The organism is Runella sp. SP2 (assembly GCF_003711225.1).
In the GTDB taxonomy this organism is placed as follows: domain Bacteria; phylum Bacteroidota; class Bacteroidia; order Cytophagales; family Spirosomataceae; genus Runella.
Map to the genome: position 1 here is coordinate 1,668,267 of NZ_CP031030.1, position 230,686 is coordinate 1,898,952.

At 43.0% G+C, this 230,686-nt stretch carries 206 protein-coding genes, 2 tRNA genes and 1 riboswitch (2 of these 209 only partly in view); of the genes, 104 read left to right on the forward strand and 104 right to left on the reverse strand.

Translation table 11 applies throughout. The features are described from left to right. The 4 genes from DTQ70_RS06995 to DTQ70_RS07010 form a co-directional block, all read right to left on the reverse strand. A protein-coding gene (locus DTQ70_RS06995; protein WP_122930143.1) for a carboxylesterase/lipase family protein crosses the window boundary here: on the reverse strand, window positions 1–1,592 show its 5' portion. The gene continues 19 nt to the left of window position 1, outside the view; only the first 1,592 of its 1,611 coding nucleotides appear in the window; the start codon lies at window positions 1,590–1,592; its stop codon lies beyond the left edge, outside the window. A 35-nt stretch (window positions 1,593–1,627) separates the two neighbouring features. Next, window positions 1,628–2,983 carry an amidohydrolase family protein gene (locus DTQ70_RS07000; RefSeq protein ID WP_122930144.1) on the reverse strand — a complete coding sequence of 452 codons (1,356 nt, stop codon included), beginning with the start codon at window positions 2,981–2,983 and terminating at the stop codon, window positions 1,628–1,630. A 32-nt stretch (window positions 2,984–3,015) separates the two neighbouring features. After that, window positions 3,016–3,501: a carboxylesterase family protein gene (locus DTQ70_RS07005; protein ID WP_206019648.1), complete on the reverse strand. Its 486-nt coding sequence runs from the start codon at window positions 3,499–3,501 to the stop codon at window positions 3,016–3,018. Window positions 3,502–3,644: 143 nt separating this feature from the next. Further along, window positions 3,645–5,273, reverse strand: coding sequence for a carboxylesterase/lipase family protein (locus tag DTQ70_RS07010; RefSeq protein WP_122930145.1), 1,629 nt, complete (start codon window positions 5,271–5,273; stop codon window positions 3,645–3,647). A 115-nt stretch (window positions 5,274–5,388) separates the two neighbouring features. Here DTQ70_RS07010 and DTQ70_RS07015 point away from each other — a divergent pair, with 115 nt between their 5' ends. Continuing rightward, window positions 5,389–6,081 carry an NrtR DNA-binding winged helix domain-containing protein gene (locus DTQ70_RS07015; protein ID WP_122934304.1) on the forward strand — a complete coding sequence of 231 codons (693 nt, stop codon included), beginning with the start codon at window positions 5,389–5,391 and terminating at the stop codon, window positions 6,079–6,081. A 65-nt stretch (window positions 6,082–6,146) separates the two neighbouring features. Here DTQ70_RS07015 and DTQ70_RS07020 read toward each other — a convergent pair whose 3' ends face one another. From DTQ70_RS07020 to DTQ70_RS07030, 3 genes are all read right to left on the reverse strand, one after another. Continuing rightward, window positions 6,147–6,974, reverse strand: coding sequence for a helix-turn-helix transcriptional regulator (locus tag DTQ70_RS07020; protein WP_164489902.1), 828 nt, complete (start codon window positions 6,972–6,974; stop codon window positions 6,147–6,149). Window positions 6,975–7,245: 271 nt separating this feature from the next. Next, window positions 7,246–9,207 carry a sensor histidine kinase KdpD gene (locus DTQ70_RS07025; RefSeq protein WP_164489903.1) on the reverse strand — a complete coding sequence of 654 codons (1,962 nt, stop codon included), beginning with the start codon at window positions 9,205–9,207 and terminating at the stop codon, window positions 7,246–7,248. Between the two features lie 71 nt (window positions 9,208–9,278). Continuing rightward, window positions 9,279–9,974, reverse strand: a complete 696-nt coding sequence (locus DTQ70_RS07030) for a LytTR family DNA-binding domain-containing protein (protein WP_122930148.1) — start codon at window positions 9,972–9,974, stop codon at window positions 9,279–9,281. A gap of 875 nt (window positions 9,975–10,849) precedes the next feature. On the opposite strand from DTQ70_RS07030, the gene DTQ70_RS07035 reads away from it, so the two are divergent. The 7 genes from DTQ70_RS07035 (at window position 10,850) to DTQ70_RS07065 (ending at window position 29,416) form a co-directional block, all read left to right on the forward strand. After that, window positions 10,850–12,979 carry a hypothetical protein gene (locus DTQ70_RS07035; protein WP_122930149.1) on the forward strand — a complete coding sequence of 710 codons (2,130 nt, stop codon included), beginning with the start codon at window positions 10,850–10,852 and terminating at the stop codon, window positions 12,977–12,979. Between the two features lie 166 nt (window positions 12,980–13,145). Continuing rightward, window positions 13,146–15,146, forward strand: coding sequence for a hypothetical protein (locus tag DTQ70_RS07040; protein ID WP_164489904.1), 2,001 nt, complete (start codon window positions 13,146–13,148; stop codon window positions 15,144–15,146). A gap of 507 nt (window positions 15,147–15,653) precedes the next feature. Continuing rightward, complete coding sequence (locus DTQ70_RS07045) at window positions 15,654–17,768, forward strand: hypothetical protein (protein WP_122930151.1); 2,115 nt, start codon at window positions 15,654–15,656, stop codon at window positions 17,766–17,768. A 29-nt stretch (window positions 17,769–17,797) separates the two neighbouring features. Then, the gene (locus tag DTQ70_RS07050) at window positions 17,798–21,262 is read left to right on the forward strand and encodes an Ig-like domain-containing protein (protein WP_122930152.1); all 3,465 of its coding nucleotides are present in this window, start codon (window positions 17,798–17,800) and stop codon (window positions 21,260–21,262) included. Window positions 21,263–21,345: 83 nt separating this feature from the next. Beyond that, on the forward strand, window positions 21,346–26,202 hold the full coding sequence (locus tag DTQ70_RS07055) for an Ig-like domain-containing protein (protein WP_164489905.1): 4,857 nt from the start codon (window positions 21,346–21,348) through the stop codon (window positions 26,200–26,202). Between the two features lie 89 nt (window positions 26,203–26,291). Next, entirely contained in the window at window positions 26,292–28,430 is a 2,139-nt protein-coding gene (locus DTQ70_RS07060; protein ID WP_122930154.1) for an Ig-like domain-containing protein, read from the forward strand. 62 nt (window positions 28,431–28,492) lie between these two features. After that, a complete protein-coding gene (locus DTQ70_RS07065; RefSeq protein WP_164489906.1) occupies window positions 28,493–29,416 on the forward strand; it encodes a T9SS type A sorting domain-containing protein in 924 nt (307 codons plus the stop codon). 86 nt (window positions 29,417–29,502) lie between these two features. Here DTQ70_RS07065 and DTQ70_RS07070 read toward each other — a convergent pair whose 3' ends face one another. After that, window positions 29,503–30,363: a gliding motility-associated C-terminal domain-containing protein gene (locus DTQ70_RS07070; RefSeq protein WP_122930156.1), complete on the reverse strand. Its 861-nt coding sequence runs from the start codon at window positions 30,361–30,363 to the stop codon at window positions 29,503–29,505. A 71-nt stretch (window positions 30,364–30,434) separates the two neighbouring features. On the opposite strand from DTQ70_RS07070, the gene DTQ70_RS07075 reads away from it, so the two are divergent. Next, window positions 30,435–32,099 (forward strand): T9SS type A sorting domain-containing protein, encoded by a 1,665-nt coding sequence (locus DTQ70_RS07075; RefSeq protein WP_122930157.1) that lies wholly within the window; start codon window positions 30,435–30,437, stop codon window positions 32,097–32,099. A gap of 102 nt (window positions 32,100–32,201) precedes the next feature. Here DTQ70_RS07075 and DTQ70_RS07080 read toward each other — a convergent pair whose 3' ends face one another. From DTQ70_RS07080 to DTQ70_RS07110, 7 genes are all read right to left on the reverse strand, one after another. Further along, on the reverse strand, window positions 32,202–32,861 hold the full coding sequence (locus DTQ70_RS07080; protein WP_122930158.1) for a hypothetical protein: 660 nt from the start codon (window positions 32,859–32,861) through the stop codon (window positions 32,202–32,204). A gap of 159 nt (window positions 32,862–33,020) precedes the next feature. Then, window positions 33,021–33,422 carry an SMI1/KNR4 family protein gene (locus tag DTQ70_RS07085; RefSeq protein WP_122930159.1) on the reverse strand — a complete coding sequence of 134 codons (402 nt, stop codon included), beginning with the start codon at window positions 33,420–33,422 and terminating at the stop codon, window positions 33,021–33,023. Window positions 33,423–33,424: 2 nt separating this feature from the next. After that, window positions 33,425–33,760: a DUF2185 domain-containing protein gene (locus DTQ70_RS07090; protein ID WP_122930160.1), complete on the reverse strand. Its 336-nt coding sequence runs from the start codon at window positions 33,758–33,760 to the stop codon at window positions 33,425–33,427. Between the two features lie 178 nt (window positions 33,761–33,938). Beyond that, complete coding sequence (locus DTQ70_RS07095; RefSeq protein WP_122930161.1) at window positions 33,939–35,018, reverse strand: DUF418 domain-containing protein; 1,080 nt, start codon at window positions 35,016–35,018, stop codon at window positions 33,939–33,941. Between the two features lie 437 nt (window positions 35,019–35,455). Further along, the gene (locus tag DTQ70_RS07100) at window positions 35,456–36,298 is read right to left on the reverse strand and encodes a hypothetical protein (protein ID WP_122930162.1); all 843 of its coding nucleotides are present in this window, start codon (window positions 36,296–36,298) and stop codon (window positions 35,456–35,458) included. Then, window positions 36,273–37,241 (reverse strand): type IV toxin-antitoxin system AbiEi family antitoxin, encoded by a 969-nt coding sequence (locus tag DTQ70_RS07105; RefSeq protein WP_122930163.1) that lies wholly within the window; start codon window positions 37,239–37,241, stop codon window positions 36,273–36,275. The genes DTQ70_RS07100 and DTQ70_RS07105 overlap by 26 nt, the downstream gene beginning before the upstream one ends. A gap of 545 nt (window positions 37,242–37,786) precedes the next feature. Further along, window positions 37,787–38,224, reverse strand: coding sequence for a helix-turn-helix domain-containing protein (locus DTQ70_RS07110; protein WP_122930164.1), 438 nt, complete (start codon window positions 38,222–38,224; stop codon window positions 37,787–37,789). 323 nt (window positions 38,225–38,547) lie between these two features. Between DTQ70_RS07110 and DTQ70_RS07120 the strand changes: the two genes are divergently transcribed. The 8 genes from DTQ70_RS07120 to DTQ70_RS07160 all read left to right on the forward strand — a co-directional run bounded on the left by DTQ70_RS07120 (window position 38,548) and on the right by DTQ70_RS07160 (window position 42,669). Next, window positions 38,548–38,835, forward strand: a complete 288-nt coding sequence (locus DTQ70_RS07120) for a hypothetical protein (RefSeq protein WP_122930166.1) — start codon at window positions 38,548–38,550, stop codon at window positions 38,833–38,835. A 160-nt stretch (window positions 38,836–38,995) separates the two neighbouring features. Beyond that, the gene (locus tag DTQ70_RS07125; protein WP_122930167.1) at window positions 38,996–39,901 is read left to right on the forward strand and encodes a toprim domain-containing protein; all 906 of its coding nucleotides are present in this window, start codon (window positions 38,996–38,998) and stop codon (window positions 39,899–39,901) included. Beyond that, complete coding sequence (locus tag DTQ70_RS07130; RefSeq protein ID WP_122930168.1) at window positions 39,868–41,097, forward strand: VapE domain-containing protein; 1,230 nt, start codon at window positions 39,868–39,870, stop codon at window positions 41,095–41,097. The genes DTQ70_RS07125 and DTQ70_RS07130 overlap by 34 nt, the downstream gene beginning before the upstream one ends. A gap of 19 nt (window positions 41,098–41,116) precedes the next feature. After that, entirely contained in the window at window positions 41,117–41,323 is a 207-nt protein-coding gene (locus tag DTQ70_RS07135; RefSeq protein ID WP_164489907.1) for a hypothetical protein, read from the forward strand. A gap of 172 nt (window positions 41,324–41,495) precedes the next feature. Beyond that, window positions 41,496–41,714 carry a hypothetical protein gene (locus DTQ70_RS07140; protein ID WP_122930170.1) on the forward strand — a complete coding sequence of 73 codons (219 nt, stop codon included), beginning with the start codon at window positions 41,496–41,498 and terminating at the stop codon, window positions 41,712–41,714. A gap of 8 nt (window positions 41,715–41,722) precedes the next feature. Continuing rightward, window positions 41,723–42,052 (forward strand): single-stranded DNA-binding protein, encoded by a 330-nt coding sequence (locus DTQ70_RS07145; RefSeq protein WP_122930171.1) that lies wholly within the window; start codon window positions 41,723–41,725, stop codon window positions 42,050–42,052. Then, the gene (locus DTQ70_RS07150; protein WP_122930172.1) at window positions 42,042–42,245 is read left to right on the forward strand and encodes a hypothetical protein; all 204 of its coding nucleotides are present in this window, start codon (window positions 42,042–42,044) and stop codon (window positions 42,243–42,245) included. The genes DTQ70_RS07145 and DTQ70_RS07150 overlap by 11 nt, the downstream gene beginning before the upstream one ends. 220 nt (window positions 42,246–42,465) lie before the next feature. Next, window positions 42,466–42,669 carry a hypothetical protein gene (locus DTQ70_RS07160; RefSeq protein WP_122930174.1) on the forward strand — a complete coding sequence of 68 codons (204 nt, stop codon included), beginning with the start codon at window positions 42,466–42,468 and terminating at the stop codon, window positions 42,667–42,669. A gap of 32 nt (window positions 42,670–42,701) precedes the next feature. Here the strand turns inward: DTQ70_RS07160 and DTQ70_RS07165 are convergent, their stop codons facing one another. From DTQ70_RS07165 to DTQ70_RS07175, 3 genes are all read right to left on the reverse strand, one after another. Beyond that, window positions 42,702–43,094 carry a hypothetical protein gene (locus DTQ70_RS07165; protein WP_122930175.1) on the reverse strand — a complete coding sequence of 131 codons (393 nt, stop codon included), beginning with the start codon at window positions 43,092–43,094 and terminating at the stop codon, window positions 42,702–42,704. Then, the gene (locus DTQ70_RS07170) at window positions 43,091–43,480 is read right to left on the reverse strand and encodes a hypothetical protein (RefSeq protein ID WP_164489908.1); all 390 of its coding nucleotides are present in this window, start codon (window positions 43,478–43,480) and stop codon (window positions 43,091–43,093) included. Before DTQ70_RS07170 ends, DTQ70_RS07165 begins: the two co-directional genes overlap by 4 nt. A 422-nt stretch (window positions 43,481–43,902) precedes the next feature. Next, a complete protein-coding gene (locus DTQ70_RS07175; RefSeq protein ID WP_122930177.1) occupies window positions 43,903–44,103 on the reverse strand; it encodes a hypothetical protein in 201 nt (66 codons plus the stop codon). Between the two features lie 83 nt (window positions 44,104–44,186). On the opposite strand from DTQ70_RS07175, the gene DTQ70_RS07180 reads away from it, so the two are divergent. From DTQ70_RS07180 to DTQ70_RS07270, 20 genes are all read left to right on the forward strand, one after another. Further along, window positions 44,187–44,687: a hypothetical protein gene (locus DTQ70_RS07180; RefSeq protein WP_122930178.1), complete on the forward strand. Its 501-nt coding sequence runs from the start codon at window positions 44,187–44,189 to the stop codon at window positions 44,685–44,687. Further along, the gene (locus tag DTQ70_RS07185; RefSeq protein ID WP_122930179.1) at window positions 44,684–45,196 is read left to right on the forward strand and encodes a hypothetical protein; all 513 of its coding nucleotides are present in this window, start codon (window positions 44,684–44,686) and stop codon (window positions 45,194–45,196) included. Before DTQ70_RS07180 ends, DTQ70_RS07185 begins: the two co-directional genes overlap by 4 nt. After that, a complete protein-coding gene (locus DTQ70_RS07190; protein ID WP_122930180.1) occupies window positions 45,196–45,897 on the forward strand; it encodes a hypothetical protein in 702 nt (233 codons plus the stop codon). Before DTQ70_RS07185 ends, DTQ70_RS07190 begins: the two co-directional genes overlap by 1 nt. Continuing rightward, entirely contained in the window at window positions 45,894–46,355 is a 462-nt protein-coding gene (locus DTQ70_RS07195) for an LEA type 2 family protein (protein WP_122930181.1), read from the forward strand. The genes DTQ70_RS07190 and DTQ70_RS07195 overlap by 4 nt, the downstream gene beginning before the upstream one ends. Beyond that, window positions 46,352–46,735: a hypothetical protein gene (locus DTQ70_RS07200; protein ID WP_122930182.1), complete on the forward strand. Its 384-nt coding sequence runs from the start codon at window positions 46,352–46,354 to the stop codon at window positions 46,733–46,735. Before DTQ70_RS07195 ends, DTQ70_RS07200 begins: the two co-directional genes overlap by 4 nt. 49 nt (window positions 46,736–46,784) lie before the next feature. Beyond that, a complete protein-coding gene (locus DTQ70_RS07205; RefSeq protein ID WP_122930183.1) occupies window positions 46,785–47,435 on the forward strand; it encodes a hypothetical protein in 651 nt (216 codons plus the stop codon). A gap of 91 nt (window positions 47,436–47,526) precedes the next feature. Continuing rightward, complete coding sequence (locus DTQ70_RS07210; protein WP_164489909.1) at window positions 47,527–47,703, forward strand: hypothetical protein; 177 nt, start codon at window positions 47,527–47,529, stop codon at window positions 47,701–47,703. Between the two features lie 60 nt (window positions 47,704–47,763). Beyond that, on the forward strand, window positions 47,764–48,294 hold the full coding sequence (locus tag DTQ70_RS07215) for a hypothetical protein (RefSeq protein WP_122930185.1): 531 nt from the start codon (window positions 47,764–47,766) through the stop codon (window positions 48,292–48,294). A 33-nt stretch (window positions 48,295–48,327) separates the two neighbouring features. Next, window positions 48,328–48,588, forward strand: coding sequence for a hypothetical protein (locus tag DTQ70_RS30615; protein ID WP_164489910.1), 261 nt, complete (start codon window positions 48,328–48,330; stop codon window positions 48,586–48,588). A 4-nt stretch (window positions 48,589–48,592) separates the two neighbouring features. Then, a complete protein-coding gene (locus DTQ70_RS07220) occupies window positions 48,593–49,243 on the forward strand; it encodes a hypothetical protein (protein ID WP_122930186.1) in 651 nt (216 codons plus the stop codon). A 1-nt stretch (window position 49,244) separates the two neighbouring features. Beyond that, window positions 49,245–49,802: a lysozyme gene (locus DTQ70_RS07225; protein ID WP_122930187.1), complete on the forward strand. Its 558-nt coding sequence runs from the start codon at window positions 49,245–49,247 to the stop codon at window positions 49,800–49,802. Between the two features lie 13 nt (window positions 49,803–49,815). Then, window positions 49,816–50,154 (forward strand): hypothetical protein, encoded by a 339-nt coding sequence (locus tag DTQ70_RS07230; protein WP_122930188.1) that lies wholly within the window; start codon window positions 49,816–49,818, stop codon window positions 50,152–50,154. Continuing rightward, complete coding sequence (locus tag DTQ70_RS07235; RefSeq protein WP_122930189.1) at window positions 50,154–50,738, forward strand: hypothetical protein; 585 nt, start codon at window positions 50,154–50,156, stop codon at window positions 50,736–50,738. Before DTQ70_RS07230 ends, DTQ70_RS07235 begins: the two co-directional genes overlap by 1 nt. Next, window positions 50,660–51,280 carry a hypothetical protein gene (locus DTQ70_RS07240; RefSeq protein WP_122930190.1) on the forward strand — a complete coding sequence of 207 codons (621 nt, stop codon included), beginning with the start codon at window positions 50,660–50,662 and terminating at the stop codon, window positions 51,278–51,280. Before DTQ70_RS07235 ends, DTQ70_RS07240 begins: the two co-directional genes overlap by 79 nt. Window positions 51,281–51,293: 13 nt before the next feature. Next, a complete protein-coding gene (locus tag DTQ70_RS07245; RefSeq protein WP_122930191.1) occupies window positions 51,294–51,644 on the forward strand; it encodes a hypothetical protein in 351 nt (116 codons plus the stop codon). After that, window positions 51,641–52,021 (forward strand): hypothetical protein, encoded by a 381-nt coding sequence (locus DTQ70_RS07250; protein ID WP_122930192.1) that lies wholly within the window; start codon window positions 51,641–51,643, stop codon window positions 52,019–52,021. Before DTQ70_RS07245 ends, DTQ70_RS07250 begins: the two co-directional genes overlap by 4 nt. A gap of 12 nt (window positions 52,022–52,033) precedes the next feature. After that, a complete protein-coding gene (locus DTQ70_RS07255) occupies window positions 52,034–54,751 on the forward strand; it encodes a NosD domain-containing protein (RefSeq protein WP_122930193.1) in 2,718 nt (905 codons plus the stop codon). 4 nt (window positions 54,752–54,755) lie between these two features. Then, on the forward strand, window positions 54,756–55,649 hold the full coding sequence (locus DTQ70_RS07260; protein ID WP_122930194.1) for an arabinofuranosidase catalytic domain-containing protein: 894 nt from the start codon (window positions 54,756–54,758) through the stop codon (window positions 55,647–55,649). 15 nt (window positions 55,650–55,664) lie between these two features. After that, window positions 55,665–56,963, forward strand: a complete 1,299-nt coding sequence (locus tag DTQ70_RS07265; RefSeq protein WP_122930195.1) for a hypothetical protein — start codon at window positions 55,665–55,667, stop codon at window positions 56,961–56,963. Between the two features lie 246 nt (window positions 56,964–57,209). Beyond that, a complete protein-coding gene (locus DTQ70_RS07270; RefSeq protein WP_122930196.1) occupies window positions 57,210–57,998 on the forward strand; it encodes a DNA cytosine methyltransferase in 789 nt (262 codons plus the stop codon). Window positions 57,999–58,301: 303 nt separating this feature from the next. Here DTQ70_RS07270 and DTQ70_RS07275 read toward each other — a convergent pair whose 3' ends face one another. The 5 genes from DTQ70_RS07275 to DTQ70_RS07295 form a co-directional block, all read right to left on the reverse strand. Beyond that, the gene (locus tag DTQ70_RS07275) at window positions 58,302–59,450 is read right to left on the reverse strand and encodes a tyrosine-type recombinase/integrase (RefSeq protein ID WP_122930197.1); all 1,149 of its coding nucleotides are present in this window, start codon (window positions 59,448–59,450) and stop codon (window positions 58,302–58,304) included. 67 nt (window positions 59,451–59,517) lie between these two features. Continuing rightward, window positions 59,518–59,594 (reverse strand) — tRNA-Ala (locus DTQ70_RS07280). A gap of 136 nt (window positions 59,595–59,730) precedes the next feature. Beyond that, window positions 59,731–61,116, reverse strand: a complete 1,386-nt coding sequence (locus tag DTQ70_RS07285; RefSeq protein ID WP_122930198.1) for a leucine-rich repeat domain-containing protein — start codon at window positions 61,114–61,116, stop codon at window positions 59,731–59,733. A 90-nt stretch (window positions 61,117–61,206) separates the two neighbouring features. Continuing rightward, window positions 61,207–62,220 (reverse strand): sugar kinase, encoded by a 1,014-nt coding sequence (locus DTQ70_RS07290; RefSeq protein ID WP_122930199.1) that lies wholly within the window; start codon window positions 62,218–62,220, stop codon window positions 61,207–61,209. Window positions 62,221–62,243: 23 nt separating this feature from the next. Further along, complete coding sequence (locus tag DTQ70_RS07295; protein ID WP_206019649.1) at window positions 62,244–63,020, reverse strand: hypothetical protein; 777 nt, start codon at window positions 63,018–63,020, stop codon at window positions 62,244–62,246. Between the two features lie 209 nt (window positions 63,021–63,229). Here DTQ70_RS07295 and DTQ70_RS07300 point away from each other — a divergent pair, with 209 nt between their 5' ends. Continuing rightward, window positions 63,230–63,862, forward strand: coding sequence for a peroxiredoxin (locus DTQ70_RS07300; protein WP_122930200.1), 633 nt, complete (start codon window positions 63,230–63,232; stop codon window positions 63,860–63,862). A gap of 133 nt (window positions 63,863–63,995) precedes the next feature. Here DTQ70_RS07300 and ahcY read toward each other — a convergent pair whose 3' ends face one another. The 9 genes from ahcY to DTQ70_RS07345 all read right to left on the reverse strand — a co-directional run bounded on the left by ahcY (window position 63,996) and on the right by DTQ70_RS07345 (window position 77,333). After that, window positions 63,996–65,312: an adenosylhomocysteinase gene (gene ahcY / locus DTQ70_RS07305; protein ID WP_122930201.1), complete on the reverse strand. Its 1,317-nt coding sequence runs from the start codon at window positions 65,310–65,312 to the stop codon at window positions 63,996–63,998. 210 nt (window positions 65,313–65,522) lie between these two features. Next, window positions 65,523–65,966: an aminoglycoside 6'-N-acetyltransferase gene (gene aac(6'), locus DTQ70_RS07310; protein ID WP_122930202.1), complete on the reverse strand. Its 444-nt coding sequence runs from the start codon at window positions 65,964–65,966 to the stop codon at window positions 65,523–65,525. Window positions 65,967–65,976: 10 nt separating this feature from the next. Further along, a complete protein-coding gene (locus tag DTQ70_RS07315) occupies window positions 65,977–67,665 on the reverse strand; it encodes a DUF262 domain-containing protein (RefSeq protein ID WP_122930203.1) in 1,689 nt (562 codons plus the stop codon). A gap of 52 nt (window positions 67,666–67,717) precedes the next feature. Further along, window positions 67,718–69,067 (reverse strand): magnesium transporter, encoded by a 1,350-nt coding sequence (gene mgtE, locus DTQ70_RS07320; RefSeq protein ID WP_122930204.1) that lies wholly within the window; start codon window positions 69,065–69,067, stop codon window positions 67,718–67,720. A 22-nt stretch (window positions 69,068–69,089) separates the two neighbouring features. Then, window positions 69,090–69,899, reverse strand: a complete 810-nt coding sequence (rsmA, locus tag DTQ70_RS07325) for a 16S rRNA (adenine(1518)-N(6)/adenine(1519)-N(6))-dimethyltransferase RsmA (RefSeq protein ID WP_122930205.1) — start codon at window positions 69,897–69,899, stop codon at window positions 69,090–69,092. A gap of 154 nt (window positions 69,900–70,053) precedes the next feature. Next, entirely contained in the window at window positions 70,054–71,718 is a 1,665-nt protein-coding gene (locus DTQ70_RS07330; RefSeq protein ID WP_122930206.1) for a glucoamylase family protein, read from the reverse strand. Window positions 71,719–71,834: 116 nt separating this feature from the next. Beyond that, window positions 71,835–72,686, reverse strand: coding sequence for a LamG domain-containing protein (locus DTQ70_RS07335; protein ID WP_122930207.1), 852 nt, complete (start codon window positions 72,684–72,686; stop codon window positions 71,835–71,837). An 83-nt stretch (window positions 72,687–72,769) separates the two neighbouring features. Further along, window positions 72,770–74,299, reverse strand: a complete 1,530-nt coding sequence (locus tag DTQ70_RS07340) for a RagB/SusD family nutrient uptake outer membrane protein (RefSeq protein ID WP_122930208.1) — start codon at window positions 74,297–74,299, stop codon at window positions 72,770–72,772. 28 nt (window positions 74,300–74,327) lie between these two features. Then, complete coding sequence (locus DTQ70_RS07345; protein ID WP_206019650.1) at window positions 74,328–77,333, reverse strand: TonB-dependent receptor; 3,006 nt, start codon at window positions 77,331–77,333, stop codon at window positions 74,328–74,330. Between the two features lie 208 nt (window positions 77,334–77,541). Here DTQ70_RS07345 and DTQ70_RS07350 point away from each other — a divergent pair, with 208 nt between their 5' ends. Genes DTQ70_RS07350 through DTQ70_RS07360 form a run of 3 tightly spaced genes read left to right on the forward strand, consistent with a single transcriptional unit; the run spans window position 77,542 to window position 85,211 of the window. Further along, window positions 77,542–80,334 (forward strand): triple tyrosine motif-containing protein, encoded by a 2,793-nt coding sequence (locus DTQ70_RS07350; RefSeq protein WP_164489912.1) that lies wholly within the window; start codon window positions 77,542–77,544, stop codon window positions 80,332–80,334. Between the two features lie 20 nt (window positions 80,335–80,354). Continuing rightward, window positions 80,355–83,975 (forward strand): PAS domain S-box protein, encoded by a 3,621-nt coding sequence (locus tag DTQ70_RS07355; RefSeq protein ID WP_122930210.1) that lies wholly within the window; start codon window positions 80,355–80,357, stop codon window positions 83,973–83,975. A 12-nt stretch (window positions 83,976–83,987) separates the two neighbouring features. Beyond that, complete coding sequence (locus DTQ70_RS07360; protein ID WP_122930211.1) at window positions 83,988–85,211, forward strand: 1-acyl-sn-glycerol-3-phosphate acyltransferase; 1,224 nt, start codon at window positions 83,988–83,990, stop codon at window positions 85,209–85,211. Here the strand turns inward: DTQ70_RS07360 and DTQ70_RS07365 are convergent. Both DTQ70_RS07365 and DTQ70_RS07370 read right to left on the reverse strand, forming a co-directional pair. Continuing rightward, window positions 85,208–85,981, reverse strand: coding sequence for a DUF1080 domain-containing protein (locus tag DTQ70_RS07365; protein ID WP_122930212.1), 774 nt, complete (start codon window positions 85,979–85,981; stop codon window positions 85,208–85,210). The two genes, DTQ70_RS07360 and DTQ70_RS07365, sit on opposite strands and share 4 nt — an antisense overlap. 46 nt (window positions 85,982–86,027) lie before the next feature. Then, window positions 86,028–86,924 carry a DUF6454 family protein gene (locus DTQ70_RS07370; RefSeq protein WP_122930213.1) on the reverse strand — a complete coding sequence of 299 codons (897 nt, stop codon included), beginning with the start codon at window positions 86,922–86,924 and terminating at the stop codon, window positions 86,028–86,030. Between the two features lie 72 nt (window positions 86,925–86,996). On the opposite strand from DTQ70_RS07370, the gene DTQ70_RS07375 reads away from it, so the two are divergent. Then, complete coding sequence (locus DTQ70_RS07375; protein ID WP_122930214.1) at window positions 86,997–87,647, forward strand: YdcF family protein; 651 nt, start codon at window positions 86,997–86,999, stop codon at window positions 87,645–87,647. Here the strand turns inward: DTQ70_RS07375 and DTQ70_RS07380 are convergent. Together DTQ70_RS07380 and DTQ70_RS07385 are read right to left on the reverse strand one after the other, a co-directional pair. Continuing rightward, window positions 87,615–89,114 carry an LptF/LptG family permease gene (locus DTQ70_RS07380; protein WP_122930215.1) on the reverse strand — a complete coding sequence of 500 codons (1,500 nt, stop codon included), beginning with the start codon at window positions 89,112–89,114 and terminating at the stop codon, window positions 87,615–87,617. The genes DTQ70_RS07375 and DTQ70_RS07380 overlap by 33 nt on opposite strands. A gap of 31 nt (window positions 89,115–89,145) precedes the next feature. Continuing rightward, window positions 89,146–89,538, reverse strand: coding sequence for an START-like domain-containing protein (locus tag DTQ70_RS07385; RefSeq protein ID WP_028524527.1), 393 nt, complete (start codon window positions 89,536–89,538; stop codon window positions 89,146–89,148). Between the two features lie 157 nt (window positions 89,539–89,695). Between DTQ70_RS07385 and DTQ70_RS07390 the strand changes: the two genes are divergently transcribed. Then, window positions 89,696–89,769: transfer RNA gene (locus DTQ70_RS07390), tRNA-Met, on the forward strand. A 157-nt stretch (window positions 89,770–89,926) separates the two neighbouring features. Here the strand turns inward: DTQ70_RS07390 and DTQ70_RS07395 are convergent. Further along, window positions 89,927–92,734, reverse strand: coding sequence for a 3-coathanger stack domain-containing protein (locus tag DTQ70_RS07395; protein WP_122930216.1), 2,808 nt, complete (start codon window positions 92,732–92,734; stop codon window positions 89,927–89,929). 207 nt (window positions 92,735–92,941) lie between these two features. On the opposite strand from DTQ70_RS07395, the gene DTQ70_RS07400 reads away from it, so the two are divergent. From DTQ70_RS07400 to DTQ70_RS07405, 3 genes are all read left to right on the forward strand, one after another. Then, window positions 92,942–93,604 carry a phosphoribosylanthranilate isomerase gene (locus DTQ70_RS07400; protein WP_122930217.1) on the forward strand — a complete coding sequence of 221 codons (663 nt, stop codon included), beginning with the start codon at window positions 92,942–92,944 and terminating at the stop codon, window positions 93,602–93,604. Between the two features lie 153 nt (window positions 93,605–93,757). Further along, window positions 93,758–94,012, forward strand: a complete 255-nt coding sequence (locus tag DTQ70_RS30625) for a hypothetical protein (RefSeq protein WP_164489913.1) — start codon at window positions 93,758–93,760, stop codon at window positions 94,010–94,012. A 27-nt stretch (window positions 94,013–94,039) separates the two neighbouring features. Further along, the gene (locus DTQ70_RS07405) at window positions 94,040–94,249 is read left to right on the forward strand and encodes a hypothetical protein (RefSeq protein WP_164489914.1); all 210 of its coding nucleotides are present in this window, start codon (window positions 94,040–94,042) and stop codon (window positions 94,247–94,249) included. Here DTQ70_RS07405 and DTQ70_RS07410 read toward each other — a convergent pair. After that, window positions 94,239–95,036: a DUF3050 domain-containing protein gene (locus DTQ70_RS07410; protein WP_122930219.1), complete on the reverse strand. Its 798-nt coding sequence runs from the start codon at window positions 95,034–95,036 to the stop codon at window positions 94,239–94,241. The genes DTQ70_RS07405 and DTQ70_RS07410 overlap by 11 nt on opposite strands. A gap of 214 nt (window positions 95,037–95,250) precedes the next feature. Here DTQ70_RS07410 and DTQ70_RS07415 point away from each other — a divergent pair, with 214 nt between their 5' ends. After that, window positions 95,251–95,715: a DUF962 domain-containing protein gene (locus tag DTQ70_RS07415; protein WP_122930220.1), complete on the forward strand. Its 465-nt coding sequence runs from the start codon at window positions 95,251–95,253 to the stop codon at window positions 95,713–95,715. A gap of 41 nt (window positions 95,716–95,756) precedes the next feature. Continuing rightward, window positions 95,757–97,013: a lactate 2-monooxygenase gene (locus DTQ70_RS07420; RefSeq protein WP_122930221.1), complete on the forward strand. Its 1,257-nt coding sequence runs from the start codon at window positions 95,757–95,759 to the stop codon at window positions 97,011–97,013. A 77-nt stretch (window positions 97,014–97,090) separates the two neighbouring features. Here DTQ70_RS07420 and DTQ70_RS07425 read toward each other — a convergent pair whose 3' ends face one another. Further along, window positions 97,091–98,140, reverse strand: coding sequence for an oxidoreductase (locus DTQ70_RS07425; protein ID WP_122930222.1), 1,050 nt, complete (start codon window positions 98,138–98,140; stop codon window positions 97,091–97,093). Window positions 98,141–98,286: 146 nt separating this feature from the next. Here DTQ70_RS07425 and DTQ70_RS07430 point away from each other — a divergent pair, with 146 nt between their 5' ends. The 8 genes from DTQ70_RS07430 to rplI all read left to right on the forward strand — a co-directional run bounded on the left by DTQ70_RS07430 (window position 98,287) and on the right by rplI (window position 103,751). Then, on the forward strand, window positions 98,287–99,531 hold the full coding sequence (locus tag DTQ70_RS07430) for a hypothetical protein (protein ID WP_122930223.1): 1,245 nt from the start codon (window positions 98,287–98,289) through the stop codon (window positions 99,529–99,531). Between the two features lies 1 nt (window position 99,532). Continuing rightward, window positions 99,533–99,964 carry a tRNA (adenosine(37)-N6)-threonylcarbamoyltransferase complex ATPase subunit type 1 TsaE gene (gene tsaE / locus DTQ70_RS07435; RefSeq protein ID WP_164489915.1) on the forward strand — a complete coding sequence of 144 codons (432 nt, stop codon included), beginning with the start codon at window positions 99,533–99,535 and terminating at the stop codon, window positions 99,962–99,964. Window positions 99,965–99,994: 30 nt separating this feature from the next. Then, window positions 99,995–101,206 carry an alanine dehydrogenase gene (locus tag DTQ70_RS07440; RefSeq protein WP_122930224.1) on the forward strand — a complete coding sequence of 404 codons (1,212 nt, stop codon included), beginning with the start codon at window positions 99,995–99,997 and terminating at the stop codon, window positions 101,204–101,206. Window positions 101,207–101,255: 49 nt separating this feature from the next. Further along, complete coding sequence (locus DTQ70_RS07445) at window positions 101,256–101,660, forward strand: hypothetical protein (RefSeq protein ID WP_028524481.1); 405 nt, start codon at window positions 101,256–101,258, stop codon at window positions 101,658–101,660. A gap of 4 nt (window positions 101,661–101,664) precedes the next feature. Continuing rightward, entirely contained in the window at window positions 101,665–102,558 is an 894-nt protein-coding gene (locus tag DTQ70_RS07450; protein WP_122930225.1) for a DUF1684 domain-containing protein, read from the forward strand. Between the two features lie 102 nt (window positions 102,559–102,660). Continuing rightward, the gene (rpsF, locus tag DTQ70_RS07455; RefSeq protein WP_028524478.1) at window positions 102,661–103,020 is read left to right on the forward strand and encodes a 30S ribosomal protein S6; all 360 of its coding nucleotides are present in this window, start codon (window positions 102,661–102,663) and stop codon (window positions 103,018–103,020) included. 13 nt (window positions 103,021–103,033) lie between these two features. Then, window positions 103,034–103,285: a 30S ribosomal protein S18 gene (rpsR, locus tag DTQ70_RS07460; protein ID WP_028524477.1), complete on the forward strand. Its 252-nt coding sequence runs from the start codon at window positions 103,034–103,036 to the stop codon at window positions 103,283–103,285. A gap of 22 nt (window positions 103,286–103,307) precedes the next feature. Then, the gene (gene rplI, locus DTQ70_RS07465; RefSeq protein ID WP_028524476.1) at window positions 103,308–103,751 is read left to right on the forward strand and encodes a 50S ribosomal protein L9; all 444 of its coding nucleotides are present in this window, start codon (window positions 103,308–103,310) and stop codon (window positions 103,749–103,751) included. Window positions 103,752–103,813: 62 nt separating this feature from the next. Here the strand turns inward: rplI and DTQ70_RS07470 are convergent, their stop codons facing one another. After that, window positions 103,814–104,131 (reverse strand): YtxH domain-containing protein, encoded by a 318-nt coding sequence (locus DTQ70_RS07470; protein ID WP_122930226.1) that lies wholly within the window; start codon window positions 104,129–104,131, stop codon window positions 103,814–103,816. Between the two features lie 247 nt (window positions 104,132–104,378). On the opposite strand from DTQ70_RS07470, the gene DTQ70_RS07475 reads away from it, so the two are divergent. The 6 genes from DTQ70_RS07475 to DTQ70_RS07500 all read left to right on the forward strand — a co-directional run bounded on the left by DTQ70_RS07475 (window position 104,379) and on the right by DTQ70_RS07500 (window position 109,295). Then, window positions 104,379–105,596, forward strand: coding sequence for a cysteine desulfurase (locus DTQ70_RS07475; RefSeq protein ID WP_122930227.1), 1,218 nt, complete (start codon window positions 104,379–104,381; stop codon window positions 105,594–105,596). A gap of 36 nt (window positions 105,597–105,632) precedes the next feature. Beyond that, window positions 105,633–106,055, forward strand: coding sequence for a SufE family protein (locus DTQ70_RS07480; RefSeq protein WP_122930228.1), 423 nt, complete (start codon window positions 105,633–105,635; stop codon window positions 106,053–106,055). Window positions 106,056–106,067: 12 nt separating this feature from the next. Further along, window positions 106,068–106,379, forward strand: coding sequence for an SUF system Fe-S cluster assembly protein (locus DTQ70_RS07485; RefSeq protein ID WP_028524471.1), 312 nt, complete (start codon window positions 106,068–106,070; stop codon window positions 106,377–106,379). A 61-nt stretch (window positions 106,380–106,440) separates the two neighbouring features. Further along, entirely contained in the window at window positions 106,441–106,869 is a 429-nt protein-coding gene (locus DTQ70_RS07490; protein WP_122930229.1) for a BrxA/BrxB family bacilliredoxin, read from the forward strand. Window positions 106,870–106,995: 126 nt separating this feature from the next. Further along, window positions 106,996–108,099, forward strand: a complete 1,104-nt coding sequence (locus DTQ70_RS07495; protein ID WP_122930230.1) for a VWA domain-containing protein — start codon at window positions 106,996–106,998, stop codon at window positions 108,097–108,099. Then, a complete protein-coding gene (locus DTQ70_RS07500; protein ID WP_164489916.1) occupies window positions 108,099–109,295 on the forward strand; it encodes a multiheme c-type cytochrome in 1,197 nt (398 codons plus the stop codon). The genes DTQ70_RS07495 and DTQ70_RS07500 overlap by 1 nt, the downstream gene beginning before the upstream one ends. Before the next feature lie 7 nt (window positions 109,296–109,302). Here the strand turns inward: DTQ70_RS07500 and DTQ70_RS07505 are convergent, their stop codons facing one another. The 3 genes from DTQ70_RS07505 to DTQ70_RS07515 form a co-directional block, all read right to left on the reverse strand. Further along, complete coding sequence (locus DTQ70_RS07505) at window positions 109,303–109,503, reverse strand: cold-shock protein (RefSeq protein WP_122930232.1); 201 nt, start codon at window positions 109,501–109,503, stop codon at window positions 109,303–109,305. Window positions 109,504–109,588: 85 nt separating this feature from the next. Further along, window positions 109,589–110,590 carry a GNAT family N-acetyltransferase gene (locus tag DTQ70_RS07510; RefSeq protein WP_122930233.1) on the reverse strand — a complete coding sequence of 334 codons (1,002 nt, stop codon included), beginning with the start codon at window positions 110,588–110,590 and terminating at the stop codon, window positions 109,589–109,591. Further along, window positions 110,590–111,078 carry a GNAT family N-acetyltransferase gene (locus tag DTQ70_RS07515; protein ID WP_122930234.1) on the reverse strand — a complete coding sequence of 163 codons (489 nt, stop codon included), beginning with the start codon at window positions 111,076–111,078 and terminating at the stop codon, window positions 110,590–110,592. The genes DTQ70_RS07510 and DTQ70_RS07515 overlap by 1 nt, the downstream gene beginning before the upstream one ends. A gap of 124 nt (window positions 111,079–111,202) precedes the next feature. Between DTQ70_RS07515 and DTQ70_RS07520 the strand changes: the two genes are divergently transcribed. Both DTQ70_RS07520 and DTQ70_RS07525 read left to right on the forward strand, forming a co-directional pair. Next, complete coding sequence (locus DTQ70_RS07520) at window positions 111,203–112,099, forward strand: LysR family transcriptional regulator (protein WP_122930235.1); 897 nt, start codon at window positions 111,203–111,205, stop codon at window positions 112,097–112,099. A gap of 59 nt (window positions 112,100–112,158) precedes the next feature. Beyond that, window positions 112,159–112,674 (forward strand): GNAT family N-acetyltransferase, encoded by a 516-nt coding sequence (locus tag DTQ70_RS07525; protein WP_122930236.1) that lies wholly within the window; start codon window positions 112,159–112,161, stop codon window positions 112,672–112,674. A gap of 83 nt (window positions 112,675–112,757) precedes the next feature. On the opposite strand, the gene DTQ70_RS07530 is transcribed toward DTQ70_RS07525, so the two are convergent. Next, window positions 112,758–114,089 (reverse strand): dihydrolipoamide acetyltransferase family protein, encoded by a 1,332-nt coding sequence (locus DTQ70_RS07530; protein ID WP_122930237.1) that lies wholly within the window; start codon window positions 114,087–114,089, stop codon window positions 112,758–112,760. A 15-nt stretch (window positions 114,090–114,104) separates the two neighbouring features. After that, complete coding sequence (locus tag DTQ70_RS07535) at window positions 114,105–115,352, reverse strand: competence/damage-inducible protein A (RefSeq protein WP_122930238.1); 1,248 nt, start codon at window positions 115,350–115,352, stop codon at window positions 114,105–114,107. 157 nt (window positions 115,353–115,509) lie between these two features. Between DTQ70_RS07535 and DTQ70_RS07540 the strand changes: the two genes are divergently transcribed. Continuing rightward, on the forward strand, window positions 115,510–116,262 hold the full coding sequence (locus tag DTQ70_RS07540) for a DUF4197 domain-containing protein (protein WP_122930239.1): 753 nt from the start codon (window positions 115,510–115,512) through the stop codon (window positions 116,260–116,262). A 78-nt stretch (window positions 116,263–116,340) separates the two neighbouring features. On the opposite strand, the gene DTQ70_RS07545 is transcribed toward DTQ70_RS07540, so the two are convergent. The 5 genes from DTQ70_RS07545 to DTQ70_RS07565 all read right to left on the reverse strand — a co-directional run bounded on the left by DTQ70_RS07545 (window position 116,341) and on the right by DTQ70_RS07565 (window position 122,888). Then, window positions 116,341–117,363, reverse strand: a complete 1,023-nt coding sequence (locus tag DTQ70_RS07545) for a hypothetical protein (RefSeq protein ID WP_122930240.1) — start codon at window positions 117,361–117,363, stop codon at window positions 116,341–116,343. Window positions 117,364–117,377: 14 nt separating this feature from the next. Beyond that, entirely contained in the window at window positions 117,378–118,664 is a 1,287-nt protein-coding gene (gene rodA / locus DTQ70_RS07550; RefSeq protein ID WP_122930241.1) for a rod shape-determining protein RodA, read from the reverse strand. A 53-nt stretch (window positions 118,665–118,717) separates the two neighbouring features. After that, window positions 118,718–120,637: a penicillin-binding transpeptidase domain-containing protein gene (locus tag DTQ70_RS07555; RefSeq protein WP_122930242.1), complete on the reverse strand. Its 1,920-nt coding sequence runs from the start codon at window positions 120,635–120,637 to the stop codon at window positions 118,718–118,720. A gap of 176 nt (window positions 120,638–120,813) precedes the next feature. Further along, window positions 120,814–121,827 (reverse strand): SMP-30/gluconolactonase/LRE family protein, encoded by a 1,014-nt coding sequence (locus DTQ70_RS07560; RefSeq protein WP_122930243.1) that lies wholly within the window; start codon window positions 121,825–121,827, stop codon window positions 120,814–120,816. A 200-nt stretch (window positions 121,828–122,027) separates the two neighbouring features. Next, window positions 122,028–122,888, reverse strand: a complete 861-nt coding sequence (locus tag DTQ70_RS07565; protein WP_122930244.1) for an Rpn family recombination-promoting nuclease/putative transposase — start codon at window positions 122,886–122,888, stop codon at window positions 122,028–122,030. Window positions 122,889–123,096: 208 nt separating this feature from the next. On the opposite strand from DTQ70_RS07565, the gene DTQ70_RS07570 reads away from it, so the two are divergent. Then, window positions 123,097–125,796 carry a right-handed parallel beta-helix repeat-containing protein gene (locus DTQ70_RS07570; protein WP_122930245.1) on the forward strand — a complete coding sequence of 900 codons (2,700 nt, stop codon included), beginning with the start codon at window positions 123,097–123,099 and terminating at the stop codon, window positions 125,794–125,796. 56 nt (window positions 125,797–125,852) lie between these two features. On the opposite strand, the gene DTQ70_RS07575 is transcribed toward DTQ70_RS07570, so the two are convergent. From DTQ70_RS07575 to DTQ70_RS07630, 10 genes are all read right to left on the reverse strand, one after another. Beyond that, window positions 125,853–126,296: an acyltransferase gene (locus tag DTQ70_RS07575; protein WP_122930246.1), complete on the reverse strand. Its 444-nt coding sequence runs from the start codon at window positions 126,294–126,296 to the stop codon at window positions 125,853–125,855. Between the two features lie 3 nt (window positions 126,297–126,299). Next, window positions 126,300–127,442, reverse strand: coding sequence for a Na+/H+ antiporter NhaA (nhaA, locus tag DTQ70_RS07580; protein WP_122930247.1), 1,143 nt, complete (start codon window positions 127,440–127,442; stop codon window positions 126,300–126,302). Between the two features lie 683 nt (window positions 127,443–128,125). Beyond that, window positions 128,126–128,599: a hypothetical protein gene (locus DTQ70_RS07585; RefSeq protein WP_122930248.1), complete on the reverse strand. Its 474-nt coding sequence runs from the start codon at window positions 128,597–128,599 to the stop codon at window positions 128,126–128,128. 22 nt (window positions 128,600–128,621) lie between these two features. Further along, window positions 128,622–129,581 carry a restriction endonuclease gene (locus DTQ70_RS07590; protein WP_122930249.1) on the reverse strand — a complete coding sequence of 320 codons (960 nt, stop codon included), beginning with the start codon at window positions 129,579–129,581 and terminating at the stop codon, window positions 128,622–128,624. A 169-nt stretch (window positions 129,582–129,750) separates the two neighbouring features. Then, window positions 129,751–130,572 (reverse strand): hypothetical protein, encoded by an 822-nt coding sequence (locus DTQ70_RS07595; RefSeq protein WP_164489917.1) that lies wholly within the window; start codon window positions 130,570–130,572, stop codon window positions 129,751–129,753. Between the two features lie 205 nt (window positions 130,573–130,777). Then, window positions 130,778–131,635, reverse strand: coding sequence for a hypothetical protein (locus DTQ70_RS07600; protein WP_122930251.1), 858 nt, complete (start codon window positions 131,633–131,635; stop codon window positions 130,778–130,780). Between the two features lie 852 nt (window positions 131,636–132,487). Continuing rightward, a complete protein-coding gene (locus DTQ70_RS07610) occupies window positions 132,488–132,751 on the reverse strand; it encodes a hypothetical protein (protein ID WP_122930253.1) in 264 nt (87 codons plus the stop codon). A 130-nt stretch (window positions 132,752–132,881) separates the two neighbouring features. Next, window positions 132,882–133,847, reverse strand: coding sequence for a rhomboid family intramembrane serine protease (locus DTQ70_RS07615; protein WP_122930254.1), 966 nt, complete (start codon window positions 133,845–133,847; stop codon window positions 132,882–132,884). Window positions 133,848–134,133: 286 nt separating this feature from the next. Next, entirely contained in the window at window positions 134,134–134,967 is an 834-nt protein-coding gene (locus DTQ70_RS07625; RefSeq protein WP_122930256.1) for a hypothetical protein, read from the reverse strand. A gap of 146 nt (window positions 134,968–135,113) precedes the next feature. Beyond that, window positions 135,114–135,839: a hypothetical protein gene (locus tag DTQ70_RS07630; protein ID WP_122930257.1), complete on the reverse strand. Its 726-nt coding sequence runs from the start codon at window positions 135,837–135,839 to the stop codon at window positions 135,114–135,116. A gap of 274 nt (window positions 135,840–136,113) precedes the next feature. On the opposite strand from DTQ70_RS07630, the gene sufB reads away from it, so the two are divergent. From sufB to DTQ70_RS07645, 3 genes are all read left to right on the forward strand, one after another. Next, window positions 136,114–137,559, forward strand: coding sequence for a Fe-S cluster assembly protein SufB (gene sufB, locus DTQ70_RS07635; protein WP_122930258.1), 1,446 nt, complete (start codon window positions 136,114–136,116; stop codon window positions 137,557–137,559). Window positions 137,560–137,651: 92 nt separating this feature from the next. Then, a complete protein-coding gene (locus tag DTQ70_RS07640) occupies window positions 137,652–139,958 on the forward strand; it encodes an FdhF/YdeP family oxidoreductase (protein ID WP_122930259.1) in 2,307 nt (768 codons plus the stop codon). 200 nt (window positions 139,959–140,158) lie between these two features. Continuing rightward, complete coding sequence (locus DTQ70_RS07645) at window positions 140,159–143,929, forward strand: putative Ig domain-containing protein (protein ID WP_164489918.1); 3,771 nt, start codon at window positions 140,159–140,161, stop codon at window positions 143,927–143,929. 93 nt (window positions 143,930–144,022) lie between these two features. Here the strand turns inward: DTQ70_RS07645 and DTQ70_RS07650 are convergent, their stop codons facing one another. From DTQ70_RS07650 to DTQ70_RS07665, 4 genes are all read right to left on the reverse strand, one after another. Next, the gene (locus tag DTQ70_RS07650; protein WP_122930261.1) at window positions 144,023–145,369 is read right to left on the reverse strand and encodes a Gfo/Idh/MocA family protein; all 1,347 of its coding nucleotides are present in this window, start codon (window positions 145,367–145,369) and stop codon (window positions 144,023–144,025) included. A 155-nt stretch (window positions 145,370–145,524) separates the two neighbouring features. Beyond that, the gene (locus tag DTQ70_RS07655; RefSeq protein ID WP_122930262.1) at window positions 145,525–146,517 is read right to left on the reverse strand and encodes a formylglycine-generating enzyme family protein; all 993 of its coding nucleotides are present in this window, start codon (window positions 146,515–146,517) and stop codon (window positions 145,525–145,527) included. A gap of 92 nt (window positions 146,518–146,609) precedes the next feature. Continuing rightward, window positions 146,610–148,277 carry a hypothetical protein gene (locus DTQ70_RS07660; protein WP_122930263.1) on the reverse strand — a complete coding sequence of 556 codons (1,668 nt, stop codon included), beginning with the start codon at window positions 148,275–148,277 and terminating at the stop codon, window positions 146,610–146,612. A 28-nt stretch (window positions 148,278–148,305) separates the two neighbouring features. Then, window positions 148,306–149,082 (reverse strand): ABC transporter ATP-binding protein, encoded by a 777-nt coding sequence (locus tag DTQ70_RS07665; RefSeq protein ID WP_122930264.1) that lies wholly within the window; start codon window positions 149,080–149,082, stop codon window positions 148,306–148,308. Window positions 149,083–149,324: 242 nt separating this feature from the next. On the opposite strand from DTQ70_RS07665, the gene DTQ70_RS07670 reads away from it, so the two are divergent. After that, complete coding sequence (locus DTQ70_RS07670) at window positions 149,325–149,822, forward strand: GNAT family N-acetyltransferase (RefSeq protein ID WP_122930265.1); 498 nt, start codon at window positions 149,325–149,327, stop codon at window positions 149,820–149,822. Window positions 149,823–149,885: 63 nt separating this feature from the next. On the opposite strand, the gene DTQ70_RS07675 is transcribed toward DTQ70_RS07670, so the two are convergent. Both DTQ70_RS07675 and DTQ70_RS07680 read right to left on the reverse strand, forming a co-directional pair. Beyond that, window positions 149,886–150,095: a heavy-metal-associated domain-containing protein gene (locus DTQ70_RS07675; RefSeq protein ID WP_122930266.1), complete on the reverse strand. Its 210-nt coding sequence runs from the start codon at window positions 150,093–150,095 to the stop codon at window positions 149,886–149,888. Between the two features lie 2 nt (window positions 150,096–150,097). After that, window positions 150,098–152,308, reverse strand: a complete 2,211-nt coding sequence (locus DTQ70_RS07680) for a cation-translocating P-type ATPase (protein WP_122930267.1) — start codon at window positions 152,306–152,308, stop codon at window positions 150,098–150,100. A gap of 141 nt (window positions 152,309–152,449) precedes the next feature. Between DTQ70_RS07680 and DTQ70_RS07685 the strand changes: the two genes are divergently transcribed. From DTQ70_RS07685 to DTQ70_RS07695, 3 genes are all read left to right on the forward strand, one after another. Next, complete coding sequence (locus DTQ70_RS07685) at window positions 152,450–154,450, forward strand: thioredoxin domain-containing protein (RefSeq protein WP_122930268.1); 2,001 nt, start codon at window positions 152,450–152,452, stop codon at window positions 154,448–154,450. 96 nt (window positions 154,451–154,546) lie between these two features. Then, window positions 154,547–155,344 carry a queuosine precursor transporter gene (locus DTQ70_RS07690; RefSeq protein WP_122930269.1) on the forward strand — a complete coding sequence of 266 codons (798 nt, stop codon included), beginning with the start codon at window positions 154,547–154,549 and terminating at the stop codon, window positions 155,342–155,344. 96 nt (window positions 155,345–155,440) lie between these two features. Next, window positions 155,441–156,865, forward strand: a complete 1,425-nt coding sequence (locus tag DTQ70_RS07695; RefSeq protein ID WP_122930270.1) for a sodium:alanine symporter family protein — start codon at window positions 155,441–155,443, stop codon at window positions 156,863–156,865. A gap of 57 nt (window positions 156,866–156,922) precedes the next feature. Here DTQ70_RS07695 and DTQ70_RS07700 read toward each other — a convergent pair whose 3' ends face one another. Genes DTQ70_RS07700 through DTQ70_RS07720 form a run of 5 tightly spaced genes read right to left on the reverse strand, consistent with a single transcriptional unit; the run spans window position 156,923 to window position 160,550 of the window. Continuing rightward, window positions 156,923–157,852: a bifunctional riboflavin kinase/FAD synthetase gene (locus tag DTQ70_RS07700; RefSeq protein WP_122930271.1), complete on the reverse strand. Its 930-nt coding sequence runs from the start codon at window positions 157,850–157,852 to the stop codon at window positions 156,923–156,925. A 22-nt stretch (window positions 157,853–157,874) separates the two neighbouring features. Beyond that, window positions 157,875–158,573, reverse strand: a complete 699-nt coding sequence (gene truB / locus DTQ70_RS07705) for a tRNA pseudouridine(55) synthase TruB (protein ID WP_122930272.1) — start codon at window positions 158,571–158,573, stop codon at window positions 157,875–157,877. Between the two features lie 34 nt (window positions 158,574–158,607). Beyond that, entirely contained in the window at window positions 158,608–159,402 is a 795-nt protein-coding gene (locus DTQ70_RS07710) for an undecaprenyl-diphosphate phosphatase (RefSeq protein ID WP_122930273.1), read from the reverse strand. Between the two features lie 35 nt (window positions 159,403–159,437). Continuing rightward, window positions 159,438–159,638 (reverse strand): DUF3098 domain-containing protein, encoded by a 201-nt coding sequence (locus DTQ70_RS07715; protein WP_028523007.1) that lies wholly within the window; start codon window positions 159,636–159,638, stop codon window positions 159,438–159,440. Between the two features lie 30 nt (window positions 159,639–159,668). Beyond that, window positions 159,669–160,550, reverse strand: coding sequence for an ABC transporter permease (locus DTQ70_RS07720; RefSeq protein ID WP_122930274.1), 882 nt, complete (start codon window positions 160,548–160,550; stop codon window positions 159,669–159,671). Between the two features lie 153 nt (window positions 160,551–160,703). Here DTQ70_RS07720 and DTQ70_RS07725 point away from each other — a divergent pair, with 153 nt between their 5' ends. Then, window positions 160,704–161,867, forward strand: coding sequence for an aminotransferase class V-fold PLP-dependent enzyme (locus DTQ70_RS07725; RefSeq protein ID WP_122930275.1), 1,164 nt, complete (start codon window positions 160,704–160,706; stop codon window positions 161,865–161,867). A gap of 48 nt (window positions 161,868–161,915) precedes the next feature. Here DTQ70_RS07725 and DTQ70_RS07730 read toward each other — a convergent pair whose 3' ends face one another. Together DTQ70_RS07730 and pdxA are read right to left on the reverse strand one after the other, a co-directional pair. Continuing rightward, window positions 161,916–162,803, reverse strand: coding sequence for a YicC/YloC family endoribonuclease (locus DTQ70_RS07730; RefSeq protein ID WP_122930276.1), 888 nt, complete (start codon window positions 162,801–162,803; stop codon window positions 161,916–161,918). A 49-nt stretch (window positions 162,804–162,852) separates the two neighbouring features. Beyond that, window positions 162,853–163,938, reverse strand: a complete 1,086-nt coding sequence (gene pdxA / locus DTQ70_RS07735) for a 4-hydroxythreonine-4-phosphate dehydrogenase PdxA (protein WP_122930277.1) — start codon at window positions 163,936–163,938, stop codon at window positions 162,853–162,855. A gap of 93 nt (window positions 163,939–164,031) precedes the next feature. Here pdxA and DTQ70_RS07740 point away from each other — a divergent pair, with 93 nt between their 5' ends. After that, window positions 164,032–164,964 (forward strand): 2-hydroxyacid dehydrogenase, encoded by a 933-nt coding sequence (locus DTQ70_RS07740; protein WP_122930278.1) that lies wholly within the window; start codon window positions 164,032–164,034, stop codon window positions 164,962–164,964. 44 nt (window positions 164,965–165,008) lie between these two features. On the opposite strand, the gene DTQ70_RS07745 is transcribed toward DTQ70_RS07740, so the two are convergent. The 4 genes from DTQ70_RS07745 to DTQ70_RS07760 all read right to left on the reverse strand — a co-directional run bounded on the left by DTQ70_RS07745 (window position 165,009) and on the right by DTQ70_RS07760 (window position 168,301). Next, complete coding sequence (locus DTQ70_RS07745) at window positions 165,009–165,377, reverse strand: DUF1304 domain-containing protein (RefSeq protein ID WP_122930279.1); 369 nt, start codon at window positions 165,375–165,377, stop codon at window positions 165,009–165,011. A gap of 38 nt (window positions 165,378–165,415) precedes the next feature. Continuing rightward, the gene (locus tag DTQ70_RS07750; protein ID WP_122930280.1) at window positions 165,416–165,832 is read right to left on the reverse strand and encodes a DUF1801 domain-containing protein; all 417 of its coding nucleotides are present in this window, start codon (window positions 165,830–165,832) and stop codon (window positions 165,416–165,418) included. 16 nt (window positions 165,833–165,848) lie between these two features. Then, window positions 165,849–166,994, reverse strand: coding sequence for a hypothetical protein (locus DTQ70_RS07755; protein WP_164489919.1), 1,146 nt, complete (start codon window positions 166,992–166,994; stop codon window positions 165,849–165,851). 116 nt (window positions 166,995–167,110) lie between these two features. Then, complete coding sequence (locus DTQ70_RS07760; protein ID WP_229600139.1) at window positions 167,111–168,301, reverse strand: asparagine synthetase B; 1,191 nt, start codon at window positions 168,299–168,301, stop codon at window positions 167,111–167,113. 271 nt (window positions 168,302–168,572) lie between these two features. Between DTQ70_RS07760 and DTQ70_RS07765 the strand changes: the two genes are divergently transcribed. Next, a complete protein-coding gene (locus tag DTQ70_RS07765; protein WP_122930282.1) occupies window positions 168,573–169,031 on the forward strand; it encodes an FKBP-type peptidyl-prolyl cis-trans isomerase in 459 nt (152 codons plus the stop codon). 25 nt (window positions 169,032–169,056) lie between these two features. Here DTQ70_RS07765 and DTQ70_RS07770 read toward each other — a convergent pair whose 3' ends face one another. The 4 genes from DTQ70_RS07770 to DTQ70_RS07785 form a co-directional block, all read right to left on the reverse strand. Beyond that, window positions 169,057–169,326, reverse strand: a complete 270-nt coding sequence (locus DTQ70_RS07770) for a hypothetical protein (RefSeq protein ID WP_122930283.1) — start codon at window positions 169,324–169,326, stop codon at window positions 169,057–169,059. Window positions 169,327–169,431: 105 nt separating this feature from the next. After that, the gene (locus tag DTQ70_RS07775; RefSeq protein ID WP_122930284.1) at window positions 169,432–171,495 is read right to left on the reverse strand and encodes a ComEC/Rec2 family competence protein; all 2,064 of its coding nucleotides are present in this window, start codon (window positions 171,493–171,495) and stop codon (window positions 169,432–169,434) included. 62 nt (window positions 171,496–171,557) lie between these two features. Continuing rightward, window positions 171,558–172,880, reverse strand: a complete 1,323-nt coding sequence (locus DTQ70_RS07780) for a M43 family zinc metalloprotease (RefSeq protein ID WP_122930285.1) — start codon at window positions 172,878–172,880, stop codon at window positions 171,558–171,560. Between the two features lie 26 nt (window positions 172,881–172,906). Beyond that, a complete protein-coding gene (locus tag DTQ70_RS07785; RefSeq protein ID WP_122930286.1) occupies window positions 172,907–173,860 on the reverse strand; it encodes a PhoH family protein in 954 nt (317 codons plus the stop codon). A 198-nt stretch (window positions 173,861–174,058) separates the two neighbouring features. Here DTQ70_RS07785 and DTQ70_RS07790 point away from each other — a divergent pair, with 198 nt between their 5' ends. The 4 genes from DTQ70_RS07790 to DTQ70_RS07805 are packed head-to-tail and all read left to right on the forward strand — an operon-like array spanning window position 174,059 to window position 177,449. Further along, window positions 174,059–175,396, forward strand: a complete 1,338-nt coding sequence (locus DTQ70_RS07790; RefSeq protein ID WP_122930287.1) for a vanadium-dependent haloperoxidase — start codon at window positions 174,059–174,061, stop codon at window positions 175,394–175,396. A 14-nt stretch (window positions 175,397–175,410) separates the two neighbouring features. Then, entirely contained in the window at window positions 175,411–176,067 is a 657-nt protein-coding gene (locus DTQ70_RS07795; RefSeq protein WP_122930288.1) for an ABC transporter ATP-binding protein, read from the forward strand. After that, window positions 176,067–177,200: a hypothetical protein gene (locus DTQ70_RS07800; RefSeq protein ID WP_122930289.1), complete on the forward strand. Its 1,134-nt coding sequence runs from the start codon at window positions 176,067–176,069 to the stop codon at window positions 177,198–177,200. Before DTQ70_RS07795 ends, DTQ70_RS07800 begins: the two co-directional genes overlap by 1 nt. A 57-nt stretch (window positions 177,201–177,257) precedes the next feature. Then, window positions 177,258–177,449 carry a hypothetical protein gene (locus DTQ70_RS07805; protein WP_122930290.1) on the forward strand — a complete coding sequence of 64 codons (192 nt, stop codon included), beginning with the start codon at window positions 177,258–177,260 and terminating at the stop codon, window positions 177,447–177,449. A 126-nt stretch (window positions 177,450–177,575) separates the two neighbouring features. Here the strand turns inward: DTQ70_RS07805 and DTQ70_RS07810 are convergent, their stop codons facing one another. Together DTQ70_RS07810 and DTQ70_RS07815 are read right to left on the reverse strand one after the other, a co-directional pair. Beyond that, window positions 177,576–178,661 carry a Gfo/Idh/MocA family protein gene (locus DTQ70_RS07810; protein ID WP_122930291.1) on the reverse strand — a complete coding sequence of 362 codons (1,086 nt, stop codon included), beginning with the start codon at window positions 178,659–178,661 and terminating at the stop codon, window positions 177,576–177,578. 81 nt (window positions 178,662–178,742) lie between these two features. Further along, entirely contained in the window at window positions 178,743–180,506 is a 1,764-nt protein-coding gene (locus DTQ70_RS07815; protein WP_122930292.1) for a DNA polymerase III subunit gamma/tau, read from the reverse strand. A gap of 203 nt (window positions 180,507–180,709) precedes the next feature. On the opposite strand from DTQ70_RS07815, the gene DTQ70_RS07820 reads away from it, so the two are divergent. Beyond that, a complete protein-coding gene (locus DTQ70_RS07820) occupies window positions 180,710–183,274 on the forward strand; it encodes a T9SS type A sorting domain-containing protein (protein WP_122930293.1) in 2,565 nt (854 codons plus the stop codon). 161 nt (window positions 183,275–183,435) lie between these two features. Continuing rightward, window positions 183,436–185,544, forward strand: a complete 2,109-nt coding sequence (locus tag DTQ70_RS07825) for a peptidylprolyl isomerase (protein WP_122930294.1) — start codon at window positions 183,436–183,438, stop codon at window positions 185,542–185,544. A gap of 415 nt (window positions 185,545–185,959) precedes the next feature. Here the strand turns inward: DTQ70_RS07825 and typA are convergent, their stop codons facing one another. Beyond that, window positions 185,960–187,774, reverse strand: coding sequence for a translational GTPase TypA (typA, locus tag DTQ70_RS07830; RefSeq protein ID WP_122930295.1), 1,815 nt, complete (start codon window positions 187,772–187,774; stop codon window positions 185,960–185,962). 282 nt (window positions 187,775–188,056) lie between these two features. On the opposite strand from typA, the gene DTQ70_RS07835 reads away from it, so the two are divergent. Continuing rightward, a complete protein-coding gene (locus tag DTQ70_RS07835; RefSeq protein ID WP_122930296.1) occupies window positions 188,057–189,907 on the forward strand; it encodes a CocE/NonD family hydrolase in 1,851 nt (616 codons plus the stop codon). Between the two features lie 145 nt (window positions 189,908–190,052). Here the strand turns inward: DTQ70_RS07835 and queG are convergent, their stop codons facing one another. Further along, on the reverse strand, window positions 190,053–191,003 hold the full coding sequence (gene queG, locus DTQ70_RS07840) for a tRNA epoxyqueuosine(34) reductase QueG (protein WP_122930297.1): 951 nt from the start codon (window positions 191,001–191,003) through the stop codon (window positions 190,053–190,055). Window positions 191,004–191,053: 50 nt separating this feature from the next. On the opposite strand from queG, the gene DTQ70_RS07845 reads away from it, so the two are divergent. The 4 genes from DTQ70_RS07845 (at window position 191,054) to DTQ70_RS07860 (ending at window position 195,676) form a co-directional block, all read left to right on the forward strand. After that, on the forward strand, window positions 191,054–191,470 hold the full coding sequence (locus DTQ70_RS07845) for a lysozyme inhibitor LprI family protein (protein ID WP_122930298.1): 417 nt from the start codon (window positions 191,054–191,056) through the stop codon (window positions 191,468–191,470). Between the two features lie 40 nt (window positions 191,471–191,510). After that, a complete protein-coding gene (locus DTQ70_RS07850; protein WP_122930299.1) occupies window positions 191,511–192,776 on the forward strand; it encodes a dipeptidase in 1,266 nt (421 codons plus the stop codon). A gap of 287 nt (window positions 192,777–193,063) precedes the next feature. Beyond that, window positions 193,064–195,154, forward strand: a complete 2,091-nt coding sequence (gene dnaG / locus DTQ70_RS07855; RefSeq protein ID WP_122930300.1) for a DNA primase — start codon at window positions 193,064–193,066, stop codon at window positions 195,152–195,154. Between the two features lie 141 nt (window positions 195,155–195,295). Then, window positions 195,296–195,676 carry a hypothetical protein gene (locus DTQ70_RS07860; protein ID WP_164489920.1) on the forward strand — a complete coding sequence of 127 codons (381 nt, stop codon included), beginning with the start codon at window positions 195,296–195,298 and terminating at the stop codon, window positions 195,674–195,676. A gap of 13 nt (window positions 195,677–195,689) precedes the next feature. Here DTQ70_RS07860 and DTQ70_RS07865 read toward each other — a convergent pair whose 3' ends face one another. The 3 genes from DTQ70_RS07865 to DTQ70_RS07875 all read right to left on the reverse strand — a co-directional run bounded on the left by DTQ70_RS07865 (window position 195,690) and on the right by DTQ70_RS07875 (window position 198,756). Continuing rightward, complete coding sequence (locus tag DTQ70_RS07865) at window positions 195,690–196,559, reverse strand: RluA family pseudouridine synthase (RefSeq protein ID WP_122930302.1); 870 nt, start codon at window positions 196,557–196,559, stop codon at window positions 195,690–195,692. A 66-nt stretch (window positions 196,560–196,625) separates the two neighbouring features. Continuing rightward, window positions 196,626–197,783, reverse strand: a complete 1,158-nt coding sequence (locus DTQ70_RS07870) for a hypothetical protein (protein ID WP_122930303.1) — start codon at window positions 197,781–197,783, stop codon at window positions 196,626–196,628. Between the two features lie 4 nt (window positions 197,784–197,787). Further along, a complete protein-coding gene (locus DTQ70_RS07875) occupies window positions 197,788–198,756 on the reverse strand; it encodes a DUF2157 domain-containing protein (protein ID WP_122930304.1) in 969 nt (322 codons plus the stop codon). Between the two features lie 269 nt (window positions 198,757–199,025). On the opposite strand from DTQ70_RS07875, the gene carB reads away from it, so the two are divergent. After that, entirely contained in the window at window positions 199,026–201,854 is a 2,829-nt protein-coding gene (carB, locus tag DTQ70_RS07880; RefSeq protein WP_122934308.1) for a carbamoyl-phosphate synthase large subunit, read from the forward strand. Between the two features lie 80 nt (window positions 201,855–201,934). After that, a complete protein-coding gene (gene fdhD, locus DTQ70_RS07885; protein ID WP_122930305.1) occupies window positions 201,935–202,759 on the forward strand; it encodes a formate dehydrogenase accessory sulfurtransferase FdhD in 825 nt (274 codons plus the stop codon). 78 nt (window positions 202,760–202,837) lie between these two features. Here fdhD and DTQ70_RS07890 read toward each other — a convergent pair whose 3' ends face one another. After that, complete coding sequence (locus DTQ70_RS07890; RefSeq protein ID WP_122930306.1) at window positions 202,838–203,746, reverse strand: hypothetical protein; 909 nt, start codon at window positions 203,744–203,746, stop codon at window positions 202,838–202,840. Window positions 203,747–203,882: 136 nt separating this feature from the next. Between DTQ70_RS07890 and DTQ70_RS07895 the strand changes: the two genes are divergently transcribed. Then, entirely contained in the window at window positions 203,883–205,136 is a 1,254-nt protein-coding gene (locus tag DTQ70_RS07895; protein WP_122930307.1) for a hypothetical protein, read from the forward strand. Window positions 205,137–205,142: 6 nt separating this feature from the next. Here DTQ70_RS07895 and DTQ70_RS07900 read toward each other — a convergent pair whose 3' ends face one another. Further along, window positions 205,143–206,333: an MFS transporter gene (locus DTQ70_RS07900; protein ID WP_122930308.1), complete on the reverse strand. Its 1,191-nt coding sequence runs from the start codon at window positions 206,331–206,333 to the stop codon at window positions 205,143–205,145. Window positions 206,334–206,533: 200 nt separating this feature from the next. Between DTQ70_RS07900 and DTQ70_RS07905 the strand changes: the two genes are divergently transcribed. Then, window positions 206,534–207,190 (forward strand): NAD-dependent epimerase/dehydratase family protein, encoded by a 657-nt coding sequence (locus DTQ70_RS07905; protein WP_310588024.1) that lies wholly within the window; start codon window positions 206,534–206,536, stop codon window positions 207,188–207,190. Between the two features lie 229 nt (window positions 207,191–207,419). Beyond that, window positions 207,420–207,536 carry a helix-turn-helix domain-containing protein gene (locus tag DTQ70_RS31265; RefSeq protein WP_310588036.1) on the forward strand — a complete coding sequence of 39 codons (117 nt, stop codon included), beginning with the start codon at window positions 207,420–207,422 and terminating at the stop codon, window positions 207,534–207,536. Window positions 207,537–207,540: 4 nt separating this feature from the next. Here the strand turns inward: DTQ70_RS31265 and DTQ70_RS07915 are convergent, their stop codons facing one another. The 5 genes from DTQ70_RS07915 to DTQ70_RS07935 all read right to left on the reverse strand — a co-directional run bounded on the left by DTQ70_RS07915 (window position 207,541) and on the right by DTQ70_RS07935 (window position 210,975). Continuing rightward, entirely contained in the window at window positions 207,541–207,825 is a 285-nt protein-coding gene (locus DTQ70_RS07915) for a Trm112 family protein (RefSeq protein WP_122930310.1), read from the reverse strand. Further along, window positions 207,803–208,441 (reverse strand): thiamine phosphate synthase, encoded by a 639-nt coding sequence (locus tag DTQ70_RS07920; protein WP_122930311.1) that lies wholly within the window; start codon window positions 208,439–208,441, stop codon window positions 207,803–207,805. Before DTQ70_RS07920 ends, DTQ70_RS07915 begins: the two co-directional genes overlap by 23 nt. Continuing rightward, window positions 208,438–209,493 carry an AIR synthase family protein gene (locus DTQ70_RS07925; RefSeq protein WP_122930312.1) on the reverse strand — a complete coding sequence of 352 codons (1,056 nt, stop codon included), beginning with the start codon at window positions 209,491–209,493 and terminating at the stop codon, window positions 208,438–208,440. Before DTQ70_RS07925 ends, DTQ70_RS07920 begins: the two co-directional genes overlap by 4 nt. After that, window positions 209,493–210,218 (reverse strand): class I SAM-dependent methyltransferase, encoded by a 726-nt coding sequence (locus DTQ70_RS07930; RefSeq protein WP_122930313.1) that lies wholly within the window; start codon window positions 210,216–210,218, stop codon window positions 209,493–209,495. Before DTQ70_RS07930 ends, DTQ70_RS07925 begins: the two co-directional genes overlap by 1 nt. Window positions 210,219–210,324: 106 nt before the next feature. Beyond that, a riboswitch (TPP riboswitch) is annotated at window positions 210,325–210,415 on the reverse strand. Window positions 210,416–210,474: 59 nt separating this feature from the next. Further along, window positions 210,475–210,975 (reverse strand): DinB family protein, encoded by a 501-nt coding sequence (locus DTQ70_RS07935; RefSeq protein WP_122930314.1) that lies wholly within the window; start codon window positions 210,973–210,975, stop codon window positions 210,475–210,477. 173 nt (window positions 210,976–211,148) lie between these two features. Between DTQ70_RS07935 and DTQ70_RS07940 the strand changes: the two genes are divergently transcribed. Beyond that, window positions 211,149–212,066, forward strand: coding sequence for a PHB depolymerase family esterase (locus DTQ70_RS07940; protein WP_122930315.1), 918 nt, complete (start codon window positions 211,149–211,151; stop codon window positions 212,064–212,066). An 86-nt stretch (window positions 212,067–212,152) separates the two neighbouring features. Here DTQ70_RS07940 and DTQ70_RS07945 read toward each other — a convergent pair whose 3' ends face one another. The 3 genes from DTQ70_RS07945 to DTQ70_RS07955 form a co-directional block, all read right to left on the reverse strand. Next, window positions 212,153–213,301: a DUF1624 domain-containing protein gene (locus DTQ70_RS07945; protein WP_122934309.1), complete on the reverse strand. Its 1,149-nt coding sequence runs from the start codon at window positions 213,299–213,301 to the stop codon at window positions 212,153–212,155. A 112-nt stretch (window positions 213,302–213,413) separates the two neighbouring features. Continuing rightward, window positions 213,414–214,307, reverse strand: coding sequence for a dioxygenase (locus DTQ70_RS07950; protein WP_122930316.1), 894 nt, complete (start codon window positions 214,305–214,307; stop codon window positions 213,414–213,416). 279 nt (window positions 214,308–214,586) lie between these two features. Next, entirely contained in the window at window positions 214,587–215,459 is an 873-nt protein-coding gene (locus DTQ70_RS07955) for an SDR family oxidoreductase (RefSeq protein WP_122930317.1), read from the reverse strand. Between the two features lie 125 nt (window positions 215,460–215,584). Between DTQ70_RS07955 and DTQ70_RS07960 the strand changes: the two genes are divergently transcribed. Both DTQ70_RS07960 and DTQ70_RS07965 read left to right on the forward strand, forming a co-directional pair. Continuing rightward, window positions 215,585–215,983 (forward strand): helix-turn-helix domain-containing protein, encoded by a 399-nt coding sequence (locus DTQ70_RS07960; RefSeq protein ID WP_122930318.1) that lies wholly within the window; start codon window positions 215,585–215,587, stop codon window positions 215,981–215,983. A gap of 78 nt (window positions 215,984–216,061) precedes the next feature. Then, on the forward strand, window positions 216,062–216,406 hold the full coding sequence (locus tag DTQ70_RS07965) for a zinc ribbon domain-containing protein YjdM (RefSeq protein WP_122930319.1): 345 nt from the start codon (window positions 216,062–216,064) through the stop codon (window positions 216,404–216,406). Window positions 216,407–216,491: 85 nt separating this feature from the next. Here the strand turns inward: DTQ70_RS07965 and DTQ70_RS07970 are convergent, their stop codons facing one another. The 3 genes from DTQ70_RS07970 to DTQ70_RS07980 all read right to left on the reverse strand — a co-directional run bounded on the left by DTQ70_RS07970 (window position 216,492) and on the right by DTQ70_RS07980 (window position 218,942). After that, window positions 216,492–217,196 (reverse strand): LytTR family DNA-binding domain-containing protein, encoded by a 705-nt coding sequence (locus DTQ70_RS07970; protein ID WP_122930320.1) that lies wholly within the window; start codon window positions 217,194–217,196, stop codon window positions 216,492–216,494. Continuing rightward, complete coding sequence (locus DTQ70_RS07975; RefSeq protein WP_164489921.1) at window positions 217,193–218,122, reverse strand: sensor histidine kinase; 930 nt, start codon at window positions 218,120–218,122, stop codon at window positions 217,193–217,195. Before DTQ70_RS07975 ends, DTQ70_RS07970 begins: the two co-directional genes overlap by 4 nt. Before the next feature lie 163 nt (window positions 218,123–218,285). Beyond that, entirely contained in the window at window positions 218,286–218,942 is a 657-nt protein-coding gene (locus DTQ70_RS07980; protein WP_122930322.1) for a hypothetical protein, read from the reverse strand. A gap of 174 nt (window positions 218,943–219,116) precedes the next feature. On the opposite strand from DTQ70_RS07980, the gene DTQ70_RS07985 reads away from it, so the two are divergent. From DTQ70_RS07985 to DTQ70_RS07995, 3 genes are all read left to right on the forward strand, one after another. Beyond that, entirely contained in the window at window positions 219,117–220,415 is a 1,299-nt protein-coding gene (locus DTQ70_RS07985) for a prolyl oligopeptidase family serine peptidase (RefSeq protein WP_122930323.1), read from the forward strand. A gap of 378 nt (window positions 220,416–220,793) precedes the next feature. Continuing rightward, entirely contained in the window at window positions 220,794–221,303 is a 510-nt protein-coding gene (locus DTQ70_RS07990) for an XAC2610-related protein (protein ID WP_122930324.1), read from the forward strand. Window positions 221,304–221,345: 42 nt separating this feature from the next. Continuing rightward, window positions 221,346–221,609, forward strand: coding sequence for a hypothetical protein (locus DTQ70_RS07995; protein ID WP_122930325.1), 264 nt, complete (start codon window positions 221,346–221,348; stop codon window positions 221,607–221,609). Window positions 221,610–221,616: 7 nt separating this feature from the next. On the opposite strand, the gene DTQ70_RS08000 is transcribed toward DTQ70_RS07995, so the two are convergent. After that, window positions 221,617–223,200 (reverse strand): Na+/H+ antiporter, encoded by a 1,584-nt coding sequence (locus tag DTQ70_RS08000; protein ID WP_122930326.1) that lies wholly within the window; start codon window positions 223,198–223,200, stop codon window positions 221,617–221,619. 77 nt (window positions 223,201–223,277) lie between these two features. Between DTQ70_RS08000 and DTQ70_RS08005 the strand changes: the two genes are divergently transcribed. Then, window positions 223,278–224,150 carry a ribokinase gene (locus tag DTQ70_RS08005; protein ID WP_122930327.1) on the forward strand — a complete coding sequence of 291 codons (873 nt, stop codon included), beginning with the start codon at window positions 223,278–223,280 and terminating at the stop codon, window positions 224,148–224,150. Window positions 224,151–224,309: 159 nt separating this feature from the next. On the opposite strand, the gene DTQ70_RS08010 is transcribed toward DTQ70_RS08005, so the two are convergent. Further along, a complete protein-coding gene (locus DTQ70_RS08010) occupies window positions 224,310–224,762 on the reverse strand; it encodes a hypothetical protein (protein ID WP_122930328.1) in 453 nt (150 codons plus the stop codon). A 225-nt stretch (window positions 224,763–224,987) separates the two neighbouring features. Here DTQ70_RS08010 and DTQ70_RS08015 point away from each other — a divergent pair, with 225 nt between their 5' ends. The 4 genes from DTQ70_RS08015 to DTQ70_RS08035 all read left to right on the forward strand — a co-directional run bounded on the left by DTQ70_RS08015 (window position 224,988) and on the right by DTQ70_RS08035 (window position 228,826). After that, window positions 224,988–226,295 carry an aminotransferase class V-fold PLP-dependent enzyme gene (locus tag DTQ70_RS08015; RefSeq protein ID WP_122930329.1) on the forward strand — a complete coding sequence of 436 codons (1,308 nt, stop codon included), beginning with the start codon at window positions 224,988–224,990 and terminating at the stop codon, window positions 226,293–226,295. A gap of 94 nt (window positions 226,296–226,389) precedes the next feature. Continuing rightward, window positions 226,390–227,190: a thioredoxin domain-containing protein gene (locus DTQ70_RS08020; protein WP_229600093.1), complete on the forward strand. Its 801-nt coding sequence runs from the start codon at window positions 226,390–226,392 to the stop codon at window positions 227,188–227,190. 477 nt (window positions 227,191–227,667) lie between these two features. Next, window positions 227,668–228,465 (forward strand): HipA family kinase, encoded by a 798-nt coding sequence (locus DTQ70_RS08030; RefSeq protein ID WP_122930331.1) that lies wholly within the window; start codon window positions 227,668–227,670, stop codon window positions 228,463–228,465. Beyond that, window positions 228,443–228,826: a DUF3037 domain-containing protein gene (locus DTQ70_RS08035; RefSeq protein ID WP_122930332.1), complete on the forward strand. Its 384-nt coding sequence runs from the start codon at window positions 228,443–228,445 to the stop codon at window positions 228,824–228,826. Before DTQ70_RS08030 ends, DTQ70_RS08035 begins: the two co-directional genes overlap by 23 nt. A gap of 39 nt (window positions 228,827–228,865) precedes the next feature. Here the strand turns inward: DTQ70_RS08035 and DTQ70_RS08040 are convergent, their stop codons facing one another. Then, on the reverse strand, window positions 228,866–230,167 hold the full coding sequence (locus tag DTQ70_RS08040) for a hypothetical protein (protein WP_122930333.1): 1,302 nt from the start codon (window positions 230,165–230,167) through the stop codon (window positions 228,866–228,868). A 129-nt stretch (window positions 230,168–230,296) separates the two neighbouring features. On the opposite strand from DTQ70_RS08040, the gene DTQ70_RS08045 reads away from it, so the two are divergent. Next, on the forward strand, window positions 230,297–230,686 hold the beginning of the coding sequence (locus tag DTQ70_RS08045; protein WP_122930334.1) for a family 16 glycoside hydrolase. The gene runs 1,041 nt beyond the window's last position; only the first 390 of its 1,431 coding nucleotides appear in the window; its start codon is at window positions 230,297–230,299; its stop codon lies beyond the right edge, outside the window.

Below are 230,686 nucleotides of genomic sequence, written 5' to 3' on the forward strand. Positions count from 1 at the left end.
TTCAGCAACTCTTCGTCGTGGTGGTAGCGAATGCTGCATTTATTGTCGAAAAACATCGTCGTTCCTTTTTCGGCCGTATAAGCATCCCATTTTGGAAGACCAGCATGGTTTGGGTTGCCTGTTTTGGCGAAATTAATCCACGATTGGCTCATTTTATCGGCCAAAACATAAGCGTCTTTGAAACCTCCCGTCATTTCTTCGCAGCGAGCGATGTTGTTGAATACAAACGGAATTTCCATGCAGTGAACGGCCTTGTATTTTCCATCCATCACAGGCGACTGCCACGTAAACATAAACATGTAAACAGGCGCCCCGCCTGCCAACGACGACTTTTGTTTGGCTTGAGATACGGCTCCTGGGCGGAAAGTCACGTCAATGTCCAAAACTGCCGAGGGTTTAGTGTCTTCGGGGAATGCTTTTTTTGCCGCAGCGATGTAGGCTTCCGCTTTGTTGCCGTACGTTTTTTTGACAGCTTCCAATACCTGTTCTTCCGTACTATTTGCTGGCATATTACCTCTGAAAACAGCAAATTCATTCTTAGTTGAGCCAATGAGCAACGGAATATTTTTAGAAAGCTCAAAAGCCTCATTTGAGAACAATTGATAGGGGAGAACCTCGCCGTCCACACTTGGACCCCAGCTCAGTCCAAACCCAATCACAGGCTTACCTTCCGCTTTCATTTTATCGGCAATGGTTTTTAAGGCCCTTTTGCCCGCATCGCTCAAGGTCTGGAAAGGTACTTTTTGAACGTCATCCACTTTGTCGGCCGAAATGTTGAGTTCCTTTAATACCTCAGCACCAATGGCTTGGGTTGTTTTTTTGTCGAGCATGGCGGCACGAAAAGCTCCACTTTGGTTGATGGCTTTGTGGAATAGTCCTTTAGCCGATGGCATCGCCATGAGCGTATTTACCTTAGCCCCACCTCCTGACTGTCCAAAAATAGTAACGTTGTTGGGGTCACCGCCAAAGTTCGCAATGTTGGTTTTTACCCATTCCAGCGCTACTTTCATGTCTAGCACGCTCAAATTGGCCGATTGTTTGTATTTATCACCGTAAGCCGACAAATCCAAATACCCCAAAATATTCAGGCGGTGGTTGATTGAAACGACTACAACGTCGCCTTTTTTAGCCAAGTTTTCGCCGTCATAAGAAGGTAATTCTTGTGATGAACCTGCCGTAAAGCCTCCTCCGTGAATCCAGAAAAGTACGGGGCGTTTTTTGCCGTCGTTGATGCCTGGAGACCAAACGTTGATGCGCATACAGTCTTCACTGGTGTAGCCCCAACTATGGTTAAAAACGAACTCTGGTTCGTCCGTTACCGAAGTAGTGGGATCTATCAGTGGTGCAACAGGGCCGTAAGTCATTGAGCTTCGTACATTGCTCCAAGGCTTTGGTTTTTGAGGGGCTTCAAAACGTTTTGCTTCGGCATACGGTATTCCCTTATACGTAAAAATGCCATTGTGAATATAGCCCCTCACTTTGCCCGCATCGGTATTGGTGACGGCTACGTTTTCGCCCGTTTGCACTTGGGCAAAAGCACTATTCATGGTGCAGGCGAGCGCAATAGCGCAAGATACAACCAGTTTTTTCATGTTTTAAAAATGTGTTTTGATAGGTGTTTGAATGGTTATTTTTCTAATTTTTTCAAAGTGCTCTTAATCTCCTCTTTGGAGAGCCATTTGCCATTGAGCATTACCCCTTCTACCTCACCCACAGCGCTTATATCTTTCATTGGATTTGCATTGAGCAGAACCAAATCAGCCACAGCTCCTTTTTTGATGACACCCAAGTTGTCGTTCTTAAAAAACTGCCCAACGTTGTACGTGCCCGTTCTGAGTGCTTCGTAAGGGGTTAATCCTGCCTCAACTAAGTAAGTTAGCTCGTGTTTGAGCGAAAACCCAGGGACGCTAAAAACCTGGGGTGCATCCGAACCCAACAACAGCCCAACCCCTTGTTTTTGGCATTCGTAAATGACTTTTTTACGGATTTCGTTATATTTTAATACAGATTCGGGTTTGTATTGAGGACTTTTAAAGGTGTTTTGTTTGGCAGTCGCCCAACTAGCTAACTGCGATTTGCTCATGTATTTCATCTCAGGTGCAGCAAGCATATCGTCCACCGAGCGTTTGGGCGATTGCCAATGTTCGGCTAGGGTTTGGGTTGGAACAATCCAAATATGGTGTTCACGAATGGCTTGCAGCGCTTTGTTGAGTTGGCCCAAATCAGCCCGATGTCCAGCAAACATTCCAAAAAGCCCCACTTCGTCTTCGCTGAGGGTGTCTAATCGTGGGATTAAACTTTGAACAATACCGTCTAAGTGGTCAATGGTGGCATAATTGGCCTCAATAGAGCGCCAAAGTCCTACATTAAACGAAACGTGCCCGCCGTAGGTCATGCCCTCCTCATTGGCGGTTTTGATTACTGCTTCAAAATTGCTTTTTGAGAGCCCAGGGTGCATTTTCATAAAATCATACCCTGCTCGTTTTTGACTTTTTACGCGCTCAATACCTTCTTCTGGCGTTTTGACACTTGCACCGCTGAACGAAGGGCCTGAAGTATATAGCCGAGGCCCCAAAATGTCACCTGTTTGTATTTTTTTGCGTAGCTCCAAATGCAATGGATGTCCCAGCATTCCACGGATGGTTGTGACACCGTTGGCAGCAAAGAGCAACAAGACTTCTTTCATCGGTTCAATGTCATCTACGGGCGGAACATGGGCGTGCATTTCGGCCAAACCAGGCATTAGAAATTTGCCTTTGGCGTCGATTACTAGTGCATCCTTTGCGTAAATAACTTTTGTGCCCATTGCAGAAATCTCCCCATTTTTGATTACCACCGTTTGGTTGTTGAGAACGGTTTCGGTATTCATGGGAAGGACTGACACGTTTTTAATGACGATTTCGCGTTGACGAGAATCAACAATTTTTTGGGCGTTTGAGCCCCAAGCCATAAGTAGCGCAAGAAGTGTAAGTAAGTGTTTCATTTTCGTAGTGTTTTTGTATTACCAAAGCTACGCTAATTTGCTTCTAAAAACCGCCCATGGGCATTGCTAAGTTTTTGGAGTTCGTCTGCTGATTTACTGCACAATTCGGCGAGGTAATTACCCTTGGCTTTTTCAATAAACTTAACCCCTTGTTTTTCTGCATCGGTGAGGTTTTGGCTCAAACGGTTTGACAACAATCCGCCACTTTGTGGAATGGCTTTGTGAAATAAACCTTTGGCTAAGGGAGAAGCAATCAGGGCATTCACACTAAAAGCGCCTGCCGATTGGCCTGCAATGGTGACGTTGGCGGGATTTCCTCCAAAATTTGTAATGTTTGGTTGGGCTTTCCAACGCAAGTCGCCAATGGGTGACGAAGCAAAATGAACGCCTTTGTATATACGTAAATTTTCTTTGACATAACCTTCTACTTTACCGTTGGCGGTTTGAACGACAAGTTGTCCTTTTAGAATAGGGATGAGTGATAAGTGAAGTGTGATGAATAAAATGAGCTTTTTCATTTTTCGTATAGTTTTTCACTTTGGTAATGAGGACAAGCGGGAATCTTGATTGGTAAAAAAAGAAATGTAGGCGAGCTTATGGTCTGATTGGTCTGACTATCGTCTGACCAATCAGACCATAAACTCAACCAAGTATAGATAGGTTAGTTTTTATACGCTTTGTCAAGAAACAAATAACGAGCATCGTCTTTGGCACTTTCGGTACGAGAATCAACATCCAAAATCATCACGGGCGGTGTGCTTTCTCCTGCCTTTGCAGCTTTCCAATCGGGCAGTTTACCGCCGTTTGGATTTCCTGTTTTGACAAAATTGGTAAAGTAATTCAGCATCGTATCCGATACTTTAAAATCATCGGCAGTCCAAGCATATTCTTTCACTAAGTGAAGGTTGCCCATCGCATATTCAATTTCACAGGCGTGTGGTGCACCAACGGCTTTGGGAGGTTTGGGAGTATTGGCATCTGCCCGAACTGTGCCACCTGCCAACCCAGAAGCCAGCGATTTGTCCACCAAATCAGGGCGAAGTTTGCTGTATAAATAGCGATAGACGGGTTGCGAACTGTTGTTGCGGTGCAAATCAAACCATTTCCAAGTGCTGTAAGAAATGAATCGGTCGGCTGCTAAGGCCGTAGCGGAGAGTTCAATTTCTTTTTCTGAGCCGTGGGGGTATAATTTTAATACTTCCTCAAAATCAGCAGGATACTCTTTTTTGACGCGTGCTACGTAGTTTTCTTCTTTGTAGGGTTGCCCTTGCATAAAAGCTTGCCCTGGAATTTCGGCGGAGTTCCAGCCGACCAACAGGGGAACTTGCGCTTGCTCTTTGGCTGCGAAAACCTGAGGTAATGTTTTGGTTAAGAAATAGTTATCAATGACAATTGGGAATCCAAAGCGGCGAGATTCGTTGTAAATTTCGTAAATCTCACGCGTTGACATTCCTCTCAATTCTTTGATGGATTTTATTCCAGCTTTTAGCAAAAACTCAACGCCTTGTTTTTCGCCTTCTGCCAGTGGTACGGGTGCCATCGTTGGGTTGATACCTGCACCACTTTCACCAATGGCGCCTACAATCAAATTTCTCGATAGGGGAGAGGCCATCTGGCAACTTACACCAATTGAACCAGCCGATTCGCCCGCAATCGTTACTTTTTTAGGGTCGCCCCCGAAGGCTGCTATGTTTTTTTGAACCCATTTGAGGGCGGCAGCTTGGTCAAGCATTCCATAATTACCAGAAGCTTTGTAAGGCGCTTCGGCGGTGAGTTCGGGATGTGTTAAAAACCCGAAAATATTCAAACGGTAATTGCAAGTGACTACCACTACTCCCTTTTTAGCCATGCTTTCGCCGTCGTAACGAGGTTCTGAGGCATCGCCAGCTACGTTTCCTCCACCATAAAAGTAAACCAGAACGGGCAAATCTTTGGTGTTACGTTTGGCAGGTGTCCATACATTAAGGTACAAACAGTCCTCGCTGACCCCATTAGACCGTGAATTCATGTCGCCAAACACAACGGTTTGCATCGGACGAGCACTAAATTGTTTGGTTTGTTTTACTCCTTTCCAATTGTCGGCGGGCTGAGGGGCTCTCCAACGTAGTTCGCCAACGGGAGGTTTGGCAAACGGAACGCCAAAATAGGTTTGAATACCCGTTTTTGTGTCATAATTCCCTTCAATGACGCCATTTTCAACGGTAGTTTGCACCGAGAATGCATTATTTTGAGCTTCGGTGGGCATTTGGGTAGCTAAGAAAAGTCCTAACAAATAGACTAATTTCTTCATAAACTTTGATTAAATTTACTTATTGTCTCATTTTGTGACAATAATAGTTGCTTTTTGAAAATTATCCTATTTATTTGAAAAAAATTTACATTTGTTGGTTAAAAATCAGTTACCAGTGAAGCAGACAGCATATTTAAGACACATTGCCTACGATTCGGTTATCTTTGGATTTTCGGGAGAAAAACTCAAAATATTGATAACGAAGTACCACAATACAGGGCTTTTTGCTTTGCCAGGGGGCTTTGTGAAAATGGATGAAAACCTAAACGATGCGGTGCGCCGAGGTTTGAAGGAACGGACGGGCTTGGATAATATTTACCTAGAGCAGTTTTATACCTTTGGTGATGTGGCTCGATTTCGACCAGAAGTGATGCAAACGATTCTTGAAGCCAATGGGCATTCCATTCAGACATACGAATGGATGTTAGATCGGTTTATTTCGGTGGCCTACTATGCCCTTATTAATTATAATGAGGTGGTTCCTACCCCTGACGCACTTTCTGATTCATGTGATTGGTACAGTTTAGACGACCTTCCCGAACTGATGCTCGACCACGGCAACATAGTGAACAAAGCCCTACAAACACTACGCGACAACTTAGAACGACAACTTGTTGGGATGAACTTATTGCCACCGCTTTTTACGATGGGAGATCTCCAAAAGGTTTATGAAGCTATTTTAGGTGAAAAACTTCATCGCGGAGCATTTCAGCGTAAAATGTTGGGATTAGGGATTCTAAAGCGTCACGATAAGCAATATTCAGGCGCGGCACACAAAGCGCCTTTTTTGTACAGCTTTGAAGCATGATAGAAAAAAATGTCCCAACTCATTTGTTGGTGAGTTGGGACATTTAATTGCTATACATTCAGGTATCAAAATTCTCCTTGTACAAACTGTTTTGGGGTAATGTTATAACGTTTTTTGAAGACAATAATGAATTTGATGGCTTGCGTATATCCTAAGCGTTCAGCAACTTCTTGAACTTTAAAGTATTTTAAAAGCTCGCAAGCCCTTTCAAGCTTTCGGTCAAGATAATATTCATAGAGCGATTTATTATGAACTTGTTTAAACTTGTTTTGGAGCGTTACTTTGTGCATGTTGAGCTCTTGAGCTATGTCATCAATTTTGGGCAAAAAACCTCCTTCTAGGTGATTCTCAACAAGTTCCTCTAAGTGCTTTACTACCTTATTGGTTGGCGCAGAAGGGCTATTGAGGTCAATTGATGAGCAAGCCTGTCGAAGAAAGTCATGAATAAGTTTTTTGGGGGAAACAAACTCCTTCAAATCACCCGTGGCCCAGCCTGTCAGTGCCAACAGAGACGTAAAGCAGGTGGGGGGGAGCGGATAGGACGTTTGGTTCATCCGTAACTCATTGGTTTGTAAGGCGAAACTTTTTTCTAAATAGTCATCTTTTGTTACGATAAAGAACCCTTTCCATTTGGTGTGCGGCCCTACCCCTTCAAACCATGTAATGGGTTGATTTGGATAGAGGGAGCAATCAATAAACTTAATTGAGGGGGTTGGTGAGATAAATACAATGGCAAGTTTAGCCCCTGAATTAGGCAATGGGTACTGAAACCACTGGTGCGAGGGTAGAATTGGAAGGTTAAACTCATTCCATTCAAAATCAGCGTCTGAATATAATAAATTGACGTTAAGGGTTGACTCTGCGGCAGTTGTCATGAAAGTATATGGCTTCATTGCGTCGGCAGTTAGTAGGTTGGAACATTGGATAGTTGTGAGTTTTGACGCAATGTAAGTACCAAAGATACCTAGAGATAGCAACAAATTAAACCAATTGGCAAGTTTTATAGCGAAATAGTACAAAAAGTTTAATAAAATGGCTATTTATGGTAGATGAGAAAGGAATCAGGTTGAAGTATATGGGCCTTAAATGAGTATATATTTGAAATTCATAATTGATTTGAAGGATAAAATTAATTGATTTTGGTATCAATAAAAACACTGACGTTTATATGTTAGCGTTCAATAGACTGACGTTTACCAGTGCTCCATTAGCTGTATCGTTCGTCTCAAACTTCCCATTGTTGATTTCTAAGAGAGATTGCACAAGGGTGAGTCCTAGACCCGAACCTTTGTGCTTGGAATTGTTTGTATTTCCAAACCCAGGGCCAGAATCAAGAATTGAAAGGGTGACAAATAGTGTTTGGGTATTTGAAGTAAGTGTTATTGAGCCCCCTGCTGGTGAGAATTTTATGGCGTTCTGAAGTAGATTTCTAATAATGATTTTAAAATGATTTTCATCAATAATACATTCTAGTGCTGGGTCAATTTCATTGACAATGGATAGCTCATTTAATTCAATATTTGTTTCAAGCAATTCTAAACACTCTTCTACAATTTCAAGCAAGTTACATTGTACTGGCTTTCGTTTAAAAGATTTTTGTTGGCTATTAGACCAATATAGAAGGTTATCGAGTGTTAGTAAAAGTGTGTTTAGCCGAACCATTTTTGAATGAAGTGAACTTCTGATTTCTTCTGCGGTTAATTCTGGATTGTTGACAACCCTTTTTATGTTTGTGTAAGCGGCCAAAACAGGACTACGTAAATCGTGTCCAATGACACCAAAAAGAGTATTTTGGGTTGAAGTTAATTGGAGTAGTGTAGATGTTTGTTTTCGATTTTTTCTTATTTGAATACCAATGATAATGAGTGAAATTACTAATATCACAATTGATAAAATGAGCCCAGAAAATTCTTTAAATTTTTGGGCTTGAAATTGTTCAGATTCATACTTTTTTAACTCGATTTCTTTTTGAAACTCTTTCAATTTTAAATCACTAGCTACTTGTCCTTGAAGTAAAATAAGGTTAAAGCCAGCAAATAAGCTATTCAGACTGTCTTTAATAGGAATGAGTTTTTTATAAATTTCAACACTCTCTCTTAATTCATTTTTATGCTCTAAAATTAATAACTGATTGATTAGAAAATCGTACCGATGAGTGATAGATAATGTAGGATGTTTTAATAAGATATTTTTGGCCAATAAATTGTAGTAATTGGCTTCGTTAAATTGCTTTCTTTTAATATAATATGTCGCAAAATTATTATAATATGTAAGGCTATCTGTTTTTCCTGGAAGTAAATGAAGTCGTGGCTTGAGTTGAGATGCTATTTGAGAATTTAAAGAAGGATAATTGAGTGACTCCCGCATCATATCGCTGATATAATAGGCATAGACCATGTCACTAAGTTCTTTATTGTTATGAAACTTAGACAGGTTTTCGAAGCATTTTTTTGCATTTACAATGTCTTTTTTATAGATAAAATACCCAAAATATACAATTTGATAATTAATAGATTCAGGTGGTAGTGGGTTGCTTTTTAGGTGTTTATCAAAAAATGAGTAGTAACTAGAATCTTGTTTATAGGTGTAATATATGTCCTTAAACAGATAAATAGTTTTATATAAACTTTTTTTTGATTTTGATATTTCAGAAAATCGAATGTTTTCGTATAATTGTTTTACTAATTGTCCTTGATTTACCGTACTGGTACTACTTCCTAGGAAAATATCAGAGTAAATTGTTAGCTTTTTATAGTTTATTTCTTCAATAAACGCGTAGTCTTTTCTCCTTTTTGCCCAATACAAAGACTTGTTGAACATTTCTAAGGCTTTATTCCAATTGTATTGTGTATGGCCTCTATAATATTGACCGTATTGGAAGTAAATTTCGGCGTTGAAAATCGCTATATTTTTTTTCTTTGAAAATGAACTAATTCTGTTAAGATAAATCAAAACACTATCGTGCTGACTGTCGTAATAAAGTTTAGTTATTTTTGTTAATGAGCTGCGTATATAGGTGGTGTCTTTAGAATAGTTACTTACGGGTTTATTTCTTGCAGATTGTGAATGTGAGAAGTTGTAGTAAATCAACAATATAAACATTAATAAATAAGCTCGTGTGGACATGTGATTAAGAAGCTTATGGATAGTGATACTCAAAAGCATGGTTTTAAGTATCACTATCATATTGTCAAGTTTTAGAAATTAGGATCTACATTCAAGTATTCAGCCAAACGACCTCGGTAACTTACACCCAGAGCAAATTTTTGATTGCCAATCCATAAATGTCGGCTATCAAAAGAAGAAATATGCATACAATTATAAATATAAGATTTATGAAGGCGAACAAGCTTGGTGTGTTGTAGCTGCTTTTCTACTTCCGAAATGTTACTGTTGATAAGGCTACGTTCTCCAAACTTCAAATAAATCATACTGTAAATCCCATCGGCCTCAATGTATAAAATTTCGTCAAGTTTATACTGTTGATTTTTGTGTCCTGCTTTAAAGTAAATAGTATTTTCGTCTATCTTCTCAACTACTTCCTGTATAGCCCTGCGTATTGCTCTGCCAATACGCGTGACGGTAAAGGGTTTTTCAACAAAATCCACCACATCGTCGAGGTCAAAACACTCGGCAGCATAACCTGGATGGGAAGTGACCACAATGGTGGGTGGCAGCTCCAGCGACTTGAGGAGCTCTATTCCGCTAAGCTTAGGCATCTCCATGTCCAAGAAAAGTAAGTCGTATTCGTTTTCAAGGAGTTCTGCGTAGCCTTGGGTGGAGTCATTAATAATTTTGATGGTGAGAAAAACTGGTAATTTTTCTAGGATACTTTGAAGATGCTCTGCTTGTTCTGGGTCGTCGTCAATGATTAGTGCGGCTAAATTTTTCATAAAGTTTTCTGCTTTAAATGCTTCGAGAAGGGTAAGTTCAAGATAGGACTATCACTTTGGGACAAAGTAACATGTTTTTTTGAATAAAAATAGAGATGCTCTTCGTTCATTTTTTCTGGAAAATAGGATATACGCTATGTGCTTATTGGTGGAATAATTCATGTTTTAGACATTACATTATATAAAATAGCCATTTCAATTTATATTTTTATGATTATTAGTTCTTTTGATTTCGCATAAAATTATACGATTTGGAGGGGATAATGAGATTATTTTTGGGACATAGTATTGATTTAGCTCATTAAAACTTTTTAACAAGTGACTTTCGATAAAAAAAGTGCATCAAAGCCGTTAATTACCAATGGTATGTTTCTGTTGACAGCCATTTTAAGTAGATTTCTAGGGTGAATATCTCATTAATTACCCCATTTATGATACATTTGTTTGTTATGTATCTATGAAAAAAGGCTTGTGCATAAAATGGCATAATTATTGATATGAGTGATTTTGATGAAATTTATCCTTCTTTACAATTGATGCTATATAAGCTTGTATTCATACCTATAAATAGCCATTTTATGTAATAATAGGTGATTTACTGGTGCAAAAAATGAATACTTGGTAAGTTTATTGATAGGTTAATCATCTTCTTATTTGGTATATTTCTCTTTGTTGAAGTATATAGCCATTTCATTTGGTTAAGTCGCCATTTGGTTTAAAGTCACAGTTACTTCTTTTATTCTTGGTGTCATTTTAGTACGCTTTTGGGTGTGCAGTTTATTATGTAACTGCGCAATTATTATTGCCAAGTTCAAGCTATTTACCTCTTTTCCTTATTTAGTCCTAGGGTCAACAACCTTAAAACAGTATCGTATATGAAAGCATTTTATTACCCCTTGCTCTTGAAAAAAAGACAATTGAGGTTGCCAAAAAACCTCCACTGTGCGTGCATTTTTTTATTTTTCTGTTGTTCGCTTTTTGGTGGGCACAACGTAAGGGCTCAATTTGGCTCTGATCTAGGCACTGAGGCGATATCCACCCTTGCATGGGATGATATATCTTCTAGCTACCTAACTAATACAACGACGGCGAGCATTGGCCTGACAACTGATGGTCGGGTTTATACCTGGGGAGCGAACCTGTATTTTACCATTCATGCCAAACGGTGGGGGTACACTGGAGACCTTAGACATGCCTATCAGGCAACTCCCTACAAGGTATCAGTTCCTGGTAATGAGGTGGTAAAAAAAGTGAGGGCTCTTTTTTTTGTAGGGGGTACCTACGAAGGGGTCAATACTTTTTTTTGCCTGACTGCTACGGGTAAATTGTGTGCTTGGGGGATCAATACAGGCCTTTTGGGTACAGTTCCAGGGTGGGCTGTCGGGCTTCCCCCAAATGGTTCTGATACAACCACTGCCAGGAGAGAGCCTATTCCATTGACAATTTTAGGAGAAAGTGAGTTTGTGGACTTTGATACGCCTAGAAACTCCACTTACTGGGTATCAGTTGGAGCATCTGGAAAAGCTTATCATATTGGTACAGGCGGCACATCAAGCACCACAACGTTTGACGAAATCCCTAAACCTGCTGGCGTTGATGCCAGTTTTAAATATATAAGAGTGTGGGTTGGAAAAATAAATACTGCATTTCCAATGGTGTATTTGAAAGGGAATGATGGGAAGGTCTATTACACAGGAGGAATGTTAAATGTATATGTATCAGGTGTACCATCAATTTTTAGACAAACATCGACAGGTGTGACGCCTAATGAAGCAAATGGAAAAGTGGCCTTAATTACCCCTCGCGAAATCCCCTTCCCTGCGGGCGAAGATATTGTTGATTTTAAAGTAACTGAGCCTGGTCCTTATGGTACTTCTTTTGCGATTGCTGCCAGCGGGAAAGCTTATGCTACGGGGATTTGGCGAATGACTAAGCGGTATAATGATCCTCAATTTGCAACACCTGGTGCATACCCCACCAATTACGTCATTGCCCCGTTGAAAACAGAACCTTTGGCTGCAGATCAATATTTAGCTGCTGGTAGTGGCGACACTTTGTTTTACCTCAATCGGTTTGTTGAGATGGCCATGCCCCCAGGGGCTTCGAAGATAGTTGATATTATGTGGGGGCGCGAGTTTAATTCCGACTATACTACGGGAACGCTTGTGGTTGGCGATAATGGAAAAGTGTATTGGACAGGTAAAAATGATGGTATGGTACGGAATACCATTTATTCGGGTAATTTCCTGTCGTTAGTCAATTACCAGGGAGAACGAGAGGTTAGGGCGATAGGTGAGTTTAATGATGCTTGCAATGGTGTGGAAAATGCCAATTCGAATACACGTTATTCGTGGCAATACGAGGCATTGAATTATTCAAAGGCAAAAAAACTGATTAAAACATCGGGGGGAGACGGTTCAAACACAGAACAGTTTTTTATTATATCTCAGTCGGGGCGAGGGTATGCTGTTGGAGCGATGGGGCCTAATACGGGTACTGGGAAATTAAATTTTGGTACTAACCAGCTTGCTTACTTCTCCCTATATCCTGTTCCGATTGCCAACGAACTGCTACTTAGCTGTAACACCAGCCCTGGTACGGGCGGCCCACTAGGTGAGCCAGTATCAACGCCAGGAGTTGGCGCAATTGATTGTTCAAAAACAAAGCTTTATCCTGCTCCCGTTCAGGGGACGCCTTCAGAGTTGTCGTTGCTAGTAACGATTAATGTAACGACCGTTGGAGATTTCTCTCCAATCACTATTAGTGGCTCGGGCATGAGTTTAGTGAGCGGTTTTGATAAAGTAACTGCCACCACCACGGGTGTTCAAACCTTCCACATTCCGATAAAATACGATGGCAGCACGTTGACCAATAATTTTCAATTTACAATTGGTTCAGCAGGGAGTTGCTCGGCAGATTTGACTAACAAGCCTTCCAACGAAATTACCAAAGTGTGGAGTTTGAACAATTGTACGGCAATCACGCCAGGAGTACTTTCAAAATAAGTCAGATGTTAGGGAACTCACCGTTGATAAATCCCAAAATCTATACAAAATGAATACATCATATTACCCCTTACTTTTGAATCAAAGGCAGACTAGGTTGTCAGAACTTCGCTGTGCGTACATTTTTTTGTTGTTTTGTTGCTCGCTTCTTGCTGGGCACAACGTAATGGCTCAATTTGGTGCTGAACTGGGTAAACAGGCAGTATCTTCTCTGGCATGGGAGGATATATCATCTTTCTTGGCTACTGATGAAAAACTCGCGTCTATTGGTTTGACCACCGACGGGCGTGTATATACCTGGGGAGGAAACGAGTTTCATACCATTCATGCCAAACGAAATGGTTTAACTGGTGCCCTGGGAAGCTCTTATCAGGTAACTCCTTATCAAGTGTCTATTCCTGGTAATGAGAAAGTTACGAAGGTGAGGGTGCTATTTTTTCAGGGAGGTACTTACAATAATGCAAATACCTTTTTTTGCCTGACAGCAACGGGTAAACTTTGTGCGTGGGGAATTAACTCGGGGCTTTTGGGAACCATTTCAGGGTGGGCTGTTGGGCTCCCCCCAAATTATTCTGATACAACTCGGACAAGGAGAGAGCCTATTCCACTGACGATTTTAGGGGAAAGTGAGTTCGTGGACTTTGATACACCTAGAAACTCCACATTCTGGGTGTCGATTGGGGTATCAGGAAAAGCTTATCACATTGGGACTGGAGGCACATCAAACACCACAACGTTTGCTGAAATCCCTAAACCTACAGGAACCGATGCCAGTTTTAAATACACAAGGGTGTGGGTGGGTAAGACGAACCAAGCATATCCAATAATTTACCTCAAGGGAAGCGACGGTAAAATCTATTACACTGGCGGGATGACAAATGTGTATGCGGTAGGTGTTCCGTCACTTTTTGCCTTCCCAACACCTCCAACGCTAACTACCAATGAATCTCAAGCGAAAGTGGCTTTAATTAACCCTCGCGAAGTTCCCTTCCCTGCGGGCGAAGATATTATTGATATTAAAGTGAGTAGAGTAGATATTTATTCGACTGTTTTTGCGATTGCCGCCAGTGGGAAAGCCTATGCGACAGGTGTGTGGCGAAAATCTAGCCGTTACAATGATGCTGCTTATACTAAACCAGGCGTATATCCCTCAAACTACGTCCTTGCTCCGCTGCAAACAGTACCCTCCGCGGCAGATGAATTCAAGCGTGCTTTAACAGGCGATACTTTATGTTACTTGAATCGGTTCGTGGAGATGGCTATGCCTCCAGGAGTTTCGAAGGTGGTTGACATTATGCAGGGGCGGGAGTTTTCAAGTGATTATGAGACGGCGACGCTTGTGGTTGGGGACAATGGAAAAGTATATTGGACTGGTAAAAATGATGGTAGAGAAGCGAATACCATTTATTCGGGTAATTACTTGTCGTTAGTGAATGCCGTGGGGGAACGACCCGTAGGACAGGTAGGAGAGTTTATAGATGACTGTAAATCTGTGGCCAATGCCAATTCGATTTCACGGTATTCGTGGACGTACGAGGCCGCGAGTTATTCAGGGGCGAAAAAACTGATTAAGTCTGGTGCTGCACTCGAACAGTTTTTTATTATATCTCAGTCGGGTCGAGGCTATGCGGTTGGAGAAATGGCAGCCAATACAGGTGCTGGAAAAATAGGTTACGGTAATAATGGGCAAAACGGGTACTTTTCTCCCTACCCTGTTCCTATTACCAACGAACTGCTACTAAGCTGTAACACTAGCCCAGGTACGGGGGGGCCGTTGGGAGACCCTGTTTCTAACCCAGCGGCAGGAGTGATAGATTGCTCAAAAACCCAGCTTTATCCAGCTCCAGTGCAGGGAACACCGTCTCAGTTATCGCTACTGGTAACTGTCAATGTAACAACAGCGGGAGATTTTTCACCGCTTTCGGTGAGCGGGTCGGGGATAACCTTAGTAAGCGGTTTTGAGAAAGTAACGGCTGTTTCGACGGGAATTCAAACCTTCCACATTCCGATAAAATACGACGGAAGTACCTTGACCAATAATTTTCAATTTACGATTGGACAGGCGGGTAGCTGTTCGGCTGATTTGACAAAAACACCAACGAAAGCGATTACCGACATTTGGACGCTGGAATGTGTGTCATCGGTAGGCCCTATGCTCAAGAAATAAACTATGTGTCCTTTTTACAATATTTGAAACCTGTTATCATAGTTTGTATAGATAACTTAATGATAAGTTTTTGAAATGGCGCAGTTATTGACAAGCCGATTTATTTCGATTATTACCTTATTTTACCATTTGTTGTATATAATCGAACATATGTATAATTATAAATCCATATTATCACATAAAATGGATTTATATAGTGCTAACAGTCAATTCTTGGTAAGTTTATTGATGTTAAAACGGGCTTCCCTTAGGTATATTCGTTTTAATGAGGGTTCTCGCCATTACATTGCTTTAAATCGCCACTTCGTTTGGTTTTACTGTTACTTCTACGAGCGTTGGTGTCATTTTAGTAGTGAATGAGACTAAATAGTTTATTGTTTTTCGTGAGTTTACAGGAGCAACTCAACTGTAACAAGTTAAACTCTCAAAATAAAAAAACAAAGTTCACGTATTTCTCCTTTCCTTATTCAGTTTGAGGTAGGCGATATTCATAAAAAACTATAGAACATGAAAGCATTTTATTACTCCTTGCTCTTGAAAAAACTTTTGGTGAGGATGCCCAATGGCACAAGTTCACGATTTTACATCATCTATTTTTTGCTGAGTTTAATTTGTGTCGGGCAGACGGCTAAGGCACAATTTGGGTCTGATTTGGGGGCACCAGCTGTTTCTACACTAGCGTGGGACCATGTTTCGTCAGTAGGAGATGAATCCTCATCAGCTGGATCGATTGGACTTACTACTGATGGAAAGATGTACCTTTGGGGAACTAACATTTGTTATACAATTCATGCACAGCAAACGGGTTCTGGGAACTTTGCCGTCGCAGTTTTTCAAACTACGCCATATTACCTGCCTAGCCCTTCTGGTGAAACAATTGTAAAAGTTCGCTTAATGACAAATAAAGCAATTGGGTTTTACGTCCCAACTTATTTTGCATTATCACAGAGCGGTAAATTGTATGCTTGGGGAATTAATAACGGATTGGTAGGTACCGTAAGTAATTGGCCTAACGTCAATAATGCATTACCAGCAACCTCAGACACAACAAAAGCCATTCGTAGTCCAAGGCAGCTAACTATTTTAGGTGAGTCAAGTTTCGTTGAATTTGATGCTTCCCCGATAAATGAGTGTTGGGTTGCAATTGGTGCATCTGGTAAAGCGTATCACATTGGTAGTACGGGTGATGCTGGTAGTTCATCATTGGGGAGAACCACTACATTTGGTACGATACCAAACCCAGCAGGCGTAGGGGCTGGGTTTAAATATGTGAAAGTTTGGGTTTCAAAAACTGTAGGATTTCCTTTAATTTACTTGAAAGGAAACGATGGAAATATATATTACACTGGACCAATGGGAGTTACCTATTATTCAGGTGTACCATCCGCATATGTGGGAACACCCTATACAAATGCTGAACTTCGCGGACAGGTACAAACCATTACTCCGCGCTTAGTTCCATTTCCTGCTGGCGAGGATATTAATGATATATACGCTCAATCATACAGTGGTCAAACATACATTAGCACATATGCAGTATCAGCAAGCGGAAAAGCATATCTTGCTGGAGGGTGGCGTTTTTTTAAAGGACCTTATGCAACAAACTGGACAACATACGTAGTTGCTCCGTTGAAAAGTGAACCTACTACAGCAACAGGGTTAGATGTAGTTATTGCCAATGCCAGTGATTCTGTATATATATTGAAGAGTTTTAGAGAAGTCGCTATGCCACCTGGGGCATCAAAAGTACTCCATTTTGAAGGATTTGCCCCTATTAATGGGGATAGAATGTTAGTGTCAATTATTGTTGGCGATAACAACAAAGTCTATTGGAGTGGATATTACAACAATAATCAGGGATATATTGATACACATGTTGCTAATTATCTTGAACCAAACCGTAGTAGTGCCCCCCCTTCGGACTGGAGTTATACCTGTGGTTTCAATTATAGATTTGCCGCGAACGACTACTACAAATGGAATTTTGAAGCAATTAACTACCGTGGAGCAGTTAGAGTCCAAATTACTAATTTAAGGTCTGTATACTTCACGCAGCAGCTATTTATCCTGTCAAAAACAAAACGTGGATATTTTGTTGGGCCATTGTTCCCAAATACTGGAACTGGTAGAACAGCTTATCTCAATACACCATACATTTCTCCCTTTCCTGTTCCGATTGCCAACGAACTGCTACTTAGCTGCAACACTAGCCCAGGTTCAGGCGGCCCACTAGGTGAGCCAGAATCAACGCCAGGGGTGGGAGTGATAGATTGTTCAAAAACAAAACTCTATCCTGCTCCCGTGCAGGGGACTCCGTCTCAATTATCCTTGTTAGTCACGATAAACGTAACAACGATAGGAGATTTCTCACCCATTACCATCAATGGCTCGGGCATGAGTTTAGTAAGTGGTTTTGACAAAGTAACAGCCACTACTACAGGTGTACAAACGTTCCACATTCCTATTAAGTACGATGGAACTACGCTGACGAATGCCTTACAATTTACGATTGGACAAGCGGGTAGCTGTGCGGCTGATTTGACAAAAACACCAACGAAAGCGATTACGGATATTTGGACATTGGAATGTGTACCATCAGCAGGCCCTTCACTTAAAAAATAAACTATGTGCCCTTTTTACAATACCCCTCTATGAACAAGAAAATAAATTCATTGAACAGAGCCGTAGGTCTATTTCTCGTCATACTACTGACGGTGGTTGGGCAGGTATTTTCCCAAACACCTTCAGTAAATATCACGACCTATCAGCCTACGATTGTGCCGCAAGGGGCAACCTTTGAATGGCACAGTGACTTGCCCGTCAGCGCTGCTAACCTGATGACTCCTGCACAAGCACAAAGTGCTGCCCCAGGAGTATATTATGCGGTTTACAATTTGGGAGGAAATCCAGTATGCTATAGTCAACCAACGGCGCTTAAAGTAGCGACGAATGTTTGTCCTGCTACTACCGTTGAATTAAAAGCTTCGGTGGATAGTACGGGTAAACCAAGTGGTTCGGTTGTTACCTTTCACACCGACCCCGTGGTGACGGATGCCAACCGAATTACGAATACGCTGATAACGACTACTTCAACGGCGGTTGTGTATTTTGTCGCCTATCGAGATACCGCAGGTTGTTATACCACTTCCAATTCAGCCATTGTAGTCATTGCCACAAGTTGTAGTGTACCTTGTTTAGCAGGTACAGCCTCACCAGTGCTGAGTAGTTCAACAAAAAGTAACGTATGTCCTGCTCCGTTAGCAGATTTGAGCGCAATTTTAGCCTCAAACTTGCCCGCGAGTACAACCTTGACGTGGCATAGTTCTAAGGTAGCTACGACTGCCAACAAGTTGAGCAGCGTGTCAGGAGTAGGAGCGGGGAAATATTACGCTGCTTTTTTTGATGCCACCAATAACTGTTACAGTCCCACCGATTCAGTAACAGTAACCATTAACGCATGTAGCTGTCCTGCGGGTACAACAGCGCCTATCATTACGGCAACTTCGCTGCAAAATTCTTGTCCTGCCGTCACGGTTTCGTTGGCATCTCTAACAAATACGGGGACAAAACCTTCGGGTACAACGCTTGTTTGGAGTACGAATAAAGTACCTACATCGTCGGCGGATACGTTGACCAGTTTGACCGTTAGTACAAGTAGTAAGTTTTATGCCATGTATTATCACAAAGTAGCCAATTGCTTTAGCCCAGCGGACTCAGTTGCGGTACAAATCAATGATTGTGAGTCACCCATTCCACCGTTGCCACCTGTTCCCACAGCTTGTGATTACAATACTGCACCAGCCAACGTGACGTTGACGGTGTCAAACGAACCTGTGGGTTATTTGAAAACGTACTTGTTGGTGGACATGGCCAATGGGCAAATTGTTAAAATCAACCCAGCAGCCCCAAGTTTCACGGGGGTAAATGCGGGAAATTATTATGTTGTTGGCGCTTATTACGCTGACACATTGAGAGACGCATCGGTTGGCAAGCGAATCACGGAGGTATATAGTACCAGTGGCTGTTTGAAATATTCCACTCCGCTTGCGTTTCGAGTATGCGGTGCGTGCGATTATACGACAGCACCTGTTACCATCACTTTCAACGCGACTCCTAGCTCAACGGCAGGCGTAACTACTTCGTATGTGTTGATTGATGAAAAAACAAACAAAATCAAAGCAATTAGCCCAACGGCATCTTTTGCGGCAGTTGATACGGGCTATTATGCCGTAGTAGCCGTTTACAGAACAAAACCCATTAATTTTGTTGTGGGAGATGTACTTTATGAAAAAGTGACGGTTTTGGATAGTTGCTATGAAGTATCAAACTCAGTGCATTACCGCGTTTGTTCAAATACTAACTTGCCACCTATTGCAGTCAATGATATTTTTAATACGGTTCAGGACAAACCAGTTTCGGGAAGCGTTTTGACCAACGACCGTGACCCAGAAGGTGGGCCGTTGACAGTTACCACAACTCCAGTAACGCCACCTTCAAAAGGTACAGTTGTTTTAAATGCTAACGGGACTTTTGTTTATACACCAAACCCAGGGGTGACGGGACAGGATGTTTTTTGTTACGAAATCTCGGATAATGCAGGATTGAAGTCAACAGCATGTGTGACAATTAATATTTTACCTGCACCAACTGTTGAAAATAACAAGCCAATTGCGGCTGATGATGCTACTGAAACCTACTTAAATACAGTGGTAGTGATTAAGGTAAAAGCCAACGACGTTGATCCTGATCCAACAGGAACACCAAATGGGACATTGGGAAATCCAACTAAATTGACAAACCCAACAAACGGTACGGTGGTGTTGAATCCTGATGGCACTTTTGCTTATACACCATCCACAGGTTTTATTGGAAAAGATACTTTTACGTACAGTATTTGTGATAATGGAACACCAAGTTTGTGTGATACTGCAACCGTAACTATTACGGTATTACCAACGCCATTGGCAGGAAATAAACCGCCTGTTGCTGTGGATGACGCAAATGTGACTTTGTTGAATACGCCAGTAAATGGAACGGTAGCAACCAACGATTTTGACCCAGATAACAACACGCCATTAACGTTTACGAGGGTCAACGCACCTACAAACGGAACCGTAGTGTTTAATACTGATGGATCCTATACTTATACACCGACGACTGGTTTTGTTGGTAGTGATGTTTTTACTTACAAAATATGTGACAGTGGTGTTCCAGTGAAGTGCGATACAGCTACGGTTACTTTGACGGTACTACCACTTCCTGTAGCGAAACTTGTTTTGAGGGTTTTATTACAAGGGGCATTGTACGGGACAAGCGACGGATTGATGCGGGATGATTTAAGAAGATTGAATCTACTGCCATTAAAAGAGCCATACACGGCCCTAAATGACTCACTTGGCGCATTGAGTACCCGTTTTAAACATTCAAAAGGGGGAGGTGAATTGACCACTGCTGCGGTGTTCAACGCGAACGTCGGAACTGGTAACGCCATTGTGGATTGGGTATTTGTAGAATTACGATCAAAATCAGATTCTACCGTAGTACTTCAAACGGCTTCTGGATTGGTTCAAAGAGATGGAGATGTGGTTTCACCTACGGATGGCTTATCTGCCCTTATGTTTACTGGTTTAACAAGCACTTCATATTTTGTTTCGGTTAAACATCGAAATCACCTTGGGGTAATGACCAGTAAAGCCATTCCGATGACTACAGTTGGGACGTTAGTGGACTTTACAGTGATGGATAGTTCCAATGTTTGGAATCGTCCAAACATCTTGACTCTAAACTACGATGGTGTTGAAATGAACACAACTGTATTGCCAGGTAAAAAAGCACTGTGGGCTGGAAATGCAGTATCTGACTTCAGATTAAAATATGACGGAGCCAATACGGATTTGACAAAACCGCTAAACGAAATTTTGGTAGAGTTTTCGGCTGCCTCCTACAACTTTAACAATGGCATTGGTTATAAACAGGGAGATATTAACATGGACGGTAAGGTAAAATATGCGGGTGCTAATAATGACATTATTTACATCCAAAATAACCTACTGTTATATCGTCTGAACAGTGGTTTGCTGTACAACTTCAATAACATGTTTGAACAAATCCCTTAAACCTTACCCTACAAACTATTATGGAACGATTGATAAAATATCTTTTAATCTTGTTCGGGGGGCTTTTCGTGAGCGTTCAAGCAATGGCTCAGAAAGTAGAATGTACTATTCGGTTCAACTCAACTACGAGTGAATACGAAGTATATGGGCGTCCTGATTTCTCTGCTTCAACATTTAATGTTGGAGGGGGAACGCAAATAACGGTAGTGTTACCAAAAAGTATTGCAGATGCAAAATTGGTAATTACCTCAGTGAATGGGGGGGTGTGGGCGGACAATTCAACTGTTTATGCTCCAACAGCTGCCCCTAATTCTGATTTTCACGGAGTATCTACAACGGGTGCTCCGATGGCTTGGACCAATGGACAAGAGACAATGTTGTTTAAGTTTTCGTTGGCAGGAAATTGCGTGGCAGGTGTGAGATTGTTTGAAAACACTTCTGATCCACAGTCGGATGCGCCAGGGATGCTTTTTGGTGATTACAATAACTACATTGGCAATGCCCTAAATTTTGCAGATGTTTACAAAAGCAATTACAATAATACAGGAACGACTTGTAGTGTTAATTTACCGCCGATTGCGACGAATGACATAGGCGAGACGCCACAGGATAAGCCATTTGTGGGGAATGTGTTGACCAACGATGATGACCCAGAAGGTGGGCCATTGACAGTGACGACCACGCCAGTGACGCCACCGACGAAAGGGACGGTGAGTTTGAATCCAGACGGAACATTTACCTACACCCCAAATCCAGGGGTGACGGGTCAAGATGGCTTCTGTTATGAGTTGAAGGACAATGCAGGTTTGAAAGATACGGCATGTGTGGTGATCAACATCATTCCAACGCCAACGCCAGGCAACGACAAGCCAATCGCGGTAGATGACAATACGCAGACGGAAGTGGGCACTCCAGTGACAATCAATGCGAAAGCCAACGACATTGACCCCGACGGGAATGCGACGTTGGGTAATCCAGTGAAGTTGACAGACCCGACGAACGGAACGGTGAGTCAGAATGCGGACGGTACGTTTGTTTACACGCCAAATGCGAACTTTACTGGAACGGACAAATTCACGTACCGCATTTGTGACACTGGCAATCCAAGTTTGTGTGACACGGCGACGGTGACGATCAATGTCGTACCAGTGATAGCAGGCAACAACCCACCAGTTGCGGTTGACGATGCGAATGTGACGACGCGAAACACGGCAGTGTCGGGTACGGTAGCGTCCAACGACAGCGACGTGGATAACACGGCGGCGCAGTTGACCTACACGAGAGTGACAAATCCGACGAATGGGACGGTGGTACAGAATGCAAACGGAAGTTACACCTATACCCCGAACACGAACTATGTAGGCAGCGATAGCTACACCTACAAGGTGTGTGACCCCAGCGGAGCGTGTGACACGGCGACGGTAGTGATAGCGATTTTGCCACCAGCGAATCAGCCGCCGATTGCGACGAATGACATAGGCGAAACGCCACAGGATAAGCCATTTGTGGGGAATGTGTTGACCAACGATGATGATCCAGAGGGTGGGCCATTGACAGTGACGACCACGCCAGTGACGCCACCGACGAAAGGGACGGTGAGTTTGAACCCAGATGGGACATTTACCTACACCCCAAATCCAGGGGTGACGGGTCAAGATGGCTTCTGTTATGAATTGAAGGACAATGCAGGGTTGAAAGATACGGCATGTGTGGTGATTAACATCATTCCAACGCCAACGCCAGGCAACGACAAGCCAATCGCGGTAGATGACAATACGCAGACGGAAGTGGGGACCCCAGTGACAATCAATGCGAAAGCCAACGACATTGACCCCGACGGGAATGCGACGTTGGGTAATCCAGTGAAGTTGACAGACCCGACGAACGGAACTGTGAGTCAGAATGTGGACGGTACGTTTGTTTACACGCCGAATGCGAACTTTACGGGTACGGACAAATTCACGTACCGCATTTGTGACACTGGCAATCCAAGTTTGTGTGACACGGCGACGGTGACAATCAATGTGGTACCAGTGATAGCAGGCAACAACCCACCAGTTGCGGTTGATGATGCCAATGTGACGACGCGAAACACGGCAGTGTCGGGTACGGTAGTGTCCAACGACAGCGACGTGGATAACACGGCGGCGCAGTTGACCTACGCCAAAGTGACAAATCCGACGAATGGGACGGTTGTACAGAATGCAAACGGAAGTTACACCTATACCCCGAACACGAACTATGTAGGCAGCGATAGCTACACCTACAAGGTATGTGACCCGAGCGGGGCGTGTGACACGGCGACGGTCGTGATAGCGATTTTGCCACCAGCGAATCAGCCGCCGATTGCGACGAATGACATAGGCGAAACGCCACAGGATAAGCCATTTGTGGGGAATGTGTTGACCAACGATGATGATCCAGAGGGTGGACCATTGACAGTGACGACCACGCCAGTGACGCCACCGACGAAAGGGACAGTGAGTTTGAATCCAGACGGAACATTTACCTACACCCCAAATCCAGGGGTGACGGGTCAAGATGGCTTCTGTTATGAATTGAAGGACAATGCAGGGTTGAAAGATACGGCATGTGTGGTGATTAACATCATTCCAACGCCAACGCCAGGTAACGACAAGCCAATCGCGGTAGATGACAATACGCAGACGGAAGTGGGGACCCCAGTGACGATTAATGCGAAAGCCAACGACATTGACCCTGACGGGAATGCGACGTTGGGTAATCCAGTGAAGTTGACAGACCCGACGAACGGAACTGTGAGTCAGAATGCGGACGGTACGTTTGTTTACACGCCGAATGCGAACTTTACGGGAACGGACAAATTCACGTACCGCATTTGTGACACTGGCAATCCAAGTTTGTGTGACACGGCGACGGTGACGATCAATGTAGTACCAGTAATAGCAGGGAACAACCCACCAGTTGCGGTTGATGATGCAAACGTAACGACACGAAACACGGCAGTGTCGGGTACAGTAGCTGCCAACGACAGTGACGTGGACAACACGGCGGCGCAGTTGACGTATGCCAAAGTGACAAATCCGACGAACGGGACGGTTGTACAGAATGCAAACGGCACTTATACCTATACCCCTAACACGAACTATGTAGGCAGCGACAGCTACACTTACAAGGTATGTGACCCGAGTGGTGCGTGTGACACGGCGACGGTAGTGATAGCGATCTTGCCACCAGCGAATCAGCCACCAATAGGTATAAACGACATCGCTATCACACCTCAGGATAGCCCAGTAAGTGGAAATGTGTTGAATAATGATACAGATCCCGAAGGTGGTCCATTGACAGTGACAACAACACCAGTGACGCCACCGACGAAGGGAACGGTTGTGTTGAACTCAGACGGAACATTTACCTACACACCAAATCCAGGGGTAACGGGGCAAGATGGATTCTGTTACGAATTGAAGGACAATGCGGGCTTGAAAGACACGGCTTGTGTGGTGATTAACATCATTCCTAATCCTAAGCCTACCAATGACAAGCCTGTAGCAATTGATGATAATACGCAAACCTATCAAAATACTGCGGTTGTCATACCTGTTAAGTTCAATGACACAGATCCAGACGCAGCAGGAACGCCAAATGGTACGTTAGGTACGCCAGTGAAGTTGACAAATCCAACTCATGGCACGGTTGTTGCGAATGTAGATGGTACATTTACTTACACGCCAACGACAGGATTTGTTGGGTCAGATAGCTTTACGTATCAGATTTGTGATAACGGAACGCCAAGCTTGTGCGATACTGCAACGGTAACAATCAATGTTCTTGCGCCGCCACCAGCAGGCAACAGACCTCCTGTGGTTGTTGATGATGCCATCATTACTTCGGTGAATACACCTAAGAGCGGAGATGTTTCTAAAAACGACTATGACCCGGATGCTGGCCAGACGTTGACTTTCAGCAAACAGACAAACCCAAGTCATGGAACAGTTGTCTTTAATGCGGATGGAACATATACATACACGCCAACGGCAGGTTATGTTGGTTCGGATATATTCACGTATAAAGTATGTGACAGTGGAAGCCCACAACTTTGTACGCTAGGGACGGTGATTATCGCTGTTCTTCCTCAAGCCAATAAAGTTTGTTTGCAAGCCAAAGTGTATTTGCAAGGTGCATTGTTTGGGGTATTGTTACCAGATACCTTGATGCGTGATGATTTACGAGTGAAAGGTTATTTGCCAACTACAAGTCCATACCCAGCAATGGGTATGACGGGCTTGACAACGGCCAATACCAGTACTTTGGCAGTGCTTGGGGCAAGTAGCCCATCTGGTAAAGATGCCATTGTTGACTGGGTATTCGTAGAATTACGCAGTAAGACAAGCCCAACTACCGTAGTGGATAGCCGTTCTGCGCTATTGCAACGTGATGGGGACATCGTCGATGTGGACGGAGTAAGTACAATAACATTCAACTCGGCTTCGCCTGATAGTTATTATGTAGTTGTGAAACATCGTAACCACTTAGGGGTCATGAGTAAGACACCTGTGGATATGACAAGCACTTGTGGTGTTATTGACTTCCGCAAAACAACGACGCCAACTTATAATTTGGACGAGACAAACGTTGTCAATAAAGCACAAGTAGATGTTGTCCAAGGGGTTGCCTTGTGGGCTGGTAATTCACTCTTCGATAGTCAGGTGATTTATCAAGGAACGGATAATGATGTAAACGTTATCTACCAGCAAGTGATTAACTACGTAGGCAACGTCTTTGTAAGCAAGTTTTATACGCTGAAAGGCTACTATACTGGAGATATTAATCTCAACGGAGATACCATCTTCCAAGGTACAGGAAATGATGTGGAATACACTTATCAAAACATCATCAAGAACCATCCTGGTAATACTTTAGGACAGAAGTTCTTCATCATTAAAGAGCAAATTCCCTAACCAACAATAGAGTGGAAGCCTACCAAGGCTTCCACTTCAAACTCGATACGAAAGAAGAAGCAAAAACCAATTTTAAACCTTAAAAATTTATGAAAAGAGCTCTCTGTCTCGTTTTTGGGCTTGTTTTGGGAATGATTAACGCCTTGAATGCCCAGCAATCCTCAAACACCGTTAACTACCAAGTGACGTTTAATTCGACCACACAAACGTACACTGCGTGGGTTGTTCCGAATTATGCTGTTCCCAATGCAAACAACGCAACGTCTAATGAAATTGGGGCTACGGCTCAGTTTACGATTGTTGTTCCTAAAGCATTTGTGATTCAAAACATTACCGATGTCAGGGGTACGTGGGAAAAAGCTCCTGACAAACTTGGTCAAGGCCAGGTCATTAACGGTGTTACCCAAACCTATGCCTCAACAATTCCAAACAATGTTGCCTATTATGTCATTGGCAAAACAACAGATGAAACAAACTACGGCGCTTTTGCCAATGGTACACCTGTTGCCTTATTTACCTTCAAAAGTTCAACCTGTTTTGGCCCTGTGCGTGTTCTTCCTCCAGGGGATCCATTTATTTCTGCCGCCAATACAACGTATAGTTTGAACGTCGCCAATAGTTTCTATTCTCGTTCAGGGCAACCTGCGGGAGGAAATGTTGATCCAAGAGAACAGTTCTCAAACGTGACAGGTGGTCCAGCCTTGTGTAGTAGTCCTTATATCTATGCGTATGATGATGATAACATTACGAATCAAAATACGGCGGTTTCGGGGAATGTACTTACCAATGATGATTTAGCTACGGGGACAGGCCCATTGACGGTGACAACTACACCAGTACAGGCACCTGCTAATGGAACAGTTGTGTTGAACGCCAATGGAACTTATACATACACGCCCACCAATGGATTCACTGGAAATGATCGTTTTGTTTATCGCGTTTGTGATAGTGGCAATCCAGCTATCTGTGACGAAGCAACCGTAACTATCTCAGTACGGCCTACAAATCCGTCTGGAAACAACCCTCCTGTGGCTATTGGTGATAAATTTGCAACGACCCAGGATCAACCTGTTTCTGGCAACGTGATTTTAAATGACAAAGACCCAGATGCAGGCCAAACAATCACAGCCTCGGTAATTCAGCAACCAACAAATGGTACATTGACTTTTAACCCAAATGGAACATTTACTTACACACCAACGACAGGTTTTACGGGTGATGATTTCTTCTTGTATCGAGTGTGTGACAATGGAACGCCAGTTTTGTGCGATACTGCAAGGGTTGATTTGAATGTTTATCCTGCCAATGCGGGTGCGATTCCGCCTACTGCTAACGACGATTTGTTCTTTAGAGCTCCAACTGGTACAGCTACTGGAAATATCATTGCCAACGATAAAGATAACTCAAACACGGGGCTTGATATAACCACAACGCCTGTTTCTGGTCCAAGTAACGGTACTGTTGTGATTAACTCAGATGGTACATTTACTTACACGCCAAACGCAGGTTATACAGGTGGTGATAGCTTTAGATATCAAGTGTGTGACCGACAGAACCCAAAACAATGTGCGATAGCAACCGTATTTATCTTAGCAAGAGCTGTTCCTACAGGAAGTGCAGATTTGAAGGTAACGAAGGTAGCTGATAAAAAAACAGCGGTAGTTGGGGACGAAACTACGTACACAGTCGTAGTTAAGAACCTTGGAACTGACCCTGCAACGAATGTTGCCCTAAAAGATAGCTTGATGGCTGGAATGCAATTTGTAAGCGCTACTGTAAACAAAGGAACATATTCAAACCCTCTTTGGACGATTCCTAACCTAGCAGCGGGCGATAGTGCCGTGTTGACACTAAAAGCAAAACTATTGGGTGAAGGTGTTTGGTTTAATACCGCAAAAATTATTTCATCTGATCAAAATGATCCTGTATCAGATAACAACGAAGCCAGCGCTTGTACCACTGTACCTGTAAAATTGTGTACGGGTGAAAAAGTGGAAGTAACTGTCCCTGCGACTTATACAAACGTACAATGGTTCAAAAATGGTGGAACTACAGCGGTAGCAACGGGCAACGTGGTGCTACTAACAGAGATTGGTACTTACACTTATACCGCAACCAACGGCGCTTGTCCAGCGGGAGGGTGTTGCCCAGTGATTATCGAAGCAGGGGTAAATTGCTGTCCAGTGCAGCTATGCGTACCTGTAGCGGTGAAAAAACGTAAAAAATAACAACAGTAACAAGGGGCTGTAAAACGCCCCTTGCTATCCTAACCAAGTTAAATAGGATGAAAATGAGATTTTTAAAAAAGGGAGCTGCTTTATTATCACTACTTGTAAGTGGTATGGGAGCATTTGCACAAAGTGCATCACCGCTAGGTGTTCACTACATGGTGGACTATGATGCAACACAGCAAACTTATACGGCTTGGGTGGTGCCACAATACAGCACCCCGAATCGCTATAATTCAGATTCGGAAGAAAAAGGGGCGACGGCGCAGGTGACTATTAAAGTACCCAAAGGCTTTAAGCTAACAAATTTAGAAGATATTCGTGGAAATTGGGACAAAACCCCTGGGCGGATTGGTAGCGAAACGCCGTTGCTAAAAGCGGGTGCCAACGAACAATTTGCCTATTATATTATTGGTAAACAAGCAGTCGAAACCAATTATGGCGTTTTCAAAGAAGGAGAACCTGTGGCACTTTTTCGTTTTAAAGGCACGGGTACAAAACCAGAAGATGTAACGGTTTTAGATACCAATGACCCGTTTGTTGAGATAGCCAATAAATCAATGTCGTTGAATGTAGGTAATAGTTTTTATTCACGTTCTGGCCAACAACCTAGCGTATCGGTTCGCCCGCTTGAACAGTTTTCACAACCTATTACCTTGCCTAAAGTACTAGCACAACTAGCTAAGAAGCTTCAAGCAAATATGGGGAGTATGTCCAATGAGCTGGAAGAGGCGGCGGGTTTAATCACTTATCCTAATCCTGCGATAAATGACGTGAATGTGAAATACTTTTCGAAAAGTGACGGCGGTAAAGTTCACATTGAATTAATTGACCCGTTGGGTATTGTGAGGTACGAAGCGTATGAAACTGCAAAGCAGGGAATAAATACATTGAAGATTAATGTAGAAAAACTTTCTTCGGGTTCTTATTTAATCAGAACCGATAAAGATAATAAGATAATCACCAAGAAATTCACTAAGGGGTAAGGGTATAAAAGGAAGAAGACGAATGGTTTTCGTCTTCTTCTTAATCAATGGATAGGGCTGTCTTTTTAGATAGTCCTATTTTTTTATTATTTCAACAGTAAAACCTTCCCCGTTTGTTGCCAATTTTCATTGAAGAAATCTGTGGCATTGATTAAATATGTATAAACTTGACTTGTAGCAGATGTACCATCAGGGAGGATACCATTCCAAGTATTCGTTGGGGTGTCGGCGGTAAAAATTTCAACTCCAGTTCGGTCAAATAACTGTAAACGAAAGGTCTGAATCAAATAGGTCGTGATAACCCAAGAATCATTGACGTTGTCGTTGTTCGGAGAAAAGGCATCGGGAACATAAATTGCTGGGAGGTCAATGAGTTCATACAGCGATGAATATAATTCTGTCGTCACTGGTTGTCCATTCACTTGTATCGTTGTGGTTGCTGTAACGCGGTAAGTATCATTGGGTTGGGCTTGTTGTGTGAGCGTAAATCGTTCCGAATTTATCCAATTAGAAACATCGATGGGAGGGGCATCAATTTTACTGACTTTGTACTGAATTACTATTGACTGATTTGGAAAAGGGGAATTCCATTGCAATGTTCGGCCTCTGCCTTTCAAATGAATGGTACATGTGCTACTGGATGGTTCCGACATCTGTCCACAGGAATTTTCAGTTGTTACATAGTAGCAGTAACTACCCGCCGAAGGGTCAACGGTAATGTCACTAAATTGCGGGGAAGAAGTAGTCGCAATTTCTTCAAAGGTAGCAGAAGAAAAAGAAGCACGAAAAATATGATACCTTTCATCGGGTCGTGCGTCCAATATCTTGACTGTTGCAAGTGAACCCTCTACTGTTGCTATGACCGATTTTTTGGGTTGAGGGGAACTACACTGAGCAGCTAGGTGTATTGGGAATAAAATGAAGATACAATAGCAAATAAAACGCATTTATTGTGTAATTTATCATGAGTTAAAAATACGTCTTTTTGACGTAAATAAATACTAAAAGCAACATTGAAATGAAACAAAGAATTACAATTTTTTGGTTTTTATTGTGTGTAGTGATTGGTCAATTAAAAAGCCAAACTTCTACAAATACCATTCGTTATCAAATTACATACGAAACGGTTAAGCAGTTATATACCGTTTGGATAATTCCAGGTTATAATACGCCAAATACGTTTAATGCAGACACCGCCGAACGGGGGCCAACGGCCCAAGTGACGTTGCGCGTACCAAAATCATTTTTGATCACTGAGGTCATTGGAGTGAAGGGCGAATGGGACAAGACACCGTTGCGTTTGGGACCCAATGAACCCAACCAATCTTTCTTTAATTCATTAAGCGATGCCTATCGCTACTACGTCATTGGGAAATCTGCCACCGAAACCGTCTATGGGCGTTTTACAAAAGACAAAGCGGTTGCCCTTTTTCAGTTCAAGGGGAATGGATGCTTTGGCGCCATATCGGTTTTGGATGAGTCGGACGAATTTGTGAAATTGGCAGAAAAGTATGCCTTAAATGTGCGGCCTAGTTTTTATTCTCGCTCTGGCCAGCGAAATTTTGTGAATGCGGTGCCATTGGAACAATTTGCCGACCCGCTCGATCCGCCAGCGTATTGCTGTGGCTCAGGGGTAACATTTAACGCTGCGATTACCATCAATACCAATCAAAACTCATTTTGCCCTGAGGCCACCGCCTCCCTTTCCCTCAAAGGGATGAGCGGAGTTTCTAACCAAGCCGTTCGCTTTCGTTTGACCACCACCGAGCCTTTGACGGAAGAGGAAGCCTACGCCTCATCGGGTACGTTGCTTGGGGTGGTGCCTAACAGCGCGCTGACCTCCAATAAAACAGAAGCCGTTTTAACGAACATTGTACTGCCCAAAAACGCGGGAAGGTACTTTATCGTTGCCACCCTCGACGGCGTGAGTGGTGCTTGCCGCCCGTATTCATCGGCCCGTTTTACTATTGTCTCTCTTGCCAGTGCGGCCATTGGTTCGGATAAAACAGGGGCTATTTGTTTGGGTGAAAGTGTGCTGCTGACGGCTCAACCCGCTGGACAGACCAAATACGAGTGGCTAAAAGACGGCCAATCGGTTGGTGTAACTTCGACAAATACCTACCGAGTAACCTCGGCGGGAGAGTATAAAGTGCGGGTTACGAACGAACTTGGGTGTAATTTGGGTGCCTCCAATGCGGCTACTTTTACGACGATTGTGGTCAACAAACCAACCATCAAGCAAGTAGGGGAGCGGTTGGTTTCAAGCTCAAAAACGGGCAATCAGTGGTTTTACAATAATGCGGCCGTACCGAATGCCACCGACACGGTTTATTTGGCGACCAAACAAGGCGTATATACATTACAGGTTACCTTGGGAAATTGTAAAAGTGAATTATCGGAGCCTATACTTTTTGCGATAACCTCGGTAGAAAAGCCCGAAACAACGGCAACGATTGGCCTCTATCCCAATCCCACCTCAGGCGTATTTTACGTTCCCTACGCAGACAATAACCCTTATGCCGTTGTGTGTTATGATTTGACGGGCAAAAAAATAAAATTACCAGCTGAACCCATGACGGACAAAATAAAAGCCGATGCAACCCAACTTCCCCGTGGCACTTACCTCATCCGACTAGAAAGTGATAAGAAAGTAGAAGGGAGCTGGGTTTTGAAGAAGGAGTAGGTGGAAGCATCGCATTCGCATTTTGTTCAATCTCGAATGTATTTTGGTTTTTTCTCGCTTGGCCTTCGGTTATCGCGAAGGCTTTGTTATGAGTCCTGGTTTTTATATTTCTGTGATGAGTTTTTCAACTATTTCTTTTGTCATTGTCTTATTCTTTTGTTTAAATTGGTCAATATATAACCAAGTGAATTTTTTTGTTGATTTCCATACATTTTTTAAAGGCTGGCTTTTATTACTAGCAGTCAGTTTTCCTTCTTTTAATACCGAACCATCTTGGGTAAGCTTATAACTTACAACTATGTCTTGTTCTTGCGGGAAAATTGCTTCTAATTCGTTAACAGTGTATGCAATAATAAATATAATCGAATTGCCTCGATGAGTGTAAACAAAACTGCTCGGAATTTTTTCGACTTTCAATTCTATTTTACGCCCTTGAAGTTTATCTTGAACACTCAAACTGTCGGAATATTGTAAAAAATATTCTTCGAAGGATTGTCCAACTATAGTAGGATTTACTTCGCATTTTATTGTGTTGTTCCACTGCCAGTATAAAATTGCTGGGACAAATTGTGATTTTACTTTTGTTGATTTAATCGTTCCATTTGTATTTTCAAGCCCTGTTAAGTCAATAGTTATGTTATCCCTAGTTTGGCTTATTTGTTTATACTGAAACTTTGGGTCCACAAAACCAGTAAATCTTTTCGTTCCTATACAACTTGTAATAAATAAAATCGTAAAAATTGATAAAATAATTTGTTTCATCTGTGTTGCCTTTTTAAACTGGTACTAATGGTTTGCAGCTACAAGAAGTTGGCGATTTCGAAGCACAAAACTGTCTGCCAGCACTGAACTTGATACGAAGCACAAAGCTTCATTTAACCACTGAACCGCCAAATTTCTTGTAGGTGCTGTTAGCGGTAGTTATTCTTCCGTCAGTTCGTCTTTCGTCTTCGCTACTTGCTGAATGTCGCCCGTCTCGTGTTGCCATAAATAAATTTCTTCTCTTAGTTTTTTGTTGTCGGTGTCAAGTGGTAATAAAATCAGATTGTCGCCCGAACCATTAGATGCAATTGCAATTCCGTTGTCTGGGAAATTGTTCCAAGTCCTTGCTTGTTGGGTTTCTAAAACAATGTGATTGCAAGTCCTGCTCATTCTTTTGTTGTCGGACTTGTCAAAAAACGGAAACAGTTGCCAATCATCGTCCTCTGTAATTAGTTCTCCACCGTTTTCTTTTGTCATTTTAGACTTGAAGTTGTCGGGAAATACAAGTCCAAGCTCTTGCTCCGTTTCAATGATATATTTTATGTCTACTGGAAATGGCATCGTTATTCTGTTATGATTTCAAATTTGTCTGTATTTTCAATTCTTTCAAGTTCAGTTCCAAATGGAAGGTCTAAATAAGGAATTATTGCTCTGTCATAATTTGCAATTGTATTCACATTATAAATCATTGTGTTGTTTGGGTCGTCAACATATTCTTGGTCTTCTGTTCCTGAAAAAAAACGCCAACCGCTATCCATTTTTTCGTCTGGCTCTTCACGATACATATAACCAACTCTCAGTCCGTCTACAGTTATTTTGTCAGTCGCAAAACAACCTCCCATTTGTGGAACTAAGTCAACAAACTCGTCTGCTTTTATTTTGAAGTTTTTTGTCGTCATACTTTGTGTCTGTGGTCGTCTGTTATAATTATCGCTAACGTTTCGGGGCTTTGCGTTCGGGCGGGCAATCGAAGCACAAAAGCTGAATTTATTACTAAAGTTTAATTGAAAAACTGCTGTTGAATTTTGCACGTCAGCCCGCCTGACGCAAAACCCTTGTTACCTGCTGGGCTTTTCATCATCCTGCTATTTTTCTCATTAATGTTTCCAATGGTCCATTTTTAAATTTCCTGCTCCAAAAAATACTGAATATAATACTAATAATATAAAACAAAATTGAATACAAAAATATATAAATTGAAGCTGTTGGTTTTTCGTCTTCAAGTAAGCCAGTATAATGTTTGCCTGTCAAGTAAGCCATAATAATCATTCCAATGGTCAAATGAATAACATAATGCGATAGTGTCATTTGTCCTGTTTTTTGAAAGGCTAAAACGAGTTTGTTATTTGAAAATTTTTCTCCGATTACCATACAAATAGTGATTACCATGAATGCAAAAGCTATTGTTACCAATACGAAAGGTAAATAAGGCGGAAAATATTCTGCCATAATGTAATCGCTCCAAAAAGGATTGAAAATATGTTGTCGAACCATAAAGCGTAATACTTGAATGATTATAAAAACCACAAGTCCAATTAGGAAAATGTTACGTTTGTTGAGTTTATCTTGCCAGTTGAGTCGCCCAAGCCACATACCCACTAAAAAATAAGAAAACCAAGGAAACATTGAGTTCCAACCATTGTAAAAAGTGTTTCTCAAAAATCCGATTGGTGTCCAAAAGTCTTTGTATTTAAAATTGATAAAGTTCCAACTTGTGTCAATTGGAATTACCAAAAGTAATAGGTGAAAAATAATTATTGCTGTTAACGCACCCAATAGATAATAGCGTTTTGGCACAAATAGTAGAAAAGCAGCCAAGTGCATATAGCCACCATAAAAATGCAAAATGTCGCCCGACCACCAATTGTAAAGCAACAATCCCATTGCAAATAAGAACCAAGAACGTTTTAGAATTTTTGATTTTAAAGTTGCCTTTTCTTCTTTGCTGTAATTGTTTTTGTTTGTCATCAATGAAACACCCATTCCAGCACAAATGATAAAAATAGCAGTTGAATTCCCTGTAAAAATATTTAGAAAGTGTCCAACGAAATCAACTGGTGCCATTGTTGCACCAAAACTGAAATTAAAATTTACAATAAACATTCCAAAAATTGCGTATGCTCTTGCTATGTCAAAACCTATTATTCGTTGTTGCATTTTCTTTTTGTCTGTTATTGTCAGCGAGTACGGTCTGTTAGCCTTGCAGGTAACGAGTGGATAGACGTCACTCCATCGTTTTCAAACGCGTATAAGTATTTGTTGTCGGTTATTGTGGCGTCTATTTTTCATTTGTAGGTGTAGCCGTCACCTCAGGTTTTACCCTTTTTCAGCAGTGTTTCAACGTTGAGTGCTTTGTGGATGAGAGGCTTCACAAATGATATGCCAATTAACAAAACTTTAATTCAAAACGCCAACTTTCTAACGAATTTATTATTCGGTGAACGTGGTTGGCAGGAGAGGGGGAAAAATTTGGGGTTTACCTGAGTGCAAATAAGGATAGGCTAGAAGCCTGTAAATAAACATCATGAGTGGTGTTTGCGCTATCGGCGGGTGTTGGTGCTGCCATGGCGAGGGCAATTTAGCTGCTGGCGTTCTTATTCATCCTTATGTGTTATTCCTTTTTGAAATGCACTGAGTAGGTCGAAGGCATACTCAATAGTTATATCTAGTTTTCTTGCCCATTCTTTAGCAATGACTGATTTAGTAGCATTTTCCAAGTTGGTTTCTAACACTTTCAATATCCTTGTTGATATAGCTTCGGACTTTTGCAGGTACAATTTAGAATTTCTACCCAATACTTCCGCTGCAATCAGCAGTTGATCGAATGGCTCTTTGTTTAGCGTGTCGTAATGTTTTTCTACAATTTCATCCCATTTCAAGTCGTAGTAGTGTTGAATTATTTTTAAAATATCCGAGAGGTCATTTTCGCGTTCTTCTGGACGGTCGCTCCACGCTATCAATTTTAAAATTACCATGCCAGGCAGTGGAGGTATGTTGGCGATTTTCTCCTCTATATTTACAGTGATGGCTTCATCCATTACTTCTCGGAAGCCCAATACATGCAAATCGGTGTATCGACTACTGAAATTAACCGTGTATTTTTCTTCTATTTCGCCAAATGGCAATAAATCGATGGCAACCTTAAAAGTTGTGGAGTAAAAAGTCCAAGGAGCAGCTACTTTCTTGAATCCTTTTGCTTCTAATGCGGTACTGATTTGTTCATATTCCGTAATGCTTGAAATCATAACAGCAAAGTCAATACCCTTGGTGCCTCTGCTTGGCTTTATTCCTGCTTTCAGCAGTTCTAAAGCAATAGCACTTACACCTATTAAGTAGTAGGGGACGTTTAACTTCTGCATTACTTCATCAATACAATCAAATGATTCTTTGAAGTAGGGTATAGCTAATTCTTTATAAGTTTGACTCGATGTACTCATGGTAAATTTTTTCGGCTGTTTCTTTATTTCGTTTACCCCCTTCTAATATCAAATCAGCATACACTAATAGTTTTGGAGCTGTTCTTTCTATTGTGTTCTTCCAGAACATTTCTAATACCTCTACTTCCCCATTTTTATCGGGCATTAACTTGTAGTTTCTAATCAAATCCATTCGATTTTCTGTAGTATAAATCAAAAACTTTTCAGGACGTAAATGATTAGTAAGTATATCTCCTGCTGGCTCACCACCCCATACTGTTTTGTGGTTATCTAATGCCAATTCATTCCAATCCCCTCTAAGTGTATATTTCTCCTTTACCAACTTAGGCCGCAATACTGTGGCGTATTCTGTTATCCACCTATCCAGCAGCGCTTTTCTGTTTTCCCACACATAGTTTTTTTTGTTCAAGGGAATAAGATAACCAGTCTCTTTCAGCCCATTTATTACTTGTGGTATATTGCCCAAAGCTACATTTGTCAAATAAGCCAATTCTCGTTGTGGAAGGTGGATAGCATCTTTGTATTGCAACAGGTAAAACAGCACTTTCAACCCAGTTTTGGTAAAAGCTCTATTTCCTTTTCCTTTTTCTACATCTAAAGTTTTTTGGGTATCAATAAATAGAAATAGGCTGTCTTTTTTCAAGAAAATATTTCCATTAGCTTCTATGTAGGGGATTTTTTTATTTCTTAGCTCTTCTTTTACTTTTGGGAAAAGATGGTAGGCAACAAGTAAAAAATTATCATATCGATGAAAATACTCATCGACTTGTTGCAGTTGATGAATTCTTACTTCCCGTTTTACTTCTACGGTAAACCTATATTTCTGCCCATTAAAATCTATTTCCAAACCGCCATCCAATGTTTTTTTTGGCTGAAAATACGCTTGAATACCAGTGGTTTGATACAATGCCTCCAATGCCCTATAAACAATCTCTTGTTCCATTTTAATTTATTTTTGTTCACAAATATAAAATGTTCACGGAACGTGAACAAATAAAAAATGTGAACATGTGCATTATAAGTACAACTTCGGGGATTTTTAGCTTTCACCAACCGTTTTTCTACGGGAAAGCACTTTGTGGACATTAGGCGTTCAATATTTTCCGCCAATTAGCTCAAGGGCAATTCAAAACGCCAACTTTCTAACGAATTTATTATTCGGTGAACGTGGTTCGCAGGATAGAGGTAAAAATTTGGGGTTCACTTGAGTGCAAATAAGGATAGGCTAGAAGCCAGTAGATAAACATGATGAGTGGTGCTTGCGCTATCGGAATTTACTTTTGGCGTAATTGTTAAAATTCACCGTAACTGTAAACATAAAGGCAGTATAAAGGAGTAGGATAAGGGCTTAAAAAGCAGAAAACCACCGCGTTATAGTGCGGTGGTCTCATTCTCAAAAGCTTATCGTGGAGAAGATGGGATATAGTGCAAAACGCTATGCAACAGGTTAGAAGCCAATTAATTATGTTTTTGTCGCAGTTGTCGCAGCTATTTTGTCGCAATTGTTGTCGCAGTTTCATACATTTTAACCATTTTTTCCAGCAGTTCGATTTGTCTTTTTAACCCTTCTTTTTCAGCCTCACAGCCTTTTAACCGTTCGCTCAAAACTTCTAATTCATTACTTGTGTTTGTAGTTGTGCCACCTTTGTTGTCTTTTTGATAAGACTGTATTATTTTTTCCCCCACAGCGTTTACTATCCCTTCCTGCCTCACGTTACCGTACTGATTATCAGAGAAAAACGACGAAAGAGAAACGCCGTAAGCCCGTGACACGCGCCTTAAAAATTCCGTGTCTAAATCTTCGCTCCCAATTTTTTTGTACAGGTTGCTGGTGGATATTTCGACGCGCCGCGCTGCTTCTTCGATGGTGTGGCCTGCACGGTCAAAAACTTTTTTTACTCTTCTTCCTAGGTGTATGGATTCCATGCTTTATAAAATGTTGAGAAATATTTTTATCAAATTTTGATAAATTGATAATTACTTTTTAATATTGCATTGTCAATTTAATAAAAAGCAATTATCAAAAACAAACAAAACTTACTAAACGGCAAAATCATGTTAAAGCAACTTCAAAGAGTTTACAAGGCTAACGAGTGTTTGGACTTGCAAGACGTTCAAAATGCCATGAAATCAGTCTTTGACCTCATTAATGAGTTTGGGCCAAAGTATAAGCTACTGATTCGTTTGGCGTCATTAGAACGCAGAAAGCAGAAACTAATTTTAATCTCAACCAAATAACCAAAATCAATATGGCAACATTAAAACAAGTGTACAAAAACGACCTTTCGGCCAATCAGAAAAAACAACTTTTGGAAGGGCTGGCTAGGCGCTATGAATGTGATTTGCAAACGGCACGTCGGGTAATTGATACCTCTAAACTTAAATCCGTGGAAGAAGATATAAAATACTTGTACCAGTACCACGGCATTAATTTAAGCGTAGAAAGTGGCTTTTACTTGGATTTGACGCGTTTGGCTAAAATCAAAGAATCGGGCTTACAAATGGATTTTTTTGCCAAAATAGGTTTATCAAAATGAGCATAGAAAACATTTACGGCGAAAAACTTAGACAGTTAGAGGCCGAAAACATTTCTTTAAAAAAACGTATCAAAGCGGTTGAATCAGTGATTTTTCAATCAAATAATAAGGATACAGTTTTTTCAATAATCCATAAAATCAAATTAGCCCTATTAAAAAAATGAGCTTTACCACCGAACAACTGTATAAGGCTAAAGCCGTGGATATTGCGGACTTTTTGGCCGAAAGGGGGATTCTTCCAGCGTATCAGACAGGCGGCGAACTGGTTTATTTGTCACCCTTAAAAGAAGAACATACCCCTTCGTTTTTTGTAAACACTAGCAAGAATGGTTTTAACGACTTTTCTACGGGTAACAACGGCGATGTAATAACCTTGTGCCAATTGCTTGATAAAACAGACTTTGTAAGGGCTATGCAAACACTTCTAAGGTTTAAGGGCGGAACTTCACCAATAGCTTTTGAGCGTGTACACAAAGAAAGCAGCGACCCAAAAAAGGTAGTAGTTCAAAAAATTTTGCCCCTGTATTCTCAAAATTTGAGAAATTATTTTTTGAACGAGAGAATGATAAAAGAATCAGTCGCTAAACAGTACTTATCAGAAATCACCTATGAAAACGAAAAGGGGATATTTTATGCTGGTTGCTGGAAAAACGACGCGGGGGGCTACGAACTACGAAACCGTAAGTTTAAAGGTGCAATTGGCCGAAAAGCCCCGACCACTTTTATACAGAATGACAACATCGACACCATAAGCATTTTTGAAGGGTATTTGGACTTTCTAAGTTGGCTTACCCTGCGTGGTACAAAAGCAATGTACACCACCGACGTAGTAGTACTTAACTCGCTTTCAATGCTTACGCTCACCTACGCACAAACATTGTCAGGGCATTATCAAAAAATCGTCCTATTCCTAGACAATGACCAATCGGGCAAAGACGCAGCACAAAAACTTACGCAATGGTTGCCAAATTTCCCGATTGAGAACATGGCGCCGAAACTCTACCCCAACCACAAAGATTTAAACGAGTACCTATGCCAAAAGCACAAAGTAAACGCGAACGGATAGAACAACGCCTACGGCAAAGGTTTGAATTTCGGTACAATACCATTTTGGCTAAAATCGAATACAAGGACAAAAAGACGGGTATAAAACGGTGGATTGATGACTACGAAATCAATTCAATAGTCCGATGGTTAGATTCAGAGCATAGGGAAGACTATTCCCCCGCCAAACTGACCCAAACCCTTAAATCAAGTTTTACCACCAAATACCACCCTATCAAAGAATACTTTCTTGACCTTGAAAAGAAAGAGGCCACCACGGCGGGGACATGGGCTATTGACCAGTTAGCGGCCACCGTTACCGTAAACAATCCCGAAACGTTCAAACTCGCTTTGACAAAGTGGTTGGTGGCAAGTGTTCGACAAGCGTTTGTGGACGAAATAAAACAAGAAAATCCAAAAGAAAACGATTGCCAAAACCAAACCTGTATCGTTCTTACAGGTTCGCAAGGGGCATTTAAAACAACGTGGATTAACAATTTATGTCCTCCCGACCTGTACAGTTATTTGTACGTGGGAACGCTAAACCTAAACCCCGAAGCTCGTGACACGCTCATTTATTTGGCCGAAAAATTCATTATCAATTTAGACGACCAACTAAGGACAATGATTAAGAAAGACAACGAACGTATGAAAAACTTAATCACGCATCCAAAGATAAGTGTACGCCGACCTCATGCCCTGTTTTCGGACGAAATGCAACGGCTTGCAAATTTTATCGGGTCTATCAATGGTTCTGATTTTTTGGCCGACGACGAGAACCGCCGCTACCCGCCATTTGAGGTTAAAGCGATTGACATAGAGACGACCAAAACCATTGATATTAATTTGGTTTGGTTGCAAGCCTATCAACTTTTTAGGGCGGGGTATCGCCACTACTGGACGAAAGACGAACTAAAAGAGCATTTTGGAACGATGGCAGAATTTAGGAACAATAGTGTAGAACTCGAATTAATAATGACCTATTACGACATTCCCGCTAATCCCGAATATGCCAACCGATTTTTGAAAGTATCCGATATACTTTCTTACCTGCAAAATTTCACCCGTGAGCGGCTATCAAAAGGCGAAATATCAAAAGCCCTAAAAATCTTAAACGCTCAAATCGTGACCCGTCGTAAGGATGGTATGCCGTTAAAAGTCTATGCTTTACGCGAACGTACTACCGTCGAAATTGAAGAAGAAAGAAGCAAGTTTTAAACCTCAAAATTTTACAAAAATGACAGCACAACAATTTGCACATAAAGTAGAAGGCATAGCCAATAATTTCACTAATGCCAAAACTACCAAAGAACAATTTAAACACGCTATCCAAGACCTTTTACATGAAGTAGTGTATAACGATGAAGAACTTAAAAAGCACTACTATCAAATGTATGAAAATGAGGCGAAAGCGTGGGAATATCAAACCTTAGTCAGTCATTAATTTGTCATTCAATCAGTAAACTTTTTTAATCCTTTAAATCAAATACAAATGAAAAATGTAACAATCATTTCAGGCGGTCAGGGTTCGGGTAAAACAACCGTAGCCCATAAAATCGCAAGCGGAAAAAAAAGTATTTGAAAGCGACGATTCCCTAAAAATAGCCGTTGCCTCTATGCCTTTGGATACCGAGGTTATAATTATTCAAATGGATTTTGCAGGGGATATTTTACACGCGATTAAAGCCGATGCTCTATTGATAAGAAGGCCATACGCAGAAAAGTTAATCCCCGTAAAAGTTCCCGATTTAATCATTACTACCTGTATTTCAATTGATTTTATCAAGCAAATACAAAGTGCCGAAATTGTAGAATTAACTCAAACCATTAAATAACTACCACAATGCAACAAATTCAAATTAAAGGACGCGTAGGAAAAGACGCTGTGATTAAATCCACAAACGGAAAAGATATAACCCTTTTTAGTGTGTGTGTAGATAGTTCTTACATAAATAATAACGGCGAAAAAGTGGAAAAATCCACATGGTATTCATGCCTTTACAAACGTTCGGGCGTGGCCGCTCACATTAAGAAGGGGGATTTAATTTTCGTACAGGGCGAACTATCCGCACAAATCTACGTGAACGACCGCCGCGAACCCTCGTTAGACTTATCTATAAGTGTGTCAAGGATTGAATTTTTAGGCTCAAAATCTAAAGACAATGAAAGCTAAAGGCAACTACGAAAACAATCCTTTAGGGCTTTCTCCTTCGTTTCTTGCGATTTGTGAAGCCATTGGTAAAGCGTTTGTAACAGCGCACCAAAAGAACCAACAGGCACAACGAGAAAGCCAAATCGTAGATACCGACTACGAGGAAGTTAAACCGAATCTTTTACCTCAAAATACCCTGAAAGATGAAATGTAAAATGATTAGACTAATAGTAATTACCACAAAAAGGCATTTTTACAACGGTGGAAAACTTCAAGTTAAAAAGGGTACTAAATGCGTTTATAGTGGTGCTAATGATAGGCAGGGAAATTTGATTGTATTAGTTATGTCAAGGAAAGGGGTATTTTACCCCAATAGACATTTACCCAAAAGTTTGTTTTATTAACTTTTTTCAACTTAAATAAATCATACCACAATGATAACTTTAACATTCACAGAAACAGTATTTTGGTGTTTAACACTTATAAGCCTTCCGTGTTCTTTTTTCTTTGCAGTAAAATTTTCTTACGCTCTTAGTGACATAGATAAGTTAAAAAGGAGGTTAGAAACAGTTAGTGATTATGCAGAAGAACTTTCGGAAAGGCTTTATAAAATTACCGAAAAAGAAAAAGAAGATTAATAAAAAAGCCCCTCACTACTGAGGGGCTTTTTTTATAGTGAGTGTAAAACCCAACGTTCGCCGCACATGGTTACTTTAAATGAAATTAGTTTTTCTTTTGGGGAGTTAGGACAATAAACCACTACTTCCCATAACTTTAAATCGTATTCTTTGCGCTTAACTTCTACCACCTTTGCACCTTTATAAAAGTCTTTGAGTCCCTTCTTTATCGCTAGTGGCTGTTTGCCCAAATTACAGATATTTATACTTTCCCCGTCCCCCTTACAAGATAAATCACATAAAAACGGCAAACGGTCGTAACGCTCGCTTTGTATGTCCTGTATTAGTATTTCACCAACACATTGAGCCGACGTACACCCGATTTCATATTGAGCAAAGGCCGATAAATTCACAAGTAAGAAAAACACAAAAAAAATAGTTCTCATAGTTTACTTCCTTTAATTTGATAAGTGTTTTCTACCCCGCCCGATACGACCCCAAAACGCATATCAATAATTTTATTCTTATAAATACCGTATCCGTTCCCGATGCTGATAGTCCCGTTTGTTTCCTTCACTACGTTAAGTTCTGCCGATACTTGGTAAGTCGTGCCGTTTACGCTTAGGTTGCTTATCGTTATAGCGTCCCCGCGTTCGGCAATTGTCACACTACCCTTTGTTACTCCTACGGTTCGGTTATTCAAAATAAACGTTTGTATCGAATACGTACCCGCTACTTCACTGGCAGGGCTGGGGGCGGGGTCTTTGGTCGAACATCCCAAAGCAATACAGAATAAGAAAGCGGTAGCAATGGTTTTTAATTGGTTTTTCATGGTTTTATGACTGGTTTGTAGTAAGTGCAATCTTACAAAAAGTTCTAATGTAGTAAAAGGAATACGCCAAAATACTACGGCCATTTACTACGTTTTTGATTAAACGGTACTTTAGGCCGCTAAAAGAAAAGGGGGTGTTTTTCAGCGAGTTATCCCATTTTCGGATATTTTGGCTTATATATATTTACTACATTACTACATATAGTATAAAATATAAGATAATAGAGCTAAAAACGGCTTTTTGTGTAGTAAAAGTGTAGTAAAAGCGTAGTAAATAGGTTTTAGGCATTTACTACATTTTTTGGGGTGTAGTATTGTAGTAAATGTTTTTCGGCAAACTTTTAAAGTTTTGCCATTAAGAGCGGGTCAAATGGTGGTTTTAATACTGGTTTTTGGCGGTTTTTTGGCCTTAAACATATACTTTACCCTCTTAATTCTGCTTTTTGTAATGGTTCTCCCAATACTTCAAATATCTTTCTAATCTCTTTCGGGGTAAAAAACTGTTTTCCCTTACCCCAACCAATGAGCGCAAGGCGTTCCGAGCCTATTCTACATTCAAACTGTTTGGCCGATGTACAGCCGTAGGCCGTAAAAACGTCCGTCTTGTTCCAAATACTTTCCATTAGTTGCGTTTGGCGTCGTTTAGTTTTTTGACATTCTCAAAATTAAATAATTGTCTCGACTTTTGAGAAAACAAAACGACGCAATGGCACTAGGAACGGCTGTATATGATTTAGATTCTTTAAACGCGCTGTATAGTCAGGCACTCACGCAAGATTTAGACCAGCGCGAAAAAAGCCTAAAATTCATTTTGGCCGAATCGCAAACCGTTGCTAAAATCTATGAAGCCGAATTTAATACAAGGGCTACCGAATACGGCCTAGTTATTAAAAAAGCAAGCATAGAAAATACGGTTACTTCGTTGGCCTCTACTATCGGCATAAGTACGGGCAATCCCTACGGTTTTGCTGTGGCTGGGCTTTCTGAACTGTACAAAGCGATTGTAGGAAGTAAAAGAAAAAAAGAACTACAAAACGCTTTGCAGGAAGTACAGGCCATACAAGTAAAAGCGCAAAGTTTGGCCGTATTGTACGAAAATTCCACAAAGCAACTTAACCGTATAAGCTGGCTAAGAATTGTACAAAACCCCGTCGTTTGGATAATCCTTGTTTTAGTCATTATCATTTTAATTTTTATACTCCGATGAGTCTGCAAAAAGGTACGGTAGTCTATGCTAAGTTCGACGGCATTAAAGTCTATCAAGAGCCTAAAAAAGAGGCCGCCGTATGGCAACGTACAGTTACAGGGAAAAAAAAAGCCTACTATGACTGGTTAAAAGGCTCACGTATCGGCACGGCCACGGGTCAAATGGTAAATACCGCTGATGGGGTTTTCGTAGAGGTGACTTGTGAGTTAGTTTGGTGGAGAAAACGGGTAATTGACTGGGTTCGGGAAAACAAAACGGGGTATCTACTTATCCCTGACGATAGTTTTTACTACTTCGTAGGTTTGAGCGACCCACAAGGCGACGCCCCCGTAAACACGCCCGTTTCTGATACTCCAAACACGGGTACAGGTACAGGCAACGCAAATACTGGAAATGGTGGCAACGGTGGTACAAACAATACTAATACTATCCTTTGGGTAGTGGTGGCCGTGTTGGCTTTAGTGGCTGGTTTTGTGGGCTTTCGTAAATTCTCTAAACGTCGTAAATAATGGCACTTAATCCCGACGAATACGAAAACACGGGAGGCGGTGGCACCACTAGCCCGCCCGATACTACCCCAACCCCAACCACCCCCGACGGCCTACCGTCTAACCTCTTTACGTGGATGGGCGAAACGCAGGGGAAAACCGTTACGCTGGCAATGTACAATAAGTACAACAACGCCGTAACCTTAGACCCCGCCACGGGCTTAATTTCGGTTTCGTTTGGCCTCAATGCCACCGCTGAAAAAGAAGAACTTTTAACCCTCTTTGAGCAGGTCATTCAGTGGAACGCTAACAATACCGCTACGGATGTAAGCACCCGAATCGGCAAAATCAGAACAAAGCTAAATAAGGCCGTCCCTACTGACGGCGTTTATGATGCGTGGGAATTGGCATTGTTTTGGTCGTTGGCGGTCAATCCTACGGTATTTCTCCCCGTTGCCCTTACCGATTCGGTACTAGATACCTACGTAATGTTAGCAGTCGAGAAAAACGGGGCAACCCTAGCCACCCGCATACAAACCGACTGGCTACGGCTCCGTAACCCTAACAACCCGCTACCCAATCCACAACCGGGCAGCGATACCAACGACCCGAACCCAACCCCAACGGGAGGCACCACCCCCGTAAATAATAGCAACTTAACCCCGTGGCTGGTGGCCGTGGTGGTAATGATACTTTTACTTTTAGCTGTTCGTTTTCGATGATAACCACACGAAACACCCTCATTTTGTTTGTTACCGCACTGGTACTAATTGCGCTGTTTTTTTGGAGAAAAGCCAATGCAGCCCGAAACCTTACCTTTGCGCTTAACGTCCCGTTTGGGTTTAAAGTCCGTAATGCGGCCTTATACTTTACCCTCCCTATTCGAGTCTTAAACGGCTCCCCCGATTCGCTTAGGATAAGCGGCCTAAACCTCAAAGCCTATTTCAAAAACAACGAATTAGGTACAGTGTATGCCCTGCAAGCGCAAGATATAGCCGCTTTATCCGAAAGCATTTTTAACGCTGATGTTTTTATTCCGCTGGTCAATCTTACGTATGCCATACCCGACATAAATCTAAAAGAAACGAGTATCCCCGTCCGATTCGTGGGGAATGTTCGGGCGTTTGGTATCTCGTTTCCAGTGGACTATACACAAACTTTAAAACTCCCTAAGCTATGATAAACGCCTATGACGCAAACGGTAGATTGATAGCTACCTATGACGACAACGGTACACTTATAAAGGTAAATTCGGATGGAACCAGCAGAACGGCCACCGATACCCCCAAAGTGCCAACTACCAACACGGGCGGCGGTAAGTTTTGGGACGGCGTAAATTTCAACAGCGTTCTGAAAAGCGCGGGGGAACTTCTAAAGGTACTTTTTCCGACTGGCATAACCACGGGGGCAACCGTACAAGATTATACGCCAACTTATCCGTATTTGCCGACCAACCCAACCACGGGTAAAAACGTACAGGGCATAGGCTGGATTATTTTGGCCGTCGTTGCCTTACTCTTTCTTTTTAGCGGCAAAAATCCCTTTAAACGGAAAAGCTAGCTACCCAACCAAGCACAAATTTCTCTAAACTTTCAAATTCAATACAAAAATGGCTAAACTCAAGTACAATGTAGGGTCGTTCGTTGGTCTTTCAGGCACGGGCGTACTTTATTTAGGCGTCACAGACGCGGGGCGTACCTTCCTGTACACCCTAAACGACCACGACGGCAACAGTGGCACGGCTCCGATTCCCGCCTTTATTTCGCGTTCGTCGGTCGTAAATGCGATTCAGGCAGGCGTAGCAGGTACGCAACTTGCGAAGATTGTGGACTATGCCAACCTACTCGAAACAGCCCCTGACGGCCTGATTGATGGTAGTGGTCTTCTTTCTATCACCAACGCCCCCGCCACGGCAGGAACGGCAGGCTATCCGCGCACGTGGGACGGCTCAATCACCATGTTTGCCATCAAAGGTTCAGACGTTACCACTGTACCCACTGATAAAAGCATTGTAACGAGTGCAACGCTTTCGGACTGGATGGCAGGCGTAACAACCGACGCAACGGCCAACACCACCGACACAAACGGCGACGGTATCCCCGACACGCCAACAACAACCAGTACAGGATTTACGGCAAAATTGGCTGATTTTGCGAAAGAAAACCCTTATACTGTTATTGGTTTGGCCATTGCAATCACGATTTTGATTGTATTGCTTTACCAGCAGTATTTCAAGAAAAAAGGCAAACGCCGCCGCTAGTATCACTGAGTAGCAGGGGGGCATTTTTTTTGCCTCCTTGTTATCAAAAATCGATAATCAACTCTTAAAATTTTGTAACAAAATGGCAAAAATGAAGAAACTCCCAAAGCGTCCTAAAGCATCCGCAAGCCTTCAAACATGGGAGAACTACGAAAAGAAGGTAAAGGACGTACAGGCAGAAAACGCCAAAATGGCCGCCGCCGCTAATAAAAAGAAGTCTATCCAAGCGAAGACAAAAGGCGCGAAGGCGGTACGCGGCAAAAAGTAGGTTTTGACATTCACAGGGGTAAAGCCTAAGCGTCTTTACCCCTTTTAACCCTCTACTAAAATGCCTACACCCGTTGAGTACATAAAGCAAAACCAAAAGTACAAGTACTGGACGCTGTACACCGACAAGGATAAACGCGTAGCATCGCACGACGACGACGACGACCCCGCTACGGCCTTTGAACAAATGTACGGTTTCTTAACCGCTGGTAGCTATCGGCTACTTATACGAAAAACTGACCGCGCCGACCGTGGTAGTATGTCACTGAATTTTAAAAAGGATGAAGAAAACTACCCTTCAAACATGGGATTCCAACAGACACAAAACGGCTCAATGTCCCCATTTGAATTAGGCGTAACGCTGGGAAAAATTGAAGCAGAGCAACAACGCCAACGCGCTTTGATGGAGAGACTGGAGAAAATTCTACCATTCATGGAACAATTGGCCGAAAATCAAAAAGTAGTCGCTAAAGCCTTACTAGACCTTAACGACGACGACGACGACAACGACGACAACGCCCTAGATAGAGTTTCCGACTTTATGCCGAAAATTTCAAACATCGTTTCGAGTGTCAGAAGTATGTCAAAATAATCAATCAGTAACCAATAAACCGCTAAAAGAACAATGTCAAAGAAAACCGCCCCCGTTGAATTTATCGAATCTAAAAGCCTCGAACAATCAGTAGAAAACTTTTTAACCGTGGGATATTCCCACATGGAAGAAAAAGAACTGGTTCGATGCCTTGACAGTATGGCCATGTTTGCACAAGCCGCCCCCGACAAATTCAAAAAAGTATTCAGCAAAGAATTTATTGAGAAAGCATCCAACACAAAAGGGCTTAACCCGTTGGCGATTCTCGACCTTGTAAACCTCGTAATGTCTTAACACAATGGAAACCACAAGCGCAAAAAGTCCTTTATCTAACTATAAAAATACGGCTATTATCGTGGGCGTAGTTGTTGTAGTTGCTTTTCTGATAGTTCGCATAGTACGGGCTGTACAGAAAGCCAACGAGTACAACAACGTAGCCAACGACCCCGCCGCACGTTTGGCGTTTCTTATTCGTCAGGCTTGCAACCCGTGGGGGTCTATTGGCGGCATTAGTGCCATAGACATAGACGGTACAGACGAAACGGAACTTTTTGCGCTTGCGACGCAAGTAAAAGACCTTAACGCGGTTCGTACTTCCTACAAAAAACAGTTCAGTGAAGAACTGTTAGACCGACTAGCCGCCGAACTAAGCCGCGAAAGCCTAGACAGGTGGCTAAACCTTGCAGGTGGTTCAAACGCCACACCCGCCCCAATCGCTAATAAAAGCCTAGTGTACGCAAAACAAGCCGCCCCAATGTACGACGCTACCGACAGTACAAAGGTGGTTAAGACTTTGCAAAACGGAGAGTTGGCGGGAACCTACGTAAGACAACTAGGGGTAAGGCACTCAAACGGGCAAACTTACCAGTACATAGAGGTTACTTATACCGACTGGTGGGTATTGACTTTTAAAGCGTGGATTCGTAAAGACTTTGTAAAAATCGCGTAATATGGCAACTACAAGCGCGGCGGGAATACTTCACATAAAGCAGTATGAAAACGCCAAACTCATTCCCTTAAACCCTACCGACTGGATTAAAGCCTATTGGGACTCAAACGGGTACGCTATCGGCTGGGGGTCACGTTTCGATTTAGACGGCAGCAAAATAACCAGTGACCAAATTTGTACAATAAAGTATGCAAATATGCTATTGAACAAAGACGTAAAAGCCGCTGAAACCGCCGTAAACAATGCCGTAAAGGTAGATTTGACACAAGGCCAATTTGACGCCCTAGTAGATTTTGTGTACCAATTTGGTGCCACGGCTTTTTCTACTTCTACACTTTTAAAAGTTGTCAACAGTACCCCGAATGATTTTACCGCCGTTGCTGCACAGTTACGACGCTGGGTAAACGTAAACGGTCAAGTGAGCACGTCTATTCAAAAACGACGTGAGGCAAATATCATACAGTACACAAGCGGCGGGGCGGTTCAGTCCGTGGCGTGGCTTTGGGCTGTTATTGTGGCCGTTTTGGCCTTTTCTTTTTTCAAATTTCGCAACCGATAAATTTTTACATACTATGAAACGGATTTTTTCAAGTGATGTCGTAGCGTTATCGCTGGCAGTAGGGGAGACTAAAACTTTTAAGGTTGACCCCAAAGTAACACACCTCACTTTTTTACGTGGGGAGGGTGGTGTCGAATGCTTGCCTAAACCTGTATTTGACGAACTCAACAACGCGGGTAGCCTGTTAAGTTCGACGGCCAAAACAAACCTTCGTGCTTTGTGGAAAATCGACGGAACGACGAAGGAAATGGAGTTTGATTTAGGGAAACACGACTATCGGGAATTTGTGCTAGTCAATGCACAAGCAAACCTAAGTAGTGTATTGATTGAACGCCAATTTGTTTTAATCTAATGCGTTCGTTTGACACCCTAGACATTCGCGCACGTCGTCGGATTTTAGGCCGCTACATGGCTAACGAAATTACATTGGACGATGTAGAAACAGAATATGACGTGTCCGCCGATTCGTTGTTAGCATACCTTCAAAACGAAGTTGCGAACCAAATACAACAACGAACCCCCGCGCCTAAAGTCACCTTACGGGATGAAGTAGGTTTTATTGTAAAGAAAGTAACCGACACCCTTTTAGGGGACTTTCTGATAAAAGCCTCACTCATTTTTTTATTGTTCAGGGCTTGCGTGGATGTACCTAAATACCTAGCCAATAGCATTACACCGCTGGGGGCGTTGGTAATAGAGAAAGCAGGTTTAGCCCTATTGGCCTACCTAATTGGAAAAGTCTTTTTTGACGTTTTTTCCTTGTTCACCGACCGAAAGGAATTTAAGTACGCTAGTGCATTTGTTCAACGGTCTTTAGGCTATGACGTAGATTTTCAAACCCTTACACCGTTCCAAAGATGCCTATTAAGTATTGCAAAACGCTCCGTTCGTATGTTGGTGTATGGGTTGTTGTTTTTGGGTATCTTAATGCAATAGCGCAAGGGGAAAAGGTAGTAGCCAAAGCACAAAAAGACGTAGGAACATTGGAAAAAACTCGAAACAATGACCACCCACTTTTTGACTACTACCGCGCCATAATTTCCCCGTCACTCAACGCATGGAAAGCCCCGTATTGTGGTTGTGCCTTATATACGTGGTTCTTGGAGGCAGGTTACAAACCAAAGGTGAAAAACCCCGCCACGGCTTTAAGCTGGAAAAGACCAAACGGCGTAGCATTAGGCCGAAACACCACCCATAAAGAAGTAAATAAATTGCGCCCTGGTATGGTGGCATTGATGAAGTTTAGCCGCTACCACGTTGGCGTAATTAAACAGCCTTACGCTGGTTATGTTGTGACCATAGAAGGCAATACCAGCAACGCCAAAGCGGTAAATTTTGCCGCTGGAAAAAAAGACGGGGTTTTTGAAAAAATACGCCCGTACAGTGTAATGATAGGCGCTTACGACTGGTTACACGACGCCGAACCTTACGACACTACCAAGACCTTAACACTACGCAAAAAATTTGTAAAACCTTAAAATTCAATTTTCCATGAATCCAGTTAATACCGACGTTTCCGAGTTTTTACGCTTTTTGGCGCGTTTTATCGCCACCATTTTCGCCGTTACCGAGGACGGCAAGGTGACATTTAAGGACGTGACGTATTTGGCGCGTCTAATCCCCGTGATTCGCCCCGCGTTCGACGATCTACCCGCCGTATGGGACGGATTCAGGGGGCTGTCAGAAGACGACAAAGACAAACTTACTTATTTGGTAGCAGACGAACTAGACATAGACCTAGACGAAAAAAGTAGGCATATATGTATGAAAGCAATCTACACGGCTACGGACTTAATCGACCTTATCACGTCCCTCAAAGGGTTTAAAGCTGCACAACAATGAGAAATCGAAACAACGAATTTTTGATTTGGGCATTAATCGTTTTGGTAGTTGTCATTCTTTGGTTTATTCTCCGTGATAAATTAAAGTGGGTAACTACCGACACAACAACCCCAAGGACCACGGCTAAAACAGCGACCGAGCAAACACGGTCATACAGTGGCACAAGTACTCACAGCGGCACGGGTACAGCTACCAGCTTTTCGGTGCCTCACTTACTAGGCGAAAAGCCTGTATTTGTGCAGATAACGGCTACTTCTAACGATGCAGGAAATTACGACCATGTAGAAGCTGATACCAAACTAATTACGGTCTTCTACAAAGTTGCACCACCCGAAGGAGTTAATAATGTAACGTTTAACTGGTTTGCAAGTCTTTAAATTCGCTGTAAAATGACAACATTACAAAGTACAAGTGCTTTAAGAAAACGCAAAGGAACACCCAACGCCGTAGTAAATGTATTAGGTGGTGATGCCCCGTTTGATGGGTATTTTAGCGTTTTTGGATGGGATAAAAATAGCTCAGAACCAGACGACGATTCGATTATTTTTAAGGTTGACAACGTGAGTGAAGGGCGCTGGAAACTACTCATTAAAAACGCACCAGCTAAAATATTGTATGCCACGTTGTCAGAGTTGCGTTTAATGGAATTTACAGACCAAAATTACCCTTTAGTTTACGTTACCGACGCGGGTAAACAGGGTCATTTTTACGCCGACACTGTGGACACACAAAGCGTTGATAATACTGGCACTTGTATTGTAACAGCGTCAGGAGTTCGGTATAAAAGGGTATATTCTGGTAACGTTAAATGCACATGGTTTCACAACAGTAGCGACACGCAAGGGGCAATAAGAGACCGTAACGCAATTAAAAATGCTATTTTGTTTTCTGTTTCGCTGACCGAACCAAAAACCGTTGAAGTGAATGGGGGCGTATGGCTAATTGATGACAATGCTATCTACCTAAATGTGCCAGTAGGAAAGCAATTAAAAATAGTGGGTACGGGTGGCGCAAGAATAAAATTCAAGTGCAACACAACCGAAAATACGAATGTTTCTAATAGTGTATTTCGTACTACTGATACCTATACAGAGGCTACCGACTGGACAAGTCGCACAATTTCAAGCGGGAGCATAGAAATTTCAGGGCTTGTATTTGATGGAAGTCGAATGAACCATTATAGCTATCCGCTTACTAACTTAACGAAAGATGTTTTTGCGCGTACTATTCTCTTGCTTGGATGTGAACGAGTAAACATTATTGGAAATACTTTCGAGAATATACCGGGTACTGCAATTGGGATTGTCGGTTGTGACGGTGGGGTTATTGCAAACAATAATTTTAAAAGGGTATTTTTTCGTCGCCACAATAGCACGGATGAAGTAGGGGACGCTATCACTTTATACAACAGATGTCAAAATTTTGCAATATCTGGCAATGTCGCTTCTGTTTTTGGCAATACAACAACGGTAACTAATCAGTACGGACGTTGCGGGATAGCGGTTGATTATTACTGTAGAAATACGACCGTTACAGGTAACACGATAGAAGGGTATGAAAGAGGAATACACGTTGAGCGGTCAAGTTTTGTGACAGTTACTGGAAACACTGTAAGACGTAGCCCAATCGCTGCAATGTCTTCACAGAATGAAAGGGTAATTTGGACAGGCAATATGTTTGACGGCGAAAACGTCATATTACACCCATCTCCTGATTATCGAATCGCGGCGGCGGCGCTTGTTTTTGCCTATGAAGATACTGAAACAGTATTTACAGGAAATACTATTAAAAACTGGCACGGAGAATTAGGGACATACTTAGCGAAGTTTTGGGGAAACGGCATAAAGGTTGTTAACAATGAATTTGTACAAAATTTGGACGTACCAGAACAAACTTTTGTAGAAGCGTCTGGTTATCCACCAGTGACAACTCCGCCTACTTCCTTCCCTCCTTCAAACCCATACAGTGCATATACTGCGCCAAATTTAGGACGAAAGGATACGAAGTTTCAGGGCAATACTTTTCGTGGTAATATTAACCTGTACGGGTCTTGGACTATCAACCACTCAATTTGTAACAATACATTTGAAGGTGGACGTATCGTTTACATTTACGCCTTTGGTACACAAATAGAAGGGAATATCATAATGCCTATTGACAACGGACTTTCAAGGGGGCTGTATGTGGCTGAATCTCGAAAATTAAGAGTATGCAACAATACTCTGTATGATTGTCAGGACGTCGCCGTGACGAATGCCAATAACATTGAATGTGTCTATGAAGGCAATACCATGTACAGAACAAAACAAGCCGCTGCAACCCTGTTTTTTGGGACGCCCATAAATGGCACACAGTCGGCAGGGGCTTTGATAAACGTTATTCCAAACGTCATACGCGATGTGTACGAAGGGCTAACAAAACGTATAGGACATGAAAAGATAGAGATACTAAGAGGGGAAGACGTTTTGTACAGTTCACGACTTCAAGACTTTGTTAATATAAATGCCAACACCACCCTAAATAAAAGTCACGAAGCGAAAATGATAAGCGTTGATAGTGGTACAAGTGAGATACTTGTAACTATCCCAAGCGACCTAAATAATACTATTTTCCCAGTAGGCACACGTATATCATTAATCCAAATAGGAGATTTCCCAGTCACAGTCGTAACCGACGCGCCAAGTGATGTTATTATAAGAACATCGAAGGGCAACGCGACGACCGCGCGTAAATACAGTATTTTGCACTTAGTAAAGCGGTATCCTTCCGAGTGGTATGTATGGGGGGAAACGATAAACACGCTAAGAGTAAACACAAAATTTGATAACTATACCCTCACTGCCAACGATGTTGACGGACTGGTAGAAATTAACAAGGCTAGTGCTGTTAATTGTATCGTTCCTGTGCAACCTGCCATCAACCCCATGCCTATCGGAAGCATGATATTAGTTGCTCAGTTGGGAGACGGCCAAATAACTTTTTCAGGGCAAGCAGGGGTTACGTTTGTTGATAGTAGTGCAATGAAAACCGCTAAAAAAGGCACGGTTGTTTCACTCATACACCGCGCTCTAAATGTTTGGTACATAAACGGAAACACAACCTCGTAAAACTATGATGACAGCAATAGCGGGGGTTTTAGGCTCACGAAAAGCAGGTTTTCTTTTAGACTCAATTGTACCTACTGGGCAGACGTTTTCGGCGTACATGACTAGCTTAGGACTGGTGGGGGCTTGGAGTCCTTCACGAAAACTAACAAGCACTTATACGGGAGACATTATACAATTGAGACGTTCAAGTGATTCGGCTTCTTTGTATTATAATGCTGGTACAGGTGAGGGCGTCAATTCCGCTCAAATTATTACAGATATTGGAAGTAACAGCGCGTTTTTCGCAGGGTTATACGACCAGTCGGGAGGTGGACGACACTTGACGCAGGCCACGGCAGCCAATCAACTACAAGCCGTTAACGCTGGTGTCTTACAAACAATTAACGGTAAGGTTTGCCTCAAAGGTACAGGGTCTGGAACAATAAAAGGGCAACATAATTTTGCATTCTCAAATACTTGTACATTTATTATTGCCTGTGAAGTAGGGGTTGCACAAGGTATATCTGGACGCTATGTGTCTTGCAATGCAAATGGCGGGTCAGATACAACTACGAATGGTTTCCTTCTGTATGAAACGAATACCAATAATACAGTTGGAACAGTCTATAATAGCATCCCTGCAACAGTGACAACTAGCGGGATGGCTATTGTAAGAGTAAAAAGAAATGGGAATACAATCAGCGTAGTAGTTAATGGCGCGGGTGGTGTGACTACAACGACCAATGGATTGACAAATTTCTCACTTCAAAATCTTGCCCTACTCTCTGAAAATGGAATTGGGAATTATTTAAACAAGCGAATGGGAGACGTTCTATTTTTCAATACGGCAATCCCTGACGCGGACTGTGTAACCCTCGAACGAAATATGGGCGCTTGGCATGGCATTACCGTAGCGTAAATTCAAAAAACTTTTATGAAAAATCCAATAAAAAAGGCGTCAAAGTGGGTACGTAAAAACCCGCTTTTAGTTGGGGTAATTGTCATTTCGGTGATAGTGTTGGTTTGGGTTGTGTACCTGTACCGCCAACGCACTACCACCACGGCCACGGCAAAAACGGCAAGCCCCGCAAAGTATCGCATACCAGCGGTAAAAAGAGTTTTTGACCCAACGACGGTGTATAAAATGCTTTTGCTAACCGATACGGACTTTTGGGCTAACCGATTGAGCGTTATTAAAGCCGCTGGATTTGACACAGTACCTTTAATTGTCAACGTGGGTGAAACCTACAATGAAGGGTTTGGTAAATACATTGAGTACGCAAACGTGGCGATGGATAAAGGCTTAAACCTCGTTTTGATTCCGTCTTTAGTGTTCTACGGCAAAGACCTAAATAGCGTCTTCACTCAAGAAGAAATGATGCAGGATAGAAACGGGAGCCGACTTTTTGCAAGCCGCTACCAAATGTCTTTCAGTTCTTCCAAGTGGCAAAATGTTTACGATTGGTACAAGGGCTTTAAAAATGCCTTTCAACCTTTCTACGATGCTGGCTATGTGGTTGCGTGTTTTCCATCAACTACGGTGCATGAAGAATTTGGTTATCGCTTCGAGTGGGGCGGGGACTATTCCAGCCTAGAAACGACCAAAAGCGGCGGGGTTAATTTGTCAGGCGGATTGCCTTACCAACGTTTTAAGGTTCAGCAACTAAGAGAAAAATTGCACGCTATTTGCAACGTGATGACGGGTTGGCGTATGGGCTTGCACTGTGGAAACTTCTTTATCAATGTCCACCGAGAAACTGGAACGTATGACTACAATACAATAGCCGACCATCCTTCTATTAAGTTCTTGAAGAACAACACCCGCGTAATTGACTCCAAAGAGTTTGACGCGGCGCTTCAATACGACTGGAAAATGAGAAAGCCCGGTTATTACTGTACCGAGTGGACAAACGCAGACGGTGCTACTGTCGAGAGTTTGACAGTTCACCACCGTTACAGCATCAATCAGGGGGCTAACCTTCTATCTTTTGCCTTTCACGTACCCGACGCAAACGGTGGCGGTGCTGGCTGGAATATGGCAAAGCAAGTACGTCAAAATCTTATTGATTCGGGGGACTGGAATAAACCAGTACAAAGCCCCCAACGTTCGGGGCTGTTTACTTACTCATTAGAAAGAATCTACAGTGAAGGCGGCTATGAGCAAAGTATCAGAAACGAATTTGAAAGCCTGATAAGCGGCGGGGTACTCCCTAACGTTCGATGTTCAGGATAGCGGTTTGACTGACTCATAAAAACCCCGTCACATTGGCGGGGTTTTTCTATGCTCCTAAAATCGCTTTGGCCGAAAGTGTATAATCCATACTATTTTAAACTGTGAAATCATAGCAGATATAAGAGCCTGGACACTCACATATTTTACAGAAATGTGATTGATCTCAGATTTGTAACGCTTGCAAATTCACAATCTAAAAGGTAAATTTGTGACACCTCGAGGATAAATAAACGGCGCCCAATCACAATGTTAGTACTATCTTTATTTAGTGGGATTGACCTTTTAGGAAAGGGCTTTCAACAAAACGGCTTTTGTGTTGTCAGTGCGGGGGACATTATTCTAGGTCAAGACATAAGAAACTTTCATTCAGTTTCAGGAAAATTTGACGGAGTAATTGGCGGCTCACCATGTCAAGACTTTTCACGAGCAAGACGAACCGAACCTACTGGCTACGGTTTAGAAATGTTGGCCGAATTTCAACGCGTTGTCCATGAATCACAACCTAAGTTTTTTCTACTTGAAAATGTCCCTAACGTCCCTCAGATTTTTGTGGATGGCTACAAAGTACAAAGATTCTTCCTTAATGCTAACGAAGTAGGAAGCGCCCAAAATCGGCATAGATACTTTCAGTTTGGGACAAAAGAAGGTTTACTTCTTCACGTGCAAAGACAATCAAAACCTAAAAAGTCTGAAAAATGCGTAACGGCTACAGAGGGGAAACGAGGGAATTACAGAACATGGGAAGAAGTCTGTAAACTTCAAGGAATCGAAAATAATTTTGATTTGCCCGACCTCACTAAAGCGGGAGCATATAAAGTAGTTGGTAATGCTGTTAATTTATATGTTTCAAAGGCCATAGCCTTAGCAATTAAACAAGTACTTTCTGACCCTACCCCGCCAACCTTTCAAAATTCAAAAACTTGTGCGTGTGGTTGCGGCCAAATCTTACAAGGGTGGAAAAAAACCGCTACCGACGCTTGCAGAAAAAGAATAAGCCTAAAGCGTGACGCGCCTGGCACTAACAAACGCAGCTGATTCACATTTTGTGAACGATCTGTAATTTGTATCCCTGGTACATTCACAATTAATTGTCAAAATCAATACTATGAATCGTCACTACTGTACAATTTGCGGGAAAAAAGTAAGTGAATCTAAAATGAGGCGCTTTTATTACTTTCCAATTAAACGTGACGGTTGGCATTGTATCAAATGTTTGTCCACTGAAGTGGACACTTATATTTTTGATGTCACTGATAAAGAATGGATTGAGCCTTCAAAAGAGATTTACAGAAAGATGCTCAACAAAAAAGCCCTTCATTAGTGAGGGGCTTTTCTATTTTACCAATCATATTCTAAGGGGTCAGACTTCAAGCGTACCCCAATACTCCGTAAATAGTTTTCTGTTTCCTTCGTTGATGCGTGGCGTAACAGTTTGGATAGCCTTAAAATATCCTTTGTCACTTCGTAAGCCCTAGACGCGCCCGTATGTTTCCAACTGTACAAAGTGTAATTGTATTCGGTGAGCCCACAAACTTCTAAAGCCCGTTTGTGTCGTTTGTATGCGTGGTTTATTGCCATTGGGTATTTATCCACCTGCAAGCCTTTCCCGAACAAATAAAAGTTATTAGTATGGTTTCGACCTTGGGCGTACCGTAAAAGTGCATTGTAAAGGCTGTTACTAATCGGCACAATATCAGTACGCCGATTCTTTGCGATTTTACCCGGTACGTCGATAACTCTTTTGGTAAGGTCAATATTTGCCAAACGTAATCCCCTTATTTCGGCTGGTCGAATAAAAGCATAGTACATGAGCCTCGTAAAAACGAATAGTTCAAAATCGTTTTCATTTAGATATTCCTCTAAAATATTTTGATGCTCAAGCGTAAAAACTTCGTGCTGGTCGCTATCGGTTTCGGGTAGTGTTTTTATAGCCAAAGGGTTTTTAGCTATGTACCCTTTTTCTAAAGCCCCTTCAAAAAGTAGCTTTGTACAGGTTATGTTATTGTTTGCAGTCTTATTCGAGTTTTCATAAACGCCCGTAAGATAGTTTCTATAATCGTAGGCGTGCGACTGTGTAAAGTCTTCTATTGTAGTTTCTTGTAGCCCTTTGGACTTTAAAAACGACTCGAATTTCTTAAAAACGCTGGTGTAAGTGCCTAATGTTTTTCCCCTTACTTGTGCTTTTTTGTCTGCAAGAACCTCCTTTAGAACGTCGATAAGTAGGCTTTTTTGTGTAGGGGCGGGTAGTGGTTCGGGTTCAGATTCTACTTTAAAATAAAAACCGTCTTCTAGCCCTTTATTTATTTGCGGTATCCAATCATTTGCCCAACGCTCAATCATTTGAGGGGTTTTGTATTTTGCTGGGCAAAATATCCGCTTACGTACCAAACTTTTGGTTGAATCAGAGAAAGCGTAGAACTCAATGTAGGCACGTTTACCATGCACTAGCTTTGCTTCTTTGTAGGGGTGTTTCTTGCCTTGACTCATTCCTAACTTTGTCGCAACGGTTGTCGCAAAAAGCAAAAACCCGCCAAATAGCGGGTTTAAGGGGTTTTGGTGGAGAAGATGGGATTCGAACCCACGACCTCTTGCATGCCATGCAAGCGCTCTAGCCAGCTGAGCTACATCCCCAAAAAAATGTCATCGGTGCGACGCTTCGCCAAGCACTCTAGCCAGCTGGTACGCCAGTCCGATGAGCTACATCCTCGATTGGAGTGCAAAGATGATTTTTTGATTCGATTTTTGCAACTACTTTCCCCAAAATTCTTTAATAAGAAACGTCCATTTTGTTTTGGGTTAAATTTTCCATGATGGGTTTTGAACGACTCAATAACATAGGGTCCTCAGTGACAGGGTTTTCGCGGAGATATAGCTTTTTGAGTCGTTTTAGTTGTGGCATTTGAGTGGGGAGCTCGCTTAGGTTGTTATAGCTCACGTCAATCTCTTCAACGACCGATAAAGCGCCAATGGAACTTGGTAATACACTAAACTGATTGTGATTGAGGTCCAAAATGGTCAAACGTTTTAACCTTTTGATGCTGCTGGGCAGACTAGAGAGTTTGTTGTGGTGCGCATAAAGGGCTTGAAGGCGTCTCAGCTTCCGAAGGTTTTGGGGAAGGTGCGTCAGTTGGTTATTTGAAAGTGCCAATTGCTGTAATCGCCGCATTCTTCCAATGGACGAAGGCAGTTCTGTAAGGTTGTTGTGGTACAAGTCAATCACTTCTAACCTTCTTAGTTTGTTGATACCTTGCGGCAAGGTGTTGAGGTCGCACGAATACAAGTTGATGTCGCGCAAGCGCCGCAAACCCTGAAAACTTTGGTCGTTTAGCAGCGAAAGTTTGTTATACCCCAACCATAAACTTGAAAGCTTTCTACAGGCTTGAACCGCCGCTGGAACATCAGTAAAACGATTGTTTTGGATATTTAAAATACGGAGTGTTTTGTTGGGCGTGAGCGTTAAGCTGTTGTTTGACAGTTGGTTGGCATTGAGCCAGAGGTGTTTGAGTTTGGGCAAGCGAGTTAAATCTATGTTGGCATTCTTGAGCTCATTTCCGCCTAAATTAAGCTCCTTCATTTCGGTAAACTTATAAATGATCTCTGGTACTTCAGTTAGTTCAAGCTGATTGAGGGCAAGGATTTTAACCGTATCAGGTCGGGTGGTAGCAATTGCGTCATCGAGGGTGCTAATGACATTGCGGCCTTTGGGAAGCTGGCGTATCAGCCCAATGTTAATAAGTTGGTGAAAAGAGTACGCTGCCGTGATTTTAACGGGAAAACGGTAGTTATCCAAATAGACACGGAGCGAATCCAGTACCTTAGTTTTCGATTCTTCCGATACTTTTCCTTCAAAACTATATAGAAAATAATCAAATCGGCCTTCTTTACCCACATAGAAGCGTGCCCATAAAGTGCCGTTATCTTTTTTAGTACTATTTTGTCTTGCTCTACCATTGACATTCAATAAAAATGCCTGTTGCGATTTGAAATACGTATCCGCAGCGCCATCAAAAAACTTTTTGGGGCTAGGATAGAGGCTGTCCAATTGCTTTACACTCAGACGCTTACTTTCGGCATCCGAGAATGTCATGATTTTTACTTGCGCATACGCAAACGAGCTAACGAAGAAGATAGACGACAAAAAAAATAGTTTCATAGTTGTAGGAGGTTTACTCTTCTAACTACGAAACTAAAGATAATATTTTATAAAACAATATATAAAGCAAAATTTTATATAAATTTTCTCCTATCGAGAAAGCTTCCCAGAGCTATCACCCGAAGATAACCGTTCAACTTCGTCTATGGAAACCAAGTTAAAATCGCCTTCAACGGTATGTTTGAGGGCGGCCGCCGAGGTGGCAAACTCAAGGGCGTGCTGCACACTTTGGTCAAAATAGTCATAGCCGTACAAAAAGCCAGCGATAAAAGCATCACCGCTTCCGATGCGATCCACAATGTGGTGAATGTCGTAAGTGGTGGTTTTGTAAAACTTCTCGCCGTTCCAAGCTTTTCCTTTTAATTGATTATGCGATGCACTGATAGAATCACGTTTGGTGTCAAGGATTAGCTTAATGTTGGGATACCTTTCCATGATTTGTTTTGAGGTGGACACCCACTTGTTCTTATCCTCGGGTAGGGGTTTAATCCCAAATAAATCATCGGCATTGCTATTGCCGCAGACGATGAGGTCACAGTAAGATACCAAGTCTGGCATAATTTCTTGAGGTGTTTTTCCCCAATTCCATAGACCTTTGCGGTAGTTTACGTCTGCCGAGATTTTAACGCCCAATTTTCGGGCGGTTTGCACGGCTTCTAAACAGGCCTGTGCAGCACTTTCAGACAGGGCAGGGGTGATGCCCGTGAAGTGAAACCAATCGGCACCCGTCAGAATACGTTCCCAATCAAAACTTTCAGCTTCAAGGGTACAAAAGGAGTCATTGAGGCGGTCATAAATCACCTGACTTGCCCGGGCGTTGGCGCCATTTTCTACGAAATAAATCCCCATGCGGTCGCCACCTAACTGGATTTCGGAGGTGTCGAGGCCGTATTTACGCAGGTACATAATGGCAGCCTTCCCAATGTCGTTGTTGGGAAAACGGGTCACGTGGACGGCTTGAACGTCCCATTGGGCAGTAGCAATCGCGACGTTGGCTTCGCCACCAGCGTAGGTAATATCAAAACTATGGGCTTGGCTAAAACGAGCAAAAGCAGGCGGTGACAGCCTCATCATGATTTGACCGAAAGTAACAATTTTTTTCATACCTTGTAAAGCTAAGTTTTGGGCTATTTACTCCGTTTTTCTTGGCGTTTTTTGATGGTTTTTTTAGCCCATTGATACGAATCGGTAAAAACTTCACTTTCCATTGTAAAGCCTAAACTATAATAAGGGCCGTTGTAATTGGTTGGGAGGTTTTGTTGGTAAAGTGCATATCTGTACCCTCCCTGTGTGCTAAAGCCTACCCAACGAGTTGCTTTCCATTTGAGATAAAAACCTACTTGGGCGGGCATAAAAAAATCATTTCTTCGCCAAATCATCAAATCATTGAGAAGTTTGTTCCCTGAGCTTTGGGTAGCCCCAATACCCACTTCAACAGGCAAACTAAATCGCCAACGTTTATTTTCGATTACTTTTGGGACATACATTAAACTGAAAAAATACAAGTCAGTTTTTGTGTAATAGCCCAAATTTATCAATCGAGAGGCATTTTTTCGCAAATCAATGAGCCTTAGAAATGAGTTAAAGGTAAGCCAATAGTACCCAAAAGTAAGTTCATGGCGCTTCTTTCCAAATTTTATCCCCGTATTTACGCCCCAAATATTGACAAATTTTTTGTCAATAAACGAACTTCTAGCGTCCCAGTTGAGGGTGTACATGAGGTTGGGGCCGCGCCTCATGCTGTCTTGGCTACTGGAAAATATTTCTTTGAGGAATTTGAGCGATTTAGGGGTATGGGTAGAATCACTGGTTTCGACGGAGGTAGAGTCAACGTCGGCTGCCCACATTCGAGTAGAAATGGTAAAAGTGGTTAAAGTTAGATAGAGGAGGTGTTTACGAAACATGCTGTACTTCACGCTAAAACAATTATTTTCAATAACGTTTTTCTCAGAAGGTTTAGTTTTATTTTTTGTCAAATGGAACAATTTTTACTGTACGTTTGTACTACATTTGTCAAGCCTCCCTATAAAGAGGCTTTCAATTATCGGTTTAACCATATAAAACCGATAGTCTATAAGTGAAAATATTCGTTCCACAAAAACTCTTATTTATTATGTCACTTAGATTAGGCGATGTTGCCCCAGATTTTCAAGCGGATACTACGCAAGGCCCTATCAGTTTCCACGAATGGTTAGGTGATTCTTGGGGATTGTTATTTTCTCACCCTGCCGATTTTACACCAGTTTGTACTACTGAATTGGGAAAAACGGCGTTATTGAAAGGCGAATTTGCAAAAAGAAACGTAAAAGTTATAGCGGTGAGCGTGGATGATTTGGATTCTCACGCGCGTTGGGTTCCGGATATAAACGAAGTAAATGGTACGGAAGTGAATTTCCCAATTATTGCGGACGAAAACCGTAACGTGGCTACTTTGTATGACATGATTCACCCAAATGCGAGTGAAAAAGCAACCGTTCGCTCAGTGTTTGTAATTGGCCCAGATAAGAAAATTAAACTTACCTTGACTTATCCAGCTTCAACAGGTCGTAACTTCAACGAGCTTATTCGCGTTATTGATTCGCTTCAACTAACGGCTTATAATCAAGTAGCTACGCCAGCAGACTGGAAACCAGGAGAAGATGTGATTGTGGTACCTGCTGTTTCGACGGAAGATGCCCAGAAAAAATACAGCGATTTACGAATCGTAAAACCTTATTTGCGTTACACCGCGCAACCTAATAAGTAAAAAGGATATTTGGTCAGACGATAGTCAGACCGAATATCCTTTTTTTACCTTTGGGTCTGACTATCGTCTGACCCTCTTTGACCTTTTTGCTCGGTCAGACGATAGTCAGACCGAGCAAAAAACAAGTGATGGCCTAGTAACGGTACAATTCTGATTTGAATGGACCCTCTACCGTAACACCGATGTAAGCAGCTTGCTCTTCATCAAGGGTTTCAAGCTTCACCCCAATGTGTGACAAGTGCAATTTTGCTACTTTTTCGTCGAGGTGCTTAGGCAAGATATAAACTTGTTTTTCGTATTTGCCTGGGTTGGTGTATAACTCAATTTGTGCCAATGTTTGGTTACAGAATGAGTTTGACATTACAAAAGATGGGTGCCCCATTGCACAACCCAAGTTTACTAAACGACCTTCTGCCAAGACGATGATTTCTTTGCCATCTACAGTATAAAGATCAACCTGTGGTTTGATTTGCTCTTTTGTTGCGCCGTAGTTTTCGTTCAACCAAGCCATATCGATTTCGTTATCGAAGTGCCCGATGTTACAAACTACTGCTTTGTCTTTCATTGATTTGAAATGGCGGCCTTTGATGATGTTGATGTTACCTGTCGCCGTTACAAAGATGTTAGCACGCGTCGCAGCTTCATCCATTGTAACTACTTCAAAGCCATCCATCGCTGCTTGCAATGCGCAGATTGGGTCGATTTCGGTAACCAAAACGCGGCAACCAGCACCACGAAGGGATTCTGCCGAGCCTTTACCTACGTCACCGTAACCTGCTACAACTGCCACTTTACCAGCCAACATCAAGTCAGTAGCACGACGGATAGCGTCCACCAATGACTCTTTGCAACCGTATTTGTTATCAAATTTCGATTTAGTAACCGAATCGTTTACGTTGATAGCTGGAAGGTGCAATGTGCCGTTTTTCATACGCTCGTACAAACGGTGTACACCTGTTGTTGTTTCTTCCGACAAACCACCGATTCCTGCAATCAACTCAGGATAGTTGTCAAACACCATGTTTGTCAAGTCACCGCCGTCGTCAAGAATCATATTCAATGGCTGACGCTCTTCTCCGAAGAAAAGTGTTTGTTCGATACACCAATCAAATTCTTCCGCTGTCATACCTTTCCAAGCATAAACCGAGATACCTGCGGCAGCAATAGCAGCAGCGGCGTGATCTTGCGTTGAGAAGATATTACATGATGACCAAGTGACTTCTGCACCCAATTCAACCAACGTTTCAATCAAAACGGCAGTTTGAATAGTCATGTGCAAGCAACCTGCGATACGAGAGCCTTTCAATGGCTTCGTATTGCCATATTCTGCGCGAAGTGCCATTAAACCAGGCATTTCGGCTTCAGCCAAACGAATTTCCTTGCGGCCCCAATCGGCCAATGTGATGTCTTTAACTTTGTACGGTACGTACGTTCCTGTTGCTACTGACATTTTATGTTAATATTAAATGTGATTGCTTATTCGCTAAGTGTTTATCAAAACAAATGCAAAATTAGTAGGTATTAGCTGGAGAATGGTTGTTTAAACAATTGAAAATGTGCCTCTATCCAAAAAAAAGATATTTTATAAGGTAAGAATAGTGAAAAACGTTACATTGTTAGATATAAACGGTGCTATAAATTATTTTGACAGATAAAATGTCTAGTCAAGATTTTTGACAAAACACACGATTCTTGCCGCTTCGGTAAAACCTGCTTTTTCATGGAAGAGAATACTAAGTTGATTTTCCATTTCAACATCGGAACAGAGTTGTCTAAACCCTTGTTGGACAGCCCATTGTTCGGCACGTGTAATAAGCATTTGCCCCAGACCTTTCTGTCGGTAATCGCTATCTATGTAAAGCCCTTCTATATAGGCAACGGGTAGCTCGTCGGCACCTTCTACGTAATCATTACGAATGCTAAGTTCGATAAAACCAATGGGTTGCCCTTCTTTGTATGCCAAGAAACATGTACCCTCACCTAATTCTAAAACTTCTTGATAATGACTTAGCATTTCATCCAATGAAGTATCAGGCCAAAGTTGTACTGCGAGGGAAGCAACTACTTGGATATTAGATGGCTGAAGGGGTAAGATGAAAAGCATGAGGGTGTATTTATTTTCCGAGCTCTTGAATTTTCCATATTGATTTGGCAGCTCTTGCAAGGTCTCTTTGTCGAGCTGCTAACTTGTCTTCATTCCAAGTTTCATACGAGTCTGGTAAATTTTTGGTTAGCTGACAATTTGATTGTAGAAACCACTTACTTTTTTCAACATAAGGCAAAATTCCAATCTCTCTATTTAACTTTTTCTCTAACAATGTCAGGTTTCCAATTCTGTAAACCGATCTATTGATTGCATCAAAAGAAAAATCACCCCATCTTTCGTCGGCACTTTCAGGAAGAATATGCTCAACAGTGTAGATGTCGCTTTCAAAATCTATATCATTGCGATATTTATACACTTCTATTTTGCTTAAAATGTATTTTACAATTTTATGATTACGAGTCGTATTTTTAAATTCTTTGGTTGAAAAATCATTCTCAAAATTATAATCAATAACGTAAATTGATTCAAAGTCTTTAACGTCAAATTGTTTGGTTTTTGATAATTTAACAGCAACCGAATTGTAAACTTCTTCCTGAACGTTAGGATTTAACCCACCAATGATATTGTAGCGAAAAGAAATGATAGAACAAATTTTAACTAACCTCTCAAAGGTTTCACTAGTTGAGTTTTGAAGTGCAGATAAGAATAAAGAATTTGTTTGTTTAATTTGAAATAATCTAAGCTCTTTAAGAGATTTTTTTACTTCTGGTTTATTCCTCCAAAAATCATCTTCTGGATTTTGAATAGCTAGATAATAATCTGCTGTATCATTTAGACTTCTAATGAGTTCAAACACTTGTTCTTTTGAGCTAATGTTTTGTTTTATAGTTTTAAATAAATTTTTCTTCCCCACTGATTTGTTTTTACTATTCCAGTAATATCTAAGGTAATCTTCAAACTTCTGTTCACCTAATTTACCAACTATCTTACCCCAAATGTTTTCTAGTTCGTCCATTTCCGAAATATGAGGTTTTGTCTCATCAACGACGGAAAATAGATGGTTTTTGAGTAAATCAGAAGAAGAAAGCTGTACACCCCTGGCATTTAATGTTTCAAATACTTTGAATGCGTTTAATTGGTCAGACACCTCAATGACAGTAAAAAAGAGCTTATCGACGATATCATCAATAAAACGCGCTAGTTGCTCTCCACTTTTAAATCTTTTTCTAATTTTCTCATAATACCAATTAAAACACTCTCTCATGTGTTTTTCTGAGGTATTTGTATTACGTAATGGCAGCTCTTTTAGTAAAACAAGATGTTGTTTGTAATAATCATCACTGTTTTTATTCAATTTTAATTTGTTGTTTGATATAAGTGTAACAGGGTCAATATATCCGATATAACTGTTTAATAGACTATCTTTTCGTTTTGTATTATTGCTAGCGTCTATTCCACCATCAATTAAATCTTTTAGCGATTTTAATGTGGCCAAAATAATGAGACTCATTGTTGTTAACCTTTGTTGGCCATCAATAATTTTGAACTCTTTATTGTTAGAGGTTTGAAGAACCAAATACCCCATGTAGTGTTCATTTTCTTCATCGGAAAGAAGGGTTTCAATATCTTGCCACAGATCGTCCCAATGCTCTGTATCCCAAGTATAATCACGTTGAAATTTAGGGATTTCATAACGCAAGCCATTGCCCATAATCTGACGATATGTTTTGTTTGAAGTGCCTTGAATCCCTTTCATAGAATTTAAAAAAGTATTTGATTTTTCTTGAAATTCTTAAAGATAAAAACTTCTACATTTTCAACAAAAAATGCGCAATTAAAAAATAGGTGCCGATGCCAACGAGGTCGTTGGCGGTAGTGATGAATGGTCCTGAGGCAACTGCGGGGTTAATGCCAAAACGGTCGAGAATTAGTGGAGTGATTGTACCCATAAAGGAAGCCAATAATACCACGGCCATCAGGGAAAGACTTACTACCCACACCAATTGGGTTTCACTAAAAACAAGTACGTATAACCCCGCTAAAAGCCCAATAATGAGGCCGTTGAGGGAGGCAATGACAATAATTTTAAGTAAACGTTCTTTCCAACTTATTTCTAATCCCGACTTGTCGGCCAAGGCTTGCACAATCAACGAAGCCGTTTGGATTCCGACATTTCCCCCCGTCGAACCCATGATGGGGATAAACATGGCAAGGGCTGCTATTTTGCTGAGTTCGCCTTCAAAAACCCGAATCACAGTAGCGGCCATTAAGCTTCCAATCACGCCCACAATCAACCAAGGCAGACGCCCCTTCACTTGTTGCCAAAGGTTATCGTCTTCTTCTACTTCTCCCGTGATACCCGAAATTGCTTGAATGTCTTCTTCGGCTTTTTCGATAATAACGTCCAGTACGTCGTCAATGGTGATGCGCCCAAGCAGACGTTTTTGGACGTTTACGACTGGAATGGCCTCTAAATCGTACCGTTGCATGATTTCGGATACTTCCTCAACGGGGCGGTAGGTTTCGACGTAGTGAATGTCTTCGTCGTAGATGTTGCCGATTTTGGTGTTTTTTCGGGCTAACACCAAGTTTTTGAGCGAAATAAGCCCTAGCAGGGTCTGATTGTCGTCAACAACATAGACAGCATACACTTTTTCAACGTCTTCGGCTTGTTTACGAATCTCTTCAATACACTCATTGACCGTCCAATTGACGTTGGCTTTGACCAATTCTTTTTGCATCAACCCCCCAGCCACATCTTCGTCGTAGGGGAGGAGGTCGATGATAAAACGGGCTTGTTCACGGTCTTCTAGCAGCCCAATGACCTCTTCCCGAACCTGAATGGGCTGCTCTTGGAGCAAATCCACGGCATCATCCGAATCAAAAACTTCGATGTAACGTGCAATTTCGGCAGACGAAAAATTTGTCAGAAAACGTTTGCGGTCTTCGGGTTCTATTTCTGCCAAAATTTCGGCACCTATTTCCGTATTGAGCAAGCTAAAAAGGTAATGGGCGGGTTCGGTCTCCAGCTCATACAACAACATGGTGATGTCGGCAGGGTACAACTCATCCATTTCTGCCCGAAGCAAGGCATCGTCTCGTCCAGTGATGGCCGTTTCAATTTTTTCGAGAAACTCTTTGGTTAATTCAAACGTCATACCTTCAATACGTCTTTATCGGCTATTCGCCGCTGGCAGGTTGATTTTCTACAAGCTGGGTTAACAAAACAAAATCAGCCACGCTAAGTTGCTCGGCGCGTTTGTCAAGAAGCGGGTGATTAAAAGTGATACCGAGCGGTTTGAGCGCATTCCGAAGCGTTTTACGTCGTTGATTAAAACCCGCCTTCACTACTTGGGTAAACTGCTTTTCGTCACAATCAAGTTTGTCAACTTGGTTGCGCTTGAGTCGAACCACGCCTGATTGTACTTTTGGAGGCGGATCAAACGCTTCGGGCGGAACGGTAAAGGAATATTCGATGTCATAAAAGGCTTGAAGCAAAACGCTCAAAATGCCGTAGTCCTTTTTCCCTGGAGGCGCTGCGATTCGGAGCGCTACTTCTTTTTGAAACATCCCAATGATTTCTGGAATGAGGTCGCGGTAATCAAGGGCCTTAAAAAGAATTTGGGAAGAAATATTGTAAGGATAATTGCCAATCAAGGCAAATCGCCCAGTCCCAGTGGAAGTACCATTTTGAATAGACTGGTACCATTCGTTGAGGTTCATTCGGAGAAAATCGCCCCCGATGATTTTACCTTCGAGTTTGGGAAAATTTACTTTTAGATAGGCGACTGATTCACGGTCTATCTCAACCACATAGGTGTTGTACTGTTCCTTGGGTAAAATAAACTGCGTCAATACCCCCATTCCTGGGCCGATTTCGAGCACAGTGTCGTATCCTCCGTGTCCAGAGAGAAGGTCAGCGATGCGGTAGGAAGCGTCCAAATCGCGTAAAAAGTGCTGTCCTAAGTGTTTTTTTGCTTTAACTTTCATGCCTTGGAGGCTTTTGTGGGGCTATGTTTGGGCAATTGCGGCACGAAAGTACAAAATAACCCTTTGGGGAGGGCTATCGAGGAGTAGGAAATGTTAGAGCAGTAGCCGTGCAGTCTAGTTGGAAGCAACCAGACCGCACGTTTCAAGTGGGAAGTTATTCAAAACCCAACTTTGTTTTAGAAGTTTGGACTTCGGGGCACGACATAAAAAGTTTCCACAATAATCCTGTACGGTGGTTTTCAATCATGCAAATAATGGGGCCTTGGTCGATGGCCAAAAATGAATTGGCCCACCAAAGGTTAGTAAGATTGAAAGCGTCAACAAAACCATAGTCTTTCCAAATTTTATCGCCCAATTTGTAGTAGAAAAACCGCAATGCCCGCATCGACTCTTGTGGCGTGTAAGGCATAGCCGAAATCGCCGCAGTGGGGCTGATGACCCCCAAATCTTCGGTGGGAGAGTGGGCCGCGTAACCGTTGTTGGTGTCGCTGGCCGTAAGTCCCCAACAATCAGCACTGTAGCCCGAATAATTTTTAGGATTGGCCAGACAGTACTTGTAATTGATTTGGGTATGTGCCAAGTTTTGTTGCCAATAATCGGCGTATTGGTCTTTTAATCCTTTGGGGTTGAGGCCCAAAAACGAATAATGAGAGAAGAACAACGGCCCGCCTAAGTCAAATCCGAGGGGCAATGTTACGCCATAAAACTGCTTGCCATTTTTTATTTTACCATTCTCAGCCCAGCCATTGGTATATACATCTTTGTTGATACTGTGGGTAGGAGAGCCAGCGGCTAAGAAGTAGGTAATCAAACATTCGTTCCAACCGTGAATTTGGTGATTCATGCGCCATTCGTAGTTGGGCGACCAATGCCAGTACAATACTTTTTCGCCGTTTTTGGTGTGCCAATCCCATTCAACAGCATTACAAATCTCGTTGATGGTTTGGCGAAGCGCGGTTTCTTCGGTTGTTTTTTTGTCAAAATACTGGCGAGCAGTCATTAATCCTTGGATGAGATAAGCGGTTTCAACCAAGTCGCCGCCGTTGTCGTAGGTACTAAACGGAACGGTGGCGCCCGTTGTGCCGTTCAACCAATGAGGAAAAACGCCGTGGTGGGTTTTGGTTTTATTTTTTAGAAAATCAGTCATTTTAGCCAAACGCTCAATCGCTTGTTGACGAGTGATAAAACCGCGCTCAACTGCCACCACCATGGCCATGATGCCAAAGCCTGTTCCGCCTGAGGTGCAAACATCGCCTGAGGTGTTTCGTTCGCGGGCAAGCCCAGAGACAGGGTGACCAAACTCCCAGAAATAGCGAAATGTCTGCTTTTGTACCAAGGTCAACAGCTCATCGTCGCTAATACGTGGGAATTTATCGGCGGTATCGAGGGCCGTGGTTAGTCCAAAATTAATGTTGGTATTCAGAGGGGTAGTTTTACGGGACTCCAGCTCTGGTCCTACCAAAATATTATACTGCGTAATGCTTTTCAAAGGCTGTTGGGGAACAATCCGAACCGCGCTGTCGGCCTTAAAAAAAGTGTAATTGAGGGGGATTTTGGCCGATGACTGGCGTTCCACCAACGAAATCGCCGCGGGGGCGGAGGTCGTATTGAGTGGTGCCGAAAAACTTATTTCAATTTTGGGCAAAAGGTTGGTATTGTTGGCATAAAACCCACCAGATTGTTGGTCGTTGACGGTCACCAACGTATAGTAAAATTGCTCAGGGGTAGCAATGTTTTGGGTTTTGCAGGAAAAAAAACTCGTTGAAACAATAAGCGCAGATACGCTGGCAAAGTAAAGGAGTGGTTTTAGGGTAACCATAATGAATGTGATTTTGGGATGCGCCAATGACTTTAGTGCCTAAAGAAAGAGCACCCCTCGGAGGAGATGGTGCTCTTGTATCGTAAAAAGTAGGGTAAAAAAGTAAAAGCTAAGAACTAGCGACCAGCAGTCTCAAGCTGATAAAGTGAGCTAATGTCACCTTCTGAAAGGGCTTTGTTCCAAACCCGAATTTCGTCAATCATTCCTGTCAAAGGTACTTGCCAAGCGTCAGGTGTTCCTGAGATGTTGGTGCCCCATGCGCCAATGATTGGCTTGGTTGGGGTGGTGAAGTTAAGCGTCCCTGTTGTCCCTCTCAATTCCCACTCTGGGTTTGAAACCTTAACACCGTTTGCGTAAATTTTGAAGTTAGAGGTTGCGCCATCCCATGTCATAACTATGTGCGTCCATGTACCGCCAAATTTTGCGGCCTGAACACCTCCTTTGGTAGGTTCGTTGCGCGAGTCTTGCCAAGAGTCATTACCATTTACTTTAGTAACGACCAGTCCTTTCAATACCAAAGTATCAGAAGCTGCTTTTCTCCAACCTGTTTCGGCCATCAAGTTGACGTTACCTGCCCATTCGTTGGGGCGGGTAAGTGTAAAAAATACCGATGGATTTGTACCGTTGTTTTTCACGTTAGCCCAAAGGCTGATGGTCGCATTGGGAAGGCTGTTTAATGAAGCGATGGCGTCGTATGCCAAATATCCCGCGGCAAAGTTAGCCGCTTGCCCTTTGATACCTGTCGAATAAGACACGTTTTGAGACTTGGTCGGAGCGCTTCCTGATTTGGCCTCTTTAGGGTCGCCATTAAGGCCCCAATACGCTACTAAGTTTGAGCTTGCTACTTCGTCGGCGCTGTTGTAACCACCGATGGGAGGTAAAGCTTCTTCTTTGCTGCAAGATGTCAACATACTTCCTGTGATGATGGCACTTGCCAATGCTCCTAAAAGGATTTTGCTAGTTTTCATGTGATTTTTAGATGTGTTAAAAAAAAGTTGAAACAATGATTATAAAAGATTGAAAGTAAGATGCTTGATGCGTTTTTGGGTGCTTAGTAACCGCTGTTTTGGATTAATTTCCCGCCACTTAGTGCGATTTGAAGTGCAGGAATTGGCAATAACTCATGCGTGCCTTTGACGAACTTTTTGCCCGTTTTTTGCAAAGTTTCAGCCGCACGGCCTTGGCGAACTAGGTCAAAAAAACGGTCGTGTTCCATGGCCAATTCTACGTGGCGTTCTTGCCAAATGGCTTCGCGGAGTGCCGTTTGTGCGGTAGAGGTAGCAGCTTTTAGCCCTGCTCTTTGGCGAACTCGATTCAGCGGAGTAAGTGCTTCGCCGCTTTTGCCTAGTTCGTTGGCTGCTTCGGCGTGGATAAGTAAAACCTCGGCAAAACGCAGCAAGTGAACATTTTTTTGCTTGCGGTCGCGGTTCCCCAGCCAGCTTTCTACGTTTTTGTTTTCGCTGTGGTACGCTTTGTAGTTGTATCTGAGGTTTTCAACGGAGTCGGCACTTGGGACACGGAAGCCATCAAATAAAACGGTGCCTTTGTACGTCCCGCTGTTGTCAATAAAAATGATGGTTGCATTTTTTCTCAAATCACCTGCTTCGTACGAATTTGCCAAAGTCGTGGTGGGGTTACAAAAGCCCCAACCTAAGTCAGTCCAGCCGCCTTTTCCACCTACCCGTGGCCCTTGAAACATTGAATAGTTGCTGATTCCAAAATCTGAATTATTGAATTGACCCGTTTGAACTTCCAAAATAGCTTCTCTGCTGTTGTCTCCCACTTGTCGCCAGATGGTCGAATAGTCCGCCAGTAAGTCATATTGTCCCGAATTGATTACTTCTTTGGATAAATCATACGCCTTTTGCCACTCTTTTCGGTACATATAGACTTTTGCCAAAAGGGCTTGCGCTGTTCCTTTTGAGATACGTCCAGCTTGGGTCTGACTGCGAAGAGGAAGGATGTTGACACCATTTTGCAAATCGTCGATAATCACTTGATAAATCTCTTCCGCAGATGCTCGGGTTTGGAAAACGGGATCATTGTTTGCGTCGGCGGCGTCTTTAGGCACCCGAAGAATTTTGGGTACTCCTCCGAACCAACGCACGAGGTTAAAATAATAATAGCCTCTAATAAAGCGCACTTCGGCGCTTAAACGGGCTTTGGTGGCCTCGTCGAGGGTAGAATTACTGATGGCAACGAGCGATTGGTTCACTTTGGCGATTCCGTTGTAATAACCACTCCAGAGCGCCTGAACAAACAAATTGGTTGGGGTGTGGGTAAATTCATCCAAAACGCCTACAGTTCCAGCTTGGTCGCTGGCAGTGCTGCCTTTGTCGGCGTCGTCAGAGAGGATATTGGTCGCCGAAACAAAAGCGATTCCGTGTACATCGCCTTCGGCGCCAAATGCTTCTCCTAACATCAGGCTGTTATATACCCCAACGACGAGGTTTTGGGCAAAATTTGGATCTGTATCAGCCGTAGGTTTACCTTGTAATGGAACATCTAAGAAGCTGCTGTTGCAAGCTGTAAGGCTCAATAGCAAACTCAATATACCTACCGAAATGTTATGCTTTTTCATGTCTTTTCTTGTTTGGAATACCACTGATTTAGAAACTTACATTGATACCTACTGCCAACGTTTTTGTGGTTGGATAGGCATTTAGCTCAATCCCCGATCGGGTGGGATCTCCTGGGAGTTCGGGGGTAAAACCAGAGTATTTTTTTAAAGTGAAGATATTTTGGGCAGTAATAAACACCCTTGCCGTGCCGATGTGGGCTTTTTGAAGGGTCGCAGCTGGGAGCGAATAACTCAGCGTAACGTTGTTGAGACGAATAAAATTTCCTGACTCAATAAAGTAAGTGGATGCAGGAAGGTTGCCCGCATTGGCGGCAGGCTCGGTTTGAATGCCACTACCACGGGTCCAGCGGCCGTAAGCCATTGAACGCTCAACGTTGTCGAGTAATGCTTGGCGGAAGGCTTTTTTACCGTTGTAAACCACATTCCCAAGGTTTCCAATGGCATCGGCGCTGAAATCAAAATTTTTGTAGGTGAAGCCAAGGTTGATTCCAAAAAATACCTTGGGTTGATACGATCCCGCAAACACGCGGTCAGCGTCGTCGATTCGTCCGTCGTCGTTGGTATCTTGGTACTTAAAGTCACCTGCCGAAGCACCTGGCTGAATCACTTGCCCTTTAGAGTTTTTATAGGCAGCTATTTCATCATCAGTTTGGAAAACACCTAGTACTTGAAGCACGTAAAAACTTCCAACGGGTTGACCGTTGTCGGTTCTGGTCGTGTATTGTTGGGCGGCTCCAATACCTCCGTCAATAATTGGTTGCCCGCCGTTGAGGCCAATCACACTATTTTTGTTGAAAGTGGCATTGGCACCGATGCGGTACGAAATGGTAGAACTGATTTTGTCTCTCCAGTTGAGCATTGCTTCTAAACCTGTGTTGCGAATCGAAGCAGCATTGGTCAAAACGACGCCGTCTTTATCGCCCGTAACCGACGGAACTTTGACGTTGATGAGTAGGTTGCGAGATTTTTTATCATAAAAACCAAATTCTCCCTGCAAACGCCCATTCATAGCGCTAAATTCTACGCCTAAATCCATTTCTTCGGTGGTTTCCCACTTCAAATTTGGGTCTTTGATTTGGGTAATGGCCGAGCCTAACGTGGCTGTTCCCCCGCCAAAAGCGTAGGCAAGGTTCGGCTCAACGGTCACAAGATAGCCATCCGAATCAATGCGATCGTTGCCTACACGCCCCCAGCTTGCTCGAAGTTTGAGGGTTTCAAACAAGTGTTGACCTTTCATAAATGATTCTTCTGAAAGAACCCAGCCAAGGCCCACCGAGGGGAAATATCCCCAACGGTTTTGAATGGGAAAACGAGAACTGCCATCGGCACGTAAGGTGGCTGTTAATAGGTATTTGTCTTTAAAATTGTAATTAGCACGGCTAATGTAAGAGTTGCGCGACCATTTATCACCATCGCCTGAGTTGGTGGAGGTGTTTGCATTTCCCGTGTTGATATACCAAAGGTTGGAAGCCGCAGGGACGTCTCTTCTCTGCGCACTGAAGGTACTCATTGAATAGGCTTCGGCTGTAGTACCAACCATTAGCCCAAAGGTGTGGTCGTTCCATTGTTTATTAAACGACACCGTATTGTCCCAAACCCAACGGAATAGGGTGGTTTGGCGGCTAGTTAGGTTGCTGTTCGGATTTCGTTGATTTCCACCAGGTTGAATAAAGGTCGTGCCGTCGTTGTTGAATTGATAGTTGTAAACACGCTGGTTAGCGAAAATCAAATCGCCTCCTATGCTGCTGCGAAATGTCAGAAAAGTAAGGGGTTTAAACTCGACATATCCCGCACCTTGCAAACGGTTGTTGAGGGTTAAATCATCGTTGTTTTTGATGTCTAAAACGGCATTTCCTACGTTTTGATAGAGCGAGGTATTGCCATACAAACCATTTTCAACGGCAGGAATAATAGGAGCAGCCCGATAAGCATTATTATAAGCCGCTCCTAAGTTGACATTCTGATCTCGACTGTTGGCGTACGAGGTCATTAAACCGATTTTTAGTTTGGGATGAAGTGTAAAGTCGTTGTTGAGGCGGGCAGTAAAACGCTTAAAAATGTTGTTAATCACAATCCCCTCGTCGGTCAAATACCCCAAGCTCAAATAATGGGTTGCTTTTTCGGAACCACCCGAAATCGACAGGTTATGATTTTGCATCAGGGCCGTTCGCAAAATTTGCCCATACCAGTCGGTTGAGACATTTCCTGCCTGAATTGGCCGCCCGCTGGCGGCGCTCAAATAGTTGGCATATTCGTTTGCATTGGCCATTTTGACCAAGTTTGCTGCTTGACGAGCCCCAATTTGATTGTTATAATTGACCGATAATTTACCCGATGCGCCTTTTTTAGTGGTAATAATGACCACCCCGTTGGCACCACGTGAGCCGTAAATAGCGGTGGAAGAGGCATCTTTCAAAATATCGACATTGGTGATGTCGGCTGTATTTATGTTACTTATATCGTCGGTCAAAACCCCATCAACGACAAAAAGCGTAGCGGTTCCTGCCAAAGCCGTTCCCGTTCCACGGATGCGGATGTTGGGAGAGCTGCCTGGGCGGCCACTACTGATGATTTGAACCCCCGCTACTTTTCCTTGAATGGCTTGGGTAGGTGTCATCACAGGCTGCTTGGCGAGGTCTTCACCTTTGATACTCGAGGTAGCTCCCGTAATATCGACTTTGCGTTGGGTGCCATAACCAACCACGACCACTTGCGCAAGCTCGTTGGCGGCTTCCGATAGGCTGATGTTGAGTGTTGCTTGTCCAGTATAAGCAACTTCCTTGGTTTCGTATCCTACGCTCGAAATTACCAACGTGGCAGAAGGGGCAACGGCCAACGAAAATTGACCGTTCATGTCGGTGGTTGCGCCTTGGTTGGTTCCTTTGATGGCTATCGATACGCCTGGGATTCCTTCTTTGGTTTTTTCGTCGGAAACCTTACCCGTAAGTTTGTTTTGGGCCAATGTTACAAATCCTACGAACAGCAAAAAAAGCGTATTCGTAAGTGTTTTCATCGTCAGCTGTTGTAATGTCATTATCATAGTTTAGTATAGGCTAGAAAAATCATTTATTGTAATAAAATAAGATATAATGGTGTAATACGAAGGCAAAGGTAAGGCTCTTTGTAAATCGAATCCTAATTATGGGATACATCAATACCACATCATATCTTAGAAATTTTCAAATAAATGCGTATTTTGCCACATCATTGTCAATTTTTTGATGAGAATCACCCTCTTTTTTATGAGTAAAAGGTTTTTGTGTAGTATGTGCTGGCTTGGGCTTTGGGGATGCTTTTTTTTGACTGAAACAGCACTTGCCCAAACGCTAGAATCGCTCTGTTTGCCTGCGCTGTATAACCATAGCCACCTGACTTATAAGGCCGATAGACAAAACTGGAAGATTACCCAAAGCCCCGTGACACAGTTTATGTACTTTGCCAACTCAAAGGGACTTTTGGAATTTGACGGTGCGCGATGGCGGGTATATGAGCTGCCAAATAAGCAAATTGTACGCTCGGTTTGGGCAGATTCGGACGGGCTAATTTATACAGGAGCCCTCGGCGAATTTGGTTATTGGAAAGAAAACGCAAAAGGTGTTTTGCAGTATCATTCCTTGAAGAAATTGGTACGTGACCAAGCGTTTCAAAACGAAGAAATTTGGCACATCTTAAAAACCCCTGCGGGCATTCTTTTCCAATCTTTTGCTTTTATGTACTTGTACCAAGGGGGAAAAGTAAAGAAACTCACAACTCCTGGCAATATCTTGTTTACGTTTCAGGCAGGTAAGGCTTTCTACCTTGAAGTCATCGACAAAGGCTTATTTGAATTAAAAGGGGAGCGCTTTCAAAAAATAGCGGCCAGTGAGTTTTTGGGAAAAGAAGCGATTTATACCGTCGCTACTACTACTATTCCTAACGAACTGCTGATTGGGACAAACAAGGGCCTGTATCGTTTTGATGGCAAACAATTTTCGGTGTTTAACCAAGAATTGCATGATTTTATCCGAACCAACCAGTTAAATGCAGCTATTCGACTTCGTAACGGCAATTATGTATTTGGAACCATCCGACAAGGCTTGGTTCTGACCAACCAGCGCGGGGAGATTTTGTACAAGATTAACCAAAAAAATGGCCTTCAGAACAACACGGTTCTTTCGCTTTTTGAGGACGAAAAGGGCAATGTGTGGGTTGGGTTAGACAATGGTATTTCGATGCTTGCGTTGAGTTCGCCCTTTAAATATTTTGAAGACCTAGAAGGTAAAATCGGTACCGTGTATGACATCATGACGTTTCAGAACACGCTTTATTTGGCCACAAATCACGGGGTTTTTGCCAAATCACTCACTTCCAAAGTCGAGTTTCAGCTCATTCGGGGGCTACAGGGACAAGCGTGGGATTTGGAAGTGTTTGACGATCAGCTTTTGTGCGGACACAACAACGGAACGTATCGGATTGAGGGAGATAAGGCCGTTCAGTTGTCTGACATTACGGGAGGGTGGCAACTAAGACGTGCGCTTCATAAACCGTCGATGCTGATTCAAAGTACTTACACCAAGCTATGTGTTTATGAAAAAGATGCGCAGGGAAAGTGGGTGTTCAAACATACGATGGAGGGTTTTTCAAATCCGACGGCGCAATGGGAGGAACTGCCCGACGGACGATTGATACTTAACACTAAGAATGCGGGTTTGGTGTTACTTCAACCTGCAAGTGATTACAAAACAGCAAAAAAGGTAATAAACTTGGGGCTGAGGGCAATCAACTTAATGAAACAGGACAAAATCTACGTTACGACAGAGAAAGGTGTGCGAGAGTTTGACCAAAAGCAATCAAAATTTATACCATCAGCTCGTTTTGAGGAAAGTAAAGCACAAAAACTCTTTGCCTTTTCGGATAAAAGTTGGTGGGAATTGACGGTTTCGGGGGGGCTGCACTTATTGAAAGAACCCAACCAATGGCAAGTGGTGCCGCTGCAAAACAATTTTTTGGTGGATGATTATGAGACCATTGTCTCGTATGATTCGGTTGCGAGAATTTTTGGGCGAGAAAACGGATTCGCTTTTTTAGCTTCCACCGACTTGTTGACCCAAAACAATGTCAGCCCGTTGATTCGAGGTTTGGAAGTAGAACAGTTTCCAGAACTAACGCAGTATTACTCCAAAAATGGCCGCTCGGGCGAAATAGCGCTGAAATACAACCAGAACAATCTTAGGTTTAAGTTTAGCTCCACCGATTTTGCCTCTAGTGTCAAATACAGTTATTGGCTAGAAAATGCGTCGAATGACTGGTCAGATTTTTCCGAAAATTCGGTGAAAGAATTTAATAATTTGATGCCAGGGAGTTATACACTGCACCTCAAAACGAACACAGGCTTGCAAGAAGCAACCCTGAATTTTAGTATTTTGCCACCTTGGTACTGGAATTTGTGGAGTAAATTGGTTTATTGTCTATTTTTCTGCTTGATTTGTTTTTTCTTGTACCAATGGCACAAAAGACGATTGGCGGCTGAAAATGAACGTTTGCAGCAGCAAAAAGCCCTTGAATTGAAAGAGCAAGAGGAGAAAAATCGGCAAGAAATTATTAGAATAAGGAATGAACAATTGGAGCAAGATTTGGTGAGAAAGTCGGAGGAATTGGCCAATTCTACCATGGAATTGATTAAGAAAAATGAGCTTTTTCAAGAAATTCAGGCCAAGGTAAGTGAGATGCAAATTCATTCTAAACCCAATGATTTTCAGCAACTTTCCAAATGGATTGAGACCCACATTTCAACTGGAAAAGATTGGCAGGTTTTTGAACAAAATTTCAACCAAGTACACGAACAGTTTTTTAAAAAATTGATGGAACACTATCCAGATTTGTCCAAAGGTGATTTGAAACTTGCGGCCTATTTGCGCATGAATCTTTCATCAAAAGAAATTTCTCAGTTGTTGAATATCACCTATCGAAGTGTTGAGCTTAAACGCTATCGACTGCGGAAAAAAATGAACCTGGGGCAAGACGAGAACCTTGCCGAATTTATGATGAGTTTTTAGGGCCTTTAATTATATTTTTTGTGGAAATCACCTTGAAAATCGAACCTAGCTCCTTTGTTGACCAACTTAATTTGTTTGGACTGACGGTTTTGCCAACGGGCAGTATTCGTTTTGCCAATGCCTACACCACCCGTATGCTGGGCTGGAGCGTGGAGGAGTTGCAACGCTTCAATTTTTTTGAAGATTTGCTTACCGCCGAACACCGTAACGCAATCCAAACGTTTATCAATGAATCCATTGAACGGGGACGGGTGGCAGAATTTCGAGAAATACCGCTAGTCTCAAAAAACAAAAATCTGCGAACGATTCAGCTTAACTCCTTGATTTTGAATAAAGATGAGGGAGGTCTTGTTGATTTTACTTTGATTGGGGAGGATGTGACAAACAAGCTTCGCGTCGCCAATGCCCTCGATAAATCGAATGCCCAGTTGCAGGACTTAGTGGATAATACCAGTGATTTGATTCAGTTGGTGTCGTTAGAAGGGAAGTTTTTGTTTGTCAACCGGGTGTGGCGCGAACGACTTGGCTACGATTTGGAGGATTTGACCACGCTTCAATTGAAAGATATTTTGTGGCCTGAAGCTGCCGATGCAACGCTTCAACTCTTGAAACGCATCCAAGAAGGTGAGCAAGTGCCTGATTTTGAGACTGTTTTTTGGGATAAACAACACAAGAAAATATACTTAACGGGCAGCGTAACTTGTCGATATGAAAATGGAAAACCGACTGCTTTTCGTTGTATTCTTCACGATGCTACCAGCCGAGTACGGGCCGAACGCTCCCAGAGTTTGTATTACAGCATCGCCAATTGGATGATTAAAACGCAAGACCTCGATGAGTTTTATGAACGTGTGCACGAGGAATTGGGGAAGGTAATTGATGCCAAAAATTTTTTTATTGCGCTCTACGACCCCACAAAGAGCTATATGTACTTTCCGTACTATGTCGATGAATACTTCAAAGGCAATGTACGTTTTACAAAACGAAAAATCGGTAATGGCCTAACTGAATATGCCATTCGCGCCAATAAATCACTGTTTTTATACGAAAAAGACATTGAAGAACTGGCTGAAAAGCAGGGGCTTTACATGTACGGAAAAATACCAAAAGTGCTGTTGTGCGTCCCGCTCCGCATTGGAGATCGGGTGACGGGCATCATTGGGGTAAAATCGTACACAAACTCCAACCAATACCGTCATCGTAACCTCGAAATGTTGGAATTTATTTCGGGGCAAGTTGCCTTAGCCATCGCGCGGAAGCAAAACGAAGCCGAACTCAACCGCCAAACGGCCCGATTGAACGCCATCTTTGACAGTAGTTCGTACTTAATTTGGTCGGTCAACAAAGCCTTGCAATTGACCTCATTCAATAAAAACTACGTGGCGTTTTTGCAGCAACACCTTAGGACAACGCCCGCGATTAATACCACAACCGAACGGTTGGGATGGCAGTTGATGACGATTGATAACCGTCGTTTGATGGAAGAGCGTTATCGTCAGGCATTTAGAGGGACGCCTCAAGGTTTTGAAATGAAAATTGAATCCAGAAACGGAGACATGGACATGTGGCTTGAGTTTAGTTTGAGTCCCATCCGTACCAACGGCAGCGCCATTGAAGAAGTATCGGGTATTGCACGCGACATTACCCCTAGAAAACTTGCCGAGCTTTCGATGCAGCAAAGCGAGGAGAAATTTAGGGGTATCTTCGTCAACCTGCAAGATATTTACGTGCGGGCCGACCGTTCGGGAAGAATTACCATGATTAGTCCGTCGGTGCTTAAACGCACTGGATATACCATTGAAGAAGCGCTTAATACCAAAGTTGCGGACTATTTTGTAAACAAAAAGGATGTTCATAAAGCCTTGGTTCGCTTGTCGCGGGATAAAAGCTTACGAAATTTTGAGGCCGAATTGCGAATAAAAGACGGTACCGCGCGCCAGTTTATGTTTAACATGCTTTTGTTAAATGACGAGGACGGTGCGCCAATTTTTGCTGCTTTGGCACGGGATATTACCGAACTTAAACGCAACCAAGCCGAATTGGTCAAGGCCAAAGAAGAAGCCGAACGGTCGTTGAAGGTCAAAGAAAGGTTCTTGGCCAACATGAGTCACGAGATTCGTACGCCGATGAACGGCGTGATTGGGATGTTGGATTTGTTGAACGGAACACAACTGGACGTGGAGCAGAAAGACTACGTCCAAACGATGCGACGTTCGTCGGAAACTTTATTGAATATTTTGAACGATATTTTGGATCTTTCAAAAATTGAAGCAGGAAAAATGGCGCTCAACGAAGCCCCTGTTTCGCTGGAAGAAATTTTTGAGAAATTAACGGCGCTTTTCTCCCAAGTTGCTAAAAATAAGAACAATACCCTTGTTTGTAAGTTTGACGAAGGGCTGCCTCAATACATCATTGCCGACCAAACGCGCCTGCTTCAAATTTTGTCAAACTTGACTTCCAACGCCCTCAAATTCACCGAAAATGGGGAGGTAAAAGTGGAGGTATCGCTGGTTTGGTCAAAAGGTAAGTTCCACAAAATCAAGGTCGAAGTGCGGGATTCTGGCATTGGAATCACGCCCGAAAACCTCAAATTGTTGTTCAATGCCTTTACACAAGTTGATAACTCGTCACGCAAAACCTTTGGAGGGACTGGGCTGGGTTTGGTGATTTCCAAGGAGTTAACTCGTTTGATGAAGGGCGAAATTGGGGTGGAGTCTGAGCTTGGCCATGGAAGTATGTTTTGGTTTACGTTTGAGACCAAAGAAACGGTTATCAGCCCGATTCAGCAACAAAAATCGTCGTCGGAAGAAATTAAACTTGAGAATTATTTTAACGAGTACCGCCCCACTATTTTGCTGGTTGATGACAATTTTGTGAACCGAAAGGTGGCCAGTGAAATTTTGAAGAAAGCAGGTTGCATTGTTGATACGGCAGATAGTGGTAAAAAGGCAATTGAACTCGTTGCCGCAACATTTTCACCCGAAAAACAGCATTATGATGTCATTTTTATGGACATCCAAATGCCAGACATGGATGGCATCGAAACCACCCAAAATTTGAGAAATCAGTTTGGTAAAACCTTACCCACAGTAGTGGCCATGACGGCCTATTCAATGAAAGAAGATCGGGAGCGTTTTTTGAGCCAAGGAATGGACGATTATGTGCCAAAACCTATTCGTGCTCAGGTACTTATTCAAAAAGTGAAAGAGATTATTGACGCAGGGAAATCCCTAAAAGATACGATTGCCCTTAGTCAGAAGCAAAAGGAAATAGCCCAAGAAATAAAGCTTCCAATTATTGATTTAGACATTGTGGCACAATTGCGTGATTTGGGAGGAATGGAGCTAATTAGTTCTATTTTTGAAGACTTTGTCATTGAGTCCACGGAATTGGTAAACGAAGCGGTGGCGGCTTTTGCTGAAAACGATATACCAGTTGTCAAAAGCAACATGCACACGCTCAAAGGAAGTGCTGGTACGATCGGGGTGTCGCGGGTGGCAGAAATTGCTAGAATAGGAGAAGGCAAACTTAAAACAAACGATACCAGTACATTGGCCGTGGATTTGGCCAATCTCGAACGAGAGTTTAACGTGTTTTTAAAAGAATATCAACAGATTTTAGAAGAATTTGCTCAAAGTTAGCATTTAGATACCATGTCGCACCGCACTTTTTCTTACAGCCTTTTAAGGGCTTATGTTCGTTTTTGGCACAATACTATTTTTTATCGTCAAGTAGAAATTAAGAATTTTCCGTCGCATTTATCGCCAGATGCGCCGTTGTTGATTATTTCCAACCACCAAAATACCCTGATGGATGCCTTGGCGATTGTACTCAACGTCGGCAAACGCCAACCTTACTTTTTGACCCGAGCCGATTTGTTTAAAAAAGATACCGTTCGGAAATTATTGATGTCCCTAAAAATGCTACCCGTGTATCGTTTGCGGGATGGAGTGGACGAAATGCAGCAAAATGACGAAATTTTTCAAACCTGCGTCAATATTTTAAGTACTGGCGGTACATTGGCGGCATTTCCCGAAGGAAACCACGGCGTTCAGTATCACCTTCGGCCGTTTAAGAAAGGACTGGCGCGTATCGCTTTTCGGGCAGAAACAGAGCACGATTGGAAGGTGAATTTGCAAATCCTTCCCTGCGGATTGTACTATTCGCATTGCCAAAAAATGGGGGAGAGGCTAGTGCTAAATTTTGGTGAGCCTTTTAAAGTAAGCGACTATCGGGCTGATTATGAGCAAAATCAGCCACGCACATTGACCCAAATTACCCGTCGGATGTCGGACGAAATCAAAGCATTGATGTTACACATTGATGACTTGCCCCACCACGATACGATAAAATGGTTAACCGACAAAGAAAGTCGTAAAGTGGGGGATATGTTGACTCATATTTTACAAAAATCGGAAGAGCTTTCGAGTCTAAAAGTCAATGAGCCAGAGGTATATGCCCAAAAAATAGAAGAGGCATCGGCGGAGAGAAAGCGGCTTTCGTGCCAAGGAATTGAGGCTGAGATTGCGGGACAACCCCAGCCTTCGTTCGTTGCTTTGCTGTTGAAAACCTTGGGAATGATTGGTACATTGCCTATTTGGCTTTATGGTACAATCAACAGCGGTATTGCTTACGGGATTCCTTTTTTGATGACAAAAAAATTAAAAGACCCGCAGTTTTCGAGTGCATTTAGGATTGTACTTTTTGCCCTTGTTACATTTCCTTTGGTATGGTTGCTGCAAACGGGCATTGTATGGGCTGTAACTGATTTTAAAACCGCCGCCGTTTATGCCCTTTTGCTGGCTCCTACGGGCTACTTTGCGCACCGTTGGGCGCGTTGGTGGAGCGAGACGATGCAGCAGTGGAAACTTCGTTAGAAGTCGGTGGATGACTTGCTGATGTCCATTTTTTGAATCCAAATATTTCGATATAGCACGTCGTGGCCTTCGGCTTGTAGTTTGAGGCCACCAGGCGTATCGGTAATGCCTTTTCCGCCGTCGTTCCCTCCGTCAATTCCTGAGTTAGGCCCGCCCCACACTTGGTTAATGTGTTGATTTTTATGTACTTTCTTGCCGTTGAAATACATTGTTACAAGGGCTTTTTCAACGAGTTTTCCGTCTTTGAAACGAGCCGCTCTAAACACAATATCGTATGCATTCCATTTTCCAACGCCATTGTAGGCATAATAAGGGGAAGGCGTTTCGTTGATGACCGCTGCCATTCCGTGCGAAGTAGTGTCACCGTCAAGCACCTGAATTTCATAGCGATTTTGAAGATACACCCCGCTATTTCCCCCAGGTTTTTGAATCAAAAACTCAATGTGCAAACGAAAATCGCGGAATTTCTCCTTCGTTACAATGTCGGCCGAACCATACTTCCCGCCAGCTGCTGCGGGGTCATTGGTGTTTAAGGCCGTTCCTTTGTCCACAGGGTCATTCACGATAAACCATTTGATGGGCAGGGTGGCAGCTAGGCGTGGGCCATCCCAATACGTCCATTTCTCATCCAACATTTGGCGAGAACCATCAAAATAAACCTCTGCTTTTTTGGGAGCTTTAACGCCAACACCTACTTGGGCAGCCGATTGGTAAGAAATAAAAGCAGACAATGCTGCGATGACGACAGGTTTAGAAAATTTAAAATTCATGTTGAGAGGTAGTTGAATTACTTTCAAAAGCGCCAATTCACGCTTTCTACTTCAAAGCGGCTTCATAGACAAACAGGGTAGAAGCGGCATCGTCGTCGGGGACAAAATAGGCGCGCAGGCCCTTTGCCGTTGATTCGATGTAAAATGGATTGTTGGTCATGGGCGCACCCGTAGGCGACCAAAGTAAAAGTGGAACCTGAAAAACGGGCCGATTGTCGGTGAGGTTGACAATTTCTAATCCGCCCAAACTAAGCGTTGTCCCATCGTTTTTTTTGAATTTTTGCAAACCGCCGCAGAGCATAAGGTTTGGGCTTATTGAATGACAATCTTGGTAATCAATATAAAAAGAAGGATTGCTAATGCGTTGTTTTTCAGGGGTATTTGTGGAGGTAATTACTGCCCCAGTTTTATCTAAATTCCAGTGGTAAAAATGGCGAGAACCCCAACTTGCACCCGACAGCGTTTGGGATGAAGGGGGATGTACAATAGCGCCAATGTGGTCATCAAACCGCATTACTTCTTGGGCGGTTAGTGACTCTGGTTCTACTTTATAAATGATGGAGCGGCTGTTGGGTCGGTATTCGGCGACGGGCACCCAGAGGTACTTTCCGTCAAAATCAATACCACCAGGGTGATACATAGCGCCTTCGCCGATGGTAATTTTGCCCAATAATTTACCCGTAGCGTCAAATTTAAAAAGGTGTCCAACTCCTTCGCCACCATCACTTGAATCGCGGCGTTTTCGGGTTACTTCGACTGAGCTCATGTAAAAAAACTCCCCAATTTTGACCATTCCTTGGGGGTGAAAACTAGGGAATTGTAGCCGAATAGCGGCAGTTTGCGACCATTCGGTGGCTGGGCGCAATTGCTTGATTTTTTCGATAAGGGAATGTTGGGCTAAAAGCTGACTCGTGATGAGCCAAAAGGAGAGTAGGTATTTCATGCGCGAAAACTTTACCAGAGAAAGTACGCCGCCAGCGAAATCTTTGCGCTATTTTTGAAAAAAATCAATCCAATGATTCCAGAAACAACCTTAGCACTTGCCCAGCAACTTTGGGATTATCACCATGTTAATCAGAATCTACAAAAATCAGACTGTATTTTGGTATTAGGAAGTCACGATTTGCGCGTGGCTGAGCGGGGGGCTGAATTGTATTTGCAAGGATGGGCACCTTTACTTATCATGTCAGGTGGGCTTGGAAGGCTTACCCAAGAAATGTGGTCGGAGCCAGAAGCCGATAAGTTTGCAAAAATTGCCCTCGAAATGGGTGTTCCCGAGGAAGCGCTTTTGATTGAAAACAAGTCAACCAACACGGGAGAAAACATTTTATTTACCCAGCAATTATTACAAAAAGAAAACCTTGCCCCAGAGCGGTTTATTGTCGTACAAAAACCTTACATGGAGCGGCGAAGTTTTGCCACTTTTAAGAAACATTGGCCAGAAAAAGAGTTGATTGTTACCTCACCTCAACTTTCGATGCAAGCATACCCCACTGCCGAAATTACGTTGGAAGAAGTGATACATATCATGGTAGGAGATCTTCAACGCATCAAAGTTTACCCAGAAAAAGGGTTTCAGATTGAACAGGAAATTTCCAAAGAGGTGTGGGAGGCGTTCGAGAAACTGGTTTCGTTAGGCTTCAACAGCCACCTTATTGGCGGATGATTTCCGATTTTGCCACTTCTTTTTCATCCGTTCTACCCAAATGATATAAATGTCTTTATCAAACAATCGGGAATCTTTGAGGGCGCGGTCGGCAAAGTACATACCTACAAAAAACAGAATAGTGTTTGAAAACCAAGCCCCGACGGGTACCCAAACCAGGCCATCTTTGGCCCATTTGTCGCCTTGAAGGGTAAGTACATAGGATAAAATAAACAACAAAACCGACACTAAAACGGGAATACCAAAGCCCCCTTTTTTGATAATAGCGCCAAGTGGAGCACCGAGCAAAAACATGATGAAACACGACACCGCTTGGGTGTATTTGTGGTGCATTTCTAGGTCATAGCGGTACCATGCTTTCCCTTTTTCGGTGATGTAAGTTTTATTACTTTCGGCGTAAGAGCGAATATTTTGGGCTTGACTCAAAGCGGTTGCTAGGACTTGTTCTTTTTCTCCAGGAATGACAATGGCCTTTTTCTTTAACAAAGAGTCCACCCATTTGCCAAATTTTGGCGTGGTATTTTTAGCCATGGTTTCGGCACGGAAAGCATAGCTAAAATATTGTTTTGACTGAGGAAGGAGGCCATCCCTGCTTTTGCGGTATTCTTTTTTGAGCGAATCTGCTACTTTGCGCAGTTCTTTGGCATCTTTCATGTACTCGTGGTACTGAAATTGGTTCTCGTCGGTACGTTTGAGGCCAAAAGATTCCAAGCTTACCACCATTTTATAATGCCCAAAGTGCGAACGAGTAAATTGCCCGCCACTGCTTGGAGAAGAAAAAGAGTTGGCGGTTTGGGCTGCCTCCGAGTATTGGGTGCCGTTGAAAAGCTCAAACACCAAATAGCTTTTATCGTTGATGGTGTACATCAAGCCCGAATCGGCTAAAATCACTTCACGGTTTCCTGCATTGTAATCATTGACATTGTGGCGATACACGACCAATCCTTTGAGACTTCGTTCGTTGGGCGCGGGGAATTTTTTGTCCACCTTAATGTTATGTCCTGGAAGGTCATTGTAGAAAATACCTTCTTTAATATTAAGGGTAGCTTTGGCTGTTTTAATATCATAGAGCAGACTGTACCCTTTCAAATTGGCCCAAGGTGCTACCTTATTGTTATACCAAAATGAGAAAAGAGTGATGGCAATTACCATGACCATGACTGAGCGCATGGCACGCCAAGTAGAAATGCCCGCACTTTTAATGGCTGTTAGCTCAAAAAATTCACCCAAGTTTCCGAAAGTCATGAGCGAAGAAAGGAGTACTGCCAGAGGGAGCGCGATAGGGATGGTTATGAGGCTAAAAAAGACGATGAGTTTAACATAGTTTAACAAATCAATGTCTTTGCCGACGAGTTCATTGAGGTATTGGGAAATGAGGCGCATCAAAAAAATGAAGACCACAATGCACAACGTCAACGCAAACGGCCCTAGAAATGACCGTAAAACTAGCTTATCAATCTTTTTCATGCACTTTTAACTGAACCTCGGCTACAGATACCTAGCTTCCTACAATTTCTTTGAGACTATCGATTAAACCATCCCAAAGGTCTTTTAGTTCTTCGCTGTCGGTGTTTGTAGAGTAGTCGGTAATGCGCAAATAGGTCGAACCCGTCAAATCGCTTACCTCTACCTTAAATTCGATATAATTGTTATCGCGGTTATTATCGCTGGTGTTTAAGAACTCAAATTTGGCACTTTTATTGAGCCGAAGCGAGGTTTGTTCGGCAATGTGGCTTTCTTTATCCCAGATAAAATCGAAGCTATGGTTAGGTTTTACATTTACTTTTTCACAAAACCATTCAGAAAGTCCCGATGCTGTACTCAAGTACGGGAACAACATTTTAGGCGAGGCGCGGAGCTCGTATTCGTTTGAGTATTTGAATTTTTGCATAGCATGTGCTTTTTGTTCGGTCTTAAAGGTAAGAAAAGTCTTTTACTTAGGTAATTACCTTCCCCAACAAAGAGGCAAAATAGAAACTTCTTACAATTATTCAAAATGTGTTTGCGTAATTAAAATATTTATTCTACTTTTGCACCACCAAAACGATGGCGGGGTAGCTCAGATGGTTAGAGCGTAGGATTCATAACCCTAAGGTCGGCAGTTCGATCCTGCTCCCCGCTACACTGATTATGAGGCCGTTACGATGAAAATTCGTAGCGGCTTTTTTTGTTATTGTGACATAATTACATCATCTTATTATTTCACTTTGTACAAATTTTACTCAGAATAATTTTATCTAATTGCGGTAAGTGAGTGCAACGGAGTCAAATTTTTTCAATTATTTTAACATTTCTAACGTTAAATCGTCAAAATAAGCGCTTCCTTCGCAATCTCCAGCAGTAAAACCCAAACGACAAGTGATTTTTAGGTATCCATCACCTGAGTTGAAAGGAAGCTGTATCAATGTCCAGTCGTTGGTGCCTTTTAAATCTTTACTGCGAGGGGGAAAACTAGGGTTACTCGTGCTAGTAACCACACTCAAATTAGCTCCCACGCCATTTGAATTGGTTTGCGTAGTGATGTCCTGAGTTTTGATCCAACCCTTCAAAATATAATTAGTATAGGGTATCAACCGAATGGTTTGATACACTTGTAGGTCGTTGCTTTGTACTGACCCATAGGCGGGACCTGAATATATTTTGATGCAATTTGAGCCATTTCTCCCTTGCCCTTTGAGCCATGAGAATACGCCTTGGCCAATGTTCCAGCCTGCTTTTAACCAAGGCATGGTTAAAGTACTACTCACAAAGCTTACGGAGTCTTCAAAGCTGCTATTGGAAAGTGGAGAAAAGTAGGGTTGCAAATTGACCGTAACTTGCGCTTCTGAGCAGGAGGAGGGATTGCTTCGGTTGCAAATGGAATAAACAAAGCGATCGGTTCCGCTTTTTTCGTTGGAAAAGTAACTGAGGCTGCCATTCGGATTGACCGTTACTGTTCCTTTGGTAGGTGTGGTTACAAGGATTGGTAAGGAGATTTGAGTTAGATTCGTTACTGCCGTACCATCGGGATTTTGATCATTATTCAAAACGGAAATAGTTTGAGCTACCCCGCCACCCGCATACATATTGTCAATGTGGGCGATTGGCTCACTGCACCCTTTTAAGAGGGCTGTAAACGTACTTCCTCTTTGTGCCTGAAAGCCTGGCAACAACGTAACGCTATTATTGGCTATGTATAATCCATTTGTTTGATTAGGTATATTTTGCGTGGAGATAAGCGTACCAGCTGTCCGCTCAATCCCTGATATGTTCGTACTTGTAAGTGAAACAGTATCGGGAATTATCGCCACTGTAAAAGGCGCACTTGTCAGACTGTTACAGCCATACGTGCAGGTGACGGAGTAAATAGTGGTAGCATTTGGTGTGACCAAAATGGAAGCGCTAGTTTCACCCGTAGTCCATAAGTAGGTGCCATAACAACCATACGCAGTTAATGTGACCGACGCGCCTGGGCAAACCTCAGGGATGCCGCTGATTGTAGGTGCATCTACGCCGCAGGTATTTCCATTATTTCCGCTAATCGGACTTGAAATGGCAGAAGCTCCATGAACATCTGTCACCCGAATGCGCGACATGTAAGGCCCTGATTGAGGGATTTGATAGTCGAAATAGTGAGCGTTAAGAGGAGTTGTATCAAAAACACCATCATTGTTGACGTCAAATTCAACTGTGAAGGAGTCGCCGTCGGGGTCTGTGGTTGTTGTTGCGTCAAATCGAGTAAATGACCCCGTGTTTGCAGCTGTTGGGTACAGAAGTTTTAAAAAGGGCTTAGGCGCCTGATTCCCCCCAGTTACATTGAGGGTAAAGACAGAAGAAACCTTCCGATTTCCTTGCCGATCACACATTGAAATATAAAAATTATTGTTTTGCCCTGCCGTAAAATATGGGGTTTTAAACGTGGCCATTACCGAAGTAGGATTCGAGGTGGATTTCTCAAATACCAATTCATCAATAACATTTCCTTGGTAGTCGAATAGTTGTGCGTAAGAAATACTGTCAGCATCAGCTGCATTAAAACTTATATAGAGTAGCCCATCCACAGGAGAGAGGATATTGGAAGTTAGCAAAGTGAGGCTTGGGGCAGAATTTACGGTTTTGATTCGGTTGAAATAATGGCTTTCGTTCAGTTGAACCGATGAACCATATTCCAATCTAGTGTATTCTTTAGGGTAAAGTGTTGGAAAAAAACTCCCACGTATTCCCCTTAATCCGTTATACATTAATCCTCCAAAGGCATTATTGTCGTGGCGAGCATCGTGACTGAGCCCGAAAGCATGTCCCATTTCGTGGCACAAGGCTCCTAAATAGGACGATGCTACTGAGCTGAAGGTTTCTCCTTCAAACCACATAAAAGAGGTATTTTGCACCAAGGAATAAGGCCCCCATTCGGGTACCGTCTGACCAGCATAAGGGGTGTTATCCAGTAGTCGTTGAGGGTTAAATAATTGTATAACGGTGCTGCCTAACTGCATTAACCCCGAATTTTTTCCACTTCCTCCTCCTCCTCCCAAAGCCAAACCGCCATAAAAACTGCCATCTGGATTTTGTACGTGCGTTTCGGGAATCAATATCCATAACTCTCCCTCAAAATCTACGGTTAATCCTACATTTTTGGCGGCGACCTTTGTTCGTTCAAAAAGCACATTGCCACTTCCTCCCCACAAGTAATCATCAGTTTCTGGGACATTGACTAAGTGAATTTTGGGCCTTGGAGATTCTTCTTCGGTTTCATAAATAAACGTTTTTGACCCGAAACCATTTTGGAGCATGTTGTTACGGTACCACATTTGCGCCATTTCAACCGCGAATTGAAGATTTTCCTTATAGTGGGGTTGAGGAGTGCGGTTGGAGGGAACGACATACCCTATTCTAACTTTTGCAGGAGGCAAAGCTGGTACGCCAGTCCCGAGAGTTTTATCCATCGACAACGGCTGTTCAGCCGCAAAGATTCTGGCGGGAATTGTAACCGATTCGTGCCTTACTGAATCACTCAGCAAGGGGAGTTGAGCCGTGATTACAGTTGTATTGTATAGAGTAAGCAGAATTACAATCCAAATGGCTATTTTAGGCACCCAATACTTTTTCATAAATCCAGCATGTTTGTGAAACGGCGTGATACAACCTACGTTCTGTAAGAGAGTCTAAACTAAGAGAAAGTAAATCATCATGGTATGATGCAGGTCATCTTTGGACTACTGTCGTAAATTTTTGTACTGTATAAAACATGAGGCTTACTTTAGCAAAAGAGTCTATTAGTAGTGTAACTTTGAAGCGTTTTTAAATGATAATTCACAATGAGACAGATACCACGCGTAAAAATTTGTTGTATCAGTAGCGTGGCCGAAGCGCGTCTTGCGGTTGCGTACGGAGCGTCTGCGTTAGGATTGGTGGGGAAAATGCCTAGCGGGCCTGGCGTGATTACGGATGACCTTATTGCCGAAATTGCTCAGCAAGTGCCACCCCCAATTTCAACTTTCCTACTAACGAGTGAGACGTCGGCTGCTTCCATTATTGAACACCACCAAAAAGTGAATACAACGACGATTCAGATTGTTGATGCCTTAGCAGAAGGAACGTACCGACAAATTCGGGCGCAATTGCCAGCGGTCAAACTCGTGCAAGTTATTCACGTGATTGACGAACGAACTGTCGAGGAAGCCATTGAAGTTGCCCAACACGTTGATGCTTTGTTGTTGGACAGCGGCAATCCTAACCTTCAAGTAAAAGAACTTGGGGGAACTGGGCGGGTACACAATTGGGCGCTAAGTCGGAAAATTCGCGAAAGTATTTCAATTCCTTTGTTTCTTGCAGGGGGGATTCGGGCGGAAAATGTGCGTGAAGCGATTGAAACCGTTGAACCGTTTGGCTTGGATTTGTGCAGTAGTGTTCGTTCCAACGGTCAATTAGATGAACAAAAGTTGTCCACCTTCTTTGAAGCTGTGTTTGCGTCTAAATAGTTTTCATTTGGCTTAAAAGCGCACGGTACTAACCGCTGAAAGCTGACTGCTAACTACTTATATGAAATAGGGGTAAATACTTTTTGAATTGTCTTTGCATTAAAATTCGTTGGAAAACGTTAATTTAGTGGAAACAAATTAATCTAATTAGCTATGAAAACCCGATTCACACTTTTAGCCATCTTTTTGGTGCTTACTACCGTTTTAAGTAGCTGTTTTTATTCAGGAGGATACCGTTCGCGGTATTATGACCCTTATTATGCACCCCGCCCTTACGTTCGGGTAGTGCCACCGCCGCCAGTGTATCGCCCTCGGGTTTACGTAGCCCCACCACGGTACCGCCCTCCACATCGGTACGAAAGTCGTGGACGTTATCAATACCATCGGGGTAATCGCAGACGTTGGTAAATAAAAGACCGATTATAAATTTTTGACATGAAAAAGATATTTTTATTGATGCTTTTGGGGCTAATGCTTGAATTGCCGACCGCCCAAGCAAAAACAGCTTCGATGGCCGAAACGACGACCATTGAAGCTGCTTCTGATGCAAAAACCCTGCGTAAGAAGAGACGAAACCGCCAACGTAAAGGCTTTATGTGGGGGCTATTTCGTAAACGCAATGCCTGCGATTGCCCTAAACATTGATTGCTAACTCGCTTTTTTTAGCCAAAATGTCGTGGTAGGCTCCTTCCCAAAGCGCGAGTCTTTGTTCTAAAGAGGCTACCACGGCTTCTTCGGCTTCTTGCCAAAAAGCGGCATTTGTGCCACACAAATTTTCAGTCATTTGAATCGCTAAATGACTATGATGGTCGCCATCTACTTCAATGTGACGTTCGAGGTAATATTTAAAAATTGAGATGTTGTCGGGAGCTGTTTGGTTTAAATCATTGACCATCGAAACAAACATATTTGGTATCAAATCTTCTCGCCCAAACGTAAAGACCGCTGCTTGAAGGTGGTCTTTTTTGCTGTTAATAACATCAAAAGTATGCGTCACAAAGTTTGCGGCAGCGGCGGGTGTACCTGCAAGCTGAAACGCATTTGAAAGTTGCCCCGAAGTCAAAAAGTGTTGGATAAAATCTAAAACGGGTTGGGTGTCTGCTTTGGCTTGGTGCATGGCATCCAAATAGAGTTCAAAGTGACTTTTCCGATTGCCTTCCATGTCAACATCAGATTCTTCTCCTACCACAATTTCATTGATAAGAAAACGAGTATCCGCTGATCCTTTCGGATACCAAGGGAAAGTTGTGCAAGTCAGTGATTGTTGTAACGATTTTAGGAGCGACATAAAATCCCAAACGGCATAGACATGATACTGCATGAAGATTTTTAGGTCGTCGATGCTGTCGATAGCAGCATAAATCGGGTGGTTAATAATTTGTTGGCGTAGTGGCTGAATTCGTAAGTTGATTTGTTCAATGGAAGGATTCATACGTACATGAAAATGGTTTCTTCTTTCCTAACTACGTTTTTTACAGGAAGATGGTTTTAGAATTTTTGAAAAAATAAGAATAGTAGAAACAAAGAATGACACAAAAAGGCATGAGAATAGGGTAGGGTTGATTTTTTAAGATAAGTGGAAATGTCTAAAATTTTCAATAAAAAGTGATACATTTGAAAATACTAAAACCAACCTTTTTTGATTTATGAGAACAATTGATTCTTGGCTAAATGAGTACGGAGAAAGCCACCAAAACCCTACCAACAAGCTTGTACATTGGATATGTGTGCCTGCCATCTTTTTTAGTATCGTGGGTTTATTGTACGGAGTAAAGCTACCTTTTGCCATTACCGAAACGCTCCAGTTAAACCTTGCGATTTTGATTCTAGCTTTTGTAAGTATTTATTACTTCCGTCTTTCGGTGACTCTGGCAGTTGGTCTTTTGTTCTTTTCAGGGTTTTGCCTGTATTTGGCACAACAGATAGAAAACCAAGGCTTTACGCTTTGGAAAGTATCAGTTACTATTTTTGTAATAGCGTGGATAGGGCAATTTTGGGGACATAAAGTTGAAGGTAAAAAGCCTTCGTTTTTTAAAGATTTACAATTTTTAATGATTGGGCCCGCGTGGCTTATGCACTTCATCTATAAAAAAATAGGCATTCCGTACTGAGCAATTATCTGACTTGTTGGTAAGTAAATGATTTGGTGAAAATGAATGGATTTGAGCGTCAAAAAAAGATATACCTCGACGGTGCATCGGGTTTGGTTTCTGCGATTCCTGTTGATAATGCCCTTTTAGAAAAAAAAGCACTTGGTGCTATGTCGCCCAAAGCGGCTGCGTATATTGGGGGTGGAGCTGGCCACGGTAGTACCATGGCTCAAAACCGTGCGGCTTTTGAACGATGGCGGGTGTTGCCCCGAATGCTTCGCGATGTGTCGGTGCGAGATACCAGTATTAATTTGTTTGGCCGAAAACTACCTTACCCACTTTTATTGTCGCCGATTGGCGTATTGGAAATGGTTCATCCTGAGGCCGATTTGGGAGTAGCTAAGGCGGCAGCAGAGCTAGGAATTCCCTATATCTTTTCCAATCAAGCATCAGTACCAATGGAAAAATGCGCGGAGGCGATGGGTTCGCAACCGCGCTGGTTTCAGTTGTATTGGAGTAAGTCGGATGAGCTCGTGGCGAGTTTTGTAGAGCGGGCCGAAAAATCAGGCTGCGAAGCAATCGTTGTTACCCTCGACACGACCCTTTTGGGCTGGAGAACCCAAGATTTAGAATTGGCTTATTTGCCATTTATTCACGGTCTCGGCATTGCGCAATATACTTCTGACCCCGTGTTTAGAAAGTTGTTAGACGAGCCAGATGCCGCACCTGCGCCAAAACCAACCATCACTTTTGATGCCATTCGTACCCTTTTTAGCGCGATTAGCCATTATCCAGGTAGTTTTTGGCAAAACGCTACCTCGGGTTATCCCCGCAAAGCCGTCAAAAAATTTATAGATATTTATACACGGCCATCGTTGACGTGGGAGAATTTAGGGTATTTACGAAAATGCACAAAACTGCCCATTCTGTTGAAAGGAATTCTTCATCCCGATGATGCGCTGAAAGCCCTAGATTATGGCCTAAATGGGATTGTGGTATCCAACCACGGTGGTCGGCAAGTCGATGGTGCCGTTGCGACGATGGACGTGCTGCCGCAGATTGCCGAGGCACTGCATGGCCGTATGCCTATTCTTATCGACAGCGGTGTTCGTGGTGGCGCTGATATATTCAAAGCGTTGGCCTTGGGCGCAACGGCTGTGTGCATAGGACGCCCGTACGTATATGGGCTTACATTGGGCGGAAGTGCAGGGGTAAAGGAAGTTTTATCGAATTATTTAGCAGACTTTGATCTTACCATGGCTTTGGCGGGCTGCCGTTCAATAAAAGAAATTGGGCGAGAGTCAGTTCTAAAGGTATAATTACTTTAGAAATCAGGGGAAAGAAAAAATTACACCCCTGATTTCTAAAAGCAGTTTCACGGATTAAAATTAGGCCACTACTCAAAAGCGATTGTTTTTCCCGACTGGCTACTTTCGAGGGCTAATTCCATCACTCGGGTGTTATTTCGAGCTTGTTGAGGTGTTACCTCTAATGGCACTTTATTGACAATCGCTTGATATACATTTTCGTAAAAAGGAGCATAATGCCCCGCTTGGCTCGGGATTATTTCAGCACCTGCCTCGGTATAAAGTGTTCCCCAAAGCTTTTCTGGTTCGCTTCCCCAATCTTCAGTATTAGGTAGCGCATTTTTGCGAAGCGTTTCTTCCTGAACATCCAACCCTGACTTAAAAAAGCTGCCTTTATTGCCATGAATAATGTAGCGAAGGTCGTTTTGGAACACCATCAAACTAGCTTTCAAAATGACGCGTTTGTCTGCATAGTTCATTTGAATGTCAAAATAATCGTCCGTTTCTCCGTCGGGGCGAATGGTTTTGATGGTGGCCGTTACGCTTTTAGGTGTTCCGAAAAGTACGAGTGCTTGGTCAATCAAATGTGGTCCCAAATTATAGAGATTACCCGCGCCCGCCGACGCCACTTCTTTCCACGTACCTTTGGCCACTTCGGGGCGAAAACGGTCAAAATGAGCTTCGTATTCTACAATATCGCCCAATTTATTTTCCCGTAATAGCGCCTGTATTGTCAGAAAGTCGGAATCCCAACGGCGGTTTTGATATGCCGTAATCGTGAGTCCTTTCTCTGCCGCCAAAGCAATTAAAATATCAGCTTCGGCAGTGGTATTGGTAAAAGGTTTTTCGATAACAACGTGTTTGCCAGCTTCCAAAGCCGCTTTTGCGTACGGGAAGTGGAGGTCGTTGGGGGTACAAATAAATACCAAGTCGATTTCTGAATCGGCCAAAAGCGCTTCTGCGCTGCCTACAACGGCAATAGTTGGGTCAAAATCGTGGACCGAAGTGGTGTTGCGTGTAACAACTTTTGAAAGTTTAAAATGCGGATTTGTGGCTAAAAAAGGGGCGTGGAAGTACCGTCCTGAAAGGCCAAATCCAATTAATCCGACGTTTAAAACAGGGGCAAGTGGTGAGTTCATGCGACTAAAAATGCGTTTTCTTTCTTATCGAAGCGTTTTTTACAACAAAGCTACTGTAAAGTTGGGGATAAAATACGTGCGAGCAGGACTACGGGCGTAGGATTAATTTGTACCTTTGTGGGCTCATTTTGAACAGCTTTTTACGAATGCAATTTTTTGAAAAAAATAAAACGTTGCTTGCCCGACTGGGCGTTTTTATATCGCTAGTGACGCTGTTGTTAGTGGTGCTTATTGGGGTTGAGTTTTTTGTGGGAAACGGCGATGGCGTTTGGTTTGACTACGATTTGCGCCTGATTGGCTTTCGCGTAGCCGCTTGGGCGGTGTCGTTGGTATCGTTGTCGCTACTCATCAGAAATTCATCACCTCTTTTACAAAATATCCTTCTTTCGGTGGTAACGATTGTCCTGGTGATTTTGGGTGTGGAAACGGCCGTTGGATGGATTCACGATGCGGGTCAAAAACAACCTACCACAGCAACGGGGCCCCAGTATGCTGGACCCGCTTATGATTCAAGTTATGCGTTTGACGAATTTTTGGGACGTAAGCCCATTCCAAACCATACCTTTATTTGGGCTAAAACACTGGACGGAAAGCCTTTTATTCAAATTCCGATGAAGGTCGATTCGTTCTCGCGGCGGATTACACCTTTTGCCGATTCTGCACAAACTGTGCGAAATAAATACGCGCTTTTTTTTGGGTGCTCGTTTACCTACGGAGATGCCGTACGGGACAATGAAACCATGCCTTATTATTTCCAAAAAGGCAACGCTGACGTTCAGGCGTACAATTATGGCTTCTTTGGTTATTCTCCACGACATGCACTGGCTCGTTTGCAGCACCAAAATGTTGTGCAACAAGTGGCGCAAAAAGACGGTATTGGGATTTATACTTACATCGAAGACCACGTCAACCGAGCTATTCCGTCAGTAGGCTGGATTGGTATGTACGATGGTTATTTTCCCGATATTGATGAAAAAACCATGCAAACGCAAGGGGTTTATCGGTTTGCACACCCTTTGAAATACCGTTTTGGAATGATGTTGTTTAAAAGCAAAGTTCGTCAGCATTTTGCGATGGATTTCCCTTTTGTGTATCGCCCGAAAGATTACGAATTGACGGCAAATTTGATTAAAGCAACGGAAGACGAGTACAAAAAGCAGTTTAAAAATGATAAGTTTTACGTGATTTTGTACCCCGATGCCTTGAAAAAGGATTCACCTATGCCTGCTCTATTGAAAGAACGGGGCATGAAAGTGCTGGATTATCGTCAACTTTTTCCCTATCCAGCAAAACAATACCAGCTTACGTACGATGGACACCCCAATCCTGAGGCACATCGGTTGTTGATGGAGCAATTGAGCAAAGATCTTAAAAAACAAGGCATACTTTAAAATGATATTGTTGAGCATCGAACGTTTTGGGTTAGAAGACATCGAACAGGTGGCTGCCAAAGTCCTGCAAGCTTGTGGAAACGAAACCATTTGGCTGTTGAATGGAGCCATGGGAGCGGGAAAAACAACGTTTGTGAAGGCGCTAGGGAAGGTCATGGGGGTGATGAATAACGTTCAAAGTCCGACGTTTTCGATTGTGAATGAATATATCACCGCCGACGGGGAAACGATTTATCATTTTGATTGTTATAGACTAAAAAATACGGCTGAGGCGTACGATATTGGGGTTGAAGAATACCTCGATTCTGGCTATATTTGTTTGATTGAATGGCCCGACCGAATCGAAGAACTTTTACCAGAAAGTTATGTAGAAATCCATATTTCGAGCCTGCCAGATGGGCTTCGGAAACTGGAGGTTCTCAAAAAAGCATAAATCAACAAACGTAAATCGACTAATTTGGACATGATGGGTTTTGGCGAATTGGCGCAACAAACAGCTTTGTATCCGCAAGAAGCGCTTGCCCCGCTCAAAACAAGCCAACAAAGCTTGTTGATTGGGCTTCCAAAAGAAATATCCCTGCAAGAAAATCGCATTGCATTGACGCCCGAAGCCGTGGCGATTTTGGTACGAAATGGTCACCGAGTCGTTGTGGAAAAGGGAGCGGGAGAAGGCGCACAGTTTCCCGATAATGAGTACAGCGAAGCAGGAGCGCAGATTGTGTTTTCGCCCCAAGAGGTTTTTACGAGTGATTTAATCCTTAAAATTGAACCCCTCGTAGAGCAAGAGTTTGGAATCCTGAAAAATGGCCAAACCATTATTTCGGCGCTCAATCTTCCCACCCGCGACCGTTCGTACTTCGAGCACCTCAATCAGAAAAATATTACGGCACTTGGCTATGAATACATCGAAGACCCCGCTGGTGGTCAGCCTGTGATACGTTCTTTGAGCGAAATTGCAGGAAGTACCGTCATGCTTATTGCTGCCGAGTATTTGAGTAGTGCCAACAAGGGGAGAGGGATAATTTTGGGCGGAATTACGGGAGTTCCACCCACCAAAGTAGTCATCATCGGTGCGGGAACCGTGGCAGAATACACTGCGCGTACAGCGTTGGGACTTGGGGCAGAAATCAAAATTTTTGACCAACACATTTACCGCCTTCAACGGCTGAAATATGCCATTGGACAGCACATTTATACCTCAATTATTGAGTCAGATACACTTTCGGAAGCCGTGCAGCGGGCCGATGTCGTTATTGGTGCCCTGCGCCCCGAAGATGGCCAAAATATTTACGTTGTTACCGAAGAAATGGTTTCAAAAATGAAACCCAACTCGGTGATTATCGACGTGTCCATCGACCAAGGAGGCTGCATCGAAACCTCGCGAATTACGACCCACAAAGACCCGATTTACCGACAATACGACGTCATTCATTATTGTGTGCCCAACATTGCATCGCGGGTGGCTCACACGGCAAGTGTTACGCTGAGCAACGTCTTTTTGCCTATGTTGTTGAAAATGGGTTCGTTAGGAGGCGTCGAGGAAATGATGTACGCGCGCCGTTGGTTCAGTAAAGGAGTTTATACGCATCGTGGTACATTGACAAATCCTTTTATCGCAAAGAAGTTTTCGATGCGACACAAAGATCTTAGCTTGCTTTTGGCAGCACGACTCTAGTCAGATTTTATTCGATAATCTGACCTTTTACATTCGACATTTAAAAAACATGATTAATCACAGCAACGAAAATACCTTAATGGATGATGCTAATTCACCCGAAGTGAACAAACAACTTTTGGGCATAGTATCACAAGATTTTGTCAAAGTTTCTGACCAACTCAAAGAAGCCTCTTATCAAATTCGTAAACGAGGTTTTTCCACACACCCGATTTTTGTGGCGGTACAAAAAGAGATAGAACTTGGGGTTTTGCTGATTGGAAAAACCGAGTTAGAAAACGAATGGTCGTACCGTGCTTCTATGTTAGACGAATTTATTCAACGCAACCTTGTGGGTCTTGAATCCATCGAATTGTTCAAAGAAAACTATAAAAACCCCGACGAATACTGCTGTTTATTTGTCATTCAAGGCGATTTTGCTGGCTTTATATTCATTCCATACCCCGAAGACTAAATTTATGAAAACCAATTCTGTACTTCTCTTTTTAGCGCTAGTTTTCAGCGCTTTGTTTGTAGGTTTTATCTCAAAAAACGACGAAGGAGCCTACCAAAATGAAATAAACCAGTGGCACCAAAAACGCATGGATGGGCTGAAAAGTGAAGATGGTTGGTTGAACCTAGCAGGTTTATTTTGGTTGAAAGAAGGAGATAATACCTTTGGAAGCGACGAGAAAAATGACATCGTTTTTCCAAAAAAAGCATCAAAACAAGTAGGGACGCTAGTACTCCGTGATGGTAAAGTGAGTTTCAAGGCGCATTCGGATGCACAGGTAAAATTGTTAGAAGCAGGTACTTCGCCCGAATTTGTATTTGAAGATGGTAAAACTACCACAATGCAGGAAGGTACACTGCGTTGGTTTATCATCAAAAGAGGACCCAAGTATGGAATTCGGTTGCGTGATTTAGAGCACCCTGTGTTGTCTCATTTTCAGGGAGTTGAGCGCTTCTCTGTCAATGAAGCTTGGAAGGTTGTGGCTAAATTGGAAAAGCCTAGCACACCACGTACCATTGCCATTACAGACGTTTTGGGGCTTGTAAGTCAGCAATCGTTGGTGGGTCATGCTGTGTTTGAGTGGAAAGGTAAAACGTATCGCTTGGCAGCCACAGACGCAGGAGGCGGACGACTGTTTATTATCTTCAAAGACAAAACTACCTCTCACGAAACCTACGGGGCAGGGCGCTTTTTGTACACCGACAAACCAGATGAGGCGGGTAATGTCATTCTTGATTTCAACAAGGCAATCAATCCACCCTGTGCCTTTAGTCCTTACGCGACTTGTCCATTGCCTCCTGCCGAAAACAACCTTGCAATCCGAATAGAAGCGGGAGAGAAAGATGCTAAGATGCACTGAGAGAAATTTTAGACATTAGGTTTGAAACTCATTGAAAAAACACTACCTTTGCGGGCTCATTTTCAATGAGTTTATTTTTATACACATTTAACAATTCTCAGTATGTTCACAAAACAGTATGAGATGGTGTTCATTATGACTCCCGTTTTATCTGATCAACAGATGAAGGACACCGTTGATAAGTTCCGCAAACTCCTTACCGATAACGGCGCGGAACTCGTACACGAAGAGAGTTGGGGGCTCAAGAAATTGGCCTACCCAATCCAAAACAAAAACACTGGTTTTTATCACTTGATTGAGTTCAAGTCGGAGCCTAGCCTTATCCAAACGGTTGAGACTGAATTCCGTCGTGATGAGCGCGTTATGCGTTATTTGACAGTTGCTATGGAAAAGCACCACGTAACTTATGCTGAGCGTAAGCGCAGTGGATTAGTTGGAAAAAAACAAACTGAAAACAACTAAGGAGGGCCAAGACATGACACTTGTAAACGAACCAATTGAGCGTAACCAAAATCGCAAAAAGTACTGCCGTTTTAAGAAAGCGGGTATCAAATTTATTGATTACAAAGACCCAAATTTCTTATTGAAATTGGTAAATGAGCAAGGTAGAATTTTACCTCGCCGCCTTACTGGTACTTCTTTGAAGTATCAGCGCAAAGTGTCGCAAGCTATCAAGCGTGCGCGTCACTTGGCTTTATTACCGTATGTAGCTGACCAATTAAAGTAAAAAACGGAAGGAGAAACTGACGATGCAAGTTATTTTAAGAACTGATATTGCTGGGCTTGGTTATAAGAACGACGTCGTTGACGTTAAACCTGGCTATGGTCGTAACTATCTCATTCCGCAAGGATTTGCGGTAATGGCGACCGATTCAAATAGAAAACAATTGGCCGAAAACTTGAAGCAAGCTGCGCACAAAGCAGAAAAACTCAAGAAAGACGCCGAAGACCTAGCTGCGGCTATTGGAGATATTACGCTTAACATCGCCGCGAAAGTGGGTGAAAGTGGAAAAATCTTTGGTCGCGTTACTAGCATTCAAATCTCTGATGCACTTAAAGCAAAAGGTTTTGATGTTGACCGTAAAAAAATCACTATCGAAGACGTGAAAGTTGTAGGTACTTACAAAGCACAACTTGACCTCCATAAAGAAGTGAAACACACTGTAAGCATTAGCGTAGCAGGCGAAGAATAAGTCGTCTCAGCAGATGTGGATAGACAAAAGGCGCGTTTCAAACGCGCCTTTTGCGTTTTTACCTACCCTTGTGAAGGTGGGTCGTTGGGAACGGCTTCGTCAGTTGGCGTTTTGCCTTTTATGCTGTCTAGCAGCTCCTGTAAAAGACGTTCTGCTTCGGGCGTATATTTCTTCAAAGCCTCAGAACCTTCCGTTTTGAGTTGTTCAAAATACTCAGGCATTTTATCCAGTGCTTGTTCGGCTTCTCCTTTGAGGTCGTTGGCTTTCGCTTTTAAATCCTCCAGAGTCTTTTCACCTTCTTCGGTTTGTAGGTACTTGTGTAAAGCTACGCCAGCAGCGGCGCCTAAAATGAACGTTGCTAAGTGTTTTGCATTGACCATGACTATAGGTAGTTTTAAAGATGATGACAGAAAGGTAAAGAATCCCCCAACTTAATACAATGACTTTCTACAGGAATGGATAAACTTGCTTTTCAGTGGATAACTTGAGTTTATTTAGATAAAGTCCAAACTGAATTCTATTTTATTTTGTTGTCTTAACCAAAAGTCATAAACTATTAGCAGTTAAATCAAACCGAATTTTCAACTGCAGGTCGATTTTTGACTTGGACTTCACTTATCTCTGTTTATGTTAGATATTCAAAAAATACGCCAAGATTTCCCAATTTTAAATGAGGTAGTTCACGGCAAATCATTGGTTTACTTTGACAACGCCGCCACTACCCAAAAACCCCTTCCTGTACTTGAGGCATTGGCCAACTATTACGGGCATTACAACGCCAATATTCACCGTGGTATTCACTTTTTAGCCGAAAAAGCAACCTCTGCTTTCGAAGCTTCGCGCCATAAAATCCAAACCTTTCTCAACGCGCCCCGCGTAGAAGAAATCATTTTTACCTACGGAACGACCGACGGAATCAACCTAGTTGCTCAATCGTTTGGTCGTACGTTTCTAAAAGAAGGGGATGAAATCATCATAAGCACCCTTGAACACCACTCCAATATCGTACCTTGGCAGATGCTTTGTGAAGAAAAAGGCTGCGTACTTCGGGTCATTCCCATCAATGATGCAGGAGAACTGCTCATGGATGAGTTTGAAAAAATGCTTTCAGAGCGAACCAAATTGGTGTCGGTTGTTCACGTTTCAAATGCGTTGGGAACCATCAATCCTGTGGCCGAAATCATTAAAAAAGCGCACGAAGTAGGAGCAAAGGTGTTGATTGACGGCGCGCAAGCTACGTCACACATTGACATTGATGTTCAGGCGTTGGATTGTGATTTCTACGTGTTTTCGTTGCACAAATTGTACGGCCCCACGGGCATGGGAGTGTTGTACGGAAAAACAGACATATTGAACGCCATGCCGCCTTACCGTGGTGGGGGGGAAATGATCAAAGAAGTAACGTTTGAAAAAACGACGTACAACGATTTACCCTACAAATTTGAAGCAGGAACGCCTAACATTGCCGATGTAGTAGCGACCAAAATGGCCGTTGAATACGTAGAGGAGTTGGGCAAAAAAGCAATTGCTGATTATGAACATGAACTCCTTGTGTATGGAACTGATGCCTTATCGAGTATCGAAGGCCTGAAAATTATTGGTACAGCTAAGGAGAAAGTAAGTGTATTGTCGTTTGTAATGGAAGGCATTCACCCGCAAGATATTGGGGTCATTTTGGACCAACAAGGCATTGCCGTTCGGACGGGGCATCACTGTACACAGCCGTTGATGAAACGTCTTGGAATTGTCGGAACTTCCCGCGCTTCTTTTGCCGTTTATAATACAAAAGAAGAAATAGATAAATTAGTAGTGGGGTTAGAGAGAGTTAAAAAAATGTTAAGCTAAACAAAAGTAGCGAGTTCATGGCTCGTTAAAACATAAATGACAATTAACGAAAAACAGGACGCTCTTATCGAAGATTTTGACCTCTTCGATGACCAATTGGAAAAAACCCAGTATATCATTGACTTGGGAAAAAAGCTGTCTCCGATTGCGGAGGAATATAAAACCGATGATAACCTCATCAAAGGTTGCCAGTCGCGGGTGTGGTTACATACCGAAATGCGCGGTGATCGGGTGTATTTTGAGGCCGACAGCGAACCTACTGCCCAAATTAGTAAAGGATTGGTGAGTTTGCTGATTAAAATCCTTTCGGGCGAAAAACCAGAGGATGTAGCCAATGCAGATTTGTACTTCATTGATAAAATTGGCATGAGTACCATCATCACTTCGCGTCGCGCAGGTGGTTTGGCCTCAATGATTGTACGTATGAAAGACTTTGCCCAAAAACAACTTATTGCTTAACACTTACGTATTATGTCTGAAGCAGAACTGAAAGAAGAAGTCGTCAAAGCCATCAAGCAAGTATATGACCCCGAAATCCCCGTGGACGTGTGGGAACTTGGCTTGATTTATGACCTTAAAATATTCCCTGTCAATAATGTTTATGTCGAAATGACCCTCACATCGCCATCGTGCCCTTCAGCAGGTACAATCCCTGTTGAAGTAGAACAAAAAATTCGCGAAATTGAGGGAATCAACGATGTTAGCGTTGAGCTGACTTGGGATCCGCCGTACTCGCAAGATATGATGAGCGACGAAGCCAAACTTGAACTTGGTTTTATGTAGCCGTCATTCCCCTCGGGGAAAAAATAACAAAAACTGTCAACTTAAAAACTGTAAACAGATTATGTATCCTCCACATTTAGTAGCTCCAATGCGGGCTCAATTGACCGATAACGGTTTTACTAGCCTAGAAACGGCTGAAGCAGTGGATCAATTTATGGCAAATGCCAAAGGAACTACCCTCGTCGTAGTAAACTCGGTGTGCGGTTGTGCGGCTGGTGCAGCCCGTCCAGGCGTGTTGGGGGCGTTGCATTACAGCGATGTGAAACCTGATAACTTGGTAACGGTTTTTGCGGGTGCTGACATCGAAGCTACTGCTAAAATGCGCGAGTATTGCTTGCCTTATCCTCCGTCATCGCCAGCGATTGCGATTTTTAAAGACGATGAATTGGTGCACTTTATTGAGCGCCACCACATCGAAGGACGCAATGCTCAAATGATTGGCGAACACCTCATTACTGCTTTTGAAGAGTTCTGCGGCGAAAAAGCTTAATTTATAAAATCTCCTAAGAAATCCTCTCCTCTTTGTAGCGAGAGGATTTTTTTATGGAGTTTGTAGTGGTTGGTTCTAAACTTCTATCTTCAATAATTTGTTACCCACATATTAACCTTTTTAGACATGATAGGTCATCGCTTTTCTGAATTTAAACTGTCTGAGGAATCAGGGAAAAACAAATTTGACGAGTTGTTGAACATTTTTCAACAATTGCTTTTGATGACTTCGGGCGATGTGTCGCAGGCGATGTCGTGGATGAATCAGTTGGATCGTCAATACAAACTGACGGATGACCAATACGGAATTGGTGATTTTTTCGACGATTTGAAACGCAAAGGCTACATTACCGAAGAAAACGAAGAGGGGCAAGTAATGATGACGCCCAAAAGCGAGCGGAGTATTCGTAAAAGTGCCCTTGAAGAGATCTTTGGAAAGCTCAAACGTTCTAAGTCGGGGGGCAATCACCGTACACCTTATACGGGTGTGGGAGATGAGCTTAGTAGCGATGTTCGTAATTTTCAATTTGGGGATTCGTTGGAACAAATTTCGATGACGGAGTCCATCAAAAATGCGCAAATCAACCACGGTGCCGAAGATTTCTATTTGTTAGAAAATGATTTGGAGGTCGTTGATAAAGAGCAGAAAACTAGCACGGCTACGGTGCTAATGATTGACATTAGTCACTCTATGATTTTGTACGGGGAAGACCGTATTACCCCTGCCAAAAAAGTAGCGTTGGCGATGGCGGAGTTGATTAAGACCAAGTATCCCAAAGATATGCTCGACATCATCGTTTTTGGAAACGATGCGTGGCAAATTCAAATCAAAGACTTACCGTATTTGGAAGTAGGGCCTTACCATACCAATACGGTTGCGGGACTTGAATTGGCGATGGATTTGCTGCGTCGTCGCAAGACCAAAAACAAGCAGATATTCATGATTACCGACGGAAAACCTACTTGTTTGAAGGAAGGAATAAAGTACTATAAAAATAGCTTTGGCCTCGACCGCAAGATTGTAAGCAAAACGCTTACGTTGGCTGCGCAATGCCGTCGATTGGAGATTCCGATTACAACCTTTATGATTGCGTCGGATCCTTATTTGAAGCAATTTGTGCAGGAGTTTACGCGGGTCAACAACGGTAGGGCGTATTACAGCAATCTCAAAGGCTTGGGCGGTTTTGTGCTTGAAGATTTTCAACGTAACCGTCGTAAAAACTTAAAATAGTGTCCTCAAAAAAACTCTTTTACCTTTCTCTTGTCGTTTTTGTGGGCATAGTGGCGTATCAAGTCTATTTGAAAGCCACGGAAAAAGAAGTAAAACCGCTGACCAAAACGTGGGAAAAGGCGGTGCCACATCAGCAAGTTCCAAAAGGATTAGCTTCTTTGAGTGCCAAACAGTGCGGAGCTTGCCATCAGGCGCATTACGAAGAATGGCAGTATTCGACGCACTCACACGCGTGGACGGATAAACAGTTTCAGGCGGAACTCAAAAAGGAATCGAGTCCTTATCTGTGCATCAACTGCCATATTCCGCTGCAAAATCAGCAGGAATACATCGTTTCGGGTCTTATCGACGGGGATATTTACCAGCCTGTAAAACAGAAAAACCCACATTTTGACCGTGAACTTCAACAAGAAGGCATCAATTGTGCGAGTTGCCACGTGAGGGATAACGTGGTGATTGGCACAACGGGCACGGTCAAAGCCCCGCACGCCACTAAAAAAGACCCCCAATTTTTATCAGAAAAACTCTGTATTTCGTGCCACAATGCCAGCGCCGTCGTAACGCCAACGCTCGTTTGTACTTTTGAAACGGGCGATGAATGGAAAAAAGGGCCTTTTTATGGCAAAAAAACGTGCATTAGCTGCCACATGGAGCCCGTAGAAAGAGAAGTTGTAACAGGCTATGGCAAGCGGCTAAGTCATTTACACTACTTTGCTGGTTCGGGCATACCGAAAGAGAAAGGCGCTAAAACCAAGGGGCTGAATGGGTTGTCGTTTACGACTTCAAAATTGGCTACTACTTACAAGGTCGGGGAGGAACTTGACTACCAATTGACGTTGAAAAATGAATTTGCAGGGCACCGCCTTCCAACGGGTGACCCCGAACGTTACTACGCAATTTTGTTGGAACTCGTAAATGCTGAAAACAAGGTTATTGCTTCAAAATCCGACCGAATCGGAGAGAAATGGGAGTGGTGGCCCGCTGCAAAAAAACTTTCAGACAACAACCTAAACCCTGGTGAAGAACGCTCTTTTGTGTTGAAACAGACATTGAAAAGTTCTCAATCGTTGACACTCCGCGCCAAAGTGACCAAACACCGCCTCAACCAAGAATCAGCTACCTACAACAAACTAGACAGCAGCTATCCGTTGTCGATAACGGTGTTTGAGAAAGAGTATAAAGTTTTGGTGAAGTAAATAGGGCTTAAATTCTCTTCACATTTTTCGCAATTAAGCCTTTGGGACCCTCTTCTACGTTAAATTGTACTCTATCACCTTCGTTGAGGGTTCTGAACCCTTCGGCAATAATACTTGAGTGGTGTACAAATACATCAAGTCCATGTTCGCGGACAATAAACCCGACTCCTTTTGCATCGTTGAACCATTTGACTGTTCCTGTTTCCATTGTGTTGCGAATTTTGTTGAGTAAATGTTTGGAAAGCAAGATACACTAAGTTGGTGTTATTGAGAGTGATTCGCCTGATTTTAATTTATAATTTGAAAGCCATTACATAATCATTCTGCACTTCGGTGCCAAGTACAAAAACGTGCTCGCCTATTTTTTCAAATCCCATTTTGGTGTAAAACTGTAACGCGCGGGCGTTTTCTTCCCAAACACCTAGCCAAACGGTTTCAAATCCCGATTTTTTGCACCAATCAAGGTTCGATTGCATTAAATGCTTCCCAAGGTTTTGTCCGTGGAAGGCTTTGTCAACGTAAAATCGCTCAATTTCAATGACATTTTCCGACGACAATTCTTTCGGCGCATGATTTTTAATCAATTTGGTAAAGCCAATGAGTTGTCCTGCTTTTTTCAGAAGTAAGTATTGAACGGAAGTGTCTTCGAGTTCAGCCTGAATTTGTTTCAGGTTAAACTTCTCGGAAATGTGCTTTTCCATGTTTTCTGGCGTGTTATAAACGGCGTAGGTATCTATAAACGTTTGCTCACTTAAATCCCTTAATTCTTGCGCATCGATAAACGAAGCAGTCTCAATATGGGGCAATTGAATTTCGTATTTTTGTTCAATCAACGAAACCCCCAAAGCTGTGCTTTCTACCTCTTGACTGCGTTGAAACCCGTAAGAAAGGTAAAGCGAAGCGGCCTCTTCTAAGCCTTTAACCGTCCACAAATAACAAGAAGCATAGTTGGCTTTTTGTAAAAAATCGAAGAATTGCGCCATCAATTTTTTCCCCAAACCGAGCCCGCGAAATTCCTTTTTTAGAAGAAAATACCGCAATTGTGCACTGTTTCCACGGTTCATTAAAAAAAGACTTCCTATCACTTCGTCTTGATACTCACACAACCAAACCGCATTTTTGGAGGTATCGAATTGTTGGGCAAATTCTTGTAGCCCCTTCTCGACATACCGATTAAAAGCTGCGCCACTGAAGCTAAACCCATCTCGATAAACCTCGTCGTGAAGTTTTGCAACCGCAGCGGTATCTTCTTCTGGTCGAAAAGCAGTACGAATGCTGATGTGCGATAAATTCATTAGTTAAGATTTTTCTGGTAAAAGACACTGTCAACGGCCATACGTGGAAACTCAATGGGTAATTCTTCAACTGGTACTTGGGCAAAACCATTTTTTTCGTAAAAGCGCATTGCAGCCTGTAAACGAGGGTTAGTCCCCAAATATAATCGATCAATGTTATGTAAATCACAGTGCTTTGTAAGCGTAGAAAGTAATCGAGAAGCTACCCCAAAAGCTTTTCCGCGATAGTCTTGGTGGACAAACATCTTGCGAATAGCGCCCATGTTGTTGCCAATGTCGATGAGGGCGATTGTGCCTACTAATGTACCATCAATGGTGGTTGCTACCCAAAAATTACCCGCATTTTTGCAATAAAACTCAGGGATAATCAACAAATCGGGCTGGTCTTCGAGGGTGATAGGAACTTTAAATTCAATCTGTTGAATGTCTAAAATTAAGTCAATAATGGGTTCTTCATAGACGGATTGGTACTCCAAAATTTGTATCATGGCAGTATAGGTGGTGGTGAGTTTTAAAGTAATGGTGCAAATTAAATACGTGGTTTTAATAATTAGAAATGTTATTTTTTGATAGATTTATGCTGAAAATGTATAAGTGTTTTCTATTTAAAAAATGGATTTTCGCCAACTGAATTATTTTTTGGGGGTTGCAGAGGAGTTACATTTTTCTCGGGCTGCCGAGAAACTTTTTATCGTTCAACCTGCACTCAGCCGTCATATTCAGCAATTGGAAGAGGAGTTGGGAGTTGTTTTGTTTGAGCGTGACAAACGTAACGTAAAGTTGACGCCTGCGGGAAGCTATTTTCGGGATGAAATCAGCCGAATGCAGCTTCAATTGAGGAATATCATTGAACAAACCCAACGTATTCACGGTGGTTCGATAGGAACTATACGTATGGGACACCCAGGTTCGGCGCTTTATTCCATTCTTCCCGAAGTGTTGTCGATGATGTACCTACGATTTCCCGATGTGAAAGTCCAACTTACGGAAATTGCTGAAGTTGAGCTTATTGCAGCTTTGTCGAGCCACGAAATTGACGTGGGCTTTACCCGTGAAATTTCTACAGATGCGCAGTTTACGACACAATTATTGTTTGAAGAACATTTTGCCTTGGTTGTTCCAACCGATCATTGGTTGAATGAATCTACCTTTACGGGTATTGAGCAGTGTTTAGAATCAGGTTTCATTTTGCCCAAAATCGAGATGGATGTCAACTACGGGAAGTTGTTGAACAACGTGTTTGAACAAGGCGGTTTTCGGCCAAAAGTAGTTTATCACTCCAATTACGGAGCTACGATTTTGCGGTTGGTGGAGAAGAAACTCGGTTTGTCGGTGCTTCCAATTTCGTATCGTCAGGGTTCTTCGGCGTTGGGTGTACGCTTTATTAAATTACCAAATCTTACCCAATTATACTTAATTTGGCGTTCCGAAGATACCAACCCCGTGCTGCCACACATTCGCGAAATTGCGCACGAAGCCGTAGGACATTTATCGTTTGACCAGTTTTAAGGGTGTTAACCGTTGGCCTGAAATTTTTACTCTACTACTTTATAAAGTTGTTTAATAGGATGGAGATTAGAAAATCAACATTAGAGGATTTGAGCCGAATCCAGCAATTGTACAAAACCGTCGCGCGGCGCTCGGGAGGGATTGCCCGCAAAGAACACGAGATTTTAGAAAGCTATATTTATAATTTTCTGAGTAAAAGCTTAGCCAATGGTTGTTCAATGGTGGCCGAAGAGGCGGGTGAGATTGTGGCCGAAGTCCACACCTATTCATTGGGTATTGAGTGTTTTACACATTTGTTTGGAGATACAACCATTTGCGTACACCCTGATTACCAAGGAAAAGGTGTGGGAAAGAGGTTGTTTACGGCTTTGTTGGAATACGTTCAAACGGAAAGAAAAGACATACTACGGGTGGAACTTCATGCGCGCGAGAGTAACCCAACGGCGATTGAACTGTATAAAAAAATAGGATTTAAAATTGAAGGTAGGGCAGAAGGAAGAGTGCTCGACCCCGATGGAAGCATCGTAGCAGATGTCCCGATGGGTTGGTTAAATCCTAATTTTCAACGTTCTTAAACGGCTCGCCCCGACATACTGTCGGGGCGAAAATGGCCTAGCGTCTCCGACGCAAATTAAAAAATAACGTTGGCGTAAAACGCTTAGAACAACTTCCGATTCAAGTCAAACTCAGAAAGGTAGTCGCTTACGCGTTTGACAAACATTCCTCCCAACGCACCATCTACCACGCGGTGGTCGTACGAGTGAGAAATGTACATCATGCTACGAATACCAATGACATCGCCTTGGGGAGTTTCGATGACCACGGGGCGTTTCTGGATGGCTCCAAACGCCATGATGGCTACTTGGGGTTGGAGAATGATGGGCGTTCCCATGATGTTTCCAAACGTGCCAATGTTTGAAACCGTATAAGTGCCTCCCGCAAGGTCGTCGGCGGTCAGTTTGTTCTGACGAGCACGGTTAGCCAAATCATTGACCTTCTTGGCGAGTCCAATCAAACTGTATTGGTCAGCGTTGTGAATAACGGGGACAATGAGGTTGCCACTTGGTAAAGCAACGGCCATCCCGACGTTGATGTCTCGCTTTTTGAGAATGGTATCGCCTTCTACCGAAATATTAATTAAAGGAAAATCTTTGATGGCTTTTACAACCGCTTCAATCAAAAGTGGGGTAAAGGTCAATCCTTCGCCCGTTTGGCGTTTAAATTCATCCTTAATTTGATTGCGCCAAAGCACGATATTGGTCATGTCGGTTTCTACAAAAGAAGAAACGTGCGGAGAAATTCGCTTCGATTCCACCATTCGTTCCGCGATCATCTTCCGCATTCGGTCCATCGGCACTACTTCAATTCCTTTTGAAGTTTCGTGTTTTGGGTTTGCTGTTTCGGGTTTCGGGTTTGCCTGTTGACTATCGACCATGGACTGTGGACTGCCCCCCATGGACTGTGGACTAGAATTACGGCTGGCTAAATAGTCCAAAATATCCTTTTTGGTGACGCGATTTTCTGCTCCCGTTCCTGCGATTTGTTCGAGTTCTTGGAGGGAAACGCCCTCCATTTTAGCGATGGTTTGTACCAAAGGGGAATAAAACCGGGTACTTACTGCCTCGCTACTTGTATGCGTTGAAGAGGAATGCTGGACATTGGCTACCAACGACTGAGTAACCGTTTCGATTTCTCTTTCAAGGGTTTGTACTTCTTGCGACTCCTCAGCCACGGGAACTGCCACCGAACCATTGGTTTCAATCCGAATAATGGCATTTCCTACAGGAACGACATCGCCCTCTTTTACTAAAATTTCTGCAATGACGCCACCGTAAGGAGTAGGAACTTCCGTATCCACTTTATCCGTAGCCACTTCCATCACCGAATCGTCGGCTTCGACGCGGTCGCCTACTTTTTTTAAGATACTAATGATGGTACACTCCATGACGCTCTCACCCATACGAGGCATCACCATTTCTACTATTGCCATTGTTGTTGATGTTTTTTATCGATTCGCCAAAATCTGTTTTCTAAGTACATTCAAAAGGTAAATCCCCGTGTATTGGATATTCTGTTCACGGAATTTACCAAGTTGTAATTTTTGGGTTACGGTACCCGAAGGACCTGCACAAGCAATCCAGATGGTACCTACGGGTTTTTCGTCTGAGCCACCGTCTGGCCCTGCAATACCACTTGCGGCTATGCCGTAGGTCGTTCCCAAACGCTGACGAACTCCTTCCGACATTTCAATAACAGTGGCTTCGCTTACGGCGCCAAACTCGGCCAGTGTTTCTGGTTTTACCCCCAATTGGTTTACTTTAACTTCGTTGCTATAACTCACGATTCCCCCCATAAAATACTGGGACGAGCCAGGGATTTTGGTAAGTAAGTGGGATACATATCCTCCCGTGCAACTCTCGGCAGTGGCAACCGTTTCACCTCGTTCCTTCAATAAACGGCCAACGACCGTTTCCATTTCGTCGTTGTCAAACCCAAAAACGAATTCTTGAATCAAGGGAAGCACCTTGTCCACTTGTGCTTGATTTTCAGCTTTGAGCTGCTCGGCATCGGTACCTGTGGCCGTGAGGCGCAACTTTACTTGGCCAAAGCTAGGCAAGTAAGCTAAACGAATATGCGGTGGAAGCGCATCTTCCCACGCTTCGATGCGTTCGGCCAAAAACGACTCCCCAATGCCCACCGTACGCATCATTTTATGCTGAATGACGGGCGTTTCAAAAAACTCCTTGAGCTTGGGTAAAATGGCGTTGGACATGAGGTTTTTCATCTCAAACGGAACCCCTGGCATCGAAATGAAAACCTTGCCGTTGCGCTCAAACCACATGCCTGGGGCTGTTCCCCAGTAGTTGGGAATGTAGGTACAAGCTTTGGGTAATGCCGCTTGTTGCCGATTGAGCTCAGTCATGGGGCGACCCCGTTTTACAAAAAACGACGTGATGATTTCCAAAGCATGTTCATTGATAACCAGCTCCGTATCAAAGTATTTGCACATCGTTGTTTTCGTAATGTCGTCTTTGGTAGGCCCCAAACCTCCAGTAATTAGGATAACATCTGCCCTGGCTTCGGCTTCGGCCAACACTTCCAAAATGGCGGCTTCGGTATCACCCACCGATGACTTTCGGATGGGCCGTATGCCAATATTGGTAAGTTCGGTGCCTATCCATTGGGTGTTGGTATCTGTGATTTGTCCAAACAATATTTCGTCGCCAATCGTGATTACTTCTGCTCTGACCATGTATTCTAATTTTTTTTCAAAGTTAGACAAAATTCTCTTTTGGTATGAACGTTGTACCAGTGCTTTAGGTTTGAAAATATAAACAGAGCAATGATGTTACTAGCTCTAAACATTTTTGTCCAAAGGTTAGACCAATTAAAACCCACATTTTTTGTCCATGAAATCTATTATTAGCGTTTGTGCGGCTTTTGTACTCGGAACGAGTGTGTATGCCCAAGATCAGCCCAAGAAAAAAAGTACGTTTGGGGATTTGTTAAAAAAAGCCGAAACGGCCATCACCGACGTAACAAAAGGAGGTACAAGCCTGACCAACGATGAAATTGTCCAAGGACTCAAAGAGGCCCTAACGGTTGGAATTTCAAACGGTTCGGCGCAAGCCTCTGCCGTGGATGGTTATTACAAAAATACCCTTATCAGGATTCCATTCCCTTCTGATATTCAAAGAGTTGAGACGACTTTGCGAAAAGCTGGTTTAGGAAATGAGGTAGATCGTTTTTTGTTGTCGCTTAATCGCGCGGCTGAGGATGCCGCCAAGAAATCTAAACCTATTTTTGTGAAGGCCATCACGTCGATGAGTATTCAGGATGCCTTGGGGATTTTGAAGGGGGATTCGACGGCTGCTACAAGTTATTTGAAACGCACTACAAGCACCGATTTGTACAAGCAGTTTTATCCCGTGGTTGACAGTACACTAAAACTCAACAATACCACCAAATACTACGCGGATTTGATTACGGCTTACAATAAAATTCCTCTGGTCAAAAAAATCAATCCTGATTTGAAACAGTACGCTACTCAAAAAGCCGTCGATGGTCTCTATGTACTAATTGCCCAAGAAGAACGTAAAATCCGTAAAGACCCCGTTGCCCGTGCTACCGAATTGTTGAAAAAAGTTTTTGGACAGCAGTAGGGAAGGGTTTCAAAAGGCAAGTTAGCGAGGGGCAAGTGTGCAAGGGGCAAGTGTGCAAAGAGCCAATTTGCTATTTGCCTAATGTGCCAAAACCAATTCCAAGCTTTTCATCACGACCTCGCCCATGCTTCGACACTGCAAAAAGCTGTTGTTTCGATAGTGTTGGGCGAGTTCTTTTTTTAACTGGTTTAAGTTATCAGGAAGGCAAATTTGGTCTTCCATCATCACGTTCATCAAATCCTGAATCCGTGAACGTTCCACCCGAATCCTCCCCGCAATCAGCGAACGTTCTTCTCGCTGGTATTGAAGCACACTTTCATTGGTCAGGCACTTCATCCCCAATTCAATGATGGCATTGTTTTGCTTGAAATATTGGGGTAAATACACCGCTTTTTTACCCTCGTACGATTGTTGGTCAAAGTCAATGGAGCGGATACGGTAGTAAATTTCTTCAAAGTCAGGGGTAATGTCCACCACAAAATTACTGGAGTGCATATCGCCCAACAACCGCACAAAGCAGCGTTCGTTGAATTTGACAAACTCTTTGCAAAAACGAATGGCGTTGAGATTAGGCTCGTTGAGGTAGTTTTTGATAAACATATCCCCAGGAATCCCCGCAATATGTTCCTCCACCAACGTATCTCCGCTGGTCATGTAACTGATTCGGTTGGGCGAAAGAATGTGCTCTAATTCGAGCCCATAAATCCGCGACGCATCGGCGTTTTTGATGTAAAAATAATCGAAGTTATCGTTGACTTTATTGACAATTCGTACCCGAAAAGGACGAGAATTACCGTACGAACAAACGTCCACGCGGTCCACGTACAAGTGCTTCATCACCGACAAATCACCGTCGGCACGGAGGTCGGCGTAAATGGTTTTGAGGGCGTCGTAGATTTCGTCAATTTCGCTGTAGGAGTAAAAAACCGTTTCCCAAAGTGTGTCAGTCCCTTTTTTGTCGTAAAGCGGAATGGCGTTTTCGTATCGTAATAAGTAGCTGTAGTCAATCGGCAACGCCACTTCTCGATTGTAACTTTCGAGGTAATTGCGAAGCTCTTTATTGATTTTAAACGGTTTTTTTTTGTTGGCAATAAAGGCCATATCTATGGAGGAAATTAGGTTCGCGACAGCGTATAAGGTCGCTGCGCGTCTAATTTAAGAAAAATAAACAACAGAATCGTAAAGGACCACATCGAAGAACCTCCGTAGCTAAAAAACGGCAGTGGGATTCCGATGACGACCATGAGTCCGATTGTCATGCCAATATTGACCAAAAAATGAAAAAACAAAATGCCTGCCACGCAATAGCCGTACGCTCTTGCGAAGCGCGTTCGCTGTCGTTCGGCCAAAAATACGACCCGACACATGAGCCCGAGTAGTAATAAAACTACGGCTGCGCTACCGATAAAACCGTGTTCTTCGCCAATGGTACAAAAGATAAAATCAGAGTGTTGTTCGGGTACAAAGTTAAATTTGGTTTGTGTACCGTCTAAGAACCCTTTTCCCCAAAGCCGTCCTGAACCGATGGCAATTTTGGATTGAGTTACGTTCCAGCCGATACCAGTGGGGTCCAGTTTTGGGTCAACCAATACTTTGATACGGTTGCGGTGGTGGGTTTGGAGGACGTTGTTGACCAAAAACTCCACACTGGTCGTAAAAAACATCATTAATCCAAAAATAACGACGAGGTTGATGGCCGTTTTTTTAGTGCGGTCGTACCGAGGAATGATGAAGTAATAGACCAAAAGTCCAAACAAAGCCAACCCGAGAGAAATGTATAGAGGGGAGAAAAACAGCGACAAAATGAACAACACAATGGCAACCAACACAATGGAAGGGTAAATACCAGGTAGTCCTTCACGGTAAAGTACAATTAGGAACGAGACAAATACGAGGGCACAGCCTACTTCTTTGGAAGCCACAATGAGCACCATTGGTAGTAAAATGATGCCTGCCGTCCAGGCTATGTCTTTCCAGCGCGATAGGTTAATGTGGGGTTGGGTGATGAATTGGGACAGGAGTAGTGCCGTTCCAGTTTTGGCAAACTCGGCGGGTTGGAGTGAAAAAGTGCCAAATTTAATCCATGATTTGGAGCCTTTGATGTCGGTCGCAACCACTAATACCACCAAAAGTAGCACAATACAAGCGCCGTAAATAAAAGGGGCAAAGACTTCCCAAAATTTGTGGTCGATGACCAAAATTGCAATAATGATTAGTACTGAGGTGCCGATAAACATAAATTGACGCCCCGCACTGTTGGAAAGGTCTAAAAGTTTGGTTTGTTCTTCGGGATCATACACGGAGGCATAGACGTTGAATAAACCCATTGAAACACATGCTGCGTAAATCAAGACCGACAGCCAATCCAAATTTTGAATAATATTTTGTTCGTTACGAGCCATAATGTCGTTTCAAAAAATCAATAATAAATAACCAAGTATAAACCCCGAAAAGCCTAAGGGGCAGGTACTGCTGTGCTTTTTGGGGCTGTTTGGTGGACAATCGTCGCCTCTGGTTTTAGAGGTGTAGGAGCAACATTTTTGGGTTTTGGTTGTTGCGAACGAGGAAGAATTACGTTTTGAAGGAAGTTTTTGTTTTTCCATTCTTGTTCGTAAGCTTTTCGTTGAACGTGGCCATTCAGGTAACGTTCGATGGCCAAAGAAGCCACTGGCGCAGCTGCAAACCCTCCAAAACCTGCGTTTTCAACAAATACTGCAATGGCAATCTTGGGGTTGTCTTTGGGGGCAAAAGCGATAAAAATAGAGTGGTCTTTTCCTTTTTTATTCTGTGAGGTTCCTGTTTTGCCGCACATTTGAATGCCCGGAATTAATGCCCCTCGTGACACGGTACCACGAACGACGGCCATTTCCATGCCATTCACGACGGGTTCATAATAATAACGGGCAACCCCTGTTTCGTGCTTTTCGTTGTATTCGGGAAGTGGGTTATTGTTTTTTCCAACGCCTTTCACCAAGTGTGGAATTTTGAACCAACCACGGTTGGCAATGGTGGCGGCTAAGTTGGCCAATTTTAGCGGCGTAATAAGCAATTCACCTTCGCCGATACTCAACGAATAAATTTGTCCAAAACGCCATTGGTTTTTGCCAATACGTTTGTCGTAGTAATCAACCCCAGGAAGTACCCCTTTGGCTTCGCTGGGTAAATCCACACCAAGTTTTTGCCCAAATCCAAATTTTTCGGTGTATTCGTGCCATTTTTTAAGGCCAATCGAGGAAGCCTTAAACGTGTTTTTCTCAGCATTGGCATAAATCATCCGACGGAAAACGTGGTAAAAATAGGGGTTACATGACCACTGAATGGCGCTGTGTACACCTGAAAGCCCTCCGTGACCGTGGCATTTCATCGGTGCTCCTGCGTGGCTAAACACACTTCCAGGGCCAATGACACCCTCTTGCATGGCGACTAATGCCTGAACGGTCTTAAAAGTAGAACCAGGACGGTAACTTCCCATCACGGCGCGGTTATAGAGCGGGCGGTAAGGGTTTTTTTGAAGTGCGGCGTAGTTTTTGGAAAAATCGCGGGTAGCAAACAGTGCAGGGTCGTAACTTGGCGCAGAAGTAATCGCAATCACTTCGCCCGAAGAAGGCTCAATGGCGACCACAGCACCTGCTTTGTGCTGCATCAAACTATCGACGTATTGCTGTAAATCTAAGTCAATGCTCGTATATAGGTTTTGACCTGCCAAGGCTACGGTATCCATTTCGCCGTTTTTCCAAGAGCCCTTATCAACGCCATTTACATCCTGCATGACATAGCGCACTCCTCGGCGACCGCGCAGTTGCTCTTCATAAAATTTTTCCAAGCCACTTTGTCCTATCAAGTCTCCTTGACGATAATAGGGGTAGTCTTGGTCATCAAGTTGTTTTTTTGAAATCTCGCTTACGTAACCCAATGCGTGCGCAAGGGTAGGGGCAGAGTAGGTGCGTATCGAACTTTTTTGGTAGTCGAACCCAGGGTAATCCACCAACGCATCCTGAATGCGGGCAAACTCTTGCTTTGAAAGCTGACGAAGAAAAAGGGAAGGCTTGCGGTAAGAGAACGTTCTGGCCGCTTGCATTAGGCTATCAAACTTGGGGCGTGTTATTTTAAATAAATTGCAAAGTGCCAACGTGTCGGCCACTCTCACTTTGCTTGGCGTCACGTATAAGTCATATACGAGGGTGTTGAAAACAATCAGTTTCCCATTGCGGTCATAGACTTGTCCCCGCATCGGTACATCGGGAATAGCACGGATGGAGTTACTCGCGGTTTCGTACGTATTGTCAAGAACTTGGAGATATAATAATCGAAATAGAAAAATTATTCCTACCACCACAAACAACCCATAAACATAAAATTTTCTACTCTCAGACATCTAACTAATGGTTTTAACGTATTATTCTCTCGCTTACTTCTTGTTATATAGACAAGTAATTACTTTACAAAGTTCGTAGGTTTTAAGCGATTTACAAGAAATTTTGAGAAGATATTAAATAAAAAAAGAAGGCTTTTGGCCTTCTTTTTTTATTGTGATTTTTAAAGTTTTGTGGCCTACCAACCCGCTCCTTTTACCTTGGTTTTGATGCGGCACAGGTACATATCGGCGGTGATGTACAAGGTAGTGCCGTCGTCTCCCCAGCCGCAGTTGGCGGTGGCTTCACCCGTGTCGATTCGGCCTAATAACTGCCCCATTGGCGTAATGATTAAGACGCCTCCTGGCCCCGTACACCAGAGGTTGCCTTGCTGGTCGGTTTTGAGTCCGTCGGGGAGCCCAGGCAATCCTTGCTTGACCATCGGCGTGGCGTCATAAAGCACTTTTCCTGTGCCAACCGAGCCATCCGCAAGCACGGGGAAGGCCATGACGATGGCTTTATCAGGGTCTGACTGAGCAACGTAGAGCGTTTTTTCGTCGGGTGAGAAAGCCAAGCCGTTGGGGCGGGTCATTTCTTTGGTCAGCAGCGTCACCTTGCCGTCGGGGCCCACACGATATACCCCAAACCAGTCGATTTCGCGGGTGGGGTCGTTGTGTTTGAGAGGCATTCCGTAAGGTGGGTCGGTAAAGTAATAAGCCCCGCTCGAATGTTGTACTACATCGTTGGGACTGTTGAAGCGTTTTCCTTGAAAATTATCGGTAATGGTCCGTTTGCCTGCGTTGAATAATGGCATGGCCGAAATCCGACGGTCGCCGTGCTCGGCCACGATGAGGCGGCCTTGTTGGTCGAGGGTGAGACCGTTGCTGCCAGGTTCGTCGCCGTAGGTGCCTGCTCCTGTAAAGCCCGATGGTTTCAAAAAGGTACTGAGTCCTTCTTTGGCGCTCCATTTAAAAATGGTGTTGGCGGGCACGTCCGAAAACAGCAAACAGTTTTGGGACTTGACCCACACGGGGCCTTCTGCCCAGATGAAGCCTGAGGCAAGGACTTCTATTTTGGCATCAGGAGCGACCAAGGCATCGAGTCGTGGGTCGTTGCGGACGATTTTGCCTAGAGCTGGGTAGCCCGACTGCGCTAGAAGTTGGGGGCTGGCAAAAACCAAGGCCGCCACCGCCCATCGTTGAAAGAAAGTCATGGTTGATAGGTTTAGAGTCTCAATGACCAGAAAAGCAAAAAACTGATGGGATTTAATGGTGAAGCACAATCGCGTGTAATAGCGCGAGCGTCCCCGCTCGTGCTGACTATTTTTAGGCTTCTAGCCTAGAGTTATGGAAAAAAGGCTGGAAGCCTTGTAATAGTTGTCACGAGCGGGGACGCTCGCGCCATCGGGGAGATTTATTTTTTCAAATCGTTTCTCAACTGCTCAATTCTTTCAATAGTTAAGTCGGTAATATGAGAAATTGTTTCATTGTCTAATCCTTTTAGAATTGATTTCTTGGCAACTTCATCTTTTAGTCTAAACTCTGCTTCCGTCTGCAAAGAAAATATTTCACTGGCTTTCAAATGTAGATTATCCAAATAACGACTATAACCGTATTGGTCGTCTTGCGCCAAACGCATAATATCCAATACTTCGCCTGCTTCTTTTAGTCCTTTTGCTTTAAAATCATCTTTTACTTCACTGTTTTTTAGGAAATATACCCATTCGTCCAATGTGTCTTTGGCATTGTCGTTAAACTGGTTTACTTTTAGTAAATAATATTCTGGAAAAATATCAGAAACTTTTTCTTTCAGAAACGTAATTTTTTGCTTTTCCGAAAGTCCTAAAATATCGTTTTGATGAAGCCCTACAAAGTCAGTTTTGCCTCTGTAAATGTAATCTTGCCCTTGTCCTAAATCAAAATATACAATATTGACAGAAATTACTTTCTTTATTTCAGAATATCTTTGCCCTAACTTTAAATTTTCGGAAATACTTTTTGAAACTCCATAAGTCATTCTATGGAAATAATCAATTTCGTAAGTACTTTGAATTTCAATAATTATCAACTCATTTTTTGAGTTTTTGGTCAGAATATCAACCCGATTGAATTTATCGTCGTCCAATACTTGATTGCTTTCGCTTTCAAGTATTTGCTCAATTTTGATATTGTCAAACAAAAGTTCACTCAAAAAACCCTCTAATACTACAAAGTTTGTTTTATTGCGCAAAAGCCTCTTGATCGCCCAATCAAATCGTACCAGTTTTTTACTCATCTTGTTCTCAAATTATCTTTTCAAATTTACGGTTTTTTTGCCAGTTTCAAGGGTGCCACCTCCTAAAGTAAAAGACATACGCTACATTACTCATATAGTTTACCAATTACCGTTTAATAAAATCTTACTAAAATAACCTAAGTGGTTATTGGTTAGGTAGTTGTTTATTTCGTCATTTGCGGGGTCACCTTCTTACTTTAGCTGAACCATGAAAAAGCTATATTCCTTCATCGTCCTTATCTTGTTGGTTTCTAGTCAGGCGTTGGCGGTGATTCGCTACGTAAAACCTATTGCCTCTGGTACAGGCGATGGTAGCTCATGGGCCAATGCTTCGGGCAACTTGCAGGCTATGATTAACATTGCTTCTCCCACCATGGATGAACTTTGGGTAGCGGCGGGTACGTATTTTCCGACAGCTTATCCGAGTGGCTGCGCTACGTGTGGTACAGCCAGCGCAACCAACCGCAACAATACATTTCTGTTGAAATCGGGGCTTAGAATTTATGGCGGCTTTGCAGGAAATGAAACCAACCGCGCTACCCGAAATTCCCACCTCAACGAAACAGTCTTGAGCGGCGACCTCGGTACCAAATACGAAACCAACGACAACGCCTACCATGTAGTAACGGCCATCGACTGTGCTAATAATACCATTTTAGAACGCTTTACCATCAAAAATGGAAACGCCAATGGCACAACGAGTATTACAGTCGCAGGACGCACTTACTATCGAAGCTGGGGCGGAGGGGTGCTTTGTGTATTTTCGCAAATGAGAATAGCGCTTTGTGCTATCGTCGAAAACCAAGCTACTGATGGCGGGGGCATTCTCAACAATAGTTCTAATACGTACATCACAAACTCGGTCATTGCTGAAAATACAGCAACAGCAGGTGGTGGGGGCGTCTATAACCACGAAGGCTCGGCTGCCGATATGAGAAATTGTACCATTGTTCAAAATACCGCCAATGTAGCTGGAGGCGCGATGTACAACTATAACTCAGGGCCGTTCATTATCAATAACATCATTTGGGATAATAATAGCCCGAGCTTGGCGGGTATTGCTAACAATGGTAGTACCGTTACTGGCTATTCTTCCAATGTTCAAGGTGGGTATTCTACTTGGTGTAGCGACTGTACGAGCGCCGAGCCTCAATTTATCAATCCAGATTTTCCCGCAGGTATTGATGGAAAATGGGGCAGCCGCGATGATGGTTTGCGGATTACGTCATGCACACCTGGCAAAGACCAAGGCACGAATGGTTCTACCGAAGGAGTGGACATGGCCAATCATGCCAGAGAGGTTGATGTCCCTTCTATTCCCAATAACATTGCAAGTATCTCATTGGATATGGGGGCGTATGAATATCAAAATACCGCGCCATCCAATCAAACATTATACGTCAATGCCAACCTTTCAACGGGACTAAACGATGGGAGCAGTTGGGCCAATGCGTTCAGAGGAGCTACTGCTTTTGGAACAGCACTGCTGTATGCCAACAACTGCGATAACAATACCATTTTAGTAGCCAAAGGCACTTATAAACCGCATCGACGGGCGTTTGGGGTCACGAGCGGATCAAATCGTACCAACACGTTTGCCCTCAAAGGCGGGTTGAAAATTTATGGCGGATTTGTGGGGACGGAGACAGCTGCGGACTATTCTACTCAAAAAGCCCGTAAAAATGAAACCATTCTTTCGGGTGACTTTTCTGACAACGACATCGTGACTGGGGAGGGTGGTACATTGGCGATTTCAAACAACGCCGAAAATGCCCACCATGTGTTGACAACCTATGATGGGGCAAGACAGCTGCTACTTAAAGGTTTCACCATCAAAGGAGGCAATGCGTTGGGGACTTCCAACCAATATGGCGGAGGGATTTATGTCACCAGCTCTCCATCTTTTGAAATAACCGATTGTATCATAAAGCACAACAGTGCCGCTACTGGCGCGGGTTTTTATTTTCGTTTGAGTTCTCCTTTGGTGTTGAATAACAATTATTTGGATAAAAATTTAGCGTCAACTGATGGGGGGGGCTTGTACATTTCGGAGACTACATTGAAAGCCAATAACAACGTTTTTGCGGGGAATAGGGCGGCTGCGGGGGTAGGTGGTGCGGTGCGTAATGACCTTTATACGGGAGAATTTTTTAACAATACTTTTTATAATAATTCGGCACAAACTGCGGGAGGGGCGTTTTACACCTACGACCCAGGCATTGCTGGTGCTCCTATCGACATCAATAAAACATACAACAATATTTTTTACAAAAACGCCATTGGGACAAACACGACGACTATCTATGCCGATTTCTTTATTGAACGAAATGGCCGAGATTTTAAAAACAATATTTTGCAGTTTGCCGCGTCACAATACCCCTTAGACAAAACGCCCAATGGCATAGGGGCTACGGCTGCCAACAATCTTTTTGCGGTCAATCCACTTTTTGTGAATGAAGCTAATTTGCTCGGTCCCGATTTGATTGGCGGTACTACCGACGACGGCCTGCGACTGCAACGAGCCAGCCCTGCCGTCGATGCGGGAACGTATGCTTTGGCTCCCTCTTATGACATCCTGAATAATCTCCGTTACTTGGTTTTTGACATTGGTGCGTATGAATTTCAGCCCAAAGAAGCCTGTCCCGACAACCGTTACGTTACAGATGCGCCGATTGAGGCAGGAACTCACTACGCAGGCAGGAAGGATAGGTTTGGGTTTTTGATTGGAGATGGGAACATTACAGCACTAGGAACAGTCGCTACGGGGACGAATGTGGTTTTTGATGCCAGCAAGAGTGTGACGCTATTGCCAGGTTTTGAGACGCAATCGGGCGCTGTTTTCCGAACAAACTTGCAGGGGTGTATCACTTTTGAGGCAATTCCTGCACCTACTTCATCCCAAAAGTAGCAAGGCTAGAAGCCTTGTAATAGTTGGCACGAGCGGGGACGCTCGCGCCAACTAGACTAATAATACTTAAATACTTGGTTTAAATAGTTTGTTAGGTACAAACATAAGCCAATGATTGATAAGTTGATAAAGGCCCTAAAAGACCATTTTTTATTTGAAAAATCGTAGTGTATAAATTTTGAAACTGCGACGGCTATTCCCATTAAAAGAAACCAAACAGAAAAAAATAATGAAAGTCTTCCTCTTGCCAAAGTCGTGACTAAATCGTGAATAAAACCGCAGAAGACAAATGTCAAAACTAATGACAACCCAGCTGGAAGTACTTTTTTGAGTGGTTTGAATATTTGTAAACCTAAATAATAGCCAAAAATAGGGTTCCAAAAATTCCAAAAGGTAGCAAAGTTTTTGGCTCCAAGCGACCTTTGTAAATTATTATGAAGAGAGCTTGAGTTTCCAATTGGAACCCCATTCCTTTTTTTTACGTATTCGGACAATTTCATTATTTAGTCTGCTGTTTGTTTTAGTGTTTGTCGCAAACTAATAAAACCTAAAAACCCTGCTGTCAAAGAAGAAAGCAAGATTACTAATTTTGAGTTGTTTATGATTGTCTCATCCTCAAAAGCAAGCAGCGTAATGAAAATAGACATCGTAAAACCAATTCCAGCCAAAAGACCAACGCCAAAAATTGATTTCCAATTGAGGTCGGTTGGTAGTTTGCAAAGTCCCAAAGTCACGGCTAAAAATGTTAATACAAAAATACCCAACGGCTTACCTACGATTAGTCCAAGTGCGATACCTAAACTGTTGTTTTCGGTTAAAGTGTGAGTTATGTCACCACTAAAAACTATGGCGGTGTTGGCTAACGCAAAAATGGGTAGAATAATAAATGCAACGGGCTTGTGTAGAAAGTGTTGCAAAATGTACGAAGTTGATTTTTCGTCTCCATTGCCGAAGGGAATGGCAAAAGCCAATAAAACCCCCGTAATAGTGGCATGAACGCCTGAATGAAGCATGAAATACCACATTACAATCCCACCAAGTAGGTAGGGGATTAGGTTTCTTACTTTTAGCCTGTTGAGTACCAAAAGCAAACTAAAAATAAATAACGCAATAAATAAGTTAATCCAAAGCAGTGTTTTGGTGTAGAATATTGCGATTATGATAATAGCGCATAAGTCGTCAATAACTGCTAAGGCGGTTAAAAATACTTTTAAGGAAGTTGGGACTTTGTTGCCTAATAATGATAAAATACCTAGTGCAAAAGCAATGTCTGTCGCCATCGGAATACCTGCACCCGACTGTGTTTCAGTGCCATAATTAAACATTAAAAATATTCCTGCGGGTAATAATATTCCCCCAATCGCTCCTAATAATGGCAACAGTGCGTCTTTGATTTTTGAAAGTTCGCCAATGTAAACTTCTCTTTCTAACTCCAAGCCAATGAGTAGAAAGAAAATCGCCATAAGACCGTCATTTATCCAATGTTCAACGGATAAACCCGCAAATTTGCTATGGAAAAAAAGCTGATAGTCTGTGCCGAAGGGTGAATTTGTAAGTACCAACGATAAAATGGTGCAAGCAATTAAAACAAGTCCCCCTGCTTTTTCGCTCTCAAAAAACTCTTTAAATAATTTAGTTGCTATCATTGATTAGGTCTATCAGTTTGTGGTGGGGAACGTGGCAAGTAGCGGTTTGCCGTTTGGTGTTGTAGTGGTAAATTTAGCACAAAAGTTTAACAGATGCACGGACATATAATGTGATACTTTACATATCGTTGAGGCAAGTTGCTGTTAGACAGGGTATTAAGTAGATAGTTTGCCTCGAAAACGTCAAATTCTAACGCCAATCTAAGCTTGAGCGTAATCCACAAACGCACCTAAAGCCCACGCAGCTAGGGGCATTTGCCAAACCGAAGGTGCTTATGATAGGGGATTTTGGAGGTGGGGGACGCTCGCGTGTGATAGCCTAAGGTTCTACCTCGTGCTGATTATTTTCAGGCTTCTAGCCCAAGTTGCGGAAAAAGGCTGGAAGCCTTGTAATAGTTGTCACAAGCGGGGATGCTCGTGCCGTCGGAGATTGAAATACTCACAAAAACAAAAAAGCAGGCCAAAATTTGCTCTAAAAGTACTTGCTAGATTGACGATAACTCCATTACAAAAGCAGAGGGTTTGGTGAGCTCTCACCGCCAGGCTAGCCGCCCGCCCGAGTTTCGTTCAAGACTGGGCGTTCCCCATCGTCTTCATGGCTTAGCCTTCGGCTGCCATGAAAGCTTAGTTATTGTGAGCAGTATTTTTAACTGGACTGTTCATGGTGTCGTTCAAATGATGTGTCATTTTTTAATACTAAGAATTAAATCTTCTTCTTCCTTTTCAAAGGGCATCCATTTCTGTTCTTTATTATTCCAAGAAAATTTTTCTACGCCTATAGGCTCATTATATAGCTGTGTTAATTTTTTATAAACAGTTTCCTCTGTTTTTCCTAAGTCGGTGTTTGAGCTAACTATTAAATCAATTTCATTATTAGAGTTTCTCAATTTGACATCTTTGAGGTAGTCCTTATGGTAGATTTTCTTTTCTTCAACTGCTATCACATGTTGGTTAATTGTGCCACACTTCTGGATGATTGGGTATTTGTCAATTGGATGCTTTCGTAGTTCATCAAGTAGTTCTGGAATATTATCAAAGGGATGCCCAAGCAATTTGTATGCTCCAAAGATGTAAGGAATTGTCAAGCCTGTATTTATCATTCTTTTTCCCTTTAAGAGTTTTGTTAACTTATACCAGATTGGATTATAATTTTTCATCTTGAAGAATTGACGTCAGTTTTTAAAGTTTTGAATATGGTTCTTTATCAATAATCGCTTTTCTAATTTTAGCTCTGAAATATTGGGTTAGGTCCTTGTCATTATCAAGAATATTGATAAATTCTTCAAGGTCCGTCAAAACTAAAATAGCTTTATTTACCAATGCTTCTTTACTTGCAACTATTCCAGAATCTGTAAATCCTGACGAGGAAATGAAAATTCCTTGAGCGCTTGTTCGATGATATATTCTGCCTAAATGGGCAAAAATGTCTTCGCTGCCAATCTTATCCTTTTTCCATTTCATTTCAACCAAATAAATTTGGTTGTCAATTTCTATTACTCCATCAATCTGCTCAATAATCCCTTCGCCATTGTCACCTTTACGAGTAAATGCTTCACGAACAAGAATTCCATAAATTGAAAAAATTGAGTTGAGAGCCGCTTCTAACTTTTTTCCACGTTCCTGAGGGTTTTCAAGTGCGAAAAGTCCATAAAATTCTTTCTTCGTTTTCTCTATTAATTCTTTTTTCTTTTTGATTTTTTCAACTCTTTTATTGTAGTCTGCTGTGTGTTTTGATTGGGCAGCTTCCTTTTCCTGTTTCATTCGTGTAAATGTGTCTTTGACATTTACGATATTTCTAATTTCTGCAACAAGTCCTTTAGCTTTGTATTGGTCAGTTTCCCAGCAATTGGTAAAAGATTCAAATTCCACAACTCGCTTTAGAAGTTCCCTTCTTTCCCTAAGATAGGTATCTGTTTTTTCGTTTATTCGAGTCAGTATAGTCCTGACGATCTCATATTTGTTTATTCCGTCTTTATCAGCTTCTAATTTTTCAGAAATGTCCTTAAATACTTTGTCAGGAACACCTGCCCCCCTAAAAAAAAGAAGCACAGATTTCTTTGAACGATTTAAAAGCGGAATCGTCTCAACAAGTAATTCGAAAAGTTCCGGTGGATAATGAAATGTGTCTGTTTGTGTCATATGTTAAGTCATGTAATATTGCCGCTAACGTTTTGCAGCTACCCGAAGGTGGCGATTTAGAATCACTTCACTGTCAACCAAGCACAAAATTTGATAGAAGTACAAAGCTTCATTTAAGCACTGAACCCGCTTTTTTGCCAAGCGCCTATTAGCAGTTTGCCCTTCTTTTTCAGAGTGATACATAGTCGATAATTCGTCCAATAAATTGTTGAGCTGTCCCACCTACTTTATAACTGTCTGCAATTGTCGTTAAACTACTTGCGACACTTGTTCCGTTAAGAAGGATTTGTCCCACTTTGTTTAATAGTGATTTACTCTTTTCCTTTTGTCCTGATTTTACTGCGGTTAAAAGTTCATTCAGAGTATCTTTAATGTCGGAAATGTCTGCTTGATTAAGAGTGTCGTTAATTAATTTTAGGTCGTCATTAGTTATTGCTTCTACATTTAGAAATTCACGACTTAAAGAGATGTCAAATAAATCATCAGCTATTACGCTTTCATTTCTCGGAAATAGGTCGTCAGAGACGAATTTTGCAATGCACTTAAACCCAAAAACTATGTTGTCGTGAAGATTAAAGATAATTGCACTTCGTCTTTCGAGTTTGTTATATAAAATTTGTATTTGTCCCGGAGTTTGCGTTACGACCTGTCCTGCGAAACCAACTGGAATGTAAGGTTTGTCCTTAAACTTAATAATGTCAGGAATATAGTTTTGTGGGAACAATATTCCTACTACTGTTCCACCCGGAACTCCATAATCGTCACAGAAAGTTATTTCGTTTTCCTTAATATAAGTCCTTGTCTCGGCTCCCGGTCTGCGTTTAAGAATATTCAATTCACCAAATAACTCAAATGGAAAGTAGTCAGAGTCACTTTCTGTTTTTGTTCTTCTGTTTTCAAAAGTCCATTGAAAATTATTAGACGTGATTTGAAAAACATCCACTGTTCCGTCCTCATTAATTTTCTGTATTACCATCAATTTTGTTATCATATTCTTTCGATTTGTCTGTCGTCTTAGGGTGACGCCTAACGGAAAAGCATTTGTGCAGGGTGGGATTAGTATCACTACCGTTTCCACACGTACAAAAGCCAATAGAAAGCACAAATGTTTTAATGTAGCACGTCTGTCCGCCTTGCCACAAATACAATGTTGTATGCTGTTGTTTTTTTACATTATGTGGTTTGCTTATTTTTTATTAATTCTTGTATTTATTTAAGTCCGAAATACCGACAGTTCTCCAAACAACAACTTGAAAATAGTTCTTGGTCACTTTTTCAAGTTCATTACTTATATTTCTTTTAAAGCTAACACCAATATTAAAATTAATCCCAAGTGATTTTGCATCTGTTTCTAATGTAGATGCGATTTCATCCACACTATTTTCATTTATAGTTATATCAAAGTAAACTATTCCTATTGCAGTTATTAACCTTTTTGGATTTTCAAGGTTGTAAATACTATTTCTACAATCAGAATATTCTAAGTTTCTTGCTATTTTTATTACTGCGTTTTGGTCAAGTTCAAACTGATGATATCTGCCTTCAATTTTCAATTCTTTATTGGCAAATTTTAAGTATGCAGCGTATAATTTTGCCTTAAAACTTTCAATTATATCTGTATTTAACGATGGATTCGCTATTCTAATTTTATTCAAATCAGATTCTACAGTTAAGTCAATATCTAGTTTTAAAAACTCCTTCTCTGAATAATTTATACTTTGTCCTTTATTTCCTGTTGAGCCAAGCCTTTTGACTTGTTGCTCTGTAAAAGGATTCTTAGTATCTGATGAACAAGGAAATTTTAAGTTTCCAGTTTTAATGTTCTCAGGGAAAACGTGTCCTAAAATATTGTGCGCAATGATTTCAGGTGTACTATTATCATCAATTATTGGGTCATAAGTTTTCTTTGTCATCTTCATATAAGGACCTAAATTTCCAGGACGACAATCATTACAAACTACAGAAGTCTTTAATTTCTTACCTTGAATATTGAATGTTGGTTTGCATCCAAACCCTAATAATGCGATTGAAAGGATAACCGTTATTTTTTTCATATTGTTTAGTTTTAGTATTTACAATAGCATACAACGGAGGGTAAATGGGTGCGGCCTATGGTCGAAGACCTCATTATATTGGACCCATTTGCCTGTTGGGCGACGCTGATTTTTTTTAAGCCATTTTAAGTTATTCTTTTGCTTACGCTTTGTAGGCGAAAGAATAACGGTTTGAAAAAAAGTATGAAAAAAGACAATAAATTTCAAATTTTATTCGCTTACAATTCAAGATTTTTCAAATCTTGCCTAAAAGTGCTTAAAAATCTAAGAGATTTTTGAATTGTAAACGAATCTGCCACATCGTCTTTTTTCATTCAATGTCTGTCCAACGAGTGGATAGACCCCACTCCATCATCTTCAAACACTTATTAGTATCTTGTTTTCGAGTACTCTGGCGTCTATTTCTAATTTGTACGCAATGATTCCACTTTTGGGGCTAATTTCACTTACGCGCTGCTGCCGTTTGCACCTTCATCAAGTACATTGCCTACAATTACCCCAAAAGTAAAAAACAAGTGCGTAATTACTCATCTAGTTCAACGAATATTTTATTTGGGAAAATCGAAGGTGAGTTATGGTGCAAAAAGCTGGGAAATTCCACTGAGTGCAGGTAAGTGGAAAGGTCAACAGAAGAAAAGGCTGGAAGCCTGTCAAGCTATGGGAGGAGGACAGCTTTAAAGGGTGGAAACGTGATAGCGCGAGGTTCTGCCTCGTGCTGATTATTTTCAGGCTTCTAGCCTAAGTTGTGGAAAAAGGCTGGAAGCCTTGAAATAGTTGTCACGAGCGGGGACGCTCGCGCCATCGGGGGCCTTACTTAACCATAGAGATTTTTGATATTCTCAACTATTCATTTTAAGTTTTTTGGCTAAAAATGATTTGTTTATCGTGTTCTCGAAAGCCTATAATTATGCCACTAACAATACTTCCTAATGGGTGATAATTTTTATTTTTGTAATTATCTTCAGTCATATTAAATATGTCAACAATTTGAATTAAAACAGTGAATTCTTGATTTACGCCTAAGTCAATAAAATCTCCAAAGGGAGCTTTGTAGATAACTTTTCCTTCGATTTTCTGTCCTATTACATACTCCTTTTTAGCCTCTTGCCATGTCATTTTGAAAAATAGTTGACTTACTAGATGAAATTGTGTAGGTATCCTTGTGCCTAAATATGATTCGACCACAAATAGAAGCTTCATAGCTTGGATTTCAACTACCGTGAAGGTGTAGTTATTGGTGGCGAAATTATTCAGTAGAAAGTGACTTCAAATTGTTCTTTGCCCATTGGTTGTCTTTGTCAATGATTAATATTTGATTGTAAACTTTTTTGACTTCATTATATTTTTGGTTTTTATAAAGTTTGACAGCCTTTTCTTGTAGTTTATAAACTTCAAGTTGTCTCAAATTTGTCTTTGCAAACTCATTGCTCTGGTCTCTGCTTAGAATTTTTTTGTAAATGATTATTGCTTCTTCAACCTTTTGATTTTGATGGAGATCGAATGCTTGATAGGAAAGCCATAAAGTAGAAAAAGGATTCCAAAAAATTGAAGAAATTAAAATAGATAAAAGTAAAACCCCAACAGCCGATTGTTTATAATTGTCATACTTGGAAATGTAGGCTAATGTCATTCCCCACAAAAACCCACCAATGTGAGCTGCATTTCCAACATTCCATGCCTTGACATATGTCAAAATAAGACAAAGAAGTAGCCAGAAGATAAATAATCCTGTTATCTTTTTATCAAGATAGTCTTTATATTGTTTAGTTGTTTTACTTTTTACTAATATAAAGCCGAACAAAGAATAACCAATCCCTGAAAGTCCAATTGCTGTTGTGCTAGTAAATGAAACTTCAGATAACGAACTCACTAAAGCAGAAGATAAAATGAGGATACCATAAAATATCTTCTTGCTTTCGAATTCAATCTTCTTTCCAAAAAACCATACCCAATATAAATTAAAAGCAATATGCCATATTTCTGTATGCAAGAAATTAGAGGTAATAAGTCCCCAGTAACTTCCATTAAAAATGTCTGTCACGTTTGGCGAACCCCATTTTTTATAAACCTCCCAATTGTCATTTTGTTCTTCTAAGTTGATTCCAATGAATAAAACGATACTTGTTAAACAACAAATTGCTGTCAGTATAGGAATGTACTTTTTAAATGAATTGTCAATTGGTGCATGATTAATCTCTATTATGTCAGACATATTATAGCGTGTTTCTAGCTTTTACAACCAAATTTAAACTATGCGCTGCTTATTGCCGTTTGCACCTTTATCAAGTACATTGCCTACAATTACCCCAAAAGTAAAAAACAAGTGCGTAATTACTCATCTAGTTCAACGAATATTTTATTTGGGAAAATCGAAGGTGAGTTATGGTGCAAAAAGCTGGGAAATTCCACTGAGTGCAGGTAAGTGGAAAGGTCAACAGAAGAAAAGGCTAGAAGCCTGTCAAGCTATGGGAGGAGGACAACTTTAAAGGGTGGAAAGCCTACTTTTCAGTCAGTTGGCGTTGTACAGATTTAACAAAGCCCACCGAAACACCAGCAATGTCTGCAATTTGTTCAAGAGTCAAAGACATTTTAGAAAGTAAGTTTCTTACAATTCGTTCTTCGGTTTTTTCTTGTCCAATGAGAAATGCTACATCTCTTTTTTCGTCAATATATTTTGCGATGCTGTCCATTACAATATTCTTTAATTTTTGTTCTAATTTACGCAGTTGAGCCAAGATACGCAACTGTTTGAAGTACCTTTTTAACGCCAGATCTCCGCTAGTAGTTTCTTCAAGTCGTGAAATGATGTCTTTCAGGGCACTTTCGGAGGTTTCTTGGCCAAAGTTAGCTAAAACAGATAAAACAATTTCCTCGGGGCGATTTGATTTTAGGAATATTTTGTAATCTACCGAATTGATAGCAAGCAAATTGTACTCGAAAGCCAAACCCACATCGGTCAAATGTGTCTCCATTTTGGGTTGTCCTTTACCCAGGAAAATCACATACTGATAAATGGGAAGTCGGTACTTTCGTATGAGCATGGCCTTGTAATCAAGCATACGATGTACCATTTCATCATCATCTTTGACCTGAAACTCAATCTGAAGTATAAAAGTTTTGCCTTTGTCGTCGGTGATTTTCTTTAAGGTGTCAGGTTTTCGTTCTTTAGTGTGTTGAATGTCGTCAGGCAGTTCTTCCATAGAAACAGCCGTAATTTCAAGTACATTTTGCATGATACTTGAAATCACAGCTTCAAGATTCTCTTTAAAAATCTTATCATATTGTGAAGATTGCTGCCCATTTGGTTGGCGTTTTTTCTTTTTGGCTTCCATGAAGCAAAGTTATAAAGATATTCTCTATTATATCTATATAGAATTCTTTTTTAAGTAAAGTCAAAAGCCGCCACTTAGGCAAAAAGAGGCCAAAAAAACAGCACGAGCCTATTGCCCGTGCTGCTTGGTTGGTACTTTATAATAACCTACTGTTTGGTCAACGACGCCTTGATTTGGGTGTAATAGAGGGTGGTTAGTCCCTCAAAACCCGAATCCGTGCCTACGATGAGCCAAAGCTCGCCTTTGTCGTTGGTTTTGGCCGAGAAAGGGGCTTGACTATTAGTACGTTTGATGATTTGGTATTTGACGTCGTCGCCTTCAATACCAATTGTGCCAAGGAGTACGGCATCCTTTCCACCTTCACTTTGTGCACCCTTGTCCCAGTTGAGTTTCCATTGTCCCGTATTGTCTTTTGCGCGTTGAGGTTCGGTGCCCGAAGCTCCCGCTTTCAAATACACGGCTCCGCCAGGCGAACCGCCAATACCAACGCTGTTTTGGGGGTATTTGGAGGCCAATTCAACCTCAAACCCGATTTTATAGGTTTGGTTGGGCGTCAACCCCGTCAACTTACGGGTCAAATACATAAAGGCATCGTCGCTGCGGTTGTGACTCTGAATCATCATTGATTTTTTGAGGGTGTCCGTCGGCAATGCCGCAATCTTAGAACTAAACTCCATGATTCCCTCTTGCTGTTCGTTGTAATCGACCAAACCAGCCGTCCAACTATCCGCTCCTTTGTTGAAGTCGGTGGTGAAGGTGGGGTTCGGGTTCGGCGTTTCGGTTTCGGTGTTACAACTGCTCAATCCCATGGCGAGAACGGTTCCAAAGGCCCAAATAACGTTTTTGACGGGGGCTACTGATACTACTTTCATTGCTGTTTTTTTTCGTTTTTTAAATGAATAATGGTGAATCCAAGGCCTCGGAAATCAGTGAAATGACGTGGATGGTGAACGGAAGGTTGGAATGGAGGCGAAAAAAAAGCGTTGATTTTTCGGCTTGGGCAGGACAAGTGGCGGTAGCTCTGAGGGTTGGGAATCGGCTTGTCTGTTCTTATTTAGATTTTTTTTAAATATATTTGCGCCCAAAATAGAACATTAGTCGCCCGTTTTTTGTTGAAAATTTAGAATAAACGCATATCTATACGCGATGAGCAAAGAAGTTGAATTGTTAGAAGAAATAACCAATTCGGAGTACAAGTATGGTTTCGTGACGGATATTGAAGCCGAAGAAGCGGAGCCAGGACTTTCCGAAGACACAGTTCGTTGGATTTCAGCAAAAAAAGAAGAACCCGAATGGATGACCGAATGGCGTTTGAAGGCGTTCCGCGCGTGGCAAACCATGGTAGAACCCAAATGGCCAAACGTTCATTACCCGCCCATCGACTTCCAAGTCATTAAATATTACTCGGCTCCAAAACAGAAAAAAACGGTCAACTCGCTCGACGAAATCGACCCTGAGTTGCGTCGTACTTTTGAACGTTTGGGCATCTCGCTCAACGAGCAAAAACGCCTGTCGGGAGTGGCTGTCGATGCCGTTATTGACTCTATTTCGGTCACCACAACCTTTAAAGGAGAGCTAAAAAAACAGGGAATTATTTTCTGTTCTATCAGCGAAGCCATTAAAGAGCACCCTGACTTGGTTCGTAAGTACCTAGGTTCGGTAGTACCTGCCAAAGATAACTTTTATTCAGCGCTCAACTCAGCCGTTTTCTCGGATGGCTCGTTTTGCTATATCCCCAAAGGAGTACGTTGTCCGATGGAACTTTCGACCTATTTCCGTATCAACGCGGCGGGAACGGGGCAGTTTGAACGCACACTTATCATTGCCGATGAAGGTTCGTACGTTAGCTATTTGGAAGGCTGTACGGCACCTATGCGCGACGAAAATCAGTTGCACGCGGCGGTGGTAGAAATCGTTGCGCACGAAAAAGCCGAAGTGAAATACAGTACCGTTCAGAACTGGTACCCAGGAGATAAAGACGGGAAGGGCGGTATTTTTAACTTCGTGACAAAACGTGGCCTTTGCGAAGGCGCTAATTCTAAAATCTCTTGGACGCAGGTAGAAACAGGCTCGGCCATTACGTGGAAATACCCTTCTGTTATCTTAAAAGGTGACAACTCGATTGGGGAGTTTTACTCAGTGGCTGTGACCAACAACATGCAAGAAGCTGATACGGGTACTAAAATGATACACATTGGAAAAAATACCAAAAGCCGTATTGTATCAAAAGGTATATCAGCAGGAAAAAGCCAAAACTCTTACCGTGGACTTGTGGAGGTATTCAAACGTGCCGAAAACGCGCGTAACTTCTCACAGTGCGACTCCTTGCTGTTGGGTGATACGTGCGGAGCACACACCTTCCCGTACATCGAAGTGAAAAACTCAAGTGCAACGGTAGAGCACGAAGCAACTACCTCAAAAATTGGCGAAGACCAGTTGTTTTACTGTAACCAACGCGGTATTCCAACCGAACAAGCCGTGGCATTGATTGTCAATGGTTACGTAAAAGAAGTCTTAAACCAACTTCCAATGGAATTTGCGGTAGAAGCTCAGAAATTGTTAGAAATCAGCTTGGAAGGTTCGGTAGGATAATTTTCTACAGAATTTACCACTTAATATAAAGTAACCAACTACGACGGTATGGCTTTTTTAGGAAAGTCATACCGTTTTTTATTGGCAAAACAATGGAAAAAACTCCCCACCCCGTAGAACTTACTCCTGAGGAATTGACAGGAATTTCGGTTGAATCCCCCAAAGAAGTAGCCGTTGGGCTGCCTGCGGTTACCAGTGCCTTGCAACACGTGTTTGGTGCTATGGACGTGGCGCGCGGTACCAAAGCTTTACTCAATCTCAACCAAAAAGATGGCTTTGACTGCCCAAGTTGCGCTTGGCCAGACCCCGACGACGAGCGTTCGCGGATTGCAGAGTACTGCGAAAACGGAGCAAAAGCCATTGCAGAAGAAGCCACAACCAAACTGTTGACGGCCGATTTTTTTGCCAAACATTCTATTGAAGAACTAGGAACGTGGACCGACTACGAATTAGGTCAACAAGGTCGTTTGACCGAACCACTGTTCAAGCCGAAAGGAGCAACCTATTATCAAGCTATTTCGTGGGACGAGCTTTTTTTTAAAATTGGCACGCACCTAAAAAGCCTTGCTTCACCCGATGATGCTGTTTTTTATACTTCGGGGCGAACGAGCAACGAAGCTGCGTTTTTGTACCAACTTTTTGTAAGGGAATTTGGAACCAACAACTTTCCAGATTGCTCCAACATGTGCCACGAGTCGAGTGGGGTAGCCCTCAACGAGACTTTAGGGATAGGAAAAGGGTCGGTCAAATTAGATGATTTTTACAAAGCAGATCTAATAATCATTGCGGGCCAGAACCCAGGCACAAATCACCCACGGATGCTGTCGGCGCTGGAAAAAGCCAAGAAAAATGGGGCAAAAATTTTGGCCATAAATCCCTTGAAAGAGACTGGCTTGATTGCGTTTAGCAATCCGCAAACGGTAGGAGGGTTGCTAGGGGCAAAAACGGCCTTGGCCGACGCGTACCTACAAGTACGCATCAATGGCGATGTGCCGTTGTTTAAGGCGTTTTTAAAGTACTTGTACAAAGCCGAAAAAACGACGGGAGGGGTGTTTGATTGGACGTTTATTCGTGAAAAAACGCAGGGCATCGAGGCACTGCTGGAAGACCTTGAAAAACACGATTTTGAACAACTGATACGTGATAGTGGCTTACAGCTAAAGGAAGTGGAAGAGGCGGCGGAATTGATAAAATCGTCCCAAAACATCATTGGCTGCTGGGCGATGGGGCTGACGCAGCATAAAAACGCCGTAGATACCATTCGCGAACTGGTAAATATACTTTTAGTAAAAGGGTCGATTGGAAAGCCTGGCGCAGGAACTTGTCCTGTTCGGGGTCATAGCAACGTGCAGGGCGACCGCACGATGGGGATTTGGGAAGCTCCTCCGCAAGCATTTTTAGATAAAATACAAGCGCAATTTGGGTTTGACCCTCCTCGCAAACACGGCTACAACACCGTGGAGGCCATTAAGGCAATGCACGAAGGTAAAGTTGGGTTGTTTTTTGCGATGGGGGGAAATTTCCTTTCGGCAACACCAGATACCTCTTTTACCGCTCAAGCCCTCCGAAAATGTCAGCTAACAGCGCACGTATCGACAAAACTTAATCGAAGCCATTTGGTGACGGGTGAGGAAGCGTTTATTCTTCCCTGCTTGGGACGTACCGACAAGGACTTGCAAGAAGGTGAGCTTCAGTTTGTAACTGTCGAAAATTCGATGGGTGTCGTGCATAAATCTATGGGCAAACTATCGCCCGTCTCGGCACATTTGTTGAGCGAACCTGACATTGTTCGACGGTTGGCAAAGGCTACCTTGGGCAATACATCAAAAGTAAATTGGGATTATTTGGTACAACACTATGACCATACACGGGAAGCGATTGAGCGAACTATTCCAGGTTTTGAGAATTATAATCAACGTGTTCGCCAATTAGGCGGATTTTATTTGCCGAATGGCCCCCGTCAAGGAGAATTTAAAACCGTGACCCAAAAGGCCATGTTTTCAATAAACAGGTATAGCCCAATTGTGTTAAGTGATACCGAATATTTGATGATGACCATAAGAAGCCATGATCAATTTAACACGACAGTCTATGGGTTAGATGATCGTTACCGTGGTATTTTCAACGAACGGCGCGTTATCTTAATGAACCAAAACGACATCCAAAAAGCAGGGTTGGTGGCTGGCGAAAGGGTGGATTTATTCAATTATCACGGTGGCGTAACCAGAACAGCCCCTAACTTTGTCGTTGTACCATACTTATTGCCTGAGCGTTGCGTGGCGACTTACTTTCCCGAGGCAAATACCCTTGTTCCAATCAATAGTTATGCTGACCGAAGCATGACTCCAACGTCTAAAGCAGTAATCATTGAGATTATCTGTAAAGAGAAGAAAATTTGAAATAGCCTCGTTCTTCAAAAACCATGCCATAAGTAAATTTCTAAATGGGAAGGTGATAAAGTACTTTGTATCCCAATATTAAGGGGTTTAGAGCAAGGTTATTTACAAAAAAAAGTGCTTAATAGCCCTATAAGGCGCTTTTTTGCACGGTTTTTGATACAGGTATATCAGATTGCCCCTTTATCAAAAACATGTCCCAAATGATTATACGTGTAGCAAGAATTTTGTGTGTACTGGCATGGGTGGTTTCTTTAAAAACCAGCGCAAAGATTAATTCTGACCCATTCACTTCACCTCAACCGCACCATTACGTCGCAGACGACAATCAGCGCTATTTATGCGTTGCTTTATTAAATACTACCGAAGGAGATGAACATGGCCTCAATGTCATTCGTGAAGCCGCCAAGCAAGGTTGTAATGCCGCCATGATTACGGTACGCTGGGATGTTGTGTATCCGCAGGTGTCAAGTTCAGCCAACTGGGTACAATTCGATAACCAAGTGAAATTGTGCAAAGAGCTAGGATTGAAGATTTTTTTTCGGATTCACTTGGCACGTTGCTGTAATCGCAACGAAGGCTTTTGGACTGAAAGTGAAGCCTCTAAAGACCAACAAGGCCGCGTGTTTAAAGAGATTTTTAGCATGGCGCACCAGCCTTCTGTCACCAAAGCCCTTGGTTTTGTTAAAGAAGTAAGTCAAAGGTATGTTTCGTATTTGCAAGAAGGGCGCGTTTTGTGCGTTGCTGCTACGACTACTACAACCCAAGAGGCGGGCTACCACTACGAAGGGTATATTCCTAACGGAAACATAGGTTACGGAGACCCTTATCTGTCATTGTACGATTATACTTCTACGATGCTTACAGGGTATCAAAGCTGGTTGGCAGCTAAGTATGGTTCGCTTAAAGGAATTAATGATGCGTGGAAGTCTGATTACAGCGCGATTGGAGATATTCAACCAATCACAACCGACTATAGCCACCCAGAAAATAAACGTTGGGCTGATTGGTATATTTATCGACATACGCTTCTAAAAAACTTTTTGGACGGGGTAAGCAGCACGGTTAAAGGTGTGAATGCTAATTACAAGGTTATCAATGATTTCGGCTCAGTCCATGATGGACTAAGTTTTCGTCGTGGAACGTTGGCTTTCAAGGATTTAGCTCGTAATGTTGACGGCACAAAAATAAACGACTCGCAGTACTACAATCACTATTTTAGTGCGGATGTGTTGCGCGGAAGCATGGGTGATAGGTGGATTATGAACGAAGCGTTTCGTGAACCTGATTTGTCGCAGTTTGGCATGGAGCAAATGCTAGGCCAACATTTTGAACGTGGATGTAAGTTGGTCAACGTCGTGATTAATAACACGGCTGACTTAAATTGGTTTGCTCCCATGATTAAAAGTGTAGCGGCCAACTGGTTATCCAAACCCATGACCCCCATTGTGAATAAACAAAAAATGGTGGTTAAACTGTCAGAATTGGTAAGAACAGGGAGCTACGGTATTCCAGGTTATACCAATCGTTGGGAAGAAAAGCGCGTAAGCGGCCCAGTCGAAATTCAATTGGTAGAGGATTTGCTCGGCGAACCAGAAGTCAATCAGCCCCCTGTGGTAAAAACCGCACTCTCAGACTACACCATTACGGCTGGTTTTGATGCGACCTACACCATCCCCGAAGGCGCATTTCAAGACCCCGATGGCAGCATTGAATCGTACGCGGTGAGCGGCCTACCTACTGGTTTTTATTTTGACAAAAACACGATTCGTGGTAATTCGTCGATGGTGGGTACGTATAAAATTACGGTTACTGCAACCGATATGTATGATGCTTCAACCAGCACAACGTTCAACCTCAAAGTAGTAGCTCAGAAACCTTCTACATTGGCCTTGTTTAAAGCGGGTAATTACCTGAATCGTACATTTTTACGCAATGTAAAAGATAGAGATACCCTTAATTTTAATGACCTTAACTTCCTTACAAATTTTATCGCAACACCCGATGCCTCGGCCAAAGCTATTATAATGCGACTAACTGGCCCAGTCAGTCAAACGCGAACAGAAACGGATGCTCCGTTTGCACTTTTTGGTGATGATGGAGGAACAACCCTGAGATTAGGAAATTATCAATTGGTGCTTGAAGCTTATAATTCAACGTCAATCGTACCCGCCAATGGGATAGGTCGAACGACCATTAATTTTGTCGTGGCAAATCAGCGGGTCAATCAAGCGCCAGTCGTAGCGACAAAAATTACTGACCAACAAGCCACCATCAACCGTAACTTTATCTTCATCATTCCAACCAGTACTTTTCAAGACAAAGACGGACAAATTTCAAGGATGGTTGTGACTGGCTTACCATCGGGAATGGTGGCAAACAGTGGCGTGATTAGTGGAGCCCCAAGGGCAGCTGGAAACTTTACCGTAACGGTTGAAGCTTTTGACAATGAAAATGCGTCGGTCAAAACCCAGTTTTTACTAAAAGTATTATCTGTGAACCAAAGTCCGATTGTTGTGACGACTATTCCTGACCAAGTGACGGTAGTGCAACAAACGTATGAGTACGAAATTACACCTAATATTTTCCGTGATAATGACGGATATATTGTACGGGTGTTGGTGCAAAATTTGCCGCAAGGAATTACGTATGCCAACAACAAACTTTCGGGAAAAGCCGTAACAGCGGGCGATTATAGAGTGATTGTGCGAGGAATCGACAATGAAAATGCTTCAGTTGAAACTACCTTTCAGTTATCGGTTAGAAGTATTTCCTCGAATTTGCCACCAGTAGCAACTACAACTTTGCCTACCCAACGAGTCGTGGTGGGAAATCCGTTTTCATATACACTGCCGCAAGGGCTTTTCCGTGACCCTGAGGGGGGAACTGTTCGGTTGGAAGTAAGTAACCTGCCGTCAGGGTTTGTGTATGCCAATGGGTCAATCGTCGGGACTCCGAGTGTAGCGGGCGAGTATAAAATTGTGGTGCGTGGCTATGATGGCTTGGGCGCATTTGGAGAAACAACCCTCACGTTGTGGGTAACGTTGAGTAATGGAAATATTCCGCCAGTAATCGTTACCCAAATCCCCGACCAAGAAGCTGTAGTTGGGGAAGCTTTTTCCTTGAACATTGACTTGAATGGCTTCCGCGACCCAGATGGTATTTTGTTTGGTGTTTTGGTGAGGAACTTGCCTCCAGGCTTGTCATTCCAAGGTGGGAGTATCGTAGGAACACCAACAACTGTTGGAAATTATACGGTGACAGTGCGTGCCATAGATAACCAAGGAGCGATTGTTGACGAGTTCTTTGTCATCAAAGTAAGTGAAAGTACGCCAATGACTGCCAACCTTGTTTTTAGTTTGTTCAAAGCGGGAGGTTCGTCATCAAGAAGGTTTATCCGCACCCTGCGTGATGGGGATAGGATTTCACTTTCGTCGGTTCAATCCATTGCTACTTTTGTAAACATTTTTGCGGAATCAAGTCAGGCGGTGGATCGAATTGAGTTTAACATGACAGGTGCTGAGACCCAAACTTTTTCAGACTTAGCGGCACCTTATGGGTTATTTAATGACAATGATGGTTTTAGCGCAGAGCTAGGGACGTATAAGCTTACAGCAAAAGCAATAAAGTCAAACAAAGTAATTGGAGAATCAACGATTACTTTTACGCTAATAGCTGGTAATGCCAGAATAGGCGAGGAAGAAGCAGAGGTAGTGAATGTATGGAGTGCGTATCCGAATCCTTTTGTGTCGGTCTTAAAAATGACCCTTCCCGATACCTACAAGCCAGAATCCACGACATTTTCAATTGTAACGCTTGCGGGCTTTATGATGCCAGTGTCGCAGGTTCATTGGCATGGACTTGAGGCCGAATTAGAACTAGCACCGTTACAGTTGACAAAAGGTACGTACCTGCTCCAAACTTCGCATCCTGACATGCCGACTAAAGTGATTAAGGTACTGAAACAAGAATAAAAGCACAGCGTCAATTACCCTACAATGAAATTCCCCGTCAACCAAGCAAATTTGCAAAGGTGACGGGGAAAATTATTTTAGGACGAAGCCTGATTAAACGGCTATGGTTTTACCAGGAACTGCGACAGGATAGAAGCCATCGGCTAGTGGTAAGATTTTTGGTTTGGCATCCCACGCAATTTGATCAGGGAAAAGGCTAATGTTTGAGTTGAGGGCTTCTTCCCATTTTACCAATTTTCCAGAATACGTAGCCATACGACCCATGATGGAAGTAAGGGTACTTTTTGCCCCGTTTTCGGCATCGGCAAATTTGTATTCACCTTTGGCAATGGCTGCAAAAAGCTCATCGTGCTCCACTTGATATGGGTTACGGTCACCTTTCCCTTCGTGGGCATAAATGACTTTTCCGCCTTGGTATGACTTCAAAACGGTGTTGTTGCCGTTGAAGCTATCGATGCGGCCTGTGGTGCCCAAAAACTGCTCATCTACTTTGCTGTACGTTCCTTCGTAGTGGCGGCATTGGCTGTTGATAAGCGTTCCGTCGGCGTAAGTGAAGTCCACGATATGGTGGTCAAAAATTTCACCAAATTCTTTTCCGTTACGGATTTGTCGCCCACCCGTACCTTGTGCCGAAACGGGGTATCCCTGTTTTGCCCAGTTAGCTACGTCGATGTTATGAACGTGTTGCTCGGTAATGTGGTCGCCGCATAACCAGTTGAAATAGTACCAGTTACGCATTTGGTATTCCATTTCAGTTTGATTCGGTTTGCGAGGGTGATTCCATACGCCACCCGAAACCCAATACACACTTCCACCGACGATGTCGCCAATTTTTCCGTCGTGAATGCGGTTCATCGCTTCACGGTAGTTGCGTTGATAGTGACGTTGAAGTCCAACAACTACGTTCAATTTCTTGCGTTTTGCTTCTTCGGCCGTTGCAAGCACTTTACGAATACCTGGCGCGTCGGTAGCCACAGGTTTTTCCATAAATACGTGCTTATTTTGGCGAATGGCTTCTTCAAAGTGCATTGGGCGGAAACCAGGAGGCGTGGCCAAAATAACAACATCTGCCAAAGCGATAGCCTGTTTGTAACCGTCAAAGCCTACAAACATGCGATCTTTTGGTACATCAATTTTTGATTTAACATCAATCTCTACACCAGCATCATCTTTGTATTTGCGTTTGGTCAAAGCGGTATATGCGTCGTCCAAGCGGTCTTGGAAGGCATCTGCCATGGCTACGATTTTTACATTTTGTTTGGTGCTAAGGGCTTGGGCTGCTGCACCCGTTCCGCGACCACCACAACCAACAAGGGCGATTTTGATGGTGTCATCATTTGACGAATGAAATCCGTATGAAGCAAAAGGTAGGCTACTTAGCAAAGCACCTCCTGTTAATAAACTAGACGATTTGAGAAACTCTCGGCGATTAGTTTCCATTTTTAGAAAAGAGTTTAAGTTGGAAATTGTGGATGTCGTTGATTTAGCGACCTAAAATCAATGTGTTTGTCAGCCTATAAAAGTGCCCAAAAAACAAAAACTACCCGTAAAGAATGAATCTACGGGTAATTTTTATGTTGAAGGCCAAATACTTATTAATAATCCTCAATTAGAGGCGGGTTATAGTAAGCGGCGATTTCTTCTTTGGAAGGAGTTTTAACTGGGCGAACGATGCGAAAACCAACAAACGAAGCGCTGGTCATCCACCACTCACTTTTGGGACTCTGAGGGTCAATAATTTTCCAGTCAGGAACTGAAGGGATACGGGTAGAACTGCGGCATACACTTGCATCGTCGTCCCAAGAACCACCCCGAACGGATGTTGGATACAACTCAGTTACTTTCAAAAACGCTTCTTTGGCTTGGCCGCCCGCTTTTTTGGTATAATAATCTTTTGCGTATTGATCGAGTGTCCACTCCATCACGTTTCCGTGCATGTCATGCAATCCCCAAGGATTGGGCTTTTTTGTGCCCGTTTTTTTGTAACCACCGCCGCTGTTGGCTTTGTACCAAGCGTATTCATCTAATAGTTTTGGGTCATCCCCAAACGAGTATGCGGTAGTAGTACCCGCACGGCAGGCATATTCCCATTCGGCTTCGGTAGGAAGGCGGTAAAATACGCCTGTTTTTTCGTAAAGCCACTTGCAAAAATAAATGGCGGCATATTGGGTCATGTTGACAGCAGGATAACCGCCACCGCGCCCCATTCCAAATGACATATCAACGTAAGCGGCGCTTGGGCGCGTACTTCCATCGGTTTTCGACAGGCTGTTTTCTGGGTCAGGAAAACGCTTTGCCATTTCAATTTCAATATTTTTGGTGGTAAAAAGGTCATAGAAATCCCAAGGAATTTCGTACTTACCCATCCAAAAAGGCTCAATTTTTACTTTGTGTTGAGGACCTTCGTCTTCTTTACGGTCTTTTTCTTTGGCAGGGCTACCCATCATAAAATCGCCACCTTTGATGGCAACCATATCGTACTTGATGTTACTTCCCGAAATGGCTTGCGCGTAGTTCTCGAATTTCTGCTGGGCAAAGGCCGTTCCGCAGAAAGCACAAAGAAGGAGTGTTTTTTTTACGAACTGCATTGATGTTGTGATAATAGAAATGAGCTAAAAAAGATTAGAGCCCGAAAGATACCGCAATCCAATGATTTTCACGAATAGAGCGTCAAAGATTTCTATAAGTCAAAGCTATCCCAAGTCAGTTTGTCGAATTGTTTGTATAAAACATAAGCAATAAAGGTGGCAAAAACACAGGCAACTGGCACGCCAAATGGGATAAACGTCAGTCCCCAATGCCCAAAACCACAGATAGGAAGCAAAAGCATAAAAATGACAAACTGAGAAGTTTGTCCTGCTTCTTTCATGGTAGCTAAGCTTTTGGAAAATGGAAGACGATTTTGGGAACCAATTTTGCTCTCAATCATGGATAAACACACCGAAGCCACAAAGGCTAAGTATAAATCATCAAGTGCTTTAATGCCCCAAATCGTCAAAACAAAGGTGCTAAGTAGCAAATAAAACGGGGTGTAAAATTTAAGAAGAATGGCTTTGATGTTGCCTACCACTACGTCGCGGGGGGAATCGGTGGGCGTGGCAAAATAAACCCATGCAGCCTTAAAATCTTCACTAAAATGACTTTGGGATTGAAACGTACCTGCAATGATATGGGCCATGTAAAGCAACATTAGATAAAGGTAACCTTCTGCCATCTCCGACCATTTCTGAGGGTCGAAAATTCCCTTACCAAAAACAAAAATTAGTGGAATTAATGACCCAAAAGTGGGATAAGTGCGCATCTTAAATTTTCGGTCGCGGGCAGTGATTTTCCACGAAAGTTCAAAGATAGCCTTTTCAAGGTGGCTTCTGGTCATTAAGGAAGCCAATCGGCTGACAAAACCATCGCGTTTTTGGGTAACGACTTTTTCAGAACCTCCCCCGTCGCCCACACCCAATTGAGCGATTTTTTGGGTGAATTGTGGGGCCAAATACCGTATCAAAATCCACATGGCAAGAAGAGGAACGACAAATGCAAGCAGGGATAAAATCCAAAAATTATGAGCTCCTTTAATTACAAATTGCATCCATCCACTGAGCCAGAGTGGTGGGAGAGCGTAATGCCATCCACGAATGACCACTGCGGTGGTATCGAGGTCGAGCCAATCAAAAATTCGACTTATCATTTGATAACCAACGGTTACCAAAAGTGTAAAAGCAATTTGGAAGTAGCTAATGATGTCTTTTAACCGCTCTTCGCTCGTAAATTGCATCAAGAGCATGTAGAGAAGTGAGGTAAAGAAAACCGACAACATAGCCAAAACAAAAACGGCCAATGCAAAGGCTAAAGACGCCAAAATACCGTACTTAAAAAGAGTAAAAATAAGCGGCAAAAGGGCAATTCCGTAGGAAAGAATAAGGACATACGATGAAATATGAACCAATCGGGCCAATAAAATGGTACGTCCCGTGACTGGTCGTGGAAGAAGCACCACATTGTCGGTAGTATCGAGTAGCAAGGACGAAAAGTCGGTGACTAACGTAAGCACCGACATAATCATGATATACCCAAAAGGTAAGGCATAAGCGTAATAGGGTTTGTCGATGAAGAAAATACTAATGCCCATCAATCCCCCAAAAATTGAAAGCAACCCCACCATTATCCAAAAGGAATTATTGGTATCTTGGTCGTTATTATAGGATTTGTAATGCGAAAACGACGCCATTGGCCGACGGTTTTGCATTTTGAATTTCACTTCAACGATAGTTCGTAAGATGTCGTAATCGGCTCCTAACCACCGAAATACGCCTTGCATCAGGTCGAGAATTCGTAAAACTGCTTTGCTCATAGGAAAGACTCGTTAAGTGGTTTGGACTTTACTTCAATGCTTGTAAAAAATCTTCGGCGCGGTGGCTATTCTCGTTGTCGCCCGTCAAGCCTTGGAAAATAAGTTCTAAAGAACCCGACTGCGCTTGTGCTTTGAGTTCATCAAAAGTGCCGTTGGCGATAATGGTTCCTTGGTTAATAATCACAATTCGGTCGGAGATTTTTTCTACCACGTCCATGATGTGTGAACTGTAAAAAATGGTTTTACCAGCGGCTTTCAATTTGGCCAACACTTCTTTCACCAAAATCACGGCATTGGCATCCAGTCCCGAAAGAGGTTCGTCCAAAAAAATGACGTCGGGATTGTGAATAAGCCCCGAAATCAACAATACCTTTTGCCGCATTCCTTTGGAAAAAGTATTCATTCTTACGTCGGCGTGGGTTTTTAGACCAAAAATTTCGAGTAGTTCTAGCGCTCGACGTTCGGTGAGGGCATCCTCCATTTTGTGTAGTCTGCCTACAAACAACAAATATTCTATGGGAGTTAGGACTTCGTAAAGCATGGCATTTTCGGGCACATAACCGATGCGTTTTTTGACTTCAAGGGCATCTTCTCGAATGTCGTACCCGAGCACCTTGGCTTCCCCTACAAAATCGGGAAGCATCCCAATCAGTATCTTGAGGGTTGTACTTTTGCCCGCACCATTGGGGCCAATGTAACCAATGATTTCACCCGCATATACGTCCAAATCAATTCCTTTGAGGATTAAATCGCGTCCATACGATTTTTTTAGGCCGCGTAAACGCACGACTGGCTGTTTTTCCATGTTAAATTCGTTTAGGTTTTGAGATGAAATGGTAAGGGAGCTATCTCCCTAGGCCATTGTGACGTCAAATAACGAATAAGTTCACATTTTTAACCTAAAATATAGATGAACGGTTTAAAATGTCTTTTTGTGTAATTTTTGAGAAGATAGCATTTGAAATTTGCTTGGAAAGCCTAATTTAGCATCATACTTTCCAAGTTTTTCATCAAACTTGGAAAGTCTATCAATTATTAAAAAGACAAATGTTAGAAATTAGCAACGTAACTACGGCAGAACTGCCCGAAATTCAGCGCATCGCTTATCAGACTTGGCCCATGACTTTTGGGGATATTTTGTCGCCCAAACAAATTGATTATATGCTTGACTGGATGTACAGCATTCCGTCGTTAACAGCGCAAATCGAGGAAAAAGGGCACGTTTTTCTGTTGATCAAAGAGAATGAAGCGTGTTTGGGGTACGTTTCGTACGAACTCAATTACAAAAATGAGCCCAACACGAAGATTCATAAAATTTACCTGCTACCCGCCAGTCAGGGCAAAGGAGCGGGAGCCGCTTTGATTCGTAAAGTAGCCGAAATTGCTACGGAGAATAACAATTCGGCGCTGCTACTCAATGTCAACCGTTATAATAAAGCGGTTGGGTTTTACGAAAAAATGGGCTTCAATATCGTAGGAAGTGAAGATATTGACATTGGAGATGGATTTCTAATGCAAGATTACATCATGGCAAAACCGCTTTAGGAGTAAAAGTGAATTCACGCAGAGAAAAAATGCACCTTAGAGCCTCTGCGTGAACTTCAACGACTAGACTTGTATGGCTGTAAACCCTGCTTTCTCGATTGTTTCTAGAATAAGTTCGCTTGATAATTCTTCACCGTTGATGGTCAAAATTTTATCGGGGTTGGCAGTATCAACGCGCCAATCTTCAATTTCTTCAACTTGATTTAAGAACGGCGTTACTTTGGCAATGCAGCCTCCGCAGTTGATGTTGGTTTTGAATTGTAATGTCTCCATTTTTATGATTTGTTAAGTCTGAGGCTATTTGCTACGACTGATACAGAGCTGAGTGCCATCGCCGCCCCCGCAATCATGGGGTTAAGTAAAAAGCCATTTATGGGATACAACACGCCTGCCGCTAGTGGAATTCCAATGAGGTTGTAAATAAATGCCCAAAAAAGGTTTTGGTGGATGGCCGCCACCGTCCATTTTGAAAGTTGGATGGCTTGGGGGATTTTTTGTAAATCGCTGGAAATAAGCGTCATCTTAGCAACATCCATGGCAATGTCGGAGCCTTTGCCCATGGCAATACTTACGTCGGCTTGTGCCAAGGCATGAGAATCATTGATACCGTCGCCGACCATCGCAACGATTTTTCCTGCGTGCTGAAGTTGTTCAACAAAAGCAGCTTTGTCTGCTGGAAGTACTTGCCCTTTAAAGTGGTTAATTCCAACTTCTTGGGCTACTTTTTGGGCCGTAAATGCGTTGTCGCCCGTCAACATATATACTTCTATTCCTTCACGTTGAAGATCAGCAATGGCCTGCGCTGAGGTGGGCTTGATGGGGTCAGTGATGGCCCAAGCAGCCAACACGTCTTTTTTATTGGCAAATACGACTACTGTTTTGGCCGATTCTTGCCAGGTATTAATCGGAATATTGGCAAAAGACAACCCGCGTTCCGCTATCCAAAATACGCTTCCAATCACGTACTCATTCCCTTCAAATAAAGCCTTGACACCCTTGCCAGCAACATTTTCAAATTGTATGATCGGAACACTTTTGATGCCTTCGGCTTTGAGCGTTTGCACAATGGACGCGGCCAAAGGGTGCGACGATTGACTTTCGAGTGCCAAGGCGATGGATTTGAATGCGGGTTCGTCAGAAGCCCAGTAAGTATCGGTTACAGTTGGTTTTCCTTCGGTGATTGTGCCCGTTTTATCTAGTACAACCGCATCGATTCGGTGTGCCAACTCAAGGCTTTGGGCATCTTTGATTAAAATGCCGTTTTCTGCTCCTTTTCCAACTCCAACCATAATGGCAGTGGGCGTAGCCAAACCCAACGCACACGGACAAGCAATCACAAGGACGGTGATGGCTGATAATAAACCTTGGGTAAGGGCATTTTCTCCGCCAAAACTTGACCAAACAACAAACGTAAGTACTGAAATGCCCATCACGACGGGCACAAATACGGCAGCAATCTTGTCGGCTAATTGTTGAATGGGGGCTTTGCTGCCTTGGGCTTGTTGAACCATCCGAATGATTTGGGCCAAGAGCGTAGCTTCGCCCACTTTTTCGGCCAAAAAACGAAAACTCCCTTGCTGATTGACCGTTCCTGCAAATACTTTACTGCCTTTGTTTTTTTCAACGGGGACAGGTTCCCCCGAAATCATACTTTCATCGACGTAAGAAGTACCCGAAAGTACTTTCCCATCGACTGCAATTTTATCCCCAGGTTTTACCACAATTCGGTCGCCTACCCGTACCGCTGCAATGTCAATTTCTTTTTCTTCCCCGTTTTCAATAATCCAAACCGTTCGCGGTTGTAATCCCATTAGTTTTTGAATGGCGGTTGAGGTGTTGGCTTTGGCTTTTTCTTCCAACCATTTACCTACCATAATAAACACAATAATCACCGCCGATGCCTCAAAATATACGTGCGGATGAAGTCCACGTTGGTGCCAAAATTCGGGATAGACGGTATTAAAAAGGCTGAATGTAAAAGCGATTCCCGTACTCAGTGCCACCAACGTATCCATATTGGCTTGACCGTATTTGGCCTGTTTCCACGCATGAATGAAAAAATCGCGACCAAAAATAGCCAACACGGGCGTCGTCAGTGCCAACATAATCCAGTTGACGAAAGGGAGCTCCATAAAAAACATGCCCAACACCACCACGGGTAACGTCAGAATGGTCGCCCAAAGTAAACGTTTTTGGAGCGTAAGTAGCTGATTCGCTTTTTGTTCGGCTTGCTGCGCTTGGGCGTTTTCAGGATGGAGCAATAAATCATATCCTACGGCTTGAAGCGCATTTTTTAGGGCTTCAGGGTTGGTTTGGGTCGTGTCAAAAGAAATGCGAGCTGATTCGTTGGCAAAATTGACGGCACATTCCAGCACACCTTCCTGTTTTTTGAGTATATTTTCAACACTCACGGCACAAGCTGCACAGGTCATCCCCGTGACGGGTACCAAAAGTTGTTGATTCTCCGTGTTAATCTCGGTTTCCATTGCGCTATTCATTTGTCGTTACAAAAGTAGTCGCTTAAATCGGGAAGCTAGTTACACGATTTTCAAAAAGGATTACAGGATTTTCGTCAGTTTGGAAACTTTTGTATTATCGTTGGTCTTTACCATTTAAAAGAACATTTTATGCCAAACCGCCTCATCGAAGAAACATCGCCTTATCTGCTTCAACACGCTCACAACCCAGTGGAATGGTATCCTTGGGGAGAAGAAGCCCTTACTAAAGCCCGTATCGAAGACAAGCCCATCATTGTAAGTATTGGTTATTCGGCTTGCCATTGGTGTCATGTGATGGAAAGGGAAAGTTTTGAAAATGAGCAAGTTGCGGCAGTTATGAACGCAGGCTATGTTTGTATAAAAGTAGATCGTGAAGAACGCCCCGACGTCGATTCGATATACATGGATGCCCTTCATGCCATGGGTGGGAGAGGTGGTTGGCCCTTGAATGTCTTTTTAACGCCCGAAGCCAAGCCTTTTTATGGAATGACTTACATGCCGCCACGGAATTGGGTGAACCTACTCAATAGCGTACAAAATGCCTTTGTGAACCATCGGGATGAATTGGAAAAATCGGCGGCTGGCTTTGTTGAAAATATGCTAATGAAAGAGTCCAATAAATACCATTTGGACGGGTCAACGACGGAGTTTCGTCAGGAGGATTTGGATGAAATGTTTGAGCATATCAAACAAAATTTTGACTTGGAAAAAGGAGGGATGGAACGTGCTCCCAAATTCCCGATGCCCTCTATTTACAAGTTTTTGTTGCGGTATTATGCCCTTTCGAAAAACCCCGAGGCACTGCGCCAAATTGAACTAAGTTTGAATCGGATTGCGCTGGGAGGAATCTACGACCACGTCGGTGGCGGATGGGCGCGGTATTCGGTGGATGAAGATTGGTTTATTCCGCACTTTGAAAAAATGCTCTACGACAATGGACAACTTTTGAGTATGTATTCGGAAGCTTATACGTTGACCAAAAATGAGCTGTACAAACGTCGGGTGTATGAAACAGTTGACTGGCTGCGTCGGGAAATGCTAAGTCCAGACGGCGGGTTTTATTCGGCCTTAGATGCTGATAGTGAGGGAGTAGAAGGGAAGTTTTATACTTGGACACAGGCCGAATTGCAATCAATTTTAGGCGACGATTTTGAATGGTTTTCCAAATTATATTCTATTCGTGCCGCAGGAAACTGGGAACACGGCTACAATCATTTGCACTTGACTCCTCAGGCAGACTGGAACCTAGTTTTTACTGAAAAGTACAGCGCGGCGCTGGACAAGCTTTTTGAAGTTCGAGAAAAAAGGGTGCGTCCTGGATTGGACGATAAAATTTTGGCCTCATGGAATGGCTTGACATTGAAGGGGTTGACGGATGCGTATCGTACCTTTGGGGATGAACAATTTAGAGAATTGGCGTTGCAAAATGCGACCTTCCTCAAAACCAAAATGACCAACGAAAACCACCGCCTTTGGCACAGTTACAAAGCAGGAAAAGCCACGATTGTTGGATTTTTGGAAGATTACGCCTCGGTGATTGATGCGTACCTTGGGGTGTATCAAATTACGTTTGAAGAAGAATGGCTCGACGAAGCCCTAAAATTGACCGCTTATACGATTGAACATTTGTACGATGAAGAAGATGAGCTTTTTTATTTTACTGATAGCTCATCAGACGAATTGATTGCCCGTAAAAAGGAAATTTTTGACAACGTTATTCCTGCCTCTAACTCGCTTATGGCACATAATCTTTACGTTTTAGGGATGCTCGTGAGCTATGATGAGTATATTGAATTGGCCGATTGGATGTTGTCAAAATTGAAACGTTCGATGATGACCGATGTACAATGGGTGACAAACTGGGCGGCACTATACGTGATGCGCGTACAACCTACCGCCGAAGTAGTACTGGTTGGCCCAGAAATAGACGCTTTTAGAAAAGAAATAGAGACAACTTTTTGGCCAAATAAGATTGTTGTCGGGGCCAAAACTACCTCAGACTTACCACTTTTGGAAGGACGGTTGTCTTCGACGGATACCACAACGGTATATGTTTGTTTTAACAAAACGTGCCAATTACCCGTTCACTCTGTAGAAGAAGCCCTGCAGCAACTAGCCGTTAGCAATTAGTGGAAGTCTAAATGTGCCAAAATGGCAAATTGGCAACGGGCAAAATAAACCACAAACTCAAAACCACAAACAATAAACCCAAAACTCGTTCTTGACATGCCCACTTCAAACACGTTCGAGCAGAAGAAACAGTTTTTATTCCTGTTTTTATGCGGATTATTTTTAACCAATGCACTCATTGCCGAGATTATTGGAGTAAAGATTTTTTCGGTAGAGACATTGTTGGGGACAAGCCCCGCCCAACTTGACATTTTTGGCACAAAACTCGATTTCAATATGTCGGCAGGAGTCGTGAACTGGCCCATCGTTTTTATTACTTCTGACATTATTAATGAATATTTTGGCAAAAAAGGGGTGAGACGTATATCGTACCTTACGGCAGGATTTATTGCTTATATGTACATTGTGATTTATGCAACCACGTCGCTTCCACCTGCTCAGTTTTGGTTGGAAGTAAATAGCCAAGATAGCCACGGAAACGCCATGAATATTGATGGTGCTTTTAACCAAATTTTCCGCCAAGGCTTAGGCATTATGTTGGGTTCTATCGTTGCGTTTCTTATCGGACAGGTGCTCGATGTCACGGTATTTTCGTGGTTACGCCGTCGTACGGGAGGAAAATACATTTGGTTGCGGGCTACGGGTTCGACACTTTTCTCACAGCTTGTTGACAGCTTCGTCGTAATTTTTATTGCCTTCTATCTTTTTGGGAATTGGTCTGTGACCCAAATACTTCAAGTTGGAACTATAAATTACATTTATAAAGGCTGTATTGCACTTTTAACCACCCCCGTATTGTACGGTGCTCATTACTTAATTGATCAATATTTAGGCAAAGAAAATGCCCATCAATTGGCCAACGAAGCCGCTGCATCGAGTTTTACACCCATGTAAAATAGATTTAGTCAGTGAATAAAATGAAGGAATATATAGCAAAAAAGTGGTAACTTGTCCGAAAATTCCTAATTTATTCATAAGACCAAACGCTACATGGAATCCACAGTTACGTTCATTAACGACATTATTTGGAGTAATGCCCTCATCTTACTTTGTTTAGGTGCGGGCATTTATTTTTCGGTTACAACCCGTTTTTTGCAAGTTCGATACGTTCGAGAAATGGTAAAACTACTGTTTGGAGGAAAAACCTCTGACAAGGGCGTGAGTTCGTTTCAAGCCTTTGCGATAGCCATTTCGGGCAGGGTCGGGACTGGGAATATCGCAGGTGTAGCCACGGCCATCGCCATGGGAGGCCCAGGAGCGGTGTTTTGGATGTGGGCCATCGCGTTTTTGGGTGCATCTTCGGCGTTTATTGAAGCAACCTTGGGGCAAATTTACAAGCAGGTACAAGATGGCCAATACCGTGGTGGGCCTGCTTTTTACATCGAAAAAGGGCTCGGAATCCGTTGGTACGCCTTGCTGTTTGCGGGGGCTACCATTTTGAGTACAGCGTTGTTTTTGCCTGGTGTTCAGAGCAATAGCATTGCACTTAGCGCAAAATCTGCTTTTGGCATTCCTGTAGAAATAACTGGTGCAGCTGTAACGGCATTGCTGGCACTTATCATTTTTGGAGGGGTAAAACGCATTGGCCAAGTAGCAGAAGTGGTGGTGCCATTTATGGCAGGCGCCTATATTTTGATGGCCTTGGTGGTTATTGCCCTTAACATCACCCAAGTACCAGCCGTACTTGGCTTAATTATTCGTTCGGCTTTCGACATCGAGCCAGCCTTTGCGGGGATTTTTGGCATGGCCGTTTCGTGGGGGGTAAAACGTGGTATTTACTCCAATGAAGCAGGCCAAGGAACGGCACCGCACGCCGCCGCTGCTGCCGAAACCAGCCACCCAGTAAAACAAGGATTGGTGCAGGCTTTTTCAGTATATGTTGATACTTTGTTTGTCTGTACGGCTACTGCCCTGATGGTTCTTTTTACGGGACAGTACAACGTTGTCAATCCAGCAGGAGGGTTTATTGTTGAAAATGTACCTGGCCTTGCCATTGGTTCAGAGTTTACCCAAGCGGCTATCAACACGCATTTTCCAGCGTTGGGAAGTGGTTTTGTGGCTATTGCACTGCTCTTTTTTGCCTTTACGACCATCATGGCTTATTACTATATTGCTGAAACAAATTTGAGTTATCTTTTATCAAATAGCACAAACAAGTGGTTAGTACAAGCGCTACGGGTGATGATCATGGCCGCTACTTTTTATGGTTCTGTCAAGACGGCGGCTTTGGCTTGGACAATCGGAGATATTGGGGTAGGAATGATGGCTTGGTTGAACATTATCGCCATTTTCTTACTACGTAAACCAGCATTTAAAGCATTTAAAGATTACGAAGAACAACGGAAAGCAGGACTTGATCCTGTATTCCACCCTAAGAAGTTGGGTATCGACAATACCGACGAATGGGAAGGATAGAAAGGTTCTGGTGAAATGATGAAAAGGTGGTTGTGGATTGATTCCAAACCACCTTTTTTAGGATTCTAACAGAGTTAAAGCAGCCGTACAATCGTCGTCGATGGCTTTTTTGAGTGCTTCAAGACCATCAAACTTTAACTCAGGACGGATGAACGCAACGTTCTCAACGGTCATTTTTTCTCCGTAAATATTCTCCTGAAAATCAAAGATATATACTTCCTGAGTTCGGCCGATGCCGTTGACAGTAGGGCGAAAACCAATGCTCATAACGCCCTTGAGCCATTGTCCTCGCACATGCACACGAACGGCATAAACGCCGTCAGCAGGAATCAGCTTGTAAGATTCAAGTACCTGAACGTTGGCTGTTGGATAACCAATCGTACGGCCTAATTGGCGGCCTTTCACAATCACGCCCGTAAAAGTATAGATGCGTCCGAGCAATTCGTTGGCCACTGAAGTCTTTCCTTCAACCAGCGATTGCCGAATTTTGGTAGAACTTACCGTCAAATGGTCAATTTCTTGGCGCGGAATTTCTTCAATTTCAAAACCGAATCGGTGGGCATTTTTTTGTAAATACTCGAAACTTCCTTCTCGGTTTTTGCCAAAATGATGGTCATAGCCAATGACTAATTTTTTGGTGCCGATGGTATCAATCAAAATTTGTTGAATAAACTCATCGGAGGTTAGTTCGCTGAATTCGCGGGTAAAAGGAACGACTACGAGGTGCTGAACGCCATTTTGACGAAGCAATTCAATCTTTTCGTCAATTGTGGAAAGCAGCCGAAGATTTTGGCTGTCGTTAGAAACCACCATGCGGGGATGGGGCCAAAAGGTAATCACCACCGTTTCGCCACCCGAGGCTTGGGCAGCTTCACGAAGGCGACTCAGGATTTTTTGGTGCCCCAAATGAACACCGTCAAACGTCCCGCTGGTCACAACGGCGTTACTCAACGGACGAAAATCTGCTATATCGTGGTAAACTTGCATTAACTACGTCTTAACTGAACTGTTATGATGAAAGACCTAATTCGGCTCTTTTTCGAGCAACGTATCCTTCAATCTCTTCTGCATCTTTTAACCAAAATTTGCCGATTCGGGTTCGGCATAATTCGCTCATGTAGGCTCCCGATTCGACCAATATCCCCACATCCCGCACCAAACTTCGTATGTAAGTGCCTTTAGAGCAGACAATTCGGAAGTATATCTCAGGAAAATGAGAGTCATCTATTTCAAAAAGAGACACTGTAACCGTACGGGGTTTTATTTCCACGGCTTCGCCTCGGCGTGCTTTTTTGTAGAGGCGTTCGCCCCCTATTTTTACGGCCGAATAAATGGGGGGAAACTGCTCAATGGTGCCCGTAAGTTGCTGAACCGCTTTCATTAAGGCTTCGTGCGTAATATGTTCAGTGGGGTATTCAGCATCAAAGGCCGTTTCAAGATCAATCGAAGGGGTGGTTTTTCCAAGCACCATTTTTCCCGTGTACTCTTTTTCCGCGCCTTGGTACGAGTCGATTTCCTTGGTTTTTTTGCCCGTGCAAAGAATCAACAAACCTGTGGCGAGCGGGTCGAGGGTACCTGCATGGCCAATTTTTTTGACCTGACACGATTTTTTGATTTTGTTGACGGCATCGAATGATGTCCACGTCAGGGGCTTATTTAATAAGATTACCTCTCCTTCTTCGGGAGAGGTGGGCGTAATGTCTGTCATGTACGAAATAAAAGGCGCAAAGAGAAACCCGTGTTTAAACTATTTGTAAGTTATATCCTGCCAAAAGCAACGCAAGGATAATGCCGCCTACAATAATGCGGTACCAACCAAACAAACGGAAGCCATATTTGGTCAGAAAATCAATAAAGAATTTGATGGCCAACATAGCAACAATAAACGCCACTACGTTTCCGATGGCCAAAAGTTTAATTTGTTCTTCATTGAGGACGAAGCCCAATTTATAATAATCGTACGCCTTTTTGGCGGTTGCTGCAAACATGGTTGGAACTGCCAAGAAAAACGAAAACTCAGCGGCGGCTTTGCGAGAGAGTCGTTGCGACATCCCACCTACAATGGTTGCTCCCGAACGAGATACGCCAGGAACCATGGCAATACATTGGAAAAATCCAATTTTTAATGCGGTCAGGTAGTCAACTTCGTCGGTATCAACAATATAAGCTTTGGTAAACCATTTGTCAACAAACAAAAGAATGATACCGCCGACGAGTAACGAAATGGCTACCCCAAGCGGGCTTTCGAGCAGGGCGTCGATGGTATCGCTGAATAAAACACCAAAAATGGCGCTTGGAATAAAGGCAATGAATAGTTTGATGTAGAAGTCAATGCTTTTAAAAAAACGTTTGAAATACAAAACTACAACCGACAAAATAGCACCTAACTGAATAGCCACTGTGAAAAACTTTACGAAAGGATCCGAAGCAATCCCCATAAAAGAGGAGCCTAAAATCATGTGGCCAGTGGATGAAATAGGTAAATATTCGGTGATGCCCTCGATGATGGCTAAAATAAGTGCGTGAAGAAGGTTCATTTACTAAATTGTAATTGAGACGATATAAAAGCCGATTAGGGCTTACGTAAAATGGCAAAAAACTCGACAATAAAACCAGAGACGACGACAAGCGGGCCTACGGTAAGTCCAAGTGTTCCAAAACCGAATTCGGCAGAGTCCATACTCATTAGGACAAAACCACCGAGTACAAGGACGATGCCCACAATCATGAGCGTGAGGTTATTTTTTCCAAAAGGTAATGCGTTCTTTTTCATGTTATTTTATTTAAAATCAAATGTGGTAGTTTAGTATAAATCATCCAAAGCCATGCGCAAATAACGGGCCAATGCTTGAAATGTGCTTGCTGTGCCAATCAAAGCGCCCAAAATGATAACCCCAGCGAGCAAAAAGCTAAGTTTGTCATATTCTTGAAGAAGGTGCAGTCCTTCGATTTGGTGAAGGGCAAGTTGTTGAAGTGCTACGATTAAACCTGCGGCAATTAGCCCACTGATCAGCCCTTGAACGGCCCCATTTTTCAAAAACGGACGCTGAATAAAGCCGTTTGTGGCACCTACCAATTGCATACTACGTATCAAAAATCGCTGCGAATAGAGTGCCAAGCGAATGGTATTATTCATCAGCAAGATGATGATAACGAGCATAATAATGGCAAATGTGGCCAGAATTAAATAAATTTTGGTGAGGTTTTTGTTGATTTGATCTGCCAAATTTTCTTGGTAAACGACCTCAAAAACGCCATCATTTTTTTCAAGTTCGGCCTTGATTTGTTTGAGCTTGGTATCTTCAAAATAATCTTCTTGCAAACGTACGCGGTAGCTATCGTGCAGCGGATTATCGCCTAATAACGTAGAAAAGTCTTCTTTGGTGTCGGCGATAAATTCCTTGGCAGCCTCATCTTTGGAGAAAAAAGTAACTTGTGGTTTGCCATCTATCGAAAGGACAAACGGACGAGCAACGATGCTTTTATATACCTTGGTCACTTGATTTGAATCCAAATCTTTGTCGAGCATTACCCTCACTTCGATATTTTGTTTGATAATGGAAATGAGCTTTTTAGACTGCATTACCAATAACCCGCAAAAACCAATCAAAAACAACGCCGCCGTCAAACTGGCGATGATCATTGCGTTTGGATAGCTACCGACTTTTTTCTTTTTTAAAGGCATACTTAATGACAGTACGGTTTGTGTTTATTGAACGGAACGTCGCAAAAATAGCTATTTATTTCGATAACGAACCAAGGAAGAAAGCGAGTGAGGCTTTTTTAAAGAATTTTAACCAAATTTTGGTTTAATTTGGCAAAACCATTTTAAACCTAGATGTTACCTTCACTTCAATTCAACTTACCACCCGACGTTCACTTCATCAACTGCGCCACTCGTGGGCCTTTTTCTAAAGCGGTAGAACAAGCAGGCATCAACGCTATTTCAACTTTTACGCCATCCATCCATCAAATTCGCCCCGATGATTTTTTTGAAGGAGTATGGGGAGTTAGAGCACTTTTTTCTCAATTGGTCAATGCCCAAGACCGCGAACGGATTGCCATCATTCCGTCGGTTTCGTATGGTATGGGAATCGTCGCCAGAAATTTACATCGAAAAAAAGGGCTGCGGGCTGGTCAACACATTTTACTTGTGGGAGACGAATTTCCGAGCGATGTCTATCCTTGGCAACGCGTCTGCGAGGAGTTGGGATTGGTCATCAAAACAATTCCAATGCCCGATGCTGAGAAGGTAGGGCAAGTTTGGAACGAACAAATTTTGGCAACTATTTCTGAACAAACGGCCTTGGTCATTGTACCACACGTGCATTGGCAGTACGGAATAAAGTTTGATTTGGTTTCTATTTCCCAAAAAGCAAAATCGTTTGGGGCACTTTTGGCGATTGATGCCACGCAGTCGTTGGGTGCGTTGGCTTTTGATGTGCAAGCCGTCAAACCAGATGCCCTGATTGCGGTAGCTTACAAGTGGTTGATGGGGCCTTATTCGATGGGATTGGCGTATTTTGGTGAATTTTTTGATGATGGTGTGCCTCTGGAAGAAACGTGGATGGCCCGACAGCAGAGCAATTTATTCAATCAACTGACAGATTACCAAGACCAATATCGTCCCAAGGCGTTTCGGTACAATGTGGGAGAACATTCACACTTCATCCAGATGCCGATGCTAGAAGTGGCCCTTCGAGAAAAATTGGAATGGACAACTGAGCGCATTCAAGCGCATTGCCAATCACTTTGGAAAGGGGCATCGCCTGCGTTGGAGGAATTGGGGGTATTGTTTGAACCCGAAGCCGAGCGAGCGCACCATTTAATGGGACTGCGATTACCTGCGGGAATAGACGTAATGAAAGTGCAACAGGCATTGGCTGCCCGAAAAGTGATTGTTGCTGCCCGTGGACAAGGTATTCGGGTGTCGCCTCATTTGTATAATACGGAGGAGGATATGGCGGCGTTGGTATCGGCGCTTCGCAGTGCTTTGAGATAGTATCGCACCTTCCCGAAAGTTTCCAACTTTCGGGAAGGTGAAAGATAACTAGATAATATTTGCCGTTTGCTCTTTGATCTTTTCTAATTCATCTTTCATCTGAACCACTACGTGCTGAATGGAAGAATCGTTGGCTTTGGAACCAATTGTATTGACTTCACGACCAATTTCTTGGGCAATGAAGTTTAATTTTTTGCCGTTGCTTTCGCGGCTTTCCATGGTTTCGATAAAGTAGGAAAGGTGGTTTTTGAGGCGAACTTTCTCTTCCGAAATGTCGAATTTTTCAATAAAATAGACCAATTCCTGCTCAAAACGGTTTTCGTCAAATGCTTCGTCTTGAATCAAATCACGGACATTTTTACGTAACCTTTCCCGAACCGAAGGAATGCGCGTTTTATCAAGCTCTTCTACTTCTAAAAGTAAATCAGCGATTTTTTGAATGGAAGTACGAAACACTTTTGCCAAGGCACGCCCTTCTTGTTGGCGAAATTCGTTACATTTTTTTAGTGCTTCGAGCGCTGCTTGTTGAATTTGGATACTTTCGGCGGCTTGCTGGTCTTCGGTTGGGGCGTCAGCCAAATAGACATTGGGCATTTGAAGCGCCATCCGCAATACTTCAGTAGGCGTGGGGGCAAAGCCAAGTTCTTCGGCTGTTTGGTGCAAATCTTTAAAATAAGCTTTTACCAATGCTCTGTTAACAACCGTCCCTGCGCTGTTGTCGCCAATGGGAGTAACTGTCATGGTAAACTCCACTTTACCGCGTTCCAACGACTGCGTTATGAGGTTGCGGATTTCGATTTCACGCTCCGAATAATTTCTTGGAATGCGACAAAATATATCCAAAAACTTAGAGTTCAATGATTTGACTTCGGCAGTGACCGAAAGCGTATCAGATTCGATGGTGGCTTTCCCAAAGCCCGTCATTGATTTGAGCATCTTACAGTTATTTAAAAATTTGGCAATGTGCTAATTGAAAAACAGCGCACTATTTCTCCTCCTGCGAAGTCATTTTCTCCACAACGGGGTTTTTCTTCAACGCATTTTTTTCTAGTTCGGCCTGTTCCTTGCGTTGACGGACGACATCAATCGCCGTAAAAATTGCCTGTCGCATGGATGTTTCGTCGGCTATGTTTTTGCCCGCAATATCGTAAGCCGTACCGTGGTCGGGCGAGGTACGAACGATGGGCAAACCTGCCGTAAAATTGACCCCATCGTTGAAAGCAATCGTTTTGAAAGGCGTCAATCCTTGGTCGTGATACATGGCCAACACGGCATCATACTTGCGATACGACTGAGCCGCAAAAAAGCCATCGGCAGGATAGGGGCCGTAAACCAACTGTCCTTTGGCGCGCATTTCTTTGATGAGGGGTTCGATAATTTCGTTTTCTTCGCTTCCGAGTAAGCCGCCCTCACCAGCGTGGGGATTGAGCCCAAGCACTGCAATGCGTGGTTTGCGGATGCCAAAATCGACCCGCAACGACTTTAACATGGCCTGCAATCGCGCCATGATTTTTTCTTTGGTAATATTCTCGGCGATTTTGCCAAGGGGAATGTGACCAGTAACAACGCCCACCCGCAAAATATCACTCACCATAAACATCAACGGCTCTTTTACACCAAAAGCTTCGGCAAGGTACTCAGTGTGTCCAGGAAAGTTAAATTCGTCGTTTTGGATATTGTTTTTGTTGATAGGTGCCGTAACAATTGCGTCAAGGTGGCCTTCTTTCAGGTCTTCAACGGCGCGTTTTAGCGACTCGTAGGCTCCTTTTCCCGCTTCGGGAGTGACTTTTCCTGGCTGAATATCCTCTTGTGGGTCTTGCCAACACGTAATTACGTTGGTCATTTTGGGGTTAATCACGTCGATTTTTTGCGCCCCAAACAGGTTCCAGTCCTTCATTTCTAACTGGTTACGATAACGATTCAAGATGCGCATCGAACCATATACGACAGGCGTACAAATACGATTAAGTTGGTTGCCATGTAATACTTTAAGAATGACTTCGGGGCCAATACCATTGTAGTCTCCTAACGTAATTCCAATGACAGGTTTATCAGAAAGTAATTCACTCATGATTCAAAATAATAAATGAGATTTGTGCAATGTGCCGCAATTTACGAATAAAGCGCACTATTTTTGTAACCAGACTCACGCTGACATTTTGATATGACGATTTTAATTGCCGACGACATTCATCCTTCCCTCTTCGATATGCTTACTACGCTTGGCGTATCTTATTGTTATGAACCAACTTTCAAACGTGCCGACATTCTCGAAAACCTTGCCAAATATGAAGGTTTAGTCATTAGAAGTAAAACATATATCGACGAAGAAATTTTAGAAAAAGCACCAAAATTGCGTTTTATCGCAAGGGCAGGGGCGGGGCTTGACTTGATTGATTTGGACGCCGCTGCACGGCGAAATATTCAGGTATTTGCCGCTAACGAAGGCAATCGCGATGCCGTGGCCGAACACGCATTGGGCATGTTATTAGGGTTGTTTGCTAATATTGCCAAAGCTGACCGTGAAGTTCGTCAGGGCGTATGGGACCGAGAAGGAAACCGTGGGATTGAACTGATGGGAAAGACCGTAGGCTTGATTGGTTTTGGTTTCAATGGCAGTGCTACTGCCCAGCGATTAAGCGGCTTTGGCTGCCGTGTGCTGGCCTACGATAAGTATTTGACCAACTACGGAAATGCCCATGCGGAAGAAGCAACCCTCAACGAGATTATGAACCAATCCGACGTAATTAGCTTTCACGTACCGCTGACGGAAGAAACCCGACATTGGATAAACGATGTGTTTGTGGCAGAAGTAGCTCGCCCATTTTTTTTGATGAATGTGGCACGGGGCGAAATCGTTGACACCGAAGCTGTTGTAAGAGGTTTGGAAAGTGGAAAAATTCGCGGGGCTTGTTTGGACGTACTAGAAAATGAAAAATTAAAAACGCTTACGCCAGCGCAACAGGCAGCTTTTGATTATTTACGGGCTTCCAATCGCGTCATTCTTACGCCACACGTGGCGGGTTGGACAAAAGAAAGTTACGTAAAAATTAATGAAGCATTGATGAAGCAAATTCGGAGTCTGGTTCAATCTTGATTAACAAAGCCGAATTAAATGAGGCTAACAATTAATTTGCCTGTTTAGCGTGACCAAAGTACGAGGCCAAGGGCGATAAGTGCGGGTAAACCTTGCACAAACCATATTTTTTTGCTGGCACTGAAGGCTCCGTAAGCACCTGCTACAATAACGCACGACAGGAAAAAAATGGCGATTTTGCTGCTCCATTCAGGTTCCGAAACGGTTAGACTCCATAAGAGTCCTGCGGCTAAAAAGCCATTGTAAAGCCCCTGATTGGCCGCTAGTGTTTTGGTTGGTTTAAACAGCTCGTCAGGTAACGACCCTTTGAAGGTCTTCTTGCCGAGGGTTTCCCACGCAAACATTTCAAGATACAAGATGTAAAGGTGCTCTACTGCAACGAGGACGATGGCGATTGTGGCAAGAATTTGCATGAACGTATTGTTTTTGCTTCCCACAAATCTAACCACATTTAGTTGTAAAGTTGCTGCGTGTGTTCAATTTGTTTAATTATTAACTCCTCCAACACATCGAGGTTGACTTCGCTGAGTCTTTTGATATAAATGCAACCTTTTTCGGTTTTGTACTTACCAAGTTGAGATAAAAGCTCTTCTCGTTGGTCAAATGATGAAGAAAAATAGACCGTAAGCGCCGCCGCCCTTGGTGAAAATGCCACCAAGGGTGCTTCTCCTTCTCGCCCACTTTCGTATTTGTAATGGTAACTTCCAAAACCAACAATGCTTGGCCCCCAAAGTTTGGCGGGTGAGCCTGTAATTGATTCAAACAGTTCGACCAGCTTGAAGCTATCGGCGCGTTTGGTTTCGTCTTTGACTGCGTTTAAAAAATCGCTGACATTGGCGTTGGTTTCGGTAGTTTTATTTTTTGACATGATGCTGAAAGGTAAATTACTCAATTTTAAATCGGGTACTAGGTTTGGTATCTTCGGTGATGGTTGCAATAAGCTTGCCACTTTTGGAGACAATCGTCACCCCAGGTTTTACATATACGCTGCTAATGAACTTACTTCCAATTCGTTGAAGCGAATTACTCATTCCTTTTACTGTGAAATAAACATCTTCCGAAGTTAAGTTTTGTAATTCAATTTTAAACGGTTTTTCGGTAGTTTTTGCAGGTTTTTCTTTGTTTGTGCTCGTGCTGGTATTGCTTGCACCGTTACTATTGCTACGAGGTGTGTTTGCTGCTTCTAACATTTTTAAAGCCTCTTTTTGGCCGTCAATCTGTAAATCATATCGTTTTTGAAAGGCTTTTTGGTGAGTTACAAGCATTTCATACATTTGCTCATCGGTCAGACTTTTGGCTCTACTTTCTTTGTCTTTGGTATATAACACCGCCACGGGGTCAAGTTTCTCTCTGGCAACGTCGTCGGGAGTGCGTCCACCTTTTGGTATGTAATAAAGGCCACTTCCATTGGTCATCAACAAAATGCCAGGTTCAATAAGTACAATGTGCATCACCGAGCAATCGCGGAGTGTCTCTTTGGTGTCTTTGACAACTTTACCGTCTTCTACCTGCGTGTGTTTGGCATAAAATCCGTAATAGGCTCCTTTACTGAGTGTTGCGTCAAAACGGGGCTGTTTAATAGCTGCACTGACCTTCAAATTTAAGTCGGCAGGGAAGTCATTTCTCCCTAGTACCAGACTTGAGACGCCCTCAGCTTCGTAACTTGGCGTGAGTTTTAGCTTTACGGCGTTAGGTTCTTTTTCAAAACTTACCAAAAATTTTCCGATGGCTTTGTCGAGGTTGTTTGTCTCAGTGCCACAAACAAACAACTCCCGTGTGTAATAAATACCACCAAGTCCGTAAGGGTCTTTGGCAATGGTTTTTTCTTCTAGGATAGTTTTGGCGGCGTCAGCCTGTTGTTTTTCGTATAATGCCTTGGTTGGCCGAGACGACGAGCTACCATTTAGACTTTCGGTGGCGGCTTGGGCTTTCTCTCTGATTTTTTGCAAAAACTTTTGCGCAAAAAGGGCCTGATTAGTAAGTAATCCCGCTGCTAAAACAACCGAGGTAATGAGGGGTGATTTATTCATTGGCGTACGTTTTTTGAGCAAAACTACACGCCATGGATGCGAAGTTTTTCCTAACTCTACCAATGGTTAGGTAACGGTTTTGAAATGTTGTTTTGGGTTTATAAACCGTGTTAATCTTAGGTTTTTCGTTTTTTCTTTTTTGCCGAAGGAAACAATACATTATTGAGAATGAGCCGATACCCAGGCGAATGTGGGTGGAGGTTGAGGTCGGTCGGCATCCGATGAAAACCGCGTTGTCCTTCGGGGTCATGGCCGCCGTAAAAAGTCCACTGCCCGCGTCCTAATTCACCATAAATATAACGATCCGACGATTTGCTTTGTCCCATGACCAAAGCACTAGATTTGACCGTTTTTTTGTTGAAAGCGGTAGTTTGTCCAAAAAATTCGCGAATAAGGTTTTCGTGATTTTGAACCAACATGGAGGGAATCACGTCCCATTTGGCCGAAAAGTCAAATAATGAAAAATAGTTAGTGGTTTCGTCGCCCCAGCCTTGTCCTGAAGAGGAATTGATGCTAGAAAACGACATGCCGCCACCTCGGTAATCGTCGTCATTGTTGAGTTCCAGAACAAAATTTTCAAAGGCAATTGTTTTACCAAAATCAAGCTTGGATTGGGCTTTGGGATCTACGCCGTCTCCGTCAAAAATAGATGGAACAATATCAACTCCTTCGGCTGCGAGGGCAACATCCAATGATTCTGCGCCCGAACACATGGCGAATAAATATCCACCGCCCGCGCAAAAACCTTTGATGCTTCGGGCAACGTCGAGCTTGAGCTGTGATACTTTTTTGTAACCGTATTTTTTGGCAATATTTTCTTGGGCTTGCACATCGGCAACGGTCATACGGCGGCGGTTTCGGCCAAATTGCCCCGTAAAATCTTCATGGTGAAGGTGCAGCCAGTCGTATTTGGCGAGGTCGCCTTTTAAGATTTCTTCGTCATAGACAATTTCAAACGGAATTTCTGCGTACTTCAGCACCAGCAAAACAGCGTCCGTATCTTCAAAAGATGAAGTGCTGACTTTGATGGGGCTATATACCACAATTCGGGCAGCTTTGTGAAGTTTAACGGCATCCATGTTGACATCAGGGTGGGCAATTTGGGCTAAAATAGACTTCGCATTGGCATCTGAAATGACCTCATACGACACCCCACGCAGCCGACACTCACGCTCAAGGACGGTTGAGTAGTTCATCATAAAACTTCCGCCACGGTAGTTGAGCAACCAATTCACTTCGCGGTCGGCTTTCAGTTCCCAATAAGCCACCCCGTAAGCTTTGAGGTGATTGGTTTGCTTGTCGTCCATGGTGATTAAGATAGAATTCGCCAAGGACGTTGTGCAACTGACGATAAAAAACAACACAATTCTGAAAAGATGCGCTTTGGTAAGAACAGCATTCATAAGTTGAAAAGTCAAAGAGTGGGTGGAATCAGTAAGTAAAACAAAATTAGCAGAAAGAATCAGATTGTCAAGGAGTTGGCCGTATTTGTTGAGAGGCTTTTTTAGCGTTTTGGTCAAATATGCAAATTGCGCCAATATCTTGCTTAATTTTGTTGCTTACTTTTTACATGTATCTATGAAAGCATTATTTCGTTTGGTCGGTTTCTTGGTGGTTTTTGCCTTGGTTGTAAGTTGTAACCGTGAAGATTTATCAGGGACTGAAGAACAACAAATTGAGAATTACATCAAAAATAACAACTTGGTAGTCACAGAAAAGACGGCTACGGGACTGCGCTACATTTTAACCAAGGCCAATCCTACGGGGGCGAGTATTAAATCAGGGCAATCGGTAACTGTCAAATACACAGGAAAACTACTCACTGACCGTACCTTTGATGCGGGTACGTTTAGCTTTTTTTTAGGTGCTGGTCAGGTGATTGAGGGTTTTGATGAAGGCATTGCAAAAATGAAAGTTGGGGAAAAAGCAACGCTCATTTTTCCTTCTTCTTTGGGATATGGCTCAAGAGGAGCGGGGGCAGACATTCCAGGAAACTCACCACTTTTGTTTGAAATTGAAGTAGTTTCTGCCAAATAAACCTGAGAAGTGGAGGCAAATATCCTTACTTATGAGGATTTGTCTCCACTTTTTTGACGCGGACCAGCCCTGTAATCGCCTTGAGCCGAACCAAGAGACTTTCAAGTCGTTCGAATTGGTCTAGTTTAATTTTGAGAAATCCTTGCGAGCGCACGCCGTCAGCCTCAAATCGTACGCTAACAATGTGACCATAGTCGGAGACAAATCTCGTCACCTCTTCTACAAAACCGACACGGTCAAATCCTAATATTTCAAGTTGAGTAAGGGTAAAATTGGGTGTAATAGCTGGTTTCATGTCGTTGAATATAATTTATAACAATATCTATTGATTAACTATGCAAATATAGAGCCTTATTTTCTATCAAGCCAAACTTTAAGGGTACTAATTTTGGAAAAAACCTTAAATTTTACGGATATAAGCGCCTTTTTGAAACGTAAAATACCAAGAATGAAGGCTGGAAGTGGACTTTTGGGCAAGAGATTTGAGGTAATAAGAGGAGACAGAGCTGTCGAAAATGAGGGGGATTTGCTCAAAGTAAGCGTTTTTCTGAATGCTTTTGATGGCTCCTTTTCGTACGATGATGGGGGAGGTAAAATGAGCGGGCAGCGTAGAAATTGGCCGTTCGGCAATGATTAATTCCTGACCTTTCCACACAATAAGTTTTCCAAAAGGAAGGGGGCGAACCATTCCTGAATTGGTGGCTTTATCCAACGAAATGTTTGTGATTTCGCGTATTCCGTGGATGTCATAAAAGTTTTTAAGATAAAATGAAAAAGTCTGTTGATTGGAAGCAAAAAACGACGAATCAGCCACGAGAGTGGCTCGTTGGCCATCAATGAAACTGAAGACCGTTTGTTTGGGTACGTCGTGTACAATGAAGAACTTTTGGGTGTTGTTTTCGTACAAATGAATGCCTTGTATCACAACGAGAATGGCACTCAGTGCCAAGGCCACCTTTACCAAAAACGCTTCTTTTTGATACCAACAATAAGCAAGTATCCCAATAATAGCATAGACAATCGCTATTTCCAATTTACTAAAAGTAATACCAGTGAGGGTAGCGCTTGGAAGCTGTTCAATCCAAACCACGGATTGGTTGAGCAACCACGTAACTCCTGTTAAAATCCAACCGACAATTGGAGCAACAAAGGGCACAGCGGAAAGCGCCAATGCCACCAACGCAACGGGAATCATGGCGGTAGAGAGCGCTACAACGAGGGGATTGGCCACCAAAAAATAGGTGGGAAATTGATGAAAATAATAAACTGACAGGGGAAAGGTGGCCAACTGAGCAGCAAGGGCGACTGCGGTGATTGCCCAAAGTTTGTCTAAAAACCAATCTTTGGCCGTAACCCATTGGTATATTGTTGGCTGCCAGAAAATAATCCCCGCAAGCGCCGCATAAGACAGTTGAAAACTGACCGAAAAGACCAAAAATGGGTCGTAAGCCAGTAAAATCAAGGCAGAACCATAAAGCGCATTTTCCCCGTTTGGCTTCTTGCCAAGTGGCTCGGCCAAAAGAAATAAACTGAACATTAATGCCGATCGAACTACAGGCGCTGAGAGTCCAGTAAGGATGGCATAAAACCAAAGTATTCCTAAAGTTAAGCCAACGTATAGCCAACGTCCCCGTCGGTGGGTTCTGAGTTTTTGGAGTAAAAAGGCAATAATAGCCACAAACACACCAATATGAAAGCCAGATACCGAAAGTACATGAACCGCCCCTGCTGCCGAATAGGCTTGCACAAGTTCGGAGTCCATATCGTCGCGAAGTCCTAAAATCATGGCTTTCGCCACGGCATATTCACGCTCGATGGGAACAAGTTTCTTCAGAGCGTCGTCGCTCCATTGACTTAATTGATAAGGCCAACGGGTGTACCAGTGAGAGAAGTTTTCACCAGTCGTTGCAAAATTGGTGCGGCGTAAATAATGTTGGAAGTATATCTGTTTATGCGACAAAAATTGCCTAAAATCAAATTGATTTGGATTTAAAGGAGGCGCTACTTGCTGAGGTGCGCCAAGCACAACTAACTCTGCGCCGTAAGCAGGGCGTGGGGTTGTCTTATCAATATATGTTTGAATTTTTCCTTTCGCTGCTCGCCAATGATGGTTGTATTTAACGTGTGTTACCTCCAAAACTGCGCGGTGTGTTTTACCTCGCGTTTCGGGAAACGTGATTACTTGTCCGCGATAAGCTTGAATACTGTCCAAACGAAAATGTACAAGGTGGATAGGGGCGAGGGTTTCGTTTTTTAAGCTGGTCGCTAGCACTCCCAAATAGACAAATACCCCAAACGTGGTAGCGCCGAGTAGGTAACGATTGTGTGACCGAGCCAAACCAATAAACCAAAGAGTGCCTAATAATGTCCCCAAAGCCCAAAGCATAGGCGTTGGCAGTGGCCACTGGTGTTGAACTAATATACCGATAACAAAGGCAATCGTGACGCGCAAAAGTGGATTCATGGTTATTGGCGTTTGGTTTTAAAACAAAAATGTCAGGTTGGGAGCAACCTGACATTTTTTTATCATCGAATTACAACAAGGCGTTGGGTGACGGTCTCATCTTTGGTTTTGACCCGTATCAAATAAGTTCCTGGTGGTATATCTACTGTGGAAATGGGGACATCCCAGCTCGGATAGTTTTCAAAAGTTTTTTGGTGCAAGAGCTGACCACTTAGCGTAAACAACTCAACCGTAAACGTACTAAATTCTTTTAAAGTAACTCTCACATACGTAACATCAACGTTTTGGGCAGGATTGGGAGCAATCTCAATGGCGAGGTTATTGCCAAAAGGGAGTTGCGAGCACCAATATTTTACCAAACTGTTTCGTCGGGTTGATTTTTCAATGACGGCCATCATTCTTTCTGTCTGATTTTTGGTGAAAACATTCATGCAAGAATCAGGCGAATAATCCATGTAGTTTTCGGTCATGTTTTGGGTACGAACACCCGAACAAAAAGAAAATACGGGGCCGCAATTGGTAGATTGGTTGCCGCTTTCACAACGAGGGGTGTCGTCACAATAATCATTGCCACAATTGTCGTCTCCCCACGTATGAATTAATCCCAGCCAGTGACCTACTTCGTGGGTGGTAGTACGTCCCAAATTATACAGACGACTGGTAACGGTTGCGCCAATGCCAAAAACGCGGTAATCAATAAAGACTCCGTCGGTACGAACTTGTAGTTCTGTACTGTTATCGAGGCCATTGACGCCCGTAACAGATGGAAATTGGGCAATTCCGAGGTAATTATTGGCAAACCGAGTCACCCAAATGTTTAAATAGCGATCAGTGGGCCATTCTTTTTGTTGGGTGGTGATGTCGGCCAAAAGTTGGTCATCATTAAAAACGTCAAAATTTGTTTTTTGAGCATAATAATGACGCGTTATTCCGTTGGTTGATTTGCCATCGGGGTCGATATTGGCCAAATAAAATTCGATGCCTGTATCTGCTCCAACGGCGTTGGTGTTAAAGCCCCGCGTACCAGCTTTGCGGCGGTAGTCTTCGTTGAGTATTCTGATTTGTTCTTTGATTTGCTCGTCCGAAATATTGCCATTTCCTGCCCCCCCAATCGCACCTGTAGCTGTTGAATGTACAACGTGCACTACAACGGGAATCCGTATGGATGAACAAACAGCTCCTAAACGGGCCGCCCGCTTGGGTAATCGCAAGAAAGTTTGAACAGAATCTTCGAGCATTTGGCGTTTTAGTTTCCAATAAGGATACCGTTTGGCCAATACCGAATCGTACTGAACTGCCGAGCAACGTTGCGCACTTGCCTCAAAAATACCTAAACTAAACCACAAAAAGGCCCAACAGGCAACCCACCGTACACTTTGAATCATAGTTGTCAATGCAAACGAGAAAACAATTATTTTTCTTTCTTTTCGTACGCATCCAAAATGTCTTTCACCAAACGGTGGCGAATGACGTCGCGTCCGTCCAACTCTACAAAAGCAATGTCTTTGACGTGGCGGAGGGTTTCAAGGGCATCCCGTAAACCAGACTGTTGGTTTTTAGGAAGATCCACTTGCGTTTTATCCCCCGTAATAATCACTTTTGAGCTAGGGCCCATCCGCGTCAAAAACATTTTCATTTGCGAAGGAGTCGTATTCTGGGCTTCATCCAACAGAATGAAGGCATTATTGAGTGTACGTCCCCTCATGTAGGCTAACGGGGCAATCTCAATGATATTGTTTTCCAAATAGAACTTCAGCTTCTCGGTTTGAATCATGTCTTCCAAGGCATCATAAATAGGCCGTAAATACGGGTCTATTTTTTCTTTAAGGTCACCAGGGAGAAAACCAAGATTTTCGCCTGCTTCCACCGCAGGACGGGTAATGATGAGTTTTTTGACTTTTTTCTCTTTGAGGGCCTGAACAGCAAGCGCCACTGCGGTATAGGTTTTTCCTGTACCTGCTGGACCAACGGCAAACATCAAATCATGTTGGGCTGCTTTTTCCACCATCAGTTGTTGGTTGGCAGTTTTGGCCCGTACCACAATCCCGCGAGTACCATACACAATCACATCTTTCTCGTCTTGAAGAACGTGGGGTGGAGCAATAGAGCCACCGTTAGCAGTAAGATAATGACGTACGTTTTCGTGGGTAATTTTGCCGTACTTTTGATAGTGCTGGATCAATGACTCAAGAATGTCACTTATACGAAGGATTTCGGGAGGAGTACCCATTACCCTAATTTCGTTGCCGCGCGATATGATTTTACTCATCGGAAAGGCGGCGGCCACTTCTCTAATGTGGTTGTTTTCAACGCCCAAAAAGTCTAAGAGCGACACATTTTCTAGGGAAATTACTTTTTCGACCAAATGCTTTAAAGAGTTTAAGTTTGTGGAAAAATAGCGTTATTCTTTTAAAACTACAAAAAACAAACATTAAAAGCCAGTAGGATGGTTCTCAACTCGGGAAAATAACTGATGGAAATCAATTTTTTCATGGTGGGGTTTTTTACATTTGCATTTTCTTAGGATATTTTTTACTTCAATTGTTTTTCTAATTTGAAACGTATGCTGAAAAAGAAAGCTCTTTTTGTGTTAGTCGCTGGTATTTCTTTTTGGATGGTTTCGTGCAAGCCAAAAGCCAAACCCGAAGAGTATAATGCCAAAGCAGCTGATCCTGAATTATACCATAAATCGGTGGAATTGTTGACAGAGGTAATTATCCATGACATCTTCAAACCACCCGTTGCAAGTCGAATTTATGCGTATTCAAACTTGGCAGGCTATGAGGCCATGGTGCCAGGCTACCCTGCGTATGAATCGTTGGGTGGCAAATTAAACGGTTTTAAGACACCCCTACAACCAGAAGCAGGTAAAGACTATTGCTTTCCTTTGGCCAGCACCCGTGCTTTTTTGAAAGTAGCGAGAACCCTGACTTTTTCGGCTAGTTTTTTTGATGAATATGAAAAAACATTCTACAAAAAATACGAAGCTATGGGCATCCCATCAGACGTCATAGAGCGTTCGATGGCGTACGGCGACAGTGTGGCTGCGCACGTGATCAAGTACTCGACGGGTGATAAGTACAAACAGACCCGTGGGGTTCGTTTTACGGTAACAAATGAGCCAGGGACTTGGGTGCCAACTCCGCCAGCCTATGCCGATGCGTGTGAGCCCGAATGGCATAAAATCCGCTCATTGTCATTGGATTCGGCACGCCAATTTTCACCTCCGCCTCCTCCTATGTGGACAAAAAATAAAAACTCAAAGTTTTGGGAAGAAACGCGGGAGGTGTATGAGATTGGTAAAAAACTAAGCGAAGAAGAAAAACGGATTGCATGGTTTTGGGATGATAATCCATTTGTAATGAATGTCGTGGGGCACGTGATGTTTGCCAATAAAAAAATGACCCCTGGAGGACATTGGTTGGCCATACATTCAACCGTATGCCGTAACCAAAAAGTAGCTTTTGAAAAATGTGTCGAGGGATATTCACTTACATCCATTGCATTGTTAGACGGATTTATTGGTTGTTGGGAAGAAAAATACCGTAGTCGTAAAGTACGCCCAGAAACGGTTATTAACTCAGACATTGACCCAAAATGGCAACCATTTTTGCAAACCCCGCCTTTCCCCGAATATACCAGTGGACACAGTACGATTTCGGCAGCTTCGGCAGAGGTATTGTCGTTTATTCATGGTGATAATATTGCCTTTACTGATTCGACAGAATACAAACATGGTCATGGAGTCTTGTCATTTAAATCTTTTAGAGAGGCGGCTTTAATGGCAAGTAACAGCCGTCTTTACGGCGGAATACACTACCGTTCGGGTTGTGATGAAGGTAATAAAGCAGGAACCAAAATTGGCCAACATGTATTAAGCGTGGCTAAAACAAGAAAATAAGTTGTAAAGAAGGTATGCTTCAAATTACCAATCTACACAAATCTTACGGAGGGCATCTGGTACTTCAGGTGCCCTCTCTCTTTTTAAAAGAAGGAATCCATTGGTTTAAAGGGGCGAATGGGTCGGGGAAAACGACATTTTTTAGGACGTTGGCGGGTATGTTGCCTTTTGAGGGTGAAATTAAAATGGGGACTTGGGATATTCGTAAAAATCCCATTGACTACCGATTGCACATCAATTATGGCGAAGCAGAACCTGATTATCCTGAGTTTTTGACCGCCAATGACCTGATTCAATTTGTGGCAAAGGCAAAAAAAGCGTCGAAAAAACAAGTGGATGAACTGATTGAACTACTTGGCATTGAACCATTTTTGTACCAACCATCAGGAACTTATTCGAGCGGAATGCTTAAAAAGACATCGTTGGCAATTGCGTTTTTGGGACAACCCAAAGTGATTATTTTGGACGAACCTCTCATCACGATTGATGATGCTACTGTGCAAAAGGTGTATGAACTTGTGCAAATGTACCATGCCCAAGGTGTGACTTTTTTGCTTTCTTCGCACCAAGATTTTCGATTTGAAGCCTTACCCATCAAGCAATTGTTTGAAGTAAAAGACAAAAAAATCACGGAACTGCCGCCGCCTCGGGGCGAAAATGACCGCCACTGATGTTAGCCGTACTGCACATTCTCCGCAAAACCCTCGTTACCGAATACTACCGCCTCAATACGGGCTTTCTGTTCTTAGTTGCTATGTTTGCTTTCGGTATATTACGCCCCGAAGACCACATCGCTCTTGCCTCTTATGTGTTTGCATCCCCATTTTTGTTGGCGTTAATGGGTGTTGTATTTGCCTTGTATCACTTCAAAACAGTCTTTTTTGTACGACAAAGGCTCTTGTGGGATTCCCACAGTTTTCTTTATAACTTATTGTTGATTGCCAAGCCTTACCGTTGGGCGGCGTGGTTGTATGTACAATGGATGCTTTGGTTGCCTGTGGCGCTGTACGTGACTTTTGTGGGGTATTACGGCTGGTGGACTGGGCAACGATTGTCGGTTATCGCAACGATGATTTACCTGCTATTGGTACCTCTAACGGGGGTTGCGGCCTACGAATATCGCCTGCAACGGCCAAACCCTGATACGCGTTTGAGTACCGTTACTACTTATCTAAATCGACGATTTAGTAAGCCTCAGTGGTCGTATTTTATTCTGTATTTGTTTTCCGAAAATCCCGTTTTATTGTTTCTTACGAAAGGTTTTTCCTGTTTTGTTGTCGTGGGAATTTGCAAAATTTACCCCACCGACAGCTACGACGAGCGCTTGTTTTCGTTGGGGGCATTGATGATTGGAATGGTGCATTCGGTCTTGATGTTACATCTCTACGAATTTGAACATTTACAGTTGCCTTTGTTGCGAAATATGCCAATTAAAATGGGACAGCGCCTACAGCAATACGGATTGCTTTTTGTCCTCTTGATGTTGCCTGAAGTTGTTTTCCTCGTTCGCTATATGCCAGCTGGTTTGAGTTGGGGGTATATTTTGGAATGGTCAATGTTAGTCATTGGGGTGCTGTTTTTGCTTTTTGGGCGATTTTTACAAAAGCATTATGTGATGGATACGTTGCTTCGCCAAGGGTTCTACGCCTTTTTTATGGGATTTTTCTTGATAATGTTCAAAGTCCCGACCTTGATACTAGCTTTCGGAAGTTGGGGGATTGGACTTTGGCTATGCCACCGATTTTATTACACCTCCGAATATATTATTCATCAAGAAGGGCTTAAAATCCGACCCGAGGAGTAGAATAGTTTTTTTGTATAAATTGGTAGTTTTGCAACCTATATAAAACCTCGCGCTCACATGAAACGTACGTTTGGAAGTATTTTAACTGGAATTGGCGTTATCTTCATCCTTTTTGCTTGCATCGCCTTTATGTCCGACAAGGCAGTGATGGGCTTCACCCTTACAAAATGGGAAACCATTGTCCCCTTTTTAGTTGGTGTTCTCTTTTTATTGGTTGGGGTAAATTTATTGGGCAAAGTGGCAGATTAATTGCTTCTCAACAATAGGTAAAATTTTCACACAGATGTGCACAGATTAAATGCACGCAGATGGCACAGAAATGATTTCTGCGACATCTGCGTGCATTTAATCTGTGCCGTTCTGTGCGAAAAAATACTAAATGGTAATTTTCTTCCCGCCATTTGCCACCGACTTATAAACGGCCTCAACGATGCGAATATCCCGTAGCCCTTCTTCGCCTGGCGCTATTAATGGAATACCTTTGATAAGTGCGTCTGTATCATCGTCCAATTGCTTGGCTTGTTGGCTTTGCAAAGGAAAATCAATTGGCCCTTGTGGGCTGCTTCCTTTGTTGCCATTGTAGCTCGAAAACGGTTCCATTTTAAACCAACCTTTTTCGCAATTGGCTTGCAAGTAGTTCATATTGATACCAAAACTGGTATGACAAGCGGCCAAAGCGCCACTTGGAAACTCCAATTGAAACGTCGCAGTTTCCTCAACTTCTTTGTAAATGTCTGGGCGAGTTGTGTGGAATTGGGCCGAAACCGACGTTGGTTCTTCACCTACTGCCAAGCGCGCACCTTGAATGGCATACACACCCATGTCGCCCATCACACCACCGCCAAGGGCTTTGTTCTGTTTCCAATGGGTCGTACGGGCGTCGAAATACCCTGCGCCACACGTTACCATTCGTACTTTACCAAACGTTTTTTCTTTGGCAAACTTCATGTAAGCTTGGGTATTTGGGTCGTGTTGACAACGGTATCCGATGGCGAGTTTTACTTTGTTATCGGCACAGGCTTTAATCATTGCTTCACAATCGGCTACACTAGGTGCCATGGGTTTTTCACAAAATACCTGTTTACCTGCCTTGGCAGCCCGAACGACAAATTCGCGGTGCATACTCGGAGGAAGCACGACATATACTACGTCGATGTCAGGATTGTTGGCGATTTGGTCAAAATTCTGATAATTGTAGATGTTTTTGTCCTTGAGGTTAAATTTCTTTTGCCACGTTTCTGCTTTGGAGGGAGTCCCTGTGACAATACCCATCAGCTCACAGTTTTTGGTAAGTTGAAGGGCAGGAGCGAGCAAATCGGTGCTGTAATAACCGAGACCCACCAAGGCAATTCCAAGTTTGTCCTTTTTGGGACGAGTCGCCGCCAAAAGTGGGTTAATCGAAATCAAAGAAGAAGCCCCACCGATGGCAGTGCTTTTTAGAAAATCACGACGCGTGAACATAAGATGTGAAGGTTTGGGTTTTGAAGTGATACTGTTTCCTAATATATGACTTTTGGGTGACAATATACTCTAAAGTCTTCTTTAAAAATCAACATCCAAACCAAGGAGTCGCTGGAGTTCGAGAAGAGAGGGGTTTTTCTCAGCTAATGTATTGAACTTTTCGAGCGGTGTATAGGGATTACGCTTTACTTCGTTGGGCGCAATGCGGTACGAAATTTGAATTTGCCGATTTTTAAGATGGCGACGTAAATACCCCAGCAATTCGGGTTTCACGTCGTTGAGCAGAACCTCTTGGTGTAAGTTGTCTAAAATTAATTCAATCGTAGTTCCCTCAATTTTAAATTCACGATTGAGCATAATTTGCTCGCTGACAGCACCCCCATTTTGCTCACGAAAACGAGAAAACGCGTCCCATGTTTGTTGAAGTTCTTCGGTTGTAAAAGACTGGTCTTCCCAAGTTGCAGGCACTTCTGCCGCAACTGTAGGAGTTTCTTTGGTTTTTGTGACTGGTTTTGTCTCCTCTACTGGCTGGGGCTGCGCAGAGATATTGACCGTAGAACGGAGTTTTCCCAAAGCGCCTGGTAAGCCGTTTTGAGGGTAGGGAGGGGGAGTTTCTGCCGCAACACTTGGACTTGGAAGGGAGGCAACGGGTTTAGGAGTAGCAGCTTTCTGAACAGTTACTGGGGTATTTTCGGTCAGACTAGGCTTTTTTTTTTCGTCGCCCGACAGCGTATTCAAATCCAGAACTTCAGGGATTTTTGCCAGTTTCATCAGGCATATTTCCACGTGCAGTCGCTGTTGTTTAGCCGCTTTGTAATTTATATCGCATTGACTTCCAACACTTAGTGCAGAAAGTAGAAACGACACTGAAGCCCTTGCCGACTGGTCTAAATATTTGTTTTTAGCCATTTCGGATACTTCGAGCAGCTGAACTGTTGCAGGGTCTTTGGCTACCAGCAAATTACGGAAATGCTCCAGCATCCCTACCACAAACAAGTGCCCGTCGAAACCTTTTTTGATAATTTCATTAAAAATTAACAACGTTTGTGAGACATCACTTGCAAGCAGGGCATCCGTCAATCGGAAATAATAGTCGTAGTCGAGAATGTGGAGGTTTTCGAGAACATCTTTGTACCGAACAGTATCATCTGTCGAAAAGGTGACATTTAAGTCAAACATCGAAAGGGCGTCTCTAAGCCCTCCATCCGCTTTTTGGGCGATGAGTTCGAGTGCCTCCCGTTCGGTCGAAATACCTTCTTTTTGGGCAATGTGCTCAAGATGATCGGCAATGTCGCGTGGTTGTATGCGGTTAAAATCAAAGATTTGACAACGCGACAAAATCGTTGGGAGTATTTTATGCTTTTCAGTGGTTGCCAAAATAAAAATGGCGTAGCTCGGCGGTTCTTCCAACGTTTTTAGAAAAGCATTAAAAGCCGACGACGAAAGCATGTGCACCTCGTCAATGATGTATATTTTGTACTTTCCCGTTTGGGGCGGGTAGCGTACTTGGTCAATCAAGTTACGAATATCATCCACGGAGTTATTGGAGGCAGCATCCAATTCGTGAACGTTAAATGAAGCATTGTTTTGAAAAGCCACGCAACTTTCGCACTCGCCACAAGGCTCAATCTCGTCAGTAAGGCTCTGACAGTTAATGGTTTTGGCCAAAATACGGGCGTTGGTTGTTTTGCCCACGCCACGTGGCCCACAAAACAAGAAAGCTTGAGCGAGGTGGTTGGTACGAATGGCGTTTTTGAGGGTAGTCGTAATGTGTGACTGCCCAACAACTGAGTCAAAAGTAATGGGGCGATATTTCCGCGCCGAAACTACAAAATTGTCTGCCATGGCCGCAAGTTAGCAAGAGCGACGGTCAAATCAAACAGAAAAATGCCCGCTAATTTCTAAAATAGGGTAAATCAGGAAGTTAACAAACCCACAAAAAATATTGAAATACCATTAAAACCGAGACTGATTGATTTGTCGGTTTGGCCTTCATGCGGCAAATGCGTAATTTTGCAGCTTTTTCGCAGTAACCTATTCATTATCGAATGCCAAAGCCCTACTTTAACGGAGTGTTTGGGAATTTGAGTCGCCATTGTGTAAGTGTGGTTGTCTTTTTTCTAGCCATCATACCAGCATTTTCTCAAGTAACCGTTAGTTTTCCAACATCTCGCATTGTTTTTCAACGCTCACAAGCCAATAAGGCATCGTTTGTTGTCGCAGGGACGTACAAACAGTCTATTCCAGAACGAGTAGAAGCTGCTTTGACGCCCATCCATACAGGACAGGGAACGCCCACAGGTTGGCAATTACTTGAAAATGCACCCGTAGGTGGTGTTTTTTCAGGAGAAATTTCAGCAGAAGGAGGATGGTATAAACTCGAAGTACGTCTGATTCGAAATGGACAAGTGGCCGAAATGACCGAAGTTGACCGCGTAGGAGTAGGTGAGGTGTTTGTGGTTGCAGGCCAGTCCAATGCACGTGGGATTCAAAACTATGGAGCTTCGGGAGCAGTAGATGACCGAGTGAGCTGTTTTAATTACTTAAATTCCAATTTTGAACCGAATGAGCTGCCACAACCCACTTTTTCGCACTTAAATGCCGATAGTTATATTGCACCTTATGGATATTCTGCTTGGTCGTGGGGGATATTGGGCGATTTGTTGGTCAAAAGGCTCAACGTCCCTATTTTATTTTACAATGCTGCTTTGGAAGGTACGACAAGCCGTGCGTGGCGCGAAAGCCTCTACGGAAATGCAAGTAATCCGTACGTGGGTGGTTTTTATGGAAACCAATTGCCTTATTCCCAACTTCGGGTGACACTTCGCGAATTTGCGAGTTTAACGGGAATTAGGGCTATTTTATGGCATCAAGGAGAATCTGATACGGGCTTTAACATCCCCGAAGATGAAATTGTGAGTAATCTCCAACAAATTATTGGACAAAGTCGAAATGATTTTGGGCACAACCTTAGTTGGGTAGTATCACGGGTTTCATTTAGCGAAAAGGGAAGCAATGCTTCAGTCATTAATGCGCAAAACCGAGTTATAGGGTCGGTGTATAATGTCTTTGCAGGGCCAGTTACTGACAATATTCAAATTCCTCGACCTGACGGCGTTCACATGCAAGGTGCTGGGTTGAATTTGTTGGGAGAAGCATGGAACAATTCACTCACCGATTCGTTTTTCCAAAGCTCACAGCCTCGGAATCCCTTCCCAATACCTACCTTTAAAGTAAGTTGTGCGGGAGAAAATCGGGTAAAGTTATCCATTCAAGCAAATAATTATCCTGAAGTAAATTGGAACCAAGTGGGAGGAGGTTCGCGAGAAATTACGGTTGAGAATGGAACATATCGGGTAAAAGTGAGGGATTTTAATGGAAATTTTGTGTATTCTCCTACGGTCGAAATTAATCAGCAGACGTTTGAGGCTTTGCCAAAACCAGCGATTCCCATCATTTCGGTGAGTGGAGGTACTTCTTTTTGTGAAGGAGATCAAATTACGCTCTCAGCACCCGAAGCCTCAGCGTATCAGTGGAGCAACGGCTCCAACGGCCGAACCATCGACGTATCTGAGACAAATCAATATACCGTACGAATAAAAGATGCAAACGAGTGTTGGTCTGGGCCTTCAGCCGTTACTTCTACGGTGAAAAATCCTCGACCATCTGTCCCAACCATTATTGCTAAAGGGCCGTTGGAATTTTGTAATGATAAAAATGTCGTGCTAGAGATTGAAAATGGGACTACTCTTTCAACGACCAATAGCTTTTTGTGGAATTCAGGGCAAAATGCCACGTCCATTACTGTTCGTGAATCAGGACGTTTTTCTGCAAGAACAGTCAATCAATACAATTGCTTCTCTCAGTTTTCGGTTCCAGTAACAGTAACGGTGCATCCTACTCCCGAAACTCCCGTTATTTCGCCAAGTGGTTTGGTGCGGTTTTGCGAGCGTGAAGCCGTGACTTTGTATTCTAACACTTCCTCATCCGTACTTTGGAATAATGGGGCAACTTCATCCAACCTACTGGTTCGGCAATCGGGCAAATACAGTCTCATCGCGACTAATGAGCACGGGTGCGTCTCTGCTCCGTCGAAAGAAGTTGAGGTAGAAGTAAGCCCCATCCCTGCACAGCCAAGCATTGAAAAAATGGGTAATTATATTCTAAACGTGAAAGGGGATTATTTATCAGACATTCAGTTTAGGTGGAATTATGGGGCAGAAGAAACCATTACTGCAGAAAAATACCTCAAAGCCCAAAAATCAGGACCATACACCGTAACGGCTTTTTATTTCTTAGAACCAGGCAGGGCTTGTTCATCCCTGACTTCTGAACGTTTTGACTATGTTTTGGATGTGTCGGGCAATGGGGTGAATGTGTATCCTAATCCAAGTTTAGATGGGGTTTTTCTTTTGGAAAGCTTTGAAGATTTGACCGACGTAAAAATGCAAGTAATGGATTTGAATGGGAAATTGATACTCGAACAAGAAACTCCTTTGTTGTCAAATTCACAACCACTTCGACTAACGCCGCTGCCGTCGGGCACATACTTGCTGAAAGTCCGTAGTTTTGGTAAGCCAATCTTTACCAAAAAACTGCTTGTAATCCGCTAAAAACAAGAAAACCTTGGCACGAAAATTGACAAAGAATGAATCAATGTTGGAATGTACCAGTAAATGATGTTATTTTGCGGGTCAATTTTTGGAAACCCTTTCTTTTCCTTAGAACATTTAATTAAACAATTAACTTTAAACTTAATAACGCGCAAGCAACTATGGCGTTAATCAACAAAATCAGGGAGCGATCAGGTATTGCGGTAGTGGTTATTGCCGCCAGTTTGATTCTATTTATTGTCGGAGGTGACATTTTAGGTTCGCAGGCATTGTTTGGAAACAATCAGAACGTCGGCGAAATCGCAGGTGAAACCATTAGTTACAAGGATTTCCAACTCAAATTAGACCAAGCCCGTCAGGCGTTTGAAGCTCAAAGTGGTCGTGCTGCGACCGAACCAGAACAACAAAGCCTTCGTGAGCAGGTTTGGAATCAGTACATCATCGACTATGCTTACAAAAAAGAATACGATGCGTTGGGTCTGAAAGTAAGTAGCGACGAGTTAGTGGATATGGTACAAGGGAACAATGTGAGCCCAGCCGTTCAGCAGTCATTTACAAACCCTCAAACGGGTGTTTTTGACAAAACTCAAGTGATTAGCTACCTTAAAAACCTTAAAAACTTGCCAGTAGAGCAACAACAAGCTTGGCAAAATTTTGAGAAGAGCTTGGCCGAAGATCGTCTTCGTCAGAAATACGAAAACTTACTCCGTGTAGGAAGCTACGTAACACGTGCTGAAGCAGAGAAAGAATACCAAGCGCAAACGGCTAAAGCGTCACTTCGCTATTTGTACGTACCTTATTATTCTGTGGTTGACACAACAATTAAGGTAACCGACTCGCAATTGCAAGATTATTTGGCCAAACACAAAGACGAATACAAAGGCTTCGACTCTCGTACGATTCAATACGTAACTTTCCCAATTATTGCTACCAAAGAAGATAGCGTGGAAATGTACAATAAAATTAAAGAGTTGGCGCGTGGATTGGCAACCGCTACTAGCGATTCAACTTACGCCCGCGTGAATTCGGACGTGCCTACAAAACTTTATTGGTCATTCTCAGACATGCCAGATCAGTTGAAGTCGGCAGTGAAGACGTTTATTCCAGGTAGCGTAAATGGCCCTTACCGCGAAGGAAATACGTATTTTATCTATAAATACGGCGGTACTAAAATTGACACAGCTTATACAGCACGTGCCAGCCACATTTTGATTCGTACGCAAGGAACAAGTGATTCAGCAAAGGCAGAAGCACGTACCAAAGCAGCAGATTTGTTGAAGCAATTGCAAGGTGGTGCTAATTTTGAACAATTGGCCACTGCAAACAGTGCAGACCCAGGTTCAGCACAGCGTGGTGGTGACTTAGGCTTCTTCAGTGAAGGTGCCATGGTGAAGCCATTTAACGACGCCGTATTTGCAATGAGTGGTACAGGTTTGATTGGTCGTTTGATTGAATCAGATTTTGGTTTCCACATTATTAAAGTAACGGAGCCTAAAACGAACGTTCTTTACAAGATTGCGGCAATTGGTAAAACAATGACGCCAAGCCAAGCAACGCGTGATGCGATTTATGCGAAAGCTGACCAATTCTCAATTGAGTCGAAATCAAAGACAGCGTTTGACGAGAACGTGAAAAAAGACAAAGGCTTGCTTGTTCAAACGGCAAACCGTATCCCAGAATCGGCAAGTAATATTAATACGATTCAAAACGCGCGTGAAATTGTTCGTTGGGCATTTAACGATGATACAAAAACTGACCAAGTTTCTCCAGTGTTTGAAACAGACGAGCAATATGTAGTGGCTATTTTGACGGGTAAGTCATCAAAAGATAGCCCTTCTATCAATGATTTCCGTGACGAACTTACTTTGAAAGTCCGTAACGAAATCAAAGCAGAGCAAATCACAAAGAAATTGAGCGGTATCCAAGGTGGAACGCTTGAGGCAATTGCCCAAAAATACGGTGCAGGTGCATTGGTAGAAGCTGCAAATGAAATCTCATTGGCGACAGGATTCTTAACAAGCGCTGGACTTGACCCAATCGCGCTTGGCAAAGGTTTTGGTTTGAAAGTTGGCAAGAAGTCAAAAGTATTTACGGGAGAGAACGGTGTGTTTATCATGGAGAAAGTTTCTGATACGCCAGCACCAGCAATTGCCGATTACTCAATGTACAAAGCCAATTTGCAATCAAAGAACCTCCAAGCAAGCTACTTGTTGAATGAGGCAATCCGCGAAAATGCGAAAGTAGTAGATAACCGCGCGAAATTCTTCTAAGAAAGAATCAGCCAAAATCATAAAAAAACCTCGCTTGAGAAAGCGAGGTTTTTTTATGTATCTATTTTTAGCATTAATGTTTGTGCAGAGCCAACGTGTTAGAAGCATCCAAAAAGCCTCGGCAGAGGCGCAACATTTGTAGGCAACGTTTGTAGATTAATCAAACGTTTTAGAAGCATCCAAAGAGCCTCGGCAGAGGCGTAACGTTTGTAGGCAACGTTTGTAGATTAATCAAAAGGTATTAGAAGCATCCAAAAAGCCTCGGCAGAGGCGCAACATTTGTAGGCAACATTTGTAGATTAATCAAACGTTTTAGAAGCATCCAAAAAGCCTCGGTAGAGGCGTAATGTTTGTAGAAAAAAAGAAGGCAGACCCGCGAAGGTCTGCCTTACAAGTATTTGTTCTATTGCTAGAACTAAGCCATTTCTAGCTCTTTAGAGTTACGTTTACGCTCGTTTTCGTCGAGATATACTTTACGAATGCGAAGTGTTTGTGGCGTTACTTCAAGGTATTCATCTTTTTGGATGTACTCCATTGATTCTTCCAAAGAGAAGTTGATTTTAGGAGCAATACGCACGTTGTCGTCCGAACCAGAGGCGCGCATGTTGGTCAACTTCTTCGTTTCTTGAAGGTTTACCACGATGTCACCTGGGCGGCTATGTTCACCCACAACCATACCCATGTAAAGGTCTTCGCTTGGGTCAACAAAAAACTTGCCACGCTCTTGAAGACGGTCAAGGGCATAAGGAGTAGCTGGGCCTGTTCCTTTTGAAATGATAGAGCCGTTGATACGTCCTGGGATTGGGCCTTTGTGAGGCTCATACGACTTGAAACGGTGCGAGATAACGGCTTCCCCTTGCGTAGCTGTCAATACATTGGAACGAAGTCCAATCAAGCCACGAGAAGGAATGTCGAATTCCAAGTGTTGCAAATCGCCGCGTGGTTCCATCACGAGCAAATCACCTTTACGTTGCGTAACAAGCTCAATCACTTTACCCGCTGTTTCTTCAGGAACATCCACTACCAACATTTCGATTGGTTCGAGGCGTTGTCCGTTGTCGTCTTGCTTGAAGATAACTTGTGGCTGGCCTACTTGCAATTCGTAGCCTTCACGACGCATGGTTTCAATCAATACCGACAAGTGGAGAATACCGCGACCAAACACCAAGAATTTATCTTCGCTGTCGAATGGCTCAACGCGCAAGGCAAGGTTTTTCTCCATTTCTTTGAACAAACGATCGCGTAAGTGGCGAGAAGTTACAAATTTGCCTTCTTTACCAAAGAAAGGAGAGTTGTTGATGGTGAACAACATGTTCATCGTTGGCTCATCAACGGCAATACGCGTGATTGGCTCTGGGTTTTCGTAAAGAGTGATGGTGTCACCGATTTCGAAATCTTCCAAACCTGTTACTGCACAAATATCTCCCGAAGAAACTTCCGTCACTTTCTGACGACCAAGACCTTCAAAAACCTGAATTTCTTTGATACGGTTACGTTTTACACTTCCGTCAGATTTGCAAAGACCTACTTGCGCACCTTCTTTGAGCGTCCCACGGTGTACACGTCCGATGGCAATACGACCAACAAACGAGTTATAATCAAGAGAAGTAATCTGCATTTGAGGCTCTCCGTCGTTGAAAGGAGCCGCAGGGATGTTTTCTACGATGACATCCAACAAGTGTGAAATGTCTTCGGTTGGTTTTTGCCAATCGGGTCCCATCCAACCTTGTTTCGACGAGCCGAAAACCGTTGGGAAGTCAAGCTGGCTTTCGTTGGCTTCCAAGTTAAACATCAAATCAAATACCGCTTCGTGAACTTCTTCAGGGCGACAGTTTGGTTTGTCAACTTTATTAATCACCAACACAACTTTTAATCCAAGTTGAAGTGCTTTGCTCAATACGAAACGAGTTTGAGGCATTGGACCTTCAAAAGCATCCACCAAAAGCACTACACCGTCAGCCATTTTAAGTACGCGTTCTACTTCTCCTCCGAAGTCGGCGTGGCCTGGGGTATCTATGATATTAATTTTAACGTCTTTGTAGCGTACTGATACGTTCTTAGAAACAATCGTAATGCCTCGTTCACGTTCGAGGTCATTGTTGTCCAAAATGAGGTCGTCAAACTGCTGGTTCTCACGAAACAGCTTCGAATAGTGGATGAATTTGTCCACCAAAGTGGTTTTACCGTGGTCAACGTGCGCAATGATGGCGATGTTGCGGATGGATTGCATTTGTGTTTTTGTTAGTTGTTTTGCCTTAACAATTAATCGAAAGAAAGTCAGTGATTAACAATTAATTATGGCTATGAAAAAAGACTCGCAAAGGTAAGTTATTTTATTGACAAACTCAGTTTATTACAATATTATCTCTTTAAAGAACTGGAATTTGCTAGTTTTTTATTTGAATAATACAAAATATAAGAAAGGTAATAAGCCAAGGTAGTCATTTCAATATCGCTGGCCTTTTTCTTTACCAGCGTTTTGTCATAATTTTGCTCAAAACCAATTAGTTCCATGAAACTTTCCTTTCTTGCCCTGGCGGCGTTTTTAAGTGTGGCCGCACAAGCCCAAAACTTTGTGAAAGACAACTACACAAAACTTGACAAACAGATTACGATGCGGGATGGTGTAAAGCTTTATACCGTCATTTATGTACCTAAAGACAGCAGCCAAAAATACCCGATTATTATGGAGCGAACGCCCTATTCGGCGGGGCCTTATGGAGAAACCAATTACCCAGGAAATGGGCCTGGTCCAAGTAAATTGTTGTCAGAAGAAAAATACATCTTTGTAACGCAGGACGTGCGGGGGCGCTACATGAGCGAGGGTTCGTTTGAAGAAATGACACCCCATAAGTTTGACAAAAAAAGTGCGAAAGATACCGATGAAAGCACTGATACCTACGATACGGTAGAGTGGCTCCTTAAAAATATCCCTCGTAATAACGGTCGGGTCGGCATTACAGGGATTTCGTACCCAGGTTTTTATGCCTCGGCCTCGCTGCCTGATGCGCACCCAGCCATTAAGGCCGTTTCGCCTCAAGCGCCTGTTACTGACGAGTTTATAGGTGACGATGCCCGCCACAATGGGGCTTTTTTCTTACTGGATAATTTCAATTTTTTGAGCTACTTTGATGCGCCACGGACTAAGCCAAGTGCCTCATACACAGGATTGTTTGCGAATCGAACAAAGGATGCTTATGACTTTTTCTTGAAGCTAGGGCCTCTAAAAAATGCCAACGGTGCAGCTTATTTTAATAATCGGGGTAAAATTTGGAACGAATACCTTCAGCACGAAACGTACGATGATTACTGGAAATCAAGAAACATCCGTCCTGCGCTGAAAAATGTCAAACCTGCTACTTTGGTGGTGGGAGGATGGTTTGATGCTGAAGATTTGTTTGGGGCTTTGCGTACCTACGAAGCCATTGAGAAACAAAGCCCAACTTCCAAAAACCAACTCGTGATGGGGCCTTGGACGCACGGTGCTTGGTCGCGAGCTGATTGGTCGGAGTTTGGGCCGTTGCAGTTTGGTAGTAATACGGCTAAGTATTTTCAGGAAGAGCTTGAAACGAAGTTTTTTAATTATTACCTGAAAGATAAAGGAGAATGGAAAGCGGCTGAGGCGACCCTTTTTAATACGGGAACCAACGAATGGAAAACGTTTGAGACGTGGCCACCCAAAGAAAAAGTAGCAAAAGAGCTTCATTTTCAGGCGAATGGAAAATTGTCTTGGGAAGAAACAAAAGAAAAAGATGGCTTTGATGAGTACGTAAGCGATCCTGCCAAACCTGTTCCTTACACGGATGGTGTCTTTGCGCGTCGTAATAATCAGTACATGATTGAAGACCAGCGTTTTGCGGCTCGTCGTCCTGATGTTCTTACGTACGAAACTGAAGCGTTAACCGAAGATGTGACGTTTTCGGGGCCGATGACGGCGCACTTTTTTGCTTCTACGACGGGAACGGACGCTGATTTTATTGTGAAGTTGATTGACGTCTTACCCGAAGATGCGGCCAATCCAACGCCTAATCCTAAGAATTTAACGATGGCTGGCTATCAGCGGTTGGTTCGGGCAGAGGTGTTGCGCGGGAAGTTTCGGAATAGTTTTGAAAAACCAGAAGCTTTTGTGCCAAACCAAGTGACGGATGTAAAAGTGCGGATGCCAGATGTACTTCATACGTTTAAGAAAGGCCACAAAATTATGGTGCAAATCCAAAGTTCATGGTTTCCGATTGTGGATCGCAATCCGCAGAAATTTATGAACATAAGCGAAGCGGACGAAAAAGATTTTCAAAAAGCAACGATTCGTATTTACCACAGCGAAAAGCACGATTCGCATTTGCACGTGAGTACGATTAAGTAGCCAAACAGAGTTAATGGTTATTTGTTAACCGTTAATTGTGTTAGAGACTGTATAAAAATGGGTTTGATAAATTTAAAAGACCTTTCAAGTTTATTCTAATGTTTAGACCTGACAAGTTTTTGAAACTTGTCAGGTTTTTAAAAACCTATTCTTTTGGCGTAGTTACAAAACCAATATTACGTTTTAAGCCCTCCAGTTTTGTCCGTTTGACGGGTGAGCGGCGAAATACTTCTTGAAATACTTCCTGCGTAATTTCTTCCCAATCTTTTCGAGTAAACTGTGCCAAATCGGGATGAAGATTAAATTCAGGCGTTTGGTGGGGACGTGAAAACCGATTCCACGGACAAATATCTTGGCAAATGTCACAGCCAAAAATCCAGTTCTTGAACTTCCCTCGTACTTCTTCTGGAATTGCTTCTTTGAGTTCAATCGTAAAATAACTGATACATTTACTACCATCGACCACGTAAGGCTCCGTAATGGCGTCTGTAGGACAAGCATCCACGCAGCGCGTGCAGGTGCCGCAATAATCTTTAATGGGGGCATCTGGCCAAAGCTCAAGGTCGGATATAATTTCCCCAATGAAGAAAAAACTTCCCATTTGGCGGTTGATGAGATTGGTATGTTTTCCGACCCAGCCGAGCCCACTTTTTGCCGCCCATACTTTGTCCATCACGGGGGCTGAGTCCACAAAAACGCGGCCGTTTACCTCGCCTATTTCGCTTTGAATTTCTTCAATGAGGGCTTTGAGTTTGTCTTTTAACACAAAATGATAATCGGTACCGTAGGCGTATTTTGATAGTTTGAGGGCATTTTCGCCTTCATCTAACTGTTGTTCAGGGTAATAATTCAACAAAACGGAAATCACTGATTTTGCCCCTTCGACGAGTTTACGAGGGTCGAGGCGTTTGTCAAAGTGATTTCCCATGTAGTGCATTTGGCCATGATGATTTCTCAACAGCCACTGTTCGAGACGAGGGGCTTCTTCTTCCAAAAAAGTGGCCGTTGATATACCACAAAAATCAAAGCCAAGTTCTTGTGCTTTGGCTTTGATTAATCGGCTTCGTTCTTGCTGAACGAAATCGTTTGACGTCATTTATTTTCGTTTATTTGTAACGTACTCAATTTTCAAAAACCGTAACATCAATGAAATCGTATTGTTTCTTAGTCGTTTGCTTTTTATTTGCCCTTCCTGTCGTCAGTATGGCCCAAGACGAAACCGAAAAACACCCTATTGACATTGCTTTGGACAAATGTATGGATAAAAATCCTTCCACTCAGGGAATGGTTGGGTGTTTGGACGAAGCCTATAAAAAATGGGATGCCGAATTGAACAAAAATTACAAAGCGCTCAATTTGAAACTTAACGCCAAACAAAAGGCAGCTTTGCTTACCTCGCAGCGGAAATGGATAGAATACCGCGATTTGGAGTTTAAATTTCAGTCAGAATTGTATTCAACAATGGAAGGTACCATGTATCAGCCAATGGCCGTTGATAGCCGCCTCGAAATTGTAAAAAAACGAGCGCTGGATTTGAAAAGTTACTTGAACCTTTTTGAATAATAAATAACCGTTTTTTCCTGTCAAATCAACAAACTCCTACATGAAACACCTTATTATTACTATTGCAGCTTTGCTGTTTGTACAATTGAATGGCGCGGCTCAAAATCAAAGTTATCTCAAAGAAGTTGAGAAAAAGGAGATGACTGATGAGTGGTTTCGCAAAAAAGCCGACGAACTTGCCCACAAATACATTCTTACCGATGGCCACGTGGACTTGCCGTATCGTCTCAAAATCAAGAACTTCCGATTAGAGCGTGAATATCTGGGGATTCCGTTGAAAACTACCGAAGGCGATTTTGATTACGAACGTGCCAAAAAAGGAGGATTGTCGGCTCCGTTTATGTCGATTTATATTCCGTCGTCGTACCAACAAACGGGTGGGGCAAAAGAACTTGCAGACTCGTTGATTAACATGGTTCGCGGGATAGCGACAGCGCACCCCGACAAATTTGGTATTGTCACAACGCCTAAAGAAGCGGATGCCAATTTCAAAAAAGGAGTCATTTCATTTCCGATGGGGATGGAAAACGGCGCACCGTTACAAACCATTTCGGATGTGGCTTATTTCCGCAAAAAAGGCATCAGCTACGTAACCTTGACCCACGGTAAAGACAACCTCATTTGTGATTCGTCGTACGATACTACGCACACGCACAAGGGCTTGAGCGCTTATGGGCGAGACGTAGTCAAAGAAATGAACCGCGTTGGCATCATGGTGGACATTTCGCACGTTTCGGATGATGCTTTTTACCAAGCCATTGAGCTATCATCGGTACCAGTGATTGCGTCGCACTCTTCGTGTCGGTATTTTACGCCTACTTTCAAGCGGAATATGTCGGACGATATGATTAAGCTTTTGGCTAAAAAAGGGGGAGTGATTCAAATCAATTTTGGCTCCAGCTTTTTAGATGAAAAATACCGTCAACAAATTGAAGCTTTGCAAGATAAGTTTGGTAAAGCGCTGAAAGACAAAGGTATCAAAATGGGTACGCCCGAAGCTGACGAGTTTCAAAAACAATTCCAAAAAGAAAATCCTGTACTTTTTGCGGACGTAGAAACGGTTGCCGACCACATCGACCACGTCGTGAAATTGACAGGAAGTACCAAGCACGTGGGCATTGGGTCAGATTTCGACGGAGTAGGGGATAGCCTTCCTACGGGACTGAAGGATGTTTCTCAGTACCCTAACTTGATTTATGTATTGCTTAAAAGAGGTTATACCGAAAGTGATATTGCCAACCTCATGTATAAAAACGTATGGCGAGTGTGGCAAAAAACGGTGGATAATGCCACGGTCAGACGGTAGTCAGACCGCATTTATTAAGGTGAGATTAACACACATACGGTCTCACCTTTGTCATAGTCAGACCGTGTGTATGTTAGTAAAAAACCAGCAGCGAAAGCAACGTTAGCCCGCTGAGGAGGAAAAGTAAACCTGCTATTTGTTTTTTGATGGAAGTTGTCATGGCTGTTTTTTTTGTAAAGGTACAGCCACCCAATCGTTGCTTTCAACTCAAATGTGGTGAAGTGAGAAAAATCAACGATAAAGGGGGATTTTTTTATTTTGAAGCGTTTCCATCCTAATTTTGTCCCATGCGAATTTCAAACGATACTGCCGACCGAATCAAACAAACCGCTGACATTGTAGAGGTTATTGGAGATTTTGTGTCACTCAAAAAACGTGGCGCCAATTACATCGCGTGCTGTCCGTTTCATAATGAGAAATCGCCTTCGTTCAACGTTAACCCCGTCCGTCAAATCTACAAGTGTTTTGGCTGTGGTGCGGCGGGCGACTCGGTGAAATTTGTGATGGACATTGAGGGCGTAAGCTACGGCGAAGCCCTCCGACATTTGGCACAGAAATACCACATTGAAGTAGAAGAAGAGCAACAAACGCCTGAGGAGGTATTGCGCCAAAATGAGCGTGATAGCTTGTACATTGTGCTAAATTTTGCCCAAAAACACTACCAAAAGCTGTTAATCGAGCACGAAGAAGGGCAGGCGATTGGGCTAAGTTATTTCAGAAATCGTGGTTTTAACGACCCCACTATCAAATCGTTTGGGTTGGGGTATAGTCTAAACGAATGGGATAATTTGACCAAGGAGGCGGCCAAACGTGGCTATAACCCTGATTTACTGCAAAAAGCGGGTTTGGCCTTGCACAAAGAAGGCAATAACGACCGCTATTACGACCGTTTTCGAGGGCGCGTAATTTTTCCGATTCATAATGTATCGGGGAAAGTAATTGCGTTTGGAGCGCGGATTTTGACCAACGACAAAAATCAGCCCAAGTACATTAACTCTCCCGAAACGGATGTTTACCATAAAAGTAAAGTCCTTTACGGGATTCATCAAGCCAAAAACGCCATTCGGCAAGAGGATGTTTGTTATTTGGTAGAAGGTTACACCGACGTCATTTCACTCCATCAAGCTGGGATTCAGAATGTTGTGGCTTCGTCGGGTACGTCGTTGACCGAAGACCAGATTAAGTTGATTGCCCGCTTTACCCAGAACATTACCATTTTGTACGACGGTGATGCGGCAGGTATCAAAGCGGCTTTGCGGGGCTTGGATATGGTACTGGAGGAAGGTCTTAACGTAAGTTTGGTGACACTTCCTGATGGCGAAGACCCCGATAGTTATGTTTATAGTGTTGGTGCTGAGGGTTTTAAAGCCCACGTCAAGAAGGCGACCAAAGACTTTATAACTTTCAAAACCGAAATGCTTCTTCGTGATGCGGGCGACAATCCGTTTAAACGTGCCGAAGCAATCAACGAAATTGTAGCGAGTATTACTAAAATTCCTGACCCCATCAAACGGCAGATTTTCTTCCGACGTACGGCCGATTTGATGAAAATGGATGAACAAACGCTGATTTCGGAGGGCAACAAATACTTGCGTCAGCAGCAAGAAAAAGCCAAGCCTGCCGAACCACGTCAGAGTCCAAGAAGGCAACAATCATCGCCTTCCCAGCCACCACCGCCGCCCAAATCATCGCCGCCGATGGAGCCCGATGGAATGTTCTTTTCGGATACGTTTATCGAGGAAGAATTTGGGATTTTGGTCGAAGATAACTTTGCTGAGCCTTTACCCAATATCCCCAAGGAAACGCCTAAGCTTGTTACTGAATTACCCAACGATTTATTCAAAACACGGCTGTATTTGCAGGAGCAAGCTTTTGTACGGTTGCTGATTTTGTACGGTCAGGTTGAATTGGAAGCGGGTATTTCACTTTGTCGGTATTTGTTGCACGAAATTGGCGAAATAACCTTTGAAACGCCGTTGTTCAACCTCATTTTAGAGATTTTTAGACAGCGATTTAACTTCGGAGAAGTACCTTCAACTGACTATTTTTTGGGACATCTCGACCCCGATGTGCAGCGATTGACGATTGATTTGTGTACAAATAGCCACCATTTGAGCGAAAATTGGCAAAAGTATGAGATTGTTGTCCCTACCGACGAGGACTTGCTTCATGAAATTGCCTTTAAGAAAATTCTTCGCTTAAAAATGGCGTATTCGGCCGATAAAATGAAGGATTTGATGAATCAATTGGGTAGTCTTTCGGGTGCTACTGACGAAGAGTTTGCCCAAATCATGGACATTCAAAAGCAATATAGGTTTTTCAAAAATATCAACGATTCGGCAGCCAAAGAGCTTGGGACGGTTGTACCTGGGTATTGAGGGGGAGTATCAAAAATATACCCGCAGACCTTCACAGATTTATAAAAGCGCAGATTTGCACGGAACCCCTCTGCGTCATCTGCGTCTTTAAATCTGTGAAGGTCTGCGGGTAAAAAACCATTAAACTGATTGAAACTACCAATGTCTTGTGATGTACTCCTCGCTGAAGATGGCTCTTTGATGTTTAGAAAAGCCCTTATTCGGACATTGCAAGCCCGTCCAGAGGAGCGCGCCATTTTGTTTGAATCCTTCGCCGAACAAATACAAAAAAACGCCGTTTATGAAGACGTTCACAAGTCGTGGACGTATCATTTGCACACGGGCACCGACGGCTCACGTATTTTTCGAGGGGGAATTGGTTTTTCCTTGGTCATTGACCCTCAAGGAAGGCTTTGGCGAGCTGCTACCCACGAAGACTTTGAAACTACCTACACCATTACCCCCACTTCTTGCGAGATTGACACCATGAGACCCCTTTACGCCACCATGCGGGAGTATGTTTTAGGCTACTACGAAAGCTAAAAAACACCGCGCCTTATTTTCCAAACACTCCCAAAAACTTGGCGGGTATTTTGCTTTCGTAGCGAAGGTAGTTGTTCGTTACAGGGTGGGTAAGTCCAAGAACCCAAGCGTGCAGCCCAAGTCGATGAAGTGGATTTTGAGAAGAACCGTATTTTTTATCTCCTACGACCGAATGCCCAAGGTCTTGCATGTGGACCCGAATTTGATTTTTGCGACCTGTCTCCAATTCTACCTTTAAAAGCGAAAAATGGGCATTGGATTGCAGCGTTTCGTAGTGGGTAACCGCTAGTTGACCTCGTTCTGGGTTGTTGGAAGAATAAACAATCGTGGCTTTGCTTTCCTGCAAATACGAACGAATCGTGCCCTGTGGAGGGTTGGGTTTGCCTTCTACCAAAGCAATGTAAGTTCGCTCTTTGGTATCTGGCCCCCATGTCGATTGAAGTTTATTTTTTATGTCTTCACTTTTGGCAAAAACCATTACTCCCGACGTGTCGCGGTCGAGGCGATGAACGATGAAGATTTTATTCTTAGGGTCTTGCGTTTTTACGTGTTCGCTCAACATTCGGTAAGCTGTAGGCTCGTCCCCTCTGTCAGTGGCAATAGAGAGCAAACCAGCCTCTTTTTCAACGATAATCAAATACGCATCTTCAAATAAAATCCGAATGCCCTTCGTGGGGCGCTGTGCGGGTTTTACCGATTTTTTAGGATTTATCTCAACCGTTTGGCCTGCTGATAAACGATGATTAAATTGGGTAACGCTTCGACCGTCCACGTGGATTTGACCATCACGAAGTAAACTTTTGATGTTGGTACGACTGTGATGGGTTAATTTTGACAGTAAAAATACCATCAGTTCAGTCTCTTCGGTCACTTGTAGCTTCATCGTAGCGTTGGAATAATTGAATGATTTGCCCCAAAGGTACGCAAATAGCTAGAATCAGTGCGCTGATTAATACTGCTCACCCGCGCCGCCACCGCCAAAATCTCCTCCTCCCATTTTTACTTCTTGGGAAGCTGTTGATTGGGTTGTTTTGGTTAAATGCGAAAGAACGACAGTTTGGAGGAGGTTGTTTTTGCTACTTTCAGGGGTGATGCTAAAACCAAATTTTGGGGTTTTTAAATAGCGTAAAAGAGCATAAGCGAGGCTTGCCAGAATCAGCCCGCCTAGCAAAAGACCCCATTCGAGTGGGAGTAAAGAATGATAGTGACGGTAAGTGACGATGGAATAAAGGGCGGAAATAAGGGCTACGACGATGATGGAACGGTCACGTAATCGAATCCCCAGCCCTAGTTGCAGGAGTGGAATGAGAAAGGTGAGTGTCCAAAAAAGCCACGAAAATTGGATTTCGGGCGCAGGCATTGGCAAATCGTTTAGAGAGGCATTGGCGTATCGGACAACCATATAATTAACGCTTAAATAGGCACAAAGCAAAGCCACAGGGAGCGTCCATTCGAGGGCGGTTTGCCAGTAAAAAGCGGCTCGACGTTTTGAGAAGCGGTGTAATAAAAAAAACAAGGCGATGGAAATCCCCGACAGTATAAATGGTAAAAATGCTTTCCCGAGTGGGTGTTTAATCAACAACGACGAGAAGATAAATAAGAAGTCGAAAAATAAACCTAATGCTACCAACGGTTCGCCAAAACTATAGACAGCCATGAGCAAAAAGGGTAAATAAAGCAACCCAAACTGCCAAGGCTCTTTAAAATTGTTGATTTCAGAAACCTTCATAAAAACAGGCCCTAATGACCCAAGAATGCAGTACAAAAGCGCGTTGTCGATGCCTGAAAAGTAAAGTTTGCGCTGACGAATGATGTGAACTAATCCAAAAAGTGTTCCGCCGCCGTACAACAAAGCCCCGATGGGTAATCCCCAATTAGCATCGCCCATGAGAATAAGCGTGAAAAACGAACCTCCAAAACCAAATCCAATGATGCCAAAAATAAATAAAAGCGCTTTGATGAATATGTTGGGAGAATAGGGGAGGTTAGCGTGAAGTTTTTGAACTGCTTCTGCCTGTGCTGTTGTCAAAGTACCTTCTTTTTGGAGTTTTTTTGCCAAACCAAGGGCGTAGCAGTTTATTAGCCAAGATTCCTGATATACCTTCATTGGGTCAGTTGGTTAACCATTTTTTATAGTTTAAAATAAACATTACAACGCCACCCGCGCTGGCAAGGAAGTAAAAACCAGTAAAGACCATCCAAGAACCAGCGTCGCCGATTTTGCTGAAGAGCAAATAGGTAAAAGCGATGTAACCGTACAAAATGGCCATTAGTAAAAAGATGAACGATTGCTTTTGCCGAGCGTACCACACAAAAAAGGTGCAACAACCCGCTATTAATAAGGCATACAAAAACCAGTAGCCAGAGGTGAAAAGTCCTGCTAAAGCACCAATGAAAAATAAGTTGCCCGTGAGGATTAAATAGGTGTCGGTGAAATGAGTTTTGATGCCACGATGCGCAAGTCCAAAACTGACGCCACCCACTACCAACGCAAAACCAACGGCGGTATTGATGATTTGGGAACTTCCAAAATCATTTCCCGTCAATACTTCCAAGGGAGCGATACTCAACCCTACCCAAGATGCCAAGGCTGTGAGCCCCATCGACAATACCCCGCGGTGGTCGAAACGGTAAGCACAAAAGATAAACACAACCGCTGGCAGAAAAGCTGCTAATCCATAACGCGTGCCAAAAAGCGAATAACGCCATTGGGCGTAGCCCTCAAGCGAAAGAAATAATAGGGCGCCGAGTAACAACACAAAATCAACAAACTTACCTTCGGAGTTGACTTCTGAAATTGAAAATGGGGAACTGTGTCGATAGGTATAGAAAAAGCATCCCAATGTTAGCAGTGCCAATACCACAATGAGGGCATCGTGTCCAATGGTGTCGATGTGTAAATATACGAGCATCCCCGCGCCTGAGGTAAACAACACAAGGCCAATGTAAAGCAGGTTTCGGAGGAGTGAGTACAACGAAACTGGGCGCGTGTTTTCTGCTTGCTTGATGGTTTCAGCACTGGCAGGTGAAACAATTTCGTGGGTTTGCCACTGAGTTAAAATTTCAGATAAAGGGTTCATATCCCAAAGATGAGCGTAATTTTTGGAATTATAAAATCGACTTATTTTTCGTGGATTTTAAATTTATCTGCGTTGAAAAAAAGAAAAATAGGAGATTAATTAGTTGGTTATCAGTGGAATAGAAAGAGTAATCCCTGGGCTGAAAACCATAAACCGAAACCCGAAAAGATATTTTTTTACTTTTTAATGTCCGACTAAACGATTCATGTCCTAATTTTGCACAATTTTTGAGCTGGCGGTACAGCCGAATAACCCCACAAAACAAAAAAATGCCTAAAAATCCCAACATCAACTCAGTCCTCATCATTGGTTCAGGCCCCATTATCATTGGTCAAGCTTGCGAATTTGACTATTCTGGTTCACAAGCGGCGCGTTCTCTTCGTGAAGAAGGAATTGAGGTCATTCTGATTAACTCGAATCCAGCGACAATCATGACAGACCCCATCAACGCTGATCACGTTTATCTGAAGCCACTAGAGAAAAAGTACATTGTTGAAATTTTAGAGAAACATAAAATCGACGCCGTTTTGCCAACTATGGGTGGTCAGACGGCGTTAAATTTAGCTATTGATTGCGACAAAGCGGGTATCTGGAAAAAGTACGGTGTACAAATCATCGGGGTGGACATCAAGGCCATCGAGACAACCGAAGACCGTGAAAAATTCCGCCTCAAAATGATTGAGTTAGGAGCTGGCGTTTGTAAAGGCCGCACGGCGAAGTCGTTTTTAGAAGGAAAAGAAATCGCCCAAGAAATTGGCTTCCCACTCGTTATTCGTCCTTCATTTACCCTTGGTGGAACAGGAGGTGGTTTTGTAAACGATGCCAAAGACTTTGACAAAGCACTTCAACACGGCTTGTTGGCGTCGCCAGTACATGAGGTGTTGATTGAGCAAAGCGTAATGGGCTGGAAAGAGTACGAATTGGAGCTTTTGCGCGACGGTCTCGGAAACCTTATCATCGTTTGTTCGATTGAGAACTTCGACCCGATGGGTATCCACACGGGCGATAGCGTGACAGTTGCCCCTGCGATGACGCTACCTGATACTCTTTACCAACGTATGCGTGACTTGGCGATTTTGACCATGAACGGTATCGGTAAGTTTGCAGGAGGCTGTAACATTCAGTTCTCGGTAAACCCTGAAACGGACGAAATCATCGTGATTGAAATCAACCCACGGGTTTCGCGTTCGTCGGCTTTGGCATCGAAAGCGACGGGCTATCCAATTGCGAAAATTTCGGCAAAAATGTCGATTGGTTACAACCTCGACGAGCTTATCAACCCAATCACAGGAAGCACATCGGCGTTCTTTGAGCCTACGATTGACTATGTTATCGTAAAAGTACCACGTTGGAACTTCGACAAATTCCCAGGAGCTGACCGCTCATTGGGCTTGCAGATGAAGTCGGTGGGTGAAGCAATGGGGATTGGACGTAACTTCCAAGAAGCCCTTCAAAAAGCGTGTCAGTCGCTCGAAATTCGTCGTAACGGTTTGGGAGCAGATGGCAAAGAAGTGACTGATGTAGAGGTAATTAAAGATAGCCTTGCGCATCCAAGTTGGAACCGCCTGTTCCATATTTACGATGCTTTCAAATTGGGACTTTCGTTCAAAACTATCCAAAATTTGACGAAAATAGATCCTTGGTTCTTACACCAAATTGAAGAACTCGTTGAATTAGAAAAAGAAATTCAGAAATACGACCTCGAAGATATTCCAGCGAGCTTGGTGTTGACGGCCAAACAAAAAGGGTATGCCGATCGCCAAATTGCGCATTTGTTGGGAGTAAAAGAAAGTCGCATTTATAAATTCCGTCAGGAACACAACATCAAGCGCGTGTTCAAGTGCGTTGATACCTGCGCGGCAGAGTTTGAAGCTAAAACGCCTTATTATTACTCAACATTTAGCGTTTCGCAAGACGAACCTGAGAACGAATCGGTGGTTTCAAATCGCAAAAAAGTAGTAGTGTTAGGTTCTGGCCCTAACCGCATCGGACAGGGTATTGAGTTTGACTACTCTTGTGTTCACGGGGTGTTGGCGGCTAAAGAGGCTGGCTACGAAACAGTGATGATTAACTGTAACCCTGAGACGGTTTCTACCGACCCTGATATTGCGGATAAACTTTACTTCGAGCCTGTTTTCTGGGAACACGTTCACGCCATTATCCAGCACGAAAAGCCAGAGGGAGTTATTGTGCAGTTGGGTGGACAAACGGCCTTGAAAATTGCGGAAAAACTACACCAATACGGCATCAAAATCATCGGAAGTAGTTTCGATACCCTCGATTTAGCCGAAGACCGTGGCCGTTTCTCGTCGTTGTTACGCGATTTGGGCATTCCATATCCTAAGTTTGATACTGTTCGTACTTCAGATGCAGCCGTTGAAATCGGTAAAAACCTCGGCTTCCCATTGTTGGTTCGTCCAAGTTACGTTTTGGGTGGACAAAGCATGAAGATTGTCTTGAACGAACAAGAATTGGAACAACACGTTGTGAAAATCTTGAACGATATTCCAGATAATAACATCTTGCTTGACCACTACCTCGAAAACGCCATCGAAGCTGAATCAGATGCCATTTGTGACGGTGAAGATGCGTACATTATTGGGGTGATGGAACACATCGAACCTGCTGGTATCCACTCAGGTGACTCGCACGCTACCTTGCCTCCGTTCCATTTGACGGAAGACGAAATTCGTCAGATTGAGGAGATTACGTTGAAAGTAGCCAAAGCCATGAAAGTCAAAGGCTTGATTAACATGCAGTTTGCCGTAAAAAATGGCGTGGTGTATGTCATCGAAGCCAACCCACGTGCTTCGCGTACGGTACCGTTTATTTGCAAAGCATACCAGGAACCTTACGTAAACTACGCAACCAAGTTTATGTTGGGCGACAAAAAAGTGTCTGATATTCAGTTCAATCCTGTGAAAAAGGGATGGGCGATTAAGATTCCTGTGTTCTCGTTCAACAAATTCCCGAACGTAAACAAGGAACTCGGACCAGAAATGAAATCAACGGGAGAGGGTATTTACTTCATTGATAGCCTTGAAGATGATTTCTTCCAAAAAGTATATGGCGAACGTAACCTTTACTTGAGCCGCTAGTTTTAAGTTGATACAATACATAAAAAGCCTCTGCGAAAGTAGGGGCTTTTTTTAAGCTAAAAGATGAATACCTTGGCTGTATGAACACAAAAAAAGTCCCTATTCTAAAAGTTATTACCTCAACTTCAAAATCAGAAGCAGTCAATGACCTAGTGGTTGTTGAAGAACCTCTTGAAATTCGGATAGAATATTGGGATGTGGTTCATGGCTGGGTCGAAAAACCTATTTCAATAACGATGCGTACGCCAGGCGAAGACGAGGCGCTTGCTGGAGGTTTTTTGTTTACGGAGGGGCTTTTGAAAAACGATGACATTGATTCGGTAACGGCGCATTTGGACAACACCGTAACGGTCAAATTAAAGCCACACATTCGCCCTGATTTACAGAAACTTCAGCGTAATTTTTATGCAACTTCAAGCTGCGGTGTTTGCGGGAAATCTTCTTTGGATGCGTTGGGTTATTCGTATGAAAGTACTGCCTTTGGTAACGTGAAAATGAAAGCGAGTGTCGTGGTGTCGCTGCCTGAAAAACTCAGCACTTTCCAACGGATTTTTGACCAAACGGGCGGGATTCATGCGGCAGGCGTGTTTGATGAATTTGGAAATATGCAACTGTACGCCGAGGATGTAGGCCGCCATAATGCCGTGGACAAAATCGCAGGTAAGGCACGACTGACTACGGCTCAAACGTTTCAGAATCATGCGCTTGTACTAAGCGGGCGGGCTTGTTTTGAATTGCTACACAAAGCGCTGGCGTTGTCTATACCCATCATTGTAGCGGTGGGCGCGCCTTCTAGCCTTGCCATAGAGACCGCCGAACAATACGGGCAAACTCTCATTGGATTTACTCGCGATGGACGTTTTAATGTGTATTCAGGGGCGAGTCGGATTTTGGTTAATGAGTAGTTTTTTTGCCCGCAGAAATCGCTACTCTAAATCTGTGACATCTGCGGGCAAAATTTTAAAATGCAAATTTAGAAAAAGCTAGACTCCTGCTTTTTTCTTCAATCGTTCAAGAAGCCCGTCAAATCTAACCCAATAAAAGTTGCAGTCTTTATCCGAAGTTCCTTTTGTATAAATCAAAAATCTTCCGTCAGGAGTTACGTATTGGCCAAAACGATGGGCTGCACCTTTATTGATTGCATCACCAAGGCTCAACGGTTCTGACCAAGTTTTATCTGTTTTTCGAAAACTTATCCATAGTTCGCACTCATAAGTTGGGGTTTCTTTGGCCGATATAATCAGGTAACTTTCATCAGGAGCAATGTAAAAATCTCCGTCGAACCCAGAAGTATTTAATGGTTTTCCAAGGCTGCTTATTGTGGTATCTGTCTCGCTGACAACCATCTTGCAAAAATCGTAGGTACTGTAGTCTTTTTTACTACCCTGATGCGCATTGCTAGCGACATAAAAAATATTGGTGTTGTTGGTAGGATACCAATTGTACAATCCATAGTTTTTTTCGTGAATTACTTTTGGTGTTGTCCATTGTCCATTAACCCTATTACTAAGACGCACTTTACTACCTTCACCGCCAAAGTACATTTTAGAATCGTCGGGTGAAATCGTTGGATTTACAACCTGCTCAAACAGCACCGTAGGCGTTTGCCATTTTCCATTTTTATAAACTTTTTGGAGAGTTTTACTCCCTTCAGAAGCGTACCACCCCTTGGCTTGGGTGTAATAAAACGCTTTCCCATCTGCCGAAAAGGAGACTGTACCTAATACAATTCCCGAATCAATCAGCATTTTAGGAGCAAAAATTTCAGGTGTGTCTCCAGGGAGTTTTTGACCAAAATAGGCATCTTTTGATTCCCAAAAACTCTTTTTGTTGTCTTGCAAACAAGCGCTAAATAAGCCTGTTAAGAGGATACTTGTTAATAAATTTCGCATAAATTGAAGTTATTTTTGTGCAATGTTCCCAAAAAATACCCTCAGCAAGAAATCAGGGCTTATTCAAAAAAAATCAAAATTGTTCAAGGCTCTTATGCGGTTTTCAACAACTGATAAATAGTTATTTTTGTGCCAAATGAATCACCAACCGAACAACCAAATAAATCATATCAGCCTTTGTAAGCAGTTGATTGAAGCTAAATTGCAATGGGGTGATGGAGAAAACTGGCAAAACCAGGATTTTGAGAATCTGAGTCAACAGATATTTGATGAAACCAAGTTATTGGTAAGTAGCAGCACATTAAAACGGATTTGGGGAAAGGTAAAATATGAAAACCAACCCAAACTAAATACCCTGAATGCACTTGCCGCTTTTTTGGGTTATGTAAGTTGGCGTGAATTTGAAAACCAAAACGCTGCTATCACTCCAGCCCAAAACCCAGAAAAACCTGCTGACAGAAACACGCATGAATCTCAGATTTCCAAAAATCATATATTACTTTTTGGTTTGTTGACCACTTTCATTGGCATGGTCTTCGTGGGTTGGTCTTATTTTTCTCCCCCCAAAACCATCCAGTTTAACCATGTTGTTTTTAAAAGCAAATCAGTAGTTAAAGGTGTGCCCACTACCATAATTTTTGACTACGATGTGGTTGACAGCAACGCCGATTCCGTATTTATCCAACAAAGTTGGGACATCAATCAACGAGCCAAAGTTGAGAAGTCGGGGCATACTTATACCTGTACATATTATGAACCGGGTTATCATAAAGCTAAGCTGATTTTAAATGACTCGGTAGTAGCACAGCATGATTTGCTGATAGAAACCCCCAACTGGCTGGCAACCATCGACAAGTTCCCTATCCCGATTTATGTAGAAAATATAGGTAATACGTTACCATTGAGCATAACCGAAAAACAATTGAAAATCCACCGTATTTCTTTTCAAAAAGAAGTTCCTTGGGTTTCATTTTATAAAATCTCAAAAAACATGTGCGTACCAAGTCAAACCTTTGAGATGAAAACAACCCTCAGAAATACCAGTACAGAAAGCAATGGAGTGTGTCGAATCAGCACAATCACGCTTTTGTGTCAAAACGGAATTATCCATATCCCATTAAGCATTCGGGGATGTGTGGGTGAATTAAATTTAGTCGTTGGGAGTAAAAAAATTAACGGAAAAACAACAGATTTATCGGCTTTTGGGGTAAACTTTGATAAACATGTCCAAGTAGATTGTCGGGTAAAAAACCAACTTCTTTCAATTTTTTTAGACCAACACTTGATTTATCAAACTCCATTTAAAGAAAATCTGGGCAATATTGTAGGCAGTCGAATAAGTTTTAAAGGGACGGGTGAACTCAAAGATTTTGAGTTAAAGAAACTGTAGTGTGTACTATTTTTTAGTGGTATCCCCAAAAACCAAAAGCACCGAAACCAAACTCGCCAACACGGCTCCTATCGCTAACGGCAACACTCCATCGGTCAACTGACTACTAATGACTGCCCCAATCCCCGAACCAATAAAAAAGAAAATAGTGCCGTCAACTGCCGCTGCCAAACCTGCATTTTCACCCATAAACTCCAGCGCTAACGCCCCACTATTAGGGTCGCCAGCGGTAGTGAACGCCATCAATAGCGCTATCATCACAAAGAAAAAGACCATCGGTGGAGGATTTCCCAACAACAGCACACCCCCAAGCAACACCGATGCTGTCGCTAAATAAAGCAGCAGAATCACCCTAAGCGTCTTTTTTGCTCCATACCTCTTGGTAAAATAGGAGTTGGTCAACGATAAAATGGCCATTAACAAACCAATAGCACCAAAAATAATGGGGAACAAATCGGGGCGTTGGTAAATATCCCCAATGATTCTTTCTGAACTAGACACATAACTGCTTAACACAGAAAAGATTAAAGTAGCGATGGTGACATACCGAAGAAAATGTGCATCAGTAGCAATTGATTTGAGTTTCGGTAACAACTCGCCAATTTTCATGTCATTTCTGGCTTCGACGGGCAAAGATTCGTCCATCCGAAACGACCAAATAAATACCAAAACCGCAAAAACGGGAGGAATTAAAAACACCCATTGCCACGAATAATAATTTAAAATCACCGCTCCAAGGGAAGGGGCTATAACGGGGGTAAACAAAAATAAAGTAAGCACAAGTGACATCACTCTAGCCATTTCGTCGCCCGCATAACGGTCGCGAACAGAAGCGATTGAAGTCATAAATACCGCCGCAGCTCCCATGCCTGAAATAAACCGAAAGAAAAACATCCAAGCCAAACTGGGCGCATAGACCGTGGCGAATCCGCTCAAAATGTAGAGGATAATTCCAAAACGCAAAATAGGCAATCTCCCCATTTTGTCGGTGAGGTAGCCAAAGACAATTTGCATGATTTGTCCCATAAAGAAAAACGTCACTAACCTGTCGGTTTGGGCAACGTCGTTCCCGACGGCAAAATGGCGTCGAACATCTGCAAAAGCGGGCAACATAATATCTATACCCAAAGCTGTCAAAACCATTGAGCAAGACGTAAAAACAATGATTTCTTTCGAAACCGTTTTAGGGTTTGTCATTTCAAATAAAACATTTTGGCAAAAGTAAGAGAAGAATTAGACTTCAGAGGGGGGTAAATCCGACATTTTAGATAGGTAATTTTGCATTAGCATCTCAATAAAAACACTATGTTGGTGTTTCGGCCCCTGCAAGAAAAGAAGAAGCTCTTTTGGCAACAGCTCAAAGTTTAATAAATTCGGGACATCTAAACTAAATAAGAATGAAAGTTATCATCACAGGTTCCACGGGTATGGTTGGAGAAGGAGTCATGTTGGTTTGCCTCGAACAGCCCCAAATTACCGACGTACTTGTTATAAATCGTAAGCCCATTGTTCATAAACACCCTAAATTGAAAGAGTTGATAGTCAAAGACTTTTCGACCATAGGAGACTTCAAAGCAAGCCTAACCGACTACGATGCTTGTTTTTTTTGTGCAGGAGTTAGTTCTATTGGACATACCGAAGAGTCGTTTACGAAAGCTACTTTCGATTTTGTAATTCCCTTCGCAAAAACGTTGTCAAGTATCAATCCCAATATGACATTTACTTATGTTTCAGGCAGTGGAACTGATAGTACAGAACAAGGAAAAGTAATGTGGGCACGAGTAAAAGGACGTACCGAAAACACGTTGTTAACGTTGCCGTTTAAGCAAGTGTATAATTTTCGTCCAGGATTTATGAAGCCAGTCAAGGGACAACAAAACCTCCTCTCATTTTATCGGTATTTAGGATTTCTAACCCCATTGTTTATGGCCGTTTTTTCAAAATGGTCGTGTACGTTGAATGAGGTACCAATAGCCATGATTCATTGTGTTTCAAGAGGTTATTCTTCTTCAACGTTAGAGGTCTCTGACATCAAATTGCAGGCAAAACCATGAAGATCGACGGGAAGTATTATCTACTACGAAGGTAAAAAGGAGTTGAAGCTAAAACCTAGCGAATGCGGAGTAGTTCGTCGAAATCACCTTCTGAAATACAACAAAATGTACGATGACGACCACGGTTTCAAAAAAGTGGTTTATCAAGTTTTAAACGCGACTTCGAAAAAATTTTCCAACAATCGCCAAGTCACTAGTTCAGCAACGCTTACAAGAAGCTCGATTCTTAATTGAAAAGAGCAACAAAAAGCCCAGTGAAATTTACCTCGACCTGGGCTTTGAAGATTTATCTCATTTTTCGTTTGCCTTTGAGAAACAATTTGGGGTAGCGCCTAGTCGCTTTTAAAACGTTACAATGAAAGCGAATCCTTGAGTTGCAGTCTTGCTTTTTCTTTGGCTTCGAAGCTCAATTGACTTTCCCATTTTACAAAAAAAGGTTGTTCTAATTGTGCTTCGCGATAATTGTCAGGAATCATGATAGGAACCCCGTGGATAATGGGATACAGTCGGTTACAAGTTGGGCAAGTCAGTAATCCTTCGTGAATAAGGTCTGGTTCTTTTTCAGTAAAAACTTGTAAATGAAGGTCGCTTTTATCAAAAGGGCAACACAGTTTATTTAAAAAACTCTTGTTCATACGTGGATTGATTTAAACGTTGGGAATAGATTAAAACAGCTTCGGCAGGGTTAGACGTCCCCATAATGGCCGAAACCAAGGCGATTCCATCGAAGGGCAAAGATTGCAAGCTCGGCAAGGTTAACTCATTGATTCCCCCTGCCAAAAATACCTTTCCTTGGTAAAATTGACGGGTATTTTGGATGGTTTCGGGAGTGACTAGCTCGCAACTTGTACTTGTTTTGGACGGAAAAACGGAGCAATAAGAAATATAATCAAGAGAATGTCGTTGAGCCCATTGTAATTCTTCAACGCGGTTCGAACAGGTCATTCCCCACAGTAAATCGGGGCGCTGTTTTTTTAAGGCTGGTAGTTTTTCGTTGGGTTTATCAAGGTGAATTCCCTCGAAACACCTCCATTTTAGATACGCCAATCCTTCATTCAAAAACAAAGGCACATGAGCTGCTCGGGTCAATTCGTGCACTTGCTGAATCACAGACAAGGGGTTAGCTATACCCCGCCAATGGTTCCAAAGCTGTACAGCAAACAGGCCTCCTCGCAGCGCTTGCTCAATTTTTTGGAGCAAAAGCGGTGTTTCGAGGCTTGGGTCGGCGATTAGATAGATGCTTTTTTTCATTTCCAGCCTTTTTTAAATGCCCCAAAAAAAGCTGCCCAATACGGGTCTGTTTCAAAATAAGGCAAAGGTTTTCTTTGGCCGTCCTCGATGATAACATGCCCATCAGACGATTCCACAAATTTCCCGATGACGGTTGCGGGTAGCCCCTGTTCTGCCAAAGTATGAACTAACGTCTGCTCATGCGCAGGGTTTACCGAGAGAATCATCGACCCTGCACCAATACAATAGCGTGGGTCAAGCCCAAACAGGTCGCAAACGCCTTTTTCTACAGCAGTTCGAGGAATTTTTTCATCGTCCACCTCCACCCCAAGCCCACTCGCTACCGACATTTCAAACACTGCTCCCAGCACTCCTCCCTCGGTGACGTCGTGCATGGCGTTGACAACTCGCTGTTTTTCATTGAGTTGTCGAACTATTTCCGCTTCTTTCAGAACCGAGGTTTGGTAAAACAATTCGCTGGCTTCCAGGGCTATTTCTGTGCCCAATCGATGTTTAACCGTTTCGGGGAAAGACAAGGCTAAAATCGCCACCGACGACATCGCGCACTGTTTGGTCATCACAATCAAATCTCCTACTTGCGCGTTGTTGGAGGCCAATATTTTATCTTTAGGAGCAATCGTTATCATCGTTCCACCGCCCGAAATGGTCGAGTTTTGTCCTTCAATACTCCCCGTATGGCCTCCCGTAATGGCCACGCCAATTTGCTGGCAAAAGTGGTCGATGTGCTGCCAATATTCTTGAAACTGAGCGTCGGTAATGCTGGTAGGGAGGTTCAACACTGTTTGCAAGTACTGGGGCGAAAAACTCGTCGTGGCAATGTCATTGGCCATCAAATGCACCGACAACCACGCCGATTCTTGTAGTCCCAAGGTCGGGATAAGGCTGAGGGGGTCGCTCGTAAGCGCTATTGCTCGGCCGTCTAGCAAATCAATCAATGCCACGTCCACCCCAAAATTTGGCCCCACGAGCACTTCTTTTCTCCGAAAACCACTGTTGGGTAAAATGACTTGTTTGAAATATTCTTCGTTGATTTTGCCCGCGTTTTCCATCATTATACATCATTGAATTTGACAAATAAACCGAAGAAATCACCGTACGGAACGTGCCATTCTTGCACAGGAAACCACTCAGGAAGCCCCGTAGCTTGCCATTCGATGCTGTAGCTTCTGCCTTCAAGGGCCTCGTGGATTTTTTTGGTAAGCAGGGTAGGGGTGTAAAACGTTGCTGTAACGTAAAAGGGATTTTTGCCAAAAGCTTCTTGCACCCGTCGGCGGACAACTTTGGGCGAATTGCGGTTCATCATGCCAAACGCAATCCCGTATTTGGCCACGCGCGCCGCTTCACGGATTACCTGCACGGGGTCGCGGTAGTATTCAAAAGTCGTGATAAATGCGAGGCAATCGAAGGTGTGGTTTTTGAAGGGCATAAAATGGGAGTCGGCCCACACCAAATTTCCCCCAAAAAGGTGTACAGCTTGCCCGAGCATAAAGGGCGAAATGTCACCCCCTGCGGCTTCAATACCAATTTCTTTCCACCAACGGGTAAAACGCCCCGTTCCGCAGCCAAATTCGAGCAAGGTTTTGATGCGTGGGTCGGAGGTGACAAACCGCCCCATTATTTTCTTTTGCCAAACTTCGGCACGCTTGTAGCGACCTTCGTACCAAAGTTCGTAGGTGTCGGTGTGTTCGCGGTTAAAAAACCATTCTTTGCGGCCTTGCCAGTTGCGCAGCGGAGGATTGACAAGACTTTTTTCGCTCAATTGAAGTTCTTCATTCATACGAGTTGGATTAAAAAATAAAACCTCATTTCTGCACCGAATGCTCGAAATGAGGTTTCAAAACAAGTATGAATAAACCCCGCTTATTGTGGGTTACTTCTCCTACGTCTTTTGTCTCCTGCATTCCTACGCTGGTACTAACCAGTTCAGGTTCTCGGGTATCATCTCAGCTTTTTACAGCACCCCGTGCATGAAATATGAACACAAAAGTAGGGAGGAATTTGAAAGATTCAACAGTTTGGCAAAAATAGTTGAACTACGCGCCCATCTCGTCGGCACTTGGGCCATAGACGCCTGGAATCGGAATATTAAGCAAACGAAGATAGACGCCCAACTGCGCACGGTGGTGAATCATTTGGCCAAAAGTATGACGAATGGTTTCGTACTTACTGATGTCCATATATACCACATCGCCATTTTTTAACTGCCAACGCTCTTCAAGCATGGCATCTTCATTTTGGGCAAAATGAGCTTTTGCTTCTGCCAAGTTTTTATCAAAATAGGCAACGAGTTCTTCACCGCCATTGCAATGATGTGGGTTGTAGGGGTTTTTGGCAAAATCCAATTCGTCTGTAGTGAAAGCCAATGTTATCCACGTTGGTAAATCCGCTACGTGTTCTCCCAATTCCTTCAAGGGCATACTCTTAGCGTGTGGTTTCCAGTCGCCTTTGTCGGCAGGAACAAGTGCCAACATTTTGCGAGTACCGATACTTTCATCTTCTAATTCGGCCAGCAATAAATTAAGTAATGTTTTCATGGTTGTTGTGTTTTTTTGGTAAACTTTCTTTTTGTTTTTTGAACAACACAAAGGTCGGGACAGCGTATGACAGCCCTATGTCAGTAGCTTTTTTAGGGGCACAGTTTAAACTTTCAGCTTGTCTTCACATCTAACCCGCAACACCTTCACCATTAAACAGTCTTTCAACTTCCATGAAAACTTTATCTATTATTTTGGGGATTTCTCTCGTTTTTGCCCTTAGTTGCCAGCCCACACAGCCCGCTGAGCCTACCCTTCGTCGCACCGAAGGGACATTGACCGTAGATGGCCGAAACCGCTTTTATTTAATTAATCTTCCTCCCAATTACGACCAATCCAACGACGTTCCGTTAGTCATTGCACTTCACGGGGGAGGTGGAAAAGGCTCGCAGATGGAAAGTGATTATTTATTGACGGAAAAAGCCAACGCCGCTCAATTTGCCATTGTCTATCCTGATGGCGTACAGAGTGACGGGATTTTGGGTGCTCGTACGTGGAATGCTGGCACGTGCTGCGACTACGCCGTAGAGCAAAACATCGACGACGTTAAATTCATCCGCGTTTTGATTGATGAATTGATAAAAAAATATCCCAACATCAACCCCAAAAAAGTCTATGCAACAGGTATGTCCAACGGTGCCATGATGTGTTACCGCCTTGCTTGTGAGCTTTCCACCAAAATTGCTGCCATTGCTCCCGTGGCAGGGACGTATGCAGTGACGACTGCTTGCCAACCTACCCGCCCCGTTCCGATTTTGCACATTCATTCCAAGCTAGACGCCAAAGTCCCCTACGAAGGTGGCACGGGAATTTTTGGGTATTACTTCCCGCCCGTCGCCGACGGTCTTGCGACTTGGGTAAAAAATGACGGTTGCGCTTCAACTAGCAAAACGGTCAGCATTTTTCCCAACTATACGCTCACTAAATGGAATAATTGTACCAATAGCACCATTGAGTTTTATTTTACCAACGACGGGGGACATTCCTGGCCTGGGGGTGTCAAAAGTCGCGTCGCCGCCGATGACCCTTCCACCGCCATCAACGCCAATGATGTCATTTGGGAATTCTTTCAACGTTACCAATTGCCGTGAGGGCAAGGAGCAAAAGGCAAGGGGCAAAATGTGCAAAGGGCATGTGGCAAATTTGAACCTGCGGGGCTAAGATTCTTTTCGCTTCGTTAAATATACCGTAACCAGGTTTTGTGGGTATTTGCTTTTTTGTATTTCCCAAACCATCGGCACAACGGATACAGCGCTCCGACAATCCCTATCCACACCAAATACACGCCCCAGAGTGGCAAGCCATTGGCGGCTTTGGGGCGACCAAAACTGAAACCAAATTCAAAGTCTTTGACCTCAAATCCTTGCGCAAAAAGAATGGCAAACATGGTCAAATGGACGATGTACCAATGTAATAAGTAATAAAACATCGGAACTTTGCCGTAGGTAGTAAAAAAACGACTGAGGGCGTTTTCTGTACTTTCAAAGCAGTACAAAAGCAAAAACATGGTTCCCAGCGTCATCAAATCATACAGAAGTGAAGGTGGATATTTGGTCACATTGATGAAAGATAGGAACGTAAATAAGCTATCTTTTTGAACCGACCAAGGCTGCGGATCGAGTAAAATATTGGCAAAACGAAGCACCACAAAAGCAACTAGGGCTGCCCCTCCCAGTTTTAAAAAAATCTGTTTTCGTTGTTCAACGGGCTTTTTAAAATAACTTCCAGCGCCGTATCCTGCCAACATAATGCCCAGCCAAGGAATGAGAGGATAACCCATAATCAGCGTTTTAGAAGCAGGCAATGGCAAGGCAGTTACCGAAAATATAGGCGTCAAAATAGTTCGTAATACCGAACCTTCGGGCAAGGTTAAGAGCGCAAATGCCCCGTGAAGCACCATAATAGCCACACCTACAACGCCCAAAGTTGAAGCAGATACTCGGTGCAACAAACCTAGTACGACGAAACTAAGCCCGATGGCTGCAATGACCTGAAACAGAAAGACATTGAAATGAATATCCCACCAAATACCAAAGGTAATAATGGTAAATTCTAGCAACACCAGCCACAACCCCCGTTTGATTAAAAACAAGTGATTACCTTCCTTTTGGGAAGACAAAAAAGCCGACGTCCCTGCTAAAAACACAAAGATGGGTGCGCAAAAATGCGTAATCCATCGGGTCATAAAAATGGATGCGGTGGTGGTCGTTAAGTTGGTAGGGTCAAGGGTCTGAGAGGGAATGTGAATCAAATCTCGAATGTGGTCGAGGGCCATAATGACCATCACAATGCCTCTTACGGTGTCAATAGAAGAGATACGTTTCATAAAATGGGCTAATTGGGTTGTTTGGGACATAAAGTCAAATGGGTATAAAAACTAATTGGCGGACACCATGTCCCGCCAATTAGTTTTAACTTTCTCAAAAACCCAATCCCTTCTAGCTCAGTACAAAACTCCGTTCACTAAAAGCGGGCAAGTTAGGTTTCCCTTCATAAAAATATCGTAGTTCGTCTTTAGGATCCATCAAACCAAGACTGTACAAAACAGGCACAAAGTGGTCGGGAGTGGGAGCCGCCAATTTTCCTAGTTTATGGCTTGTTTCGTACTTGATAATGTTTGAAACGTTTCGTTCACTAATCTGATTTTTTATCCATCCATCATACTCTGCTTCCCAGCCAAATGGCGTCATGTCGCCCGACCGCATTTTGGGGCCAAGAATTTGAAGATTATGAATCAACGAGCCACTACCGATGATTAAAACACCCTTTTCGCGCAAGGATTTGAGTTGTTTGCCCAATTCATAGTGGTACTGAGGTGTTTCGTAGTAGCTAATACTCATCTGAAAGACAGGAATATTGGCATTGGGAAACAGGTGCATCAGCATAGGCCACGCGCCGTGGTCGAGTCCCCAATCGGTAGTTTCTTGCACTGAAGGAATAATTTTGGTCACCTCTTTCGCAATATCGGGCGCTCCATGTGCGTGGTATTTGGGGTCGTAGTAATGCTTAGGGAAACCGTAATAATCGTAGATTTGCTGTTGCTCGGGCGAAATATTCACAAACGTACCCCTCGAACACCAGTGCGCCGAAACTACTAAGGCCGCTTTCACTTCGTATTTTTTCTGCAAATCAAGCCCCAATTCATACAACGCATTCCAAAAAGGGCGTTGTTCTTTCGATAAAGGGATGTCCATCGGGCTGCCGTGCGATGTAAACAACACGGGCATTCGGGTGCTTTGCGTGGGTAAAGTATCGGTATATTGTTTAAAACTGCTCAAGGTTCCCATGGCAGAAAGCGTTAGAAGTGATTGAATAAATTCCTTGCGTTCCATCGTAGTAAGGTTTTCTTCCTTAAAATAACGGTAATTTCTTTAAAAAACATGAATCCGAGGTTTCTTTCGTGGCCGAGGTTTCTTTCGTGGCCGAGGTTTCTTTTGTGGCCGAGGTTTCTCAAAACCTCGGCTGTGCATTCGGTTATGATTAACCGAATGCACAGCGAAAAAATCAGTTTCGTAAGCGAGGTTTTGAGAAACCTCAAGCGTCGGTTGTGAGCAACCGACGGCACCACAATGAGCAACTGACGGCACTACAATGAGCAACCGACGGCACTGCTAAACCGTTTCCAAGGCAAAAGCTTCTTTCAAGAAAGCCGACAACGGCGTTGTTTTACGGCTCAAAATAGTTTCAAGGATGGGTGAAGGCTGGTCGAAATCTTCGTTTTTCACCGCTGCGGCAAACAATACCGACATTAACACGATACCTTCTGGCAAGCCAAATTGCTTCAAAGCCCCTTCAAATGCCGCTGGTTCAGGATTAATGTAAGGTACATTTTTACCCGACAACGTAGAAAGCTCCGCCGCGATTTCGGCAAATGAATAGGCTTCCGAACCCGTCAACGGATACGTTTTGTTTTCGTGGCCTTCGGTTGTTAAAATTGTGGCAGTCGCTTCTCCCAATTCTTGACGGGCCGCAAATGCTACTTTTCCATCTCCTGCTGGGAAGAAAACGCCCGTTTCTAAGACACCTGCTCCCAAAAATAGTGGGACAACCTCGAAATAAAGGCTATTTTGGAGAAAGGTGTACGTCAATCCGCTTTCTTTGATATAGTTTTCCGTCTGAAAATGGTCGCCCAACAAAGGCTTCAAGGGCGACTCGTTGATGTCTTTCATTGCCACACCCGTATATAAAATATGCTTTACACCCGCATTTTTGGCGGCATCCACTACGTTTTTGTGTTGCCCCAAACGGTCATTAAAATCGTTGGAAGAAATTAAAAGCACTTTCTCAATGCCCTGTAATGCCGATGCCAACGATGCCTTGTCAAAATAGCTACCTACACGGATGCTAACCCCTTGGGCAGCGAGGTGTTTGGCTTTGGCTGCATCCCGCACCAAGACCGCGATTTCGCTTGCGGGCACTTTTGTAAGTAAATTTTCAACTACACTGCCTCCGAGTTGTCCTGTGGCGCCTGTTACTAATATCATGGATGTAAAAGTTTATGTGAATGTTTGTTTTGATGGTCACAAAAGTAGGTTAACTTTGCTATGGAAAGTATAGCGATATACAAAAGTATAGCACTATCATATAGTATAGCAACTTGAATATCAACATGATACAATCACTAAGGTCTGTCGAAAATGTAAAAAAATGCCCCGTCTCCTACGTTTTGGCCGTGCAAGACACGCTCAATGCCTTTCAGGGAAAGTGGAAAATGCCTATCATCGGGACGTTGCTGTTTGGTAAAAAACGGTTTAAGGAAATCGAACGGGAAATCTCAAAAATCACTCCACGGATGCTTTCTCAAGAGTTGAAGGATTTGGAAGCCAACGGCATCATCAGTAGGAAGGTCTATAATACCATTCCAGTTACAGTAGAATACGAACTCACCGAATCGGGGGAACAATTGCACAGGGTGATTGATACGATGATTGAGTGGGGATTGCAGCATCGCCAAACCAACATTATGGACAATTTACCTGCGTTTAGCGATGTACGCAATGCAGGATAAATTGCGGGGAGGTATTTTATATGTCTTTTTGTGGCTAAATTTCCTACTTTTGCGGCCTAATTAAAATAAAACCTTCCTATGTCAGAATTTCCTCCTTGCCCCAAATGTGGTAGCGAATACGCTTATCCAAGCGATGGTATGTTAGTGTGCCCCGAATGTTTTCACGAATGGAACCCCGAAGATACGGAGGTAGAAGTGGTAGAAGGTGAGTTGAAAGTACTAGATGCCAACGGAAACGTCCTTCAAAACGGTGATTCGGTAGTGGTTATCAAAGATTTACCCGTGAAAGGTGCACCCAAACCCATTAAAGCGGGCACAAAAGTGAAAAATATCCGCCTCACCGACGGCGACCACAACATCGACTGCAAAATCGACGGCTTTGGTTCGATGGGACTCAAATCGGAGTTTGTACGTAAGGCATAGAGCCAAATTTCTCAAATCGTTCGAATGTAGAATTTCTCGGATTTATAAAACGATTCAAAAATTCACCCACGAACGATTTGCCTTTTTACATTTCCTTTTTTATCAGCTTCTCCACTCCTTCTCGGTACGTCTCACCCACCGAAAATTCTTTTTCCCCCACAAAAACACTATTTTTTCGGATAGCGGTGATGCTCTTAATGGACAACAACCACGATTTGTGAATACGAATAAACAGTCCTAAAGGCAACTCACTTTCTAAATGTTTGAAACTAGTACGTACAACCAAAGGTTTGTTGGAACTTTTAAGGTGAATTTTTACATAATCCCCCAAACCCTCAATCCACAAAATATCCTGAAAATGTACTTTGACTTGGCTATAGTCTGCATTGACAAAAAAGTAATCATTTGCCACAGTCATTGATTTTTGATTTCTTAGCTCATGCAGTTCTTTCGCTCGATGACAAGCCCGTATAAATCGCTCCAAAGGAACAGGTTTAATAAGGTAATCAATCACTGCTAGTTCAAATCCTTCGAGTGCGTACTGTTTGTAAGCAGTTATAAAAACCACCATTGGGCGCTGTTCGAGGCTATTCACCAATTGCAACCCTGACAACCCGGGCATTTGAATATCGGCAAAAATCAACTCTATTTTTTCGGAGTGAAGAACTTTTATGGCCTCAAACGCATCTCCACACGCTGCCACTAAATGCAAAAAAGGCACTTTGCTAATATTGTCTTGAAGAAGGCGTAAAGCCAGAGGTTCGTCGTCAATGGCGATGCAATGAATCATAGTGCCTTTTTATTCTCGTTGAAACTATTTTTGAGGTGTAATGCCAATTGAACTAAAAACCAACCGTCTCGTTCGGTAATCATTAGACGATGTTGACTGGGGTACAGCAATTCCAAACGTCGCTTGACATTGGCGAGTCCAATACCTGAAACCCTGTCTTTTTGGATATTTTTTGGGTTGTATTTATTATTTACTTCAAATAAAAGTTCATTTTTCTTTATTTCTAACTTAATCTCAATGACTGGGTTTTCAACCATGCCATAGCCATGTTTAAAAGCATTTTCCACAAAGGGAATCAACAACATCGGCTCAATCGTTTGCCAGCTTTCCGTGACCTTGAGTTGCTTATGTATCTGAATTTTTGAACCAAAACGTTGGCTCTGAAGCGCAATGTAACTTTCGAGGTACATTGCTTCGTTGTGTAGCGTCACTTTTTCTTCGTCGGTTTCGTACAACATATACTGCAATAGCGTCGAGAGCTGCACCACCGTATCTTCCAATTCTTCGCTCTTGAGGCGCACCATCGCCACTATATTATTCAGGACATTAAACAAAAAATGGGGACTGATTTGAGAGCGCAAAAAAGCAAGTTCGGTTTTTAAATTTTCTTTTTGGCGCTCACTGTTTGCGTAGTCTGCATTGATTTTATCCCAAAAAGCCTTCAAAGCGATACTGGTCAGTAACGTCAATAAGAACAAGCTAATATTGTGATAGGTAGCCCGCCCTAGCTGTGGTTGTATAGGTATATTAAGCAGTTCAAAAAGTGCATAATCAATAAGAATCATCACAACAAATACACCGACTTGGCTCAAAATAAAAAGCACAAATCGCCTTGTATATAGCAGTTGTGGAATGATGAATTGTGTATTCAAATAAAAGTAGGCAATCTTGATAACTTTATTGAGTTGATTGAGCTCGTAAAACATGTTTCTATGGTAGCTTTCACGCGCAGAATCCGTAAAATCCGACAGTAAAATAATATCTGGTAGCATTAAAAACAGTACCCAGGCCGAAAGGTGCAATAGCGGGGTTTTATACTTTAAAAGAATGTTTTTAAGCCTTACCATTGAATCAAAAAAACGAGTTTAACTACATAAATTTGTACTGAAAAAAAATCCCGACGTTACTTTTAACGTTTTTGGCGGGGTCGTAGTAATCTTGATTCAGCCCTAAGCCCGTCGAAAATCCCTTGTGAGACACTCCAAGGCGAATCACGGCCGCACTGCGTTCGTGAGTTGATGCGGCAACATTGTGGACGTATAACCCCTGCAAACGTCCATACAGGTTGAACTTCTTATCTTTAGGTGTGTATTCAAGATGAGCATAATTCGCCAATGTAGGCTGCTTTTTGAGATCAATCGTTGGATTGGCGACCAACACAAACTTTTTATTGGCATACACATACTCCAACCCCGCAATGGGTGAAAATCCCTTGAACGAGCTAAACGTCCCCCCCATAGTAACGCGTATCCCCTTGAATACATCATAGCTTAGTTGTACGTTTGAAAATAGTTCGTTGTTGGTTTTATCGGTGTTAGAGTAGTCGCCCGCTAACGTGGAAAGTGAAAAGAAGCCAAATTTACTTTGTGGGAAGTTTTTGATAATAGTCGTTTGTCCTTGAAGACGATTGTGGCCAAACAAAAACTCAACGGGAGTAGGTTTGGGAGGGGAAACGACTGGCTTTTCTTGGGCACATACCGCCGTCGAGAATAGGACTAGAAACAAAATAAAAATACGTTGTTGCATGGTTTAGTTTTTTTAATCAATAGGGTTTGCCCAAAACTACGGTACTGTAAAATACAACCATTTGAAATGATGTCAATTCCTGATTTTTTGCGGTCAACTCCTAATTCTTCTTTACCGTTGAATTTATTGGGCTCTTCCACTAACTTTGGCTGTTTACTTAATCTTTAACCTTTCATGAAAATACTACACCTTACCAAAGTCATTTGTTTTGCGCTTTTGTGCGCACTTTTTTTTGGCGTCCCCGCTTATGCTCAATCTTCTAAAGACTACACCCTTGTGGTGGAGGGCTACGATTGGGGGCCTGCGGTTAGCAAAGTAATTGTTGCGCTGGATGCACCCTCAAACAATGTTGATTTTAGAGATTTTACCGTTGCCGTGACGCGGAGTTCGGACTGCGCCACGATACCCGATGCCCTCAAAAGCGGCAATCGGACGGTGGTCTTTGCCTACATTTCCGATGCCCAAGGTTATCGAATCAAAGAAGGTTCGCACGCTACGCTCGTGCTGGCCGTAGCGCCCAACATGCCTCTTTCTTCACCTTTTCAGTACTCGCAGACTGGCCAATGCCGAGGCAATTCGTGGGTTAACTATCAAGTGACCGCTACAAACACCAAAACCAATCAGGTGTGGAACAAAGAAAAAGCAAGACTTCGTTCAGGCATCGACGAGTTTGATTTGACAGGAAAATATGAGTACGAAGCGGGCAAAACCATGTCGTACGCGGCTTTTACCCCTAAAAACAAGTCAGCCAAAAATCCCTTGATTATTTGGTTGCACGGTGGTGGTGAGGGTGGCACCGACCCCACCATTCCGCTGATTGGCAACAAAGCTTTCAATTATGCCTCTGTCGATATTCAAAAATACTTTGACGCCGCTTACGTATTGGTGCCTCAGTGCCCTGGTGCGTGGATGCACAACAAGGAGGGCGTAATGCAGCCTGGCTCGGGCGAGGACGTATATAACGTAGGGTTGATGGCGCTCATCAAAGCGTACGTGGCCCAGCACCCCGACATTGACCCCAAGCGTATTTACGTGGGTGGCTGCTCAAACGGCGGCTACATGGCGCTCAAGTTGATCTTAAAAGAACCTTCCTATTTTGCAGCGGGTTACATTAGTGCCTTGGCCTACCAATCGCAGTACATTACCGACGCCCAAATCAGCAGCATCAAAAATGTGCCGATGTGGTTTATCCACTGCAAAGAAGACGCCACAACTAAGCCTGATTTGACGGTAGTACCTGTTTATGAACGTCTGAAAAAGGCAGGGGCAAAAAATGTTTTTTTTAGCTACTACGACCACGTAACCGACCTTTCGGGCTTTTTTGGTGGCGACAATTATTACTACAACGGCCACTGGTCGTGGATTTACTCACACGTAAACCACGCCCAACTCGACTACGACGGCTCGCTCGTTCGCCTCAACGGCCGTCCTACCACCATCATGGAATGGATGGCCGCGCAGCGGAAGAAGTAGGGTGACTCTGGGTGTACGATATATTGCAGTTGACTAGGCTGACTTTTATGTTTACTATGTGTTTATTCTAATTTGCTCTATGTGTTTTAGAATAAATGCTCCTAAATCCTGCATTTATTCGTACACCCCTGACTTGGGAACATTGATGCTGAGCAAATTATAACGTATTTTCACCCCCAAAATTAACTTGAAAGTATAATTCGTATCATCTCGCAAATGGCAAAGTGGTTTCCTTTTCTTCTATATATAACTGTCTCAAATGCGTTATGGGCGCAGCATACATTTCTAATTACCCAAGCTCCCCACAATTATACAGTCAAGGTGAAGGTTGAAAAATGTACAGAATCTAACTGCCATGGAAAGGGGACAATAGAGTTAATGTCCAGCACTAAAAAAGGTGTTTCTCAAGTATTTACGTCGAAAAATATTGATTTTGATATTGTGAAGGGTAAAAACAATGTCATAAAATACGACCAACAGCAAGTACTAAAGTTTGATGATTTTAACTTTGATAATCAAATTGACCTTGCCATTCGGAACGGCAACAACGGCAGCTATGGAGCACCAACGTACGACATTTATGTGTTCAACAGTACGAAACAACGTTTTGTCAAAAGCGAAGAATTGACTGATTTGGTATTGGATAACTTGGGCATGTTCGAGGTGGATCACGCGCGTAAACGATTGATTTGCAAGGACAAATCAGGTTGCTGTTTGCTTCTAAAAACCGAGTACGAGGTCGTCTTCAGAAAAGGACTCAGAAAAGTACGCGAAGTTGAAGAAGATTCTGATGGTGAAACTGTAAAAGTGACGACCCGTGAACTAAAAAATGGACAGTGGGTATCCAACGTTAAAAAGTACAAAGTGGCATATTATTACAAACAGTAACGACTGCTACTTATCTTTGTGCCAAACAAACCCACGTTAAACATGGAAAATCCGTTTGGCACAAAAGATTATGGGCATTTAACGCTCGACGAATTGAGGGACGAAGAGAAAAAGCTAAAGTCGCAACGCATCCCGATGGCGATTTTTGTTGGCTTTTTGGTCGGAATTGCCATTTATTCAGCGACCCACAATGGCAAATTCCTTCCCGTCATTTTGATGATTACGGCTTTTATGATTGGTCGCAATGCCACTAATAAACTCAGAAACCTCCAAGCTGAAATTCAACGTAGAAATAGCCCATTTTAGGCTGCCCTTATTCGTTCAATCGGGCCTCTTCTAAGTCTAATTCGTGCTCTTTTCGGCGAAGCAATTCATCCGAATAGCTTTTCTCATTTCGTAGTTTATAAAGCTCACGGCGGCGTACGTTAACCAACTCCAGCAACATACGGCGGTATTTGGGCAAAAAGTGAGGCACCGCTTTCTCGGTATCTTCCTTTAATAATTTCTGATTGGCAATTTCGGACATTCGTTGGTACCGATCTTTGATACGAATATAGGCATCAATGGTTTCAAGTTCTGCAACGTAGTTAGTTTGCAAATGATTGAGCGCGGCATCTGCCAACCGAAGTCGAATCTCTACCTCTTGTTCTTTATCTTCGTTTTCTTCCTCACTGATTTTCAACCAACGAATAATAGGTGATAAACTGAGCCCTTGCAATACCAACGTAAACAAAATCACAACAAAGGTGATAAAAAGTAGTAAGTCGCGGTGGGGGAAAGGAATACCTTCTTTCAGCGTCAAAGGAATGGCCAAAGCAGACGCCAACGAAACTACGCCCCGCATTCCGCTCCAAGCAATCAAAAACTCATTCCGCCAACTCAACTTACGTTCCCTCTTATTGAGAAAACACGACAAGTACATACCAGAAAATACCCACATTAGCCTTATTAGCACCACTAATACACTTATCACTAATCCGTAAAAAACAAGTTCGGTCAAGGAATACAACTCAAGCGCCATAAAAATGGCGGGGAGCTGGAGGCCAATCAGGATAAAGACAAATCCATTGAGGATAAAAATAAAAACATCCCACACCGAATAGGCTTGAATGCGGGTATTGTAGGAAAACATTTCGTGCGAACGATAGCTCAAAAACAACCCGCCGCTTACTACCGCCATCACCCCCGAAGTGTGAAAATGTTCGGCAACGATGTACATCAAATACGGAGAAATAACGGTCAAAGAAGTATCAATACTGGCCGTGGTAGGCAAGTATTTGTGGATATAAAAAAGCACAAAACCAAAGACTAATCCAATCAAAACACCTACCCCTGCCACGACAAAAAAGTTGGTAGCTGCGTTGGTAAACGTAAATTCTCCCGTCAGAACCGCAGCTAACGCAAATCGAAAAACAATCAATGACGACGCATCGTTGATGAGGCTTTCACCCTCTAAAATGGTGACGACACGCTTGGGTACTTTCACGGTTTGTAGCACCGACGTCGCCGCGACTGCATCGGGTGGTGAAATGATGCCCCCCAACAGAAAACCCAGCGCCAACGGAAAATCAGGAATTAAAACCTTCATCACGAGCGCAACCGCCGTGGAAGTAAAAAATACGAGTCCAAAGGCCATCATGCTAATCGTTCGACGTGCGGCCCAAAACTCTCGCCATGAAGTGTACCAAGCCGCCGCGTATAATATTGGGGGCAAAAAAATGAGAAAAACAATATCGGGATGTAAAGTAACAACTGGAATGCCAGGAATAAAGCTAATCACCAAGCCCGCAAGTACCAAAAAAATGGGGTACGGAACTTTTAGCTTTTCACTGAGCATCGACAGCATCGACACGGCCATCAAAAGGGTTACAATAAGCAGTAAATTTTCGTGGATCATGGGAGAATGTACATGTGGATTTGGTAAAGTTAGCAAAATCAATCAAATTTAATTTTGACTAACGTTTCCAAAAATATATGAAAATCTTAAATTTTGGTTCTATCAACATCGACTATGTGTATGGAGTTCCCCACTTTGTAAAACCCGCCGAAACAATCGCCAGTACTTCGTACCAAGTTTTTATGGGGGGCAAAGGCTGTAATCAAAGTGTCGCATTGGCCAAAGCTGGTGTGCAAGTCTATCACGCAGGGGCTATTGGAGAAGATGGTGTATGGATAAAAAATCAACTGAACGATTGGGGTGTAAACGTTGATTTCTTAACAGTTTCCGACGGCCCAACGGGCCATGCCATTATTCAGGTGGAGCCCAATGGTCAAAATGCCATCATCATTCACGGTGGGGCTAATCAGTCTATCCATTCTGCCCAAATCCATCATGTGCTCCAGAATTTTGAAAAAGGGGACATTTTATTGGTACAAAATGAAATCAATGCTTTGCCCGAATTGCTCCTTGCGGCTTCCGAACGCGGCATGAAAATTTTCTTTAATCCCGCCCCTATGTCGGCCAGTGTTTTTGAATTGCCTTTGGAAACCATTGACGTTTTTATCATCAATGAAGTGGAGGGGGAAGAACTAACCAAGAGAAATACGGCAGAGGGTATTTTGGGAAAAATGGCCGAACAATTTCCCAACGCAGCTACGCTCCTGACGTTGGGCGAAAAAGGGGCACGCTACCAACATGCGTCCGAAATGAAATCCATTAATGCTAAAAAAGTAAAAGCCATCGATACCACCGCCGCAGGCGACACCTTTATTGGTTATTTTTTGGCCAACTGGGCATTGGGCGAAACCTTAGACACTTGCCTCCAAAAAGCCACCCAAGCATCCGCCATTTGCGTTACCCGTGCAGGTGGCGCGGTATCAATCCCATCCAAAGAAGAAGTAATGTAAGAAGCAAAAATCGTGTAGTCAGGTTCTCAAATCAAGTGTGAAGTCAGATTCTCAAATCTGACTAGGAGGTTTCTCAAAACCTCGATTATTTCAGTTTTGAGAAACCTCATGCGTTGGTGCTAAGTAACCAACAGCACTAGAACCGCTGAGTATAGGAAATTAGTTTTTCTTTCCTACAAAAGAGATGGCACCTAAATCAGCATCAACTGCCGAAATGGTAAGGACACCTCCTGTATAGGTAGCCACTTTTATGGTACCGCTGTAAGCTTCAATTTCGCCCGTAGCTGCTTTTTTGAGGGTTACTTCACCCAAATTAGATACATCGTCGGTGACTTTTCCTGAGGCATCTTTGTCAGTAAGGGTAAGAATGGCCGTTGCTTTGTCGTCAGCTACTTTTGTTGCCACAATCTTTCCCGAAAGTGTTACGCCCGTAGTAGGATTGGTAAACGGCATATCGGCGGTAAACCCACTAACCGTAACTTTGGTGAGGGTATATGTGCCAGCGACTTGGTCGCCCATCGAAGGTTCTGGTTCGTCTTTTTTGCTACATGAGGTAATGACAAAAGCCATTAAAAGTACCAAAAGTGCAGATGTTAAACGAAGCTGTTTCATAAATGAGTAGAGATGTTAGATGATTAGTAATGGTTAAACGGACATAAATCTAGCCACAAATATAGAAAATCATATACCGTTTATCGTATAGTTTGCCAAAGCATTTATTTAACGGACATTTTATTTAGATATTTTCTATTGTTTTTTAGCCCGATTTCAGTAGCCTTTTTAATCAGTTTTTTGTAGTATTGTAAGCCGCATTACATTTCAAAAACTCACAATCGAATGTTTAACCGTCGTCAATTTTTGGGCTCGCTTGGTGCTACTGCTGGTGCGCTCAGTCTTCCTCCTTTTCTTACCTCTGCCGAAGCTAAGAACTTTGAGACGCTCAACCGCCAAATCGGGCATTTATCACCTTTCGAAGCCGCTCAGAATGAAGACTTTTGGGCTTGGGTCAAAACCGAATATACCGTTTCGCCTAATTTGCTTAATCTCAATAATGGTGGTGTTTGTCCGCAGCCGCGTTCGGTTCAGGATGCCCACATTCGGTTTTACCAATACTGTAACGAAGCCCCGAGCTACTACATGTGGCGGATTTTGGACCAAGGTCGTGAAGCGCTCCGCAGCAAACTTGCGGACTTGGCAGGTTGCGACGCCGAAGAAATTGCCATCAACCGCAATGCCACTGAAGGCTTAAATACGGTCATTTTTGGCCTTGATTTAAAACCTGGCGACGAAGTGGTATTGATCAAACAAGACTATCCCAATATGATTAATGCTTGGAAGCAGCGTGAAAAGCGCGACGGCATTAAGTTGGTTTGGATTAACCTTGATTTGCCCCAAGAAAACGACGCTTATTTTGTCGATAAATTTGTGAGTGCGTTTACGTCCAAAACCAAGGTGGTACACATTACGCACATGATCAACTGGGTAGGCCAAATTCAACCCGTTCGTAAAATCGCCGACGAAGCCCACAAACGTGGCATCGAGGTCATTGCCGATGGGGCACATACGTTTGCTTTGTTAGATTTTAAAATTCCTGATTTGGGCTGCGATTATTACGCGACTAGCCTCCACAAATGGCTGTGTGCGCCTTTTGGTAGTGGCATGATGTACGTCAAAAAAGATAAAATTTCTAAGGTGTGGGCCTTGCTTTCCAACAATGAACCCGATGGCCCCGATATTCGCAAATTTGAAAGTTTAGGCACGCGTTCGTTTGCCTCCGAAATGGCGATTGGTTCGGCCGCCGACTTCCAGCTTTCTATCGGGACGGCCCGCAAACAAGCTCGTGCGCATTATTTACAGCGTTATTGGACGGACAAAGCGCGTCAAATCCCTGGTGTAAAAATACACACTTCGCCCAATCCAAAATACGCCTGCGCCATTGCGTTGGTGTCGGTTGATGGACTTAAAACGTCAGAATTGGACGGGCAACTTTATAACAAATTCAAGATTCATACCACGGGCATTGAGTGGGAAAACATCAAAGGGGTTCGGGTAACACCGCACGTGTATCATACCCCCAAAGACCTCGACCGACTTGTTCATGCCCTTGACGACATATCGTCGGCGGCACGTAAAAAAACGGGATAGAAGATTTCTGTTTCTGAGTACTAGACCTTCCAAGTTTTCAAAACTTGGAAGGTCTTTTTTATTATGTGACAAATGTCGCTGACCAGCTTTATTTTTGCTTTCATCTTTGTGCCACATTAGGATTAAAACACTAAAATTATTTTCAATAAACAAATACATACTCATTCTCGCAATTTTCCTGACGGGTATTCTTAGTGCCTGTGGAACACAATCAAACGAACAGACGTCAACCAATTCGACTTCAACAGCCAATGAAAATGGGGCAATTTCTGCCGCAGAAGCCCACAAAAGAATCAAAGACAACCCTAAATTGACAATAGTGGACGTCCGAACGCCCGAGGAGTATGCTCAGGGACACCTCGAAAACGCTCATAACATTGACTGGAACTCCAATAGTTTTGAAAATAAAATTGATGGTTTTGAGCGCGATAAACCCATTTTGGTGTATTGTTTGAGTGGCGCTCGCAGTGCTGCTGCTGCCGAAAAAATGCGCAGTTTTGGCTTTAAAAACGTTCTCGAAATGGAAAATGGGATGATGGCTTGGCGTGCGGCACAACTACCCGAAACCACGGCCAACGTAAGTGTAGCCAAGCCTGCGGGCATGAACCGCGACCAATTTGATGCAGCACTTAATTCGCCAAAGTTGGTTTTGATTGATTTTTATGCCGATTGGTGTGCACCTTGCAAAAAAATGGCTCCTTATTTAGAAGAAATTAAGACTGAAATGGGTGATAAAGTGGAAGTCGTGCGCATCAATACCGATGATAGTGCCGAATTGGCCTCTCAGCTTAGCATCGAGGGACTTCCTACCGTGCTTGTTTATAAAAACAAAACAATGATTTGGAAAAATGTGGGTTACATTGGAAAAGAAGAGTTGGTGAAACACCTTCAATAGCGTCGTTATTTTTTTTCTTGTCGTCGCGCCTTCGTCTTATCTGCAATCCATTGAAAAACAGTGGCAAAGCCCGCAATCGCTGTTGGCTTTATGAGGGCATTAAGCCAGTCTGTGGTACTGACAATATTTTCAAACAGCGGTAGAGACGGTATTTTTGAATCAAAAAAGCTTTCAAAAACGGGATAAAACTCCCCAAAAAGGGTGCTGTATATAAAAACCCCTATTCCAAAACCGAAAAAAATGGATAAATAAAAACGAGTTGGTTTCATAGTGGTTACATTTTCTTTTGTTTCTGGCTCAAAACTAGCATCATGCCTTTTTGGAAGAAAATCAAAGTGATAAAACTACACATTGTCGGGATGAAAATGCAAGGATTTGGAAACAAACTACTACCAAATGTCTTAAAAACCCCCTAACTTTCCAGCTCCAATCAATCCTGCCTTCTATTTTTGTGGAGGTGGTTTAGCATAAAGACGAATGAGTCCAACTTTTTCTCCCCTCCGAACTGTCAACGTAACGCGTTATGTTACGCCCTTGCGTGAAGGCGGTTCGCTCCCTGCCCTTGTCGAAGCCGACGACGGTTTTTTGTACGTTATGAAATTTCGTGGAGCTGGGCAAGGGCCTAAAGCACTCATCGCGGAGCTTATCGCGGGGGAACTTGCGCGTACGTTGGGGTTTAAAATTCCTGAACTTGTCTTTACCGAACTCGACATTGCCTTTAGCCGCGCCGAACCCGACGAAGAAATTCAAGACTTATTGAAAGCCAGCGTGGGACTAAATTTGGCCTTGCATTTTTTGTCGGCTGCCATTACGTACGATGCGTTGGTAACAACCATTGAATCAAAATTAGCTTCGCAAGTAGTGTGGTTCGACTGCCTTATCACCAACGTTGACCGTACGTCGCGAAACACCAATATGTTGATGTGGCACAAAGAACTTTGGCTCATCGACCACGGTGCGGCTTTGTATTTTCATCATTCATGGGACAATTGGGAACAACAGGCAAAGCGGCCTTTTACTCCCATCAAAGACCATGTTTTGTTGCCGCAAGCGTCCGAATTAAAGGCTGTTGATGAAGAGTTTAAGGCTAAACTTACTCCTGAACGTATTCGAGAGATTGTTAGCCTTGTTCCTGATGAATGGCTTATGGATGCCTCCAATTCGATGACTGCTGAGGAGCGTCGTCAAGTATATATTCAATTTTTAGAAACGCGCCTAGCTGCGTCAGAAATATTTGTCAACGAAGCCCAAAATGCCAGAAAATTACTTGTTTGAGTATGCCGTTATCCGTTTTGTTCCGCGGGTAGAGCGTGAGGAGTTTCTCAACGTTGGGGTTATCTTATATTGCCCTTCGCAAGGATTTTTACAAACCAAGTTTTTCCTCAATGAAGACCGACTCAAGGTATTTGGGTCAACTGTTTGTTGCAATGAATTAAGGGAGCGGCTACGTACTTTCGAGCGTATTTGTGCAGGTCGAAAAGAAGGTGGTCGTATTGGGCAACTGTCTATTGCTGAGAGGTTTCGGTGGCTTACTTCAACCCGAAGTACCATTATTCAGTCTTCTCCCGTGCATCCTGGCTTGTGCCAAAATCCAGAGGATACACTTCAACAACTTTTTGCCCAGCTTGTTGAGTAATTTTGTCTCTCAGAATCATACGGATGAAAAATGAATGCGTTAAAAGACCATCTTTCCAGTATTCCCCTCTAGCCAGGTATTCCGCACGGCACAGGGGCCGTTGAAGCGGTACTGAACGCCGACGATTTCGGTAGAGGCGTTCGTAATTTTGGCCATGTAAGCCACTTTGTTATTGACAAAAATTTTCATTTCGCCTCGTTTACATTCAATTCTAAGCTTGGTCCAATCATTGGGTTTGCAGCCAAAACCGCTTAAATCGCCCTTGTCACTTGCTACAAAATAGCCAAAAGCCGCCAATGAAATATCGCCGACACAACCAACGCTCGTGAGTGGCACCATCATAATGTCGTTTCTAGCTTGCAACATCACCGTCATATTCTGGCAAGCATTGGTACCTTCGGGGAGACCACTTTTTACTTCAGTTTCAAAGGTGAAATTATCCGTCATTATACCCTTGAGGTCTTTCTGGTTGAACAGCCGAATCTTGGGCGGGGTGGGGTGTAGTGGAACGTTATACTTGTCGAACACGGGTTTATCTATCTCAACGATGGGGGTTTTTACGATGTCAGATGGCTTAAAATACAGAGGTTCAATACCCCAATCGGCTTCAACGACGCCAAGCCAGCCGTCGGTTTTGATTTGAATGTCATGCTCTTTAATGATTTCCTTCCCAATCATCAATTTTGCTCGGAAATACCCAGGGTAAAAGTAGATGGATGAATGATGTTTGTCGTTTTTATTGACCAATACCTTACGCCGCACGTCCCACGATTGCGAAATGAATACCGAATCTTGGGGGTTGGCGTTGGACGCGTCAAAGTCAAATACCACCGAGTTGGGCAATCCTTCGGTGAGCATTGTTTTCGAAGAAAAGCTAAAATCGTTCGGATTGTATTTAGGTTTGCTCGAAAGAAAATAAAAACTAAAAATGCTTAACGAAACAACGACCAGTGCCACCAAAGCCCAGCGCTGGCGATTCCAAAAATTAGTTTTTGGGGTAGGCAAAGGTGGAAGCGAAACGGGTGGTGTTGTGAGAATTATTGGGGGAGGAGTTTCGGTATTTTCTGGATTTTTGACCAAAAAATCACGCCAATCTTCGTAGTCCAAAAACTGTGCAAGGGCGTTGAGGGTGGTCATGGAAGGCTCGCTTTTGTAGCTGACTTTTCCAAAAACTCGCTTCAAAGTTGATACGCTCAACGACACACTTGTTTTTTCAGTAATCTGTTCGCTGAGTTTTTCAAAATCGTAATTATTCCAAACGTTGCTTTCGCCCCATTGTAGGTGTGACTCAATTTGAGATTTGAGCTTGATAATTGGTAGATGGATGGCTGTTGTGTTCATAGGGGCAAAAATAAGGCAAAACGGCAATGGAATGAACTTGAACCTAACTTGACACAAGTTTGAACCAGCTAGAACGGACGGAATCGCCGACTTTTGGTGAAATTTTCAAAACTATACAGCTATTCGTCCATGAAAAAATTACTTTCGTTTATGTTGATGGTCGTGTCTTTCCAAGGGATTGCCCAAAAAAACAAGACCGTTTCTTCCCCAAAATTAACAGATAATTCAAATCTACTCGTACCCGAACGATGGGATTTTCAGGCGGGGAAAGTGACATTTTTAGAGTATAAAGGTAAAAAAGCTATGAAAATTGGTTCATTGTCAGGTCAGGTTGTATTAAAAGATTTGCTCTTTAAAGACGGAACGATTGAATTTGACATAGAACCCCATCCTGCCGAGTTTGCGTCGTCGGTCTATTTTCACCGAAAAGATGCCAAAGAACAAGAAATTGTTTATCTGCGTGTGCCCCGAATCGGGAGTAAACTGGCCAATCAAGGCATACAGTACGCGCCTTATTTT

Bases quoted from the DNA above. Each gene is read 5' to 3' on its own strand.
- DTQ70_RS07205 (WP_122930183.1), top strand. From the start codon at position 46,785: ATGGCTAAACTCAAGTACAATGTAGGGTCGTTCGTTGGTCTTTCAGGC.
- DTQ70_RS07870 (WP_122930303.1), bottom strand. From the start codon at position 197,783: ATGAAGGTATATCAGGAATCTTGGCTAATAAACTGCTACGCCCTTGGT.
- DTQ70_RS07070 (WP_122930156.1), bottom strand. From the start codon at position 30,363: ATGCGTTTTATTTGCTATTGTATCTTCATTTTATTCCCAATACACCTA.
- DTQ70_RS07255 (WP_122930193.1), top strand. From the start codon at position 52,034: ATGACAACATTACAAAGTACAAGTGCTTTAAGAAAACGCAAAGGAACA.
- DTQ70_RS07150 (WP_122930172.1), top strand. From the start codon at position 42,042: ATGAAAGCTAAAGGCAACTACGAAAACAATCCTTTAGGGCTTTCTCCT.
- DTQ70_RS07745 (WP_122930279.1), bottom strand. From the start codon at position 165,377: ATGCAAATTCTTGCCACAATCGCCATCGTCCTCGTTGCAGTAGAGCAC.
- DTQ70_RS07110 (WP_122930164.1), bottom strand. From the start codon at position 38,224: ATGGAATCCATACACCTAGGAAGAAGAGTAAAAAAAGTTTTTGACCGT.
- DTQ70_RS07850 (WP_122930299.1), top strand. From the start codon at position 191,511: ATGAAACACCTTATTATTACTATTGCAGCTTTGCTGTTTGTACAATTG.
- DTQ70_RS07055 (WP_164489905.1), top strand. From the start codon at position 21,346: ATGGCTCAGAAAGTAGAATGTACTATTCGGTTCAACTCAACTACGAGT.
- DTQ70_RS07685 (WP_122930268.1), top strand. From the start codon at position 152,450: ATGCCAAACCGCCTCATCGAAGAAACATCGCCTTATCTGCTTCAACAC.
- DTQ70_RS07050 (WP_122930152.1), top strand. From the start codon at position 17,798: ATGAACAAGAAAATAAATTCATTGAACAGAGCCGTAGGTCTATTTCTC.
- DTQ70_RS07415 (WP_122930220.1), top strand. From the start codon at position 95,251: ATGAGAACAATTGATTCTTGGCTAAATGAGTACGGAGAAAGCCACCAA.
- DTQ70_RS07790 (WP_122930287.1), top strand. From the start codon at position 174,059: ATGCTGAAAAAGAAAGCTCTTTTTGTGTTAGTCGCTGGTATTTCTTTT.
- DTQ70_RS07220 (WP_122930186.1), top strand. From the start codon at position 48,593: ATGGAAACCACAAGCGCAAAAAGTCCTTTATCTAACTATAAAAATACG.
- DTQ70_RS07230 (WP_122930188.1), top strand. From the start codon at position 49,816: ATGAAACGGATTTTTTCAAGTGATGTCGTAGCGTTATCGCTGGCAGTA.
- DTQ70_RS07895 (WP_122930307.1), top strand. From the start codon at position 203,883: ATGAATCACCAACCGAACAACCAAATAAATCATATCAGCCTTTGTAAG.
- DTQ70_RS07690 (WP_122930269.1), top strand. From the start codon at position 154,547: ATGCCCACTTCAAACACGTTCGAGCAGAAGAAACAGTTTTTATTCCTG.
- carB (WP_122934308.1), top strand. From the start codon at position 199,026: ATGCCTAAAAATCCCAACATCAACTCAGTCCTCATCATTGGTTCAGGC.
- DTQ70_RS07075 (WP_122930157.1), top strand. From the start codon at position 30,435: ATGAAACAAAGAATTACAATTTTTTGGTTTTTATTGTGTGTAGTGATT.
- DTQ70_RS08005 (WP_122930327.1), top strand. From the start codon at position 223,278: ATGAAAATCTTAAATTTTGGTTCTATCAACATCGACTATGTGTATGGA.
- DTQ70_RS07515 (WP_122930234.1), bottom strand. From the start codon at position 111,078: ATGATACAAATTTTGGAGTACCAATCCGTCTATGAAGAACCCATTATT.
- DTQ70_RS07995 (WP_122930325.1), top strand. From the start codon at position 221,346: ATGGAAAATCCGTTTGGCACAAAAGATTATGGGCATTTAACGCTCGAC.
- DTQ70_RS07025 (WP_164489903.1), bottom strand. From the start codon at position 9,207: ATGTCCACACGAGCTTATTTATTAATGTTTATATTGTTGATTTACTAC.
- DTQ70_RS07210 (WP_164489909.1), top strand. From the start codon at position 47,527: ATGAAGAAACTCCCAAAGCGTCCTAAAGCATCCGCAAGCCTTCAAACA.
- DTQ70_RS07130 (WP_122930168.1), top strand. From the start codon at position 39,868: ATGCCAAAAGCACAAAGTAAACGCGAACGGATAGAACAACGCCTACGG.
- DTQ70_RS07930 (WP_122930313.1), bottom strand. From the start codon at position 210,218: ATGAATGAAGAACTTCAATTGAGCGAAAAAAGTCTTGTCAATCCTCCG.
- DTQ70_RS07430 (WP_122930223.1), top strand. From the start codon at position 98,287: ATGCAATTTTTTGAAAAAAATAAAACGTTGCTTGCCCGACTGGGCGTT.
- DTQ70_RS07815 (WP_122930292.1), bottom strand. From the start codon at position 180,506: ATGGCAGACAATTTTGTAGTTTCGGCGCGGAAATATCGCCCCATTACT.
- DTQ70_RS07565 (WP_122930244.1), bottom strand. From the start codon at position 122,888: ATGAGTAAAAAACTGGTACGATTTGATTGGGCGATCAAGAGGCTTTTG.
- DTQ70_RS07750 (WP_122930280.1), bottom strand. From the start codon at position 165,832: ATGTCAAAAAATAAAACTACCGAAACCAACGCCAATGTCAGCGATTTT.
- DTQ70_RS07530 (WP_122930237.1), bottom strand. From the start codon at position 114,089: ATGGCAATAGTAGAAATGGTGATGCCTCGTATGGGTGAGAGCGTCATG.
- DTQ70_RS07185 (WP_122930179.1), top strand. From the start codon at position 44,684: ATGAGTCTGCAAAAAGGTACGGTAGTCTATGCTAAGTTCGACGGCATT.
- queG (WP_122930297.1), bottom strand. From the start codon at position 191,003: ATGACGTCAAACGATTTCGTTCAGCAAGAACGAAGCCGATTAATCAAA.
- DTQ70_RS07915 (WP_122930310.1), bottom strand. From the start codon at position 207,825: ATGAACAAGAGTTTTTTAAATAAACTGTGTTGCCCTTTTGATAAAAGC.
- DTQ70_RS07695 (WP_122930270.1), top strand. From the start codon at position 155,441: ATGGAATCCACAGTTACGTTCATTAACGACATTATTTGGAGTAATGCC.
- DTQ70_RS07510 (WP_122930233.1), bottom strand. From the start codon at position 110,590: ATGAATTTATCGCACATCAGCATTCGTACTGCTTTTCGACCAGAAGAA.
- DTQ70_RS07940 (WP_122930315.1), top strand. From the start codon at position 211,149: ATGAAAACTTTATCTATTATTTTGGGGATTTCTCTCGTTTTTGCCCTT.
- DTQ70_RS07600 (WP_122930251.1), bottom strand. From the start codon at position 131,635: ATGAAAAAAATAACGGTTATCCTTTCAATCGCATTATTAGGGTTTGGA.
- DTQ70_RS07525 (WP_122930236.1), top strand. From the start codon at position 112,159: ATGGAGATTAGAAAATCAACATTAGAGGATTTGAGCCGAATCCAGCAA.
- DTQ70_RS07975 (WP_164489921.1), bottom strand. From the start codon at position 218,122: ATGTTTTACGAGCTCAATCAACTCAATAAAGTTATCAAGATTGCCTAC.
- DTQ70_RS07275 (WP_122930197.1), bottom strand. From the start codon at position 59,450: ATGAGTCAAGGCAAGAAACACCCCTACAAAGAAGCAAAGCTAGTGCAT.
- DTQ70_RS07780 (WP_122930285.1), bottom strand. From the start codon at position 172,880: ATGATTCAAAGTGTACGGTGGGTTGCCTGTTGGGCCTTTTTGTGGTTT.
- DTQ70_RS07040 (WP_164489904.1), top strand. From the start codon at position 13,146: ATGGCTCAATTTGGTGCTGAACTGGGTAAACAGGCAGTATCTTCTCTG.
- DTQ70_RS07630 (WP_122930257.1), bottom strand. From the start codon at position 135,839: ATGAAAGTAGTATCAGTAGCCCCCGTCAAAAACGTTATTTGGGCCTTT.
- DTQ70_RS07000 (WP_122930144.1), bottom strand. From the start codon at position 2,983: ATGAAACACTTACTTACACTTCTTGCGCTACTTATGGCTTGGGGCTCA.
- DTQ70_RS07175 (WP_122930177.1), bottom strand. From the start codon at position 44,103: ATGGAAAGTATTTGGAACAAGACGGACGTTTTTACGGCCTACGGCTGT.
- DTQ70_RS07980 (WP_122930322.1), bottom strand. From the start codon at position 218,942: ATGCAACAACGTATTTTTATTTTGTTTCTAGTCCTATTCTCGACGGCG.
- DTQ70_RS07360 (WP_122930211.1), top strand. From the start codon at position 83,988: ATGTCGCACCGCACTTTTTCTTACAGCCTTTTAAGGGCTTATGTTCGT.
- rpsF (WP_028524478.1), top strand. From the start codon at position 102,661: ATGTTCACAAAACAGTATGAGATGGTGTTCATTATGACTCCCGTTTTA.
- DTQ70_RS07670 (WP_122930265.1), top strand. From the start codon at position 149,325: ATGTTAGAAATTAGCAACGTAACTACGGCAGAACTGCCCGAAATTCAG.
- DTQ70_RS07030 (WP_122930148.1), bottom strand. From the start codon at position 9,974: ATGAAAAATTTAGCCGCACTAATCATTGACGACGACCCAGAACAAGCA.
- DTQ70_RS07440 (WP_122930224.1), top strand. From the start codon at position 99,995: ATGATGGGTTTTGGCGAATTGGCGCAACAAACAGCTTTGTATCCGCAA.
- DTQ70_RS07035 (WP_122930149.1), top strand. From the start codon at position 10,850: ATGAAAGCATTTTATTACCCCTTGCTCTTGAAAAAAAGACAATTGAGG.
- DTQ70_RS07125 (WP_122930167.1), top strand. From the start codon at position 38,996: ATGAGCTTTACCACCGAACAACTGTATAAGGCTAAAGCCGTGGATATT.
- DTQ70_RS07720 (WP_122930274.1), bottom strand. From the start codon at position 160,550: ATGCCTTTAAAAAAGAAAAAAGTCGGTAGCTATCCAAACGCAATGATC.
- DTQ70_RS07805 (WP_122930290.1), top strand. From the start codon at position 177,258: ATGAAACGTACGTTTGGAAGTATTTTAACTGGAATTGGCGTTATCTTC.
- DTQ70_RS07960 (WP_122930318.1), top strand. From the start codon at position 215,585: ATGATACAATCACTAAGGTCTGTCGAAAATGTAAAAAAATGCCCCGTC.
- DTQ70_RS07950 (WP_122930316.1), bottom strand. From the start codon at position 214,307: ATGGAACGCAAGGAATTTATTCAATCACTTCTAACGCTTTCTGCCATG.
- DTQ70_RS07300 (WP_122930200.1), top strand. From the start codon at position 63,230: ATGTCACTTAGATTAGGCGATGTTGCCCCAGATTTTCAAGCGGATACT.
- DTQ70_RS07540 (WP_122930239.1), top strand. From the start codon at position 115,510: ATGAAATCTATTATTAGCGTTTGTGCGGCTTTTGTACTCGGAACGAGT.
- DTQ70_RS07875 (WP_122930304.1), bottom strand. From the start codon at position 198,756: ATGAACCCTTTATCTGAAATTTTAACTCAGTGGCAAACCCACGAAATT.
- DTQ70_RS07105 (WP_122930163.1), bottom strand. From the start codon at position 37,241: ATGGAACAAGAGATTGTTTATAGGGCATTGGAGGCATTGTATCAAACC.
- DTQ70_RS07335 (WP_122930207.1), bottom strand. From the start codon at position 72,686: ATGAAAACTAGCAAAATCCTTTTAGGAGCATTGGCAAGTGCCATCATC.
- DTQ70_RS07545 (WP_122930240.1), bottom strand. From the start codon at position 117,363: ATGGCCTTTATTGCCAACAAAAAAAAACCGTTTAAAATCAATAAAGAG.
- DTQ70_RS07370 (WP_122930213.1), bottom strand. From the start codon at position 86,924: ATGAAATACCTACTCTCCTTTTGGCTCATCACGAGTCAGCTTTTAGCC.
- rsmA (WP_122930205.1), bottom strand. From the start codon at position 69,899: ATGAAAGTTAAAGCAAAAAAACACTTAGGACAGCACTTTTTACGCGAT.
- fdhD (WP_122930305.1), top strand. From the start codon at position 201,935: ATGAACACAAAAAAAGTCCCTATTCTAAAAGTTATTACCTCAACTTCA.
- DTQ70_RS07195 (WP_122930181.1), top strand. From the start codon at position 45,894: ATGATAACCACACGAAACACCCTCATTTTGTTTGTTACCGCACTGGTA.
- DTQ70_RS07535 (WP_122930238.1), bottom strand. From the start codon at position 115,352: ATGGTCAGAGCAGAAGTAATCACGATTGGCGACGAAATATTGTTTGGA.
- DTQ70_RS07260 (WP_122930194.1), top strand. From the start codon at position 54,756: ATGATGACAGCAATAGCGGGGGTTTTAGGCTCACGAAAAGCAGGTTTT.
- DTQ70_RS07935 (WP_122930314.1), bottom strand. From the start codon at position 210,975: ATGAAAACATTACTTAATTTATTGCTGGCCGAATTAGAAGATGAAAGT.
- typA (WP_122930295.1), bottom strand. From the start codon at position 187,774: ATGCAATCCATCCGCAACATCGCCATCATTGCGCACGTTGACCACGGT.
- DTQ70_RS07675 (WP_122930266.1), bottom strand. From the start codon at position 150,095: ATGGAGACATTACAATTCAAAACCAACATCAACTGCGGAGGCTGCATT.
- DTQ70_RS07920 (WP_122930311.1), bottom strand. From the start codon at position 208,441: ATGAAAAAAAGCATCTATCTAATCGCCGACCCAAGCCTCGAAACACCG.
- DTQ70_RS07985 (WP_122930323.1), top strand. From the start codon at position 219,117: ATGAAAATACTACACCTTACCAAAGTCATTTGTTTTGCGCTTTTGTGC.
- DTQ70_RS07165 (WP_122930175.1), bottom strand. From the start codon at position 43,094: ATGAGAACTATTTTTTTTGTGTTTTTCTTACTTGTGAATTTATCGGCC.
- DTQ70_RS07560 (WP_122930243.1), bottom strand. From the start codon at position 121,827: ATGACTTTCTTTCAACGATGGGCGGTGGCGGCCTTGGTTTTTGCCAGC.
- DTQ70_RS07725 (WP_122930275.1), top strand. From the start codon at position 160,704: ATGTTACCTTCACTTCAATTCAACTTACCACCCGACGTTCACTTCATC.
- DTQ70_RS07265 (WP_122930195.1), top strand. From the start codon at position 55,665: ATGAAAAATCCAATAAAAAAGGCGTCAAAGTGGGTACGTAAAAACCCG.
- DTQ70_RS07760 (WP_229600139.1), bottom strand. From the start codon at position 168,301: ATGGACGACAAGCAAACCAATCACCTCAAAGCTTACGGGGTGGCTTAT.
- DTQ70_RS07505 (WP_122930232.1), bottom strand. From the start codon at position 109,503: ATGGAAACAGGAACAGTCAAATGGTTCAACGATGCAAAAGGAGTCGGG.
- DTQ70_RS07065 (WP_164489906.1), top strand. From the start codon at position 28,493: ATGAGATTTTTAAAAAAGGGAGCTGCTTTATTATCACTACTTGTAAGT.
- DTQ70_RS08035 (WP_122930332.1), top strand. From the start codon at position 228,443: ATGCCAGAAAATTACTTGTTTGAGTATGCCGTTATCCGTTTTGTTCCG.
- DTQ70_RS07270 (WP_122930196.1), top strand. From the start codon at position 57,210: ATGTTAGTACTATCTTTATTTAGTGGGATTGACCTTTTAGGAAAGGGC.
- DTQ70_RS07800 (WP_122930289.1), top strand. From the start codon at position 176,067: ATGTTAGCCGTACTGCACATTCTCCGCAAAACCCTCGTTACCGAATAC.
- DTQ70_RS07200 (WP_122930182.1), top strand. From the start codon at position 46,352: ATGATAAACGCCTATGACGCAAACGGTAGATTGATAGCTACCTATGAC.
- mgtE (WP_122930204.1), bottom strand. From the start codon at position 69,067: ATGACGTTTGAATTAACCAAAGAGTTTCTCGAAAAAATTGAAACGGCC.
- DTQ70_RS07945 (WP_122934309.1), bottom strand. From the start codon at position 213,301: ATGAAACGTATCTCTTCTATTGACACCGTAAGAGGCATTGTGATGGTC.
- DTQ70_RS07410 (WP_122930219.1), bottom strand. From the start codon at position 95,036: ATGAATCCTTCCATTGAACAAATCAACTTACGAATTCAGCCACTACGC.
- DTQ70_RS07585 (WP_122930248.1), bottom strand. From the start codon at position 128,599: ATGAAAAATTATAATCCAATCTGGTATAAGTTAACAAAACTCTTAAAG.
- ahcY (WP_122930201.1), bottom strand. From the start codon at position 65,312: ATGTCAGTAGCAACAGGAACGTACGTACCGTACAAAGTTAAAGACATC.
- DTQ70_RS07100 (WP_122930162.1), bottom strand. From the start codon at position 36,298: ATGAGTACATCGAGTCAAACTTATAAAGAATTAGCTATACCCTACTTC.
- DTQ70_RS07120 (WP_122930166.1), top strand. From the start codon at position 38,548: ATGGCAACATTAAAACAAGTGTACAAAAACGACCTTTCGGCCAATCAG.
- DTQ70_RS07595 (WP_164489917.1), bottom strand. From the start codon at position 130,572: ATGATAACAAAATTGATGGTAATACAGAAAATTAATGAGGACGGAACA.
- DTQ70_RS07135 (WP_164489907.1), top strand. From the start codon at position 41,117: ATGACAGCACAACAATTTGCACATAAAGTAGAAGGCATAGCCAATAAT.
- DTQ70_RS07485 (WP_028524471.1), top strand. From the start codon at position 106,068: ATGTCTGAAGCAGAACTGAAAGAAGAAGTCGTCAAAGCCATCAAGCAA.
- DTQ70_RS07405 (WP_164489914.1), top strand. From the start codon at position 94,040: ATGAAAAAGATATTTTTATTGATGCTTTTGGGGCTAATGCTTGAATTG.
- DTQ70_RS07395 (WP_122930216.1), bottom strand. From the start codon at position 92,734: ATGAAAAAGTATTGGGTGCCTAAAATAGCCATTTGGATTGTAATTCTG.
- DTQ70_RS07060 (WP_122930154.1), top strand. From the start codon at position 26,292: ATGAAAAGAGCTCTCTGTCTCGTTTTTGGGCTTGTTTTGGGAATGATT.
- DTQ70_RS07235 (WP_122930189.1), top strand. From the start codon at position 50,154: ATGCGTTCGTTTGACACCCTAGACATTCGCGCACGTCGTCGGATTTTA.
- DTQ70_RS07145 (WP_122930171.1), top strand. From the start codon at position 41,723: ATGCAACAAATTCAAATTAAAGGACGCGTAGGAAAAGACGCTGTGATT.
- DTQ70_RS07810 (WP_122930291.1), bottom strand. From the start codon at position 178,661: ATGTTCACGCGTCGTGATTTTCTAAAAAGCACTGCCATCGGTGGGGCT.
- DTQ70_RS08030 (WP_122930331.1), top strand. From the start codon at position 227,668: ATGAGTCCAACTTTTTCTCCCCTCCGAACTGTCAACGTAACGCGTTAT.
- DTQ70_RS07190 (WP_122930180.1), top strand. From the start codon at position 45,196: ATGGCACTTAATCCCGACGAATACGAAAACACGGGAGGCGGTGGCACC.
- DTQ70_RS07775 (WP_122930284.1), bottom strand. From the start codon at position 171,495: ATGAATCCACTTTTGCGCGTCACGATTGCCTTTGTTATCGGTATATTA.
- DTQ70_RS08015 (WP_122930329.1), top strand. From the start codon at position 224,988: ATGTTTAACCGTCGTCAATTTTTGGGCTCGCTTGGTGCTACTGCTGGT.
- DTQ70_RS07955 (WP_122930317.1), bottom strand. From the start codon at position 215,459: ATGATATTAGTAACAGGCGCCACAGGACAACTCGGAGGCAGTGTAGTT.
- DTQ70_RS07085 (WP_122930159.1), bottom strand. From the start codon at position 33,422: ATGCCATTTCCAGTAGACATAAAATATATCATTGAAACGGAGCAAGAG.
- DTQ70_RS07045 (WP_122930151.1), top strand. From the start codon at position 15,654: ATGAAAGCATTTTATTACTCCTTGCTCTTGAAAAAACTTTTGGTGAGG.
- DTQ70_RS07990 (WP_122930324.1), top strand. From the start codon at position 220,794: ATGTCCAGCACTAAAAAAGGTGTTTCTCAAGTATTTACGTCGAAAAAT.
- DTQ70_RS07470 (WP_122930226.1), bottom strand. From the start codon at position 104,131: ATGGTCAATGCAAAACACTTAGCAACGTTCATTTTAGGCGCCGCTGCT.
- DTQ70_RS08000 (WP_122930326.1), bottom strand. From the start codon at position 223,200: ATGATCCACGAAAATTTACTGCTTATTGTAACCCTTTTGATGGCCGTG.
- truB (WP_122930272.1), bottom strand. From the start codon at position 158,573: ATGACAGACATTACGCCCACCTCTCCCGAAGAAGGAGAGGTAATCTTA.
- rodA (WP_122930241.1), bottom strand. From the start codon at position 118,664: ATGGCTCGTAACGAACAAAATATTATTCAAAATTTGGATTGGCTGTCG.
- DTQ70_RS07700 (WP_122930271.1), bottom strand. From the start codon at position 157,852: ATGCAAGTTTACCACGATATAGCAGATTTTCGTCCGTTGAGTAACGCC.
- DTQ70_RS30615 (WP_164489910.1), top strand. From the start codon at position 48,328: ATGTCAAAGAAAACCGCCCCCGTTGAATTTATCGAATCTAAAAGCCTC.
- DTQ70_RS07140 (WP_122930170.1), top strand. From the start codon at position 41,496: ATGCCTTTGGATACCGAGGTTATAATTATTCAAATGGATTTTGCAGGG.
- DTQ70_RS08010 (WP_122930328.1), bottom strand. From the start codon at position 224,762: ATGAAACAGCTTCGTTTAACATCTGCACTTTTGGTACTTTTAATGGCT.
- DTQ70_RS07425 (WP_122930222.1), bottom strand. From the start codon at position 98,140: ATGAACTCACCACTTGCCCCTGTTTTAAACGTCGGATTAATTGGATTT.
- DTQ70_RS07615 (WP_122930254.1), bottom strand. From the start codon at position 133,847: ATGTCTGACATAATAGAGATTAATCATGCACCAATTGACAATTCATTT.
- DTQ70_RS07900 (WP_122930308.1), bottom strand. From the start codon at position 206,333: ATGACAAACCCTAAAACGGTTTCGAAAGAAATCATTGTTTTTACGTCT.
- DTQ70_RS07450 (WP_122930225.1), top strand. From the start codon at position 101,665: ATGAAAACCAATTCTGTACTTCTCTTTTTAGCGCTAGTTTTCAGCGCT.
- DTQ70_RS07285 (WP_122930198.1), bottom strand. From the start codon at position 61,116: ATGAAACTATTTTTTTTGTCGTCTATCTTCTTCGTTAGCTCGTTTGCG.
- DTQ70_RS07795 (WP_122930288.1), top strand. From the start codon at position 175,411: ATGCTTCAAATTACCAATCTACACAAATCTTACGGAGGGCATCTGGTA.
- DTQ70_RS07650 (WP_122930261.1), bottom strand. From the start codon at position 145,369: ATGGAAACTAATCGCCGAGAGTTTCTCAAATCGTCTAGTTTATTAACA.
- DTQ70_RS07715 (WP_028523007.1), bottom strand. From the start codon at position 159,638: ATGAAAAAGAACGCATTACCTTTTGGAAAAAATAACCTCACGCTCATG.
- DTQ70_RS07575 (WP_122930246.1), bottom strand. From the start codon at position 126,296: ATGAAATTGTCCGAATACGTAAAAAAAAGGAATGGGGTTCCAATTGGA.
- DTQ70_RS07215 (WP_122930185.1), top strand. From the start codon at position 47,764: ATGCCTACACCCGTTGAGTACATAAAGCAAAACCAAAAGTACAAGTAC.
- DTQ70_RS07970 (WP_122930320.1), bottom strand. From the start codon at position 217,196: ATGATTCATTGCATCGCCATTGACGACGAACCTCTGGCTTTACGCCTT.
- DTQ70_RS07380 (WP_122930215.1), bottom strand. From the start codon at position 89,114: ATGAAAAAGATTGATAAGCTAGTTTTACGGTCATTTCTAGGGCCGTTT.
- DTQ70_RS07860 (WP_164489920.1), top strand. From the start codon at position 195,296: ATGTCTTGTGATGTACTCCTCGCTGAAGATGGCTCTTTGATGTTTAGA.
- DTQ70_RS07965 (WP_122930319.1), top strand. From the start codon at position 216,062: ATGTCAGAATTTCCTCCTTGCCCCAAATGTGGTAGCGAATACGCTTAT.
- DTQ70_RS07680 (WP_122930267.1), bottom strand. From the start codon at position 152,308: ATGGAAACCGAGATTAACACGGAGAATCAACAACTTTTGGTACCCGTC.
- DTQ70_RS07240 (WP_122930190.1), top strand. From the start codon at position 50,660: ATGCCTATTAAGTATTGCAAAACGCTCCGTTCGTATGTTGGTGTATGG.
- DTQ70_RS07445 (WP_028524481.1), top strand. From the start codon at position 101,256: ATGATTAATCACAGCAACGAAAATACCTTAATGGATGATGCTAATTCA.
- DTQ70_RS07020 (WP_164489902.1), bottom strand. From the start codon at position 6,974: ATGAAGCCATATACTTTCATGACAACTGCCGCAGAGTCAACCCTTAAC.
- DTQ70_RS07330 (WP_122930206.1), bottom strand. From the start codon at position 71,718: ATGGTTACCCTAAAACCACTCCTTTACTTTGCCAGCGTATCTGCGCTT.
- DTQ70_RS07865 (WP_122930302.1), bottom strand. From the start codon at position 196,559: ATGAAGCTACAAGTGACCGAAGAGACTGAACTGATGGTATTTTTACTG.
- DTQ70_RS07420 (WP_122930221.1), top strand. From the start codon at position 95,757: ATGAATGGATTTGAGCGTCAAAAAAAGATATACCTCGACGGTGCATCG.
- DTQ70_RS07080 (WP_122930158.1), bottom strand. From the start codon at position 32,861: ATGAAACAAATTATTTTATCAATTTTTACGATTTTATTTATTACAAGT.
- DTQ70_RS07170 (WP_164489908.1), bottom strand. From the start codon at position 43,480: ATGAAAAACCAATTAAAAACCATTGCTACCGCTTTCTTATTCTGTATT.
- DTQ70_RS07835 (WP_122930296.1), top strand. From the start codon at position 188,057: ATGAAACTTTCCTTTCTTGCCCTGGCGGCGTTTTTAAGTGTGGCCGCA.
- DTQ70_RS08040 (WP_122930333.1), bottom strand. From the start codon at position 230,167: ATGAACACAACAGCCATCCATCTACCAATTATCAAGCTCAAATCTCAA.
- DTQ70_RS07315 (WP_122930203.1), bottom strand. From the start codon at position 67,665: ATGAAAGGGATTCAAGGCACTTCAAACAAAACATATCGTCAGATTATG.
- DTQ70_RS07770 (WP_122930283.1), bottom strand. From the start codon at position 169,326: ATGAAACCAGCTATTACACCCAATTTTACCCTTACTCAACTTGAAATA.
- DTQ70_RS07340 (WP_122930208.1), bottom strand. From the start codon at position 74,299: ATGAAAAAGCATAACATTTCGGTAGGTATATTGAGTTTGCTATTGAGC.
- DTQ70_RS07495 (WP_122930230.1), top strand. From the start codon at position 106,996: ATGATAGGTCATCGCTTTTCTGAATTTAAACTGTCTGAGGAATCAGGG.
- DTQ70_RS07765 (WP_122930282.1), top strand. From the start codon at position 168,573: ATGAAAGCATTATTTCGTTTGGTCGGTTTCTTGGTGGTTTTTGCCTTG.
- DTQ70_RS07645 (WP_164489918.1), top strand. From the start codon at position 140,159: ATGATTATACGTGTAGCAAGAATTTTGTGTGTACTGGCATGGGTGGTT.
- DTQ70_RS07295 (WP_206019649.1), bottom strand. From the start codon at position 63,020: ATGTTTCGTAAACACCTCCTCTATCTAACTTTAACCACTTTTACCATT.
- DTQ70_RS07825 (WP_122930294.1), top strand. From the start codon at position 183,436: ATGGCGTTAATCAACAAAATCAGGGAGCGATCAGGTATTGCGGTAGTG.
- DTQ70_RS07570 (WP_122930245.1), top strand. From the start codon at position 123,097: ATGAAAAAGCTATATTCCTTCATCGTCCTTATCTTGTTGGTTTCTAGT.
- DTQ70_RS07820 (WP_122930293.1), top strand. From the start codon at position 180,710: ATGCCAAAGCCCTACTTTAACGGAGTGTTTGGGAATTTGAGTCGCCAT.
- DTQ70_RS07365 (WP_122930212.1), bottom strand. From the start codon at position 85,981: ATGAATTTTAAATTTTCTAAACCTGTCGTCATCGCAGCATTGTCTGCT.
- DTQ70_RS07555 (WP_122930242.1), bottom strand. From the start codon at position 120,637: ATGTCTGAGAGTAGAAAATTTTATGTTTATGGGTTGTTTGTGGTGGTA.
- rpsR (WP_028524477.1), top strand. From the start codon at position 103,034: ATGACACTTGTAAACGAACCAATTGAGCGTAACCAAAATCGCAAAAAG.
- DTQ70_RS07625 (WP_122930256.1), bottom strand. From the start codon at position 134,967: ATGGAAGCCAAAAAGAAAAAACGCCAACCAAATGGGCAGCAATCTTCA.
- DTQ70_RS07480 (WP_122930228.1), top strand. From the start codon at position 105,633: ATGACAATTAACGAAAAACAGGACGCTCTTATCGAAGATTTTGACCTC.
- tsaE (WP_164489915.1), top strand. From the start codon at position 99,533: ATGATATTGTTGAGCATCGAACGTTTTGGGTTAGAAGACATCGAACAG.
- DTQ70_RS07160 (WP_122930174.1), top strand. From the start codon at position 42,466: ATGATAACTTTAACATTCACAGAAACAGTATTTTGGTGTTTAACACTT.
- DTQ70_RS07475 (WP_122930227.1), top strand. From the start codon at position 104,379: ATGTTAGATATTCAAAAAATACGCCAAGATTTCCCAATTTTAAATGAG.
- DTQ70_RS07520 (WP_122930235.1), top strand. From the start codon at position 111,203: ATGGATTTTCGCCAACTGAATTATTTTTTGGGGGTTGCAGAGGAGTTA.
- DTQ70_RS07350 (WP_164489912.1), top strand. From the start codon at position 77,542: ATGAGTAAAAGGTTTTTGTGTAGTATGTGCTGGCTTGGGCTTTGGGGA.
- DTQ70_RS07655 (WP_122930262.1), bottom strand. From the start codon at position 146,517: ATGCAGTTCGTAAAAAAAACACTCCTTCTTTGTGCTTTCTGCGGAACG.
- DTQ70_RS07095 (WP_122930161.1), bottom strand. From the start codon at position 35,018: ATGCAACAACGAATAATAGGTTTTGACATAGCAAGAGCATACGCAATT.
- DTQ70_RS07710 (WP_122930273.1), bottom strand. From the start codon at position 159,402: ATGAACCTTCTTCACGCACTTATTTTAGCCATCATCGAGGGCATCACC.
- DTQ70_RS07245 (WP_122930191.1), top strand. From the start codon at position 51,294: ATGAATCCAGTTAATACCGACGTTTCCGAGTTTTTACGCTTTTTGGCG.
- DTQ70_RS07740 (WP_122930278.1), top strand. From the start codon at position 164,032: ATGACGATTTTAATTGCCGACGACATTCATCCTTCCCTCTTCGATATG.
- DTQ70_RS07890 (WP_122930306.1), bottom strand. From the start codon at position 203,746: ATGCGAAATTTATTAACAAGTATCCTCTTAACAGGCTTATTTAGCGCT.
- dnaG (WP_122930300.1), top strand. From the start codon at position 193,064: ATGCGAATTTCAAACGATACTGCCGACCGAATCAAACAAACCGCTGAC.
- DTQ70_RS07730 (WP_122930276.1), bottom strand. From the start codon at position 162,803: ATGCTCAAATCAATGACGGGCTTTGGGAAAGCCACCATCGAATCTGAT.
- DTQ70_RS07375 (WP_122930214.1), top strand. From the start codon at position 86,997: ATGATTCCAGAAACAACCTTAGCACTTGCCCAGCAACTTTGGGATTAT.
- DTQ70_RS07250 (WP_122930192.1), top strand. From the start codon at position 51,641: ATGAGAAATCGAAACAACGAATTTTTGATTTGGGCATTAATCGTTTTG.
- sufB (WP_122930258.1), top strand. From the start codon at position 136,114: ATGAGCAAAGAAGTTGAATTGTTAGAAGAAATAACCAATTCGGAGTAC.
- DTQ70_RS07490 (WP_122930229.1), top strand. From the start codon at position 106,441: ATGTATCCTCCACATTTAGTAGCTCCAATGCGGGCTCAATTGACCGAT.
- rplI (WP_028524476.1), top strand. From the start codon at position 103,308: ATGCAAGTTATTTTAAGAACTGATATTGCTGGGCTTGGTTATAAGAAC.
- DTQ70_RS07925 (WP_122930312.1), bottom strand. From the start codon at position 209,493: ATGATGGAAAACGCGGGCAAAATCAACGAAGAATATTTCAAACAAGTC.
- DTQ70_RS07400 (WP_122930217.1), top strand. From the start codon at position 92,942: ATGAGACAGATACCACGCGTAAAAATTTGTTGTATCAGTAGCGTGGCC.
- DTQ70_RS07345 (WP_206019650.1), bottom strand. From the start codon at position 77,333: ATGACATTACAACAGCTGACGATGAAAACACTTACGAATACGCTTTTT.
- DTQ70_RS07755 (WP_164489919.1), bottom strand. From the start codon at position 166,994: ATGAATAAATCACCCCTCATTACCTCGGTTGTTTTAGCAGCGGGATTA.
- DTQ70_RS07905 (WP_310588024.1), top strand. From the start codon at position 206,534: ATGAAAGTTATCATCACAGGTTCCACGGGTATGGTTGGAGAAGGAGTC.
- DTQ70_RS07225 (WP_122930187.1), top strand. From the start codon at position 49,245: ATGGCAACTACAAGCGCGGCGGGAATACTTCACATAAAGCAGTATGAA.
- DTQ70_RS07845 (WP_122930298.1), top strand. From the start codon at position 191,054: ATGAAATCGTATTGTTTCTTAGTCGTTTGCTTTTTATTTGCCCTTCCT.
- DTQ70_RS07665 (WP_122930264.1), bottom strand. From the start codon at position 149,082: ATGGAAAAACAGCCAGTCGTGCGTTTACGCGGCCTAAAAAAATCGTAT.
- DTQ70_RS07090 (WP_122930160.1), bottom strand. From the start codon at position 33,760: ATGACGACAAAAAACTTCAAAATAAAAGCAGACGAGTTTGTTGACTTA.
- DTQ70_RS07640 (WP_122930259.1), top strand. From the start codon at position 137,652: ATGGAAAAAACTCCCCACCCCGTAGAACTTACTCCTGAGGAATTGACA.
- DTQ70_RS07385 (WP_028524527.1), bottom strand. From the start codon at position 89,538: ATGCAAAAATTCAAATACTCAAACGAATACGAGCTCCGCGCCTCGCCT.
- pdxA (WP_122930277.1), bottom strand. From the start codon at position 163,938: ATGAGTGAATTACTTTCTGATAAACCTGTCATTGGAATTACGTTAGGA.
- nhaA (WP_122930247.1), bottom strand. From the start codon at position 127,442: ATGATAGCAACTAAATTATTTAAAGAGTTTTTTGAGAGCGAAAAAGCA.
- DTQ70_RS30625 (WP_164489913.1), top strand. From the start codon at position 93,758: ATGAAAACCCGATTCACACTTTTAGCCATCTTTTTGGTGCTTACTACC.
- DTQ70_RS07610 (WP_122930253.1), bottom strand. From the start codon at position 132,751: ATGACATGGCAAGAGGCTAAAAAGGAGTATGTAATAGGACAGAAAATC.
- DTQ70_RS07180 (WP_122930178.1), top strand. From the start codon at position 44,187: ATGGCACTAGGAACGGCTGTATATGATTTAGATTCTTTAAACGCGCTG.
- DTQ70_RS07590 (WP_122930249.1), bottom strand. From the start codon at position 129,581: ATGACACAAACAGACACATTTCATTATCCACCGGAACTTTTCGAATTA.
- DTQ70_RS07290 (WP_122930199.1), bottom strand. From the start codon at position 62,220: ATGAAAAAAATTGTTACTTTCGGTCAAATCATGATGAGGCTGTCACCG.
- DTQ70_RS07010 (WP_122930145.1), bottom strand. From the start codon at position 5,273: ATGAAGAAATTAGTCTATTTGTTAGGACTTTTCTTAGCTACCCAAATG.
- DTQ70_RS07660 (WP_122930263.1), bottom strand. From the start codon at position 148,277: ATGAGCAAAGCAGTTTTACGAATTCTCGACCTGATGCAAGGCGTATTT.
- DTQ70_RS07005 (WP_206019648.1), bottom strand. From the start codon at position 3,501: ATGAAAAAGCTCATTTTATTCATCACACTTCACTTATCACTCATCCCT.